This is a genomic window from Glutamicibacter uratoxydans (assembly GCF_050753455.1).
Taxonomy (GTDB): Bacteria; Actinomycetota; Actinomycetes; order Actinomycetales; family Micrococcaceae; genus Glutamicibacter; species Glutamicibacter uratoxydans_A.
Genome location: NZ_CP192736.1, coordinates 1,029,133 through 1,259,818 on the forward strand (window position 1 = coordinate 1,029,133; position 230,686 = coordinate 1,259,818).

Consider the following 230,686-nt stretch of genomic DNA (forward strand, 5'->3'; position numbering starts at 1 on the left):
GTGCCCATCCACGTACACCACCAACCCCAGATCTTCACTCCCACCGCTCGCGTCTTTCGTCGGTGCCGTGCTCCCGCCTGGCTCCGTACCGGAATCTTGGCGGGCCTGCCTCGTATCGGTGTCTTGGCTGGTGTTGAGGGTGTTGACCAGACCGGCCAGGTGGTGACGACCTAACGCTTCAAGCAACGCCCCGGCCAGGCCTTGGGAGGCCAGTTCCTGATGTTTCCGGCGGACCGTGCGCACTTGAGGGGCCCGGTCCATGCCCAGGATCCGGCCGAACCCGACCGGGTCCAACCGGGCAGCACCCTCAGCCCGATGCTCCCCAGCAAGGGTGCGTAACACGGTTTCCAGGATCATGGTGTCTAACCCGTAAAACCCGGGCTTCAGCGACCCATACACCTGGTGTATGCAACCGCGTAACCCGGTGGCTTCCAAGGCTGGTAAAGCTAAGAGCAGGCCAGCGTACGGGACACGAGCTGCCGGGGTGAACACCGGGGTAGCTTCCCCCAGCCCGCCAATACTTGCTTCCATCCGGTGCGTGGTGCGTGGTTCCGGGTCCGCGAGTAACGGTAAGGGTTCCTGCGCCGGTAACACCCCAACCCCCACACCAGCCTCAGCCTCCTTACCAGTGGCCGGCTGGGATGCGGTTGGTGCTGGCGAAACCGGTGCTTGCCCGGTCACCGGGTCCAGGCTCATAGCTCGGCGCACACTGAATTCAGATACCCCGGCCTGCTCGGCCGCGGCACGGTTCGATAACCCGGCAGCTTTCAACTCATGAATCCGAACAATCAGTGCAGGGCTGAGCTTTGAGTTGCCTTGCGGGCCTCGTTTCTCCACCAAGAGTCCGGCCACACCTTGAACAGCGACCAGGGCTTTCCACCGCCAGAGGGTGCCCACAGAGACACCGAAAGCCGAAGCAATGATCCCGGCTCGTGCCGCGTGTAAATTCAGCAGGTTCACGGCCGCGAAACGGCGGCTCTCTTGATCTGCGGCTTCCCACACGTGGGTGAGCTGACCATAGATGAAGACCTGCCCACCGTCAGTGTCTTCGATCAGCTGGGCGGCAGCACCGATCAAGGTCCCGGATCCGGTAGGTGCGATAGCAAGGGGTGGTTGCGTGCTCATCAAACCCATTCTTCCACCACACCAAAACAACCCGAATCGTCTTAATAATTATATTTCAGAGATTGGGTGATTAAAAGGGTTTTGTGGGTTCTTTTCAGCGGTTTTCCGGGGATCTTCGAAGGCTACGGGAGCACCGATGTACAGAGCCCTGAGCGTAGGCCAAAGCTAAGCGGGAAGGGGAGGCGCAAGGGAGCCGAAGCTAGTGCGCGTGCCGAAGAAGAACGTGAAAAGGCTGAAGCCGGAACCGTTAGCCAGCAAAATGCATTGCGTACGGCGGAGAATTATCTATCCTTCACTGCTTTCTCTCGCGAAGGGCTCATCGACCAACTAGAGTTCGAGCAGTTCTCAAACGCTGATGCCACGTGGGCTGTCGACCGGTCGAAGTCGACTGGAATGAACAGGCCGCCAAATCCGCCGAAAATTACCTAAACTTCACATCGTTTTCCAAAGCGGGTTTAATCGATCAGTTGATCTTCGAAGGATTCACTCGAAAACAAGCTGAATTCGGGGTCAGCCAGACAGGTCTTTAATTGACGTTGCGAGGGGCGGGATAGGGAGACTTTTTGCTCTAATATCCGTCCTATTCCCGTGGCCCTCGGCTGACAGAATTTTCAGGACAATACGCGGTGCTCATAGTGGTGCTTGAGCGCGACGAGACCTTCATCGATGCTGACTTCCGGCTTCCAGTCTAAGACTTCTTGGGTTTCGCGTTGATCGAACCAATGCGCGGTTGAAAGCTGTTCAGCCAAGAACCGCGTCATGGGTGGTTCATCGTGCACCAGGTTCCGAGAACCGGCGGCCAACCACAGCTTTTCGATGACACTGCCGGCCGCTCGGGCTAAGGAACCAGGTACGTTCAGCTTCGGCGCGGGAGCTCCGCCAGCCCGGCAGATCCCGGCAATAAGTTCACCGACCGGCCGCGGTTCCCCGTTGGTGACCACTAGAGCGCGTCCGTGTGCGTGATCCATACGTTCTAAGCCGCGAACGATGGAGGCAGCAGCATTGTCAATGTAAATCGTATCGATCAGCGCAGCCCCGTGATCGAGTAAGGGCAGACGTCCGGCTTTGGCTCGCTGAACCACCCGCTCCACTAGTTGCGTGTCGCCTGGGCCCCACACCACATGGGGACGAATGGCAGTGACCCGAAAATCGGCAGAGTCCATGGCCAAGGCATTGAGTTCTGCAGCAGCCTTGGAACGGGCATAATTTCCTCGGGCACGCGAAGGGTCAGCAACTCCGGCTCCGGCTCCGCTGAGAGAATCTCCAAAGTGAGCCACTGAAGGTGAAGAGACAAAGACGAAGTCTTTGGTTCCCGTGGATTGCGCGGCATCAAGCAGGATCGAGGTGCCCACGATATTGGTGGCAACGAAGTCGCTCCATTTACCGGTGAACGAGACCTTTGCTGCCAGATGGATGACCGCATCCATCGACTCCACAGCTCTGGCTACAGCTTGACGATCCAGCAGCGACCCGAGGATTTCATCTGTGGCACCCTGAAATGGTCGGCGCTGGAGGGTTCGCACATAGTGGCCCTTATCGCGCAGTAATTGAGCCACGGCGCCTCCCAGCAGGCCGCTTGCTCCGGTGACCAGAATCCGTCGTGACGGTGTCGACTGATTAGCGCTCACGGGTTACGGATCCTTCCACCATTCAACGTCTTGCTGGCCCACTGCGCCAAGGCGGCGCGATCAATTTTGGAATTATGCCGGATATCCGTTGGTAGATCCGGCACCAGCAGGACAGCGGCAACCTCCACACCCACCTCGGCTACCACCGAACGTACTCGTTGCGTGAGTTCAAGGGGAGCGGGGCTTGCCTTTTTCACCGCTGGAGTCGCTTCGGCCACGATCACTGCAGCCTGGGTGCCTTCAGGACCTACACCCACCAGCGCCGCCCGAGAAATTCCAGCCACGGTTTGAGCAGCATGCTCTGCGGCAACCGGAGTCACCGGACCGGAGGATGTATGCACCAGATGGGCTAGACGACCCTCCACCCATAACCGACCTTCGGAGTCGAAATGCCCCACGTCTCCGGTACGATGCCAACCCGGAATGGAGGTGCTGAGTTCTTCGGTTATCCAAAGCCGGTCATATCGGTCCTTGACGTGCGGGGCACGGACCAAGATTTCACCGGTGGTGTTGATCGTGTTTTGTGGCTCTGCTGCCGGTTGACCAGCATCGTCCAACGCAGCAATGGCAACCTTCGCGCCATAGACTGCCGTGCCCACGCACACGCCGTTACCTTGACCCGCGTCGCTGATCTGCGCCAAATTGATGTCGGTGACCGGTAGCGCTTCGGTCATCCCGTAGGGGGTATGGATCTGCGCATGGGGGACCAGCAGTTGAACTTCGTTTAACAGCCGCTCAGGAATCGGCGCTCCGGCGGAGAGCATGAGCGAAACCTTGTTCAATGCGGCTTGTTGTGCCCCGGAGAGTTCCCCCCGAGTGGCCAAAACATTGGTCAGCGCGGCTGGAGAGGCAAAAACTGCCGTGGCATCGACAGCTGCAGCAGCATCCGCCAGTGCGCTCGCCGTCAAGGTGCGCGGTGCAGTGACATCCATGTCGGGAGTTACTGACGTGGCACCCAAGGCCGGCCCGAGGAGCGCGAATGGGGCAAAGCCCGCGACAAGGGCCGAACCGGTTTTCAGATCGTAGGTTTGTTGTAAAGTATCGCGCATGGCGGCCAACTGACGGTGGGTGTACACCACACCCTTCGCCGGACCGGTGGAACCCGAGGTAAACAGCACAGCGGCATCGGCATCCGGATCCGCGGCAGTGAATGTCTCGGCCGTCGGGGCGAGCCTCTTCCCGGAGTCCAGGAGCTCGGAGACCGTATGGCGAACCCCGAGTGCCGTGCGTTGCGCCTTGGGCAGATCGTTGAGCGCGATTCGCGTTCCAGGCCATCCGAACATTTTGGCTCCGACCAAAGCACGGTCGATTCCAATCAGGAAATCCGGTCCGGCTCCACGAATAGCACGGCCCATTCCCTTGGTCCCTAGACCTGCATCGGCAACGACGATCACCGCACCTAAGCGAAGGCATGCGTAGATCAGGCAGGTCAGGTCCACACCAGGGGGCACCAGAAGATTGACTCGGGAATTCGAACGCACACCGACCTGCTGCAGACCGGCGGCCAGTGCATTGATCCGCTCACTCAGCTCGGCCCAGGACAAGGAACGTGGGGGATTGACATCGACCACCGCAAGGCTCTGATCCGTGGTGCGTGAATCAACCTCGGCGAGCATGGGCCGGTACTGTGCGCCGTTGGCGCGTGCTGCGCTTTGCGGGGTGGGCTCATCCGCCGAAGCCTGATCCAGCCAAGTGAAAATGGGTGTGGCTACATCGCGGTCTTCTGGGAGCAGATGGCTGGCACCTTCAAAGCGGTGCACTTGAGCTTGCGGTAGCCGTTCGATGAGGTCTCGCAGGTAACGGTCGGAGAATACTGGGTCTTTAGGGCCCCAGAGTAAGAGTGCCGGAACGTTCAGCGAACGGATGCCGCGCGAGATCTGATCCAGCGTTGGACGACTGGGGTGATCGCTGGCGAAGGGGATATCTGCGACGAAATTTCCTACGCCTGCGCGCTTGACCGCCGTGGTGTAGGGAGCCATGAAGGCTTGACGGACCTCCGGGTCAAGAGCCGGCTGCGCTAAGGAGTGTGTCACACGCAAGAACGCGGCGGTGGTCTTGGTACCCCAGCCATGAACTGCCGGGTTGCTGGCAAGTTTTAGGGCCGCCGGCAATTCGAAACCAGCAGGATGAACGGCGGTGTTGGTCAATACCACGTTGGCTAACTGGTCCTGGTGGGCTAGCGCCCAACCCAGTGAGATGATCCCACCCCAGTCGTGTCCCACAGTGGTGACCGGCCCGGTGAGATCCAAGGCCTTGGTCAGGTCAGAGAGGTCATTGACGCGATCGGCGAGTCGGCGGAATTGACCGGTGCGAGCCGAGAGTCCCATATCTAGTTGATCCACGGCAATTATTCGCCACGGCAAGTTCTGTTCGGCCACATGGTTGAATAGGCTGCGCCACAGATAGGACCAGGTGGGATTCCCGTGCACACAAAGGAGTGTGCCTTGCGGGGTAAATCCGCGTTCGGTGAGTTCTTGCTGATTATCCAGTAAGTGCCACAGATGAACGCTTCCGGGGGTATCTACCGTGGAGGTTGAGGGGGCTTGTACGTAGTGCGAGTAGCGCTCGTCTAGGCCGGGGAACATCTCACTCACCAGGCGATCTCCATCATGGTGGTGTTTAGTCCGGAACCAACCCCCATGCACAGGACTCGGTCTCCAGGTTTGAGGGTCTTTGATTCTTGCCAAAGCGTCATTGGTAGCGAAGCCGGACCCACATTGCCCCATTTAGAAAAGGTCACCGGCACCCGGTCGCGCACCAAGCCCACGGCTTTGACGATGGCGTTGGTGTAGGACTTGGACACCTGGTGGGTGACGTAGCGGTCCATGCCGTTCCAGTTCCACCCATCGCTGTGTGCTTCGTTCCAGGCATCGACTACCAGTTCCAGCCCGTTATCCAGCAGTCCCTTGGTGTCGGTGTACATGCCATCGGGGCCACCCACACAGAGCTCGTGGTGCTTGGTGCCAGCACGTGAGACGCCCCCGAGGATTCGGTGACTGCCCGGGTGGGCATCGGCCGGGCCGATGACGGCGGCCGCAGCCCCGGATCCGAGCGTGAGCGTGGCGAACTCACGCATATAGTCTTCACGCGTCGAGTTCGGGTCGTTGAGCCGGCGAAAAGTAGTTTCTTGGGTAGGCTGGGCATCTTCCCCGGCAACGATCAGCGCGTAGTTGATTTGCCCGGAGTCGATCATATTTGCGGCCAAAGTAATGCCGTTGACGAAGCCAAGGCAGGCGTTGGCCACATCAAAGTTCATGGCTGATGATGGCAAACCCAAGCCGTTGTGCACTTTGGAAGCTACCGAGGGCTCCAAGTTGCGGCGGGTCACGGAAGTGTTGATCAGTAATCCAATTTGCCCAGGCTCAACTCCGGCCTGCGCGAGGGCTTTCTTTCCAGCCAGAATGGCAGCGTCATCGAAACTCATGCCCTCGGACCACCAGCGGCGTTCCTTCACGCCGGAGACACGTTCAAGTAGCTTCTTGGACAACTTCAGTCGTTTCAAACTGGGCGCGAGCCGCTCGTCGAACTCCGCGGAGCTCATGATCTCTGGGGCAAGCACGCTGTCAACAGACAAAAGCCCCACGTTGTTATGCTTGAAGGTCGCGTTACCGTTCAAAATGATGCCTTTAGTTCGATGTCGCCGTCACGGGGTAGGGAAACGACGAAGAATGATCGTTCGAGCAGTAAATGCATTCCAACGACAGAATCTTCTATCCTCTACCGTATTGCCTGCGCCTGTGAGTTCGCTAACCGAACTTTCGTATTCCGCTAATAGCGCGAGATCTTCGAACGCTCCCGCGAACGCGTGCAGCGCGCCAGCGCTACTCAACACCACACCTCTAGGATTCTTGGTCGTGGCTGTTCAGCGGGAGGTAGGAGGGGCCCGAATCCTGCGGTAATTAACGTTCCAGACGCGGTTGCGGGGTGATGCTCGGCACAATTTCAGGCATTCCCATGCTTGCGGAGGAACCGACGCCGCAGAAAACTGCGGTGCACAGTATTAAACGGTAGGCTTGTCATTGGGTTTACGTATCTCGCGCGAACCCCATAGAAGAACAATTCCCTTGACCACGTGACCGTTGGTCCTGTACCGCCAGCATCGCGGTCCTCGGTAGTGGCTTTCGCAGGGTAACTCCGTCTGGAGTCCACGCGCGAGTCTCGATCGAAGACCAGATCTGGGTGGGACCACAACGGTTCGTCGTGATCGCTCAGGGATGGATCGAAAGGAGAACCCCCTTACATGGAGGGTCCAGAAATTCAATTTGCCGAAGCAGTGATCGACAACGGTCGCTTCGGCCAGCGCACCATCCGCTTTGAAACCGGCCGTCTAGCCAAGCAGGCCGCAGGTTCGGCCATGGTGTACATCGACGAAGAGACCGCACTGCTCTCGGCCACCACTGCCGGCAAGAACCCACGCGAAGGCTTTGACTTCTTCCCGCTGACCGTGGACGTCGAAGAGCGCATGTATGCTGCCGGCCGCATCCCCGGGAGCTTCTTCCGTCGCGAAGGTCGCCCATCGACCGAAGCCATCCTGGCTTGCCGTCTGATGGACCGCCCGCTGCGCCCAGCCTTCGTCAAGGGCCTGCGCAACGAGGTTCAGGTTGTTGTCACCGTCATGTCCATCCACCCGGATGAGCTTTACGACGTGGTGGCTATCAATGCCTCTTCGATGTCCACCCAGCTTTCCGGCCTGCCGTTCTCCGGCCCGATCGGTGGCGTACGTGTGGCATTGGTCGATGACGGAAACGGTGCCCAGTGGGTCGCTTTCCCACGTCACTCCGAGCTGAAGAACGCCGTGTTCAACATGGTGGTTGCCGGTCGTGTCGCTGGCGATGACGTTGCCATCATGATGGTGGAAGCTGAAGCCACCGACAACGCCTGGGAACTGATCAAGGAACGCGGCGTAACCGCGCCAACCGAAGAGGTTGTGGCCCAGGGTCTGGAAGCCGCTAAGCCTTTCATCAAGGTATTGTGCGATGCGCAGTCCGATTTAGCTTCGCGTGCCGCCAAGGAAACCGTGGACTTCCCGGTCTTCCGCGACTTCGAAGATGACGTTTACGCCGCTGTCGAGGGTGCCGCAACCGCACGCTTGACCGAGATCTACCAGATCGCCGACAAGCAGACTCGCGACAACACTGCCAGCGAGTACAAGGACGAGATCCTGGCACAGTTGGCCGGCGAGGACAAGGAATTTGCTGGTCGTGACTCCGAGGTCTCCAAGGCTTTCGGTGCAGTGACCAAGCACGTGGTTCGCCAGCGCATTTTGACCGATCAGGTCCGCATCGACGGACGTGGCTTGGCTGACATCCGTCAGTTGTCGGCCGAGGTCGAGGTACTGCCACGCGTTCACGGTTCGGCTATCTTCGAGCGTGGCGAAACCCAGATCATGGGTGTGACCACTCTGAACATGCTGAAGATGGAGCAGCAGATCGACTCGCTGAGCCCGGTCACCTCCAAGCGCTATATGCACAACTACAACTTCCCGCCATACTCGACCGGTGAAACTGGCCGTGTGGGCTCGCCGAAGCGCCGCGAAATCGGTCACGGTGCCCTTGCTGAACGTGCTTTGGTTCCAGTACTGCCTTCGCGTGAAGAGTTCCCATACGCGATCCGTCAGGTCTCCGAGGCTTTGGGCTCCAACGGTTCGACCTCCATGGGCTCGGTCTGCGCCTCGACCCTGTCGCTGCTGAACGCCGGTGTGCCGCTGAAGGCCGCCGTCGCCGGTATCGCCATGGGCTTGGTTTCGGACACCGTGGACGGCGAAACTCGTTACGCTGCGCTGACCGACATCCTGGGCGCCGAAGACGCAATGGGTGACATGGACTTCAAGGTGGCCGGTACTTCCGAGTTCATCACCGCGATCCAGTTGGACACCAAGCTTGACGGTCTGCCTGCTTCGGTGCTCGGCGCAGCCCTGACCCAGGCTCGTGAAGCTCGCCTGCACATCCTGAACGTGATCAACCAGGCCATCGATACCCCGGATGAGCTGAGCGTCAATGCTCCACGCATCATCTCGGTGAAGATCCCGGTTGACAAGATCGGTGAGGTCATCGGCCCTAAGGGCAAGATGATCAACCAGATTCAGGAAGACACCGGCGCAGACATCTCGATCGAAGATGACGGCACCGTACTGATCGGCGCCACTGACGGCACCGCCGCGGAAGCCGCCCGTTCGGCCATTAACGCAATCGCCAACCCACAGGTTCCTGAGGTCGGCGAGCGCTACCTGGGTACCGTCGTGAAGCTGACCACCTTCGGTGCGTTCGTTTCGCTGACCCCGGGCAAGGACGGTCTGCTGCACATCTCCGAGCTGCGTAAGATCAACGACGGCAAGCGCGTGGATGATGTGGAAGATGTTGTCTCGGTGGGTCAGAAGATTCAGGTTGAGATCACCAAGATTGATGACCGTGGCAAGCTGTCGCTGGCCCCGGTTGTTGAGGAAGAAGCAGTAGCCGCAGCCGAGTAATCGGTGTAGCTACGGCGACTAAAGCCATAAAGCCCCGTTCCACCATGTGGTGGGACGGGGCTTTTCTCGTCCCCAGAGTCTAAGAGCTCGGTGGCGTCGGCTCCCGGGCAGGTAACGACATCGAACTAAATTGCCCTCTGTGCCCAAGCGGTATTTTTGGCAAACGTACTTTCACGCCAGCCAGCGTGCTGCAGCGGCAGCACCATCTGCTAGGGCAGAGCCCAACAATCGGGGAATGCACCTCCCAGCAACACAGCGTTTTCATCCTTGCACAGGACTCTCATCGGGGCTGGGGTGTGCGTTAAACTCCAACACAATGCGCTAATGCGGGGATTGCTCAGTACAGTGGGGGCAAGATCCAAGGTATGAGGAATGGGGAAATGAACATGCAGCAAGAACTACCCGCGTCAACAGTCTCCAGCGTGGTCGCCAACATCGTCGCGGAGCATGTGGATGAAATCTTTGCGGTGATGGGTAACGGGAACGCGTATTTCCTTGATGCCCTCGCGGGACGTGAAGACGTGCGGATCACGACGCTGCGTCATGAGACGGCAACTGTTGCCTCCGCAGATTCCTACTACCGGATCAGCCGGAAGGTCGCCGCGGCCAGCACCACCTTTGGTCCCGGCTACACCAATGCCATCACCTCGATTGCCGAAGCGGTTTGTTCGCGCACCCCTATGGTGATGATCGTGGGCGGACCACCTACCAGCGGATTACGTCCGTGGGATGTTGAGCAAGGGGTTCTTGCCGAGGCGGTCGGTGCGATTAGCTTGACCATTGAGGCGGAACGGGTCACTGAAATCACCGAACTGGCCTTCGCCCGAGCCCGGGCTGAACGTTTGCCGGTGATTCTCTCGATCCCTTTCGACCTGGCTAAGACCAGCGTGCAAGTTTCAAAAACCAGGCAACCGCTACCGCCCGCGGCGGTCGTACCCGAGGCGAGTGCCGCCGAGCTAACAAAACTGGTCAGCATGATTTCGCAGGCGCGGCGTCCGCTACTTTTGGCAGGCCGCGGGGCAGCACTGGCTGCTGAGCCTTTGGGGCAGGTGGCCGATCAGATCGGTGCGCTCACCGCCAGTTCGGCACCCGCCCGTGGAACCTTCGCCGGCCGTGAATGGGATCTTGGTGTTTGTGGCGGTTTCGCGTCCGAAGCCAGCTCTGCACTGATCGCTCAGGCTGACCTGGTCCTCGCGGTCGGGGTGGCACTGAACCAGTTCACCACCGCCTTTGGCTCGCAGTTCGCAGAGACCGCGACGCTTGTGCAGGTCGATATCCACCAGAGAGCTACTACCCCTAGAGTTGATCAGTTCATCCAAGCTGACGCGGCACATTTTAGCACCCAGCTCTTAGAACGACTCGTGGAGGTTGCTCCACCGACCCAACGCTGGGAGGGCGCGGCAGAACATGCGCGCAGTTCGCAGCTGAACTTCGAACGTCCCATCGGCGAAGGCCTAGCCGCGGACGGCCGTCTCGATCCACGATCGGCGATGCATGCTTTGAACAGAATCTTGCCGGCCGAGCGTCAGGTGGTATCCGACGGCGGGCACTTTATCGGCTGGTCCAGTTACTACTTCGAGCTCCCGCAACCCGATGCGCTGACCATGGTCGGCACCCAATTCCAATCAATCGGGCTGGGACTACCCTCGGCTGCCGGGGCGGCCCGCGCGCGGCCGGAGGCGACCACTATTGTGGTTTCCGGCGACGGCGGGGGACTGATGGGAATCAGTGACCTTGATTCACTGGTGCGGGTGGCCAAGAGTGCGGCCGTGATCATCTTTAACGATGCCTGTTATGGGGCTGAGATCCACCAATACGGATCTCAGGGACTTGATGAACAGGTGATGGAAATCGAGCCAGTGAACTTTGCTCAGATGGCCCAAGGAATGCGCGCGACCGGGGTGGAGGTGCACAGCATGGAAGACCTTGCGCAGGTGCAACGATGGGTCGAGGATGGAGCCCACGGCACGATTCTGATCGATCTGCACATCTCACGCAGCATTATCGCCCCGTATATTGTGGAGATTATCGAGAAAACTCTCAAGAAGTAGCAATCCGTCGCGACCGTGCTCGGTGCTGAAAACTTCGCCGGTTTAGTTCAGTTGGGCATCCCAAAAGGCCCGCAATTGTGCGCTTTTGCGGGCCACCACGGCGAACCAGTCATCGATTGTGGTGTTGCTGTCGGCAAAGTCCGAGGGAACCTTGAAGATCTGTAACGGCACATCAAAGCGTTCACAGATACTCGTGTAGGCATAGCCTTCCATGTCCACGAGCGTTGCGCCCAGGGAAGCAATGCGAATCCGTTGCTGATCATCGCTGACAAAGACGTCACCGGTGGCCATGGTTAATTGCTGATTGGGCAACAGGATTTCGCCACGCGGACGCAGCACCTCGGTGGGCAGCGGGAAGTCATGCTGCAACACCTCGGTGATTTGGTAGACCGTATCCATATTGGGACGCTGTTCGCCGTCTGCCACCACGCCGGCAGTACCAAGCACCACCACGCGATCGTACTGACCGCTGGCCAACTCACTGGCCAGCGACACCGCGGCGTTAATTTTGCCGATACCGGTCACCACGTGGGGAACATCGGCGAAAGCGGTGGCCTCGCCCTGATGAGCGAATACGTGCAGGGGTTTTGAACCGGACATACATTTCCCTTGGACCTAAAATGGGTGCAACCGTCCTATCCTATCCGCGCGGTGCCGTCCTTCGGGAACTGCGTGCCCGATACCACGTCGCATTGCTGGCGGTGAGTCGCCACACCCCGGCCAGAGGTCCCAGTGGGCGCACCGAGGATCTTCCAAAGCACCTGATGAAAATCTGTCAACCACCGTTTTATGTGGGACTTTATGCCCACGGAATGGAATAACATGAAGGTGTGTGAGGTACCTTACCCACGGGTTGTACGAAGGGAACGCAGGTGCTGCTGACTATCGAATTAGCTGCCACGACGGGGCCGAATGCGGATACGCGGGCGCTGTCCCATTTGCTGCGAAAACATCCGGATAAGGTTCAAGATTTCGAGCTTCCGGTGGGAAACGCTCACGTGTTTTATCCCGAACTGAGCGAGGAACGCACCACTGCGGCGCTGCTCGTGGAAATCGACCCGGTCGCTTTAGTTCGCAGTAAACGTTTTCGGGGTGATCACGGACTACTGAACTATTACGTCAATGACCGACCCTACACCGCTAGTAGTTTGCTCTCCGTGGCGATCGGGCGAGTCTTCCGCAGTGCCATGAGCCCAGTGAGTGAAAGCCATCCCGAACTGGCTGGCATGAAACTTCCCCTGACACTGCGGATTCCGGTGGTTGCTACCCGAGGCGTCGCCGGAACGGAGCTGAGCCGAAGACTTTTTGAACCCTTGGGCTGGGAAGTGAGCGAGCAGCCCCTTGCGCTTGATCCCAACTACCCGCAGTGGGGTAACTCCCCGTATAGTCAGCTCACGCTTTGCGGGCAAGTGCGGCTGGATCAGGCACTGCGCCAGCTTTACATCCTGTTGCCCGTCTTAGATAACTCCAAACACTATTGGGTGAGTGAAGATGAGGTGGACAAACTAACCCGTCATGGTGCGGGATGGCTGGAAGCCCATCCGGAGCGAGATCTCATTACCCAGCGATACCTCATCCATCAGAAGTCCCTGGTGGAATTGAGCGAAAAGGCTTTGGATGCGTTATTGCCCGAAGTCGAAGAGAAGCCGATATCGAAGGGAGCCGAAGAACGTACCTCCGAGCCGCCGTTACGGGTCCAACGCGCAACTGAAGTGCTGCGCGCTCTTAGCGACTACGGTGTACAACGCGTCGCCGACGTGGGTTGTGGGCCCGGTGCACTCTTGCGCCGGCTCTTCGAAGATCGGTCTTTCACCCAGATTATCGGCACCGATGTATCGGTGCGAGCCTTGGAACAAGCAGCCAGGGCACTTAACCTCGATGAACTCTCCGACACCGAACGCCAACGAATCCAGTTACTGCATGGGTCGGTGATGTACCGCGACGAACGCTTGCAGGGGGTGGAGGGGATCGTCCTGATGGAGGTCATTGAGCATATTGACCAATCCAGACTCGGGGCGTTGGAAGATTCCATCTTTGGCGCAGTGGCACCGCGGGTGGTCGTAGTAACCACACCGAATTCCGAATTCAACGTGCACTACCCGACCCTTGCTGCCGGGAGCATGCGCCACACTGACCACCGCTTTGAATGGACCCGCGAGGAACTACGGGCCTGGGCGCAACCTGTGGCCGAGCGTTATGGATACCAGCTTGAATATCGCGGAGTTGGCGGCGAATCTGCCAAGCATGGATTCGCCACGCAGATGGTCATTTTTTCTAAGGAGCGCTCATGAGCCAGCTACAGCTTCCCGAAAGCGGATTAGTACTCCTGGTCGGGGTTTCCGGTTCCGGAAAATCCAGTTTCGCGGCCAAACACTTCCAGAAGTTTGAGGTGCTCTCCAGCGATTTCTTCCGGGGCCTGGTTAGTAACGATGAAACTAACCAGAGCGTGACCGCAGCTGCTTTTGAGGCACTACATTTTGTGGCGGCCAAACGCTTGGAGGCCGGGCTACTGACCGTGGTTGATGCGACCAACGTGCAACGTGCGGCCCGGCAATCACTGATCCAACTGGCCAAGGAACACGATGTGCTGGTTTCAGCCATTGTGTTGGATCTGCCGGTGGAAACCTGTTTGGCTCGAAACGCCGATCGAGGGGCCAAACGGGTCCCCGCCTCAGCGATTGTTCGGCAACATCAACAACTGCGCAAATCCATGCGCTCACTGCGCAAGGAAGGCTTCGCCCGAGTTCACATACTCCACGGCGAGGAAGAAATCAGCGCGGCGAATATCCACCGGCATAAGCTGCTCAACGACTATCGGGAGCACCACGGCCCCTTCGACGTCATTGGCGATGTCCATGGATGTTTGACCGAGCTCGTGCAACTGCTGCAGCTTCTGGACTACACCCTGACCCATGATGACTCCGGAAAACCTGTAGATGCCCATCATCCGGAAGGACGCAGGGTGATCTTCGTCGGAGACCTCATAGATCGTGGACCGGATTCTGCCGGGGTACTGCGCCTTGCCATGGGAATGGTCAACTCCGGGAACGCGCTCGCCGTGCCCGGTAACCACGAACACAAACTTGTGCGAGCCCTCCGCGGACAGAAAGTTACGCTGAAACACGGTTTAGAACAAACCCTGCAGGAACTTGAGGCGGCAGGGCCCGAATTCACCGCCCAAGTCAAGAAATTCTGCGATTCCTTGGTTTCGCATTTGGTGCTTGACGATGGGAAACTCGTTATCGCGCACGCCGGATTGATCGAAAAATATCATGGCCGGGCCTCGGGCAGAGTTCGAGCGTTTGCACTGTACGGTCAAGTTACCGGCGAGACCGATGAGTACGGTTTGCCAGTACGTTATCCGTGGGCCAAAGACTACCGGGGTGAGGCCGCGGTCTTGTACGGGCATACGCCAGTGACCGAAGTTGCGTGGATTAACAACACAGCGTGTCTGGATACCGGCTGTGTCTTCGGCGGACAGCTCAGTGCCATGCGTTATCCGGAACGTGAAGTCGTTGCCGTTGACGCCTTGCAAGAATGGAGTCCGTCGATCCGGCCTCTGGAATCACCGCACGGTCCGCAGCGTGAACCCGGAGTGCTGCAATTAACGGATGTGACCGGCCGACAGCATTTGAAGACCTCCTCCTTCGGGACGGTGCGAATCGATGAACAGCAGGCCGCTGGGGCGTTGGAAACAATGAGCCGTTATGCCACCGACCCGCGATGGCTACGCTATCTGCCTCCCACCATGTCTCCTGCCGAATCTTCGGCGCGTGCAGACTATTTGGAACATCCTGACGAAGCCTTCGCCTATTATCAGAAGCATGGCGTATCCGAGCTGATCTGCGAAGAGAAGCACATGGGTTCGCGTGCGGTGCTTCTTCTGAGCCGAAACCCCGAACGCTTTAGCGCTCCCGAGGGATGGCTGGGCAGTCTGCAGACCCGCACCGGGCGGGATTTCTTGGAGGCGGAGCAAGAACATCAGCTGCTTCAACGGGCCCATCAGATCTGTGATGCCATCGGACTCTGGGACACTCTCGAATCGGATTGGGTGATCTTTGACGGCGAGCTGCTGCCATGGTCGCTCAAAGCCGAAGCACTGATCAAGGACACCTATGCGACAGTGGCCACCTCAGGGAGCGCTGCCAGCCAGAGCACTATCAACATTCTGGAGCAGGCTCAAGAGCGTGGTTTGGAGGTTGCCCAGTTACTGCAGCGCGCACGAGACCGGTCGCGGAATGTGAAGAATTTCCAAGCAGCCTACCGGCGTTACATTGCACCAGCGGATCAGCTGCGTTTTGCGACCTTCCAAATTCTTGCAGCGGAAGGGCAGAGTTTTGAAGAACGGGATCACGGGTGGCACTTGGCGATCGCAGACAAACTGGCCGAAGCTGGTCCGGATTTGTTCACCGGCACTCGGTCGGTGCGGGTGAACCTGAACGAGGCGAACAGCGTGGCACAGGCGATTGCCTGGTGGGAGGAATTGACCGAATCCGGTGGTGAAGGAACGGTTGTTAAACCTTGGAATAACCTCACCCGCGGTCCCAAGGGGTGGATCCAGCCCGGCATCAAAGTCCGTGGCCGTGAATACTTGCGGCTGATCTATGGGCCTGACTATTTAGAGCCTGCCAACCTCCCACGTTTGCGTCAACGTTCCACCGACCGAAAACGTGCTCGAGCCATCCAGGAGTACATTCTGGGGATCGAAGCGCTGCGACTCACAGCTGTCGGCGAACCTTTGTGGAAGGTTCACCAGCTGGTGTTCGGAATCTTGGCGTTGGAATCTGAACCGATTGATCCGCGGCTGTAAAACTCACGCAGTTCACGGTGCTGAGCACCGTTGCCTAGGTTAGGGACACGTTCGGGCAAGGCAGAGCAAGAATATGGAGGAACGAATCAGGTGACCGTAGAAGGCCTGAGGGAGGTATGTCCATTGCGTTCGTTAACATGAACGCTGTCGAGGACTACGCATTTTTCAGCCGGGAGTTTGAAGAGCGAGTCACGGTTGGCTCCATACCGATGTCCTGCATGAGTGAGACAGTGGTCGCTACCGGCAATGCCCCACCGTGTGCGCGAACAGAAAGTCCGAAGAGGGGGAGGATAACCTGATGATGTTCAGGGCCAGTAGTTTCCGCGGCGCTGGCACGCACACTGGTTTGCATCGTCACGAGGCGACTGCCTTTACAATGCAGGGACGAAGTATTTTATATGCACTAGATGACGGCGGTCACAGATCTGGCGTTGCTAGGGTCTATGCGAGCCCTTCCTCCCTTATGAGCAAGTAATTCCAAAGGTCTACCCTGCCCTACGGTTCGGTGCGACGCAGAGTGCCGCATCCGGTGAAAATACAAGTTTCCGGTCTTGAGATTCGAGCTATCCCGCGCGAAGCAGCCGGCTTCCTAGTGTCAGTGAGAGCTTCCTCCTACACTCAGCTCTAACACAGTGCGCTATGCGAGAATAAGAGCAAGCTTTAATGCGGTGCGAGGGCACCATATAGGTCAATTTCTCCCAGCTCTAAAGGACGTTTTCTGTGGTCATGATTCCGTTGCCGTTGCATTCACTGTCGACCAGTGAGTTCTCTTCGGTTGATCCGGCGGATCCAAGTTTGGTGCACCGTGGCGAAGGTGGCTCAGAGGTACGGCGCAGTATTTTGCCAGGTGGCGTTCGGGTACTGACCGAAGCTATGCCCGGACAACGCTCAACCACCGTGGGGTTCTGGGTTCCGGTCGGCTCACGTGACGAAACCGAAGGACATCACGGTTCCACACACTTCCTTGAGCACCTGCTTTTCAAGGGAACCAAAAAGCGCAATGCGTTAGAAATTGCTCAGGCATTTGATGAAGTGGGCGGGGAAGCAAATGCCGCCACCGCCAAGGAGTCGACCTGTTACTACGCCCGGGTGTTGGACGTTGATTTGCCCTTGGCCATGGATGTTATTGCCGATATGGTCACCTCTGCCGTCATCGATCCACAGGAATTGGAGCAAGAACGCGGGGTGATCATCGAAGAGATCGCCATGGACGCCGATGATGCCACGGACGTGGTGCACGAGAAATTCGTTGAAGCGGTACTCGGTGATCACCCGCTGGGCCGCCCCATTGGTGGCACCCCGGCAGAGATCATGAGCACCACCCGCGAAGCCGTGATGGAACACTACCGCCAGCACTACCGGCCGGAAGAGTTGATCATTACTGCCGCCGGGTCACTTCAGCATGATGAGGTGTGCCGAATGGTACTGGAGGCACTGACCGAAGCCGGCTGGCAGCTAGACCCCTTGGCAACCCCCACCCCGCGTCGCAGTGGCGAACCAGCAGAAATCACCAGCAAACCTGGTCTGCAAGTCATCAACCGTCCGGTAGAGCAAGCCAATATCATTGTTGGTTGCGCCGGTATTACCGGGCATGACAAGCGTCGCCACACCCTGGCAGTACTGAATTCGGTCCTCGGTGGCGGAATGAGCTCCCGGCTTTTCCAAGAGATCCGCGAAAAACGCGGTTTGGTGTATTCCACCTACTCCTTCTCGGCCGCCTACTCGGATGCCGGCTATTTTGGCATGTACGCCGGATGCACCCCCGCCAAGAGCGGGGAAGTTATCAAGCTGCTGATCGCCGAACTGGAAAAATTGGCGGATGAAGGCATCAGCGAAGAGGAATTGCGCAAGGCCAAGGGACAGCTTTCGGGTGGAACCGTGCTCGCCCTGGAGGACCCAGGTAGCCGCATGTCACGTCTGGGGCGCGCCGAAATGATCACCGGAGAGTTCCAGGACCTTGATGAATCCTTGGCCCGGGTAGCCGCTGTGCAATGTGTCGATGTTCAGGACCTGGCTAAGGAATTGGTTGGCCGGCCACGTGTGATCACAGTGGTCGGACCCTTCGAATCCGAAGCTGAACTCGGACTCTAAGTTACAGTTCTCCGGCGCCGCCGTGTTAGTTACTATCCGGCGTCGGAGAATAAACGCCCGAGTACTGTTCGATCGTCGAGTGTAGATCTGCGGGGAAAAGCCGTTCTAGATCTTCGGAATACTGTGCGCCATCTTCGGGGACCTGAACGGTATCGCCTTCGGCACGGAATGGCGCACTGTGAGCCTGTTCGAACTGGTCGTTATCGATACTTGGCAGATTGCTGCACTCGGCCCAACCGTAGGTGATCTCACCTTCTTGCCGGAAAACCTCGACATTGCACACTGCGTCCTCGATCCAACTCGCTTGCGCAACGATCTGCGCGAGTCGGTCCCGTTCCTGATCGCTGATAGCCTGCGGTTCAGCGCCATCGCCACAGCCGGTTAAGCACGCCGCCAAGCCGAGCAAAAGCATACTTACCGTTAGCCCCGGATTCTTGCTTTTCACGGGATTTCCATTCGTAGATCCAATTCTTCCCACAGCTTTTCATCCAACGTGTGGAGTTGGCAAACAACCGGCCCGAATCGACGGAAGATGACGTTTTCCGCGCTGCACACGGAGCTTTGACCCTAGTATATTTCCGATCGAAAACCTGCGCTTCTCGGGCTCGTAGTCAACGACTGGTGCGTCATCACCGGGGCAGCTCACTTAACCCAAGTCCGGCAGGGGCGTACGAAAAGGATATTCTAGAAACCATGAGTGCACAGATAAAGGTCGCCGTGATTGGCGCGAAGGGCCGGATGGGGGCCGAAGCGGTTAAAGCCGTGGAAGCCGCCGAAGATATGGAACTGGTTGCCGCGTTAGGCCGCGGGGATGAACTGTCCAGCATTATCGAGGCCGGTGCCACGCACGTTGTAGACCTTTCTGTCCCCAGTTCTACCGAGAGCAACGTTCGATTCGCCGTGGAGAACGGGCTGCATGCCGTGGTGGGTACCACCGGCTGGGATGATACTAAGCGTGCCGCGCTCAGTGAACTATTGGGGACCCGACCGGATGTTGGTGTGCTGATCGCACCAAACTTTGCGCTGGGATCGGTGTTGGCCAGTGCCTTCGCCGCCACCGCAGCCAAATATTTTGAATCGGTGGAAATCATTGAACTGCATCACCCAAATAAGGTCGATGCACCTAGCGGCACCGCGGTACGCACCGCCGAACTGATTGCTGCGGCGCGCACCAAGGCTGGTCTCGGACCGAGCCCGGATGCCACCGAGACTCAGCTGGACGGGGCGCGCGGCGCGGTGGTTGATTCGGTCAACGTGCATTCGGTGCGCCTTCGTGGATTGGTCGCTCACCAAGAAGTCTTGCTGGGCTCCGCAGGCGAACAATTGACACTTCGTCACGATTCCTACGATCGGGCCTCTTTCATGCCGGGCGTCCTGTTGGGACTGCGTACCGTGGCTGACCGTGCGGGACTGACCTATGGCTTAGACGGTTATTTGGAGCTCGGCGCATGAAAACCAAACTCTGGGTTGCCGGCATTCTGGCCCTCTTTGTGCTTTACCTGATCATGACCTTCAATCAGGCCTACCGCTTTATTACCAGTGGTGAGCTGATCGCTCAGGTGATGGGTGTGGCCGTATTGGTCATCCCGACTCTGGGTGTGTGGATCCTCATCCGCGAGATTATCTTTGGACTGCGCACCCAGAAAATGGGCAAGCAGTTGGCTGAGGCCGGTGAGCTTCCCGAGGATCTGCCCAGGATGCCTTCGGGACGTTTTGTTCGGGAAGCTGCTGACGCGGACTTCCCTAATCATCAGGCCGACGTGGAAGCTCACCCCGAGTCGTGGAAGTCTTGGTACCGCTTGGCACTGGCCTACGATGCCTGTGGGGATCGGCGCCGCGCCCGAACTTCGATGCGCACCTCCATCAACTACTGGGTGCAAGAACAAAAAACTAAATAACTTACGCAGTCACCGATCCAGACTCGTACCTGCCATTTGGGGGTACGGGTCTGAGTCATTTCTGGGCTAGTTATTCTCCGTGCAAAAGCAGTGAACTCTCCACAGGTTGCGTATGCTCAGCAGCTTCCACATCGGGAACGCCACGCCCACGGTGAAAGCAGCCGATTAGGCTTCCTCATTTACTCCGCAGAGCTCAATGATCAGGGTTTTGGTCAGTCGCGACCCGGCATGACCAACCCCTGACCGATTTCCTCAATCACTATTGTGCAGGCTGGTGAGTTTGGCGGAGCGCGCTGAACTCACCGGCAGAGGTTTGTGGTTTCAGCGTTCATGCGCTGAGCATCGGCGACGCGCCCCCGAGCGTGATGGTGCGCAGCCAGCGTATGCCACGGAACGTTAGCTGACGGGGATCAGCGTGGTGTAGTTGCTGCTCCTGAAAGGTACTTCACTCCCGCTTCCAAAGGTGCCGACCGACCGGTGCGTTTCAAGACCACGGCGGTCAATGCCACCAGAACGCATAGCACCCACCAAATCGTCCATTCGGAGGCGAAGCTTTGCAGAATCGGAAGCAGGATCAGATGCCCGGTGTACAGGGTCAAGGGGGCACGTCCAGCTGCAGCCACTAGCCCGCCGAGATACCCTAACCGGTCGGTGACCAGTAGGCACAGACCCAAAAGCGCTACCGCGCAACCGGCCGTATGAAGGGTATTGATCAACGAGGTGGAATGCGGGGCCGGCAACCACAAATAGAAAGTGCTGGAGAGCAGTGAGTCGATGTTGCCGCCTGGGGCGCGGCCAGCCTGCATGGCCACACTGGCTGCTTCGGTGCTCCAGCCGGTAGCCCGAGCGATTTGCGTCAGCAACGGTCCGGTCAGCGCCCACCCGATCAGCTGTGTGGCTACCGCCAATAAGGCGCCACCAGCTAATAACCATCCGGCGGTGGTGGCCCGGTGCAGCGGCAAACGGCTCAGCGATAATCCCAACAGGCCATAACCACACCACACCAATAATGGGTAGTAGCCGCTAATACTCAGATCCATGAATAACAGGATTGGGTCCTGCAGGTCCAAGAAGGAGGGATTATGTCCCAATGTCTGATCCTGCCAACGGTCGGCCAGTGGACGCCAGCATACTGGGGTCGCGACTAACCAGAGCCCAGCTAACGGGGCAAGCGCCTTCGTTGGGAGTAATACTGCGACACTGAGCAGGGCAAATAACACCCCGTAATGCACCAGAATATTGGCGATACCCTCATTAAAAGGCCCAATGAGCATGCCAAGCACGGCAATGACTAATGCTCTGCGAAGAATCACCAGTATCCGCTGTGCGGTGCCCATGCCCCGGCGTTGCAAACCGCCAGCGAACAGCCCCAAGGACACCCCGGCTAACACCATAAACAGTACCGAAGCGCGGCCGGAGGCTACGAGCCCGGTGGTTGTCGCCTGTAGCTCACCGGAAGCATCGGTGAGATACAGCGGGAAGATGTGTGCCGCAAACATCCCCAGAATTGCCAACGTTCGTGCGGCATCGAGACCGGCTAGCCGGTTAGTTGTGCTCATTCGCATAGCCATAATGGCATCACAGAACCGCAAGAAGATGCTAACGGCGGTCCTTGACGTGTAGATTTGAATTATGGCTTCGAATGCATCAAAAAATACTGCGTACCCATTTGGCACCGTGCTGACCGCCATGGTCACGCCCTTCACCGTGGACGATGAAGTTGACTACGATGCAGCGGCAAAACTTGCCACGAAGTTGGTGGACGAGGGCTGCGATGGCCTCGTGGTCACCGGTACTACCGGTGAAACTTCCACACTGACCGATGAAGAGAACATTGGGATGTTCCGTACCGTGGTGCAAGCCGTAGGCGATCGTGCTGCGGTGATTGCAGGCTCCACTACGAACGATACCCGTCACTCCATCGCGCTGAGCCTGGCGGCCAAGGAAGCTGGGGTCGACGGTATCTTGGTGACCGCACCCTACTACAACAAGCCAAGTCAGGCCGGAGTAATCGCCCACACCAAGGCTATCGCCGAGGCGGTAGACCTGCCGATCATGATGTACGACATTCCGGGCCGCTCCGGAATCGAAATTACCGCCGAAACCTTGATCGCCTTGGCCCAGATCCCACAGGTGATTGCCCTGAAGGATGCCAAGGCCGACTACCAGTCCACCACCACCGTGCTGGCCAACACCGACTTGCACGTGTACTCGGGTGATGACGGGCTGACCTTGCCACTGATGGCCGCCGGTGCGGTCGGCGTGGTGTCGGTGTCCGCGCATGTGGCCACCGCCCAGTACCGCAAGCTGGTTGACGCCATGCTCGCCGGGGATCTGGAAACCGCGCGTGCCACACACTTTGAGCTGGATCCCATCCAGCGTGCCGTGATGAGCCACATTCAAGGTGCCGTCGCAGCGAAAAACATACTTCATTGGCAGGGTGTCCTGCCGAACAACATCGTCCGTTTGCCGCTCTTTGCGCCATCGGACGCCGAACTTGAGACCATCCGCGCTGATCTTCGTGAGGCGGGCTGGGATCTATAACCAGAAAGGGCGTTATCGTTCATGACCGAAGCATCCGTAGGCAAGGCTGATACTGCACGATTGCAGCTGCCCGCCAAACTCAAGCCGGGAACCTTGCGTGTTGTCCCGCTCGGTGGTCTGGGCGAGGTAGGCCGAAATATGGCGGTCTTCGAAATCGATTCGAAGCTGCTGATTGTGGACTGTGGTGTGCTCTTCCCCGAGGAGCACCAGCCTGGCGTGGATCTGATCCTGCCGGACTTCTCCTATATCAAGGATCGCCTTGATGATGTGGTGGGCTTGGTGCTCACCCACGGTCACGAAGACCATATCGGTGCGGTTCCGTACCTGCTGCGGTTGCGTGAGGATATCCCGATCTACGGTTCGAAGCTGACCTTGGCTTTTGTTGAGGCGAAGCTGGCTGAACACCGGTTGAAGGCCAACTCCACCATTGTGGTGGAAGGTGAAGTCAGCCAAATCGGCCCGTTCGAGTGCGAATACGTGGCAGTGAACCACTCGATTCCGGACGCACTAGCGGTCTTCATCCGTACCGCGGCCGGTACCGTGCTGCACACCGGCGACTTCAAAATGGACCAGCTGCCACTGGATGGGCGCATCACCGATCTGCGTCACTTCGCGCGACTGGGTGAGGAAGGTGTGGACTTGTTCCTGCCAGACTCCACCAACGCCGAGGTGCCAGGCTTCACCGTGGCTGAGAAGGATATTGGCCCGGTCCTTGAAGCACAGTTCGCCAAGGCTCGCCGCCGGATTATCGTCGCTTCCTTCTCCTCCCACGTACACCGTGTCCAGCAGGTCTTAGATGCCGCGGCCCTGCACGGGCGGAAGGTGGCGTTCATTGGCCGTTCGATGGTTCGTAATATGGGAATCGCCGAACGTCTGGGATACCTGCATGTTCCACAAGACGTGCTGGTGGATCTGAAACAGGTCGAACAGCTGCCCGAGAACAAGATTGTACTGATGTCTACCGGTTCGCAAGGCGAGCCGATGGCTGCGCTGTCCCGGATGGCTAACGGCAGCCACAAGGTTGAGGTGGGTGCCGGGGATACCGTCATCCTGGCTTCTAGCCTGATCCCGGGCAATGAGAACGCGGTCTTCCGGGTGATCAATGGGTTGATGCGCCTGGGCGCCGAGGTCATCCACAAGGGGATGGCCAAGGTTCACGTGTCGGGGCATGCTTCGGCCGGTGAATTGCTGTACTGCTACAACATTTTGCGTCCCAAGAACGTCTTGCCGGTGCACGGCGAAACCCGCCACCTGATTGCCAACGGCCGACTGGCCGCGCAGTCTGGTGTTCCGGAAGAAAACGTGATCCTCGCCGAGGACGGTTCGGTGATCGATTTGAAGGACGGCATCGCCCAGCTGGTAGGCCAAGTGGATTGCGGCTACGTGTATGTGGACGGTTCAAAGGTCGGCACCATCACCGATGACGATCTGAAAGATCGTGTGGTCCTTGGCGAAGAGGGCTTCATCTCGGTGATCACCGTGATCAACCGCCAAAATGGCACAGTCATTACCGGTCCGGAGATCAACGCCCGCGGTGTGGCTGAAGACGATTCGGTCTTTGACGAGATTAAACCCAAGATCGAAGCTGCGATCCTGGAAGCGGTGGCGAATAATCCAACGCATACCACTCACCAGTTGCAGCAGATTGTCCGCCGGGTGATCGGTTCATGGGTGTCGCGCAAACTGCGTCGTCGCCCCATGATCGTCCCGGTGGTTCTCGAAGCCTAGGAACGCTGGCTCATCACTTAGTACAGCATCAAGCCCCGTGCGAGCGCACGGGGCTTTGTGCTGCTCCGGCCGAAATTCCGTCGCATCAACCTTGAGCGTCACTTAGCCCGGATCCGGTAGCGGTATCAGCTCGCAACTTTTTGTCGAAGTCGCGAATTAATCACCTAGGATCTAGAGTATGAAGCCGCTGCAAGCTCAGGACTACGCGAATTCCCTCATCGGTCCATTGATCGTTGCCGGGCTGTGTAGCGGAACCGTGTTAGGAATGGCCAGCGCAATGCTGTTTTTCCTCCCCGAGCTGCTCTGGTTTCCCGAAGAGGATGTGCTTGGGTCTTTGGCCAGTTTCCTGGAGATGACCTTGTTGATCCTCGGGGTCAGTGGATTATTGGGGTTCCTTGCCTCGCTCGCGCCGGTGGCGGGGGCTTTGCTGGCTTTAAAGCTCGCGTTCAACCGTGCGTCCTTTCCATCGCGGGCTCGGCAATTACTTGCTACTGGCCTCGGCGGACTTGCTGGAGGATTAGTCTCTGCTTTCGGCTTGCAGATGTTCTTATTCGCCGGTGACGTACGCATGCCTAACCTGGTGTTCGCCGGTGCCGTGGTGTTGGTCAGCGGGATTGGTGGGTTAGTGATTCTTCATTGCATTCTGCGACGTCGGGAACGGAAAACCGGCTCGCAGCCGCCCGCGTATACCTGAACATGGTTCATTACCGACTCTTCCACTGAGGCTAGATCCGTTGACTTAATAGGCGTAGGATCAAAACCGCTAGATTAGGTGTACCCGGTAGCGGGGGAGCAGCGCCTGCTTAAGACACGCTCGGCGGTGATACGGTCATGTCCCACATCCCGCAACCGGATCCTGCCCAGCACCGGCCAACAGCACCAGATTCCGGGTTTACGTGCGAACTGACAGATATTAGTGTCAGTTTTGGTGAGCTGGATGTGCTTTCCGAGGTCAACCTTCGTCTCAATGCGTCGGAGAAGCTGGTAATCGTGGGTGACAATGGTTCGGGGAAATCGACGTTACTCAAGGTTCTGGCCGGCCTCAGTGCACCCAACCACGGTCAACGAACCCTCCACACGCCGGCCGGGATGGCCTATGCCGCGCAAAACCCGGTTTTCGCGGCGCAAGAAACCGTGCAACAGGTGATCGATTCCTACCACCACCGATTCCGCCGGCTTGAAGAGCTCCTCGAAACAATCGGGCAGCGCCTGCAGGACGCAACCGGTGAGAATGTCGAGCGCTTGCTCGCCCAGCTGCAACAGGTCACGGACCTATACGAAGCCGCCGAGGGGTACAGCTTAGAACAACGTGTGGCCAATGCCTTGGAACAGCTAGGGCTAGGTGGCCTAGACCGACAACGGGAGATCAACACGCTTTCGGGTGGGCAACGTGCCAGACTTTCACTAGCCTGCGTATTGTGCTCCGGAGCTGAGCTGCTGTTACTGGATGAGCCGACCAATGACTTGGATGAAAACGCGCTGCTTTGGCTGGAGCATACCTTGCAGACTTACCAGGGGGCACTGGTGGTCGTGAGTCACGACCGAGTATTTCTTGCTAGCTTTGCAACCACGATCGTTGAGATTTCAGGCGGGAAACTGCGCAGATATCCGGGGGACTACCGTTCCTATTTGAACGCGAAGGCCAAGGAGCGCGCCGATGCGGTGCGAGCTTATGAATTGTGGGAGCAAGAAATGCACCGGGTGGGCACCTTGGTGAAGAAAAACGCGGACCGGGTTGCGGCGATTCCACGCAAACTTGAGAAAGCTGGCTTTGGGCACGGCTCCTTTCGGGCGCGCAGCCGAACCCATGGCTCGACCTCGAAGATAAGGCAGGCCAAATCGCGCATCGCAGAGCTCACCGCCGACCCGGTTACGCGTCCCGCCGCCAAACTGGAGTTTGCGATCCCGCAGGAGAAGTCTGTCCCGCTTCCGGGCACGGCACTTCTGAACATCAGCGACATTCGCCGCGAACAGCCGCCACGTTTGAAACTCGACGAACTTCAGATCTCCCGCGCCGAACGCTGGTTAATTAGCGGTCCGAACGGTGCCGGTAAGAGTACCTTGCTCCGGCTCTTGGCGGGGGAGCTGGCTGTACCGGAAGGCAAAATATGGCGGCTGCCTGGGCTGCGGGTCGGTTGGCTGCGACAGGACGTGGCTCATCCACCCGCGGGTACTACGCTATTGGAAGCTTTTGCCCGCGCTACGCAGAGCCATCTTGAGCAGGCCCTTGAAGTATTGATTGAGCTGGGACTGTTTGTACCCCAAGACCTCACCCGGCATCCGGCAAGCCTTTCGGTAGGGCAACGGCGGCGCCTCGAATTGTCGATCGCGTTGAGCATGGAAGCCGACCTGTTACTACTGGATGAACCGACCAATCATTTGGCCCCGGCACTCATCGAACAGCTCGAAGACGCTCTGGGGAGCTATCCGGGGACGGTGATTACCGTGACACATGACCGGCGCTGGCGGGAACAATTATTGGCTCAAGGACAGGTACATCGGTTGCAGGTCGTTGAAGGAACCGTGAAAGCACAAGACTGAGCGAATTTCTGCATGCTGCGCAAGCTACCTGAATAGAAACCGAAAGGTTCACCCGCAGACTGTGCACCAGATCATGACTAGGGCAGAATGGGCACAAGATCCCCGCTAGGAGGCAGCAGATGTTCGAGGTTGTCAGAGAAAGAATTCACACGAGCCACGGTGTGCCTCAATGATCGAGTTTCACTCGGTATTCAAAAACTATCCCGACGGCACCCAAGCGGTGTCGGACTTTAGCCTGCAAATTCCGCCGCGGCAGACCACCGTCTTCGTCGGTTCCTCAGGCTGCGGCAAAACCACCCTTTTGCGCATGATCAACCGGATGGTAGAGCCCAGCGGCGGAATGCTAAGTATTGACGGAACCGACATTTCCACCCGAGACGCGGTTCAATTGCGTCGAAGTATCGGTTATGTCATGCAAAACGCCGGGTTATTGCCTCACTTCACCGTGGAACAGAATATTTCCACGGTTCCCCGATTGCAGGGGCAGACCCGGCGGTCCGCTCGGAAGCGTTCGCTGGAACTGATGGAAACGGTTGGTCTGGACACCTCGATGGCTGACCGGTACCCTCACCAACTGTCCGGGGGACAACAACAGCGCGTGGGCGTGGCTCGTGCGCTCGCCGCGGATCCGAACATTCTGTTGATGGACGAGCCCTTCGGGGCGGTAGACCCGATCGTCCGAGCCGAACTTCAAGAAGAGCTGCTCCGCTTGCAACGTGAACTGGATAAAACCGTGGTGTTTGTAACCCACGATATTGACGAAGCCTTCCTGCTGGGCGACCAAGTGGTGATTCTCGCGGCCGGGGCGCAGAAACTTCAAGTGGGCAGCCCCAGCAGCATCATCGAAAAACCAGCCAACGACTTTGTATCCAGCTTCATCGGAGCCGAACGCGGCGCCCGGGCCTTGTCGATCAAACACACCCCGGACGGTACGGTTCTGGTTGATCAGCAGGGCCGAACCCAGGGGCGTCTTATTCAGGACGAGCAGACACTATGAACTGGATTGGACAGAATCTTGAGCTGATTTTCTCGTTGGCTGGGATCCACCTACGTCAAAGCTTGATCGCGATTCTGGCTGGTTTCGTACTTTCCATTCCCTTAGGTTGGCTTGCCTGGCGTTACCGGGTGGTGCGAGTCCCGCTGGTGACCGGCACTGGGCTGCTTTACACCATCCCTTCACTGGCGCTACTGATGATTCTTCCGGTGCTCACCGGAATGAGCGCGATCAGTGAAGCGAACCTCATTTTAGCGCTCATCATTTACGCGATCGCCATTATGGTGCGTGGGGTGGTTGACGGACTGGACTCGGTGGACCCGGCGACTCGATCCGCGGCCACCGCCATGGGCTACGGGCCACGACGTCGCTTCTTTAGCGTGGAGTTACCACTGGCTGGGCCGGTGATACTAGCCGCGCTGAGAGTGACTGCCGTCAGCACGATCTCGCTGGCCACCGTCGGTATTTTGGTTGGGGTCACAAATCTTGGATATCTCTTCACCAACGGACTGCAACGGCGGATCATCGCCGAAGTCTTTGCGGGAATTCTTGCAGTCGCACTCATCGCGCTGCTGATCGACCTACTGTTGGTGTGGCTTAGTCGAGTACTGCTCCCATGGGCCACCACCTCACACCGTGCAACGAAAAGCCGGAAAGTCACCCAAAGCTCGGTGATGAACCGATGAATTTACTCGGCGAAGCGGTGAACTGGATCCTTGCCCCCGAACAGTGGCAGGGAGCAAATTCCCTACTGATCATGCTGCTACAACATTTGGGCTATACCGCGGTGGCGGTGGCACTGGCAGCGTTGATCGGTATTCCGATCGGCTGGTGGATCGGACACACCGGCAAAGGTAGGGAAATCGCAGTCAGCATCTCCGGACTGGCCCGTGCGGTGCCTTCCTTTGGATTGCTCATTCTGTTGGTGCTGCTCTTTGGTGTCTTGCACAAACCGGAGGCCGCGATCCTAACCTTCGTACTGTTGGCCGTCCCCTCGATCTTGGCCGGTGCTTATACCGGCTTCGAAGCGATCGATCGTAAAACCCTTGACGCGGCCCGGGCGGTGGGGATGACTGAAAGCGAAATTCTGCGCAAAGTGGAGATCCCACTGGGACTGCCGCTACTGGTTGGCGGTCTACGCTCGGCAATTCTTCAAGTAGTCGCCACGGTGACAATCGCCGCATACGTGAATCTCGGTGGGCTTGGATTGCCGATTATCACGGGCTTGAACTTGCGCCGCTACGACATGGTGCTCGGTGGGGCCCTGTTGGTCGCAGTGTTAGCACTCGTTCTTGACCTACTACTAGCCGGGGCTCAAAAACTCAGCGTCCCACACGGCACGCGACCCACCAAAGATAAGCCGCGAGCCGCGAACACCGATAACCCAAGGTCAATCAATCAAAGTGAACCAGAAAGTCTCCCCAACGAAAGGTCAGCAAGATGAAAACTTCATCCTCCAAAGCTCTGCTGGGACTAGCGGTCTTGGCAGCCGGCAGCCTCACGCTCGCAAGTTGCAGCAATTCCGATCCGTTAGCACAGGAATCCTCACAGCCAGGGGAAACTTCCGAAGCGATTGTCGTTGGCTCGCAAGCCTATTACTCCAATGAGATCATCGCCGAAATCTACGCCCAAGCCCTAGAACGCTCTGGGATGGAGGTGGAGCGTCAATTCAACATCGGTCAACGAGACGCCTACATCCCACAGCTGGAGAACGGAAGTATCGATCTGATGCCGGAATATACCGGAAACCTCCTGCAGTATTTTGATCCGGACACGACGGTGCGGGCCTCCGAGGAAGTCTATGCAGCGCTAGAGGATGCCCTACCCGAAGGCTTGAGTGTTTTGGACATGGCTCAGGCCACTGACCAAGATTCCTACACCGTGACCGCGGCCTTTGCGCAAGAGCAAAATCTCACCAGCATCGCTGATCTGACGCTCTCGAGTGTGCCGCTGGTACTGGGCGGGCCGCCAGAACTGGCCGAGCGTCCCTACGGACCAAAGGGGTTGGAAGAAACCTACGCGCTGGGAGTGGAGTTCTCCGCTACCGGAGACACGACCGTGGAAGATCTGGTGGCCGGAACCGTGAACGTGGCTAATGTGTTCACGGCCGATCCGCGAATCCAAACCGAAGATTTGGTGGTCCTTGAGGATCCAGAAGCACTCTTCCTCGCATCCAACGTGGTTCCGGTTGTTGACGAAGCAATGGCCGCGCAACTGGCTGAGGTCATCAACCCGGTGAGTGCCGAACTGTCCGCACAGGACTTGGTCGAGCTAAACGTCAAGAGTACGGTGGATCAGCAATCCGCTGAAACTATCGCTAGTGAATGGTTGGATTCCGTGGGAATCGTTGAGTAAGCGCATAGCCACGATACGCGGGTGACCGGTTGTCTTAGCGCTTTCCAGTAAACCTGTCACCTACTCATCAGGTTCTGGCAGCAACACCAAGTAGCGCTCAGGCAGCTGTGTGCCACCGGGCATCACATACGGCGCGACGCGTAGAAAACCGGACATATGCATACTCACCAAACTCACCGTCTCGGTCTGTCGAAGAATTATCCGGAGCTGGTCTGATGGCCACTTTTTATAGCATTGGGCATTCGAACCGGTCATGGGAGGAGTTCGTCGAGCTACTGCAAGAGAATCAGATTCAGCAGCTTGTAGACGTCCGCAAACTGACCGGGTCAACAAAGTACCCGCAGTTTAACGCTGACAATCTCGATCTCGCACTGCAAGAAATCGCTGTGAACTATGTGCATCTGCCCGAGCTGGCCGGCCGACGGCCGGCCAGCAAAAACGTCCCCATCGAGCGCAACGCGTGGTGGACCAACCGCAGTTTTCAGAACTATGCGGACTATGCGTTATCTAGCGAATTTGAGCATGGGCTAGGCCAGCTGATCGAGCGTGGAGAAAAACTAACCGTGGCGGTCATGTGCTCCGAAGCGGTGTGGTGGCGGTGCCACCGACGGATCATCACCGACTATTTGCTCATCCGGCAACACTCGGTTCACCATATTCTTGGTCCCCGGCAGGTTAAACCCGCCGAATTGAGTGCGGGGGCAATTCCCCAAAATACGAGGCAGGTCTACTACCCGAAGGGTCACTAACCGGTGTGCTTGGTTCGCCCTTGTACCACCAGCGGGGTATACACCCAAGCACCGGAGGAAGGGGGCGACGGGTATCGCGACTTTCGGCGAGCCGCCCAAGTCCACGACCTGAGATCCCGGGCCTATTGCCTTTCGGTTTGCACCCAAGGGGCTCTAAATCTGCGTGGTTAGATGCTGAACTGATGTGTTCTAGGCCCAGTGATGGCCCGGTCGGCGCGGTTGAAGATGTACACGGCGGTCGCACTTAAGCCGGTGCACACCATCCGAATGATTCTCCGAGCTAGGTTTGTGCTTCATGACTCAACCGGCATGCAGTGACCGTTCTTGGCCTCTGGAAACAGAGAAATGTCAGGTCAACTACTCTTACCTTGCTCGATTAGTACCTAGGGCGTGAAACAGGTCCGAAGCCCGCTGTTCCGTGTAAATTCAGCTTCCGTCCAAACCGGGGCGATACTCTAGATACATGGCTCCACGTACCCAATCCAAGGGCGCGAAAACTTCACCAGCGCGTAAGCCGCGCGGTTCAGGCAACGCGACCACCAAGAAAACACCGCAGAATCCCGAGCACGAGTTGGCATTGCCACTTCGCCTGATCTTGGGATTCTGGATGGGCATTGCCCGGGTGGTGGGCGGTGCTTTCCGTAAAATCGGTCGCAATGTGCGCCCGGACTACGAAGTTCGTCGAGACGGTACGGGCCTATTCCTCACCCTCGTTGCGCTGACCGTGGCGATCGTTGAGTGGTGGGGGCTGCGTGATGTTGGCTGGTTCGGACGCGGTGTGCACGCGTTCGCCGGTGGAACCTTTGGTTTTATGGCTGCGTTGCTGCCACCGATCCTACTCATCGGTGCCGCCCGACTTTTCCGGTATCCGGAGAATGATGCGGCAAATAATCGTATCGGGATTGGTCTAGCGATCCTTACCTCCGCGGGAGCCGCCACCGCGAATCTGGTCGCCGGTGCCCCCAGCGTCACCGCCGACTTCGAAACCTTGTGGGAATCCGGAGGCATGGTCGGGGCGATTCTTGGCACCCCGCTGGCGGCATTGATCTCGGTGCCCGGAGCCATGGCGGTGTTCATCCTGCTGCTCTTGATGTCAGTGCTGATCATCACCGCCACCCCGGTATTACAAATCCCGGCACGGATTCGCACCGGATACAACAAATTGCTGGGACAGGACCCGGACGCGGTGCGCAGCAAACCGGTGCGCGAAACTCAAGACCTCGACCCGCATGCCGAGGAACACGATCAGACTTATCTTTACGGACAAGATGAGCCAGTCGCGCCGGAGAAGCCGAAGAAGAAGCGGCAGAACTTCTTCAAACCCAAGTCTAAGAAGACCAGTGAAGTCTATGATGTGGACGGGGATGTCATCTCGGAGCATGCTGGTGACGTTGCCTATGACACCGCGGTGATAGCCGGTGAAGACGCCACGGTGGCTTTGGATGAAGAGGTCTTAGCCCAGGGTCGCAAGGGTGATCCGGAGCCTGCCACTGAAGCAATGGCAGTACCAGAACTAGCCCCGGACACCCCGCCGCCAGGGGTGAAACGTCCCACCAAGGCCGAAACTGAAATGGCTGCGATCATGGAGGAAATCGGGCTGGGCAAGAACGAGCCTGAAACAGCTACCGATGCCATGAACACCGTGGCGATGGATCACACCAAGCCCGCGCCGCCGTTAGCCCCAATCCCTGCACGCACCGAACAATTACAGCTCTCGGGGGACGTGACCTATACGCTTCCTTCCGATACTTACCTGCCGGCCGGACCGCCGGCCAAGGAACATTCCGAGGCCAACGACGCGGTTGTGGCGGCGCTGACCAACACCCTCACCCAGTTCAAGGTGGATGCTCAGGTTACTGGGTTCTCCCGTGGACCGACGGTGACCCGCTACGAGATTGAGCTCTCCCCGGGCACCAAGGTGGAGAAGGTGACCGCCCTATCCAAGAATATCTCCTACGCGGTGGCGTCCTCGGATGTGCGCATTCTGTCTCCGATCCCGGGCAAGAGCGCCATCGGTATCGAAATCCCGAACGCCGATAAGGAAATTGTCGCGCTCGGTGATGTGCTGCGCAGCCACAACGCCCGTAAGACTGAACACCCAATGGTGATGGGCGTGGGTAAGGACGTTGAAGGTGGGTTCGTAGTCGCGAACTTGGCCAAGATGCCGCACCTGTTGGTGGCCGGTGCCACCGGTGCCGGTAAGTCCTCCTTCGTGAACTCCATGATCACCTCGATCCTGATGCGTGCCACCCCCGATCAAGTGCGCATGGTGATGGTAGACCCCAAGCGTGTGGAACTCACCGCCTACGAAGGGGTGCCGCACCTGATCACCCCGATTATCACCAACCCTAAGAAGGCTGCCGAAGCCTTAGCCTGGGTGGTGCGGGAAATGGATGCGCGCTACGACGACCTGGCGAACTTCGGGTTCAAGCACATCGATGACTTCAATAAGGCTGTGCGCGCCGGCAAGGTTCAGGTCCCCGCCGGATCCGAACGCGTGCTCAAGCCTTACCCGTACTTGCTGGTCATCGTTGACGAGCTGGCGGATTTGATGATGGTGGCCCCACGCGATGTGGAAGACGCGATCGTGCGTATTACTCAGTTGGCCCGTGCCGCCGGTATTCACTTGGTCTTGGCCACCCAGCGTCCGTCGGTGGATGTGGTGACCGGTCTGATTAAGGCCAACGTGCCCTCTCGCATGGCCTTTGCTACCTCCTCGGTCACCGACTCCCGGGTGGTGCTCGACCAGCCCGGTGCGGAAAAGCTCTTGGGTCAGGGTGACGCGCTCTTCCTCCCGATGGGCCAGTCCAAGCCCATGCGTGTCCAGGGTGCTTGGGTGACCGAATCCGAGATTCAACGCGTGGTGAAACACGTGAAGGAACAGCTGCAACCCGAATACCGCGAAGACGTGGTCCCGGTGGCGGAAAAGAAAAAGATTGACGAAGACATCGGTGACGATCTTGATCTGCTGTTGCAGGCTACCGAATTGGTGGTCACCAGCCAGTTTGGTTCCACCTCAATGCTGCAGCGTAAATTACGCGTCGGCTTTGCCAAGGCCGGACGTTTGATGGACCTGATGGAATCGCGTGGCGTAGTAGGTCCCTCTGAGGGATCCAAGGCCCGCGACGTGCTGGTCAAACCCGATGATCTGCCGGCTGTGCTGGCCGCAATGCGCGGGGATGATGCAACCAGTCATCAGGCGACCGCCAGTGAACAGGCTTTGGTCACTGAGGCCAAGGTCAACCACGCCGCTCCGGTAGATCTGGTCGCCGAGGATTTGGAATCCCGTCCACAGGCGGTTGACTACTTTGATGGCAATGATGATGAAGACTCTGGCGAAGACGCCTGGAACCTGACAGGAAGATAATCAATGACTCACCCCGCCAGTGGCGAACAGCCGGTTCCAACCCTCAATATTGCCAATGTGCTCACCACACTGCGTATTTTGATGGTGCCATTTTTCGTGTGGGCACTGTTGGCCGATGCGTCGGAACAGGGACTCTGGCGGTGGGTAGCCGTGGCCATCTTCGCAGTGGCCATGTACACCGACAAACTTGACGGGGATTTGGCACGTAGCCGTGGACTGATTACTAACTTCGGCAAAATTGCCGATCCGATTGCCGACAAGTTGCTCACCGGTTCGGCGTTGGTGGTCTTTTCGATTCTCACCGAACTTCCCTGGTGGGTCACCATCGCCATTTTGGTTCGTGAATGGGGGATTACCCTCCTGCGTTTCGCAGTGATTCGTTATGGGGTGATCGCCGCGGATATGGGTGGAAAGATCAAGACGGTGCTCCAAGCGGTGGTCATCATCATCTACTTATTGCCATTCACCCACACCATTGAATGGTTGAATATCGCCGCGTGGTACTTGATGCTGTTGACGCTGGTCGTGACGGTAGTAACCGGATTGGATTATGTGCTCAAAGCGGTCAAGCTGGTGCTTGCCGCGAATCGAAACAATCAGGATTAGCCGATGCCGCAAGATATCGCCAATAAAGTTATTCAGCGTGCGGTGCAAGCCAATATGCAACTGGCCACTGCTGAGTCACTGACTGCTGGGCAAATCAGTGCGGCTCTCGCTACCGTCGCCGGTGCCTCGGCGGTGTTACGCGGGGGCGTGGTTAGTTACTCTTCCGAAGTTAAACATCAACTTTTAGGTGTGTCGGCAGAGCTCCTGCAGCGCAAAGGATCGGTTGATCCCGAGGTGGCGGCCGCCATGGCGCGTGGTGCCCGTGAGGTCTGCGGTGCGGACCTGGCTGTGTCAGCCACGGGCGTGGCCGGGCCTTCGGCCCATGACGGAAAATCGGTCGGTACGGTCTTTATCGGTTGGGCTACTGCAACCCAGGACGGAGCCATCGAGCACCATTTCGTCGGGGATCGAGAACAAATTCGGGCCCGAGCCACACAGATGGCACTTCAACAGCTGCTTGTCATCCTGAACCAAGAAAATTCACAGCAAATCTCGTAATACTGTAGCTAGCGAACACATAACGCAATAGTTCTGATTAATAGGCTGTGTATGTGGCATTCGTCGCATTGGATTGATTAGGCTAAAGATATCGGGAACAAAAACCCGGTTCGCACCGTTGAAACAGGTGTCGGGTCAAGAACACGACCCGGGTCTGAAGAAGACCGATGATGAACCTAGGAGCAGAGGCACACACATGGTTAAGCAACCCGTAACGGTCAATGGAGTTGTCCGTTGGCGCGACATGGGCGAACCAGCCGAAGTCCAGCGCGAGAAGGAGGAGCACAAAATGGTAGTACTCCGTCACGAAATCGGTGATGTCCTACGCGACGTTCGACAGCGTCAGGGCCGTACCCTACGCGAGGTCTCGCATAGCGCACGCGTCTCCCTCGGCTACCTCTCGGAGGTGGAGCGCGGTCAGAAGGAAGCATCCAGTGAGTTGCTGTCTTCGATCTGCGTGGCTTTAGAAGTTCCCCTATCGCTGATGCTGCGCGAAGTTTCCGACCGTATCGCACTGGCCGAAGGAATTGCCATCCCGGATACCGTACCTTCCGAATTCTCCAACGAGTTTGGTAGCGACTTGCCAGAGCGGTTTGATAACCCACTGGCTTCGGCATCCCACTAATACATAGAAGTAACTTCGAATCCGCGAGACTCCCGCCAAGGCGGGGGTCTCACGTGGTTAATGGGAGAATAGAGCCTGTGCGATTGAGTGACTTTTGGCGAAATATGGATCACGAATTCGGTCCGCGGTATTCGCGGGTACTGGCTGAGACCTTAGCCCTGTCCGAATTCAACAGCATGACCGCCAACGAGGCTTTGAACCGCGGGGTGCAGCCGCGAGAGGTCTGGCAGGCCATCTGTAAGGCCCAAGACGTTCCCAGTGAGCGTTGGCTCGGACCAGATATCGAAATCAAAGAATAAAAATCCGCCATATTCGAAGCAACGGACTTTGCATTCGAATACGTGTTCGGATAGCGTTGTTCTCGTGCACACGTAAGGCACAAAAATTTTCCACAGTTGGATCCAGTGAATCCAAAATGTCGGAGTGCCGTCGTACTATCGAGGGCAGTAAGAAAAATATCGATAGGCATACACCACGTAGCCACGACGACTAAAGGTGAACCATGGCAGCAAAGAATGATCGCGAGAAGGCGCTTGAATCCGTCCTAGGCCAAATTGATAAGCAATTCGGTAAGGGATCGGTTATGCGCCTCGGGGATGATACCCGCGCGCCGATTGAAGCCATCCCCACCGGTTCGGTCGCTCTGGACGTGGCGCTGGGCATTGGAGGTCTGCCACGCGGACGCGTGGTGGAGATCTATGGCCCAGAATCCTCGGGTAAAACCACCGTGGCACTGCATGCTGTGGCCAGCGCTCAGCGCGCCGGCGGAATCGCGGCCTTCATCGACGCTGAGCACGCATTGGATCCGGAATACGCTAAGAAGCTCGGTGTAGACACGGACGCCTTGTTGGTGTCTCAGCCAGACACCGGTGAACAGGCTCTGGAAATCATGGATATGCTGGTCGGCTCTGGAGCCCTCGATATCATCGTGATCGACTCGGTCGCAGCCTTGGTTCCTCGCGCCGAAATTGAAGGCGAAATGGGTGACAGCCATGTGGGTCTGCAAGCTCGCCTGATGTCTCAGGCGCTGCGTAAGATTACTGGTCGCCTCTCCGCTTCGAAGACCACCGCAATTTTCATTAACCAGTTGCGTGAAAAGATTGGTGTCTTCTTCGGTAGCCCAGAAACCACCACCGGTGGTAAGGCGCTGAAGTTCTATGCTTCGGTACGCCTGGACATTCGCCGTATTGAAACGCTGAAGGAAGGTGCCAACCCCGTTGGTAACCGTACTCGCGTGAAGGTCGTCAAGAACAAGATGGCCCCTCCGTTCAAGCAAGCCGAATTCGACATCCTCTACGGCGTGGGTATTTCACGCGAAGGTAGTTTGATCGACATGGGAGTCGAGCATGGTTTGGTGAAGAAGTCTGGTGCTTGGTTCACCTACGACGGAGATCAGCTGGGCCAAGGTAAGGAAAACGCGCGCCGCTTCCTGAAGGACAACCCTGATCTGGCCAATGAGCTGGAACTGCAGATTAAGCAGAAGCTCGGAATTGTTGAAAAGCCCGAAGACGCTGAAACCGGCACCGAGGGTCTGCGCGTGGTCGAAGGCGAGTAAACGTGACGCCACGTAGTCACCGTAGCGCCGTACCTGGGAAGAATCCCGGGTACGGCGCTACGCCCGTTTCCGATGAATTTTATGGCGACCCTGAGCAAATGCCCGACTGGGCCAAGCCGGCTCCGGAGGAGGTGCCTGAACCGCCCGAACCCACACGGGAGCCGAGCCCACCCACACCCAAGCGCTCTACGGTCAAAGACACCAGCGAGCCGGAAGCACCAGCCAAACCCGCCTCGGTGGATGAACTGCGTGAAGCCATGCAGGAAATCATGCTCAACCCGGTCTCGACAAAGAGTTCACCGAAGAAACGAAGCAAGCAGCGCGAACGCCGGGCCGATACGAAGAGTACCGAACCAGAAGAGCTTACCGATGATCAATGGCGTGAAAAGGCCCGCGCAATACTGCTCCGCCAGCTGACCGCCAGCGACAAATCCGCCAAGCAACTTAAAGATAAGTTGCTAGCCAAGGAATGCCCCGAGGTTATCGCCGACGAAGTGATCGAAAGATTCGTCGAGGTCGACCTGGTGGATGACGAAAAGTTCGCTCAGGCCTGGGTCCGCGCTAGAACCCGGACCCGCGGGCTCGCTCGCGGCGCCCTGAAACATGAACTCCGTTCCAAGGGGATTGCCGACGAAATCGCCCAACTCGCCTTGGAACAGGTGGATGACCAAGACGAAGAGGAACGCGCCCGCGAACTGGTTCGCGTGAAACTCCGTCCACAATCGATGGGTGTCGATCGAGACAAGGCGTTACGCCGATTAGTGGGCATGCTCGGACGTAAAGGCTATAACGGCTCGCTAGCCTTCCGCGTGGCACGCGAAGAATGGGATGCGCGATTCGGTGAGTCCTGAGCCGCCGGCAAGACCAGCGGCTAAGTAGCCGCTTAGTCGTTTGGCTGCATCGGGATGCGTACTCCGCGTTCTTCAGCCACTTCCAATGCCCGCTCATACCCGGCATCAACATGGCGGAATACACCCATGGCCGGATCATTGGTGAGCAGGGCCTCTAATTTTGCCGCCGCCAACTCCGATCCATCAGCCAAGGACACCTGACCGGCATGGATAGATCTCCCCATCCCCACACCACCGCCATGGTGGATGGACACCCAGCTGGCCCCTGAACTCGTTGCGGTCAGTGCATTGAGCAACGGCCAATCGGCTACGGCATCACTGCCATCGAGCATGGCCTCGGTTTCGCGGTAGGGGGAGGCCACCGAACCCGAATCAAGATGATCACGCCCAATTACGATTGGAGCCGAAACCTTGCCCTCGGCGACGAGCTGGTTGAAGAGTAGTCCGGCGCGATGCCGTTCGCCATAACCGAGCCAGCAAATGCGGGCGGGCAACCCCTCAAACTCCACACGTTCCGCCGCCGCATCCAGCCAGCGGTGCAGATGCTCATTCTCGGGAAACAGTTGCTTCAACGCCTCATCGGTCACTCGAATGTCCTCCGGGTCTCCGGAGAGCGCCACCCAGCGGAAAGGACCTAGCCCTTCACAAAACAACGGACGGATATAGGCCGGGACGAAACCTGGAAACTCGAAAGCCCGGTCATAGCCACCTTTGCGCGCTTCATCGCGAATGGAGTTGCCATAGTCAAAGACTTCAACACCCAGATCTTGAAACTCCACCATCGCCTGTACCTGCTTAGCCATAGATAGCTGTGCTTGGCGAGTGAAGTCCTCGGGGTTCTCGGCCGCTGCCTGCTGCCACTGATCTAAGGAATAACCGACAGGTAGATAGCTAAGCGGGTCATGTGCACTGGTCTGATCGGTGACGATATCGATCTGGATTTCCCCAGCACGTTGCCTCCGCAGGAGCTCGGGAAATACCTTGGCGGCATTACCCACATAGCCAACCGACAGCCCTTGTCCTGCGGCCTTAGCTTCCATAACGCGCGAGATCGCGGTATCCAAATCCAGCTGAACCTCATCGAGGTAGCGCTTTGAGACCCGTCGGCGGAGCCGCGACTCATCAACATCAACGATTAGCACCGCCCCATCGTTGAGGCTTACTGCCAGCGGTTGGGCTCCACCCATGCCACCACAACCCCCAGTAAGGGTCAAGGTGCCGGCTAACGAGCCATTAAAACGCTTCCGAGCAATGGCAGCAAAGGTTTCAAAAGTGCCCTGCAAGATTCCTTGGGTTCCAATGTAAATCCATGAACCAGCGGTCATCTGGCCATACATCATCAACCCTTCGGCTTCGAGTGCCCGAAAATGCTCCCAGGTCGCCCAATCACCAACCAAGTTTGAGTTGGCGATCAAGACGCGAGGCGCCCACTTATTGGTGGTCACAACCCCGACCGGCTTTCCCGACTGAATCAGCAGGGTTTCGTTCTCTTCCAAATCTTTCAACGTCGCCACGATCGCGTCAAAAGCTTGCCAATCGCGGACCGCTTTTCCGGTTCCACCGTAAACCACGAGGTCATCGGGCCGTTCGGCGACCTCCGGGTCCAAGTTATTCATCAGCATCCGCAGTGGCGCTTCAGTTGCCCAGGATTTGGCAGTGAGCTGTGTCCCGCGCGGGGCGCGCACCGGGCGAGGCAGATGTGACATGAATGCTCCTATTGGATCAGGTCGTTCTCGTGTTGTTTTCATCATTGGACAATCTGGGCAGGCAATCCATGTGGCAATCGATGCTCCTGTCCGGGATATCAGACGATTTGATCGGGTGCTGACGGGCCGAATAGCTAGCCGCGTGCCGCGCGAGGTCAAATGGTTCATCCCGTGGGCAGCATCTTGAGTAGTGCGCAAGGTTTCTTCCGTGACGTGCGGTGCGCGCCGCCCATCCTAGGGTTGCCTTCGTTTCGATGGCCCCGAATTTTCGGTAATCTAGAGTGGTGACTGAGCTAGCATCAAAGACCCCCAATGACACTGACGTCCCACAACGTACCTACGAGGTGCGGACCTTCGGATGCCAGATGAATGTGCACGATTCCGAGCGCCTCTCTGGCCTCTTGGAGGACGCTGGGTTGACTCGTAAAGCGGAGCAAGCCAGTAACCAGGTCGCTGACGTCGTGGTGTTCAATACCTGCGCGGTTCGCGAAAATGCTGATAATAAGCTTTACGGAAATCTGGGCATTCTCAAGGCCGTCAAGGACGAACGCCCAGGGATGCAAATCGCAGTGGGTGGGTGCTTGGCCCAAAAAGACCGGGACACCATTCTGAAGAAGGCTCCATGGGTCGACGTAGTTTTTGGTACCCATAACATTGGCTCGCTACCCACCTTGTTGGCACGCTCGGCACACAACCAGCAGGCAGAACTTGAAATCCTCGAGTCTTTGGATGTCTTTCCCTCGACCTTGCCCACCCGACGCGAGTCGGTCTATGCGGGCTGGGTATCGATTTCCGTAGGCTGCAACAACACCTGCACTTTCTGCATTGTGCCCTCCCTGCGTGGCAAGGAACGCGACCGCCGCCCTGGCGAGATTCTGGCCGAAATTCAGGCGCTCGTTGACGACGGAGCTATTGAAGTCACCCTGCTGGGACAGAACGTGAACTCCTACGGCGTTGAATTCGGAGACCGTCTTGCCTTCGGTAAACTACTGCGCGCCTGCGGTGAGATTGAAGGTTTGGAGCGGGTGCGTTTCACCAGCCCGCACCCAGCGGCTTTCACCGATGATGTCATTGATGCCATGGCCGAGACTCCGAACGTGATGCCACAGCTGCACATGCCATTGCAGTCGGGTTCGGACAAGGTGCTTAAGGATATGCGTCGCTCCTATCGTTCGAAGAAGTTCTTGGGCATTCTCGATCGGGTTCGTGAACGTATCCCACACGCTGCGATCACCACCGACATTATCGTCGGATTCCCTGGGGAAACCGAAGAGGATTTCCAAGCCACCCTCGACATCGTGGAGGCTTCACGCTTTTCCTCGGCCTACACCTTCCAGTACTCCAAGCGCCCGGGAACCCCTGCGGCCACCATGGAGGACCAGCTGCCCAAGGAAGTTGTTCAGGAGCGCTATGAACGCCTGACCGACTTACAAGACCGCATTGCCAAGGAAGAAAACGCCAAGCAGCTCGGTCGCACCGTGGAGGTCATGGTTACCGAACAATCCGGTCGTAAAGCCGCCGAAACCCATCGTTTGGCTGGCCGCGCGCAGGACCAGCGACTGGTGCACTTCTCGGTCCCCGAGGGGGCGGAAACCCCGCGCCCGGGTGACTTAGTCACGCTACCAATCACCGAGGTTGCAGCCTTCCACCTGGTTTCGGATCCAAACCTGGACCAGTATTCCTTGCGCCGCTCCCGTGCAGGGGACGCGTGGGATCGTGCCCAAGCCGAGAGCTGTGGCGTGCCCACCCCCGGTGGTGCCAGCAGCGTGGGCAAGACCAATCTGGGAATGCCGACCTTGAAGGTGCGCAGCTAAGTTCATGGAGTCCCGGAATCTGCCGGTGATCGCGGTCGTCGGTCCGACCGGAACGGGTAAATCGGATTTGGCGATTGCCTTGGCCCAACGCCTCGGTGGGGAAATCGTTAACGCTGATGCCCTGCAGTTCTACCGCGGGATGGATATTGGCACCGCCAAATTAGCCATGGAACAACGCGGCGGAATCCAGCACCATTTGATGGACATCATGGACCTGCGTGAAGAAGCCTCCGTGGCACAGTTCCAGTTCCAAGCCCGTGAATGTTTTGCACAGATTTTTTCACGCGGAAAGGTCCCGGTGCTGGTGGGTGGATCCGGGCTATATGTGCGGGCGGCCCTAGATGTGATTGACTTCCCACCCACTGACCCTGCGGTTCGCACCCGTTTAGAACACGAAGTGCAACGGGACGGTGAGCAAACGCTCCGGGACCATTTGGCACGGATAGACCCGGTGTCAGCTGCCCGCAAGCTGGATTTACGCCGAGCCATCCGCGCCGTTGAGGTGTTCGAGATTTCCGGGCGCCCCTTTAGTTCCTACATGCCCGAACGTAAGTACGTTCAACCGGCGATACAGTTGGGCCTCAACCTTGACCGAGCGTCGCTTCACGAACGGCTGGCGCAACGGGTTCATCTTATGGATGCTCAGGGTTTAGCAAACGAAGTCCGCCAACTGATCCCGCGAGGACTACGCGAGGGCAAAACCTCCTCCCGCGCCATCGGCTACCAGCAGTATCTAGATTTCATTGACGGGCACATCTCCCGTGCGGAAGCGATCGAACAGACTATTGTTGCCACCCGACAATTTGCTCGGCGCCAAATTACTTGGTTCAACGCAGATGACAGGGTCACTTGGTTCGACCCGAGTGAAGATGGAATGATTGAGCGCGCGTTGGAACATCTCCGGCAGGCAACCAGTAACAGCTAAGGACACCCAGCATGGCTCATGAACCGCTCGAACAGCTCAGTGCACTGGCCTACGCCAAGGGACATGCCACCGGCAACGATTTCGTCATGTTGGCCGATCCTGAAGGACAGTTGGATCTGAGCGCTGAGCAGGTGGCAGCGTTGTCCGATCGGCACTTCGGGCTAGGCGCCGATGGTGTGATCCGTGCGGTGCCCACCAGCAAGCTCCCGGAATATGCCTATCAGGTTCAATCAGATCAGGACGCGTACTGGTTTATGGACTACCGCAACGCCGATGGCTCGATCGCGGAAATGTGCGGTAATGGGGTGCGGCTTTTCGTACACTTCTTGGTCCAAGAGAAACTCGTGGATCTTCCGGTCGGCTCCTCGCTACGGATAGGCAGCCGGGCCGGAGTCAAAGAAGTGACCCGACTTCCCGAGGGTTATGCGGTAAATCTTGGCCCGTGGGGGCTGATCCATGCCGAACAAGCCGCATCCTCCGCACTGGATAGCACGGTCCAATTGGCTTTCTGGGATCAAGCTCGCCCAGCACTGTCCATCACCATGGGCAACCCACATACAGTCGTTGCCTTAGCCGAAAACGCGGAGCTCGAAGAGCTTAACCTAAACGAGCAACCAGAAGTGTTTCCATCCCCGGACAACGGCACCAATGTTGAATTCGTTGTGCCCGCTGACCCGCTGGTGCTCGACGGGATCGGTCAGGTGAGCATGCGGGTATATGAACGTGGGGTAGGGGAGACGCTCTCTTGCGGAACCGGAGCCTGCGCCGCGGCGGCCGCGGTACGTTTTTGGGCGCGCAGTACCCTCATCGTCGATGATTGGGTGGTCAACATCCCGGGCGGCCAAGTAAGCGTGTCATTCCGAAAGAATGAGGAAGGGACCGAAGATGTGATCTTGGCAGGTCCGGCCCAATTGATTTCGCGCGGAGTTATCACCCGACAGTAGCGTTACGCAGTCTTCGGGGCGCGGCTGCGGCCGGGGCCTGAGTTAGTCCAGTGGACGCGAAATCTTCAGGATTCGGAAGCCCTTGGAGCTGGTCACCCGGGTGATAGTCCAAGCCTGTGGCAACTGCTCACCCAGCCACTTCTGAAGTGAATCGCTACCGAGATTCTTCTGGACTACTAACCAAGCTTGGCCACCGGGCGCTAACCGAGGCAACCACAAAAGCAGTAGTTCGTGGAGAGCTTCCTTGCCGATGCGGATCGGTGGATTGGACCAGATGGTGTCGAATTCCAGCTGCGCATCGATAGCCTCGGGACGAGCAATCTGCACATTGGATAGTCCCAGAGACTCGACATTGAGTCGAGCCAGCTCGATGGACCGGTCATTGACCTCCACCCCGTAGACACGCCCTTCGGGATTCTGTAACGCGGCGGTGAGTGCGATCGGGCCCCAGCCACAGCCAATGTCTAAGACGGTCCCGCGCGGAGTGGGGACATGGTCGAGTAAAACTGCGGTTCCCTTGTCCAAACCCGATGGTGAGAAGATCCCGGCGGCGGTCTGTACCTTCACGGATTGACCATTCAGCTGCACCGTGATGGTGCGCCGTTCATCGGCGGAAGCAGGCGTGGAGCTGAAGTAGTGATCCGAGGTCATAAAGGAAGGTTATCCCGCGGAGCCTAGGGGCAACAAACGATGTGGGATACGCAATATAGTCACCGCTACCGATTACTGATAGAGTTTTCCCTATGACTTTGATTTACGCCTAATTCCGTATCTTTACGGTAACTCAGGGATCCCGCCGAACTTCTGCACGCGCTTTTCACGCGCCACCGGCCGGAATGATCCCGGGGCGAACTCAAGTCTTTTCCCTTGCAACCCTTTTCTGCGGTACTGCTCAAGGTTTTAACACTTTTTCGTCCCATGTTGTTGCCATCCGCACATATCGACATCGAGATCAACACCTCAGGGGCCAACATGCCAAAACACTCAGAACCCTCTCGTGGCACATCGCCAATCGGGGGTAGCGCACACTATTCTGGAAAGTACAGCACTTCAAAGGGGAACATGACCAACACCGAGTCAAACGAGAACGACCTGCCTATGGATGAGCAGCAGATTCAGTCTGCCATCGAACGCATTCTTGCTGCAGATAATCAGCAAGCACCGGCGACCCACCGATTCGAAGCCGAGGACGAGGACCATATCTTCTCCAACCGGGCTACCGCACTGGACAGCTTCGTCCAAGATCACACGGAGTTCGATGGGTTTCAAGAAGATCTAGCCGAGCGTCGGGCGCTGCGTCGTGTTGCCGGGCTTTCCACGGAACTCGAAGACGTTACCGAGGTTGAAAATCGTCAGTTGCGCCTCGAACGTGTGGTGCTAGCCGGTATTTGGTCTGACGGTTCATCGGTTGATGCCGAAAATTCCTTGCGAGAACTGGCTGCGTTGGCTGAAACCGCAGGCTCGGAGGTCCTTGACGGGCTGGTTCAACGTCGGATGAAGGCCGACCCAAGCACCTATCTTGGCTCCGGTAAAGCTGAGGAACTACGCGCTATCGTTGCCGAGACCGGCGCAGACACGGTGATCGTGGACGATGAAATTTCCCCGTCGCAGCGTCGTGCGCTGGAAGACATTGTCAAGGTCAAGGTCATTGACCGGACAGCTTTGATTCTGGATATTTTCGCCCAGCATGCTAAATCCCGTGAAGGTAAGGCCCAGGTTGAACTGGCCCAGCTGGAGTATTTGCTTCCCCGCCTGCGTGGTTGGGGTGAGTCGATGTCCCGTCAGGCCGGTGGCCGGGTGGGTGCCGCTGGTGGAGGTATCGGTTCCCGCGGCCCGGGTGAAACGAAGATCGAAATGGATCGTCGGCGCATTCGCGACCGGATGGCTAAACTGCGGCGCCAGATCAAGGCGATGAAACCGGCTCGCGAGGCCAAACGTGCCAACCGCAAGCGCAACCAGATCCCATCCGTAGCGATCGCCGGGTACACCAATGCTGGTAAGTCGTCGCTACTAAACCGGCTGACTAACGCCGGAGTTTTGGTAGAGAACGCACTGTTTGCCACTTTGGACCCCACGGTGCGCCAATCCGAGACCGACGACGGTTTGACCTACACCTTGGCCGACACGGTCGGGTTCGTGTCAAACTTGCCGACCCAGTTGGTCGAAGCCTTCCGTTCGACTCTGGAAGAGATCGCGGATTCGGATCTGATCTTGCATGTCGTGGACGCTTCACACCCAGATCCGGAAGGGCAGATCGCAGCGGTCCGTAAGGTGTTGACCGAAGTTGACGCGATGAACATTCCGGAAATTATCGTGTTGAATAAGGCCGACGTGGCCGACCCGTTCGTGATTGAACGGGTTCGCAATCGCGAATCAAATTCGGTGGTGGTCTCGGCCTATACCGGTCAAGGAATCGATGAACTACTGGAGAAGATCAGTACCTCGATTCCACGCCCCGACATTCAACTCGAGGTTCTGATCCCTTATCAGCGTGGCGATCTGGTGGCGAAACTGCATCAGGCCGAAGCCGAAATTCTCGAAAGTGAACACCTAGATCAGGGCACTCGCATGATCGTCAAGGTCCGCAAGTCATTGGCTGCGGAATTGGAGCAATACAACATTCATGGATAGGCAGCAGCAGGCGTTGGACCTCCTGGACGCAGCGGTCACCGCGATGGGTGGCCAAAGCCGAACTGGTCAGCAGGAAATGGTTCGTCAGGTGGTTCGTTCTTTGGAAGAAGAAGAACACCTGCTAGTCCAAGCCGGTACCGGGACGGGTAAGTCGATGGGTTACCTGATCCCGGCGCTGGCTCATGCCCAGACCTCGGCCAAACCGGTCATCGTTGCCACCGCAACCCTGGCCCTACAATCCCAGATTGTCAGCCGTGATGTCCCACGCCTGCTCAACGCCTTGAAGGGAAAACTTTCCCGACCCATGGACGTGGCTTTACTCAAAGGCCGCTCAAATTACCTGTGCCAGTACAAGCTGGGCGGCGGCTACCCGGACGATGAAGGGGCCTTATTTTCCATGGATGATGCCCCGGCACCGGGGCAAATCTTCTCTCCTTTAGCCACCGAAGTCATGAAGCTGCGCGAGTGGGCTGAAGAAACCGAGACCGGTGATCGCGACGAACTCATCCCTGGGGTCTCAGACAAAGCCTGGCGTCAGGTGTCGGTCTCGGCCATGGAATGTCTAGGTGCACAAAAGTGCCCCATGGCTGATGAATGTTTCTCCGAAATGGCTCGGGCGCACGCTGGCGAAGCCGACGTGGTGATCACCAACCACGCCCTGCTGGCGGTCTCTGCCTTCGAAGGACTGTCCGTCCTTCCGGACTTCGATGTAGCCATCATTGATGAGGCCCACGAATTGCAGGACCGAGTGACCTCTTCGGTCGCTAGCTCGCTCTCCCCGCGCACGGTGTTGACCGCTGCCGGATCGATGAAACGACACTACGCAATGAATGTGGATGAACTGGTTAATGCGGCCACCCGGTTAGAGAAGTCTCTATCCGGGCAACCCACCGGTCTCTTAGAACGCGGTCTGGACGAAGCAACCGGCATTGCGCTCAACGACATTACCGAGCAGGCTCGGCTAGCGTTATCGTTGTCCAAACCCGAAGCTGGGGACCCGGTTGACGGAGGACGCCAAACCGCGCGTTCCCAGATGCAGGCGGTGCTGGATGATTCACTGCGGATGCTCGAGCATGAGGAGCGTCGTGAAGTCCTTTGGACCTCGCGACCACGAGAGTTTGTCGATGGACGCGGTTATGTCGAAGCGGACGATTCCCAACCTGCGACCCTAAACGTTGCCCCACTATCCGTGGCGGGGAAACTCCGCGAAGGGCTCTTCGATGGTCGGACGGTGATTCTCACCAGCGCGACCTTAGCCATTGGGGCCCAGTTTGATGCGGTGGCGGGCTCGCTAGGGCTGATGGGACAAGGTGCACCATCCTGGCAGGGTGTAGATGTGGGGAGCCCCTTTGATTACCCGAAACAGGGGATTTTGTATGTGGCCAAGCACTTGCCCAAACCGGCCCGGCAGCTTTCGGCCGAAACCCTAGATGAAATCGAAGACCTGATCGAGGCTTCTGGGGGAGGGGCCTTGGTGCTGTTCACCTCACGGCGCTCGGCCGAGGAAGCCGCAGCCATTCTGCGGCCAAAACTTGATGTCCCAATCCTCTGCCAAGGCGAGGCGAGCATGAAGTCGTTGGTTGCCGACTTCAGTGCCGATCGCGACGCTTGCCTTTTTGGCACGATGACTTTGTGGCAGGGCGTTGACGTGCCCGGTGAGGCCTGCCGTTTAGTGATCATTGACAAGATTCCGTTCCCGCGACCGGATGATCCGATCGCCAAGGCACGCACCCAAGATATCGCCCGACACGGAGGTAACGGCTTCATGCAGGTTTCTGCGGCTCATGCCGCGGTCCGTTTAGCGCAGGGTGCAGGCCGGTTGATTCGTTCGGTCAGCGATAAGGGCGTGGTGGCCGTGCTTGACTCTCGGATGGCGACAGCGCGCTACGGTAGCTACCTGAAAGCTTCCTTGCCTCCAATGTGGCCGACACCGGACAAAAAGGTGATCATGGGTGTGTTGAAGCGGATGAACCCGAACAAATAGTGGTTCATCACCAATCCATGGTTCAAGCTGGTTTAGCAACTTCTTTCAAGCACGGGAGGAGCCACCAATGAGCTACTCATGGGGAGAACTAGCAACCGAATCCTTGGACCAGGTGCACCAACAGTTTGGCCATCGGGTGCTGGGAATCGGAGGAACGTGGCTGGGAACACCGAACGCACTTCCCACCGAAGGACGTTTGCGGAGGATTACTGCCTGTCTGCGCAGTGATCTGCCCCCGGCGTTGTGGAACTACTGGTGGCAAGCCCACTATTTAGACGCGATCTGTGATGCTGGCTTCCATTTTTGGCGTGCCGAGAACTTGCAAGCGGCTAGAGTTCAGTTAGTGCGGGGCAAGCAGCTTGTCCGTGGTGTTTGGCTACGAAATCTGCTGCGCTTTTCCAACTATTTCTTTGATGATATGGCCTGGTTGGTGCTCGCCGCCGCACGTTTGGACCAGTTGGCGCTGGCGCTGCACGAGGAACCTAGCAACCTAGCACGCACCGTCCAACGCACCCTAGGCGCAGAACTTTACTCGGCACATGATCAGGTACTTGCCGGTGGTTTGTATTGGTCACGGGCACGGAATTTCAAGAATACGCCAGTGAATTCACCTGCAGCGCTTCATTTTGCCCGCAGCGGCGACACCGCTATGGCCAGAGCACTGGTCGGATGGATGCGTGAGCGACTCTACGATCCTCAGCTTGGACTATATCTGGACGGGATCCATCTGACCCAACACGGACATCGGCTGGACCGCAGAGTCTTCACGTACAACCAAGGACCAATTATTGGGGCTTTATTGGAGCTTGGACAGCCCGAGGATTTGGGACATGTAGCTGAGCTAGTTAGTGCAGTGAATAAGAATCTCGTCACTCCGACATCCGGAATCAGGTTGGAATCCGGGGCAGACGGGGGGCTCTTTACCGGTATCTTATGTCGGTATTTGGCGTTTGCTGCCAGAGATACACGATTGCCCCTCGCAACTCGACAGCTCGCGGCAACTTTAGTGGAACAAACTGCGATGGCTCTGCCAGCGCAGCAACCGTCTCAGTTATCGGGTGCCGTGCAACGTACAACGCTGTTCTTTGCTGCGGCAACCGTACGCTCAAGCCTCACGGAGGGCTAAGCTGCGGACTATCACTTAGGATCGAGGATCATCGTGGGGTGCGAAAACCCCCTGGGTCTTCAGGTTTTTCAGCCAGTGTTTTGCCACCTCCGATAATCTCACTGAAACCCATGAGGTTAGGCGCACGAATGCCACCAAGTACGCCATCGTACACAGCGTGTAGTCGCCGCACGCAGGCTCGATAAGACGAACGTCTTCGCGTGCGTGTGCGGTGATTCTGGTCTAGTGAGTGGCCTTTGCGCCACCTATTGGTTCGCTGTGTGATCCTAGTGGCCGCACATGAACCAGGATGATGTCTGCGGGGCTGTTGATCCTGGCGAAGGCTGTACGGCATTTCTTGGCTGAGACGCAGCCGTTCGTTGGGCCGCTGCTTGACTCATTGAGACCCAGTTGGGGACTTTGAACACCCATGTAGTGAGCTCGGTGAGAATGACCGAGGCCTGTCGCAACTAGAGTGCGTTCCGCTCCCGCAGGTACTACCAAAACGTCCACGACGCGGTCTTCGGCGGCACGGAACCCTGCATTGGCATGGTGCCGATTAGTCTTACTGGACAGCCTATTGCACCGACAATATCTCTCAGTGCGAGCACCGAGAACGCGATTATCACCATCACACGTATGCCGGAAACTTCCGGCCGTAGGCTACGGGCAAGGAGCACCAAAGCTAGGTCACCAAGTCCGAAGCAAGCTAGAAGGAGCGGGCTGATCAGCTCGTCTCACTGAGCTGACTAGAAGACTGTGGATCAGCGGGTGAAGTCTTTGCCCGGTGCTCAGCCGCTGCTGTTTAGAGTGAGCGCATCACCGAAACAACCTTGCCCATGATGGTGGCATTATCGCCAAGGATTGGTTCGTAGCGAGAGTTCTGCGGCAGCAGCCACGTGTGGCCATCGCGTTGGCGGAAGGTTTTGACGGTTGCTTCTTCATCTAGCAAGGCGGCGACGATATCGCCATTCTCAGCCGTCTGCTGGCGGCGTACAACAACCCAGTCGCCGTCGCAGATTGCGGCGTCAACCATGGAATCCCCGGACACACGCAACATAAAAAGTTCACCGTGACCAACTAGTTGACGGGGCAAAGAAAAGACATCTTCGACGCTCTGCTCGGCCAAGATTGGCCCGCCGGCCGCGATCCGACCCACCAGAGGCACCATCGTGGTGTCTGCTGATGAGCTCAGTTCAATAACCTTGTTTTCTTCCACCGGTTCAACTGCCCGTGCCGGAACCTTTTCCGCAGCCTCAGCTTCGTCGTTGAGCTGAAGTGGCAAGAGGATTTCCATCGCACGGGGGCGACGGGGATCTTTGCGAATGTACCCCAGCTTCTCAAGTTGCCCGAGCTGATGGGTTACCGAAGAAAGGCTGGCCAAACCTACTGCGTCGCCAATCTCACGCATCGAGGGCGGGTAGCCGTTATTACCGATGGCACGCTGAATGGTTTCCAGAATCTTTTTCTGCCGAATGGTCAGCGACCGAGCATTTGCACGGGGTGTGCGTTGTGATGCTGACATGTGAGTTCTGCCTTCCCTAGCGTTCGCAAATTTTTTCGATCTCACAAACTGTCGGTAGCGACTGCTGTGATATTCGCATGCTCGATTTACTTCGAAATCTTAGTTGATTTCCTAGTGTCTTTCAAAGATTTGTTCGAATTATGTGGACAAGTGTCGTGATGCTCTGTTAGAAAAGATGTACTAGATCCGAACATATATTCGAATCTGATGTTCGAATGATCGAAACTCGCAATTTGTTCCTTTGGAGAGGATGTCCGCCGTGGCTACGACAGCTTTAGATAAAGATCAGAACAGCACCCCGATGAGAATCAAACTGAACCGTCGTGGCTGGGTTGTTTTGGTGGGGATTCCGGTATTCTTGCTGACCCTGGCAGCAACATTTTTTGTGACCATGTTCAGTAATTCGGTCATGGCTTCGGTTCAGCAGCCGACGGGAGTGGAAGCGGTTGAAGTGACCGTGCTGCCCGGCGATACTCTCTGGGGTTTGGCCAGTGAGTTCTCTGAAGGATATGACATGGAGTCGGCCGTTCGTCAGATCGCTGAACTGAACTCCTTGGAGGGTTCCACCCTGCAAGCCGGGCAAACCCTCTATATTCCGGTAGCGGAGTAGCCCTCGGCCTACGGCTTTATTACCGGCCACGGCGTCACTGATTCACTGCTCAGGGCGCCGCCAACGTAGAATTGTTCCGTGAAAGACCGCAGTGAACTTCTAAGTCAGCTGCCCTTGCGTGAGAATCTCCGCGGGCTCTCCCCCTATGGTGCGCCGCAAATTGACGTGCCAATTCAGCTGAATGTCAACGAAAATACGCACCCCTTGCCACCGGAGGTAGTTACCTCGATCGCTGAAGAAGTGGCAAAGGCGGCGACTACGTTGAACCGCTACCCGGATCGTGAATTCACCGAATTGCGCGAACTTCTTGCCGCCTATCTAGGTCATGGCCTCAGCGCCGACCATATCTGGGCGGCCAATGGGTCGAATGAAATTCTGCAACAGATTCTGCAGGCCTTCGGGGGACCGGGGCGAAGTGTCATGAGCTTTGTGCCGACCTATTCGATGTACCCACTGCTGGCCAGTGGCACCGATACCGCATTTATCGCTGGTACACGTGCTGCAGACTTCACCCTTTCGGCCGAGTCCGCGGCCGCGCAGGTACGTGAACACCGGCCCAACATTGTCATCCTGTGCTCCCCAAATAATCCGACCGGTACTGCTCTAGGCTTAGACGTCATCGAAGCGGTCTACGAAGCGGCCAGTGAGTACGGCGCGATGGTGATCGTAGACGAAGCCTATGCCGAATTCTCCTTGGCCGGAACCAAATCTGCCCTCGCCCTCTTGCCCGGACGCCAACGGCTTATCGTTACCCGGACCATGTCCAAGGCATTCGCGTTGGCCGGCGCCCGGTTGGGCTATCTGGCCGCGGCACCTGAAGTCAGTGATGCGATTCGATTGGTGCGTTTGCCATATCACCTCTCAGCTGTCACCCAAGCAACTGCAATCGCGGCACTCAAGAATGTTGATGCCCTGCTTGCGGAAGTCGAAGAGATCAAGATTCAACGTGACCGGATCGTGAGCCGGCTGAACGAGTTGGGACTGAACCCATCGGTCAGCGATTCGAACTTCGTCTTTTTCGGTGGACTTGAAGATCCCGAAACGATTTGGCAGGGACTGCTCGAAGCAGGGATCATTGTACGTAACAACGGGATCCCTGGCACCCTGCGCGTAACCGCCGGAACCGAAGCCGAAACTACTGCATTTCTCGATCGGCTCAGCGAGCTACTCGAATCCGGAAAATAGCCAACTGCCAGCAGCAAGCGAAGGAAAAAGATGTCTGCCGAATCATTGGGTGGCCGCCGCGCCCGTATGGAACGTGTGACGAGCGAATCGTCGGTGTTCGTCGAACTCGACCTGGACGGCACCGGCCAGTCCGAGATCAGCACTCAGGTGCCATTCTTTGACCACATGCTCACCGCCCTGTCCAAGCACTCGCTGATCGACCTGACGGTACGTGCCACCGGAGATGTGCATATCGATGTTCACCACACCGTGGAAGACACCGCGATCACGCTTGGCGAAGTACTCCGGACCGCTTTGGGGACTAAAGTCGGCATTCGCCGCTTTGGCACCGCCTACGCGCCACTAGATGAAGCGCTGGCCCGTGCGGTCGTCGATATCTCTGGGCGCCCGTACCTAGTGCACGGCGGGGAACCAGCTGGCCAGGAGTACCACCTGATCGGTGGTCACTTCACCGGATCAATGACCCGACATGTCTTCGAATCGCTGACCTTCCACGCACAGATTTGCGCGCATATCGAAGTACTCTCCGGTCGCGATCCTCACCACATTGTGGAAGCACAGTTCAAGGCTTTGGCCCGAGCGCTGCGCGAAGCCGTTGAGGTCGACTCACGCATGGGAGATCAGATTCCGTCCACGAAGGGTGCGCTGTAGGTGGAAGCTAAGAACGTAGTCGTTCTTGACTACGGTTCGGGCAATGTCCGCTCCGCAGTACGAGCACTTGAAGCCGCCGGTGCAAAGGTTGAATTGACCGCTGATTCCCGAGCTATTTTGGAAGCCGACGGATTGCTGGTGCCCGGTGTTGGGGCCTACGCGTCGGTGATGGAGCAGCTCAAGGCCATCGACGCCCCACGTTGGATTGGCCGCCGGGTCGCCGGTGGACGCCCGGTATTGGGTATTTGCGTGGGCCACCAGGTGTTCTTTGAAGAAGGCGTGGAACACGGGGTACGTACCGAAGGGTTGGCCGAATGGCCCGGGGTCGTGGAACGACTAGAGGCCGAGGTCATCCCACATATGGGCTGGAACACGATTGCTGCGCCTGAAGGTAGCAAACTTTTCGCCGGAATCGAGAACGAACGTTTCTATTTTGTGCACTCCTACGCGGTGCAGCAGTGGGCCTTTGACATTACACAGCCAGCGATGACCGCACCGAAGGTAACCTGGTCTACCCACGGTAAGCCGTTTGTTGCCGCGGTAGAAAATGGGCCGCTCAGCGCGGTGCAGTTCCACCCGGAGAAGTCCGGTGCCGCGGGCAACCGGTTGCTGCGTAACTGGTTGGAGACGCTCTAATGATCTGGACCGTTGTATTAATGGGGATCGGCGCGTTCCTGGCTGGCGGTGCAATTTCCTTACGCCGCCAGAACGCCCATATTTCTTGGATCATCACCTGTTGGGCGCTGGCAGTCGGGTGCATTGTGGCCGGTTGGGTACTTACTCTCTAGCTAGACGAAGCTATTTCACTACACCTCAAAGGAAAAAATGAGCGAGCAAGCAAATCTTGAACTGCTACCAGCGGTTGATATTGCCGATGGTCAAGCGGTGCGACTGGTTCAGGGCGAAGCCGGTTCCGAAACCGGGTACGGGGATCCGCTGGAAGCTGCCCTGTCCTGGCAGACTCAGGGTGCCGAATGGCTGCACCTGGTGGATCTAGACGCGGCATTTGACCGCGGCCATAACACCGGCATCGTGCAGCGTATCGCCGAAGAGCTAAAGATCAAGGTCGAACTCTCCGGAGGCATCCGAGACGACGCCTCGCTAGAGCGGGCATTGGAATTTGGGGCGACCCGGGTCAACCTCGGAACTGCGGCACTGGAAAATCCGGAATGGACCGCACGTGCTATCGAGCGTTTTGGTGATCAGATCGCGGTAGGTCTCGACGTGCGCGGTACCACCCTTTCTGGACGTGGCTGGACCAAGGAAGGCGGCGATATCTGGGAGGTACTGGCTCGCTTAGAGGATGCCGGTTGCGCCCGATACGTCGTCACCGACGTGACCAAGGACGGTACTTTGCGCGGACCAAATGTGCAGCTGCTGCGGGAAATGTGCGCCAAGACGGACAAGCCGATCGTTGCTTCGGGCGGCATCTCCTCCCTGGATGACCTGCGGGCCTTGCGTGAGTTGGTGCCACTGGGTGTGGAAGGTGCGATTATGGGTAAAGCACTGTATGCCGGACGCTTCACGCTTGCTGAAGCTCTGGCCGTAGCCGCCGGCGAAGCTTAAAGTCAAAGCCGCCAGAAGGCCATTGAATGGGCCGAACCCAGAGATTTTCTCCGGGTTCGGCCCACATCACATTTAAAGCCTGAAGAATCGGCTCGAAGTCCTTGCGGGAGCTTATAGCATGGGAGGATGAACACCCAGCCTTCCGCACCTGAACCCAAACGTCACTTGCCCGGCCATATTGTTGCCGCCTTGGCGCAAGCGGGATCTGCCGCCGACTCCGCAGGTCAGTCGTGGGAAGGTCGTGACCTGAGCGGGGAAGGTAACCCGCTACACAACTTTGACAAGGATGACGGCAAAGCCGACGCCGCAGTGACCGAGGCATTGCTGGGGTTGCGCGCGGGAACTGGCGACGAGAGCGTGGTGCATCAGGCCCTAGCGAATGCGCGAGTATTTGTTGCTGTGGTGGCACAATTGGGCGAAGAAGCGATGACCGAACACGGGTTCGCCTCCGATAAGGAAGCGGATATGGCTTTGATCAAAATTAAAGCCCCGGACGGACGGATGGCGCTGCCGGTCTTTACTACCGTTGAACGACTGCAGGCATGGCATCCGGACGCGCGACCGGTAGCGGTCTATGCTCCACGTGCTGCCCTGTCAGCAGTCAGCGAAGAAGCCGAATTACTGGTCTTGGACCCGGGAAGCGACTTCACTTTTGTGCTACGGCGGCCCGGGGTATGGACCCTCGCCAAACAAATCCCCTGGACACCTAGCTATCAGGACGAAACCCTCGCCGCACTGGTTGCCCAAGCCACCGAGGGGCATCGCGAACTGCTTCAAGTTCGGCTAGGCCCAGGTAGGGGAGTAGGGTCCCGAGACGCGCAGAACAATCCGGTCGCCGGTGGCGGGGCAGGCCCCGAGCTTCAACTACAGTTCACCTTCGCGGCTGGAACCAGTGAAGCGAAGGCCCGTGAAATTACCGGGCAAGTACACCAAAAACTATCCACCACCCCAGAATTCGCTGAAGCCGTAGACTCTCTGGAAGTCAGTTTGCTCAGCACCCCAAGCTAAAAACATCAGAAGGGCTATATCACGGCATGAAACGGTACGGGCAGATCCTTAGACAGCCGGCAATTAGCGGGCTACTCATCCTGGGAATGGTTGCCCGACTGCCGCACTCGGCGCTGAGTATGCTGCTGCTACTGCATCTGGTGCTGAACTTGGAACAAACCTGGACCTCGGCAGGCCTAGTGGTCGCGTTGATGACTGTTGGTATTGCCATTGGTGCCCCCTGGCGTGGCAATCGCGTCGACGCGTGGGGTCTGCGTCGGGCATTGATTCCCTCGATCGTGATCGAAGTCGCGGTATGGGCTACCGTACCGCACGTGCCATTGGTCTGGATCTATCCGCTGGCGTTTATCGGCGGACTTTTCGCATTGCCTGTTTTTTCGGTGGTCCGCACCGCGTTGGGGGTGCTGACCACCGGCGAACAACGTAGATCCGCCTTCGCCTTGGATGCGATGGCCACCGAGCTGGTCTTTATTGTTGGACCTGCCTCCGCCGGAATTATCGCCACGCAATTAGACACCACCTTAGGCCTGACCGCCGTGGGAATTTTGGGTTCGCTGGGTGGGCTCGGACTCTACATCCTGAATCCACCGACCCGAACCGATGACCCGAAAGCGGTGGCTAAGCGAGTCAACGCGCACGAAGAACGCTTGGGCGCCGAAGCCAGTTTGGTGGCCGCGGCTCCGGCCGGTGTGCATGAGGTTGAAGGCGAATTGATTCTGGCCGGACGAAAATCCGCTCGCGCCCGGTTGGCCGAACGCGGACGGAAGGTCAAGAGCAACTTCAGCTGGATGAGCGCCTCGGTGTTGGCAGTCTTCATCGTTGCCGGCGGCGCCGGAGCGCTGCTCACTGGCACCGAAGTCAGCATTGTGGCCGAGCTTGAAATGCAGGGTAACCCTGGAGATCTGGGGCTCGTGTTCCTGTTCTGGTGCGGTTTCTCACTGATTGGTGGACTCGCCTATGGGATGCTCGATAAGCGGATCTCCCCGCTGCTATTGCTGCTGGGTATGGCCATCCTGACCGTGCCGATGTACTTTGCTACCGATACCTGGAGTTTGGCGTTACTCTCGGCGCTCCCTGGATTATTGGTGGCTCCAACCCTCTCCGCCGCTTCGGAATGGCTCACCGACCTGGTAGCTGAGCATCGGCGCGGTGAAGCCATGGGCTGGTATGGTTCGGCAATGACCGCAGGGACCTCACTTGGTTCACCGGTGACCGGTGCGCTGGTGGATCTCGCCGGTCCGGCGGTGGCGTTCGCTGGGATCGGGATGATCGCCATCTTGGTGGTGCTTATTGCCTTAGTAGCCCAGCAGATTCGCCGCCGCGTCCACCGCTCACGTAAACGTCGGTTGGAATCGGTCGTCTAGGCAAATGGCCGCAAGCGCGAATGCTCGCCAAACCCCGATTGCTCTCACGTAGTCCACCAGCCGACCTCTATCCGGCCTCCTCGTGAGCAATGGCCTAGGACTGGCTGGAACGCGAGCATGCCTGACGGTGCTGGCGATTAGTGAATGCGGTGCTTACGGGTTTACTGCCGGAAGCCGCAGTCGCGCTGGGCCACTGATCGGCTGATCGAGCATTTATGGGATTTCAATCTGCTGTCCGGCCCCGATGAAGGGTCTTCAGACAACAATGGACTCGTTTCCCGAGGGAAACGAGTCCATGAGGTTAATCTCTTAATTTTCCGGCGATTAGTAGTTAGCTGACCGGACCGGTGAACTTTTCGCCTGGACCCTTGCCCGGGGCATCGGGGATGATCGAGGCTTCACGGAATGCCAGCTGCAGACTACGCAAACCATCACGCAATGGGGCGGCATGCTGCGAACCGATTTCCGGTGCACCAGCGGTAACCAGCCCAGCCAGAGCCGTAATCAGCTTGCGTGCCTCATCCAAATCCTTGAGGTCATTGGCGTCTTCGCCCTCGGCCAGTCCGCATTTCACGGCGGCGGCACTCATCAGGTGGACGGCCGCAGTGGTGATGATTTCGACCGCCGGAACCTCGGCGATATCGCGGACCTGATCGGCGACGGCCTGCTGCTGTGAATTGGAATCTTCGGTACTCATACTGCTAAGCTTGTCATAGACCGACTCGATACGGTTACTTGGTTATGGTCCAAATATGGATTTGTGACCAACATGATTAGTGTTGAGACATGCAAGTGGAGGCCATCTCCCACCCGCCGTCGCCGCCTAGGCGTCCGGGTTTCTCGGCCGGGTAAGCGTAAGCCTACCCGTGGTAACTCTTCTTTAGAGCTACCCTGTCGACCCGTGGCCTTCGCCTGCATCAGCAGCCGGAGGCCTTTTCGTTTGCTGGGACTACCAAGTTTTTCTACTAACAGGAGTTACACATCAGCGATCCACGCATTAACGAGCGCATTCGCGTACCAGAGGTACGTCTCGTTGGCCCGAACGGTGAACAGGTAGGAATCGTCCGCATTGAGGACGCACTTCGCCTGGCTCACGAGTCCGATCTGGACTTGGTCGAGGTGGCCCCGAACGCCAAGCCTCCAGTGTGCAAGCTGATGGACTTCGGCAAGTACAAGTACGAGGCGGCCGTCAAGGCGCGTGAAGCCCGGAAGAACCAGACCAATACGGTTCTGAAGGAAGTTCGCTTCCGTTTGAAGATCGACACCCACGACTATGAAACCAAGGTCGGCCACGCACTGCGCTTCTTGGGCGCAGGCGACAAGGTCAAGGCCATGATCCAGTTCCGTGGTCGTGAGCAGCAGCGCCCAGAGATGGGCATTCGTCTGCTGGAAAAGTTTGCAGAGGACGTTGCGGAAGTCGGGATCGTAGAGTCCAGCCCGCGCATCGATGGCCGAAATATGGTCATGGTTGTTGGTCCACTGAAGAACAAGGCTGAGGCCCGCCGCGAACAGCAGCAGAAGTCCAGTGGCCGTGGCTCGAAGCGCCGCGTACCGACCGATGCTCCTGCGGAGACTTCGGAACAGAACGTTGCCTCCTCCATGGACGACGAGGCTCGCGCAAAGCTTGAGCAGGCACGGGCTCAAGCCGAAGGTGACGCGTAAGCGAAGCCGAGTGGATTCACCCGAATCCACGCCGCTCTTTTCGAGCGGAAGATCCTTCCCCCGGAAGGATCGGACCTGTAAACATAGCGGTCACCTCAGTTGCGAGGGGCCCGCTCGGATGATTCCCTGGCAGATCCTCACGGATCGGACCGGGAGCACGTAAGGAGAACGGCAGCTATGCCGAAGTTCAAGACTCATAGTGGCGCCAAGAAGCGCTTCAAGGTGACCGGCAGCGGAAAGCTGCAGCGCCAGCAGGCTAACCGCCGCCACTACCTGGAGCACAAGTCTTCCCGCATCACCCGTCGTCTGAAAAGCGATCAGCTTGTTGCCAAGGCCGATGTGAAGACCATCAAGCGGATGCTGGGCCTCTAAGCCTCCCCTTCGCAAGAACACCGGGGAAGCTTTACCCCAACCAACCACTAGATTTCACCGTCACCAAAGATTCGTCATGACGGGGACAGACTTGAAGGAGTACACACGTGGCACGTGTGAAGCGGGCAGTAAACGCCCATAAGAAGCGTCGCGTCGTAATGGAACGCGCCAAGGGTTACCGCGGTCAGCGTTCGCGCCTATACCGTAAGGCCAAGGAGCAGCTGCTCCATTCGTTCGTATACAGCTACAACGACCGTCGCAAGCGCAAGGGTGACTTCCGTCGCCTGTGGATCCAGCGCATCAACGCTGCATCCCGCGCCAACGGCATGACCTACAACCGCCTGATCCAGGGCCTGAAGGCCGCTCAGGTAGAGGTTGACCGCCGTATGTTGGCCGAACTGGCTGTTTCGGATGCCAACGCATTCTCCGCACTGGTTCAGGTAGCAAAGGGTGCCCTGCCGGCTGACGTCAACGCCCCAAAAGTAACTGAGGCAGTAGCTTCGGCTCCAAAGGCCGCCGCCAAGAAGGCTGCAGCCCCAAAGGCTGAGAAGGCTCCTGCCGCCGCCTCCAACGCTACCCCGGCCGCCAAGGCTGAAGCTGCTGGCGCTGTTAAGGCCGTTGACGGCCAAGACGCACCAGAGGGCTTCGTCATCAAGGGCAACGCCGGTTCGAACAAGTACCACGTCCCAGGCTCGACCTGGTACGAGCAGACCGTTGCTGAGTACTGGTTCAACTCCATCGAGTCCGCCAAGGCTGCAGGTTTCGAACCTGCCGGTGGCGAAAATCGTCAGAAGATGAAGTAAATACTGTTGGTTCCTAAGCGACGCTGGCCAGTGGCCAGCTAGCTACCCAACATCCCCTTAGCGGGTGGTTTTTCGAAAATGCGAAAACCACCCGCTAAGTCGTTTAAATACCACCGCAGCACCGGCCCGCTGTGAAGATCTTCACTTGAAGATGGGCCGAAGCTGAAACTCACGCGGTCAGTGCCTCACGCCGTTGTAAAGCGCGGTGAAAAGACCGGTATTCTCGAGCCATGACCAGTTACAACCACACGGTGATGTCCAACCCCCGCGCCGACAAGGTGAAAGCGGTGGCCCGTCTGGCTACCCGAGCCGGGCGCAAAGCCACCGGACATTATCTGGTCGAAGGGCCACAAGCGGTCCGTGAAGCCCTAAAAGCCGAAGCCACCACCGGCTCGGTCATTGTCTCGGTCTACGCTACCGAGACATTTCTCGACAATTCCAATGAATTTCGTGACCTGCTGCACGCGGCACAGCTGGATGCCCGTGAAGTCACCGAAGATGTTCTGTCCGCCATGGCAGACACCATCACCCCGCAAGGAATTATTGCGGTGGCCCGGATACAAGAGCACAGCCTAGCCGACCTGCTAGCAAGCAAACCTAGACTGATTGCGGTGCTGTGCCGGGTACAGGATCCGGGCAACGCCGGAACCATCCTGCGCGCCGCGGATGCCGCCGGTGCCGACGCGGTCATCTTCACTCAGGGCAGCGTAGATATCTATAACCCGAAAACGGTTCGTTCAACCGTGGGCTCACTGTTCCACCTGCCGGTGCTAGGCCAGATCAACTTCACTGACCTCGTCGATGCCGCCAGCACCCAGGGGATTCAGCTACTGGCCGCTGACGGGTACGCCGAACAGGACCTAGATCTGTTGCAGGACGCTGCGGTACATCGTCGAAGTGGGGTCGCGGTAGAACCAACGGGCCCGGAACCCGACCTGAGTGCCCCCAGCGCCTGGTTTTTCGGTAATGAAGGACAGGGGCTGAGCTCGGAAGAAAAAGCCGCAGCGGACTTCAGCATCGCGGCCCCGCTCTACGGAGTGGCCGAATCGCTGAACGTGAGCACCGCGGCCACCCTTTGCCTTTATGCCTCGGCTCGCGCCCAACGCACACTTTCGTCCTAGTCCCGGAAAGGTCAACTCCATGCGCCTGAAACAGATTGTGGCTGTCGCCCTAGTCGACTCGCTGAAGCAGCCCACCCAGCTCTTGGCCGCACGCCGCGACCGTCCTGCCGCGCTCACTGGGCAATGGGAATTCCCCGGCGGCAAAGTAGAACCCGGTGAGCAACCGCTGCAGGCCTTACACCGCGAAATTCGCGAAGAGCTGGGTATCGAGATTGAGCTGGGCGAGGAAATCTACGGCCCACTGGATCAAGGCTGGGGGTTGAACGAGACAACTGCCATGCGAGTCTGGTTCGCCGAAATCCGTTCTGGCAACCCCCGGCCACTGGATGGCCACGACGAACTGCGCTGGCTACCACTACAGGCCGATCTGGCCACGCAGGTAGCTTGGATTCCGGCCGATGCGCCCATCGTGGCCGCTTGCCTCGCCGATGCCAAGGAGCCGGTTAATCTCGACGTGAAGTGATTCACAATACGCTCGATGGGCGTGGCAGTTTTTATCCGCGTAAGCTGGATTAGGGACATGCCTTAAGCGGTGTGCCCGAAGGACGAGACGAAACCGTAGCTGAGGAGAAACCGCGTGAAGAAACTTGTAGGTGTACTGGCGATGATGTTCGCCGCCATGTTGGCATTGGCCGGCTGTGTGGACATGAGCGCACACGTCACCATCGAGGGCGAGGATAAAGCGCGCGGGGCCGTTGACGTCACCATGGACGCTGCACTATTGCAGGGCGCGAGCTTGGAAGAAGCGCTGGGTTCGCAGATTGACACCCAAGAACTGGAACAGATTACCGGTGAGAACTGGACCTACAGCCAGATCGATGACGGGCAGCGAGCCGGGCTCCGGTTTGAAACCGTGGATTCGATGAACTTCATCCAGTTGCAAGACGCATTCGCCAGCTTTGAACTGCCCATTACGCTGAGCAATACCGCAGATGGTTTCGCCTTCTCGATGCCGGGTAACGCACCAGGCTCCACCGAGCCGGGCGCAGGAACCGCCTCGATGGCCGTGACCTTCCCCGGTTCGGTCTCCAGTGCCTCGGAAACCGGAGTTATCGACGGGACCACCGTGACCTTCGATATGATCCAGGGCACTGAGGTCTACGAAGCTACCGGCACGGCCAATAATGCGTTGTTCTATTCCATCGTCTTCGGCGGCGCGATCTTGGTGCTGACCTTGGTCATCGCGATCAGCATGGCTCCAAAGGCTTCGAAGGACGAGGCTGCGCACTAGCCTGACCCCGTTTTTAGCTTGTCGGCCCGTCACCGAATCATTCGTTGACGGGCCTTGCTAATAGAATGGGTTTTAAGAGAAATTACAGCGAAGAGAAGGATCACCAGATCCCCATGTCTGATCAGACAATTCAAGAAGCGCAGCCGGACTCGGCTGCACCTCCACATCCCACGGATGAAGCGGCAATTAACGCGGCCATCGACGCTGCGCTGGCTGCTTTTGAGTCCGCGAAGGACCTCAACGAGCTGAAAGACGCGCGGCTGGCCCACACGGGAGATAAGTCCCCGCTGTCCTTGGCCAACCGCCAGATTGGCAAGTTGGACAAGTCCGAAAAGGCGGTGGCCGGTAAGCTCGTGGGCGCTGCCCGCGGACGGGTGAACAAGGCCCTAGCCGCTCGCACCCTCATCCTTGAAGAAGAGGAAGCCGCGCGCATCCTGGTGGAGGAGACCGTTGATGTGACCGCGGCGCCGGTCCGCCGTCCACTGGGTGCCCGGCACCCGCTATCGGTGCTGCAGGACCGTGTCTCGGACATCTTCGTGGGCATGGGCTGGGAAATCGCCGAGGGGCCAGAGGTGGAATCCGAATGGTTCAACTTCGATGCGTTGAACTTCAAGCCGGATCACCCGGCGCGCGAAATGCAAGATACCTTCTTCATTGAGCCTGCCGATGCACACCTGGTATTGCGCACCCACACCTCCCCGGTACAGATGCGTTCCATGCTGGAGCGCGAGGTTCCGGTGTACGTGCTCTGCCCGGGACGTACCTTCCGCACCGATGAGCTAGATGCTACCCACACCCCGGTGTTCCACCAGTTTGAGGGTCTAGCCGTGGATAAGGGCCTGACCATGGCCGACTTGCGCGGCACCCTAGAGCACTTTGCCCGGCAGATGTTTGGTGCCGAAGCCCAGATCCGGCTGCGTCCGGCCTACTTCCCGTTCACCGAACCATCGGCCGAACTCGATATCTGGCACCCCGGGGCCAAGGGCGGCCCACAGTGGATCGAATGGGGCGGCTGCGGCATGGTTCACCCGAACCTCCTGCGTGCCGCCGGGCTGGATCCGGAAGTTTACTCCGGCTTCGCCTTCGGCATGGGTATTGAGCGCACGCTCATGTTCCGCAACGATGTGCCTGACATGCACGACATGATCGAAGGCGACATCCGTTTCAGCCAGCACTTCGGGATGGAGATCTAAGCAGATGCGAGTACCACTGTCATGGTTGCGCGAATACGCGCAGGTACCAGCCGAGGCCACGGCTGAAGACATCATGGCCGACCTCGTTAAGGTCGGCCTCGAAGAAGAAGATGTGCACCGTCCGAGCGACGAACTGTCCGGACCCATTGTGGTCGGCCAGGTGCTCTCCATTGAAAAGGAAGAGCAAAAGAACGGCAAAACCATTAATTGGTGCCAGGTGCGCGTGGTCCCCGAAGGGACCGAGCAGACGCTCAGCGCCGAGGGTATCGACCCCTCCGGCGTACAGGGCATCATTTGCGGTGCGCATAACTTCGTGGAGGGTGACAAGGTTGTTGTCACGCTGCCCGGAGCGGTGCTACCCGGAGATTTCCGCATCACCCCGCGTAAGACCTACGGTCATATTTCCGCTGGCATGATCGCCTCGGCCCGTGAACTGGGCATCGGTGAAGATCACGACGGAATTATTGTGCTTTCCCGCCTCGGCTTGGACCCGGAACTGGGCACCGACGTGATGGAACTCTTCGGCCTCTATGATCAGGCTGCCGAGATCAACGTAACCCCGGACCGTGGATACTGCTTCTCCATCCGCGGTGTGGCACGCGAGTACGCGCTAGCCACCGGCACCTCTTTCACCGACCCGGCTAGCCTCATTACTCTGGATCAGGACACCGCGGCAGGTCACCCGGTCCGGGTGGAAGACGCTGCACCAATCTACGGTGTCACTGGCTGCTCCCGCTTCGTTACCCGTGAGGTAACCGGAATCGACCCAACCCTGCCCACCCCACGCTGGATGGCCTCCCGCCTAGCGTTGGCCGGGATGCGCTCGATCTCGCTAGTGGTGGACATTTCCAACTATGTGATGTTGGAACTGGGCCAGCCACTGCACTTCTACGATGCGGACAAGCTCAGCGGTCCGATCGTGGTTCGTCGTGCGACCAGCGGCGAAAAGCTCACCACACTAGATGACAAGACCCGCGAACTGCACGTTGAAGATCTGCTGATCACCGATGATTCCGGGGCCATCGGTATCGCCGGTGTGATGGGTGGCGCCGCCACCGAAGTCTCGATGGACACCACCCGGGTGCTGATCGAATCGGCAAACTTCGAACCGGTCTCCATTGCCCGCTCCCGCCGTCGCCACAAGCTGCCTTCGGAAGCGTCGAAGCGGTACGAACGTGGAGTGGACCCCATGGTGGCCGACATTGCTGCGCAGCGTGCCGTGAACCTGCTGGTCGAACTGGCAGGCGGGAGCGCCACCACAAACATCACCGATGCCGGAACCCCAGCAACTCCAGCGACCATCAACTTGCCCGCCGGCTACGCCAACGCACTGGTGGGTGTGGACTACAGTGACGAGCAGATCATCACCGCACTGGAAGGTATCGGCGGCACCGTCACCCGCACCACCGAAGGTTTTGAGGTCAGCGCCCCGAGCTGGCGTCCAGATCTGGGTGCTAAAGAAGACTTGGTGGAAGAAGTGGCCCGCATTGTGGGCTATGACAAGATCCCTTCCACCTTGCCGGTGGCCCCACCGGGGCGTGGCCTGACCCGGATCCAGGCACAGCGTCGTCGGATCCTGCAGGGTCTGGCTGATGCCGGGCTAACCGAGGTGCTGGCTTACCCATTCGTCTCCGCGGCACAGAACCAGAGCTTCGGGAGCGCGCAGGCTGAGACCGAAGTGGCGTCGGTGAAACTGGCCAACCCGATCTCTTCCGAATACGGACTGCTACGCACCAGCCTGCTGCCGGGTCTATTGGACATTGTCCGCCGCAACCTCGGCCGTGGTTTCCGCGACCTCGCCCTGTACGAGGGTGGTCTGGTGTTCCTGCCGAAGGAACAGCTCGGCTCCTCCTACCTTCCACCGTTGGGTATTAAGCCAAGCGATGAGGTGTTGGCAGACCTGAACGCCGGTATCCCCGAGCAGCCTTGGCATATTGCCGCGGTCCTCACCGGTCACGAGGCGCGAGCCGGAGTGGAGTACGCGCCACGAGCCTGGGACTGGGCCGATGCGCTGAGCACCGCGCAGAGCGTCGCAGGGATTCTAGGGGTTGAACTTGAGGTTGCCCAGGGCAGCCATCAGGCCTTCCACCCGGGACGTACCGCTGTCCTGAAGCTGAACGATGAGGTCGTCGGTTACGCCGGTGAACTGCACCCAGCCTTGCTCAAGGACCTGGACCTGCCAGCTCGCACCGTGGCCATGGAACTGAACGCCGAAGCGCTGATGCTCGCGGCCCCAGAGGTCGTCGTGGCCCAGCAGCTGACCACCCAGCCGCTGGCCACCCAGGACGTGGCGCTGGTGGTGGATCAAGCTGTGGTCGCCGGTGAGGTATTGGCCGCGCTGCGTGAAGGCGCCGGAGATCTTCTCGAAGACATCGCGCTGTTTGATGTGTACTCGGGCAAGGGCATCGAGGACGGTAAGAAGTCGCTGGCCTTCGGTCTGCGCTTCCGTGCCACCGATCGTACGCTGACCGCGGATGAAGCCTCCGAAGCACGTGCTGCCGCCGTTGCCGTGGCCGCCGAACGTTTTGGGGCTGTCCAGCGCTAAGTACCTGAGTCAAAGAACCCCGCAGCACCACCTGTTTCGCTGGTGTTGCGGGGTTCTTTGTATCTTTTCTCGGGATTTGCGCCAAAGAATACCGGCAAGCTCCGCGCGCTTAGGCGGTCGATGTCGACTCGATGTTTTCGGGAACCTTCCGCCATGAACGTATTTGGCTGCAAAGAATCGGTAAGGCCGAAAGTGCGGCACAGAGCACCCACCCCCACAGTGCGCTCACCGGACCGAATACGGTGGCCACTAGCCCACCGAGCAGACTGGCGAGCGGCATGAAACCTAGCACGAAGAACCGGTTGGTGGCGGTGACCCGGGCCAACATGCTCGGATCGGTGAGCTTAGGGATGACATCGGCACCCGCGACGGTGTGCACCACCACCAGTGCGGCCCAGCCAAAGTTCGTCCACAGTAGCCACAGCACCGCGGGCCCCGGCAAATGAAGCGCCAACGGAAAGAGTGCCAGAAAACCAATCGCGCTCACCGAAGAAAGAATCTTGACCCGACCCAGTCCGAAACGTTGCAGGGCAGGAGCAGCCACCACCGAACCGAGCAATCCGCCACAAGCCGACGCGGTGCCAGCTAAGGCAAAACCGGACGGGGTGATCCCCAGATGGTTCAGGGCATAGACCGCCGAGGCCGCATTGCCGAACATGGCACCGCAGTTCACCAGCAACGCGCTGAGCATCATCGCTCGCAGATATTTGTTACGCAAACAATAACTAAATCCCTGCCGGGCCTCGCGTAGCGGATGGCGCCGAGCCACAGGGGTGTGGCTCGGCTCCTCACGGATCTTTGCGATTGACCACGCCGAGAAGAGATAGGACAGGACACTGGGGAGAAAAGCGAAGGGCACGGCGAATAATTTCAGCAATACGCCAGCCACTGTGGGGGTTGCCAATCCCACCACGCTGCGCACCGAATGCAAACGGGCCGTGGCCAAGGAAACCAGGTCCTTGCCGAGCACAGTTGGTAATAAAGTGGCATGGGCTGTCGTGAACAGCACATCGGCAATGCCAAGCAAGCCCACGACCACCAGCAAAAAGCTCAGACTCAGCAGGTCCATCAGATAGGCCAGCGGGAGACTGATGACCAACAGGGCTCTGAACAGCGTGGAAAAGATCAGCACCTGCTTCTTCCGCCGACGCTCCACCCATACGCCTACTGGGATCGAACACACCAAGAAGGCGGCTAAACCCAAGGCATTGAGCAGACTCACGCTCATGGCTCCGGCCCCCAGTACACTCACCGCCAGCAGCGGGACCAGCGTGCGCAGCAGTGAATCCCCGAGAGTTTCGGCGGCATCCGAACCCAGCAACCAGCGAAATGCCGGGGTATGACGAAGCATCCGCGGGGAGGCAGAGGCGGGTTCATTCAAACTTTCATGTAAGGCCATGCCTGACAGATTGTCAGGTTAATCCTGACGAGTCAAGTAGGATGGGATCTCAAATGGGAGGTACCTAACCATAGAGTGAAGGGGATGAGCGGTATGCAGCTCACGAGCTTGGATCCGGCTCCGGAATTTTGTAGTTTTTGTGGCACCGCAAAGAGTGCGCAGTTGCGCTTTGTGGGCGGACCGGGCGTGGCAATTTGCGCGCGTTGCGTGCAGCGCATCGGCACCATGCTAGCGGCCGCTACCGATGAACCGGTGAGCGGATCAGCTATGCCCTGGGTGACGATGAGTGATAACGAAGTGCTTGAACACCTACCTGAGGTTGCGGCGGTTCAGCAGCGGGTAGAAAAATCCTTGGCCGGATGGGTAGCGATCGCTCGGGAGCGCAAAATCAGCTGGGAGAAAATCGGCGCCGCCCTGGGGATGACTAGGCAATCCGCCTGGGAGCGCTTCCGGCACGCCAGCTAAATGGGGCAGAAATGCGCCGGCATTCCAAGCTGCCCCGCACAGAAACCTCCGTCTTGCGGATGACCGGCTCGCGCTACTTATCTGGTTACCATAGAGAAAGACCATCAGACGGATGAACTCGTCAGCTCTCGGGAGGAACCCCTCATGCGCAAGATCCAGATCGTTACCCGGGGTGCGGCCGCCGCGGCACTCGTTATGGCCGGTTCGCTGAGCCTTGCCCCGGCTGGGCAGGCCACCGGCGCAGCTGTCACCGTGCCCACCGGCCAGAATCTTGAATCGGTGAGCGTGGATGACGGGGCGGGAGTCATCAACGAGCAACGCTTGCGTGATGCCCTTGAAGAGATTGACTTCAACGAGCCGACGAAGGTCGCGATCTACACTCGTGAGGGTAAGTATTCGGATAACATCAACACCGAAACCCTGAAGTATGCCCGAGATGTACACCCGGAGTGGATCTCGCAGAAGGAAGAAGACTACGGGGATTACTGGGCGGACGGGATTTTCATTATCACGCTGTCCATTGAGGGGGAGCGCACCGGGCAGGTAGGAACCTACTACGGTGAGGACCGCAAGGTTAGTACCTCACAAATGGAGACCATCCACGAAGCCGGGTTCGCTGACTTCAAAGTGGCTCGCTGGACCGACGGGGTCATCGAGATCGCCGATCAAGGCGCACGTATTATGAATCGTCCGTGGTACCTCTCGCCCGGACTTTGGTGGACGACCGCAATCGGTGGCGGTGGTGGCCTTTTGATCTGGTGGGCGGCTCTAGCAATGCGTGCTTCACGCCGGAAGAACTTTGCGTCGGCTTTCGAGAAGGGACGCAATCACCTCACCAATGTGACCCTGGACCTGCAAAGCACCGAGTTGGCTGCTCGGACGTTGCCCACCGGTTCACGTCACGCCGCTGATCTTGAGCGTCGATTCGCAGACTTCATGGCCAAGTACCGGGTCTCCTTTGAGGCCCAGCAAGAGCTGGAAGCCGCCGACAAGAAGCTACGCTCCTCATCTAAGGGAGTAAATCGTGCCGAAGTCTTTAGTAGCACGGCCGCGAATCTAGATGCCACCGATGACGCGATTATTGCCGCCGCCGCGCTCTATACCCGCTCGGCCAGCTGGGAGGATGCTTGGCGGGCACAAACCGCCCCACTACTCGAAGACCTCGCGGAACTTCCCGAACTCACCAGCGATTCCGCCCAAGGCACCGAACCAGCGCGGGCGGCGCTGGACTCCTTTGGGCACAGCGCTAAGCAGCGAGTCGAACAGATCGGTACCGATTTGAAGTCCGAAACCATTGACGTGGATACGGCTCTTGACCAGCTTGCTGAACTACGTCAGGAACTGACCGAGAAGCTCGAGGTGCTGTCCGCAGCGCAAATTGAGGCCTTTGCCAAAACCAAGGACGAAAAGGAAGATATGCGCCGTCAGATGGCCAAGGCCCGGGACAAACGCGACAGCGTGCACGCCGGCGGCTCAATCTTGGATGTCACCGGATCCGCAGGCTTCTTCTGGCGCGTGAACGCCTACAACATTGGTTACAACTCCGGTGTCGACGCCGTGAAATCCTCCCGCCAAGCGGCTAGCTCCTCCTCGAGCGGGATCTCCAGCGGCTACTCCGGGGGCGGCGGCAGCTTCTCTGGAGCCGGTGGCTCCTCACGCTTCTAGAACTCCTCACCCAGATCGATGACATCGGCAGCCCGACCCACGATGCGTGGGTCGGGGGTACCAACCAGTTCGTGATCCTTGCCGGTGTATTCAAACTTGTTCAGCACATGACGCATCGCCTGGAGACGGGCACGCTTCTTGTCGTTGGATTTCACCACGGTCCACGGTGCAAAGTCGGTGTCCGTGGCCAAGAACATTTCTTCCTTGGCCCGGGTGTACTCATCCCATTTGTCCAGCGACGCCAAATCGGTGGGGGAGAGCTTCCACTGCCGCACCGGATCGATACGCCGAATGGTGAAGCGGGTGAGTTGTTCTCCGGAAGATACCGAGAACCAGAACTTCACCAGATCGATCCCCTCATCAACCAAGAGCTTTTCAAACTGTGGGGTTTGAGACAAACAATGTTGGTGCTGTTCCGCGGTGCAAAAACCCATCACCGGCTCCACCCCAGCCCGGTTATACCAAGACCGGTCAAAGAGCACGATTTCGCCGGCCGCCGGAAAATGCTGAATATACCGCTGGTAATACCATTGGCTGGACTCGCGTTCGCTGGGCTTTTCCAAAGCCACCACCCGCGCACCACGCGGATTCAGGTGCTCGGTAAAACGCTTGATAGTGCCACCCTTGCCCGCGGCATCGCGCCCCTCAAAAACCAGCATTAGCCGCCGATTATTGGCTTTAATCCACTTTTGGAGTTTGAGTAGCTCGATCTGCAGCGCCCGTTTCTCCCGCTCATAGGTCGACCGATCAAGACGCTCGGCGTACGGGTAATCTTCACGCCAGGTATCGACGATAGTTCCGTCGGCGCGCACCAACACCGGATCATCGTCGTCATTGTCCAATACGGTGTAACCGCGGAAGGCCTCATCAAGCAGCGGCAGTTCGATAGTCATGAGGCCAAGGTAGGTTTCTCGGGTTAACACAAGGTGAACCCCGAGCAAACCTGATGGTGCGATCCCGGTTTAGGACGCCGATGTGTGGGAAGCTTCACTGGGCCAGGCCAGCGTTCCCTAGTTTGCGGTACCGACGGGCCGGGGAGATACCGCCGGTAGCTCCTTGGCGAAGATATCTGTCGCTGTAAGGGCCCATGATCCAACTGCAAGTAGGTGAACCAGCGCATCCGGGCCAAAATAAACAAGGGGACCGAAGCGCGGATAGTCATAGAGACCCGCAACGCGGATACTGGGGCACACGGTGCCGCAAAGCCGAGACCCGATAAGCGGCACTCAGTGAGCCGCCACCGGACGTTCTTCGGGACCCAGCGGGCTGGCAGGCAGATCTGAGCCTCGGCAATGCCGGGCCGGAAGGTGGGTGACCGCCACGCCCTTAGGTTTACCGGTGGATCCGGAGCTAAAAGCGGCCCCTGCGTTATCGCTCAGTTAGCGAGTCCGAACGGCAGGGGAGCGGGACGCGAGCCGAGCACGGTGATCTTTGCGGTGTCGGAAACCACCCCGGTGGCCTGAGCTTCTTCAAAGAACACCCGGGCCCGTTCATCGAGGTCAGCGGCCTTAACCGGCACATAGGTGGCGCCAACCCAAAGGATGGCAAGGATCTTCAGCTATGAGTCGGCGGTTCCCGAGGGGACACGCACACCGATCTCATCTCCGGCACCTAGCCGAGCCCAAGGCAGCTGCCGGGTAGCGGCCTTGACCTCAATAGGTAACTCGGCATAACTCAGGCTGCGCGTGCCATCGTTAAGAACCGGGGCGTCCGGGTAACGGTCCGTCGTGGCCTAGATGACCTCGATCGGAGTGCGTGGAGCCGGGCTCAGCTAGCTGCCGCAAATTGTGCCTGGTAGGGGCCGGGCACAGGCAGTGTTGCGGCGCTGGATTGAACCATGACCTAGGGTGATCCGTTCCTTCACAGGCCTGTCAGGCAGACGCCCGAGACACCGTCAGGGGGATGACGGTGTCAAAGGAGTGGATCCTGGAGGGTAGAAACCATAAAGATTTCCGTTTCAAGTACATCATTGTTTTGTGCGCGCCGGTACTGGTGAGCCAGTGAATTTCGGCACCACCGCCTTGCAGAACGGTTTAAGGAATCAATAGGACTTTGCCGGTGGTCTCACGAGCTTCTAAGGCGCGGTGGGCTTCGCCGGCTTCGGCCAAGGGGTATTCGGCTGCAATACGAACATCAATTTTGCCTTCGGCGACCCAACCGAATACGTCACCTAGCCGCCAGCCGCGCTCCTGTGGGGTGGTCATAAAGTCAGCTAGATTGGGGCGCGTCACCGTCAGTGAGCCTCCGGCGTTCAAACGTTGCAAATCAAAAGGTGGCACCTGACCGCTGGCCCCGCCAAAGAGCACTAGCGTGCCGCGGCGCTTCAGTGCGTTGAGCGACATCTCGAAGGTGTCCTTTCCGATCCCGTCATAGACCGCATTGACTCCCGCACCACCGGTGACATCCTTGACGGTCTGCGGAACCTGATCGTAATCCACCACATAGTCGGCACCGGCAGCCTTGGCCAGATCCTTCTTCTCTTGGGTGGATGCGGTGGTGATCACGGTGGCGCCCATCAATTTCAGCATTTGGGTCAATAGCAGTCCCACCCCGCCGGCACCGGCATAGGTCAAAATGACATCCTTGGAACGCACCATGTAGCTCGAATGCGTCAGGTAATGGGCAGTGCATCCTTGCAGCGGTAGGGCACCGGCCAAACGCAGATCGATCGAATCCGGGACCTTGCCCAGTAGCTCGGCATCCACCACCGCATATTGCGAATAGCTGCGGGTAGCTTCGGCGGTAGCCACCCGGTCGCCGACTTTCAGATGCTTGACCCCGGGGCCTAGCTCGGTGACGGTTCCGGAGAATTCGGTGCCCGGAGTGAAGGGATAATCCACCTCATACACGCCCGAACGCTGATAGGTTTCAATGAAATTCAATCCGGCGGCCGCCACCTGCACCAGCACTTGACCTTCGCCCGGGGTAGGAATATCGGCTTCGACGTATTCAAGAACCTCAGGTCCGCCGGCCTGTGCAACCTGAATCTGGAATTGCTTCATTTTCTGCTAAGTCCCTTCGTTCAACGTCTTGGAGGATCTGCCCTGTCTTGGTGCGGTTCATTTCTCCTTCATCAGTTTATGACCCTCGCCCTAACGGGTGCTGAGAGTGCGACATGATGCGACTTAAGCCCACGGAAAGAGTGAATATTTATTAGGTTTCATGCATATTCAGCGGTAGAGTTAGCCCATGACGATTTCAGTAGCTGTCTCTGGTGCCAGCGGCTATGCCGGTGGCGAAGTTCTGCGCATTCTAGCCAACCACCCGCAGGTGCAAGTTGGGGCGGTCACCGCACATTCCCAAGCCGGTTCTCGTTTGGGTGCGATCGCTCCGCACCTGCATAAATACGCCGATAAAGTCTTGGTTGAGACCACGGTGGAGAATCTCTCCGGCCACGATGTCGTATTTCTGGCCTTGCCGCACGGAGCTAGCGCGCAGATTGCCGCGCAACTTCCGGCCGACACCCTAGTCATTGACGCCGGAGCCGATCACCGCCTGACCTCCGCGGACGCCTGGGCCAAGTTTTATGGCGAAGGGTACGCTGGGCATTGGCCGTACGGGCTTCCCGAATTACCAGGACATCGCGAGGCACTGCGCGTCAGTAAGCGTATCGCGGTACCCGGATGCTACCCCACCGGAGCTCAGCTGGGTCTGGCCCCAGGATATTCGGCCGGACTGCTGGAACCGCAGGATGTGGTGATTGTGGCAGCCTCTGGCACCTCCGGGGCCGGAAAGAGCCTGAAACCGCACCTGCTGGGCAGTGAAACCATGGGCTCCATGAGCCCTTATGGGGTGGGTGGCTCGCACCGCCACACCCCAGAAATTGAGCAGGGACTGTCGCTGGTGGCCGGCGAACCGGTGCAGATTTCCTTCACCCCCACCTTGGCGCCGATGCCACGGGGCATCCTGACTACCGCCACCGCACGCGTGAAGCCTGGCGTCACTGAGGATCAGCTGCGCTCGGCTTGGCAGCGCGCCTACGCGAACGAACCGTTTGTCACCCTGCTGCCCGAGGGGCAGTGGCCGGGGACCGGCAACGTCTTGGGCACCAACCAGGTGCACTTGCAGTTGGCATTGGACCCGCACGCCTCGCGCGTGATCGTGAGTGCCGCCATTGATAACCTCACCAAGGGCACCGCCGGCGGAGCTGTGCAGTCCATGAATATTGCCCTTGGGCTGGAAGAAACTACCGGACTAACCATGCAAGGAGTCGCACCGTGAGTTCAGCTACCGCCACCACCGGCATCACCGCCCCCGCCGGCTTTAGCGCCGCAGGAGTACCTGCCGGACTGAAAAGCACCGGCGCCAATGACGTCGTGCTGATCCGTAATCACGGACCAGAATTCGCCGCCGCCGCGGTGTTCACCTCTAACCGTGTGGCCGCCGCCCCGGTGCACTGGTCACGACAGGTCATCAGCGATGGCCGGGCGGACGCGATCATCCTGAACTCCGGCGGCGCCAACGCCTGCACCGGTGCCGAGGGATTCGGTAATACGCACCGCACCGCCGAATACACCGCGCAGCTCTTAGGGGTTTCAGCCTCGGACGTGCTGGTGGCATCCACCGGGTTGATCGGTGTGCAGCTGCCCATGGAGAAACTGTTGCCGGGGGTTGAAGCCGCTAGCCAACAACTGGGTAGCGGTGAGGAAGCAGGCCTGTCGGCCGCCACGGGCATCATGACCACCGACACCGTGCCTAAGCAGGCGGTACGGCAGGGCAATGGCTACCGCATCGGCGGTATTGCCAAGGGTGCGGGCATGCTCGCCCCCGGCCTGGCCACCATGCTGGTGGTGTTGACCACCGACGCCAAACTCAGCCCGAGTGAGCTGGATACCGCGTTGCGTCAGGCCACGGCGGTGAGCTTTGACCGGGCCGATTCCGATGGTTGTATGTCTACCAACGACACCGTGGCCCTCTTGGCCTCCGGTGCCAGTTCGGTGACCCCACAGCTTGCCGAATTCACCGAGCTGCTCACCGAACTGTGTCAAGAACTGGCCCGCGCACTGATCGATGACGCCGAAGGTGCGGATCACACCATCGCGGTGCGCACCTTCAACGCCGCCAGTGAGGCCGACGCCCTCGAAGTCTCCCGTGCGGTGTCCCGCTCCAACCTGGTCAAAACCGCCATTTTTGGCCGCGACCCAAACTGGGGCCGGGTACTGAGCGAAGTGGGCACCACCCAGGCTGCCTTCGAACCCGACGAACTGAATGTCTCGATCAACGGTGTCATGGTCTGCCGCGCCGGTGGGGTCGGTGAGGACCGTGAGCTGGTGAACCTGGACGCACGCGAGGTATCGATCGATATCGATCTGAACGCCGGCAGTGCTGAAGCCACCATTCTCACCAACGATCTAACCCACGATTACGTCCACGAAAACTCCGCCTATTCCAGCTAGGCCAACGCCCACCGCGGCGAGGAGCTGAAAGAGAAATCATGACTGAAACCAAACCCACCCCGATGGACGAGGCTCACCGCAAAGCCGAGGCCCTGATTGAGGCTCTGCCGTGGATCCAGCGCTTTGCCGGATCCACCATGGTGATCAAATACGGCGGCAACGCGATGGTCAACGATGAGCTGCGTCGGGCCTTCGCTGAAGACATCGTTTTTCTGCGCCATGTGGGGATCAATCCGGTGGTGGTACACGGGGGCGGACCACAAATTAATAAGATGCTGGAGAAATTGGGCATCGAGTCGGAATTCCGTGGCGGGCTGCGGGTCACCACCCCGGAAGCGATGGACGTGGTCCGGATGGTGCTTACCGGTCAGGTGCAACGCGACCTGATCGGACTGATCAACTCCCACGGACCCTACGCAGTGGGACTCTCCGGTGAAGATGGGGCCACCTTACAAGCGGTTCGCACCGGCACCGTCGTGGACGGTGTCCAAGTTGATCTGGGATTGGTCGGCGAAGTGACCGGGGTACGCACCACACAGGTGGATAACCTACTCAGCGCCCGCATGATTCCGGTGATTTCCACTGTGGCTCCGGAATTTGATGCTGCGGGGGAGCCCACCGGGGCGGTGCTGAACGTCAACGCTGATACCGCCGCGGCCTCCCTAGCCGCCGCCTTGGGGGCCTCCAAGCTGGTCATCCTCACGGACGTTGAGGGCCTCTACGCGGCCTGGCCGGACAAATCCTCGCTGATCACCTCGCTGACCGCAGCTGAACTACGGCAGATGCTACCTTCCTTGCAATCCGGGATGATCCCGAAGATGGCAGCCTGCCTGGCGGCGGTGGATGCCGGGGTAGCCCGGGCGCACATTGTCGACGGACGCCAACCGCACTCGATGCTGCTCGAAGTATTTACTACCGCCGGGGTCGGCACCCAGGTGGTACCTGGAAAGGACGACTAATGCCACTACCCAATGATGAGGCACAATCCTCGGCCGATGCGCTCTCCGCGTTGAGCGTACTGCCCGGGTCAGCGCTCACCTCCACCGCACTGACCGAACGCTACAAGAGCGCCCTGCTGGGGGTTTTCGGCACCCCGCAACGCGTATTGGTGCGCGGTTCGGGATCGCACGTCTGGGATGCCGACGGACGCCAATACCTCGATCTGCTCGGCGGCATCGCGGTGAACACGCTGGGCCATGCCCACCCGCTGCTCTCCTCGGTGATCACCTCGCAGCTTGCTACCCTCGGTCACGTTTCGAACTTCTTCACCTCCCCGGCCCAGATCACCTTGGCCGAACAACTGCTCAAGATTTCCGGTGCTCCCGGTGGGTCCAAGGTGTTCTTCACCAACTCGGGTACTGAAGCCAACGAAGCAGCGCTGAAACTGTCGCGGCGCAATCGGGGCACTGCAGATAAACCGCGCACTAAGGTGATCGCCCTAGAAAACGCATTTCATGGGCGGAGTCTCGGCGCCCTGTCGCTGACTTGGAAGCAGGCCTACCGCGAACCCTTCGAACCCTTGCCGGGCAATGTGCAATGGATCCCCGCCGGGGATATTGACGCATTGCGTGCGGCGGTCGACGAAACCGTGCAAGCGGTCTTCATTGAGCCGATTCAAGGTGAAGCCGGGGTGCGGGAACTGGACGTGGACTACCTTCGGGCAGCCCGCGCCATCACCCATGAAGCCGGAGCCTTGCTGATTTTTGATGAGGTACAGACCGGGATGGGACGCACCGGACAGTACTTCGCCTCGGCCCCGATCGTGCCGGATGTGATGACCTTGGCCAAGGGCTTGGGCGGTGGGTTCCCGATCGGTGCGATGATCACCTTTGGTCACCAGACCAGTGACCTGTTGAACCCGGGAGATCACGGAACCACCTTCGGCGGCAACCCGGTGGCAACCGCTGCCGCCTTGGCCACCATCCACGTGATCGACAAGGACAACCTGCTCACTCATGTGGCCGACACCGGACAATGGCTGACCGAGCAATTGCGGGCGATCAGCGGTATTACCGCCGTGCGCGGCCGCGGTCTGCTGGTGGCTTTTGATCTGGAGAAACCAATTGCCGCGCAGCTGGTGAGCGCGGCCCTTGATGCTGGATTCATCGTGAACACCACCGGCCCGCATACCGTCAGGCTGGCCCCGCCGCTGATCATTACCCGTGAACAGCTGGCCACCTTCATCGCTAAGCTACCTGCGCTGATCGGCCAGGGGCTTATGACCTACAAGGAGAACTAGCCCATGGCTACCACCCGTCACTTTTTGACCGATCTTGACCTTTCACCTCAAGAATTGGACGAGGTTCTCGACCTGGCTCTAGAGATGAAGGCCGACAAGTACGGTTTCACCCCCTATGCCGGTCCGCAGACCGTTGCCGTGTTCTTCGACAAGACGTCCACCCGCACCCGGGTGTCCTTCCACGCCGGCATCGCCGAACTGGGCGGTTCACCGCTGATCATCAACTCCGGCGAATCGCAGCTGGGCCACAAGGAATCGATCTCCGACTCGGCCCAGGTCCTCGAACGCATGGTTTCCACCATTGTGTGGCGGACGTACGCTCAGTCGGGGTTGGAAGAAATGGCCGCCAACAGCTCGGTACCGGTGATTAACGCGTTATCCGATGACTACCATCCCTGCCAGTTGTTGGCTGACCTGCTGACCGTGCGCGAACACAAGGGTCAGCTCGCCGGATTAACCATGAGCTATCTGGGGGACGCAGCTAACAATATGGCTAACTCCTACCTACTGGCCGGGGTCAACGCTGGGATGCACGTGCGGATCGCCGGACCCGCAGGCTACCTACCGGAACCACGGATCATTGCGGCCGCCGAGGAACGTGCGGCACACACCGGGGGGTCGGTGCTGATCACCAGCGACCCGGCCGAAGCCTTGGATGGAGCCGATGTGATCGCCACCGACACTTGGGTTTCGATGGGCCAAGAAGATGAGAAGGAAGCCCGCTTGAAGCTCTTCACCGATTATGCGGTGACGAGCAAGGCGCTGAAGCTGGCAAAGGACGATGCGATCGTGCTGCACTGCTTGCCAGCGTACCGCGGCTATGAAATCGAGGCGGAGGTCATCGACGGGCCACAGTCGGTGGTCTTTGATGAGGCCGAAAACCGGGTACACGCGCAGAAGGCGATTATGGCTTGGCTGATGAGTGCTTCGGGGCTGGCACGCAGCCCTCGGGAAGCCAAGTAAATGGCTACCCAACCCAGCACCAAGACAGCGCGGCAGGCACGTATCCGAACCTTCTTGGGTAATCATTCGGTCAAGTCGCAAGCCGAGTTGTTAGCGCTGCTCAAAGACGATGGGCTGGAAGTTACCCAGGCGACGCTCTCCCGCGACCTAGTGGAGATCGGTGCGGTGCGAATTCGGGATGCCTCCGGGCAGCTGATCTACGCGGTGCGTCAAGAAGGCGGGGATCGCTCCCCACAGTCGGCGCTCACCCAAGAAGTTCTGGACGCCCGGCTAGCGAAAATCTGTCAGGAACAGCTCGTGACAGCCGAAGCTTCGGGAAATATTGTGGTGCTACGTACCCCTCCCGGCGCCGCGAATTTACTGGCCTTGGCCATCGATCACTCGCAAATGCCTTCGATCCTGGGGTGTATCGCTGGGGATGACACGATCATGGTCATCACTCGCAGTGCTGAAGGTGGCGCAGAAGTAGCCAGTCGCTTCCTGCAGCTGGCCGACACTAACTGAATTACCTCACCCGTTAAAACGCTGGGCCCGGACAGTTCAACTGTCCGGGCCCAGCGTTTTAGGCTGCTATTTCGTCGATACTTTCCATACCGAACGAGGTCTCGAATGCCCGTTGCACCTCGTCGGTATGCGAAACCATAATAATTTTGTGGATCGAGGTGATGTGTTTATTAGTGCTCACCCATTCACTAATCGCCTTGACCGCGATTTCTGCGACCTGTTCTGCCGGCCATCCGAAGGCCCCAGCACCAATCGCCGGGAAGGCAATGGAATGCGCGTCGTGTCGGGAAGCGACGTAGAGGGAATTGGTGAAGCAATCGGCCAGAATCTTCGGGTTGGCCTTTCCCAACTTGAGGTTCGGGGCTGCCGTATGAATCACCCAGCGGGCATCTAGCTGACCGGCCTTGGTCGCGACCGCGATCCCCGACGGAATGCCATTGGGGTATTGGTTGTTGCGAATTGTGCGGCAGGCCGCTAACAATTCGGGCCCAGCTGCCTCATGGATAGCACCGTCCACACCGCCGCCTCCAAGCAACGAGGGGTTTGCAGCATTGACGATGGCTTCGGCACCCACCCGAATAATGTCGCCTCGAATGAGCTGGATTTCCATGGTCGTACCTCCAAAGAAGTATCCGTATTCCTCTGTGTAAGCTCACCTTACGCGCAGCTGTGCGCCAGTGGAAGAGGCTCCCGACGAAGTGAGGGGAAAACTATGCCCCCACCGGGCCTAAGCGGTGAGGGCATTAGTTGGTCGGAAACCGCGACTCGGCAAGCACCTGATTACAGGTACTGCTCGATCAACTCACGGAACTTGGGAAGATCGAACATCTCGGTGACGGCAAGCGCGTTCTGTGGTCCGAGCCGGGGATCCGCGCCGGCTTCTAAGAGCAGCTTCGTGCTTTCTTCATCCTGTTTGAATACCGCGCAGGTCAACGCGTTTTGACCACGGGCATTGAGCTGATTCAGATCGGCACCACGCTCAATCAGCGCCTTGACCACCTCTGGCTGAGAATTGTAAGCCGCCAAAATGAGCAGCGAGTCTCCCTTGCCGTCGGTGAGGTTCACCGGGATACCTTGGTCGATGACGGAGCTGAGCATTTGTACCTTGCCCTGACGGGCCATATCCAAAATCTGGTTGAGGAACTCAATTTGCTCATCGGACAGCTCGGGCTGTGCAGGGTTTTCAGTCATAAAAACAGTGTAACGACCCGGGTGCGCTAGCCCGAAGTAGCGCGCGGCAAAGAATCCAGATAACCCGAAGTCTGCCCGTTCTCCAGCCTGGACGACGGTCGAAGCCGAGGTAGCAAGGAAATCCACACAAACAAGATTGAATATTTATAAGTATCCATGCATAAGATTTGCTAGAGTGTACTGCAGAGAAAGAATCGTATCCGTCGACTCTGCGGAGTGTGCTGAAAGGAACAGGTCATGACCTCTTCAACCAATGAAGGTTCGCTATGGGGTGGACGCTTTTCCGGCGGCCCGGCAGACGCCATGGCGGCGCTGAGTAAGTCCACGCATTTCGACTGGCGGCTAGCCAGCTACGACATTGCCGGATCACGGGCCCACGCCAAAGTTCTACACCGCTCGAACCTGCTCAACGATGACGAGCTTCAGGGCATGCTGGCCGCATTGGACCAACTTGAAGCGGATGTCCGAGACGAAGTGTACGTAGCCGCCGAATCCGATGAGGACGTTCATGGCTCGTTGGAGCGAGGCTTGCTCGAACGCGCCGGGGTGCAGCTTGGCGGCAAACTTCGTGCCGGACGTTCGCGCAATGACCAGATCGCCACCCTGGGCCGAATGTTCCTGCGCGATCATGCACGCATCATCTCCCACGGACTGGTCGAGACCATAGATGCTCTGGTCGCTCAGGCCAAGGCGCACCCTTATGCGCCGATGCCCGGACGCACCCACCTGCAGCACGCTCAGCCGATCCTGCTCTCTCATCTGCTCTTGGCTTACGCCTGGCCGATGCTCCGTGACGTGCAGCGTTTTGTTGATTGGGATAAGCGTGCCGCCGTGTCGCCCTACGGTTCTGGGGCGCTCGCCGGTCAGACCTTGGGCCTTGACCCGAACTTTGTCGCCGCCGAACTAGGTTTTGATTCCGCGGTACACAACTCCATCGACGGCACCGCGGCACGTGATGTCTTTGCCGAGTTCTCGTGGATCACCGCCATGATCGGTGTTGACCTGTCGCGCATCAGCGAGGAAATCATCCTCTGGGCCACCAAGGAATTCTCCTTCGTGACTTTGCACGACGCGTTCTCCACTGGCTCGTCGATCATGCCGCAAAAGAAGAATCCGGATATTGCCGAACTTGCTCGCGGCAAAGCCGGGCGGCTAATTGGCGACCTTACCGGTTTGTTGGCAACCCTCAAGGCGCTTCCGTTGGCCTATAACCGTGACCTGCAAGAGGACAAGGAACCGGTCTTTGACGCTGCCGACACCTTGGAAATCTTGCTTCCGGCAGTCTCTGGCATGATCGCCACACTGAGCTTCAACACCGAGCGGATGGCGGAGTTGGCCCCGCAAGGCTTTGCGCTGGCCACCGATATCGCTGAATGGCTGGTCCGTCAGGGTGTTCCATTCCGTGACGCCCATGAAATTTCCGGCGCCGCGGTGAAGCTTGCCGAATCGCGCGGTGTTGAACTGTGGGATCTGACTGATACGGACTATGCGCAAATCTCTGAGCATCTGACCCCCGCAGTGCGCGAGGTTCTGTCCACCGAGGGCTCGCTGAACGCGCGCAACGGTCAAGGCGGTACCGCTCCGAGCGCGGTCGCCGCTCAGTTGGTGGAGTTCGAGCGCCAGCTAGAGGAGGTTCGAAGCTGGCTGAACTCCAAGTAGGAGACTAGTCATATAGATGACTTGGTTCGCGATGTAGAGCGAATCGACCCCGTGGCCCGCGCTGCACGTGCTGGATAGTTGATCCGGCACCGGTGGTGCGGGCTGCGTTCGCTTAACAGGCTAAATCCGCCCCTCGGCGACACTGGAAGCGGGCAGATGGAGGCGGGATTACTTTTCCTGTGAGAGGACTAGTGCCTTGCCAGCGTCATCTCGGCTAGAGTGTGAATCATGACACAGGAACTGCCGCACGATATCTTGATCGAAGAGGTCACCAAGGCTTTAGGCGAGCTGGAAGATCAGTTGCGCGAGCTGCCGGAGGAAGAGTTTACTAAGCCTAGCTCACTGCCAGACTGGTCGATTTCCCAACTAGTTGCACATTTGCATTCCTTTGCGCGGGCAGTGCTTCGACAATTCGCGCAGGCGGGGACTGACAGCCCACCGGAAATGTACGACGGTGGGATGGCCGGACGCATCGAATCGATCAATATGACCGCGCTAATGCGTCCGGAGTCCTTGCGCGATATGGTGTTGGAATCCTTGGCGGAACTGCGCGAGGTGCTTCCCACGACGGCCCAGAAGCTGGACCTTGCGGTGGGTTATCGGCCCGGCGGCACCGTGGTGGATATGCTGTACGCAACTTGGCGGGAACTGCTGATTCACGCGACCGACCTCGATGAATACCGCCGCCCGGCCGCCAGTTGGCCCCGGGCATTTAGCGAACATCTCATCCGGGCCCTCGGACCCAGAGTGGCAGAGAGTGACCGCATCGTCCTGCAACCACATGGCATGCAACCCATCGTCTTAGGGCACGGACCGCATTCCTACGTACTCACCGGAACCGAATTTGACTTGGCTGCTTGGCTGGCAGGGCGTCCGGCGCAAGGGGTGCTTCAAGCATCTTCGGACGCCGAACTATCTGATTTTCCAACGCTCAAACCTTGGCCACAAGGGCAGTTGCTTCCGCGTTAATTTCTCCTCGGAAAGCCGCAGGCCGGTGAGGTAAAGCCCACACCGGTCCGCGGCTTGTTCCGGCAGGGACTAAAATTGTGTGGTGACTACAAAGGAAAATATCTGCGACCTATTGGATCGCATGTGCGAAATCGTGCCCGATTATCCGCAAGCTGGGGTTTCGTTTAAGGACCTGACCCCGGTATTCGCTGACCCGGTCGGTCTGCGCCGGATCGTTGACGAGCTTGTTGAACGTTTTGCCGGTCAGTTCGATATCGTCGCTGGGTTGGAAGCCCGCGGTTTTGTGTTAGCGGCGGCCGCAGCCTACGCCGCGGGTACCGGAATGCTCACCATCCGTAAGGCCGGGAAGCTGCCACGCGAGGTCTACCGTGATGATTACACCCTGGAATACGGTTCGGCATCCCTGGAAATTCACAAGGATGAGATTGTTCCTGGCACCCGCGTCCTGATTCTCGATGACGTGCTGGCTACCGGCGGTACCGTCGGTTCCGCCGCCCGGTTGATCGAGCGTGCCGGCGGTGTGGTTGCCGGGGTAGGGGTCGTACTGGAATTGGGGGATCTCGGGGGACGTGCAAACCTGGGTGGCCGACACATTGAAAGCCTGCAGCTCGTCTAATCGCTCAACGCCGGATTCGTCACATCTTTGGTATGAGCGCCGGTAAACCTGAGTAGAATGGTCTGTCTCGTATTTGGCAGGGTGAGGGGAACTAGGTGTCGGGCACGATCGAGCAGGATCTGTTGGATGAGTCGGCATATGTCGGCATGCTGTACCAACGGTTGGATGAACTACGAGCCGAAAAAATTGAGCAGCTTAGCCGCACTCGAGCTACCGGCGCGGTGGGTTCTTTCCAGAATCAGTCCGAACGTGACTCCTTTGCCACCCTCTATGAGGACCGCATCGCGCAGCTTGAAGCGGTGGAAGAGCGCCTAGTTTTCGGTCGGCTGGACCTCAACGGTACGAAGCACGATCAGGAATCCGGAGTCCAGGGGCCACGCTACATTGGCCGCATCGGCATCAGCGATGAGGACCTGAACCGGCTCATGGTGGACTGGCGGGCTTCCGAAGCCGCCCCCTTTTATCAAGCGACCGCCTTGCAACCAATGGGTGTGCGCCGCCGTCGTCACTTGATTCTCAAGGGTCGAACCGTGGCCGGGGTGGAAGATGATGTGCTGGACCCAACCTGGCTGGATGAGGGGCACACTCACCACGGTGAGGGGGCGCTCATGGCGGCCTTGCGGGAAAAACGTACCGGGCGCATGGGCGACATTGTTGGCACCATTCAGTCTGAACAGGACGCGATTATCCGCTCCGAACTTGCTGGCACCATTGTTGTCCAGGGTGGTCCCGGTACTGGTAAGACCGCGGTTGCGCTACACCGTGCGGCCTACCTCTTGTACGAATACCGCGAACGTCTGAAGAACGCAGGCGTACTGATCGTCGGCCCTTCTACCTCTTTCATGCGCTACATTGAGCGCGTACTACCTTCGCTGGGTGAAACCGGCGTGGTGATGAGTTCCCTCGGTGAGCTCTATCCAGGGTTGCATGCGATATCCGAAACTCGGCGCGACACCGCCGCGGTCAAGGGTCGACTTTCAATGGCGAAGGTGATCGCACAGGCGGTGCGTAATCGTCAGCGTCTGCTCAGTGCGGACCGCACCGTGGTTGTTGAAGGAACCCGGTTGACCTTGACCCGGCAAATGGTGCGTCATGCCCGCGACCGGGCCCGCCATACGAAGAAACCTTATAACCAGGCGCGCGAAACCTTCGTGAAGACGCTGGTGGGCGAATTAGCCGAGCAGATGAAACGCCAGCTCGAAGAATCATCCGGTCAGATTTCTGCGGCCGACCGGAGCTATCTGCCGCAGGAAGTACGCGAATCCGAGGATGTGCGGATCGCACTGAATTTGTGCTGGATGCCTTTGACACCGCAACGACTGCTCGAAGAGCTTTATGCCAAGCCGTATCTTATGGAGGCCGCGGCACCGCAGCTATCCGCTGTGGAACGTGCCAGCCTGTACCGTCCGGCAGGATCTGCCTTCACCGAGGCTGATATACCGCTGCTTGACGAAGCAGCCGAACTGCTCGGGGAGTTCATCGATCCGCGCGATGCGCTGAACACCGCGCAGTATGACCGTGACGTGGAAAATGCCACGGCAGCCTTGGCAAATATGGACACCATGCTGAAAAATGCTGGAATTGACGGGGTAGTCACTGCGGAACAGATTGCCGCGGTGAATCAGGAAACCGCTGTGCGGCGTACCGCGGCCGAGCGTGCTGCCGCGGATCGGACCTGGGCCTATGGCCATATTGTGGTGGATGAAGCGCAGGAGCTTTCCCCAATGCAATGGCGCTTACTGATGCGGCGGTGCCCGATGAAGTCCTTCACCATTGTCGGTGACATCGCCCAGACATCGGCGGCCTCCGGTGCGCTGAGTTGGGGCGAAGCATTGGAACCATTCATGGGGGACCGTTTCCGTCTTGATGAATTAACCGTGAACTATCGCACCCCGGCCCAGATTGCTGAGGCCGCTACCGCGGTGGCGCAGGCTGCCGGGTTGCGGATCACCACCCCGCAAGCTGTCCGCGAAGGGGACTGGCCACCGCTTTTCACGTCCACTGAAGAGCAGTACCTACTGGATGAACTTCAACGGGTGCTTCCCACCGAACTGGAGTATGCCGCCGGTGGACTGCAGGCCGTCATCGTGCCGCAGGACAAGCTCGAAGCATACCGCGATGCCTTGCAGAAGGAATATGGCGAACGGGTCGGTACCGGTTCCGGTGGCATCGTGCAGAACATCGTCGTCATCTCCGCACGTGAGTCCAAGGGTCTGGAATTTGACGGGGTCATCATAGTGGAGCCGGCCGAGCTGGTGAGCGAAATCGATGGCGGCGTGGGTGATCTCTATGTGGCCATGACACGCACCACGCAGCGGCTACACGTGGTGCACGCCAAAGCGCTACCCGCAGGCTTCGCCGTAAAGCAACGCACGAACTAAGCACCGCGTGCGGATTTTGCTAATCTTGACTCGTGTCTGAAATTAAGCAGAATCCCGCACTAGCGGAACAAAGTAACGATCCAAGCTTCGAGAATATTTGGCAGGAACTGAAGTGGCGTGGCTTGATCCATGTATCCACCGATGAAGCCGCGCTAGAAAAGGCTCTGGCCACGGAGACGATCACTTACTATTGCGGGTTCGACCCCACCGCTTCGTCACTGCACTTGGGGCACCTGGTGCAGCTGCTCAATATGCGACGGATGCAGCTGGCCGGCCACAAGCCGTTGGCTCTGGTGGGTGGTTCCACCGGTTTGATCGGGGATCCGCGCCAGACCGCCGAACGCACATTGAACACCCGCGAAACCGTTGCCGAGTGGGTCTCCAGCCTGCAGGAACAAGTCTCGAACTACCTGTCCTTTGAGGGTGAGAACGCCGTCCGTCTGGTTAACAACCTCGACTGGACTCGTGATGTCAGCGCGCTGGATTTCCTGCGTGACATTGGAAAGTACTTCCGTGTGGGCACCATGATCAAAAAAGAGATCGTGGCAGCACGCCTGAACTCGGATGAAGGCATCAGCTACACCGAATTCTCCTACCAGGTTTTGCAAGGCTTCGACTTCTTGGAACTCAACCGTCAGTACGGTTGCACCTTGCAGACCGGTGGTTCCGATCAGTGGGGCAACCTCACCAGCGGTACCGAGCTGATCCGCAAGGTTGAAGGTAAGCACGTCCACGCCTTTGGTACCCCATTGATTACCAACTCGGATGGCACAAAGTTTGGAAAGTCCGAGGGCAACGCTATCTGGTTGGATCCGGAGCTTTGTAGCCCGTACACCTTCTACCAGTTCTGGTTGAATACCGCCGATGCCGATGTGCTGGAGCGGCTGAAGGTCTTCACCTTTATGACGCGTGCGGAAATCGAAGCCATGGCGACCGAAGTTGCCGAGCGTCCACATCAGCGCAAGGCACAACGCGAGCTTGCATGGCGCGTGACCAGTTTGGTTCACGGCGTCGAAGCCACCGAGAAGGTTATTGCCGCCTCGGCAGCAGTCTTTGGTAACGGCGAACTAAACGAAATTGATCTGCCAACCTTGCAGGCGGTTATCGCAGAGTTGCCTACCGCAACGATTTCGGTAGATAGTCTGGGCATCCTCAACGTCCTGCAGACCAGTGGGTTGAGTAAGTCGCAGTCCGAAGCACGTCGTACCGTTTCCGAAGGTGGTGCCTACGTCAATAACGCAAAAGTTAGTGGCCCTGACACCGAGTTGAGTGAGGCTGACTTCCTGCACGGACGTTATGCCATCATTCGTCGAGGCAAGAAGAACATGGCAGTGCTCGAACTGGCCTAAGCCCCGGTACAAACATTCCTCGGAATGAACAAAGCGATAAAACCGCCGAAATCCTGTGAACCACAGCACATTCTCGGCGGTTTTTCGCTATCTAGTTCCCGTAAACCCGGTTTTGCCCCGGAATCTCGCGGATTCTGCTGAGGCAAGGCTCGATTTGCGTGGTGGTGGAAACCTGCGTATAGTTTTTCTTTGTTGCCAGCGAGGAACACGCCGCGAAAGCGGGAAGTTCACCTGGTCTTCACAAAGACTTTCCTTGCTAGTCACTGAGGGTTCCGGTTTGGTTTGAACCGGGTTCACGGTGTGGTAAGGTTGGGAAGTTGCTCCGAAGCGAAGCGCTCACCTTTGGTGGTGGGTTGTGGTGTCGGAAGTGTTTGTTGTTTGAGAACTCAATAGTGTGCCAAGTTTGTTGATACCGAATGTTTTTTGTTTGGTGAATACGAAACATTTTTTGCTTGAGGATGCCGCACCCCCGTGTGGTGTTTCTTGAGTGGTTTTTATTCGCCAGGACTACATCAACGTTGTGGTTCCCTGATTTTCCTTGGGGGGCTTGTTGGTGGCTTTTTATTTTTTTATGGAGAGTTTGATCCTGGCTCAGGATGAACGCTGGCGGCGTGCTTAACACATGCAAGTCGAACGATGAAGCCTAGCTTGCTGGGTGGATTAGTGGCGAACGGGTGAGTAACACGTGAGTAACCTGCCCCTGACTTCGGGATAAGCCTGGGAAACTGGGTCTAATACCGGATATCACTTCCTTCCGCATGGTGGGTGGTTGAAAGATTTATCGGTTGGGGATGGACTCGCGGCCTATCAGCTTGTTGGTGAGGTAATGGCTCACCAAGGCGACGACGGGTAGCCGGCCTGAGAGGGTGACCGGCCACACTGGGACTGAGACACGGCCCAGACTCCTACGGGAGGCAGCAGTGGGGAATATTGCACAATGGGCGAAAGCCTGATGCAGCGACGCCGCGTGAGGGATGACGGCCTTCGGGTTGTAAACCTCTTTCAGTAGGGAAGAAGCGTAAGTGACGGTACCTGCAGAAGAAGCGCCGGCTAACTACGTGCCAGCAGCCGCGGTAATACGTAGGGCGCGAGCGTTATCCGGATTTATTGGGCGTAAAGAGCTCGTAGGCGGTTTGTCGCGTCTGCCGTGAAAGACCAGGGCTCAACCCTGGTTCTGCGGTGGGTACGGGCAGACTAGAGTGATGTAGGGGAGACTGGAATTCCTGGTGTAGCGGTGAAATGCGCAGATATCAGGAGGAACACCGATGGCGAAGGCAGGTCTCTGGGCATTTACTGACGCTGAGGAGCGAAAGCATGGGGAGCGAACAGGATTAGATACCCTGGTAGTCCATGCCGTAAACGTTGGGCACTAGGTGTGGGGGACATTCCACGTTTTCCGCGCCGTAGCTAACGCATTAAGTGCCCCGCCTGGGGAGTACGGCCGCAAGGCTAAAACTCAAAGGAATTGACGGGGGCCCGCACAAGCGGCGGAGCATGCGGATTAATTCGATGCAACGCGAAGAACCTTACCAAGGCTTGACATGTTCCAGACCGGGCTAGAGATAGTCCTTCCCTTCGGGGCTGGTTCACAGGTGGTGCATGGTTGTCGTCAGCTCGTGTCGTGAGATGTTGGGTTAAGTCCCGCAACGAGCGCAACCCTCGTTCCATGTTGCCAGCGGGTTATGCCGGGGACTCATGGGAGACTGCCGGGGTCAACTCGGAGGAAGGTGGGGATGACGTCAAATCATCATGCCCCTTATGTCTTGGGCTTCACGCATGCTACAATGGCAGGTACAATGGGTTGCGATACTGTGAGGTGGAGCTAATCCCTAAAAGCCGGTCTCAGTTCGGATTGGGGTCTGCAACTCGACCCCATGAAGTCGGAGTCGCTAGTAATCGCAGATCAGCAACGCTGCGGTGAATACGTTCCCGGGCCTTGTACACACCGCCCGTCAAGTCACGAAAGTTGGTAACACCCGAAGCCGATGGCCTAACCACCTTGTGTGGGGGGAGTCGTCGAAGGTGGGACTGGCGATTGGGACTAAGTCGTAACAAGGTAGCCGTACCGGAAGGTGCGGCTGGATCACCTCCTTTCTAAGGAGCTAACCATTTTTTGGTTGCTCATGCCAGACACGAGTGTTGTTTGGGTGGGTTGCTCATGGGTGGAATATCAATGAACTCAACACTGGGAAACATGCGCCGTTGGTGGTGTGTGGGTGTTGGCTGTGGCTGTGTCGCGTTTTTTGCTTGTGAGTACGCATGATCGTCCCTCTTGGGGTGGTGGTGTGGGAAAGCGGGTGAGGGGTGTGGTGTGGTTTGTGTGGTTTGGCATGCTGTTGGGTTTTGAGGCAACAAGCTTTCATGGCCCCCCTTTTTTGGTGTCTGGTTTTGGCTGGGTGCTGGGGGGGTTGTGCTGGTTTTGGTGTGGCCTTGTCCTGTGTCTTTGAGATTATTGCCCCGGTTTGTGGGTGGTGGTTTTGGGGGTGTGGGGTTGTTGTTTGGGAACTGTATAGTGAACGCGAGCATCTTATAGAACGAGATGAGTTGCATGGGCCTGTTGTCGCGGGTTTGTGTGATGTTTGAGTCTTGTTTTGTGATTTTGTTGATTGTTTTGTTGCTCAATTATTTTTGAGGCTTTTTGCAAAGTGTTTTGTTGAAAGTTTTTAAGGGCGCACGGTGGATGCCTTGGCATTAGGAGCCGATGAAGGACGTGGGAATCTGCGATAAGCCTGGTGGAGTCGATAACCGGACGTTGAGGCCAGGATTTCCGAATGGGGAAACCCCGCACCATGTTATGTGGTGTGACCCGTGACTGAATGTATAGGTTGCGTGGAGGGAACGCGGGGAAGTGAAACATCTCAGTACCCGCAGGAAGAGAAAACAATAGTGATTCCGTTAGTAGTGGCGAGCGAACGCGGATGGGGCTAAACCGGTTGGTGTGTGATAGCGGATAGGCGTTGCATCATCGGGGTTGTGGGGCTTATATGTGCTGACTCTATCTAGTTGGCGGAGCGAGGTGCGGGCGTATAGGTGAATCGGTTGGAATGCCGGACCAGAGAGGGTGATAGTCCCGTAGGTGTAATGCGTGTCTGCCGTTCTTGTATAGGTGCCCGAGTAGCACGGGGCTCGAGGAATCCCGTGTGAATCTGCCAGGACCACCTGGTAAGCCTGAATACTACCTGATGACCGATAGTGAATCAGTACCGTGAGGGAATGGTGAAAAGTACCCCGGGAGGGGAGTGAAATAGTACCTGAAACCGTGTGCTTACAAACCGTTAGAGCATGGGCTTGTCCTGTGTGATGGCGTGCCTTTTGAAGAATGAGCCTGCGAGTTAGTGCTGTGTCGCGAGGTTAACCCGTGTGGGGTAGTCGTAGCGAAAGCGAGTCTGAATAGGGCGTTTGAGTGGCACGGTCTAGACCCGAAGCGAAGTGATCTACCCATGGCCAGGTTGAAGCGCGTGTAAGAGCGTGTGGAGGACCGAACCCACTTCAGTTGAAAATGGAGGGGATGAGCTGTGGGTAGGGGTGAAAGGCCAATCAAACTTCGTGATAGCTGGTTCTCCCCGAAATGCATTTAGGTGCAGCGTTGCGTGTTTCTTACTGGAGGTAGAGCTACTGGATAGGCGATGGGCCCTACAAGGTTACTGACCTTAGCCAAACTCCGAATGCCGGTAAGTTAGAGCGTAGCAGTGAGACTGTGGGGGATAAGCTTCATAGTCGAGAGGGAAACAGCCCAGAACGCCAACTAAGGCCCCTAAGCGTGTGCTAAGTGGAAAAGGATGTGGAGTTGCTGTGACAACCAGGAGGTTGGCTTAGAAGCAGCCACCCTTGAAAGAGTGCGTAATAGCTCACTGGTCAAGTGATTCCGCGCCGATAATGTAGCGGGGCTCAAGCACACCGCCGAAGTTGCGTCATTCAAACATGTCATAGGCCTTTGTGGTCCAGTGGTTTGGATGGGTAGGGGAGCGTCGTGTGGCCGGTGAAGCCGCGGTGGAAACCAGTGGTGGAGGCTACACGAGTGAGAATGCAGGCATGAGTAGCGAATGACGGGTGAGAAACCCGTCCGCCGAATGATCAAGGGTTCCAGGGTCAAGTTAATCTGCCCTGGGTTAGTCGGGACCTAAGGCGAGGCCGACAGGCGTAGTCGATGGACAACGGGTTGATATTCCCGTACCGGCGAAGGACCGCCCATACTGAGCAGTTGATGCTAACCACCTCCAATCATTGCGTACGGCGCCCTTGTGGTGTTGTTGTGGTGTGCGGGGCTGGGAACCGAGGCTGTGAGGTCAGCGTATTAACAGGTGTGACGCAGGAAGGTAGCCGAGCCAGGCAATGGAATTGACCTGGTCCAAGGGTGTAGGAAGAACGGTAGGTAAATCCGCTGTTCATGTTTCTGAGACCTGATAGGCGCCCACTTTGGTGGGTGATTTGGTGATCCTATGCTGCCTAGAAAAGCATCGGCGTGAGGTCCCAGTCCGCCCGTACCCGAAACCGACACAGGTGATCAGGTAGAGAATACCAAGGCGATCGAGAGAATCATGGTTAAGGAACTCGGCAAAATGCCCCCGTAACTTCGGAAGAAGGGGGGCCTGCCCCGTGAAGAGGACTTGCTCCTTGGAGGCGGGTGTGGGCCGCAGAGACCAGTGGGAAGCGACTGTTTACTAAAAACACAGGTCCGTGCGAAGTCGCAAGACGATGTATACGGACTGACTCCTGCCCGGTGCTGGAAGGTTAAGAGGACTGGTTAGCAGTAATGCGAAGCTAAGAATTTAAGCCCCAGTAAACGGCGGTGGTAACTATAACCATCCTAAGGTAGCGAAATTCCTTGTCGGGTAAGTTCCGACCTGCACGAATGGAGTAACGACTTCCCAGCTGTCTCAACCATGAACTCGGCGAAATTGCAGTACGAGTAAAGATGCTCGTTACGCGCAGCAGGACGGAAAGACCCCGAGACCTTTACTATAGTTTGGTATTGGTGTTCGGTGCAGCTTGTGTAGGATAGGTGGGAGACTGTGAAGCTTGGACGCTAGTTCAGGTGGAGTCATCGTTGAAATACCACTCTGGCTGTACCGGTCACCTAACTTCGGACCATGATCTGGTTCAGGGACAGTGCCTGATGGGTAGTTTAACTGGGGCGGTTGCCTCCTAAAGAGTAACGGAGGCGCCCAAAGGTTCCCTCAGCCTGGTTGGCAATCAGGTGTTGAGTGTAAGTGCACAAGGGAGCTTGACTGTGAGAGTGACAGCTCGAGCAGGGACGAAAGTCGGGACTAGTGATCCGGCGGCACCGTGTGGAAGGGCCGTCGCTCAACGGATAAAAGGTACCTCGGGGATAACAGGCTGATCTTGCCCAAGAGTCCATATCGACGGCATGGTTTGGCACCTCGATGTCGGCTCGTCGCATCCTGGGGCTGGAGTAGGTCCCAAGGGTTGGGCTGTTCGCCCATTAAAGCGGTACGCGAGCTGGGTTTAGAACGTCGTGAGACAGTTCGGTCCCTATCCGCTGCGCGCGTTGGAAATTTGAGAAGGGCTGTCCTTAGTACGAGAGGACCGGGACGGACGAACCTCTGGTGTGTCAGTTGTACTGCCAAGTGCATCGCTGATTAGCTACGTTTGGAAGGGATAACCGCTGAAAGCATCTAAGCGGGAAGCCTGCTTCGAGATGAGATTTCCATGCACCCTTGTGGTGTGAGAGGCCCCCAGCTAGACCACTGGGTTGATAGGCAGGATGTGGAAGCAAGGACTGAAGACTTGTGTAGCTGACCTGTACTAATAGGCCGATGACTTATCAACACCAACAAAACACCCGACCACCCTCTTTTGTGGTGGGTTGGGTAGACAGAATTCTTTTGTGTGTTCGCGTTCACTATATGGTTACGAGATAACAACCTCACCAACCACACACGCTTGTGTGTGTGGTTGCAGGGTTGGTCGTGTTTGTTTGTTGTTTCGAGGCTGTTACGGCGGTCATAGCGTGGGGGAAACGCCCGGTCCCATACCGAACCCGGAAGCTAAGGCCCATTGCGCCGATGGTACTGCACTCGTGAGGGTGTGGGAGAGTAGGACACCGCCGGACTATTATTGTGGTTTGAGGCCCTGATACTTGTGTGTCAGGGCCTCACCCATTTAACCGGGTGGTATTCATTCCCGGGACGCTTTGATTCGAATTGTGGGCTGTTGAGTATCTCGACACACTTTCTCGATTTCTGGATTCATCTAGGGAATACTCACCTAGACTTGTAGGGAGCTTCCGCGCGTTTGCGCGGATTATATAGTTAATAGTGAAGTGTCCCGACATTCGGGCACGAAGGTTGCGGTGAATACTTAGGGCCGCTGAAAGGATTACTTTTCATGTCAAATGAATTTCGCCGTAACTCTGATGGAGAGCGCAACGACTCACGCGGCTCAGGCCCACGCAGTTCTGATGGAAACCGTGGTGGATACCGCGGGGACCGCGACAGCTTCCGCCGTAACGATGACAACCGTGGTGGCTTCCGCCGCGATGGCGAGAAACGCGATAACTTCCGCCGCAACGATGACAACCGCGGTGGATACCGTGGGGACCGCGACAGCTTCCGCCGTAACGATGACAACCGTGGTGGCTTCCGTCGTGATGGTGAGAAGCGGGACAGCTTCCGCCGCAACGACGATAACCGCGGTGGATACCGTGGCGATCGTGACAACAACCGCGACAGCTTCCGCCGAAATGATGACAACCGTGGTGGCTTCCGCCGCGATGGTGAGAAGCGGGACAGCTTCCGTCGCAATGACGATAATCGCGGTGGATACCGTGGCGATCGCGATAGCAACCGTCGCAACGACGATAACCGCGGTGGCTTCCGTCGTGATGGTGAGAAGCGCGATAACTTCCGCCGCAACGATGACAATCGCGGCGGATACCGCGGGAACCGTGAGAACAACAATCGTGATGGGTTCCGCCGCAACGACGATAACCGCGGTGGATACCGTGGAGATCGCGACAGCAACCGTCGCAACGATGACAACCGTGGTGGCTTCCGCCGCGATGGCGAGAAGCGCGATAACTTCCGCCGCAACGACGACAACCGCGGCGGATACCGCGGCGACCGCGACAACAACCGCGATAGCTTCCGCCGTAACGACGATAATCGTGGTGGTTTCCGCCGTGATGGCGAGAAGCGGGATAACTTCCGCCGCAATGACGATAACGGTGGTGGTTACCGTGGGGACCGCGAGAACAACAATCGTGATGGGTTCCGCCGTAACGACGATAATCGTGGTGGCTTCCGCCGCGATGGCGAGAAGCGCGATAACTTCCGCCGCAATGACGATAACCGCGGTGGATACCGTGGCGATCGCGAGAACAACCGTGGTCGTGATGATAACCGTGGTGGCTTCCGTCGCGATGGTGAAAAGCGCGATAACTTCCGCCGCAACGATGACAACCGTGGCGGATACCGTGGGGACCGTGAGAACAACCGTGGTCGTGATGATCGCCGTGATGATTCTGCTAAGACTGCACCAGCTCACAACCCTGGCGACCTGCGTATCTCCAACCGTCCGGACCGAAATGCCTCACCAGATATTGACGAGGACGTGACTGGCAAGGAACTAGACAAGGTTGCACGAGCACAGCTGCGTTACTTGGAAGAACGTAGCCAGAGCTGGGTCGCTAAGCACCTAGTCATGGCTGGACGCCTGCTTGAAGACGATCCCGAGTTGGCCTATGAGCACACTCTGGCAGCTTCCCGACGTGGTGGCCGAGTTGCTGTTGTGCGCGAAGCCGTAGGTATCGCTGCCTACCATGCGGGCAAGTTCGCTGATTCCTTGCGTGAACTGCGCACCCACCGGCGCATCAGCGGTTCGGACTACAACCTGCCATTGATTGCTGACTCATTGCGTGGTCTGGGACGTGCCGAGAAGGCCATTGAACTTGCGCATAGTGAGGAATGTGCGGAACTGGACACCGCGATCAAGGTCGAAATGACCATCGTGGCCGCCGGCGCTTACGCTGACCTCGGCCAGCTGGATAAGGCCCTGGCCGAGCTGGAAGCTCTTCCGCAGCTGGACTTCAACCGTGCTTTTAAGTTCACCCCACGTTTGTTCAGCGCCTACGCGGATCTGCTGCTTGAAGCTGGCCGGAACGAGGAAGCTCAGCAGTGGCGCAAGCAGATCACTGTGGCTGAACGTGCCCTAGGAGTCGAAGCAGATAATGACGATTCCTTCATCTACGATCTGGCCCCAGAACTCGACGAAGAAACTGAACGTCCACGGGCCAAAGACCTGCTGGACCCGGCAACCGAGACCGCCGAGACTCCTGCACAGGCAGCAGCCGAGGACGAGCTGACCGTGGTTTCCGAGGACGATCAGATGCTCGAGGAAGAATCTTCTTCTTTCACTGCACAGGAGAGCGATGAAGATGAAGACGATGAGCCGGAAGACGAACTGGAATCCGAACTAGGCCGTGAAAACGACGAACTTGATATTGAAGAGTTCGATGCTGAGGACCAAAAGTAGGGGATAGATAGTTCCATGCTAATTTCCGGTTTCGATTCGGTACTTTCAGATCTTGACGGCGTCGTATACGCCGGACCGAACGCCATCGCTGGCGCCGTTTCGGCGCTGAACATGCTGGCAGATGTCCAAGTAACGCTCGCCTTCATAACCAACAATGCGGGACGTTCACCTATGGCAGTCGCAGCTCACCTGCGGCAGCTAGGTGTGAACACCAATGCCGAACATGTTTTCGGTTCCGCAGACGCGGGGGCTGAGTTACTCGCCAAGGAATTAAATCTTGGGAGCAAAGTCCTCGTCGTGGGTTCCCCGTACCTTCGCGAATGCGTGAGCGTCCGGGGGATGGAAGTGGTCGAATCGCACCGGGAACAGCCGGTGGCGGTGATCCAAGGGTTCTATCCAGAAGTTTCATGGAATGACCTCGCCGAGGCCAGCTATGCAATCGCAGCTGGCGCTCGGTGGGTGGCCACCAACACCGATCTAACGATTCCTCGAGCCGAGGGCATCGCACCAGGTAACGGCTCGCTGGTCAATACCGTGCGTGCCGCAACCGGGATGGAACCACAGATCGCCGGCAAGCCGCAGTCCTACCTCTTTACTCGCGCTGCGGAACGTCTAGACTCTCGCAGGCCACTGGTAGTGGGCGATCGGCTGGATACCGATATCTTGGGCGCCAACAGGGCTGGATTTAGCAGCGCGCTGGTACTGACCGGTGTTGATACCGCGCAGACCGCTCTTGGCGCACCTGCGGATGAACGTCCCACCTATGTGATTCAACGACTCGATGACCTTTATCGCCCGTACCCCACCACGGAAGTGTTGGGGTACGGAGTGAAAGTAGGAGACGCAGTAGCCAGCGTCAGCGAGGATCTCATACGAATTACCGGCAGCGAGTCTGACTTGAACAGCTGGCGGGCAGCCTGCCACGCTTGGTGGTTAGCAAATCCGCGCCAAATCGATCACCAGAACCCGCGCCTAGAATTTGCATCTCATGGAGTCGACGAACTGCAGCGTACGCTGAGGAGCTAAGCGTGAATATTCCGATGCCCAAACCTAATGACGATCCGATGCACCGCAATCAAGGACGGGTCACGGATCAGGAGGTAGATGACCAGTTGCAGACGCTCGCATCCCGAGATATTTCGGAGCATGCCCAGATCTATGAAACGTTGTTGACCGAACTGCAGCAAGATCTCAATCAGACAGGTCGCGGCGCGCAATGAAAAGAATCGATCAAGAATTGGTCTCCCGCTCATTGGCCCGTTCACGGACCGAAGCTGTACGGTTCTTGGAATCCTCTCGGGTCCTTCTCGACGGACAAGTCGTGACAAAGTCCGCGAAGAAGGTTGGCCCGCAACAGGCCCTCGAAGTCTTGCCCAGCGAAGAGACTGAATATGTGAGCCGTGCTGGACATAAATTGGCCGGCGCATTGGATGTCTTCAGCGATATCCAGCCGCATAATCTGCGTTGCCTCGATGCAGGTGCCTCGACCGGAGGATTCACCGATGTCCTATTGCGACGTGGGGCCGCAACGGTGGTGGCCGTGGACGTGGGGCACGACCAGCTGGTTGAGGTTATTCGGCAACACCCGCAAGTAGTGGTCCATGAAGGGATGAATGTCCGGTACATGACACCGGAAGATATTGGGGGAGAAGTCGATTTGGTCGTCGCTGACCTATCCTTCATTTCTTTACGTCTCGTAATGCCGGCACTGGCTAACGCGACGCGTCCTGGCGGCGCACTGTTGCTGATGGCCAAACCTCAGTTCGAAGTGGGACGCGAACACTTGGCGCGCACCGGCGTGGTGACCTCCGCGAAGCTACGCCGTTCAGCGGTCGAGAATGTCATCGCCAGTGCCCGAAGCGTCGGCTTAAACCTTGCAGGGTTGGCTCGAAGCCCATTACCGGGGCAGGATGGAAATGTAGAGTTTTTTCTGCGCCTAGCCAAGCCGCTGGAAAACAATCCACAAGTAGCAATCGATGCCCTGATGTTGGATCGCGTTGACTATTCTTAGAAGATAGAGCTGTCCTGGCTGTTGATCCAGCTAGTAGCTACATTCCCAAGCCTGAGGGGGCTTCTTGACCTTGCGCCGGATCCTAGTGTTCACCCATACCGGACGGAAGGACGCGATTGCCGCGGCCATCGAAACCTGTCGGCAATTCCGGCGTGCCGGAATCATGCCGGTGATGCGCCAACAGGATCAAGAAGCCGTGGTGGGTGCTAGTGCTGATGAAACACTGCAAGTAGAAATCCTCGGCCACGACTGTTCGATGCAGGACGTAGACCTGGGGGTGGTCCTCGGTGGTGATGGATCGGTACTACATGCGGCCGAACAAGTCCGGGAAGCCGATATTCCACTGGTAGGGGTTAACTTGGGCCACGTCGGCTTCCTCGCCGAAAGTGAACGAACCGAACTGGTGAACTCGGTCCAGCAGCTCGTTGCCCGGAACTACACGGTCGAAGAACGAATGGCGATCGAAGTCAAAGTTTGGCTGGACAATGTTTGTTTGGCGGAAACTTGGGCGCTGAATGAAGCCGCGGTGGAAAAAGCCAACCGGGAGCGCATGGTCGAAGTCGTCATCGAGGTTGATGGGCGCCCGATTTCAACCTTCGGCTGTGATGGGGTAGTCATGGCAACCTCTACCGGGTCCACCGCCTACGCTTTTTCGGCTGGCGGACCGGTGGTCTGGCCCGAAGTGGCCGCGTTGATTATGGTGCCGATTAGTGCCCATGCGCTGTTCGCTAAGCCGTTAGTGATTTCCCCGAACTCCACGATGGCCGTAGAAACACTCACCCGTACCGACGCCGAAGCAGTGCTTTGGTGTGATGGTCGGCGTACGATAGACCTGCCGCCGGGTGCGCGTGTCGAGGTCACCCGCAGTAACAAACCGGTGAAGCTGGCTCGGCTGAACACCACGCCGTTCTCCGAACGACTTGTCAACAAGTTCGAACTTCCCATTCAAGGGTGGCGCGGGCCGGCACGTGAAGCCGACCGACGGACCGCAACAACAGCATTGCCGGTGATCAACCCCGAAGTGAAAGTCATCGAACCGCACCATAAAGATGAGCCGGGAATTCCCATGGTGGCTCGTGACGACTCCACCAGCTAAAAACCTAATATTCGAATACGTGTACTATTACTTGAGTAAGATGGGCAAAGATCGGGAACGAACTACCTAAACGACTGGGAGTGCGCGATGCTTCAAGAAATATCGATCTCCAACCTCGGGGTGATTACCCAAGCTACGCTGCCGCTAGGGCCAGGGCTAACGGTTGTTACCGGTGAGACCGGAGCGGGTAAGACCATGGTGATCACCGCACTCTCGCTGCTGTTGGGTCGTCGTGCGGATGCCGGCGCGGTGCGCAACGGGGCCAAGCACGCATTGGCCGAAGCCGTAGTCCACCTCGATCCCGATCATCACGTATTGGAAGCCGCCAGCCAATCCGGAGCATTTATTGAACCGGCCGGCGCCCATAGTGAGCTGTTGCTAACCCGATCGTTATCAGCTCAGGGCCGCTCCAAGGCCACCATCGGTGGGCGCAGTGCTCCGGTAGGACTTCTTGGAGAACTTGGCGCAGATTTGGTCGCAGTCCACGGCCAGTCGGATCAAATTCGACTGAAAGAACCGGCGGCACAGCGCGATGCGCTCGACCGTTTCGCCGGGGAAGGGTTTTCGCGAACCCTGTCGCGTTATCAGCGTGCGTACCGGCAGTGGCGTGAAGTGACCCGTCAACTTTCATCTCTCAAACAAGACTCCCGTGATCGTATGCGTGAGGCTGAAAATCTTCGGTTAGCCTTAGCGGAAATTGATGCGCTGGATCCACAGCCGGGAGAAGATGAGCAATTACGGGAAGCCGCGACGAAGCTTGGCAACGTAGAATCCTTGCGCACTGCTGCAGCGCAAGCCCGAGGAATCCTGGACAGTGAAGACTTTGAAACGCCGGGTGTGACCACCATGGTGGAAACTGCGCGCGGAGTCTTGGCGCAGGCGGGAGCCGATGATCAGGCGTTGCAAACATTCGCGGACCGCATGGCGGAACTGGGGATCTTAGCCTCCGAGCTGTCCAGCGACGTCGCCGCTTATCTGGCAGATCTCGACGAGGAAGGGCCCGAACGACTGGCCCAGATCGAAGTGCGCCGAGCTGAACTGAATAAGCTGATCCGCAAATACGCGCCCACCATCGATGAGGTTTTAGCTTGGGCAGAATCCTCACGAATCCGGTTGGAGGAACTCGGCGGGGACGATACGCGGATTGTCGAGTTAGCGGAACAAAGCGCCAAGCTGCATGATCAGGTGGTCTCTCTCGCCGCCGACTTGACCAAGTCTCGCAACAAAGCTGCCAAGATGCTCTCCAAACGCGTCAGTGAAGAGCTCACTGCGCTAGCGATGCCCGATGCCCGGTTGATCGTGGAAGTGCAAGAACTTGATGAACCCGGTGCCTATGGGCAGGACGGGATCTCCATGCTGCTCGCTCCTCACGCAGGTGCGGCACCGCGACCACTAGGTAAGGGCGCATCCGGTGGTGAACTTTCACGTGTCATGCTGGCCATCGAAGTTGTCTTAGCGGCGGTTGACCCAGTGCCCACTTTTGTCTTCGATGAAGTCGATCAGGGGGTCGGTGGTAAAGCGGCGGTGGCGATCGGTGAGCGCCTAGCGATGCTGGCCCGGCACGTTCAGGTTATTGTAGTCACCCACCTGCCGCAGGTCGCCGCATATGCCGATCGCCACATCCGTGTGATCAAGAACTCCGATGCCGCGGCACAAGCTGGCAAAGGCTTTACCGCAAGTGACGTTGTGGCCCTAGATGACGGGGATCGAGTACGTGAATTGGCTCGCATGTTGGCCGGACAAGAAGAGTCAGATACGGCTCAAGCGCACGCCGAAGAACTATTGGCAGATGCCCAACGACTGGTAGATTCACTGACAAAGGCTGCCGAGGGCAAGTAGCGGCCGCATCTTCTTGGTTAGCAATGCAGCAACCGCTACCTAACGTTTTTGAATTGTTAGCTTCTGGAATGGTGATAGGATGAAATCCCGTGGTGCAGCGTAATTTATCTCGTGATTCTCGGTCGTCTGAAACGACAAAGCATATCTTCGTCACCGGCGGTGTCGCTTCTTCCTTAGGTAAGGGGCTAACGGCATCCAGCCTTGGACATCTACTTCGGGCTCGTGGTCTGTCTGTGACCATGCAGAAGCTCGATCCCTACCTGAACGTCGATCCAGGTACGATGAACCCCTTCCAGCACGGTGAAGTTTTCGTCACCGACGATGGGGCAGAAACCGATCTGGACATTGGGCACTACGAGCGTTTTCTGGACGAAAACCTCCCCGGTAGCGCCAACGTTACGACCGGACAGGTGTACTCCACCGTTCTTGAACGCGAACGTCGCGGTGAATACCTCGGGGACACCGTACAGGTCATCCCGCACATCACCGACGAAATCAAGCGTCGCATGCGTTTGCCGGCCATCGAGCCAGGCGAGGGCAAGAGCGCGCCAGATGTGATCATCACCGAAATCGGTGGCACCGTGGGCGATATCGAATCTCAGCCCTTCCTCGAATCGGCTCGCCAGGTTCGCCAGGACATCGGTCGAAAGAACGCCTTCTTCGTCCACGTGTCCTTGGTTCCGTACATCGGCCCAAGCCAGGAACTGAAGACCAAGCCCACCCAGCATTCGGTGGCGGCTTTGCGCTCGATCGGTATCCAGCCCGATTCATTAGTTATCCGCTCCGACCGCCCCATCCCTGATGAGATGCGCGCCAAGCTTGGCCGCACCTGCGATGTGGACACCGAAGCCGTTATCAACTGCGCAGATGCAGCAAGCATTTACGAAGTTCCTAAGATCATCCACGCCCAGGGCTTGGACGCATACATTGTGCAGACCCTGGACCTGAAGTTCCGTGATGTTGATTGGGAAGACTGGGATCGTTTACTGCAGGTCGTCAACAACCCCGCACACCAGCTGACCGTGGCACTGGTAGGCAAGTATGTGGATCTGCCAGATGCTTACCTGTCGGTCACTGAAGCGCTGAAGGCCGGCGGCTTCGCCAACAACGCCAAGGTTAACCTGCGTTGGGTACCTGCCGATGATTGCGCAACCGAGGCAGGGGCTTCCAAAGCATTGGCCGATGTCGATGCCATCTGTGTTCCTGGCGGATTCGGTATCCGTGGGTTGGAAGGCAAACTGGGCGCTTTGAAGTTCGCCCGGGAAAAGCAGATTCCAACCCTCGGCTTGTGCCTAGGTTTGCAGTCGATGGTTATCGAGTACGCGCGCAATGTCGCCGGATTGGCCGATGCCTCCTCGACCGAGTTCGATCCAGAGACCACCACCCCGGTGATCGCGACCATGGAAGAACAGCTGGCAATTGTGGACGGTCAGGGAGATCTGGGCGGAACCATGCGCTTGGGCCTTTACCCGGCCACCCTACTGGACGGTTCGGTCGTTGCTGAGACTTACGGTGCCACCGAGGTATCCGAACGTCACCGTCACCGCTACGAGGTCAACAACGCCTACCGGAAGCAGCTGGAAGAAGCCGGTTTGGTTTTTTCCGGAACCTCTCCGGACGGCACTCTGGTTGAGTTCGTGGAGCTGTCAAAGGACGTCCACCCGTACTACGTCTCGACTCAGGCTCACCCGGAGCTCTCCAGCCGACCAACACGTCCGCATGCCTTGTTTAGTGGCCTGATAGCCGCTGCTCTGGCCAAACGCGGTAACTAACGCTCAAGCACACCAGCCATGGGGCCGGTACCACGGCACTTGTCGCGGCACCGGTCCCATGCTGGTTTAACCTTTTGCTCCCTACCTTCGGAAGGATAACCGCCGTGGACCAGAATCTATATCCCACCGACGAATTCTCTGCGCGAAATGTGGTGTCTTCCGAAACCGTTTATGATGGCCGGATTTGGAATGTGGTCCATGAGGAAGTCGAGCTGGCCAGCGATGGTCCACGGATTGCCCGAGACTTCGTTGCTCATCCCGGCGCAGTCGCCGTGGTCGTCTTAGACGAAACCGACCGAATTTTGTTAGTAAACCAATACCGCCATCCGGTCGGCATGACACTCTGGGAGCTCCCGGCTGGGCTACTAGATGTCGCCGGGGAAGCACCGTTGGATGCTGCCAAACGTGAACTCTGGGAAGAAGCAGACCGCCGAGCTGAAGACTGGGCGGTACTCACCGACTTCTTCCTCTCACCGGGATCTTCCTCCGAAGCCATGCGAATCTTCTTGGCTCGCAACAGCGCACTTGTTCCACCCACCGAACGGCACGAACGGACCGAAGAGGAAGCTGAAATGAAATTCGGCTGGGTGCCTTTGGACCAAGCCGTCAATGCGGTGCTTACCGGGCGAATCCACAATCCCTCGGCGGTGGTCGGGATTCTGGCGACTCAGGCCGCCAAAGCCCAAGGCTTCGCGCAGCTGCGTGAGGCCGACGCGCCCTTCGAAGCTCATCCGGGCCTGCGCTCGGGGTAGTGGAAAAATCTCGTGCCACAACGCAGCGAACACGACATCCCAGTTGACCTGAAACGAGCCATCGACCGGTATTTGCAGCACCTGTCCTTGGAACGTGGCCTGTCGGCGAACACCTTGGCCGCCTACCGCCGTGATCTTTCGCGCTACGGCACCGCCTTGGGGCAAGCCGGAGTGAACACCCCACAGGGCATTAGCGCCGAACATGTGGGGACCTACCTCGAAACGCTGGCCCGCGGGACCGCCGAAACACCCGGTTTAGCGGCTCGCTCAGTGGCTCGACATACTGTGGCAGTTCGTCAGCTACATAAGTTCTGGGAATTGGAATCTTTGTGTATCCCGAACCCGGCGCGGGACATCCAGCCACCCAGCTTCGGTAACTCGCTTCCTAAAGCCATTAGTATCGCCGAAGTCACCGCGTTGCTTGAATCTATCCCTACGCATCATCCAGCGGGGCTCCGGGACCGGGCCATGCTGGAATTTCTGTACTCCACCGGCGCACGCATCTCCGAAGTGATTGACTTGGATGTGGATGACGTCCATTTTGCTGCACTCGATGATGGTGAATCCGTGGTGCGATTGTTCGGGAAAGGCTCGAAGGAACGAGTCGTTCCCTTGGGATCCTATGCACGCAAGGCCCTCAACGAGTATCTGGTGCGAGCCCGACCCGGGATGGCGGCTAAGGGTAAAGGTAACCCAGCGCTCTTTCTTAATCAGCGCGGCGGCCGGATTTCTCGTCAAGCAGTATGGATGATTCTGAACAAAGCCGCGGAACAAGCCGAACTGGGCGTTGAGATCTCTCCGCACACCTTGCGGCATTCCTTCGCTACGCACCTGCTGGAAGGCGGCGCCGATGTGCGTGTCGTCCAAGAACTACTGGGCCATGCCTCGGTCACCACGACACAGATTTATACCAAGGTGACAGTGGACGCCTTACGCGAAGCCTACCTGGGAGCGCACCCCCGGGTGCACTAGTTTCCGGAGCATACTGAACACTATTTCACGCGTGAACACCCGGGTTCATCACTGGAGGAGCAAATGACAGATATGTGGCAAAGCACGCCGACACCGGTGGTGTTAATGCTGGTTCTGCGCGAAGGTCCGAGCGGTTCCGAATTACTCCTCGGACGGAAACTCACCGGGTTCGGGGCGGGAAATATCGTGGCTCCGGGTGGCAAGATCGAACCCGGGGAAAGCGCGCTTCAGGCCGCGGTACGCGAATTGGCCGAAGAAACCTCGGTGCGGGTTGACCCCGCGGCAGCAGAGTTGCGGGCCACCTTGCTCTTTCGATTCCCCGCAAGCCCCAAATCCGATATGGACTGCCAGGTTTTCCTGAGTCAACGCAGTACAGGCGAAGCCCGTGATAGCCGAGAACTGCAGATCGCTTGGTACCCCAGCACGGGACTGCCCGTGGCACAGATGTGGCAGGATGCGCAAAGCTGGTTGAGAAAAATATTGGATGGCCAACGCTTCACGGCCACCATCACCATGGCTACGGATAATGTGTCGGTGGACTCACTGAACTACGAATTTTGGGCTTGAAACCTGCATCCGAGTTATCTTGCACCGTTTTCATGATCACCTGGTGACACGTCACAGGCTAGAGGCAGCTTAACGACCGCTGGCGAGATCCGGCCGGAATCGACCGAATCTCGCCAGCGGCGAGAAGAGACATTAGAGTGCTCGTTGCTCCGGACCGTTATATGCAGACAGCGGACGAATCAAGGAATTCGAGGCACGCTGCTCCATAATGTGGCTGGTCCAGCCAGTGATCCGTGAAGCGATGAACAACGGGGTGAACATCTCCGTGTCGAAGCCCATCAGATGGTAGGTCGGTCCTGCCGGATAGTCGAGGTTTGGCTTGATGGCTTTGGCCTCATCCATCGCAGCTTCCAACCCGTCATAGAGTCCGAGCATTTCCGAACGACCGTAGTGCTCAATCATTCGGTCCAGCGCGGCTTTCATGGTTGGCACACGGCTATCACCGTTCTTGTAGACACGGTGTCCGAAGCCCATGACCTTCTTCTTCGCGGCCAAGGCTTCCTCCATCCAGGCTTTGGCTCGTGCGGCGGCTTGGTCCCGGGATTCGTTCTTATCGATCCCGATCTCATCGAAGGTGTGCATGACCGCTTCGTTGGCGCCACCGTGTAGTGGCCCCTTCAACGCGCCGATGGCTCCGGTCACTGCCGAATGTAAATCGGACAAGGTCGAGGTGATCACGCGGGCGGTGAACGTTGAGGCGTTGAAGGAGTGTTCAGCGTAGAGCACCATGGACACCCGAAAAGCATCGACAACTTCCGGCGCGGCCTCTTCACCGAAGGTCATCCACAAAAAGTTCTGCGAATAATCGAGGTCATCGCGGGCTTCCACCACGTCTAGCCCGCGTCGGCGTCGCTGATCGTAAGCCACTACTGCGGGGAAGGCCGCAAACAGTTCCTTAGCCTTGCGCAGCTCGGCTTCCGGTGAAGAGTCCTCGGCGAGCGGGTTATTAGCCCCAAGCACCGAAACCGCGGTGCGTCCCACATCCATCGGGTGGCAGTCGGTTGGCATGAGGTCAATCGCGGCCTTGATACGCTCATCAAGGTTGCGGTTAGCCCGCTCGTAGGCGGTAAATTCAGTGAGTTCACTTTCACTGGGTAACTCACCAGTCCACAGCAGCAGGGCCACTTCTTCAAAGGATTTCTGTGCCGCTAAGTCCTGAACCGGGTAGCCGCGGTAGAGCAGCGAATTCGTCTCAGGGTTCACCTTCGAAATCGCGGTGTAATCCACCACGACTCCGGCTAGGCCCTTTTTGATCTCGTCGGTAGTCGTCATTGTCTAACTCCTGTCAGGGCTACAGATTGGCGTTGTTTGTTCCGATGTCCAAGGTCGGCACCTGAAAATTGAAAATTCCGGTGTCGAAGCGGTTGTACGCTTCATAGTCAACCAGCTCATAGAGGCGTGACCTAGTTAACATGTTATCCACTTCACGCTGCTGTGTACCGTCTTCGCTAATTGCGTCGAGGACCCGTTCGGCGGCTCCCATCGCACTACGCAACAAGGTGACCGGATAAATGATCACTGCCACCCCGGCATCGGCCAGCTGCTGACGGCTAAACAACTCGGACTTGCCGAACTCCGTCATATTGGCCAGCACCGGAACATTGACCGCGTTGCAGACTGCCTCAAACTCCGAGACATCCTTCATCGCCTCGGGGAAAATCGCATCGGCGCCAGCATCAACCATGGCCTTGGCCCGGTCGATTGCCGAATCCAGACCTTCCACGGCACGAATGTCCGTACGTGCCATGATCAAGAAATTCTCGTCGATGCGGGCATCGGCCGCGGCTGCAATGCGTTTGAGCATGGTGTCGGTATCCACCACATTCTTTCCATCCAAGTGGCCGCACCGCTTCGGATTGAACTGGTCCTCGATATGGCATCCGGCCAGCCCAGCATATTCCAGCTCTTGGATCGTGCGAGCCACGTTCATCGGCTCACCAAATCCGGTATCCGCGTCCACGATGGCCGGCAGGTCGGTCATTCGAGCGATCTGCCCGGCCCGGGTGGCTACCTCTGTTAAGGAAGTCAAACCGATATCGGGAAGCCCTAATTCGTTGGCCAACACGGCACCAGAAATGTAGATGCCGTCGAAACCTTTTTCACTGATGAGTTTCGCCGATAGCGGGTTGAAAGCTCCCGGGAACTGGCGTGCTGCACCTGGAACAAGCATTTCGCGCAGGTCAATGCGCTTCTGCGCGGGGGTACGGGTCGAATACAGCATTAGAACAGACCCTTCGGTGCCTGTGCTGCGTCAATGACCCCAGGGGCAGCCAGAATATTGAGCTGATCCAGCTCCCCGGCACCAAGATTCTCCACGTTTTCGGCGGCTGCGATGAAACGCTCGATTTCCTCTTCCGCAACGAGGCCGGCGGCCAGAGTGCGGAATTTGTTGATGTACTGCTCGCGAGCGAAGGGACGGGCGCCCAAGGGGTGAGCGTCAGCAACAGCGATTTCATCGGTGATGACGGTTCCATCGTTCAGGGTGATCTCCACTGAGCCACCGAACGCCTTTTCGCTGATATCCAGCGAGTGGTAGCGGCGAGTCCACTCCTGATCTTCCTCGGTAGTGACCTTCTGCCACAGCTCGACGGTGTCCGCACGGCCGGCACGCTCTGGGGCGTAGGAATCCACGTGGTGCCACGCGCCGTCCTGCAAGGCGACGGTGAAGATGTACGGGATCGAGTGGTCTAGTGTCTCGCGGCTGGCGGTCGGATCGTATTTCTGTGGATCGTTCGCACCGGAGCCAATGACATAGTGGGTGTGGTGGCTGGTCTTGATCAGCACCGACTTCACATTCTTCGGATCCGTGGCTTCTGGGTGCTCGCCGTGTAGCTTGCGAGCCAGGTCGATCCAGGCCTGAGCCTGGTATTCGGCCGAATGCTCCTTGGTGTAGGTGTCCAAGATGGCGCGCTTGGCTTCACCAGCTTCCGGTAGCGGGACCTCATAGGCGGCATCCTTGCCGTCGAGCATCCAAGCGATGACACCGTCTTCGCCTTCGTAGATTGGCACGGGGGAGGTCTGTCCGCGCATCGCGCGGTCGGCGGCCTCGACGGCCATCTTGCCAGCGAAAGCCGGGGCATGGGCCTTCCATGTGGAGATTTCGCCCTTACGCGACTGGCGGGTGGCGGTGGTGGTATGCAATCCCTGCCCAACGGCCTGGAAGATGGTTTCGACATCGAGACCCAGGAGGGTGCCGATGCCGGCAGCGGCCGAAGGACCCAAGTGAGCTACGTGGTCGATCTTGTGCTTGTGGAGGCAGATAGCCTTGACCAGATTTACTTGGATTTCATACCCGGTGGCAATGCCGCGCAACAGGTCCTTACCCGAGGCACCGGTGTGCTGGGCGACGGCAAGAATGGGCGGAATATTATCGCCGGGGTGTGAGTAATCGGCAGCGAGGAAGGTGTCGTGATAGTCCAGTTCACGCACCGCCACACCGTTGGCCCAGGCCGCCCACTCGGGGGAGACCTTCTCCTGAATACCGAATACCGAGGCACCGCTGCCGCCGGTGGATGGGGCGTGGGTAAGTGCCTGCGCCCGAGCTGCGACGATCGGGCCACGGTTCAGGGAAGCGACCGCCACCGAGGCGTTATCGATGATCCGGTTGATGATCATGTCTTTGACTTCTTCGGTGAGCTCCACCGGGTCGGTGGCAACCTTGGCAATCTTGTGTGCCAGCTGGTCTTCGCGAGCTAGATTCTCTTCGGAACGGTAGACGCGTACTGGGTGATTAATCATTGGTGCCTTTCAATTCGGTGGCGTACTTGGTGATGTGTTGAAAAGACTGATGTAGATGCAAGGTCACGGCAGCTTGCGCTAGTGTCGCATCCCCGCGGGCAATGGCTTGTGCAATCTGCGCGTGTTCGTTCGCGGAGGACGCTAGCCGGGCCGGGTGATCCTTGGCGAGCCGCCGGACCCGCTGCAGGTGTACCCGTAGACTGCGCAGCGCACTGGCTAGGTAGCTGTTATTCGCCGCCAGATCGGTGAGCTCATCAAGACGGGCCACGAGGTGGTAATACTCTTCGGCACGCTGTTCCAGATCCGTAGTGCTGGCTGCCGCGGCAAAAAGTTCAGCAAGTTCGGTAAACTCCGCTGCCCGCTGACTGTGACAAGCCAAGCGCGCCGCTTCGCACTCCAAAGCCCGACGCAGGTCGAATAAATCGGTGAGGTGATCGAGGGACACTTCGGAAACAACGACCCCGCGCCCGCGTTGCTGGATAGCTAAACCGTCGGCAACTAACCGCGCCAGCGCTTCACGCACCGGAGTGCGTGAAACTCCCAAGCGTGCGGACTGTTCCACTTCGGCCAGTACGGTGCCGGGAACTAGCCGCCAAGACACAATGTCTTGGCGCAGGCTCTCGTAAGCTTTGTCACTGGCTCTCATACCCTCAGTGTATACATAGAATGAAAAATTTGGGGCAAAATCAAAAAAATGCCGCAAATCATTTAATTCATGTATACAAAAGCCTTGAAAAGGTGGTGACTTACCTCATAGGCTTTTCTTGTCGGGTACGGTAGCGCATTGCGTCCGTGACGCAATGCAGGGCTAATAACCGAGGAGTAGGCATGACACAGGGGTATCGGCAGAACTACGCGGCGGCGATCAACGATCCCGCGGCATTCTGGCTCACGAATTCCGCGGATGTCCAGTGGCAGAATCCTCCGCAGACCGCGCTGGACGAGTCACGGGCCCCCTTATATTCGTGGTTTCCCGATGGCACGCTGAACTTGACGGTCTCGGCACTAGATCGACACGTGGCGGCCGGCCGCGGGGAACAGACCGCGTTAATCTATGATTCGGCAATGCTGGGTACGGTCCAAAAATACTCCTACGCCGAACTGTTGGCGCAGGTTGAAAAGTTCGCCGGGGTTCTTCGGGATCGCGGAGTCAGTACGGGGGACCGGGTACTGATTTATCTGCCAATGATCCCGCAGGCGGTCGTTGCGATGCTGGCCTGTGCGCGGCTCGGCGCGGTGCATTCGGTGGTTTTTGGCGGATTCGCGCCCAAAGAACTCGCCTCCCGGATTGACGATGCCACCCCGGTGGCAGTGATCACCGCCAGCGGCGGAATCGAACCAAGCCGTCGCATCGAATATCTTCCGGCGGTGGCTGAAGCTTTGGACCGTTCGCAAGGCAGTGTGCGCGACGTGATCGTGGCACACCGCGAAGGCTTCGAACATGCGCTCGCCGAGTATTCGCAGCGGCCGGAAACTTGGTCGGATTGGGATGAGCTGGCTTCTCGGGCGACGGCTGCCGCCGCGGTGCCGGTGCCCAGCACGCACCCGCTTTACGTGCTTTACACCTCCGGTACTACCGGCGCTCCCAAAGGCGTGGTGCGTGATACCGGTGGCTACGCGACCGCGCTGACCTATTCGATGAAGGCCATCTTCGATGTGCGGCCCGGTGACACCATGTTTACCGCCAGTGATGTCGGCTGGGTGGTGGGCCACTCGTATATCGTCTACGCGCCGCTGTTGGCCGGGGCCACCACCGTGCTCTATGAGGGCAAACCCGTGGGAACCCCGGACGCCGGTGTCTTTGGGAGGATCATCGAGCAGCACCGGGTCACCACGATGTTTACTGCACCCACGGCGCTGCGCGCGATTCGCAGGGCGGATCCACAGGGCGAGTTATGGGCGTCCCATGACCTGTCGAGCCTGCGTGCGCTCTTCGTTGCCGGGGAACGGCTCGACCCTGATACCTACCATTACGCGGCGAACTTGCTCAATATCCCGGTGGTGGATAACTGGTGGCAAACCGAATCGGGATGGCCCATCGCGGCCAATCCATTGGGGCTGGATGATCTGGACCGTAAACCTGGTTCTCCGTCCACCCCGGTGCCAGGGTTCAATGTACAGATCCGCGATGCGGTGGGGGAGCCGGTGGAGCAGGGTATTGAAGGCAATATTGTGATTCAATTGCCGCTACCGCCGGGCGCCTTGACCACCTTGTGGGGTAACGATCAACGTTTCATCGATACCTATCTCAGCCAATTGGAAGGTTTCTACCTCACCGGAGATTCGGGGTTTTTCGATCAGGACGGCTACCTCTTTGTGATGGGTCGAACCGACGATGTGATCAACGTGTCGGGGCATCGGCTGTCCACGGGGGCTATGGAGCAGGTACTTTCGGCGCATCCGGCGGTCGCTGAATGCGCCGTGATCGGTGTCAACGATCGGCTCAAGGGACAACGGCCGGTGGGCTACGTGGTGCTGAAGTCCGGGGCGGAAATTGACGAGGTGACACTGCGCAGCGAACTGGTGGCGATGATGCGGGAGCACATCGGTGCGGTGGCCGATTTCCGGGAAGTTTCGGTGGTTGCTGCACTTCCAAAGACCCGCTCGGGCAAGATCTTGCGTAAAACTATGCGGCAGATCGCCGATGGGAAAGAGTTTCAGATCCCGTCGACCATTGAAGATGCCTCAGTGATCGATGAATTGATCCCACTGCTGCGGACGACTAACTAGTCCGGAAGATCTGGCGTGGATCCGCTCATAACGGCGCCACCCCGGGCTCTCGTGAATTCACGAGAGCCCGGGGTGGTTTGAGTCTTGGTTTGTGTAGTCTCGAAATTAGAGGTGTAGACCGAATGCCCACGGCAACAGGGTGTGGATTACTACGACGATCAGAATCAGCGAGGCGACGTTCAGCCAGATGCCGGCGCGTACCATCTGTTTGATGCTGACTTCTCCGGATCCAAAAGCGACCGCGTTGGATGGGGTAGCGACCGGGAGCATGTATGCCGAACTCACGGCAAGGGTCAACACGATGATCATCAGCGTTGGGTCCAGTCCCACGCCCACGGCAACCGCTCCCATGATCGGGAAGAAGGCCGCCGCGGTGGCTGTATTACTGGTCAACTCGGTCAACGCTAACCCGACGATCGCTGCCACTAAGAGAATTGCCAGCGGCGGTAGTCCGGTGAGCGCGCCCACTTGATCACCGATCCACTGCGAGAGTCCGGTGACGGTGAACATCGCCGAGAGCGACAAGCCACCACCGAAGAGCAGGAGCAGGCCCCAAGGAATTTCCTTGGCGGCTTCCCATTTCAGCAAGGGACCGGCGGACTTACCCGAAGGTACCAGGAAGCATGCGATGGCCGCCCCTATAGCTACCTGAGTGTCCGAAATGTTCGCAAGGAACGGAAGAGTCTGTTCGACGATCGAAATCTTGGCGAGGAAGGGCAAAGCGACCCAGCAAAAAATGGCGACTAGGAAGATTGATCCGATGCGGCGTTCAGCCGAGGACATTGACCCCAAGGAAGCCAGCTCGTTGCGGATCATCTCGCGTCCGCCGGGGATGCTCTTGAGCTTCGTGCGGAAGACCAGCTTGGTCAGCACCAGCCAGCCGACAACCAATAGCACCGCGGCCATCGGGATACCGACCAGCATCCAGCGACCGAAAGGCATCGTGTAACCGAGCTCTGATTGCAAGTAGGCGACCATTAAGGCCATCGGCGGCTGCCCAATAATGGTTGCCATCGAGCCCATCGTCACCGCGTAGGCGATGCCCAGCATCATGGCCGCGGCGAATTTCTTATCCACGGCGTCTGGATCGATATTGCGCACCAGCTGCAGGATCGAGACACCGATTGGCACCATAATTACAGCGGTGGCGGTGTTCGAGACCCACATGGAAATGAGGGCCGAGGCCAGCATCAAACCGAAAACGATCTGATCCGGCTTGGTGCCGATCGCCCGAATAGTCATCAGTGCGATGCGCAGATGCAACTGGCTCTTCTCCGTAGCCAAACCCAGAATGACACCACCCATCACGAGGAAGACCACCGGGTTGGCATACGGGGCGGCGACATTGGTCATGCTGTCCATCCCGAACAGCGGGAATAACACTAGTGGCAACAACGAAGTGACGGGGATCGGCGCGGCCTCGGTGACCCACCAGATGGCCATCCATGTTGCGCAACCGGCAACCGCCTGCCCGGCAAAACCGAGGGTGTCCGGTAGCAGCAGGAAGATGATCAGGCCGGCCAGTGGTCCTGCCAGCAGGGAGATAAATTTACTCTTCGAGCGAGCCTGACCGGCTAGCGGCTGGCCGCTACCCGCTGTGGCGGGAGCGGCTTGGCCCGTTGGCCGATGCTGTACATCTTGCGACACGATGTATTCCTCAAAAGTTGGGCGGATGTTACCTAGCCAACATAGTCGCGAGACTTAGATAACAGAAATACTTATTTGCCCACCATTGAGAGGTTTTAGATATTACTAGTAGGTGAGGCATGGTCGACGGGTAGCTATCCCTGACGGGCAGCTGCGAACGCGAGCTTGGGTGAGGTGCAATTACCTCTGCGCGGCACGATACTCGTATTCCGGGCGGCCACGGGTGCCGCTACGCGGTTGTTTCTCCGCCATGTTCGCATCGACCAGATGTTCTAAATAGCGTCTGGCGGTGACCCGGGACATCCCCAGTTCCTCGGCCAGCTCGGTGGCAGAAAATGCGCATTGCGCTTCAGCTGCAAGATGCGCGCGAATCTGTTCTAGGCGCTCGATAATCAGCCCCTTGGGAAGCTCGGCGGCAACCCCGGTGCTGCGCAACTTGGCGAAGGCACTGTCCAGTGCGGCTTGGGAGGTAGCCCCGCCGGCCGAACGCATACTGTCGATAAACAGCCGGTGGTTCTCCAATTTCTCGCTAAAGGCCGCGAAGCTAAATGGTTTGATGAGGTATTGGGTGATGCCGGTGGCCACCGCTGAGCGCACCACAGCAAGATCTCGCACCGCGGTAATCGCGATAATATCCAGCGTCAGCCCGCGTCCACGGATCCGCCGGGCCACATCGATCCCATGCAGGTCCGGCAAAGTCATATCCAACAGCACCAGATCAAAGGGGTCACCCTCGGCCTCGGCTGCTGACAGTAACTGCAAGGCGCTTTGCCCATCCCAGACGATCGCACCGGCACTGAACCCGGGAACACGATTGACGTAGGTGGCATGGGCACGCGCGGTTTCCGGTTCATCATCGACGACTAGGACCTTGAAGGTTGCGCCGTGCTGTGCGGTGCTCATCAAACCTCCCCGGATGAGTTCTCGACACCGGCGGGACCGGCCACTGGCAATGTCACCGTAAAGATGGCCCCGGCATCATTATCTACCGACATTGTTCCATGTAACCTGGTGACCGCCTGCTGAACCAAAGCCAGTCCCAGCCCGCGCGGCTGCGTACCGTTTTTCGTACTGACCCCGAAACGCATCAGATTCTCGATGAATTCCGGTTCGATCCCCGGACCCGAGTCGGCCACCGAGATCATCACCGCATCGTCTAAGGCCGTCACCTCCACCCAGACCGTGGCCTCTTCGGTACCTACCGACACATCCATGGCGTTATCCAGCAGGTTTCCCACGATGGTGACAATGTCGGTGGCTTGAAAGGTATCGGGCCGTACCACGCCTTCGGCGGCGATGTGTAGCTGAATCCCACGTTCGTGTGCCTGAGCGGCTTTGGCCACCAACAGGCTGGCCAAGTACACATCGTCGATATTACGGACGAGCGCATCGGTTAAGGCTTGGGAATTCTGGCGGTCATCCACGGCGAAGGCCAAAGCCTTTTCGGTTTGCCCGTTCTCGATCAAGGTCGCGATGGTATGCAAGCGATTGGCATGTTCGTGGGTTTGCGCGCGTAGGGCGGTGGAAAAGGTTTTCAAGGACTGCACCTCACCGGTCAATTCCTGCACCTCGGTCAGGTCACGCAGCGTCAACACCTGCCCGGTCGGAGGTTGCACGCCCAGCCAACGTAGCGGCAACGCTTTACGCCCAGGCAATTGGGTGCCCGAGAGTCGAGCCTGGGACTGCGAGACCGCCAATACCGTAGTCTCACCCAGATGGATCTCATCGCGTGCCGCCCGCGAACTCAGCATGAGCTCGCGCAGGGTCTGTGGCAGATCCACTGCATCTAAATCCAGCCCGGCCTCCGGAACTTTCGCCGGCAGCCCTAAAAGCCGGGCTGCTTCGGCGTTATAGAGCACGATCCGCTGCTGCCGATCCAACAACACCAGCCCTTCACGCACCGAATGCAAGGCGGAAAAGTAAAAGGCGTAGAGCCGGCGTAGCCCATGCGGACCAAACCCGAGCGTGGCGCGTTGGACATAACGCGAAAAAGACCACGAGGTAAACGCGGCAAAGGCCAGCACCACCGTGGAGACAATCAGGATCTGCGGCAACTGTTCACGGAAAAGCAACTGCAGGTTCTGCATCGTGATGCCGACCGCCACCATGCCCAAGACGGTGCCATCATCATCTAACACCGGGGCGATGGTGCGCACCGATAAGCCCAGGGTTCCCACGGCCTGCTCGTTATGAATCTTCCCGGCCAGCGCTTCGGCGGTCGAACCCGAATAGATCTGCCCGATCTCTTCAGGATCCGGGTGCGTCACCCGCACGGTGTCTGGGGTCATGATCGTGATGAAGTCAATGCTTTCGGCATGCTGCAAAATGTCCTGAGCGTACGGCTGCAGGTCCACGCTCGGATCCGCCTCACGCAGGGAGCTTCGAACAAAGGGATCATTGGCCAAAGTGGTGGCCACCGTGCTGACGGTGGATTGGCGTACATCGAGCACAATCTGTGATTGCTGCAGGTAGGTGGAATAAGCCATCCCAGCCACCACCAGAAGCACCACCAGCATTTGGGCGGCAAAAATTCGTGCCGCGAAGGAAAAAGCCTCACGGGTTAGTGGGGTCGGGGTCTCGTTGGCCACCGAGCTGACTCCGGGTGCCGACATGGGCCTTTACTCCTTACAGAAAATGGCGTGTGAACAATATGAACGCAATGGAGATGTCGCTCACTTTACCGCGCACCATAGATACCAGACGAACCCCAGCGTTGTGGGAAGCACAGGCACTGTATCGGGGAGCGTTGGACTAAACGATCCTCGGATGCCGAATTTTTGGAAGGACACCATGGCTGTCATCGAACAAACCGCCGCGAGCGGTTCCGGCGGGCAGGAACAAGCCCCCGCCCCGAAAAAAGACCGAACTCACTGGCTTTACATTATGGTTATCGCCTCGGTAATCCTCGGTGCGGCAGTCGGGTTGATCTTCCCCGAGTTGGGCAAGGCCCTGAAGCCGTTAGGTACCGGATTCGTGGCCCTGATCAAGATGATCATCGCCCCAGTGATCTTCTGCACCATTGTCCTTGGCATTGGTTCGATTGCCAAAGCGGCCACCGTGGGCAAGGTCGGCGGGCTGGCCATGATCTACTTCCTGGCGATGTCCACCTTCGCACTGGCTATTGGTCTAGTGGTCGGTAACCTGATTCACCCGGGCGAAGGTCTAGAACTCAAGCCATATGATCCTGCAGCCGCCGCCGAAGAAAACGCCACCGTTGCCTTCCTGCTGGGCATGATCCCCAAGGACATTCCGGTCCTGCCAACCCTGGTGCTTGCCATCATTGTCGGGTTCGCCTTGCAGGGGATGGGTAAAGCCGGTGAACCGGTCCTCAACGGGATCAAAGCCATTCAGCTGGTGGTCTTCCGCATCATGATGATGATTATGTGGATCGCCCCGATCGGCGCCTTCGGCGCCATTGCCGCGGTGGTTGGTGCCACCGGTTGGGCCGCCATTGGTTCGATGGCAATCTTGATGGGAGCCTTCTACCTGACCTGCGTTCTCTTCATCGTCGTCGTGTTGGGGACGATGCTGCGTCTGGTGACCGGCCTGAACATTTTCCAGATGCTGAAGTACCTGGCCCGCGAATACCTGCTGATCTTCTCCACCTCGTCCTCCGAGTCGGCTCTGCCACGCCTGATTGCGAAAATGGAGCACGCCGGAGTTTCGAAGCCGGTGGTAGGTATTACCGTGCCAACCGGGTACTCCTTCAACTTGGACGGCACCGCCATCTACCTGACCATGTCGGCCCTGTTTATTTCCACCGCCATGGATATGCCAATGAGCATTGGACAGCAGATTGGTCTGCTGGTCTTTATGATCATCGCTTCCAAGGGCGCCGCCGGTGTCACTGGCGCAGGCTTGGCCACCTTGGCCGCAGGCCTGCAGGCGCATAAGCCGGAATTGCTGGGCGGGATGGGGGTTATCGTGGGTATCGATAAGTTCATGTCCGAGGCCCGCGCGCTAACCAACTTCACCGGTAACGCAGTAGCGACCTTCCTGATCGGTAAGTGGACCGGGGAACTGGACAGCGAGCAGGCACGTGCCGTGCTCTCCGGCAGCCGTCCCTTCGACGAAACCAGCCTGAACCCTGACGGACACTAGAACGTCTGAACCGGCGGCTTGCCCCCGGTGATTAATTGCGAAAATCCGTGATCCGAGAACTCCTCGGGTCACGGATTTTTCTATGGTCACACTCAGTGCCAAGACCAGAAGCCCGGCTCGGCGTTCCTTACTGGATGCACAGGTGCTACCGGGGCTTGGGAAAGCTGGCCGCTGATCCCGTCAACCCCGTGAACTCTTAACGCGCCATACTGAGCTCAACGACAGCGCGCTGCACGGTGAGTTCGGGCATCCAGCTCGCATACAACATTTGAGTTAAGGTTCAAGGTAAAGGCTCGCCGAGAATCGGGGCGAATTGCCCGGTTTGGTCGGGTGTGGCCGATAACCTGTTACTAAGGAAATGACCGATCCGAATGGGAAGTGTGGTTCACCAATCGTGACCGAGGAACAGGGCAGCAAAATTCGCGGAGCCGGTATGCTCAAGGACCCCAAACCGCTGGGTCCCACCGGCAAGCCACTGACCGAATTTCCCGAACCACAACCGTTGCCTTCGCACGGCCCGGCCCGGGTGATCGCGATGGTCAATCAAAAGGGTGGGGTTGGTAAAACCACCTCCACCATCAACCTTGCCGCAGCACTGGCCGAATACGGCCGGAAGGTGCTCTTGGTAGATTTCGACCCACAGGGCGCACTCTCCGCAGGTTTCGGAATGAACCCGCACGAACTGGATGTCACCGTCTACAACGTGCTGATGGAACGCAACACCGGGATCCGCGACGCGATTCGCTCCACCGACGTAGCCAACATCGACCTGCTACCAGCCAACATCGACCTCTCGGCCGCCGAAGTGCAGCTGGTCAACGAGGTTGCTCGGGAACAAGCCCTGGAACGTGCCTTGCGCGAAGTGATCGACGACTACGACGTGGTGCTCATCGACTGCCAGCCCTCGCTGGGACTGCTGACCATCAACGCGCTCACCGCCGCCCACGGGGTGATCATCCCGTTGACCGCCGAATTCTTTGCGCTACGCGCGGTGGCCCTCCTGATGGAAACCATCGACAAGGTCAAGGACCGGCTGAATCAGATGCTGGAGGTCGACGGCGTTCTAGCCACCATGTACGATGCACGCACCCTGCACAGCCGTGAGGTCATCGGCCGGCTGGATGAAGCCTTCGGGGACAAGCTCTTTGAAACGGTCATCAAGCGCACCATCAAATTCGCTGACGCGAACGTGGCCGCCGAACCGATCACCAGTTACGCCAGCAACCACCCCGGAGCCGAGGCCTATCGCAGCCTAGCTAAGGAACTGATCTACCGTGGCGGCGCCCCGTAATGACCAGCACCGTCACCAGCCCGGCTGCCAGTGACGAATTGCCGCCGGCGGATGCGTCCACGCACAAGTTTCATCTGGAGTTGGACAATTTCAACGGCCCCTTTGATGTGCTGTTGCACCTGATCACCGCCCGCGAGCTGGATATTACCGAGGTGGCGCTCGCCGAGGTCACCGACGAATTCATTGCCTATTTGCGCGCACTGCAGGAACGCGGTGGTGACGGACTGAAAGTTTTGGATGAAACCACCGAATTTCTGGTGGTCGCCTCCACCCTGCTGGATCTGAAGGCCGCCCGGCTCTTACCGCGCGGCGAGCTGGCCGATGATGAAGATTTCGAACTACTGGAATCCCGGGACTTACTTTTCGCCCGCCTGTTGCAGTACAAAGCTTTCAAAGAAGCCGCCAATATTTTGGGCAGCAACTATGACGCCGAGTCCGCCCGCGTCCCGCGCGAAGTGTCCCTCGAACCACAATTCGCCGCACTGCTACCCGAACTGGTTTTTAGCATCAGCCCAGAACAGTTCGCGACCATCGCCCGCAAAGCCTTGGAACCGAAACCCGAACCGGTCACCGAGGTGGGTCTGGGGCATCTCCACGGGGCCAATGTCACCATCGCCGAGGAGGCGCTGACCCTACATCAGATGCTCAGCAAACACGGCAGCTTAGACTTTGCGGCCCTGGTCAAAGACGCCGAATCGCAACTGGTGGTGGTGGTGCGTTTCTTAGCGCTACTGGAAATGTTCCGGCAAAAGGTCATCACCTTCGAACAACCCGAACCCTTGGGCCCGCTACAGGTGAGTATGAGCCAAAGCGCCCAGCTGGATACCGATGCGCTGGATGATGACTATGATGCCTCGGCCACCCAGCACCCGCCCCAAGCTCTGGAGGGCGCCGAGCTGGAGCCGGCGAACCGAGGGGGTGATTCGAATCATTGATGAGATCCCACGCATTGAGCAGCTACCCGGGGGACTGGATTCGGGACTTGAAGCGGTCTTGCTGGTTGCGGATCAGCCCGTGTCAGCGGCCCGTTTAGCGCAGATCTTCGAGGTTGAGGAGATCCGTATCACTCAGGCACTTCAGCGGCTGGCAAGCGAGTATGATAGTAAGGATCGTCCGCGTGGATTCGAACTTCGACGCGTCGCCTCGGGGTGGCGTTTGTACACGCGGGCCGATTATGCCGATTTCGTCTCCCAATATGTACTCGACGGGCAAACAGCACGCCTTTCGCAGGCTGCCCTGGAAACCCTGGCTGTCATCGCCTACCGACAGCCTGTCTCGCGTGGACGGATATCGGCGATTCGAGGAGTCAACGTCGATTCAGTGGTGCGTACACTACTGAACCGTGGATTGATCAGTGCGTACCCGGATTTGGGTGACGGCGGGGCGACGCTGTACCAGACCACCGAGTACTTTCTGGAACGCATGGGGCTGTCCTCTGTGGAGGAATTGCCCCCGTTGTCTCCACATCTGCCCGGTGTTGCAGACCTCGAATCGCTGGATTCGGCAATTCTCGACGACTAGGTGGACGCCGGTGTGCGGTTACCAACAGGTCGCGGTGCACCACCAACACAGTGGCAGGCACACACGTGAAACGTAACAGCAAAGGGAAGCAATAACATGAGCAAGGGTTCATCGACCCCCCGCAATTCGCGCGGTCACCAGCCCCGATCCGGTGCAGCAGCCTCCGGGCGTAAGTCGGCCGCCGGCCGCAACAAGTCCGACTCGGCAGCACCCCGGAAAAACTCCGAGCGCGCCTACGGCAAGGATCCGTACAACCGCAACATCAAGGGCGACTACGCCCGCCCCACCCAGCGTGCCCGTGCCGCGGCCCGTGTGGAATCGCAAAATAAACGTGCCGCTACCGGAGAGTCCACCGAGGGCATCCGGCTGCAAAAGGTGATGGCCAACGCCGGGGTCGCCTCGCGGCGTGCCTGCGAGGACATGATCACCGAAGGACGCGTTGAGGTCAACGGGGAACTGGTGGTCGAGCTGGGCGCTCGGGTGAACCCGGACAAAGACATCATTCACGTAGATGGCATGCGTGTGCAGGTGAACAACGCCAACAAGTACTACGTATTCAACAAGCCCAAGCACGTGGTCTCCACCATGGATGACCCCGAGGGCCGCCGCACCATCAGCGACTACTTCAAGAACGAGCACAGCCAGCAGCGCCTCTTCCACGTGGGCCGGCTGGACTACAAGACCGAGGGTCTGCTGATCCTGACCAATGACGGGGAGCTGGCCAACCGCCTGCAACACCCGAAGTACGAGGTCCCCAAAACCTACTTGGTACAAGTCGACGGACCACTGGCCAAGGGCGTGAGCAATAAGCTGCGCGAAGGTGTGAAGCTGGAAGACGGCTGGGCTTCGGTGGATGAATTCCGCATTATCGACATGACCCCCACCAAGGTGATGGTTGAGGTCACGCTGCACTCCGGACGTAACCGGATTGTGCGCCGCATGTTCGACGCCGTGGGCCACCCGGTGCAGCGCCTAGTGCGCGTCTCCATCGGCCCAATCCAGCTGGGCGACCAGAAGCAGGGCACCATCCGCGCTCTGGGTAAGCAGGAAGTCGGCCACCTGATGGCCATGGTGGGGCTCTAGGCCATGAACACCTCGCATCTTGCCGGGCCGGTGCTGATTATTGGCACCGGCTTGCTGGGCACCTCGGTTGGTTTAGGACTGCGTGCCAAGGGTGTGAACGTCTATTTGGACGATATTTCACCCACCGCGCTAGGCGTGGCCCAAGACATCGGCGCCGGAAGTGCACTGGATGAGCACACCCCGATTGCCCCGGAACTGGTGGTGATCGGTGCTCCGCCAGACGTGACCGCCAACTTGGTAGCCCAAGCGTTGCTGAGCTACCCGAACGCGGTAGTGGTGGACATCGCCAGCGTTAAGGGTTCAATCCTGCAGGCCTTGGCCGCCGATGCCCGGCTGGATGCCAGCGCCCTGGCCCGCTATGTGGGAACCCACCCGATGGCAGGACGGGAAAAGTCCGGTCCGGCCGCCGCCCGCGGTGCCCTATTCACCTCGATGCCCTGGGTGATCTGCGCGCATTCGGAAAGTTCGGCTCGCGCGGTAAAAACCGCCGAAGCCCTGGCGATCGATCTGGGTGCGGTGATGCACCGGATGGGTGTCACCGAACATGACGAAGCGGTGGCGTTGATTAGCCATTTCCCGCAGGCCGCCAGTTCGATGATCGCCTCCCGGCTACTGAGCGCCGACGCCCACCAACTGGGTTTGGCCGGCAACGGGTTGCGTGACACCACCCGCATCGCAGCCAGCGATGAGAAACTCTGGATTCAGATTTTCTCGCATAACTCCAAGGCGCTCATCCCGATCCTGACCGGGATGAAGGAAGACCTTGACCGGTTGATCGCCACTTTGGAAAATCCCGCCGAACCCGGCGCCCTGCTGGACTTGTCCCAGCTCATGACCGAAGGCAACGCCGGACAGGCGCGGATTCCGGGCAAGCACGGTGCGCCACCCCAAGCCTTCGCCCAAATCACCGTCGTGGTGGACGACAAACCCGGACAAATCGCCGGGCTGCTGGCCGACATTGGTGAAGCCGGGATCAACCTAGAGGATCTGCGCATGGAACACTCCGCCGGACACCAGGTGGGTTTGGTGGATGTATCCGTGGTCCCCGGACGCCGCGAAGAACTGATTGACGTTTTGACCCACAAGGGATGGAAGGTAGTGCAATGAGCCGCATCGAGAAGCTAGTGGTCGCCATCGATGGTCCCTCGGGATCGGGGAAGTCCTCGGTCTCCAAGGCCGTGGCCCGCACTTTGCAGGCCGCCTACCTCGATACCGGGGCCATGTACCGTGCAGTGACCTACGCGGTCTTGGCCGCCGGCACCGACCTGAACGATGCCGCCGCGATCGGCCAGGCCGTGAAGGACGCTCAACTGCAGCTGTCCACCGACCCGGACGTGGAACGCGTGCTCATTGGCGGGGTCGATGTCACTACCGCTATTCGTGAGCCGCGGATCAGCGAGAACGTCTCAGCTGTGGCGACCAACCTTGAGGCACGCGCCGAATTGGTGCGCCGGCAACGTCAGATCATCGAGGAACATCCACGGATCGTGGCCGAGGGCCGGGATATCACCACCGTGGTGGCCCCCGACGCCGAAGCCCGGATCCTGCTCACCGCCTCCGAAGCGGTCCGGCTGGCCCGCCGTGGACTAGAACTCGGTGGCACCCAGACCAACGAACAGCTGGCCACCCAGGTGCTAGATCGTGACGCGAAGGACTCCACCGTTGTGAACTTCACCCAGGCCGCCGACGGGGTGATCACCGTGGATTCCTCTGAGCTGAACTTCGAGCAAACCATCACCGCGGTGCTTGACGCTATCGGCGTAGGCACCGAAGACTAGCCCCAAGGCCGGAAACCCGGCCACAGAGAATTATTCATCCGTTCCTTCCGGCCGCTGTCGTGAGACATCCGGCTGCCAGTATCGCCTTGAAAGGGAAGACCATGAGCGAGAAACACACTTCCGAGGAAGACTACATCCCGGTAAATGACGACGACATCCTCGAACGCCTCGACGCTTTGAGCGATGAGGAAGCCGAGCAGCGCGCTCAGGCGCTGCGCGCCGGTCTGGCCGACTATGAGCTGGACGACGAAGACGCGGCCTTGCTGGCCGGATTAGATCATGATTTCGAGGATGACTCCGAAATCGGGATCCCCCCGGTACTGGCCGTCATCGGACGACCCAACGTCGGCAAATCCACCTTAGTTAACCGAATTTTGGGCCGCCGCGAAGCAGTGGTGGAGGACGTGCCCGGGGTGACCCGTGACCGCGTGTCCTACAACGCGGAATGGGACGGCCGGAACTTCTCGCTGGTGGACACCGGCGGCTGGGAACACGATGCCAAGGGCATCCACGCCTCGGTGGCCGAGCAGGCCGAAATCGCTGCGGACGTGGCCGATGTGATCCTCTTCGTGGTTGACAGCCACGTGGGTGCCACCGCCACCGACGAAGCCGTGGTGAAGATGCTGCGCCGCAAGGGTAAGCCGGTATTTTTGGTGGCCAATAAGGTCGATGATTTCAACCAGGAAGCCGAAGCTGCGGCCCTGTGGGGTCTGGGCTTCGGGCAACCTTGGCCGGTATCCGCGCTGCACGGTCGCGGGACCGCCGACTTACTGGATGCCGTCATGGAAAAGATGCCGGAATTCTCCGCGTTCGGTGGGGTCATTCCGCGTGGCGGCCCACGTCGTATTGCGCTGATCGGTCGCCCGAACGTGGGTAAGAGCTCGCTGCTGAACAAGCTGGCCGGCTCCGAACGCGTGGTGGTGGACAACTTTGCGGGCACCACCCGTGACCCGGTGGACGAGCTCATTGAGCTCGGTGGCGAAGTCTGGCGCTTCGTGGATACCGCCGGTATCCGACGCCGCCAGCACATGGCCGTCGGCTCGGACTACTACGCCTCGCTGCGCACTCAGGCCGCCTTGGAAAAGGCCGAGGTCGCCGTGATCCTCTTGGCCGCCGATGAAATCGTCTCTGAACAGGATGTGCGGATCATCCAGCTGGCCATCGATGCCGGCCGCGCGGTGGTGGTGGTCTTCAACAAGTGGGACAACATCGACGCCGATCGCCGACTCTACCTTGAGAAGGAAATCGAACGGGATCTGGCCCATATCGAATGGGCGCCACGGGTGAACATTTCGGCGCTCACCGGTTGGCATAAGGACAAGCTGGTTCCGGCCTTGCACACCGCTTTGGAATCCTGGGATAAGCGCATCCCCACTGGCAAGCTCAATGCCTTCCTGGGCGAGCTCGTGGCTGCCCACCCACACCCGGTCCGTGGCGGTAAACAGCCACGCATCCTTTTCGGCACCCAGGCGTCCTCCCGCCCACCGCGGTTCGTCCTGTTCACCACCGGATTCCTCGACCCGGGTTACCGTCGCTTCATCACCCGCCGGTTGCGCGAAACCTTTGGGTTCGACGGCACCCCAATTGAGGTTTCGATGCGTATCCGTGAACGTCGCGGACGTAACAAGTAACCTTTGTTCGATTCGGAACTAGGCCCGTTGTAGTGTAGGGTTATCTAGGAGCTTTTCGCAGGTGGCACCGCTGGTTTTAGGCCAGGGGAGAACGGCTGCGAAAGCAATTCGGGCTATGGCGCAGCTTGGTAGCGCGCCTCACTGGGGGTGAGGAGGCCGTGGGTTCAAATCCCGCTAGCCCGACCAGATAATCACCCGAGAAAACCATCAGGTTTTCTCGGGTGATTTCTTCGTTAAAGCTCCGCACCTTCGTGCCCGTGAGCCCCTGCAACCGCGGCCAGCTAGACGAACTACGGAAAACTACGCTGCGGTTCCTCACCTGTGACCGGGTCAGTTTCCTGCGCCACTTTTGCGGTGTCACGGTTCGCCGTACTACCTGCCCGTGAGCGCTCGTGCGCATCCTTCGAGCACAGTGGCGCAGATTGCTTTGGGGCATCCGATGAGCCGATGAAGTTGAACCGTCATACGGGGCGAATACCGGTAAGTAATTTACTGAACAACAATGTCACCACGATAATTTCTGATCTAGGCTAGGGCCAACGGCGGCGAGTAGGACGCCGAATGCTCAGAAGGAGTGATGCGTGATGACTACCTTGTTTCTCACCGGCGGAGGGTTACCCGGCTGGATTTGGGATCAGGTTCGGGCTCAACTCAAGGAGGGCTCTGAGGTAATCCAGTTTCCCGACGGGAACGGCACCTTAGCAGAGCACGCCCAGCTGGTGATCGATGCGATGCCTCCGGGGGATGAAAAGGTAAACCTCGTCGCCCATTCGGTTTCCGCAGCTGTTGCCGCTGAAGTCGCAGCGCGTGTCCCGGAGCGTCTCGACGGAGTCTTACTCATCGCTTCCCTCCTACCGCAAAGTGGCAAGTCGCTGGTGGATGTTTTGCCACTGGTTGGCCCAAAGCTGGTTGCCCCGCAGTTAGTCAAAAATGGGCTAAAGCTCAGTGAGAAGCGCTTGCGCGCCATGGGGCCGGGAGTGGCCAGCGTGGTGTTGGACAAGCTGGTGCGCGAAACGGGTTCTTTTTCCGGCAAGGTCTTGGCCGAACCCATCGGTGCACCCCTGTGGCCGGCTCGCCGCGGGTATGTGATGACTACCCAAGACACCGCGATCCCGGTGGGTTTTCAAACACGGATTGCCAAACGCCTAGACGCTACCGTGTACACCCTGGCGACCGGACATTTACCGATGCTGACTCGGGCGCGTGAGCTGGCGCGGATCATTGAGCAGTTCACTTCCTAGCGATGAAAAAGTATCGAACGGCAGGGCTAGCGATCCGTGGCATCACCGCGGACGCTGGCTCTGCACCTTCGCAACGCCCGAGCTGTAACGCCCTCTGAACCTCGGCTGCACTTGGGGCGTGGATCGATGCTGCGCAGATCGTTCGATGACTGCCAGCGGCGCGCAAAGGAATCGAGAACGGCAAAAATATTTCGCTGAACTATGCTCTAGGACTTGTGTCTACGCTCACAGGACGCTTATAGTTATTGTGCGATATGCGAATTACGTGTTCGATAATAGAACACCTATAAAGGTTGTTGGTTTTCAGGTTTCACAGAGCAGTGAGGAAAAGCTGTGCAGTTTCACCACAATGGGTATGTATCAACCGATCCACGAGTAGAGGAAGCGGCAGGCTACGGCATTGACCGTGCCACCGAGCTGCCTGATGAGATGGACGTGTTGATCGTTGGTTCGGGTCCGGCCGGGATGATCACCGCCGCCCAGCTGGCCCAGTTCCCTAATGTGAACACCCGCATTATTGACCGCCGCCCGGGTCGCCTAGAAATCGGTCAGGCCGACGGTATCCAAGCTCGCAGTGTGGAAACCTTCCAAGCCTTTGGTTTCGCCGAAGAAATCGTTGCTGAGGCCTACTGGATCACCGAAATGAACTTCTGGGGACCAGATCCGAAGGACCCCAAGAACATCGTGCGCCATTCGCGCACCATGGATGACCCGCAGGGCATCAGCGAATTCAAGCACCTAATTGTGAACCAGGCTCGCGTGCTGGATTACTTTGCGCGGTTCGCCAAGCTGTCTCCGGCACGCATCACCCCCGACTACGGTTACGATTTCAAATCGCTGACCGTCGAGGAGGGTGAAGAGTATCCGGTTCACGCCGTACTGGAATACACCGACGGGCCCAATGCCGGTACCGAACGCGTGGTTCGTGCCAAGTATGTGGTGGGGTCAGATGGAGCCCGTTCTAACGTCCGCCGCTCCATTGGTGCCACCCTCGCCGGTGACCAAGCCTTCCACGCTTGGGGCGTCATGGATACCTTGGCGCTGACTGACTTCCCGGATGTTCGCATCAAGTGTGCCATCCACTCTGAAGCTGGCAGTATTCTGTTGATTCCACGCGAAGGTGGAAACCTCTTCCGCCTCTACGTCGACTTGGGTGAAGTCGCCGCGGACGACAACGGTAAGGTTCGCCAGACCAGCCTGGATGAGATCATCAAGCATGCCCAATCCATCATGCACCCTTACACGCTAGAGGTGAAGGATGTTGCTTGGCATAGCGTCTACGAGGTCGGACACCGACTCACCGACCGCTTCGACGACGTGTTGCTCGAAGACATTGGTAAACGCGATCCTCGCGTCTTCATCACCGGGGATGCCTGCCACACCCACTCGGCCAAGGCTGGCCAGGGCATGAACGTGTCCATGCAGGACGGCTTCAACCTAGCCTGGAAGCTCGGCCACGTGCTAACCGGTCTAGCGCCGGAATCGCTACTGAGCACCTATTCGGCAGAACGTCAGGTGATCGCGAAGAACCTGATCGATTTCGACAAGGAATGGTCGACACTGATGGCGAAGAAGCCAGAGGAGTTCGAAGACCCATCGTTCGTCGCCGATTTCTACGTCCGTACCGCCGAATTCCCTTCCGGTTTCATGACCGAGTACCAGCCATCGGTGCTTACCGGTGAGCGGACACATCAGGAACTGGCTGCCGGTTTCCCCATCGGTAAGCGTTTCAAATCCGCAGAGGTCATGCGTTGCTCCGATACCAACCCGCTACACCTCGGACACCAGCACAAGGCCGATGGGCGCTGGCGGATCTACGTATTCGCTGACCAGGCCGCACCGGGTGCCGCCTCGCCGACTACCGACTTGGCCGAATGGTTGGCTGAATCCCCGGATTCGCCAATCGTGAAGCACACTCCGGCTGGCGCGGACTTCGACTCGGTCTTCGACCTGAAGGTTGTCTACCAGACCGGTTACCGCGATTTTGACATCACCGATGCTCCGGCAGCTTTCCGTCCGAGCTACGGCAAGTTCGGCCTGATGCACTACGAAAAGATTTTCGCTGCCATTGAAGGCAACAGCATCTTCGACGAGCGTCAGGTCAGCAAGGATGGAGCGATTATCGTGGTCCGTCCGGACATGTACGTAGCCAATATTCTTCCGCTTGACGCCAAGGAAGAACTGGCGGCATTCTTCGCACCGCTGTTCAAATAAACTCAACTAGTCGCCCATAGTGCGCGCAACGCAGGCCGAGGTTCCCAGCAGTAACTGCTGGTGGACCTCGGCCTGCGTGGTTCTTAACAGGGCGACCGGAATAGCGGATCGCGCTGTGGGGTTATACCTTGCAGGAAGATTGGCTAAAACAAAGGGTAGAGATGGCTAACGCAAACGAGTTTAAATTCGATCTCCAACAGGTCACGCTCAGTGATCAGGCCTGCGTTGACGGGTCATGTTTTGTCGCGTTGCCGGACCCAGAGGTCGTCAGCCCAGCTGCTCCAGCAGATAGTCTCGAAGCACCACAGCATGATTGATCTGCTCATTCTTGGCGGCGAAGAGCAGCGTTACTCTCTGCTGTGTCTCTAGGAACTCCAAGAATTCATCAACCTGCTCATTGGCATCCAATTCACGGCGATAGTGTTTCGTGAACTCTTCGAATCGCTCGGGGTCATGATTCCAGCTCTTGCGTAAGTCGCTACTCGGGGCCAGGGACTTCATCCACCGATCGAGCTGTGCCTCGACCTTCGTCTGACCGCGCGGCCACAACCGGTCCACCAGGACACGATATCCGTCGGTATCCGAAACTGGGGCATAGATTCGCTTAATCTGAACTGAGACGCTCATTATTCTGGCCTTTCGCTCGGTCCCTTTAGCTTAGAAGATGAAGGCTTGCTTGCCGGATCCAATCCGGATCCAATCTAAGATCCGGGCCTGCTGAACACGCTGCGTCCTTCCACCTCGAAGGGCGCCGACAAAAAACAGCACTCCTGTGCTGGTCGGAGGGTTCAGCTAAAGCGCGGTGCAGAATTGAGGTTTCCGCAAGGAAACTAGGCAATATTTCTTCGCAAACAGCTACCTGCCTGACAGTTCGCCAAACGAGTACCTGAAATTCGCCCCATCTGTTATCTATTGCATGTTGAGTAGGCTAATCTGTAAATAGTTGCGGTGTGATTCGCAACCGACGTTGAACCACCTTGCTTGGCTATATTTGGGCCAAACACACAGTATTCGGGAGGACATCTTATGTCTGACAAAGGGCCGGAGCACGCACAGGCCGAGTCTGTCAACGAAACGACGAGCATTGCGCTGCCCGCACAGAGCCGTCCTTCCGAACCATCGGTAAGCTACAACTTGAATGATGACGAGCGTCGCGCGGTCGCCGCGCTTCCGCAGGGCTCTGCCCTGTTGATCGCACACACCGGACCCAATCAAGGTGCACGTTTCTTACTTGATAAAGAAGAAAACATTGCCGGGCGCCACGTGAACGCGGATATCTTCCTCGATGATGTCACCGTGTCCCGGAAGCATGCGTCCTTTGAACGTGTCGAGAACGGATTCCGTTTGAAAGACATCGGTTCATTGAACGGGACCTACATCAACGGCGATCGAGTCGACAGTGTTCTGCTCGCCAACGGTGTGCAAGTGCAGATCGGAAAGTTCCGGTTGAATTTCTACCAAGGAATTCCGGCGTAAAATTATCGTCGAAGCAAAATTATGAAAGTTGTTGGCAGGTAGAGCCAACGATCGGAAATGTAACTGAGGTGTGGACCCTTGCCGATGTTTGATGCAGCACGAAGCCCCCGGCTCGAGGTAGCGCGTCACGAGTCTAGCCGTGCTGCGGCATTAAATATTGGTGAGGTTCTTTCCGAGCTTAAGCATGAGTTCCCACGCGTCACCGCCTCAAAGATTCGCTTTCTGGAAGATAAGGGACTCATCATCCCGCAACGCACCAGTGCCGGGTACCGTAAATACACTCCGGCGGATGTTAATCGGTTGCGGTTCATTCTTGCGGTGCAACGCGATCAGTATCTACCGCTGAAAGTAATTAAGGATCATCTGGACGCGGTGGATCGCGGGGATGCGCCCGAAACTTTGCCCGGAGGTTCGCCCAACGCGCCAAAGCTGGTCAGCGAGCAAATGGGGGAGCAGGCCGAAAAGCACGGGCGCCCGGTATCCCAGGCCGAGCTCCAAGGACTGACCGGTGCCAGCTTAGAGCTGATCAAAGAGCTGGAAAGCTTCGGGCTCATCGAGCCAGAGGCCGGGCTATATGAAGAGAGCTGTGTGCAGGTCACCAAATCTGCGCTGGCGCTCGCAAGTCATGGCGTGGAACCCCGGCACCTACGTCAATTCCGTTTAGCCGCAGAACGCGAATTTGCGCTCATTGAATCCATTGTGGGCGTCGACGCCAAACGTCCCGACGTCGCGGCGCGGGCCCGAGCCGCCGAGGAAGCCCGAGAAATCGGCGAACAGTGTCTGGCCTTGCACGATGCCTTGGTCCAGCGTGCTATTTCACACCTTGATCGCTAGGCTAGCCACAAGCGTTCACACGCGATTACAAAGGGGTAGGCCATGCTAGAACTAGAGTTCGCGGGGATTAGAATCCAACTGCCCTCTAACCAGCCGCTGCTATTACTCAAACGCCCGGGGGAGAACCTCTATCTCCCGTTGTGGATTGGAGCCCCCGAAGCTTCAGCCATCGCGATGTCGGAACAGGGACTGACCCCACCGCGGCCCATGACCCACGACCTGATGATTAATGTTTTTGAAGCATTAAACGTGCAACTCACCCGCGTGGAAATCGTTTCGGTGGACAACGCGATTTTCGCTGCCGAACTTGTGCTGTCCAGTGGCCAACGGATTGATTCCAGATCCTCCGATGCCGTGGCCCTAGCCGTGCGTGTGCAATGCCCAATCTTGTGCACCGAAGAAGTCCTGCAATCGGCCGGTGTCGCCATCGAAAACACGGAAGATGAAGAGCCTCCGGAAGAGCAAATGCGTGAATTCCGTGAGTTCTTAGACAATATTGACCCCGAAGATTTCTCGACCTAACTCTGAATCCTCTGAGCGGCACTCGACACGCCCTCAAGTAATACTTGAAGGTCTTTGACCTAACCCGGATATGGCCGTAACGTCAATTCATAGGGATTTGCACATTCGAATCTGGTAACGGGCAACACATCACTCGCACGTTTGAACCAGCGATACCATCCCTACCGATTCTGAATGGGCTAGAAACAAGGAGTAATTGGATGGACTCTCGCGACACCGGGGATCAACAGCCGGTTGCTGGGCACATGCAACGATCCAACTCTCAGGGCTTACTATTCACCGATGACCTGCCACAACTAGACGAACATGCCGGTTATCGCGGGCCGATCGTCTGTAAGGCGGCTGGAATCACTTACCGCCAGTTGGACTACTGGGCGCGCACCGGATTGGTAGAACCCGGGGTCCGCGGCGCCAAGGGTTCAGGTTCACAACGCCTGTACTCCTTCCGCGACATCCTGGTACTTAAGGTGGTCAAACGTCTGCTGGATACCGGGGTATCCCTGCAGCAAATCCGAACCGCCGTCCTCCACCTGCGGGAACGTGGTGTTGAGGATTTGGCGCAGATTACCCTGATGAGCGACGGTGCGTCGGTCTATGAGTGCACCAGCGCCGATGAAGTCATTGATTTGGTGCAGGCCGGGCAGGGAGTGTTCGGGATCGCCGTGGGTCGAGTCTGGCGTGAAGTTGAAGGTTCGCTAGCCGCGCTACCGAGCGAAAACTCCAGCGAGCCACATCCGCAAGATGAATTGGCAGCCCGACGGGCCGCGAAGGCTAAACTCAACGCCGGATAACAGAACTTTAGATCGAAAACTCAGGCTGTGCCCACCTTGGCAGGTGGGCACAGCCTGAGCGTTTAAGCGAACGGGAGAATAAGCTTCAAGCACCTAGGATGAGGTGCGAGAGGTCTTATCGGTAGCCATAATTTCCTTTAGCAGCGCATCGAACTGCGCTACGATCGGGCCGGTGGATTTGCTAGGCCAGTAGTGCACAGCATAGGCGGCACCCTGGATCTGCTGCCATTCGGGATGCTCAGGAATTTCCGGGGTGAGCATATTGGTCCCGAACATTTGACGCATCTCGTTGATGCGGAAGGTGTGCTCAGCCGAATCCTTACGGACACGGTTTGCCACGACCTTGACCGGACCAAGCGTCGGGGCGAATTCTTGACGGAAAAGCTCCAGAGCGCGCTGGGTGCGTTCGGTACCGGCCACCGAGAAAAGGCTTGGTTCGGCAACGAGCAATAGTTGATCCGAGGCGCTCCACGCCATCCGAGTCAGACCATTGAGTGATGGTGGGCAGTCGATGAGTACCAGCTGGTAGCCCGAGGTGCGGCTCAGGAGCTGACTCAGCCGGCGAAGATCACGGGTGCGTAGATCCGGGCGATCATAAATCCCGGTGTACGCATCGCCCACGGCCACATCCAGCACCGGGATGCGGGTCCGGGACTTCTTCTCGGCTGCCTTGCTTTGCCAGGCGCTGGCCGCAACATTGTCCTGTAAGCGGGCTCGGCGCGCATTCTTCAGCATTTGGCCGATGGTTTGTTTATTGTCCGCGCGAACCCCTAGGCCGGTACTGGCATCGGCATGCGGGTCCAGATCGATCACGAGGGTAGGAATTCCGGCTGCCAATGCTGCCGAGGCTAAACCGAGAGTCACCGAGGTCTTTCCCACGCCACCCTTGAGGCTGCTGATGCTCACTACGTGCACGGAACAGACCACGCCTTTCACTGCTCGTTGATTGTTGCTATCGCCGGGACTAAATCTCTATTTATCATAGTCGGCTTCTAGCTAAAACCCCGAGTTCGCAACGTGGGATTTACCTCCTAAGTCCACTACTTCGCAAAGTTACGAGAATTGACGCGCGTTAAGCTGTGGTCAGACCACATGCCGTCTTTTTTAGGCATCGTGCCTTGCGCCACTGTATGGTGTTTTTCTAAGAGCTCGAAAACGAGCACCTTCCCGAGCTAGAGGCCAGCGGAAACTTCTGGAATATCCCGAAGAACTCGCGGGTTTTTGAGCCTCCGGGTGCCTCAAACCGATGTAGGAATGCAATGTTTGAAAAGATTCTTGTAGCCAATCGCGGTGAAATCGCGATCCGCGCTTTCCGCGCGTCCAACGAACTTGAAGCCAAGACCGTTGCCGTCTACCCCTACGAAGACCGTAACTCCATTCACCGCCAGAAAGCCGATGAAGCTTACCGGATTGGTGAAGAAGGTCACCCCGTACGCGCTTACCTGGACGTAGAGGAGGTCATCCGCGTTGCCAAGGAAGCCGGCGCGGATGCCATCTACCCGGGTTACGGATTCCTCAGTGAGAATCCAGAACTTTCCCGTGCCGCCGCCGAAAACGGCATCAAGTTCATCGGTCCCTCGGCCGACGTGCTTGAACTGGCCGGCAATAAGGTTGCAGCGCTAAAGGCCGCACGCGACGCCGGGATTCCGGTACTGGCCTCCTCAGAACCCAGCGATGATGTCTCCTGGCTCATCTCCGAAGCCGAAAAGATTGGCTTCCCGATCTTCGTCAAGGCCGTGGCCGGCGGTGGCGGACGCGGTATGCGTCGGGTGGACAAGCGCGAGGATCTGGAAGAAGCGCTGAACGCGGCGATGCGCGAAGCCGGCACCGCTTTCGGTGATCCCACCGTCTTCTTGGAGCAAGCCGTCCTGCGCCCACGTCACATCGAGGTGCAGATTCTGGCCGACGAGCACGGCAACGTCGTTCACCTGCACGAGCGTGACTGCTCGCTACAGCGCCGCCACCAGAAGGTCGTGGAAATCGCCCCAGCACCAAACCTGGATGAATCAATCCGTCAGGCGCTGTTCCGTGATGCGATTAAGTTCGCCAAGGCCCTGGGCTACCAGAACGCCGGAACCGTCGAATTCCTCGTGGACACCATCGGTGAGCGTGCCGGCCAGCATGTCTTCATCGAGATGAACCCGCGTATCCAGGTGGAGCACACGGTGACCGAAGAAGTCACCGATATCGACCTCGTACAGGCCCAGATGCGCATCGCGTCCGGCGCCACCTTGGACGAACTGGGTATCCGTCAGGAAGAAATTCAGGTTCGCGGTTGGGCTTTGCAGTCCCGCATTACTACCGAAGACCCAGCCAACGGCTTCCGCCCAGATGTAGGCACCATTACCGTGTACCGTTCCGCTGGCGGCTCTGGCGTCCGACTGGATGGCGGTACCGTGTACACCGGTGCTGAAATCTCTCCACACTTTGACTCCATGCTGGTCAAGCTCACCTGCCGCGGCCGTGACTTCGCCACCGCGGTGGCTCGTGCCCGCCGTGCGCTGGCCGAATTCCGTATTCGCGGTGTGGCCACCAACATCTCCTTCATTCAGAACGTCCTTGGTGACCCGGAGTTCCTAGCCGGCAACGTCGCCACCGACTTCATCGACAAGCGTCCGGAGCTGCTCACCGCCAACCAGTCACAGGACCGTGGCACCAAGGCGCTGAACTACCTGGCCGCCGTGACCGTAAACCAGCCGCATGGTCCACGCATCGAAGGCATTGACCCACGCAAGAAGCTGCCGAGCTTCCCGGGGGATAAGGCCTCGGAGCCGGAGCGTTCACCATTTGACGGCCCATCGCAGACCGAGCAGCCACCGGCTGGCTGGCGTCAGGTGCTCTTGGAGCAGGGACCCGAAGGTTTTGCCAAGACCCTGCGCAATTCCACCGCACTAGCCGTCACCGACACCACCTTCCGCGACGCTCACCAGTCGCTGTTGGCTACCCGCGTGCGTACCCGCGACCTGCTCCACGCCGCACCAGCCTACGCTCACGTGTTACCACAGCTGTTCTCGATGGAAGCTTGGGGCGGGGCGACGTACGATGTGGCGCTGCGTTTCTTGGGTGAAGACCCATGGAAGCGTCTGGAACTGTTGCGTGCTGAACTGCCGAACATCCCGCTGCAGATGCTGCTGCGCGGCCGGAACACCGTGGGTTACACCCCGTACCCCACCGAAGTGACCGATGTCTTTGTGGCCGAAGCTGCCAAGGCTGGGATCGACATTTTCCGAATCTTCGATGCGCTGAACGACATCGACCAGATGACTCCGGCGATCAAGGCCGTACGCGCCACCGGCACCGCGGTGGCCGAAGTTGCCCTGTGCTACACCGGTAACCTGCTCGATGCCAATGAGAAGCTTTACACGCTGGACTACTACCTGGAGCTCGCGCAGAAGATTGTTGACGCCGGGGCCCACATCCTGGCGATCAAGGACATGGCCGGACTGCTGCGTCCGCAAGCTGCCAAGATCTTGGTCAGCGCCCTGCGTGAACGTTTCGATCTGCCGGTGCACCTGCACACCCACGACACCTCCGGTGGCCAGCTGGCCACCTTGATGGCAGCGGTGGATGCCGGAGTGGACGCGGTCGACGTGGCCAGCGCTTCGATGGCCGGAACCACTTCCCAGCCTTCGGCCTCCGCTCTGGTCGCCGCACTGGAGAACACCGAACGCGATACCGGCATCTCCCTGGATGCCGTGGCCTCCCTGGAACCATATTGGGAAGCCGTTCGCACCATGTACAAACCATTTGAGTCCGGACTGCCAGCCCCGACCGGACGCGTCTACCAACACGAAATTCCTGGTGGTCAGCTCTCGAACCTGCGTCAGCAGGCAATTGCGCTGGGTCTGGGGGAGCGCTTCGAAGCCATTGAGTCGATGTACGCCTCGGTGAACTCGATGCTGGGCAACCTGGTGAAGGTGACCCCATCGTCCAAGGTGGTGGGTGACCTGGCACTGCAGTTGGTGGGTTCCGGTGTGGCCGCGGCCGACTTTGAAGCCAACCCGCAGAACTACGACATCCCCGATTCGGTCATCCAGTTCCTATCCGGTGAATTGGGCGACCCTCCAGGTGGCTGGCCAGAGCCGTTCCGCACGAAGGCGCTCCAGGGCCGCACCGTTCGCCCGCATCTGGAAGAGCTTTCTGCCGAGGACTCGGCCGCGCTGCATGCGGATTCGGATACCGTCCGCGCAACCCTGAACCGGTTGCTTTTCGCCGGTCCGACCCGCGACTTCGAAGCCAGTGTGGAGAACTACGGCGACCTGTCGATCTTGCACACCCGCGACTACCTCTACGGGCTGGTGCCAGGCTACGAGCACGTTGTATCGCTGGGCAAGGGCGTGCGTCTGCTGGTCAAACTGGTTTCGGTCTCCGAGCCAGATGAGAAGGGCATGCGCACCGTGGTGGTCACCCTCAACGGTCAGCAGCGTCAGCTGCTGGCTCGTGATGAGTCCGTGGAATCCACCGTGAAGACTGCTCCGAAGGCCGACGTGAACAACAAGGGCCATGTGGCTGCACCATTTGCTGGTGCGGTGACGGTCAACGTTCAGGTCGGTGACTGGGTCGAAGCCGGTCAGTCGGTCGCGACCATTGAAGCGATGAAGATGGAAGCGGGAATCACCGCCAACGTCTCCGGCGTGGTCACCGAGATCACCTTGGATGGCACCAGCCAAGTTCAAGGTGGCGACCTGCTGCTGGTGATCAAGCCAGAGTAAGCAGACACAATTCCGCAGCAGGCTAAGGGCCCGAAGTACGAGGTATTTCGGGCCCTTAGCCTGTGTTGCACCCTTCGCAGGGGGAATAACTCCGAGCCGTGGCCCGCGTTCCTCGCTCCTAGCACGCGGGGCGGGCAGATAATTTGTTAGCCTAAGGCAGATGTGTGGAACCGTGCTGGGCGCCGGACCGTTTCGCAGCCTCGGCCAGCTTGCCGCGGCGCGTTCTGCGGCTGATCCTGAGGTGCTTCCCGCGCCGGCAGGTCGGCGCCGCACGAACGTTGGACTAGGGAAATGGAGCAGGGGATTATGGGTTGGCTTTCCGCGGCACGCGGTGAGGGATCTGCAGCAAAGTCACAGATCACCGAACTTGGCGCGCAAGTGGCGCAGCAGTATCCAATGTTGCCGATCCTGCTCTTCGCCTTGGATTCAGAGATAGACCCACATCTTTTGCAGGTGCCGCTGGCTGCCCGGCTGGCCGAGCTTGGGATCAAAACCAAAGTTTCGGTGGCTGGACCAGGCCGGGTGCAAGCGGTCATGGATGGTTCGCTCACCCCGGAGGGGCAAGTGTTGCTGGTGCTGGCCAGCAGTACCGCGGATACCGAAGACCGGCTGATGGATCTGGTGGAATGGCTGATCGCCAATGGTCGTGAAGAGCTTGCCCAGCAGATGATTTTTATCCCGGTGGGGCAGCCCCGAAAATCGGTGGGTTCCTATCCGTTCCGCCATGTCCCGCTGGTGAAGTTGGACTCAGCGTTAAACAGCAGAGGTGGTACGTCAAAATCTCGACGTACCACCGCAAACTCCACCGAACCGCTGCTTACCGCGGTGTTAGCTCAGGCTTTGGGCTTGGAGTAAATCTCCTCCACCACGGATTGGAAATCACTAAGAACCTTGGCCCGCTTGATCTTCATCGACGGGGTTAGGTGCCCGGATTCCTCGGTGAAGTCTTGGGCGACGATGCGGAATTCACGAATCTGCTCAGCCCGGGACACCGACTGGTTAGCCTTGTCGATCAGCTTCTGCAGATGTTCGCGCACCTGATCAAGGCGCACCACTTCGTCCATCGGCATTGTCTTATTCTGCTGATGACGTTCCAGCCAGCCTGGGACGGCTTCCGGATCTAGGGTAATGAGTGCGGAAATGAATGGCCGGCTATCGCCAACCACCACGCACTGCGAAACCAGTGCATCGGCACGGATTTGGTCTTCCAACAGCGCCGGAACCACGTTCTTGCCACTGGCGGTGACAATGATTTCCTTCTTGCGCCCGGTAATGGTCAAGAAGCCCTCATCATCAAGTTCACCAATATCCCCGGTGTGGAACCACCCGTCGGTGAAGGACTCCTCCTGCAATTCGGGACGGTTGTAGTAACCGCGCATCACGCAGATGCCCTTAGTCAAAATTTCACCATCGCTGGAAATCTTGACCGCATTACCCGGCAACGGCTTACCCACGGTGCCGATCTTGATTTTCTTCAGCGTATTGACGCTAATCGGTGCCGTGGTTTCGGTCAGCCCGTAACCTTCCAGCACGGTGAGTCCGATGCCGTTGAAGAAGTGGCCCAGACGTTGCCCCAGCGGACCACCCCCGGAGACCGCATGGCGGGTATTGCCACCCATCGCGGCCCGCAGCTTGGCGTAAACCAGCTTGTCAAAGAGCTTATGCTTCAACTTCAGCGGCAACGGCACCTTGCCATCCTGCGCTGCGCGGGAATAGGCCACCGCGGTGTCGGCCGCGGCATGAAAAATCTTGCCCTTGCCGCCATCCTCGGCCTTCAACATGGCCGAGTTGTACACCTTCTCGAACACGCGTGGCACGGCCAAGATGAAGTTTGGCTTGAAGGACTGCAAATCGGCGAGCAGGTTCTTCACATCCGGGGTATGCCCGGTGCGGCAGCCGGCAGCTACGTTGACTACCGAGATGAAGCGTGCGAAGACGTGAGCCAGCGGGAGGAACATAATGGTCGAGGCCCCGGGATAGACCGCTTCGGGGAGCTCCGCCACCGCGTTCTCGGCCAATTCCACAAAGTTTCCATGGGTCAGCTCGCACCCCTTGGGGCGACCGGTCGTGCCGGAGGTGTAGATAATGGTGGCCAGATCGCGCAGCCCGGCGGAGCTGCGCTGCGCTTCGAGTTGCTCATCACTGATCTGCTTGCCGGCCTCGCGTAGTTCATCGAGTCCGCCTTCGAACTGCCACACATGATCCAGTTCGGTCAGTTGCTCCTGATGCCCCGCGTGACGGACCACCGATTCATGTTCCGGGGATTCCACCAGGATCGCCCGAGCGCCGGAGTCGCCCAAGATCCAAGCGACCTGCGAGGGGGAGGAGGTTTCATAAACCGGAACGGTGACTCCGCCGGCGAACCAAATAGCAAAATCAACCAGCGTCCATTCGTAACGGGTCCGGGCCATCAGCCCGATGCGATCCCCGGTCTTCAGACCGTTGGCGATGAACCCCTTGGCAATCGCCGAGGCATCGGCCGCGAATTGTGAAGCGGTGATGTTCTGCCAGCCGCCCCCAGCGATCGGCTTGGAGAACAGGGCAGGGTTAGCGGCCGAATTGGCATGGCGCAACAACAGGTCGGTGATGTTGGAATCTTCGGGGCTATTGATGCGAATGGGGGTGCTGTACTCGAGCATCGGTGCTTCACTCCTGACGTATGTGACCGAGGTAATCGCAGCGAGTGTGCTACGTCACAATATATTACTAGATGGTAACCCAGCTGCAACCTGACGGCCAAGTCGGCTACACCCTAGCTCCATCATCCCCCGGATCCCGATCCTTGGGTAGCCTTCGCAGGAGCATGATCACTCCGATCAGACAGCTCACCGCCAGCACCGAGTAAAGGACTGCCGGTGCATCACGCACAAAGATCACGCACAGTAGCAGGCCCAGTGCACCGCCGGCCGCGGCCACCCAAGACAAGATGAGGCTCGGATCCCCGGCACCCAAGGCCGGCGGTTCCTGCGGGGTGAAATCCTGCTCCTCGGGATCATCTGTCACCTCATAGTCGCGTGGTCCACGGGCTAAGGGGCCGGTGTTGAATAACTTGTGCAGGGCCGCTTCGCGTTCCGCGGCGCTGGGCTCATGCGGGATGGCGGGCGGCTCTTTCTGTTCTCCGGGTAAGAGCTGCGCAGCTGACTCTTGTGATGCGGGGGAGTCCGTGCCCGCACTCGTTTGCGCCTCGGGTGGCGTTTCAGCTTCTTCTCGCTGCTTGGCAGGGGGCTCGGCAGGCTGCGTCGGCGACTCATTTCCGCGCAACCGGGCCACGAGCTCATCCCACTGCGGATCCGGGGTATTGGACGGGGTCTGGTCCTTCTGATTCACAAAACTCTCACTACTTTTGGTCGGCTGGCTGGTCGCGGAGGAATTCGATGGATCGCTGGAAAATCAGCTCGGCATCGTAATCCAAGGTGGCCACGTGTTGACTGCGTTCCAAGGCCACCCGCTGCACCGGAAGCTCGGGGTCCAAACCCGCAAGCAGTGCCTGCACCGAGGCCTCGGAGACCACATTGTCCTTGGTAGAACGGAATAACAATATTGGTGCATCGACCAGCGCAAGGCGCGCCCGGGTCTGTGCAAAAAGCTGGTGCAGCTGGGCCACGGCGGCCACCGGGGTACGCGGGTAGGCCGCTTCGTCGGCCCCGGCTAAGGCAATATCGTTACTGATCGGGGCCACGGAACGAACCATGCGATGAATAAAACGGGCGTAGGGGGCCACCGGCGAATCAATGACGAGCCCCGGATTGACTAAGAGCAGCCCCGCGACGTGGCGCCGGGTCGCCAAATGCAATGCCAGCGCCCCTCCCATCGACAGCCCTGCCACGAAGACGTGATCGTAGGTGGCGGCCAGCTCGTCAAAAGCCTGCTCGGTAGCCTGGATCCACTGCCGGTAAGGAACACGCAGCAGATCCTGCCAACGAGTCTCATGCCCAGGTAGCGCAGGGGCGGCGGTGGGGTACCCGGCCGAATTCAGCGCTTCAGCCCACGGCGCCAAGGAAACACGCGAGCCGGTAAAGCCATGAATTAATAGCACGGCGGTGTCCGCGCTCTGCGCTGCGCGGGCGGGGGAAGTGGTGGAATCGTTGCGCATCGCAGCTCCTTTCTGTCACCCTTCCCCTCGAGACTAGTGCACAATGAGAAGGTATGAGCCACGCGCATGGCGAACGCCGGCTGGCTGATGCACGACCGAATCATCGCTCTCATTGAAGGAATCGAAGAACGTGCTGTATGACTTCCTCAAGCGGTTCGCCGTCCGTCCGCTGCTGAAGATCTTCTTCAAGATTGACCTGCAGGGGTTGGACAACATCCCCGAACAGGGAGCGGCCATCCTCGCCTCGAACCACCTATCCGTATCCGATTCGGTGTTCTTGCCCGCCGTTCTTGAGCGGCCGGTCATCTTCCTGGCCAAGGATGAATACTTCAACGGCAAGGGTCTCAAGGGCCGTTTCACCGCGTGGTTCTTCCGCAATATTAACCAGCTTCCGATGGATCGCTCCGGTGGCGCGAAATCCGCGCAGTCCCTGGCCAGCGCCAATCGCGCCTTGAGCGAAGGCAAAATCTTGGGCATCTACCCCGAAGGCACCCGCTCGCCCGATGGTCGGCTCTACCGTGCCAAACTCGGCGTGGCGAAGCTGGCTTTGGAGACCGGCGCCTCGGTGATCCCCGTGGCGATGATCGATACCCATAAAGTCCAGCCCATCGGACGACGTATCCCACGTCCGGGCCGTATCGGAATCCGCATCGGCGAACCTTTGGACTTCAGCGCCTACGCGGGCGCGCAGAAGGATTCGCAGGTTCTGCGGAAGGTGGCCGATGAGATCCGGGAGTCGATCCAGAAACTTTCGGGCCAACAATACGTGGATGTTTATGCCCCGCGTAAGCGCTAAAACCGCTGCGTTGACCGCTCAGCTCAGGAGGTTCGAAGGCTGAGTGTTACGCCCCTGTGTTACATTCGCTGGGGTTCTTTGTCCGGCAGGGTCGTAGACTTGTGAAGGTGACTGAAGCATTCCGAACCCCACTGCCAGGCTCCTCCGTAGCCGGCCCCGCAATTGACCCAGATCTGGACCTGTGGCGCGAGATGCCTATCGCCCAGCAGCCAACCTGGAGTGAGCATGCGGACTATAACTCCTCAATCGCCGAGCTGGGTTCGCGACCACCGCTAGTCTTCGCCGGTGAAGTGGACATTCTGCGCGAACGGCTCGCGGCCGCCGCGCAAGGCAAAGCTTTCCTGCTGCAGGGCGGCGATTGTGCCGAAACTTTCGACGGGGCGACCGCCGATAAGATCTCCGCACGCGTGCGCACCATCCTGCAGATGGCCGTTGTGCTCACCTATGGTGCCTCCATGCCGGTGATCAAGATGGGCCGGATGGCCGGGCAGTTCGCCAAACCACGTTCTTCGAACGATGAGACCCGCGACGGGATCACCCTGCCGGCCTTCCGTGGCGAGATCGTCAACGGTTTTGAGTTCACTGCCGAATCCCGCGCCCATGACCCCAAGCGGATGGTGCAGGCCTACAACACCTCGGCCGCAACCCTGAACCTGATCCGTGCCTTCACTCAGGGTGGCTTCGCCGACCTGCGCAGCGTGCACTCCTGGAACCAGGGCTTCATGGCCAACCCAGCGCACTCGGCCTACGAGCAGCTGGCCGGCGAAATCGATTCGGCCATGCGATTCATGGACGCTTGCGGGGCGGATTTCGAGGCTCTGAAGCGCACCGAGTTCTTCGCCAGCCACGAGGCGCTCCTGCTGGACTATGAGCGTGCGTTGACCCGCACCGACTCACGCACCGGCCAGCCTTACGATACCTCCGGCCACTTCCTCTGGATTGGCGAGCGTACCCGTCAGCTGGACCACGCCCACGTGGACTTCCTGTCCCGGGTGCGTAACCCCATCGGCGTGAAGCTGGGACCAACGACCTCCGCCGAAGACGCACTGGCACTGATCGACAAGCTCGATCCGCAGCGCGAGCCAGGACGTTTGACCTTCATCACCCGCATGGGTGCGAAGAACATTCGCGAGAAGCTGCCGTCGCTGGTGGAAAAGGTCACCGCTAGCGGTGCTCAGGTCCTCTGGGTTACCGACCCCATGCACGGGAACACGGTGACCAGCCAAAACGGTTACAAGACCCGTAACTTCGATGACGTGATGGACGAAGTCCGCGGATTCTTTGAGGTCCACGACCAGCTGGGTACCGTCCCAGGTGGCGTGCACGTCGAGATGACCGGTGACGATGTGGCCGAGTGCCTCGGTGGCGCCGATCCAATCCGCGAAGAAGATTTCGATTCGCTCTACGAGTCGGTTTGTGATCCGCGGTTGAACCACCGCCAGTCCCTGGAAATGGCGTTCTTGATCTCCACCGCGCTGAAGGCACGCCGCCGCTAGGTAGCGCCCGGAACCCCAAAAAACTTATCCCCGCGTTCGACCTGCACTGTGCAGTGATCGATCGCGGGGATAAGTTTTTAACCACCCGGCAAGAGTAGGTGTGCTAGAACAGGTAGATGGTGATCGTAGACCCGCGTTCTGCCCGCTGATTCAGCGGCGTCTGCAGGCGGACGGTCTGTGAACGCTCACCGAGCATCTTGCGGGTATCGACCGCGAAACCGGCATCTTCCAAGGTCGCCACCGCCTCATCCACGGGCTGACCCATCACCGATGGGATCTGAATGTACTCGGGACCCTTGGAAACTTGGACGCGCACAGTGGAACCGGCGGCAACCGTGCCCTGCTCTGGGGTCTGCACCGCCACGTGGCCGGCAGGAATCTCGGAGGAGTAGACCTCTTCGTCCACGGCGAGCTGTAGTCCTAGCTCGTTCAGAGCCGCTTCGGCTTCGGCCTGCCGCATCGAAAGTAGATTTGGTACGTCGATCGGTGCCGGGCCGGCGGAGACTACTAACGCGGTGGCGCTCTTCCGAGTCAGCTGTTCCCCGGCCTGCGGGCTACTGGAAATCACCGTGCCCTCCGGCACACTTTCCGAGTATTCTTCGCTGATCTTGGGGGCGCGGAGTTGTAGGGATTCCAGTTTGCTGCGGGCCGCGGCGGGGTCTAGCCCGGCCACCTGTGGCATCTGGAAAATTTCCGGGCCACGCGACACGCTGAGCTCCACACCTTGGAAGCGCATAATGTTCTGTCCCTGGGTGGGTGAGGAGGCAATCACCCGTCCCACGGCGACGTCGTCGTGGTGGACATTGCTGACCCGCACGGGAACCCCGGCCTGATCCAACTTTTCGACCGCTTGGTCCTGCAACATGCCGCTCAATTGCGGAATGCTGATGATACTTCCCGGACCCCGGCCAAAGAACCAGGCAGCCACCGCCACGACGGCCACGGCCAACAGAATCAGCAGAGTCAGCAGCACCCGACGCCCGGCACTCATCGGCTGGGCCAACTTATGCGTGGGGATTTGTGCCTGCCGGCGCCATTGTTTTTGAGCGCGCTGTTGTTCGCGTTTGCTTAGCGGTGCTTCCTCGGGTTCCGACTGCTGCGCCGAGTCAAGCGAAAACGCCATAGTCGGCTGCGGGGTGAAAGGCTGAGCCGCCGGAGGGGTGGGGGCCTGGTGAGGATCCGGATACGCCTGGGTCGGGCTCTGATCCATGGGCTGCGTTCGGCCCGCATAGGCCTGGGTGGCTGCTTCGGTGGCGTTGAAAGCCTCGGTGGGGTGCTCGTTGAGGTTTAGCACCGTGGTGGCTTCGGTCTCCTGCTGCTCGGTCCACCACGGGTCGGGCTCTTGCTTGCGTTCGGATGCCTCCCATTGGCCTAAGCGTTGCTGCACCGACGTGGCATGTGGGGCATCGTGAACTACCAAATCCGCTAACCCGCCATATAGCTCAGCGCCCAAATCTAACTGCTCATCACTGAGCGTGTGCTGTATCTGCATCACTTCGGCGAGCAGAAAGGCCGCGTTTTGGGGACGGTTCTCTGGTTCTTTTTCGGTACAGAATCGCACCAACTCATCCAAATCCTCCGCGATACGCGCAATCCGGGTCGAAGGTAGCGGCATTTCGGTGTGCAGATGATGGTGGATCAGCGTGGGAATCGATGCTTCAGGGAACGGCAGTTGACCGGTGAGCATCTGGTAAATCATCACTCCGACCGCGTAGATGTCACTACGCGCATCGGCGGGCCGACCGGAGACCAGCTCCGGTGAAGCGTACTGCAAGGTGGCAAGGAGCGTGGATGACTGGGTGTGGGCGCTCGCCGCGCGTGCCAATCCGAAATCCGCGATCTGCACCGTGCCCGCATCGGAAATCAGCACGTTGGCGGGTTTGATATCCCGATGCACAATTTCCTCGGCATGCGCCGCGGCCAGACCCCGGCAGATCGATTCCAGCAAACTCAAGGTTTGCCGCGGAGTTAACCTGCCCCGGGTGGTGATCAGCTTGTGGAGGTTTTGTCCGCGCACAAACTCCATCACCAGGTAGACCAGTTGGCCGGACACATTGTGATCCAGCACCCTGAGCACGTTGGGGTGATTGAGATTCGCCGCGATGACCGCCTCGGCGGCGAAACGTTTACGTACCTCGGGTTCTGCGGCATAGTCCTCTTTGAGGATTTTCACCGCGACGCTACGATGCAGCCGCAAATCTAAGGCTTTGTAGATTTTGGACATGCCCCCGTAACCGACCAGCTCTTCGAGAACATAGCGTTCTTCCAAGCAGCGGCCGATCAACGGATCCGATGGTGCTGAGCTCATAATAGGCCCGCGCAGTCCTGCGCAACCGGTGCGCCGGGGGCACTGCGACGCGGGCGGCTCCTTTCGTGGCGTGAAACTACTTTCAATCTACCCAGTCCAGCTGAGAATTTGACCAGTTAAAGTCAAGATCCGTCAGAACAACGAGATAAGTTCTGACGGATCTGGGCAGATTCCTGAGATTCGCCGGGCAGGCGATCGCTGGGAACCCTTAGACGTAATTAAGACGCACGACGGGCACGAGCGGCGCGACGTTTCAGCGCACGACGCTCATCTTCACTCATACCGCCCCAAACTCCGGCGTCCTGGCCGGACTCAATGGCCCACTGCAAGCAGGTTTCGGTGACATCGCAACGACGGCACACACTTTTGGCTTCTTCGATTTGCAATAGCGCCGGACCGGTATTTCCAACGGGGAAGAATAGCTCGGGATCCTTGTCCAGACACGCTGCGCGGCTACGCCAATCCATGCTTCTTGATGCTCCTTGAAATTGGGGGAAGGTTCATCCTGCGCGAAGTCCAACGGAGCAACATGGTGATGTTATTCCACGGCATGGAGCTACTCTGGTGGTAGCAGGGTGAACCAAAATCTTGGTGGTGTCCGGCAGAACTCGTCGCCGGAACTAACTTCATAAGGTTTTCATGTTACAGATAAGTAAACAAGGGTGGTCATGACGAAACCTCGGCAAAAAGCTGAGCTGTTTGTCACAAACTGGATTTCCTGACTCTGGCTAGCCTATTGTCAGAAATTTGACAATGGGTTGCTGAATCACATTTCTGTTTGATCAGTAGCGCAAGCTGCACGTAGATTGTTTGATGTGAGCAATCGAGAACTGGCTGGTGCCAGAGTACTAACCGTCAAGGTCGTCGCCCTATTGGTGTTCGTGGAAGCCTTGGCCGTTTTGGCCTACGGCATTAACTACCTCATCCACATTTCCGATCCTGGGGCGCTAAACATGCCCGGTCGGATCTTCATGGTGGGGTTGTGTTTTGCCGGGGCGCTGTGGCAAGGCTGGGTTGCCTTTAGTTTCTTTCAAGGCCGCGCCTGGACCCGGGCCCCGATCGTGGCTTGGCAGCTATTTCAGGTCATTCTCGCCACCACTTACTTCCAGACCGATCTGATCGGGCTCGCCGTGCTGGCTTTCTTCATTGCCGCCGGAACCTTGTTACTACTGTTCGCCCCGCAAACCACTGCCTTCCTAGGCGATCGCAAGCGTACGGAATAACGCCGGATTCACTCTTGCGGGATCAGCACCTCGGCCGGCTGTCCGCCGATGAGCTTCACCGCTCGCCACACCCCAGCTATTTCGGACTCGGGCTGCTCGGCCAAGGCGGGCCATAGCAGCGGTTGCATGTCATAGGGATGGGTTGCTTCAACAACGAGCACATCGCGCTCATCTAAACTCAGCGAAGGTAGTGCGAACTCATAGGCCAGCCGGGCCGAGGGGGCACAAAAAACGACCGGTCTAGCCCCTTGGGCAGCCAGGGAATTCAACAGCTGCGCGAGCGGCGGTGTCGGTGCAACATCGCAAATCAGCGCCGGTGACTCACTGGAGGCGAGTTCCTGCTGGTCACGGCAAAGCTGCAAATCCCAGCGTGCACAGAGAGTCCTGGCTAGGTGCTGGCGCAATACCGCGTCCGGAACAATAATGAACCCGATGCCACTGGGGCAGAATTTCGCGGGTTTGGCAGCTAGCCCGTGCACCCCTAACCACCACCGGGTGTCGGTGGGCACCGATAAAGCAGGCGCTCTCCAGCACTGCGGGGACAGGACGGGTTCGTGGCTGAGCTTGGTGAGCTGAATGCTATGCAGCTGGCCGTCCTCACTGACTTGCACCCCACGCCCCACCAGGGTGCTGACCGGCGGGAGCTTGGGCCAGCTCATGCTTAATCCCATGGGTGCTCCGAGCGGGAAATACCAACGCCGGGTGCATAAACTGCTTGCCTTGAGTAGTGAGAGATCGCGATCCCCAAGGATGATCACCTGTGCCCCGGTGCGCGAACCGGAACGGATCAGGTTGGCTAGCAGCTCATCAAAGCGGGCCCAAAGATTCGGTGGGAGCGCCGCCACTAATCCGGCCACCTGACGCACGATGATCAGCAGGCCGGCTAGCTGCTCGGGGTCGGCAAGATAGTCCAGTGCCTGACGGAACAGGTACGTATCTCGTCCGGTGATCAGTAGCTGCTGCGCTGGCGCTGTCCACCCCGGATCCGGGGCCGCATCGAAACACAGTGCCTTGACCCCGCTGCGAAGTAATTGCTGCACCAGGTGGGTAGGTCCGGCCTCCGGCAGACCGGCCACCAGCAAGGCCGGTGAATGTTTACCGGCTAGCGGCAACGGCGCCAAACAGCCGGCCTCCAGCTGATCCAGCACCCCGCAGATGACTTGGCCGTGCTCGGGTTGACCCGGCGGTTCCTCCAGCACGTTCTGCGGTAGCGGGGGAGCGAAGGGGCTGGGAAGCGGTGGCAGTGCGCCCCACTGCGTATGCACGCGGAGCAGCTTTTCGCGCAGGCCGTCCATCGCCGAGCCGCTCATCGATTCCGGGCCCAGTGGTTTGCGGTGGTACTCGCCCAGCCCGCTGGATGCCCGCTCGGCCAGGTATCCGGTGGGCTTCCCGGGAGCGGCCCGATAAAAACGAAGTAGCAGCGGACCGCGGAGCGCAGTGCGCAATATCGCTTCCCCGGGGTGGGCCAGCTGTGCGGCTTGTGGGCAGTCCACGAGGTCGCTGGATTCGCTGGCATCACGAACGCGCAGGGCGATCACGGTGTTGATGTTGGCCCGGGTCTGTGAGCTGAGCGTACCGGTAGGTTTCTGCGTAGAAAGTAGTAAGTGAATTCCTAAGGCTCGCCCCACCGTCGCAATCCGGTCAATCCGGGCGCTGGCCTCGGCGAGTTGGTCGATGAATACCCGAAACTCATCCACGACAACCAGCAGTCGTGGCAGAGCCGGGGCATCCTCGGGCTGTGGTGGGTAGTCGGCGATGTCGCTGCACCCGGCGCTCTGGAGCAGCCTCTCGCGACGTCGAATTTCGAGGTCAAGCTGATCCAGCATCCGTTGCGCGGCGGCGCCATCGAGGTCAGAAACAAATAGCTGGGTGTGCGGCACCGCGGCGAAGACCGAAAGGCTCGCCCCACCCTTGAAATCCACCAGCGCCAAGGCCAACTCTCGGGGGCTTTGCTGGCTTACCAGTTCGCTAACAATCCTGCGCAAAGCCTCGGATTTGCCTGAACCGGTCGTCCCGGCAACGAGGAAGTGTGGGCCGTCGGCATCCAGATCAAGTTCCACCGCCTGACCCTGTTCGTCATCGCCGATGACACACCGGATTCTCCCGGGCACATGACTCAGTGCCCGGGGCAGGGCCGCTGGCCGGGGCCGAGTCAGCCACGACTCAACCAGCCTGGTGAAATGGGGCAGACTAAGCCAATCCAGCTGCTCCAAGAGCGCCTGCGGGTCATCAAGTTGGCTGCCCGGGGCCGCACTATGCCCACTGAGCTCAACCCACCCATCCACTGTGGGCGCGCGATGTAGTCCGAGTCCGAGCACCAGCGCACCCGCGATCGGGTAAGCGGTACCGGCGATGACGTAAATCACTTCGCAAGCCGTCTTCTGCGCACGGTCGGGGACGGGACCTGCCGCAGGCGGGGGTAACCCTAAACTTACCCCGGGCAACAGTAAGAGATTCGCCGGTAACAGGGGGATCGCCGGGTCCAACACTAGGGCCGGCCCACCGCCGAGCACTGCGGGTAAGAACCGAGCGAGGATGGCGCACAGCACCTCAACCGCTGCTGGCCCAGGTTCTGCGACCAGCTGCCATGTCCCGGTAGCTTTCAGGGCAAAGATCGCACTGGGTTCTCCGGGACCAACGCGTTGACCGGTACGCTCCTGAAGCTGTGCGTACCAGCGACCTCGGCCGAGCACTAAGCGGGCTTCGCCGACCGGGAAGGCTTCGCGCAGTGGATCCGCTGCCGCAGCCAAAACCGTGCCCAAAGGCGGGGCCACCCGGGTACGAGCCGCCAAACAGTTTTCGGTATGTTCGCGCAGCGCCCGACGGTACCCCCGGCGGGAGCGCCACATGCCCACCGCCGGGAAGATGGCCAGCAGGGCACTGAGCGTGGAAAGCAGCAGAAAAATTACGGACCCGCTCAACACCGCCAACAAAATGCCGATCGCTACCGGCAGCAACGCGGCGGCCAGCATCGTCAGTAAGCGTTGCAACTGAGGTTTCTCCGGCAAGCCCGGTAAATCCAGTGGCCAGCTGATACCGGTCTGATCCAGCTCAGCCAGCGGGTCTTGCACGCGTAGCGTACTGTCTCCCAACTGAATCGTTGATCCGCGCTGCAAACGCACTGCCCCCGTGACCTCGGCACCCGGCCCGGGAAGTAAGCGTACCTGGCGCCCCGGTTCTGGGTAGAGCATAATGTGCCGGTCATCGACCACGACGGTGGCGTGTACCCTAGCCACAGCTGGATCCTCCAACCATAATGGCGCGGTCCGACCGATCCGGTAATGGCCAGGGCGTAAGCTCAGCTGGGCCCCGGCGTTAGGCCCATCCAACACATAGAGTTTGAGCGAGGCGTCTTCACGCGGTGTGGGACAGACCGGCATATCGGTGATGATCACGATGTCCTGCTCCGTGAATTCGGGGTGTTCTACTAAGGCTCGACCCGCGTAAAACCACGGTCCCGCACCGAAATGTTCGCTCAGCAGCGTGTTGAGAAGTGCCCCAGTGAACCGACGATCACTGTGCACCACGAACTGGCGTGGCCGGGCGAAATGGTGAGTACACAACAAAAATTCCAGTGCCACGATCCGAGTCCTTCCGTAACCTTGCTCCACGCAGTATCCCGCTGCTCAACCCATCAACCCACGGGTTGAGATGCGACGTTCCGCAACAAGGGAGAAATGTGGACTGTTGGCCAGACCACTGAGTTATCCACACACTTAGATAAACCCTCTTGCAACGCCTAGCCGGTGGTACTAGCATCCGTGGACAAAGCAGTACACGATGCGGTAGCAGGTGGGGGTGCATCGTGTGGTTGGAGCCGGTGGAACTTGGGGCCGGCCGGTACCCCGCGCAGACGGGTGGCAGACGCAGCAGTTGCCGAAGGGACCGGATCGTGAATGCGTTGTCAGTGGTTGAGGATGAGGTACGCGAACTGGTCCGCCGGCATGGTTTGGACCCGGCCACTGAACCGGCTCGGGTCCGTCGGCTGATCGATGAGGTGATCCGGGATTACGATGAACGGGCCCTGCTGGGGGCGGTACCGCAACTTGGCGAATTAGAGACGGCTAAACGCCGGGTTTATGACAACGTCGTCGGGTTCGGCCCCCTGCAACCGTTGCTGGATGACCCCACGGTGGAAGAATTATGGATCAACGCGCCACACCAGGTTTTCTGTGCCCGCGGCGGACGTAGCGAACTGACCGGGATTCAGCTCGATGCGCAGCAGATCGCGGCGCTGGTTGAACGGATGCTCAAAGCCTCGGGACGCCGCCTAGATCTTTCCCAGCCTTTCGTGGATTGCCAACTACCTGATGGTTCCCGCCTGCACGTGGTCATCCCGGATATCACCCGCGAACATTGGGCGGTGAACATTCGCAAATTCATCGCCAAAGCCAACCGGTTGGAGGATCTGGTAGAACTGGGGTCGCTGAGCGAGACCGCGGCGTTCTATTTGGGCGGTGCCGTCGCCGCGGGCATGAACGTGATCGTCACCGGCCCCACCCAAGCCGGGAAAACCACCATGCTCAACTGTTTATCGTCAGCCATTGGCCCCCGCGAACGGGTCATCACCATCGAGGAAATTTTTGAACTGAACTTCGCCCTACGTGATCAGGTAGCGATGCAGACTCGCCTGCCCAATTTGGAGGGCACCGGGGAAATCACCATGCGTCGACTGGTCAAAGAGGCGCTGCGGATGCGCCCCGAGCGGTTAATCGTCGGAGAGGTACGCGAGGCGGAGGCGCTGGATCTATTGATCGCGCTAAATTCGGGGATTGCCGGGCTCTGCACTTTGCACGCCAATTCGGCGCGCGACGCCATCATCAAAATGTGTACTTTGCCATTGCTGGCCGGCCCGAACATCACCAGCGACTTCGTAATTCGTACCGTGGCCACCTGCGTGGACGTGGTGGTGCACTGTACCCGCGATGCCCAAGGTCAACGGCACGTGCAGGAAATCCTTGCGGTGCCCGGCCGGGTGGAGGAAGACCAGATCGAAACCTCCACGCTGTTCTATCGCACCCAAGGACGGCTTGCCGTGGCCGCCGGCGCGGACTGGGCGCACCAGAAATTCGAAATCGCCGGAGTAAAAATGGCCGAGCTGATAGGGGAGCGGCAATGATGTTGATTTGGGCGCTCAGCGGCGGGTTAGGGTTGGCATTAATCGTCGATGCCTTCCTCTACGAACCGTGGCCACGCCGAAAAACCGGGCAGGGGCGGATCCGCACCGCTCTGCTGCAAGCCGGGATCGTCTCGGTCACACCCGGCCGATTCCTCATCGTGTGTACCTGCACAGCACTCACCGCCGCGCTGCTCACCCTGGCGGTCACCGGCTCCTTCCTTTTCGCCGCCCTCTTCGGCGGTTTCGGGGCCTTCGCCCCATGGGTTTACTTGCGCTACCAAGCCAATAAACGTCGCAACCTGCTCCGCGAACAATGGCCGGAAGTTGTTGACCATCTGCGCAGCGCGGTGCGTGCCGGGCTCTCCCTGCCCGAGTCGCTCAGCCAATTGGCACACGCCGGGCCCGAAACCTTGCGCCCGGCTTTCCGCGACTTCGCCCTGGATTACCGGGCCACCGCGAACTTTGCGTTGGCGTTAGACCATCTCTCGCTGCGCCTTTCCGACCCGGTGGCGGATAAGATCCTGACCACCCTCAGGATCACCCGAGAGGTCGGCGGCACCGAACTAGGTCACACCCTTGGCACACTGGCTGCTTTCTTGCGCGACGATGTTAAAACCCGTGGCGAACTGGCCGCCCGACAATCCTGGATCATCTCCGCCGCCCGGCTCGCGGTCGCTGCACCCTGGATCGTACTGCTGGTCCTTGGCACGCAACCCGCGGCGATCGGCGCCTACTCCACACCCGCCGGGGTGATCTTACTGGGGGCGGGGCTGCTGGTTAGCTTCATCTGTTACCGGATTATGCTGCGGCTGGGCACCTTACCGGTGGAAGAGCGGGTGCTGATATGAGTAACCCGATTCCGTGGGCGATCGCCTTGGGCACCATGCTGGGGCTTGGAGTGTGGACGCTAATTTTCTGGATGCCTTTCTTCCGCCAGCCCACGCTGGAACAACGCATCGCCCCACATTTACGTGTGGGAATGCGCTCGTCCAGAATGTTGGAAGATTCCTGGCGGCAAGATTCCACAACCAGCACGCTCAGCCAACTCGCCCGACCGGTGTTCAACCAATTGCGCCGGATCGCCAAATTGCACAGTCCAGGCTCCGACACGGTACGGCGTCGGCTCAACAGTGCGGGGCTCAAGACCAGCGTATTGGACTACCGGGCCCAAGAAATTGCTTGTGCCCTGCTCGGGCTATTGATCGGCAGCATTCTGGTCTCGGTGCTGGCCACCTCACGCGGCATCGCGATCCCGCTGGCCACCATACTGATTCTCGGCTGTGGTTTTGCCGGATTTCTGCTCCGCGGATGGTGGTTATCGGAACAAATCCAGCAACGTTCTCGCCGCATCCTCACCCAATTTCCCACGGTGGCGGACATCCTCGCACTGACCGTCGGCGCCGGAGAGTCCACCACCGGTGCACTGGAACGTATTTCACGGATCTGTCGTGGCGCCATTGGGGAAGAATTCACTATTACGACCAATGAGATCCGGGCCGGGACACCAACCGCCCAAGCGATGGAACGGATGGCCGACCGGATCCAGATCGGTGCGATGACTCGGTTCGTCGACGCCATCAGTGTGGCCACCGAACGCGGAACCCCACTGGCTCAGGTGCTACGCGATCAAGCCCAGGACGTGCGCGATGCCTCGAAACGGGAGCTGATGGAATTAGCTGGCAAACGTGAGGTAGCAATGCTGGCACCCATCGTTTTCGGGATCCTGCCGCTAACCGTGGTCTTTGCCGTATTCCCAGGTCTATCGCTATTGGAGATGAGTTATTGACCCCACCAGATCTAGACAGTGGCGCAGACGCTGCTCGCACTTAAACCCCAGCTAACCACCCACCCGCTTTGGAAGGTACCACCATGAAAGCCCTCGAACAACAGATCACAATGTTGCTGCTCACACTCGCCCAGATACTCCGACGCGGCTGGGAGCGGCTCTGGCCAAAACTCAAGGAGGACCGCGGAGATGTGCCTGGTTGGGTAATGATAACCCTCATGTCAGCCCTGTTGGTGGCCGCGCTCCTAGCGGTGGCAGGCCCACGACTTCAAGAACTCTTCAACCAGGCCATCGACCGGGTTTCGAATATGAACTAAGTCAAGGTCTACGATGCGATACCGTTCAGCAGTAATCCACGCGGACCGCCGAGCCGGGGCCGATACCGGTTCGGCGGTAGCAGAATTTGTGATGGTCAGTACCCTGCTCATTGTGCTTGGACTCTCCATCATCCAACTGGCCTTGATTCTGCACGTGCGCAACACGCTTACCGATGCGGCCAGCCACGGGGCACGCTACGGGGCGCTGGCCAACCGCAGCATTCAGGACGGCGCGGAACGGACCCGAAGCATGATCACCCAAAGTCTCCACGCCGGTTTTGCCGGACAGGTGCAAGCCAGCACCAGTATTTTGGAGGACCAGCAACTGGTGATCGTCACCGTCCGCACCCAGGTCCCATTACTGGGGCTCATCCCCAACGGTTGGGAACTGCAAGTTCGTGGGCAGGCGGTACGTTATGGCTAACATTCGGTTTTGGCATGCCGTTCGCCCCAAAACCAAACCCCGCGCCGCGACCCACCACTCAGCAATAGCCGATGAAACCGGCAGTGCCATCGTCGAGTTCATCTTCACCAGCACACTGATCATGATCCCGATGATTTACTTGGTGCTAGCGGCCGGACAATTGCAAGGGGCAAGCTACGCGGCCGTCGGTGCGGCAGACCAGGCCGCGAAGGTTTTCGCCGCGTCTGAACAACCCGCCCAAGCCGATACCCACGCCCGAGACGCAGTCAGTCGCACCTTGAGTGACTTCGGGATCGCCACTTCACGCAGCACCACCGAAATCGCTTGTACGCCGGCGTGCTTGGAACCGGGCAGCACTGTCACCGTCGCGGTGCGGATTCAGGTACCTCTTCCGTTCTTACCCGAAAGCTTCGGCACCTCGGTATTCAGTGTGGATTCAACGGCTACCCAGCGAGTTGATCGTTTTGGCTAAGCACCTGAGATCAGCCACCGGCCGACCCAGCCGGCGCGCTCGCCGGTCCGCCAGAGCGAATAGTTCGCGCTGGGGTGGGTGGCGGCGAGTGTTAACGCGTCTTTCAGGAGAATCCGGCCAAAGTTTGGTGTTGGCGATTGGTTTAGTCGCCATCACGTTGCTGGTCATTAGCGCAGTATTGGCCGCCAGTGCCGTCAATCTCAAAGCACGGCAACTATTAGCCGCCGCCGACGGTGCAGTGATTGCCGCCGTCGACGAGTTTGAGTTACTCCAAGGCGGCCCTACCCCGCGGATCGAATTGGATCCGCAGCGGCTCTCCCATGCAGTCCAGCGTTATTTATCGGATACCGGCGCCGCGGCACGCTTCGATAACCTGAGCGTAGGCGGTATCCAAGTGCTGAGCGACGGACAGGGTGCCAGCATTACGCTGCACGCCACGGTCTCTCCACCCATTATCGGCTGGGTGATCCCGCAGGGCATTCCCATCCACGTTGACTCCACCGCCCGAACCGTTCTGAGCCGTTGAATCCGTACAACAAATGTGTTTGCCGCACCCGTGATGACGTAGGCTTAGAAGATCATGGCTAAAACAGATTTCTCTGCTGAATTACGTTCGCTGCGTTCCACTTACGACTCCATTGAGGCTGTCAGCGACGTGGCACAGATCAAGGCTGATATCGCCGCATTGTCGGAGGAAGCCGGTGCCCCGGACCTGTGGGATGACCCTGCCGCCGCGCAAAAAGTCACCTCCCGACTCTCCCACCGGCAGTCCGAATTGGAGCGTCTTCAGCGGCTGACCACCCGGATGGATGATCTGGAAGTCCTTGTCGAACTGGCCGAAATGGAAGACGACGAGGACACCTTAGCGGAGGCTGATCGCGAACTGCTCTCGATCCGCAAGGCACTAGCCGAGTTAGAAATCGTGACGCTGCTCAGCGGAGAATTCGATGCCCGCGGAGCCGTTGTCACCATTCGTTCGGGTGCTGGCGGTGTCGACGCGGCAGATTTCGCCGAGATGCTTTTGCGCATGTACACCCGCTGGGCCGAAAAACGCGGCTACTCGGCGAGGATCATGGACACGCATTATGCCGAAGAAGCCGGACTGAAGTCCGCGACTTTCGAAATCGATGAGCCTTACGCGTTCGGTACCCTCTCTGTCGAGGCCGGAACTCACCGCTTGGTGCGCATCTCGCCGTTCGATAACCAGGGCCGGCGACAGACCTCCTTCGCGGCGGTGGAAGTCGTGCCGTTGATCGAATCCACCGACAGCATTGAGATCCCCGACGCGGAAATTAAAGTCGATGTCTTCCGCTCCTCGGGTCCCGGCGGACAGAGCGTGAACACCACCGACTCCGCTGTGCGCATGACTCACCTTCCCACCGGCATCGTGGTATCCATGCAGAACGAAAAGTCGCAGATCCAGAACCGTGCCGCCGCCTTGCGCGTACTGCAGTCCCGCCTGCTGTTGCTGAAAAAGGAGCAGGAAGACGCACAGAAAAAGGAACTTGCGGGCGATGTGAAAGCGTCCTGGGGCGATCAGATGCGCTCCTATGTGCTCAACCCGTACCAGATGGTGAAAGATCTGCGCACCGAGCACGAGGTGGGCAACACTCAGGCGGTGCTCGACGGGGAAATTGATGACTTCATCGATGCCGGTATTCGCTGGCGCGCCGGGCAGCGTCGCCCGTCCTAAGCCCAAACAGCTATACCCCGAAGGTTCCATCTGGCGACCTTCGGGGTATATTTATGCACTTTGCCCGGTTACCACGACCGGCAAGTCCGTTTTGGGATAACGCGCTCAGCTCCCGCAGTCCTCCGGATGTGCCATTCTCCGCAGAGCTGGCCGGTAGCCACCGGCAACTTCGGCCGTATAAATACCCCAGAGGCCAACCAGCACAAATTTCCGCGGTACCTAGGGATATTTGATTGGGTCATGGTTCATTCGGGGGCGCAACAGCAGAAATAATAACGCTCCCCGCGGCGGTATCGGTCCCGGGATCAACTCTGAAAGAGAAGTTGCAGGGTCACGAAAACCATGCGTTTTTCGAGTCGCGAGGGATGTCTGACCAGCACTTTCACTCGGTTCGACGAGAATATATTCGCATTCATGCTAATGTTTATTCTGAGTTGATGTACATATCAACTTGGTCGAGATCAATCCTTCGCAGTGCGGTGAAGCCGCCCGAGGGTGAAGCGAAATGTACTCCGTGCCGCAGTGGTACGTTGAGTCGCTGATTGATCCGCTGGTTCTCGAACCGTCGGAACCTGGTCTGCTGTCTGCGACCGAATGGCTGTTCGAGAATGACCCGAAGGCGGACTGTGCCCGGTAAACGCCGGCTGCACCGTAGTCACGCTGACGAAGGTTGGGTAGTGCTGTTGTAGAACCCAATCTGCCTTGCCGCAGTATTGCATTGCGCAGCGAGGTTTTCCCAAGACTAGGGATGAACGAAACGAATGAGAAACGAACGAAACTTGAGTGTAGGGAAGTGGTTAATGAACCCAGGGCTTGTGCGCGTCAGCTGATACATTCCCCTGTGGAGTACCCCCACGGGAACAGACGTGCAGACACAGCATCGGCAACATCTCTTATGTGTGCCGAGCGTATCTCATCACCGTCTATTTGAGGGAGGTGGCGCGTGAATAACCCTGAAACAGTGCAGTTCAGCGCCTTAGTTGTTGTTTTACTCTTACTGTTCTTCTACGGAGGAACCTTCTTTATTTCCACCCGAATCGGAAAGAAGAAGGAAAACGCCGACGGCTACATGACCGCCGGGAACAAAATTGGATTCGGAATTTCTGCGGCGAGTATGACCGCCACCTGGATTTGGGCCTCATCGATGTATGCCTCGGCCACATCCGGTTACACCTACGGAATCTCGGGCCCCATCCACTACGGATTATGGGGCGCCTTGATGATCCTGTTCATTTACCCTTTTGGCAAGCGTATCCGCAAAGTGGCTCCGCGAGCCCACACCTTGGCTGAAGTCATGCACGCCCGGCACGGCCGTTCCAGCCAGTTGATGCTCGCCGGCTCCAACGTGGTCGGCTCCGTGATTAGTTTGATGTCGAACTTCATCGCCGGTGGTGTACTGATTTCGATGCTCTCGCCGTTCAACTTCATTCAGGGCGTGCTATTTGTTGCAGCCGGTGTGCTGCTGTATACCCTCTGGTCTGGTTTCCGCGCCTCGGTATTGACCGACTTCGTCCAAGTGATGGCGATGCTCGGCGCGGTGGCCATCATCGTCCCGGTGATTTTCTTTGCCGCAGGATTCCCTGCAGCCTTTGAAACCGGCGCCCAAAACCTCACTCCGCAGCAGTCCAACTTCTTCTCCTCCGAGGCTTTCCTCGGCCAGGGTGCACCATACATTGCGGCCGTCCTGGCATACGCCATCGGTAACCAGACCATTGCGCAGCGCTTGTTCGCGGTGCGTGAGGACCTGATCAAACCAACCTTCATCACCGCCACTATCGGCTATGGGGCGATGGTCATCGGCGTAGGAATGCTCGGTGTCCTTGCGCTCTACGTCGGCTTCGAACCGACCGGTGGGGATATGAACAACCTCATCCCAGAGATGGCCGCTAGCTACCTGCCCGGAGTGCTGGTAGCGCTGTTCTTCATTATGATCATCGGCGCGTTGTCCTCGACCGCGGACTCCGATCTGTCCGCGTTGTCCTCGATTATGATGGCCGATGTCTACGGGCAGAACATCGCCGGCAAGAGCAAGGCTGATCCGAAAAAGATGCTCCTGGTGGGTCGCGCCACCATGGTGGTGGCCACCGCCCTGGCCGTGGCTTTCGCCAGCATGCAACTAAATATTCTGGATCTGCTTGTCTTCGTTGGCGCACTTTGGGGCGCCCTCGTCTTCCCGGTGCTGGCCAGCTTCTACTGGAAGAAGGTCACGAACAAGGCCTTCACCGTCGCGGTGCTGACCGCGTTGGCCATCTTCATTCCGGTGCGATTCGAACTGATCCCAATTAATAACGTCACCGGGATCGTCATTGAACTGCTGTCGGTTATTGGTATCGGCGTGGTGCTGGCGCTCATGTGCTTCGGTTTCTTCGGACTGCGTGTGGCCAAGATCGTCGGTGTTGTCGCGATGCTGATCAGTGCGCCGTTCGTCTTCGGATTCCTCCGTGACTACACCACCCTCAGCGCCTCTCTTATCGCTTATGCGGTGAGTACGATGGTCTGCTATTTCATGTCGGTGCGTTCGAAGATGGACTTCGACTTCTCGGTGATCGCCGAACGGACTGGCAACTTCGATGTGGAAGCAGAAGTTGCCGAGGTCGCTCAGGGCGGTTCAGCCACCGCCAACAAGAACTTAGGAGGTAAGTAAATGTCCGTGCTTGGATTGACAATCTATGTACTGGTTTGGCCGGTGATCGTGGCCTTGGTGATGTTTTTCATCGGCCGGGCATTCTTGAAGGAATGGGCCGAAGCCCGTCGCAACGGCGAAGATCTGATTTGAGCCCCTGCTTCTCCGATATAACTCAATAGTGTTGCCGAGCCCCCGAACTTCCGTCAAAGGTCGCTTTCGGGGGCTCGGTTCCATTGCGGCGTGGCACCGGTGATCCCAGGAAGCGGCAACGAATTCGGGCCGGGTATTGCTCGATTGGTCCCGCTAGCGCATGCTGCCCTAGCCTAGACACGTCTGCCGAACTAGTCCGCGGGCAGATGGATGTTGGCTGTGTAACGTCCAAGAATCGAGCAACACGCGCCCTAATTCGGACAGTTGGGCGTGGTGCGCCGATAGGGTTTCTGTTAACTGGTGCACGTAGACCCGTGGTAAGTTCCTTCCGCGGGATCGTCGCATCCCACCGTTAGCTAGCGATTGAAGACATGATTAAATTCGAAAATGTCTCGATGGTCTATGAAACAAAGCAGGGTAATGCCGCTTTGCGTGATGTGAGCATCGAGATTGACCGAGGCGAATTCGCGTTCCTCGTCGGCGAATCAGGATCCGGCAAGTCGACCTTCTTGAGTCTGATCCTGCGCGAAAAACGCTCCACTAGCGGGGCGGTCTACGTGGCGGGACAGAACCTGAACCGCATTCCCAGCTGGCGTGTGCCCAAATTGCGTCGCGATATTGGTTTCGTCTTTCAGGACTTCCGACTGCTGCGCGAACGCACGGTCTTCGATAACGTGGCCTTCGCCATGGAAGTAATCGGAGCCTCGCGTAACCAGATTCGTGAACGTGTCCCGGAGGCCCTGAAACTGGTGGGACTGGTGGATAAGGCCCGCCGAAAGCCCACCGAACTATCCGGTGGTGAGCAGCAGCGTGTGGGTATCGCCCGCGCCATCGTTAATAAACCATCGATCCTCTTGGCCGATGAGCCCACCGGTAACTTGGACCGGAAGAACAGTCTGGACGTGATGAACGTTCTTGACCGGATTAATCAGAACGGCACCACCGTGCTGATGGCTACCCACGCCCACGAACTGGTCAGCGACTATAAACGCCGGGTGATCGAGCTGAGCAAGGGTGAAGTGATTCGCGATGAGTCCGGCGGCTCTTACATGCCGATGACCACCGTCATCAAGCAAGATGGTTCGCGCGAAGTACTGTTTGGTGAGACCAAACAACCCGCCGCCGACGAAGCAACGGAGACTCCGCAGCTGCCTGCAACCGAGACGAAGGACGATGAGAAATGAGGCCAGGATTCATCCTCCGCGAGGCAGGAAAGAGTCTGAAGCAGAACATCGTCATGGTGGTTTCGGTGGTTCTGGTGACCTTCGTATCGCTGACCTTCGTTGGTGCCTCGGTATTGCTCCAGTTGCAGATTAACCAGATGAAGGGCTACTGGTATGACCGGATGGAAGTGGCGGTATTCCTCTGCGACACCACCTCCCAGGAACTGAACTGCGCTGGCGAAGCCGTCACCGATGAGCAGCGGCAGAACATTGAGGCGATGCTCTCCAGCCCCGAACTCGAACCGTATATTAAAGAATTTGCGTATGAGTCGAAGGCCGAGGCGTTCGAGCACTTCCAGGAACAGTTCGAAAACTCACCGCTGCTTAATCAGTTGCAGGAGGGACAACTTCCCGAGTCCTTCCGGATTGCACTGAACGATCCGGAAAAGTATCCGGTCATTAACGAAACTTTCTCCACCGTGCCCGGGGTAGAGTCGGTCATCGACCAGCGAGAACTGTTGGAAAAGGTCTTCCAACTGGTGCGCGTTGCTTCTGCTTCAGCCGCGGTTGTCGCCGGAGTGATGATCGTTTGTGCGGTGCTGCTGACCGGTACGACCATCCAGCTTTCGGCTATGCATCGACGACTGGAAACCACGATTATGCGTTTGGTCGGCGCGTCAAAGACCTCGATCCAGTTACCGTTCATCATCGAAGGGGTAATTGCCGCGGTGATTGGTAGCCTGCTTGCTTCGGGGACGCTCTGGCTGTTGATGAAGTTCTTGGTCGAGGACAAATTAGCTAGCGAAAACCTTGGCGTAGCGTTCATTTCAACAAGCGAAGTACTTCTGATCGCACCCGGACTGTTGCTTATAGGTATCGTTTTGGCAACAATTTCATCAGTGGTAACGTTGAAGCGGTACCTGAAGGTCTAGCCTGACCCTCAGCCACCCCAAGAGCTCGATCATTCAAACTCGGTAAGGAGCACTATGCTGTCTCACGCGGTGCGAAGTAAATTTCTCCGCGCGGCCATCGGCGGCGCTCTAGCCCTGACGATGTTGGTCCCAGCAACCATCGTCGCGGCCGATGAGCTTGATGAACGTAAGAAACAGATCGAGCAGAACCTCGATTCGCTTGAAGAGGATATGGAAATCCTCGATGCGAATATTCTTGAAACCGACCGAGAGCTTCGTGAGCAGCAGTCCCGGTTGCCAGGTTTGGAACAAGCCTTGGCCGATGCGCAAAGCCGGGTGGCTAATGCCCAGGCAACCGTCGCCGATCTCAATGATCGACTGATTTCCGCCCAAGCCACGCGTGATCAGTTGGTGGCCGAAATTGAAGAAAATGCGCTGAAGCTGGAAGAAACCCAGTCGACGATCTCGCAGATCGCGGCCGAAGCCTACAAGCGTGGCGGGATGTCCGATGGTTTGGACATGATCCTCAATATCGAATCGGCAACCGAAATCGCTGATGGGATCACATTGGCCACGAAGGCGCTGCAGTCGCAAAATAGCGTGTATAACGATTTGGCACAGCAGAAAGCCACCGACGAGAACAACCAGCTGCGCCTTGAAGCGGTCGAGAAACAGATCGCGTCGCTGAAGTCCGAAGCTGAAGCCGCTTTGGCGCAGGAAGAAATTGCCCGCGATGAAGCCTCCCAACATAAAGCAGAACTGGATCAGTTGATATCCAGCACGCAAGCGCTCAGCAGCCAGTTGGAGGCGGAAAAGCCGCGTATTCAGCAGCGCATCGCCACCCAGCAGCAAGAACAGTCCGCGGTGAACGCTCAAATCAAGGAACGGCAAGAGCGTCTGATTCGGGAAGCGGCTGAGCGAAAGAAACGCGAGGAAGAAGCCGAGCGTAAGCGTCAGGCCGAAGCCAAAAAGAAGTGGGAAGCTGAACAGCAGCGCAAGGAAGAAGAAGCCAAACGTAAAGCCGAACGCGAGGGTACCAAGAACAACTACCAACGCCCGAAATACCAAGCTCCGGAACCGAAGACGGTTACCGAGCCTAGCAGTTGGGGACTGATCAAGCCGGTCAATAGTGGTCGTATAACTTCCGGATTCGGTTGGCGGCCAACTCCGGCGGGAACTATCGACTACGGTGGACGCGGAGGCTATGTCCATGCCGGTATCGACTGGGGCTTCGGTGGGCGCTGTGGTGAACCAATTCGTGCCGCGGCCGATGGCCAAGTCTGGATGGCCGGCTGGGGTGGTTCCTCGGGAAATAAGGTCACCGTCTCTCATGGTGTCGTCAAGGGCAAGGCTCTTGCGACCAATTACCACCACATGTCACGGGTCGCCGCCCGCGTCGGTCAGTCGGTGAAACAGGGCGAGGTCATCGGCTATGTGGGTACCACCGGTAACTCCACCGGCTGCCACCTACACTTCGAAACTGTGATTAACGGCCGAGCCGTGAACCCATTGGGACTTCTCTAGGGCTAGACTTGATCGATGTGTGCGAACAAATCGTATGCACACTTCAAGGAGTGCCATGGCTAAGAAGAATGAAGTAAACAAGGTCATCGCCAGTAACCGCAAGGCGCGGCATGATTTTGAGATTCTCGATACCTATGAGGCCGGAATGGTGTTGACTGGTACCGAGGTTAAGTCTCTGCGTGAAGGTAAAGCCTCGTTGGTGGACGGTTTCGGCCAGTTTTACCGCGACGAGCTGTACATCGAGAATATTTACATTCCGGAGTATCTGAACGGTTCGTGGACCAATCACGCGGCCCGTCGACGACGCAAGTTGTTGCTGCACCGTCAGGAACTGCAGAAGATTGAACGTAAAATTTCCGAAGCTGGACTGACCGTTGTGCCGCTCAGCCTGTATTTCAAGGACGGCCGAGCCAAGCTGGAAATCGGTGTGGCCCGCGGTAAGCGCGAGTTCGACAAGCGACAGACATTGCGTGAAAAACAGGATAATCGTGAGGCGCTACGTGCGATGCGTGAACGAAACCGCGGATCGGTGTGATCTGTCACCTAGTGAGTGGGATTCTCAACCTCGGTGAGCTAAGATGGAATATCGCATCATTTGATGCAGTTGTCTTTGAGCGATCAAAGGTTGACAACAAAATACGGGGATGATCGGTTTCGACGGTGTGAGTCGCGACAGATGAAGCGGGCCGAGGACGCAAAGTTATCTCGTAAACGCTCTTTGCAAAACAATAAGTGCCGAATCTAAGCGCACTGACTTCGCTCTCGCTGCCTAAGCAGCCAGACAGTCCGTTAGCCAGGGGATGCTATCGCCCCTGTTCCTAACGTCATTTAGATAGCCACTGCGTCGAGTGAGGGTTACCGGCACCTGACGCACAATTTAGGTAACTGTGCCTGGATCAGCCACTTGTTTGCGTGATGGCTGGGGCAGAGAAAATCCGCAGCAAACTGCGCCCGGAGAAGACCTGGCAACACCACAGCGGACGGGAGTTCAATTCTCCCCATCTCCACAGAGTATGGCCTCGGAATTACGATAATTCCGGGGCCATTTTCGTGTTTACTCAGAATGCGTCGGGTCAGAGCTACAGCCGTGTTGAGGACAAGCTCAGCTGCGTTCCTTCCCCACTTGTCCACCCATAGTTCACCGGATTGCCGAGCAGGCTCTCCCCTTGCGTTGCGAGCGCGCAATGCCCCAAAGCGAGGCGAGGCAAATTACTTCCGGGTGGGGTTCTAAGATGTAGGTGAACTTTGTTTTTTGGGGAGGCCAGGATGAAGAAGCTGAGCGGTTCGGTGCTCTTGATGCTGTTTTTTGTTGTGGTGGCGGTTGCTGGTGCGGCCGCGCTAGCCATCGGCGGTATTAATGTGGTGCAACGCGCGGTGGGTGCGCACACTCAGGAAGCGCGTGTCGCGGCAGAGGAACGCAGCCCGGAACCCAAAACCGCAGCTCAGGGAACCGAGTCGCTGCCCACTGAGCGCGCGAGCGGAGCGCAGGGCTCAGAGTGGGCGAACGATCAGGTGAATGCTTGGCTGCAGGCCCACGGCGCCGCGGACGTCGCAGAGCTGGCCGAACCTTACCGCCAGGTGCAGGCCTGGTATAGCTCGGCGCCCGGTGAGCTGGCTCTGCTAGCCGACTCCGCTACGCTCAGCGACGTCGAAGAGCTGGAACAGATCGCCGAGGATGTTTTGCAACGCTTGGCCGCAAAACCTCAACTGCAATCGGTCAGTGTCTCCACCAGCGATGGCAAGCTGACGGCGGAGGCACACCGCTAATGATCAAATGTGGCGTAGTAACCAGCGCTCCACGGTGTGGAGTGCTCGCGGAGCCCGGGTAGAAGCCATAGACTAGGAAGCGCGCGTAAATAGCGGAACTGTGCCGAAACGGAGTGGGAATAGAGCGATGGGAATGAAGAAGTCCTCGCAGGTGTCTTCCGGTTTACTGGCTACCTATGCGGCGGTGTCCTTCACCCTCGAAGTTGGACTCTTGGTTGCCGCCGGTTTTGCCGCCCTGACCTTCTTGAATTTCGCGCCCATAGTCTCCGCATTGATCATCGTGATCCCACTGCTGCTGCTCTGGTCTCTGCTGCTTTCCCCGAAGGCCGTGGTGAAACTGCGGTTGCGCACCCGGCTGGTGCTGATTCATCTGGTGTACGTGATCGGTGCCTATGTGCTGTGGCTGAGTATCGCCCACACCGGATACACCCAGTATCTATTCTGGCCAGCGGTGATGCTGGGGCTAACCGTCCTGAGCGTCGTACTCATTTTCCTGTCTAGGGGACGGGTGGTGCCGCATCCGCGAGCCGAACGCAAGGCGGAGGCTGAGATTCGGAAGGCTCGCAACCTCACGGCCGCTAAGCCCAGCGGACGACGCGCGGCCCGCTAACTCGCGAACAGTGGGCACCGGGTTTTGGTTGCACCGCAGGTTTGTGGTGGCCGCAGTCGGAGCTATCCCCACACCGTGCCGAGTGCGTAGCCGAGCCACGCACTGAGTAGTCCGAAACTCAACGTCGCGGCCAGGTAACACCAGCCACGACTACGCTGCTGCGCTAACAGGGTGCTGACGCCGAGGAAAAGCGTGCTCACCGTGCTCAAGGCGGCGCACAGGCCGGTGGCCACGATCCAGAGTCCAGCTTGGGCACTGAAGGCCTGAGCGCTTGCCGCCCACTGCTGGGGCAGCACCGAGATCCCGTGCTGTCGGGCATAGCCAAGCACTAGCCCGAGCACGAAGGTGCCGGCCAGATTGGCCAGCAAAATACCTACCGGCCAGCCCCGCCACGGACTTTGCCCGGCAGGGGAGCGTGGCGTAAAACGCTGTTCCAGCAGCAACCGGAGAACCGCACCCAGAGCGCCAGCGACCAACAACAATATCCAGCTCAGCATCAGGCACCCCGGACAAAGAACGTCGTCGTGAGTTTTTGGGTCAGCCATACCGCCAGCAGGCAGCACCACACCGTGATCGCCAGATAGACCACATACGTCCAGATCGGGAGTTGGGCAAAGAGCAGCATTATGCTGGAGAAGGTCGTGAACGCTCCGGCGAATCCGGTGCCGATTCCGGCCCGGAGCCAATCCGGCAGCTGGCGGTACTTCGCGTAGGTGCTGAGCCAGGCCAACAGTACACAGCCTAGAACGTTGATTCCCAAGGTGGAGATGGACCACGGATCGTCGCGAAACACCCACCAGAGGCCGGCGCGTGCCCCGGTACCCAGCGCACCGCCCAAGGCCACCGCGGCGACCACTACCGGGGTCAACGGTTGTGCGGGTGTGCCGGGGGTGGCATCAGGCATGGGCGTATCTTCCCGTCACGCGAGCGAACAGCCGATGCGCACTGACTTGCCCGGGATAGTCTGCCACAGCGCGGGATTATTTAGTTGGCGCGCAGGTACGGCAGGATCGCCTCGTGCAGCTGGCCATTGCTTGCCAGCGCGTTACCCCCGGCCAACCCGTCGACCCCTTCAATGGAGCTGAAACGTCCGCCGGCTTCACGCACAATCGGGACCAGGGCAGCCATATCGTAGAGTTCCAATTCTGGTTCGAAGGCCGCATCCAGAGCGCCTTCGGCCAACAGCATGTAGCTGAAGAAATCTCCATAGGCGCGCGTGCGCCAGACGCGATCAAAAAGTTCCAAGAGGCGCTCCCGGCGACCCAATTCCTTCCACCCACCCAAGGAGGCGTAGGACAGCGATGCATCGGCCAGTTCCGCGACCTTGGAGACATGTAGCCGGCGGGGTTCGGCCAGCCCCGGTTCGGTAGCCCAAGCACCCAGCCCGCGGCCGGCGAACCAGCGCCGACCCAGGGCTGGTGCGGAAACCACACCAAGCACCGGTTCCTCATCGACGGTCAACGCAATCAGCGTGGCCCACACTGGAACCTTGCGCACGAAGTTCTTGGTGCCGTCGATCGGGTCGATCACCCAGCGTCGGGCGCTGGAGCCGTGCACGCCGAATTCCTCGCCAAGCACCGAATCCCCGGGGCGCAGCGCGGCCAGTTCGGCCAGGATGAGCTCTTCGGCGCCACGGTCGGCATCGGAAACCGGGGTCATATCCGGTTTGGTCTCAACCTGCAGATTATTCGAATGGTAGCGTGCCAGCGTCAACGCATCGACCTTGTCGGCCAACGCGAGTGCCATGTCCAGATCTTGATCGAGGGTGTAAGTCATTGTGCGGTGTGGTGCTAGAGGGCACCGAGCTCCTTTTCGTGGGTGGTTTCATCGGTGCTGACTAGTCGTCGGTAGGAGGCTAGTCGGGCGCTGGCCGAATCCGGGGAGTCGGGGGACTGCGCCCAGCTTTCCACCGCGCAGCCAGGTGTCTGCGCCAGATGGGTGCAACCGCGCGGACAGGCGGTGGCTACCTCGGCGAGCTCCTCGAAAGCGGCCAGAATGTGCTCATGGTCCACCAGCCCGAGCCCGAAGGAACGGATGCCGGGGGTGTCGATGAGCCAACTGCCGGGCGCCTCGGGGATTCTCAAGGCTAAAGCGTTCGATGAGGTGTGCCGGCCGCGGCCGGTGACGGCGTTGACCCCACCGGTGGCGCGTTGCGCCCCGGTGAGCGCGTTGACGAGCGTGGATTTGCCCACCCCGGAATGCCCCAGGACCACCGAAACCTTGCCGGTGAGCAGGGCCCGCAGTGCTTCCAGGGCTGCCACATCGAGTCGGGCGCTGGAACCGTCGGCACCGCGCGCATCGACCCCGGCATCATCGGCGGTGGTCCGCGAGATCACCACCGGGAAGTCCAACCCCGTGTAGTGGGCCAGAAAATCTGCCGGGTCAGCCACATCGGCCTTGGTCACACACAAGATCGGGGCGATCCCCGCATCGTAGGCAGCGACCAGGGCACGGTCCACGAACCCGGTGCGGGGCTCCGGATTGGCCGCGGCCACCACAATCACTAGTTGATCCACATTGGCCACCACCACCCGTTCGGTGGCATCGGTGTCATCGGCGCTGCGTCGCAATAAGGTGTGACGATTTTCGATGCGCACCAGTCGGGCGAGCGTGTCCGGGTTGCCGGAAGTATCACCGACCAACGCCACCAAATCCCCGGGGACGATGGCTTGGCGACGCAGTTCGCGGGCCCGGGCAGCGATCACGATGCGTTCGCTGGGGGTATCTTCGTCCAGGATTGCGGTGTAACGCCCACGATCAACGGTAATAATCCGCCCGGTTTGTGCCTTGTCATAGCTGGGGCGTTCCTTGGTGCGCGGGCGGCTGCCCTTTTTATTCGGGCGGATGCGCACATCGGATTCATCCCACTCCCGGTAACGACTCATTGCCCAGGCTCCGCCACCGACGGATCCGCGTCCGGGCCCGGGTCCGTCGTTGAGATGCCGGTGGCGCCCGCGGTATCCACCATGGCCTGCCACATCTGCGGGAAATCGGGCATGGTTTTGGCGGTGGTGGCGATGTTTTCCACGCGGATCCCGGGGATGACGAGCCCCAAGATAGCGCCGGCGGTGGCCATGCGGTGATCTTCGTAGCTCAGCAGGTCTGCCGGCCGCGGTGCCCCGGGGGTGATGCTCAGGCTGTCGGCATCCGCGTGAACCGTGGCGCCGATGCGTCCCAGTTCGCGTTGTAGCGCATCGAGCCGGTCGGTTTCATGTCCACGCAGGTGCCCGATCCCGGTGAGTTTGCTCGGCCCCTCGGCCAGTGCGCAAAGCGCGGCCAGAGTCGGGGTGAGTTCGGCAGCGTCCGCGTAGTCGATGGGCTTGATCACCCCGTTGCCGTGCACGGTCAGCGTCGAATCCTCGGCTAACTGCACCGTGGCACCCATGCTGCGCAGGATCTGTACCCAGCGTCCGCCGATCTGCGTGGTGCTTTGCGGCCAGTGCGGGATTCGCACGGTGCCGCCGGTCACCAGCGCCGCGGCCAAAAACGGTCCGGCGTTGGAGAGATCTGGTTCCACGCTCACGGTAAACGCCGGAACCTTCGCTTCGGGAATGCTCCAACCCCGCCCGTCGGCATCGGTTTGGACATTGACCCCCAAATCACGCAGGGTCTGCACGGTCATTTCAATATGTTCGGGGCTGGCCACCGGTCCTTGCGCAGCGCGTAAATTCAATCCCCCCGGCATCCCCGGGGCGGCGAGCAGCATCGCCGAAATAAATTGCGAGGACCCTGAAGCGTCGATGAGTAGCTCATCGCGTGCGGTGAACGTCGCCGGGTCGATGCTGAAGGGTAGGTAGCCCGGTTCGTTGCCGTAGCTCACGCTGACCCCCAAACCGGCCAGCGCATCGAGCACCGGTTTCATCGGGCGCACCCTGGCCCCGGCATCGCCATCAAAACTCACCTGGGCTCCCAACGCGGCTGCCAGCGCCGGAACGAAACGCATCACGGTTCCGGCCAGTCCGCAGTCGACATGTAATTGCCCCCCGGGGGCAGCGGTCGGCGGGGTGAGGTACACGGTGGTGCTGCCATCGGGCTGATTCTCCCGGGTGATCCGGGCCCCCAGCGCGGTCAGAGCGCTGAGCATTAGTTCACTGTCGCGGGAGATGAGCGTGTTGTGAATGGTGCACGGGCCGTCGGCCAATGCGGCAAGTACCAAATATCGGTTGGTCAGCGACTTCGACGCGGGCACCAGCACGGTGGCGTCGATGGGTTCGGTGGGGGAGGGTGCTTCCCACAGCGGATGATCGCTTACAGGGGCCGATGCGGTGTTGATGGGACTTCCTCCATTTGACGCTTCTACGGACGGTGCGGACGGTGACAGAAACCATCCTCCACGCAAAATTCTACCGCGGGGTGCGGGAATTTTCCGCTGTGCGACCGCGTTGTAACGGTTGTCAGCACTTGGGAAGGAAATATGGGACAAACTGCATGCGCCAAGCCGCAACTGGCGGCCACACCCCAAAATGCGCCGCAACGCGTAGACTGGGCGGTGATGACCGAGCATACTGCGGGTTCCGGCTTGCCCGACCCCACCCAGGAGACCGAAGCTGAGCGTCGTGAACGTTTTGAGCGCGACGCGATGGCCTATGTGGACCAGTTGTACTCCGCAGCACTGCGGATGGCACGTAACCCGGCCGATGCCGAGGATCTTGTCCAAGAGGCTTACACCAAGGCTTACTCCGCCTTCCACCAGTACAAGCCAGGTACCAATCTGAAAGCCTGGTTGTACCGGATCCTGACCAACACCTACATCAATCTGTACCGGAAACGGCAACGCGAACCGCTGCGTACCTCCACGGACACGGTTGAGGACTGGCAGATGGCCAAAGCCGCGGAACACACTCCCTCCGGTTTACGTTCGGCCGAGACCGTCGCGCTGGATCGGTTGCCGGATTCCGATGTGAAAGCCGCGCTGCAATCCATCGGCGAAGATTTCCGTTTGGCCGTCTACTTTGTGGATGTGGAGGGTTTCAGCTATAAGGAAGCCGCCGAAATTCTCGGGGTGCCGATCGGTACTGTGATGTCCCGGCTGCATCGTGGCCGCAAGAATTTGCGTGAACTGTTAGCCGATTACGCTAAAGATCGCGGATTGTCCGCGGCTGCGACATCGGCGACCGGCAAGGCCAGCTCCGCTGAGCAGGCCGCATCTAAGGGAGGAGCGAAATAACGTGGACTGTTATTCACTGGGCGACTGCGCCGATTCCCGCTTGCTGCGGATCTACGACTACTTGGACGGGGCTTTGACCCTGCAGGACATCAAAGAGGTCAAGCTGCACCTTGAACATTGTCCGGAATGTACCGAGCAGTACGATCTAGAGTGCATTATTCGTTCGGTGGTGCGCCGCAGCTGTCAGGAGCATGCCCCGAACCAGCTCAAGGATAAGATCATGTTGCGGATTTCGCAGATTCGGATCGAATCCGGCCACTAGTTCGTCTCCTCGGCCCGTCTTCCGGTGGCCGCTGGAGCGATCGCTTCGGGTCGTCGTGCGTGGCCACCGGGGGATCAGGCCCTACGCTGGAATGGTCCGTGCCGCTGCGGCCCGGGAATCCTTGTGCGCTGAAAACCCGCTCAAACCAGCTCACACTGGGTCGACCCGGGCTTAGAAATGGATGATGTCCTTCGTTCGGGTGCGCGCTACCAACCTTGCCCGCACCGCATGGTGCAACCGCCTCGGCACACCCGCACCGAAGACATTCGAAAAAAAGATTAAAACACTAGTCCCCGAAAAACGTAGCCACCGACTGTTGGGTCGCTAAGTCTTTCGGGGACTGGCATGCACTAGCTATTTAGCAGTTTGGGCGCTTACCGTGGTTGGCACCGCGCTTGCGACGGTCCTTACGCTTACGTGAACGCTTCGACATGGTGTCTCCTCGGTTCGAATTGAGATTCGGGTTGAACCCTGAATGAGTGGTTCGTCACAAAGTCTTTCACATTCATCCGGGGTTTGTCCTACCGCGGCACGCCGTTTACGCCGTGGGCTAAGCCTCGGAAGGTTCGGGTAATTCCATCCAGTGATACCAACCGCGGTGCAACACCAGCCAGGCCATCAACCCGTAGCCAGCCTGACCGGGAACCCCGCCATTGGCGTTGAGATCCGCACGCCACTGGGTGTGTGAACGCAGTGGCGTGAAGGTATCGATGTAGTGATGGTTACGCCGTAGAGCCACATCGGCAAAAATCCGGTTTAACTCCGCGACTTTTTCGTTGCGTGCATCGTCCAGCCCGGGGGCGGGGCCCACCAGCAGTGCCTTGATGGACATCTGGCTGGCGGAGTCGAGAATATTGGCCAGATTCAGCCGGCTGCGCGCGGTAGAGACTTCGAGATCTACATCGCGATCTGACAGGGCGATCACCAAACGGTTCTCCACCATATCCCCAAAGCGTCGGCTGGCTTCGCCCAACCAGCGTTCGGCGAGGGCCTCGGAGCCTTCGGCCGGGGCGGCAAGGACGTAGGACTGCAAGCGGAGCGCGGGATCCTGCGTGCGGGCCAAGACCCGGCCAAACCAACCCAGGGCCCGGGGGTCACCATGTCCGGCCAGCAGTTCGTCGCCGATTGCGGTGATTCGGATGGTGCGTAACTCCAACAGGGGACCTTTCGTATGCCGGATGCTTAGATCCTTACCTTAGCAGTCGGAACGGGCAGTTCCCCGGCATTTGAGTTTGCTAAACCCGATGGGCTGAAGCCAAATGCCGCGCCTTGGTGCAGTTTAAATGCCACACGCCGGCCCCGACCCGTGTTTCGGGCACAGTGTGCAGCAAAACAATCGGGTACGGAACCGGCGTGCGACAACTATCGCAAGGTTAGTTGCGAGTTTAGCGGGCGAAGGCCTGCTGCAGCAGCACAGCCTGCTCGGCTTCGTGGCGCTTGGAGGTACCGGCACTGGTGGCGGCCGATGCCGGGCGAGAGACCAAGTTGACCTTCTGCTCCAGCTCGGTAGCCACATTCAGCGCGAAGAACGGCCATGGACCCTGGTTGGCAGGCTCGTCCTGCACCCAGCTGACCTTGGCGTTCGGGTACTTCGCCAGCTCGGCAGCGATCTGTTCGGTCGGTGCCGGGTAGAGCTGCTCGACGCGGATGATCGCGGTCTTCTCGTCCTTGGCCTTGGCGCGGGTGGAGAGCAGGTCGTAGTACAGCCGGCCGGACACCAATAGCACCTTGTCAACCGCAGCTGGGTTGCTGATCGACGCATCGCCGATGACCTCGCGGAAACCACCGGTGGTGAAGTCCTCAACCGAGGTGGCCGCGGCCTTCAGGCGCAGCAGCTGCTTCGGGGTGAAGACGACCAAGGGCTTGCGTGGGCGGGCATAAGCCTGACGACGCAACAGGTGGAAGTGGTTGGCACCGGTGGATGGCTGGGCCACCACCATGTTGTTCTCCGCACACATCTGCAGGAACCGCTCGATGCGGGCGCTGGAGTGATCCGGGCCCTGACCCTCGTAGCCGTGTGGCAGCAGCATCACTAGTGAGGAGGACTGCGACCACTTCTGCTCGGCCGAGGAGATGAACTCGTCGATCACGGTCTGCGCGCCGTTGACGAAGTCACCGAACTGCGCTTCCCAGAGCACCAAGGCATCCGGACGTTCCACGGAGTAACCGTATTCGAAGCCCAACGCGGCGTATTCACTGAGCAGTGAGTCGTAGATCCAGATCGGAGCCTGGTCTTCGCTCAGGTGGTTCAGCGGGTACCACTCATCGTCGTTGACTCGGTCGTGGAACATCGAGTGACGCTGCACGAAGGTGCCGCGACGCGAATCCTGACCGGCCAGACGCACCGGCACGCCTTCCATGGACAGCGAACCGAAGGCCGCCAATTCGGCGAAGCCCCAGTCGATACCGCCTTCGCGGCTCATCTTTTCCCGGCGCTCCAGCAGCGACTTGAGCTTATTGTGGACGTTGAAGCCCTCCGGCACGGCCAGGTGCGCCGCACCGATCTGAGCCAGCGTCTGCGCGGAGATCGCCGAGGGGCGAGCCGCGTCGCGGGTGAGTTCATCCTCGGCCTGAGCGAAAGGCTTCTCCAGGTCGTTGATGGTCGAACCCGGGGTGACGATCGGGATTGGTGAAGTCTGCGCGGCATGGGTCTCGGAGAAGATGCGCTCCAGCGACCCGCGGTACTCAGCCAACGCGTTGTCCGCTTCTTCCTGCGTGATGTCCCCACGGCCCACCAGCGATTCGGTGTACAGCTTGCGGGTCGAACGCTTGGCTTCGATCAGGTTGTACATCATCGGCTGGGTCATCGATGGGTCATCGCCCTCGTTGTGACCACGGCGGCGGTAGCACACCAGGTCGATCACAACGTCCTTGCCGAACTTCTGGCGGTATTCGAATGCCAGCTGACCGGTGCGCACGACGTCTTCCGGATCATCGCCGTTGACGTGGAAGACCGGTGCCTGAACTGCGCGGGCCACGTCGGTGGAGTACTCGGAGGAGCGTGAGGAGCTAGGCGCGGTGGTGAAACCGATCTGGTTGTTCACGATCACGTGGACCGTGCCACCGGTGCGGTATCCCGGCAGTTGGCTCATCGCCAGCACCTCGGAGACTACACCCTGACCGGCGAACGCGGCATCGCCGTGCACCAGAATCGGCAGCACGGAGTTGCTGGTGCCCAAACGGTCCAGCTTGGCGCGGGTGATGCCCTCGAGCACCGGATCCACGGCTTCCAAGTGCGATGGGTTGGCCGCGAGGTACACCTTGGTTTCGTTGCCGGCATCCGAGGTGTAGGAACCTTCGGTGCCCAGGTGGTACTTCACATCGCCCGAGCCCTGCACCGAGCCAGGGGTGGCGGTGCCCTCAAATTCGCGGAAGACCTGCGCGTAGGTCTTGCCGGCGATGTTGGTCAGCACGTTGAGCCGGCCGCGGTGGGCCATGCCGATGGCTACCTCGTCCAAATGCTCATCGGCGGCGTCGGAGATAATCGCGTCCAGCAATGGAATCAGCGACTCGCCACCTTCCAAGCTGAAGCGCTTCTGCCCGACGAACTTGGTCTGCAGGAAGGTTTCAAAAGCTTCGGCCGCGTTGAGCTTGGACAGGATCCGCTTCTGCTCTTCGGTGCTTGGCTTGCGGTACGGGGTTTCTAGCTTGGTCTGGAACCATTCACGCTCGGCAGGTTCCTGCAGGTGCATGTATTCGATGCCGGTGGTGCGACAATAGGCGTCGCGCAGCACACCGAGGATGTCGCGCAGCAACATCCGGTCCTTGCCGCCCAGCCCACCGGTGATCCATTCACGATCCAGGTCCCACAGGGTCAGCCCGTAGGTCTTGATGTCGAGGTCCGGGTGCTTGCGCTGCACATATTCCAGCGGGTTGATGTCCGCCATCAGGTGACCGCGCACGCGGTAGGAGTGGATCAGCTGCTGGATGCGAGCGACCTTGTTGACGTGCAACTCGGCATCGACCTGGTTATCCACGGCCCAACGAATCGGCTCATAGGGGATACGCAGCTGTTCGAAAATCTCATCGTAGAAGCTCTGTTCGCCCAAAAGCAGCGACTCAACGAGCTTCAGGAACTCACCGGAACCGGCCCCCTGGATCACGCGGTGATCGTAGGTGCTGGTCAGCGTGATGTGCTTGCCGATGCCCAGCCCGGCCACGGTCTTCTCCGAGGCGCCGCGGTATTCGGCAGGGTATTCCAGAGCGCCCACGCCGATGATCGCGGCCTGGCCCTTGGACAGTCGTGGCACCGAGTGCACGGTACCGATGCCGCCGGGGTTGGTCAGCGAGACCGTGGTGCCGGCGTAGTCATCGGCGGTGAGCTTATTGTTGCGCGCACGCTTGATTAGGTCTTCGTAGGTGGCCCAGAACTCGTTGAAGCTCAGGGTCTCGGCGGCCTTGATATTCGGCACGGCCAACATGCGGGTTCCGTCGGGCTTTGGCATGTCGATGGCGATGCCAAAGTTCACGTGCGCTGGCTGAATGGCGGTGGGCTTCTTGTCCACCACGTCGTAGGTCACGTTCATCGACGGGAACTGCTGCAGTGCCCGCACCACGGCGAAACCGATCAGGTGGGTGAAGGAGATCTTGCCGCCACGGGTGCGCTTGAGATGGTTGTTGATGACGATGCGGTTATCGATCATCACCTTGGCGGGAACCGCGCGCACGGTGGTGGCGGTAGGTACGGTGAGGCTGGCATCCATGTTGGTGGCGATGGCCTTCATTGGCCCGCGCAACACGCTACGCTTCTCTTCACCGTAGGCCTGGTTGGAAGTTTGTGGCTTTGGGGCCTGAGCCGGAATAGGGGCGGTCTTAGGTGCCGCCTCGGAGCTCTTTGCTGGCTCTGGCTTGGTGGCTTCCGGCTTTGCGGCCACCGGTTCGCTGGTGCGTGCGGCAGTGGCTGCGCGAGGCGCTCCCTGCGCCTCGGTAGCCGGGGACTGCGCAGGCTGGGCAGCGGGCTTGGCCGGCTCGGGGGCCGCCTTTGTCGCTGTGGATCCTGCCGAATCCGTTGTCAGGGACTCGAAAATGTCCCACCATTTTTTGTCGACCGAGTTCTTATCGACGAGATACTGCTGGTATAGCTCGTCTACTAGCCACTCGTTTCCACCGAATTCTTCCGTCAGCCGGTGGTGTGCTTGATCTGGCACGTGCAACGCCTCTCCCTGATTTTCTTCGCTGTGCTAGCTTGGGCGGGCGGCGGCCGAGGACGCAAATAATTAGCCACCGTGCACACAAGATTTCTAGACCTCCCCAATAGTCTAGTAACAATTTGGTCAACATTGCGAAGACGCGTCGTGGATCACATCGGTGGTTTCTCACACTCTGGCCGCTGACCGCGTGTTTAGCGCCGTTCAAATATTTAAAGTGTCGTTGGTGCAAAGTTCTTCTTCCTTGGCTAAACTGATCTGCACTATGGACAGTCATTCTCGATGCCGGCCCGTCGCCAATGCGCGCAGTGCCGGCTGCCCCAGACATCATCAACTTGGCTCCACCTCTCGATCGGAGCCTTCTAGTTGCCCCTGGCAAAGAACTAGAACCTACTCACTGACGCCAGCCCGAGGGTGGAGATAACCCTCGATGGAATGGTTATATATCGCTTTTGGTCTGCTGCTGATCCTTGGAACCGGATTCTTCGTCGCCGTTGAATTCGCTCTGGTTGCCTTGGACAAATCTACTGTGGCGCAGGCCGTGGAAGCTGGCGAACGCGGCGCGAAGCCGCTCTATCAATGTCTCACTTCGCTTTCTACGCAACTTTCTGCCTGCCAGCTGGGCATCACTCTGACCACCCTGCTCACCGGTTATGTGATGGAACCGGCGATGAGCGCGTTGTTGCGCCCCTTGCTTGAAAACATTGGGGTCACCGGGGGCAGTGCTGCAGCGGTTTCGGTTATTGCCTCGATGACCGTGGCCACATTGCTCTCGATGCTGATCGGAGAGCTGATCCCCAAGAACCTGGCGATCGCCCGGGCCATGGCCGTGGGTAAGGTCTTAGCCCGCCCGCAGCTGCTGTTTACCGCGATTTTCAAACCCGCCATTGTGGGGTTGAACGGTTTTTCCAACCAGGTACTCAAGCGTTTTTTCAATCTGGAAGCCAAGGAAGAAATTTCTGCTGCGCGTAGCGCCCGCGAATTGGCTTCGCTGGTGCGCCGCTCGGCAGAACTTGGCACGCTGGATAACCTGACCGCCAAGTTCGTCGAATCCACTATCGAATTCTCCGAACGTACCGCCGCCGATGTGATGACTCCGCGCACCACGATGGCCACCATCGACTCCGAAGCGCCACTGTCTGAGCTGATTGCGCTGAGCGCTGAAACCGGGTTCTCCCGCTTCCCGGTCATCGAGGGTTCCAGTGACGTGATTCAGGGCGTTTGCCATATCAAACGCGTGGTGTCGGTGCCTCGTGAGCGCCGTGCCGCGTTACAGGTGGGCGAATTCGCCATGGAAACGCTCTACGTCCCGGAGACCATTCACCTTGATGTGCTGCTTGAGCAGTTGCGCGAGGCCGAATATCAGGTGGCCGTGGTGATGGATGAGTACGGTGGAACCGCCGGTTTCGTCACCCTGGAGGACCTCATCGAGGAAATCGTCGGGGAAGTGTCCGACGAGCACGATGAGGATGAAGAAGAAGTTATTTCACAGTCCGATGGCTCCTGGCTCCTGCCCGGGATGCTCCGCCCCGATCAGGTCAACGAGCAGCTCGGCGCTAATGTAATTCCTGAAGAAGCGGTCTACGACACCATCGGTGGGTTTATGCTCGCAGAGCTGGGTCGACTAGCCGAGTTGGGCGATGAGGTGCGTACCGAGCACGGTAACTTCGCGGTGACCGAACTGGATGGGCGACGTATCGCGCAGATCAGTTTCACCCCGGCCATGAAGACCGAGGGGGCCACCGATGAGTGATTTCATGGGTCTGATTTGGCTGGTGGTACTGCTCCTAGCCAACGCGTTCTTCGTCGGCGGCGAATTCGCGGTGATGAGTGCACGTCGTTCGCAGATTGAACCGTTGGTTGAAGCGGGCAATAAGCGCGCCAAGGTGGCGTTGTGGGCGATGGAACACGTTTCGGTGATGCTGGCGGTCTGTCAGCTGGGTATTACCGTGTGTTCGCTGCTGATTTTGAATATTTCCGAACCGGCGATTCACCACCTGTTAGTTGTGCCGCTGGAAGCCGTGGGCGTGCCGGAAGCGATCGCCGATACCTCGGCCTTCCTGATCGCCCTGGTGCTGGTGACATTCTTGCACGTGACCTTTGGTGAGATGGTTCCGAAAAATATTTCGGTCTCCATCGCCGATAAGGCGGTTTTGGCCCTAGCGGCCCCGCTGGTCTGGGTTTCTAAGCTGCTGCACCCGATTATTTGGTTGCTCAATGGCATCGCCAACTCTTTCCTACGCTTATTTGGGATTCAACCGCAGAACGAGGTTTCCAGCGCTTATACCGCCGCGGAGGTGCGCTCAATTATTCAGTCCTCCTCCGAGGAGGGAACCTTGGAAGACGACGACGCGGTGCGTTTGAGCAAGGCCTTGGAATTCACCTCGGTGACCGCCGGGACGTGCATGGTCTCGCTGGACCAGCTTTTCACCCTGGAATGGGGGCAGACCACCGCGCGTGAATTCGAATCCAAGGTGGCGAAAACCGGGTACTCGCGCATGCTGATTACCCGTGACTCGGTGCCGGTGGGGTACTGGCATGTGAAGGATGTGATGCTCATCGACGACGAGCATTCCACCCAACCACTGCGCCACCTGCCCTTGCACCGGCTGGGTCAGGTTCCCGCCGATGCGGAAATCGAGGTGGCGCTGGAATCGATGCGGCAGCAGGGTAACCACCTGTCGACCGTGATCGATGAGCGCGGCAAAGCCATCGGCGTGCTGTTCCTCGAAGACATTATCGAGGTGCTGGTCGGGGAGATTAGCGATACCACGCGAAAGCGCCACGCCCCACCGGGGATGGCCCGCGAGCAGTGATGAGCTTCTCACGGTTTAGCAACCCCGTGATAATGAGAACGAGTCTCAACTAGGTTAGACTGACTGTGGTGCCACCGGGAGACCGGGGGCACCACAGTCTTTATTTTCTCCGTGCACCACACGGTATCGAACGAGAATTCATGAAAGGTGGGAAGATGCCAGGGGACGCCATCGTTTCCTTCGAAGGCGCGCGACTTGCCTACGGGCCTCGTGTGCTCTGGCAAGATCTGGACCTGCAGGTCCGTCCGGGGGAGTTCCTGGCGGTGCTGGGGCCGAACGGTTCGGGGAAAACCAGCTTCATGAATACCATGTTGGGCACCACCGCGCTGCAAGCCGGGCGGGTGCTGATCGATAACAAACCTGTGCGTCGCGGTTCGGATCTGGTGGGATTGATCCCCCAACAGCGCCCGATCGGCGACCACGTCCCCTTACGCGCCCGCGACTTGGTGGCTTTGGGGGTGGATGGCAACCGTTGGGGGGTGCGGCTCAAACACCGTGAAGTGACCCAGCGGGTGGATGAACTGCTTGAGCGGGTCGGCGCCAGCGATTATGCCGATCGTGCGGTCTCTGATCTGTCCGGCGGTGAACAGCAACGTTTACGCGCCGCCCAAGCCTTAGCCAGTAACCCGCGGGTCTTGCTTTGCGATGAGCCGTTGCTGAGCTTGGACTTGCACCATCAGCAGGCCATCAGCGAGGTCATTCACCGGCAGGCCGTGGATGCCGGGGCCGCGGTCATCTTCGTCACCCACGAAATTAACCCGATCCTGCCCTATGTGGACCGGGTGCTTTACCTTGCCGGGGGACGTTTCCACATCGGCACCGTCGACGAGGTGATGCGCAGCGAGGTGTTGAGTGAACTGTACGGTTCGCGCGTGGAAGTTTTGCGCGTCAACGGGCGCATCGTGGTGGTGACCGGTGACGGCGAACGCCAGCTGCCGGGAACCGCAGGGAAGTAGGAACCGGGGATGGAAAACTTTCTTGAGCGCGTGGTGAACTTTCAGGATTACGATCAGCTTTTGCCGCTGGTGAGTAACTCGCTGATCGCCGGGGCGCTGCTGGGTGTGGTCGGCGGGCTCATCGGCATTTTCATTATGATGCGCGATATGGCCTTCGCCGTGCACGGAATCGCCGAATTGTCCTTCGCCGGTGCCTCTTTTGCGCTGCTGATTGGTGCCGATGTGGTGACCGGATCGGTGCTGGGTTCGCTGGTGGCGGCGCTGGTGCTGGGGGTTTTGGGAACCCGAGCGAAGGACCGTAATTCGATCACCGGGGTCTTGATGCCCTTCGGGTTGGGACTGGGGATCCTCTTTCTCTCACTCTATGAAGGGCGCAGTGCGAATAAGTTTGGCCTGCTGACCGGGCAGATTGTTGCCGTGGACGATGTGCAACTCTCCGGGATGCTGCTGCTGAGCGCCGGAGTGATCCTGGCCTTGCTGGTGATGTGGCGGCCACTGACCTTCGCCAGCGTGGATCCCGTGCTGGCCCGGGCGCGCGGAGTGCGAACCTCCGGCTTATCCATCGCGTTCATGGTGGTGCTGGCGGTGGCGGTGGCCATGGCCATTCAGGTGGTCGGGGCGTTGCTGGTGCTGGCGCTGCTGATCACCCCCAGCGCCGCGGCGTTGCGGGTGAGTAGTAATCCGCTGCTGACGGTGATTCTCTCGGTGAGTTTCGCGCTGCTCAGTGTGCTGGGCGGGATTCTGCTGGCCTTGGGCGGGTCGTTGCCGATCAGTCCCTATGTGACCACGATTTCCTTTGTGATCTACCTGATCTGCCGGTTTGTTGAAAAGGCGCGTTCCCCGCGGCGGCATCAGGTCTGACATCCCGAATTTTCACCCCGGCACCGGATGCGCTTCCGTCACTGAGATGAGCTCGACGCTACCCGGGACTTGCGCCGGGTCTTGCTCCGCGGCGGTTTGTTGCGGCGGGTTTGCGCCAGGCAATTGACGACGCCCCGGCTTCGCGGTGCGAACCGCGGAGTCGGGGCGTAGTTGCTGCGGGGTTTATTTCACGTCGATGCGTGGTTGGTCTGCGCTACCTTGTTTGCGGCAGGCGGAGCACAGCCCGTAGATTTCCACGGTGTGTTCCGGATCCGCGAAGCCGTGTTCCTCGGCCACCCGGGCCGCCCAACGCTCCACCGAGGGCGCGGAGACCTCCACGGTCTTGGCGCAGACCCGGCACACCAGATGGTGGTGGTGTCCCTCGGTGACACATTGCCGGTAACGCGCTTCACCGTCGCCCGAATGCAATACATCGACCAAACCGTCTTCGGCCATCGATTGTAAGAGCCGGTAGACCGTGGCCAGCGAAACTTTGTAATCGGCCTCTTGCAGCCAACGATGTAACTGTTGCGCCGTGGCAAAGTCGTTGACCTGAACTAACGCCTCGTTCACAGCCACGCGCTGCTTGGTGACCCGGGTTTCCCCGGAACGCGCGGTCGACGGTTGCGTCATAAACGGACACCGCTCCTAACTGGTGATGACGTGGCCAAAGGCAACGCAGGAAGTATTTCCCTAATTTTAGCCAACTTCCTGCGGTAATGCCCGCCGATGACTGGATTCGGGCGTGCTGTGCGACCTAGGCTATGGGGTATGCGCATAGTTACTCGTGGTCATTCATGTGTTGAGGTTTCCACCGTCGACGGGTCGATCCTGATTGATCCGGGGGGCTTCTCGGATCTGCAGGGAGCCTTCGACGGGAAACAAGCGGTGCTGATCACCCACGAGCACGCCGATCACATCACCCCGCAGGCGGTGGCGGACGCGGTCATCGCCAACTCGACCCTGCAGGTCTATGCCCCGCAGAGCGTCGTGCATACGCTGCATGAGCTACTTCCCGAGGTGGCGCGTTCGCGGGTGGACCCGATTCTGCCCGGCACCCAAGTGACGGCCGCTGGAATCCAGATCCAGACCTTCGGCGGGACGCACGCCACCATCCACCACACCCTGCCGATCGTGGCGAATATCGGGTACCTGCTCGGTGGACGGGTTTTCCATCCGGGGGACAGTCTGCAAGTCCCGGTGGACATTAAGCCCGAGGTGCTGCTGGTGCCGGCGATGGCTCCGTGGTCCAAGGTTGCCGAGGTGCTGGATTTTGCGACCGCTGTGGATGCGCCGGTGTGGGTCCCGATTCATGACGGGCTGCTCAACGACCGCGGGTTGGCCCTTTTTGACGGGCAGCTGAACCGGGTCGCTGGGCTTCAGGGGCGCAGCTACCAACGGTTGGAGCCACTGCGCAGCTATGACATCGCCGAACTATTAGCCAAGGAGTAACGCCGATGACGGCTTTGATCCAAGCTCAGGACCTCGCTGCGAAACTTCAAGACCCGGATCTAGTGCTCCTTGACGTGCGCTGGTCCTTAGGGGCAACGGATCACCAGCAGCGTTATCTGGAAGGGCATATTCCTGCCGCGCGTTTCGTCGACCTGGAAACCGAGCTGAGTGGGGCGGTCGGGGAGCATACCGGACGCCACCCATTGCCGCTGCCGGAGGATTTTGAGGCGGCTGCCCGAAGTTGGGGAATTAACCCCAACAGTTCGGTGGTGGTGTACGACGACTCCGGTTCGTTGGCCGCGGCCCGTGCCTGGTGGCTGTTGCGGCATGCCGGCTTTGAGCGAGTGCAAGTCCTCGATGGTGGGTTGCAAGCCTGGCAGGAAGCCAAATTTGTGCTCTCCACACAAGCTCCAAGTCCCACCCCGGGCACCGTTTCACTATCTTGGGGCGCGATGCCGGTGCTTGAGATTGATCAGCTGCAGGAATTTAGCGGCCTACTCATCGACTCCCGAGCCACCGCACGCTACCTCGGGTTGGAAGAACCCGTTGACCCAGTGGCCGGACACATCCCCGGGGCGTTGAACCGTCCCACCACCGAAAACCTCGATAGTGGGGCACATTTCAAATCCACCGAGCAGTTGCGCCAGGGTTTCGCCGCGTTGGGTGTGACGCCACAGCAGCCCGCGGTGGCCGCTTATTGTGGTTCGGGGATCACCGCCGCGCACCAAGTCTTGGCATTGCATGAGGCCGGGATTAGCGCGGCGCTGTATCCGGGGTCCTGGTCCCAATACTGCTCCTACCGCGACCTACCGGTGGCCACCAGCGATGAAACCCACCGCACCTAACTCGTCGCCCGCGCACGAGCAAGCCCGAATTAACCGTGAAAGGTCCACATGAGCACGTTATTTACCAAAATTATTGACGGCGAGATTCCGGGTCGCTTTGTCTGGAAGGATGAGCTCTGCGTCGCCTTCTTGACCATCGGACCACTGGCGCAAGGGCACACACTGGTGGTGCCGCGCGTCGAAATTGACGAGTTTACCGATGCCAGCGACGAATTGATGACGCATCTGATGCAGGTGGTGGGAAAGATTGGGCGAGCCCAGAAACGTGCTTTCGGCTCGGCCCGGGCCGGAGTGATGATCGCCGGTTTTGAAGTTCCACATCTGCATGTGCATGTGTGGCCGAGTAATTCGCTGTCCGATTTTGATCTTTCCCGGGTCGATGAGAACCCGGACCCGGCCACCATGGATGCCAGCGCCCAGACGCTGCGTGCCGCTCTGCGGGAAGATGGCCACCCAGAAGTTCCTGCCGAATAGCTTCACACACCCGCCGCGGGGTGCCGGTCACTCAGTGCACCCTCGGTTCGGCGCAATGCCTCCGCTCAGGGCGGGGTGTGTTGTGCCTGACTAGGAGGGGAGCCCGGTGACCGGCAAGCGCGATACCCGAGAAGACTTGGGTGCTAGCCGGTGTCGGGCACAGCTGGTGGTGCTCCGGACTGAGGGAGCGGTGGGGCTGTGCTTTCACCGGGTACTGCTTCGTGGTGTCCGAACCAGTACTTATTCCGCCGTGGGGTTTGGCTAGGATCCAGGTACGCCGCCTCCAGCACGTGCGGTAGCCCGCTGACTTCCACAATCTCAAATTTGCCGGCGTGGTAGTCGTCGTGATCAATAGGGCACAACAGCACCCCGTCCCGAACATTGGTGGGACAGCCGCCGGCCCAGCCGCCCTGCGCCCAATGATGCGCCTCGGCTAACTCCGGCGGGTAGGTGCACTCGGGGCGGATGCACCCGCGATCTCTGGCGAGTAAGGATTGGCGTTGGACCTTGGTGAAGGTGCGACGGGCACGGCCCTGATCGAGGATCTGGCCCTGACCGCCAAGCACATGCGGGATGATGTTCGCCTCGCACAATAATTGGCGCAGCCGTGCCGGGGCGAGGTGCACTCCGTGGGTGGTGATGCCGTGAGCGGTGGCTAAATCCATGAGCTGTGCCAGTGGCAGGTAGACGTTGATGGTGGGCACGATCTGCGTGGTGCTGCCCTGAGCCGTGAAGCGTTGCCGGAGCATGGCCATAAAAGCGTTGAATCGACGTTTGGCTACCGGAACACCCTCGGGCTGGGCAGCCTCGGCGTTGGATCGCTGAGCGGTGCTTTCATCCGCGGCCAGCGCCGTGAGCTGTCGCGGGCCTGCGCCGGCAGGGCTGCTCGGGGGCGGGGCGGGTGGAGCATCGCCCAAGGCGTTGGTGCTTTCTGTCGGCGGTTCGCCGGTGGGTTGCTCGGCTGGATCGATGGCCCAGTCGGGGGCGGGGTCAGCGCTCTGCAACCATGCCGGTGTGGGCGGAATATCGTGGGGTGACCCAAGGACCGGAACAGTGGGATCCGCGGCGCTGTCCGGGCGTGATGCTGCCGGTGTGGCGGGAGCGCTGGCGAGGGGATCCGCGCCGCAGGCCTGTCGTGCGGCTTTGCCTAGCAAGGTATTGGGGTTATCCAAGTGTCCGAGGGTGGAACGCAGGAACTCGGCGTTCTCATTGGCCGCGGCCAGTTCATAAATATCACTCCCACCCACGGTGCGCACCAGTCGGATGTATTCCTCGGGGGTGCTCGTTTCGGTGTGCGCTTGCTTGTAGGCAGTGCACAGTTCGGAGATCCGTTTGGACGCGGTAACTCGGTCATGGTGCTGCAACAGTCGTACCGCGTGCTCTTCCAGAACGATGCCGTCCGGTCCGGCCGCGCGTGGTGGGAGCGGGGTGCCGGTCGCGATTTGGTCTTCGGGCTCAAATTTTTCCAGTCGGCGTGCCGCATCTCGGGCCGGGCGGGGACCCCGGGCTGGGTCAAGGAAGAGGGCGGAGAGCTTTTCATAGCGGGGGCTGGCCGGGGTGCCGGCCATGGTGCGGCGAGCCACCACCCGGTGCGCATCGTGCACCCGATTACGCGTTTCAAAAAAGTTCAGCCCCAGCCATGCGGCCAGTACCGCGGCGGTGTCCTTATGCGCGGTGCGTCCCGGGCTGTGTTCGGCCGGTTGATCCCAGCGGGTGGTGCGCTGCTTAAGCCGGTTGTACTCCTCGGTGCTCAGCGTGTGCGCCCCGGTGGCCTCGGCCGCGGCGGCCAGACGCAGCTGGGCGCGCAGGATAGTCCGGTAGTGTGCTTCGATCAGCTCGGCCCCTTGCAACACCAGCCGGGGGTCTTCGCTGTGCGTCAGGTCATCGACGAGGGACTCTAACAGGCCCAGGGTCAGCTCTCCGAGCTCGCGACGCAGCGCCGGGTGTAACGCCGTGCCGTGGGCGCGCACCGTTTCGCGGAGGGTGCCGAGGGCCGAAGCCAAGTCCGTCGAAGTCATGCCACCGATGATCCGCGCTTGCGCGAGGTGCTGGCGCAACAAGCTGCCTGGATGTGGATAACCGGCCCAGGGCCAGAAATCCCAGCGCAGAGGGTCTAGCCGGCGGCCAGCGCGTCCTTCATCGCCTTGCGGATCCGCTTTTCACTGACCGAATAGGCGGTGCCGAGTTCTTGGGCGAAGAGCGAAACGCGCATTTCCTCCAGCATCCATTTCACCTCGCGGAGGGCATGGGGCACCGGCGTCCCGCTGGGAACCTTTTCCAGCGCCCGATCGTATTCGTCCTCCAGACCTTGGATGAGCATGGTGTTTTGCGCATCGCGTTGGACGGCTCCGGCGTTCAGCTTCTCCAAACGTTTTTCCACACCCTGCAAGTAGCGGGGCAGCTGCAGCAGATGGGTGGCGCCGGTGGCGGCGATGAACCCGGGGTAAATCAGTTGCTCCAGCTGCGAACGGATGTCAGCGACTGCGGTGAACATCGCCAGCGATTTGCTGGCCTTCAAAGCCTTGCTGATCTGCGTGTAACTGGTGAAGACCTTGGCGATGATGGCGGTGAGGCTAAAGACGGTGTCGATCTGTTCGGCGCGCACTTTCTGGAAAAGCGTTTCGAAACCGGTCGCGTCCATTGGCAGGGTGGCGGGCACCAATTTGTCCACGGCCGCCATCGTGCAATCTTCAATGAGTTGCTCGATGGAGCCGTGTGGGCTTTGGGTGAACACCAGTTTTTCGGCGTTGTTCAGGTGCGAGATGACGAATTTGCTGGCCGCGGGCAGGCGTAAGAGCAACAGCCGGATGATCCCGGCACGGTGCGCTGCCTCGCGTTCGGTGCGGGTGCGGAAGACGGTCAGTCGCACGCTATCGCGGGTGTCGGTTAACCCCGGGTAGGCGGTAATTTCCTGCCCCATCACGGTGGTGCTGACCTTATCCGGCAGCTGGTTCCCGCCTCCGGCGAGTGTGGGCCAGCTGGTGAGGTGCTCTTGCTCCCACTCGCCCGCCGGAGCAGACCCGCTCCCGCCTCCGGCACCGCGTGCGGCACCCCGGGTGTTGGAGGCTTGCTTCTTCGAGGCGTGCTTGCCTTTCAGCGCCGCGGGGCTTGGGCCGGAAGCCGCAGCACCCGGAGCGTTCACCCCGGCGGCTAACGCTCGACGGTTTTCCGCGGCCAGTCGGTGCTGCAGTGCGGCCAGATCATCGCCGCGGCCCAGCACTTTACCCGAGGCATCGTGCACTTCGAAACCGAAACGCAAGTGTGCCGGCAGGCTGTGGAAGTTAAACAACGCCGGATCCACCACCACCCCGCGCAGCCGGCGCAGCACCAGTGCGAGCGAGCTGGCCAGATCGTCGGCGGCCGGATCAAAATCCGCTTCCAGCGCGCTGAGAGCTTGGCCAGCCACATCGGGGGCGGGCACAAAATTCTTGCGCACCGCCTTGGGCAGCGAGCGGATCAGCGCGGTGAGCAGCTCGTGGCGCAGCCCCGGAATCAGCCAGCTGAACCGCGCCGGATCCAGCTGGTTGAGGAAGATCACCGGAACCTTCAGGCTCACCCCATCACCTTCCCCGGCGGTGGCCGCCGGGTTGTACTGGTAGCTCAGCGGCAACTCGATATTGCCGTGGTGCCAGGTGGTGGGGAAGGCCTGCTGATCCAGCTCCTGGGCGTCGGGTTCTAAGAGTGCTTCGGGGTCGAAATCCAGCAACCCGGGCTCACTGGCGCGAGTTTTCTTCCACCAGCGGTCAAAGTGGCGTTCGGAGACAATGTTCTGCGGGAGCCGCGCATCGTAAAAATCGAACAGATCCTCATCGGACACCCGCAAATCGCGGCGGCGCAGCCGGGTTTCCAGCTCGTCAATCTCCGCCAACACCTTGCGGTTGCGGGCAAAGAACCGGTGATGGGTGCGCCAATCCCCATCCACCAGCGCATGCCGGATGAACAGGTCACGGGCCAGCACCGGGTCCACCTTCCAGTACTGGATGCGTCGGGCCGGGATGACGGGCAGACCGAATAGCGTGAGCTTCTCCGAGCCGAGCACCGAACCGGCATTTTTGGACCAGTGCGGTTCGGAATAGCTGCGTTTAATCAGGTGAGCGCCTACTTCTTCAACCCATTCGGGGTCGATGACCGCCACGGTGCGCGCCCAGAGTCGCGACGTTTCCACCAGTTCAGCGGCCATCACCCAGCTCGGGGATTTTTTGAACAGCCCGGAGCCGGGGAAAATTGCGAACCGGGTGCCGCGGGCGCCCAAATAGTCACGTTTCCGCTCATCATAGAGCCCGATGTGGCTCAGCAACCCCGCCAGCAGCGAAATATGCACCGCCTGCTGGTTCGCGGCCGGGTTGATCGGTTCGGCGGCCACGGTGATGCCTAAAGGTTTGGCCAACTGGCGAAGTTGCGCGAACAGGTCCTGCCATTCGCGCACCCGCAGGTAGTTGATATGTTCGGCCTTGCACAGTCGCCGGAAGGCGGAGGAGGAGAGCTGCTTTTGTTGCTCCTGCAGATACGCCCAAAGGTTCAGCAGCGCCAAAAAGTCCGAGGTTTCATCGTTAAAGCGGGCGTGTAATTCTTGGGCGCGGGCACGCTGCCCGGTCTCCTCGCTGGGCCGCTCCCGCGGATCTTGGATGCTCAGCGCCGCGGTGAGCACCATCAGCTCCTTGGTCACCGAACGCGCGGCACCTTCCAGAATCATCCGGCCCAGGCGCACATCCAGCGGCAGTTGGGCCAATTTACGCCCGATGTCGGTCACCGCGGCCGCCTTGTCACTGCCCAGTGCCCCAAGTTCGCGCAGCAAATTCACCCCGTCGCTGATCGCCCGGGATTCGGGAGGCTGCACAAAGGGGAACGAAGCGACCTGCGCGGCCGAGGACACCACCCCGAGCGAAATCATCTGCAGGATCACACTGGCCAGATTGGTGCGGCGAATCTCCGGGTCGGTAAATTCCGGACGAGAGTCGAAATCCTCGGCGGAATACAGCCGGATGGCGATACCCTCGGAGACTCGGCCACAACGCCCCGAACGCTGATTCGCGCTGGCCTGCGACACCCGCTCAATGGGCAGACGCTGCACCTTGGTGCGGTGCGAGTACCGGGAAATCCTGGCGGTCCCGGTATCGATCACGTACTTAATCCCGGGCACGGTCAGCGAGGTTTCGGCCACATTGGTGGCCAAGACGATGCGCGGGGCAGACCCGGGGTGGAACACCCGGTGCTGTTCGGCCAGGGAGAGGCGGGCGAACAGCGGCAGAATCTCATAGTTGCGCAGCTTGCGTTCGCTACTGACCATGGCTCGCAGCGCATCTGCGGCATCGCGGATTTCGCGCTCGCCGGAGAAGAAGATCAAAATGTCTCCGGGGTCTTCCGCCGACAGTTCGCGGACCGCATCACAGACCGCATCCAGCGGGTCGCGTTCCTCGCTCAGCTCGCTCGCATCGGAGTCCTCATCGCCGCCGGAGAGTTCTTCCTGCAGGGGGCGGTAGCGAATCTCAACCGGGAAGGTGCGCCCGGATACCTCCAGAATCGGGGCGGGGACCAGCTGCCCGTGGGCATCCAACGTCCCAAAATGCGCGGCGAAGCGTTCGGGGTCGATGGTGGCTGAGGTAATGATGATTTTCAGCTCCGGGCGCCGCGGCATGATCTGTTTGAGGTAGCCGAGCAAGAAGTCGATGTTCAGGCTGCGCTCATGTGCCTCGTCGATGATGATCGCCGAGTAGCGGCGCAGCAGCCGGTCGCGCTGGATTTCGGCCAGCAGGATCCCGTCGGTCATCACCTTGAGCTGGGTCCGGGCGGACACTTCGCCGGTGAAACGCACCTGGAAACCCACCTCTTCGCCGATGCTGCAGCCCAGCTCTTCGGCGATGCGTTCGGCTACGGTGCGGGCGGCTAGCCGACGCGGCTGGGTGTGTCCGATCATCCCGCGCTCGGCCAACCCCAGCTCGATGAGCATCTTCGGTAGCTGGGTGGTTTTACCCGAGCCGGTCTCCCCGGCGATGATCACGACCTGATTGGCGGCAATCGCTTCGAGAATGTCTTCGCGACGGGCGGAAACGGGCAGAGCTTCGGGATAGGAAATCTTGAGCGCCATGATGAAGCTAATTCTAGGCCGGGATCCGCCCAAAGAGTTAAGCCGCCACTAGTGCCGCAATGACAAGGGGAAACTTTGTGCGGGATAGAATGATTCTTGTTGAGCCAAATCACAGTGGGCAAAAGTCAAGAAATCAGTTTGTCCACGAAGCGTGAATCAGTCTTCGGTTTGTTTATACGAAACCTTTGGTTGCAGCGCAGACTGCGAGCGATTTTCACCGAATAAGAGGTGAACGGTGAAAAAATGTCTACGTTGAGACGTTGAGCGTAGTCAAGGTGAGTTGGTTCACATGTAAGATCATACGTAATCACCATCACGTTTTGCGGATGCGCTGAGGCCACGGTCTATGACCCGTTGGGCTTGCAGTGTGCAGGACGTGGCGGGTTGGTTCACTCGCATAGGGGACTTTGAAAGGAAGACGATGAAAAGCTTCACCACCATGAAATTCGCCGCCCTGGCCGCAGCCGGCGCGCTGGCACTGACCGCGTGCGGTGGCTCCGAAACCACTGGAGACAATGGTTCGGCAGCTCCGGCGGAGCAGGAGACCGTGAAGATCGGCATCTCCCAGATCGTGTCGCACCCATCGCTGGACGCAGTAGTGACCGGGTTCAAAGCTGGGATGGCCGCCGCCGGTTACGAGGGTGACGCGGTGGAGTACGACGATAACAACGCCCAGGGCGATCAGGCGACCAACACCTCGATCGTGGGTAAGTTCGCCTCCGATTCGAACATGGACCTGGTGCTAGCCATCGCCACCCCAACCGCGCAGGCTGCCGCCCAGTCGATCACCAACATTCCGGTGCTCTTCTCCGCGGTCACCGATCCGGTTGATGCCAAGCTGGTGGCTTCCAACGAGGCTCCGGGCGGCAATGTCACCGGTACTTCGGACCGTAACCCGGTGGATGAGCAGCTGGCGTTGCTCAAGGAGCTGGCACCGGATGCCAAGAGCGTGGGCATCGTCTACTCCTCGGGTGAAGCAAATTCCGTGGTTCAGGTGGCCTGGGCCAAGGAAGCCGCCGAGAAGTTGGGTCTGACCATCGAAGAAGCCGCCATCTCCGCTTCCAGTGAAGTGCAGCAGGCAGCTAACTCGCTCGACGTCGACGCCTTCTACGTGCCAACCGACAACGCCGTGGTTTCCGCATTGGAAGGCTTGCTGCAGACCGCAGAAACCAAGCAGATTCCAGTGATCGCCGCCGATGGTGACTCCGTGGAGCGTGGCGCGACCGCCACCTACGGCATCAACTACGAGAAGTTGGGCGAGCAGACCGCAGCCATGGCCGTGAAGCTACTCAAGGGCGAAGCCGAGCCAGCAACCATGCCGGTGGAAACCCTCACCGAAGTGGATCTGTACCTGAACCAGGACGCTGCCGAGAAGATCGGTATCGAGTTCTCCGAGCAGATGCTGGAAGAAGCCACCGAGGTTTTCTAAACCACCGGTGATGTGAACCATTCGCGGTGAAACTCACCGATGTAGCACCAGCGATGAGGGCGGGGCGAGGGCAGTTGTTGCCTCGCCTTCGTCGTGACCAAGAACTTTTATAGCAACTCAAGGATCCCAACATGATCACAGCGGTTGAACTCGGCCTGATTTATGCCGTGATGGCCCTCGGGGTGTACCTCACCTTCCGAATTCTCAATTTCCCCGATCTGACGGTGGACGGCTCGTTCACCACCGGCGCTGCCGTCGCCTCGATTAGCATCGTCAACGGGATGAACCCCTTCTTGGCCACCGCGTTGGCCTTCCTGATCGGCGCGGTCGCCGGCGTGATTACCGGTCTGCTGCACACTAAGGGCAAGATCGATGGCCTGCTGGCCGGTATTTTGACCATGATCGCGCTGTACTCGATCAACTTGCGCATTATGGGTAAAGCCAATGTGCCCTTGCTGGGCGAGGACACGCTGATCAGCCCGCTGCGCACCGCCGGGATCTTGGGGACCTGGACCTCGGTGGCTTTGATGTTCCTCGGCTGCCTGGTGGCCGTGGCCATCGTCGTCTGGTTCCTGCACACCCAACTGGGTATGGCCATGCGGGCCACCGGTGACAATGAGGAAATGATCCGTTCCTTCGGGGTGAGCACCGATAACCAAAAGATTCTGGGGCTGGCCATCTCCAACGGCTTCGTCGGACTCTCCGGCGCGTTGATCGCCCAGTTCCAGGGTTTCGCCGACATCGGCATGGGTATCGGTTTGATTCTGATCGGTTTGGCTTCGGTGATCGTGGGTCAGGCGATCTTCTCGCAGCGCTGGATCTGGTTGGCCGCGCTGGCCGTGGTTCTCGGTGCGGTGATCTACCGTCTGGTGATCCAGTTCGCGCTGATGGCCGGCCTGGAGGTCAACGACATGAAGCTGATCTCCGCGGTGCTGGTGGTGGTGGCCTTGCTGCTGCCGAAGTGGAAGGGCTTCCAGAAGCTGGTCAGAATGTTTAAGCGACCAGAGAAGACCGAAATCGTGGATACCACCAAGGATGCGCAGGTAGGTAGCAATGCTTGAAATTACTAATCTTTCACGCACTTTCTTCCCCGGAACGGTCAATGAGCGCAAGGCACTGCGCAATATCAACCTGAACTTGGCCGCCGGGGAGTTCGTCACCGTCATCGGTTCCAATGGTGCCGGTAAATCTACGGTGCTGAATATGGTGGCCGGGAAGCTGCAACCCGATGTGGGAACCGTGAAGATCGCTGGGAAGGATGTCACCCGGCTGGCCGACTACACCCGGGCACGGTTCGTCGGACGCGTATTCCAGGACCCGATGGCAGGGACCGCACCGACCATGAGCATTGAAGAGAACATGGCCTTGGCGTGGGCCCGCGGCAAGTTCCGCGGGCTGAACCTGGGGGTGACCCCGAAGAAGCGTGAGCTTTTTGTGGAGGAACTGGCCAGCTTGGAACTCGGGCTGGAAAACCGCTTGAAGACCAAGGTTGGGCTGCTCTCCGGTGGTCAGCGTCAGGCCTTGAGCCTGTTGATGGCGACCTTCTCGCAACCCAAGATTCTCCTGCTCGATGAGCACACCGCGGCGCTGGATCCGCAACGCGCGGCCTTGGTCTCCCGGCTGACCAATGAAATTGTCGAACGCCACCAGCTGACCACGCTGATGGTGACCCACAATATGGAACAGGCCTTGCAGCTGGGGACCCGGCTGATCATGATGCACGACGGACGGATCATTCTGGATTTGAATCAGGAAGAGAAGTCCCGGATGACCGTGCAGGGTCTGCTCGATGAATTCGCGAAGATCAAGGGCGCACAGCTGGACGATAAGACCATGCTGCAGTAACCACCGCAGCGCATTGCACCGCAGGCTCCACACCAGAGATGGTGTGGAGCCTGCGGTGTTTTTGTTCGCGGACGGTGGTTCGTGGCCACCGCCGTGTCTCGGCCTGGCCACCGCCCTGTCTAAACCTAGCCGAGCGGCCACGGGGTGCGCGCGCAAGTCACGCTGGTCGTGCACCCGTTCGCTGCTCGGGCACACTGATGACTTATGGACACTTCTCAAGCTTTGCTGAATGCCGCACGGGACAAGATCCGCACCCGGTTGCCGGAGGCATAGTACGCGGTGGCTGCCGCGGTGTTACTCGATGACGGGTCAATACTGAGCAGCATCGGTTTGGACAATATTAACGCCGCGGCCAATCTCTGCGCTGAAACCGGTGCGCTGTGCGAAGCGTTCAACCGGGATCGGCGGGTGCTCGCCAGCCTTTGCGTCGTTCGGCAGCTGGGCGTCTCGGGTGATCGGGTGTTGGCACCGTGCGGGATCTGTCAGGAACGCTTGGCGCTCTGGGGCCCGGACGTCTTGGTCGGGGTGGCCGATCCCGGCGCAGCGGACGGCTGGAGCATGAAAACCCTGTCCGAGGTCAACCCGTTCTATTGGGCTGCCGAATTTGCGCGCGAGGGGGCTTGGCCGAGCGCCGCGCAGCACAGTGATTAACAAAAAATTGCAGGTCCTGAGCTGACTCAGGACCTGCAATTGGGCTGGTGCCCTCGAAAGGAATCGAACCTTCGGCCTTCTGCTCCGGAGGCAGACGCTCTATCCACTGAGCTACGAGGGCGGACGCATTAGCGACAGAGAAGAGCTTATCAGGTTGGGGCACCGGTTACGCAAATCGAGGGCGCGGTGATTAACCGAACAGCAAATTCGGCGATGACTAGCGCCGTGGCCATGTCACGAGCGGGCAGGAACGGGCGGTGAACCGTTATTCTGTTAAGCGTGACTCCTGAAGAACTCTCCGCAGCCATATCCGCATGCCTCACCCAGGCCGTAGCAGACGGTGAAATCTCGGTCGAGATTCCCGATTCCGTGCGGGTTGAGCGACCTAAGAGCCGTGAGCACGGTGACTGGGCCACCAACATCGCCCTCCAACTGGGCAAGAAGGCCGGCATGGCGCCGCGCGACCTTGCCAACCTGCTGGCCGCTCGGCTCAGCCACGTTCCCGGGGTGGGTTCGGTGGACATCGCAGGTCCGGGCTTTTTGAACATTACTCTCGATGCGGCCGCCGCCGGTGAACTGGCCCGCAGCATCGTCGAGGCCGGGGCACAGTTCGGGCACAATGCCGCGCTGAGTGGGCATGTGGTGAACATGGAATTTGTGTCCGCCAACCCCACCGGCCCACTACATATTGGCCACACCCGCTGGGCCGCCTTGGGGGACGCGATCGCTCGTGTGCTGCGCGCCTCGGGCGCACAGGTGACAAGCGAGTACTACATCAACGACGCCGGCAACCAAATGAACGTCTTCGCCCGCTCGGTGTACAACCGCATCCACGGGCTGCCGGTCCCGGAGGGTGGCTACCCGGGGGAGTACATCAAGGAACTTGGCGAGGTCATCCTGGCCGAGAACCCGGAACTTGCCCAGCTGGAGGAGGCCGAAGCCATCCCCGCGATGCGCGAAGCGGCGTACCGGGCGCAGATGGCAGACATCAAGCAGACCTTGGCCGACTTCGGGGTCAGTTTCGACGTGTTCTTCTCCGAGACCGACCTGCATGAGGGCGGGGCGGTGGCCGACGCCGTGGCCCGGCTGCGCGAGCAGGGTCACATTTTCGATGACGGGGGCGCGGTCTGGCTGCGCACCACCGACTTCGGCGATGACAAGGATCGCGTGCTGATCCGCGCCAATGGCGAGCCAACCTACTTCGCCGCGGATGCCGCCTACTACCTGTCCAAGAAGGACCGCGGCTTCATCGAAAAGATCTACCTGCTGGGCGCGGACCATCACGGTTACGTCAACCGGCTCAAAGCCATCGCCGCCTGCGCCGGGGATGACAAGGATGCAAACATTGAGGTGCTGATCGGGCAGCTGATCTCGGTCAACGGCGCCAAGCTCTCCAAGCGTGCCGGCAACATTATTGAGCTGCGTGATCTGATTAATTGGTTGGGTTCGGACGCGTTGCGCTATTCGCTGGCGCGCTACCCGGCCGATTCGCCGATCTCGCTGGATCCGGAGCTGCTGAAGAAGAACACCAACGACAACCCGGTGTTCTACGTGCAGTACGCCCACGCCCGTTCGGCCGCCGCGGCGCGCACCGCCGCCGAACGTCAGGTGGTGCGCGATGCACAGACCTTTGACGCCGCGCTGCTGACCCACGCCACCGAAAACGAGTTGTTGGCCATGCTTGGGCAGTTCCCCTCGATCGTTGCCTCGGCCGCAGAACTACGCGAACCACACCGCATCGCCCGCTACCTGGAACAGGTGGCCGGTGCGTACCACTCCTGGTACGCCGCCTGCCGGGTGACCCCGATCGGGGAAAATCCGGTGGAGCCGATCCACGCCACCCGGCTGATGTTGAACGATGCCACCACCACCGTGCTGGCCAACGGGTTGAACCTGTTGGGCGTCACTGCTCCGGAAAGGATGTAACGCGATGACCGCTTCACCTCTTGCCCCTAACTGGTTGAGCTACCCACAGGACGTCAATCAATTGCGCGCCATTCAGTGGCCGGCGGGGGTGGGCCGCGACAGCGAAGGTGAACTCACCGTGCAAGGACTGCGGGTGAGTGACCTGGCCAAGGAATTTGGTACCCCGGTCTTTATTCTCGACGAGAATGACTTCCGCGCCCGCGCCGCCGAATTCAAGCGCGCCTTTGATACCGCCTTCGCTGAGCTGTGCGGTGGGGTGGATGTCTACTACGCCGGGAAGGCGTTTTTGTGCACCGAGGTGGCCCGCTGGGTCACCGCCGAAGGTTTGCGGCTAGATACCTCTTCCGGTGGGGAGCTGGCCGTGGCCCAGGCTGCCGGGGTGCCGGCCGAAAACCTGTCACTGCACGGGAACAATAAGTCGGTGGCGGAGATCGCGCGCGCCATCGAACTGGGCGTGGGTCGCATCGTGGTGGACTCACTGGATGAACTTGAACGGGTGTCGGTGCTGGCCCGCAAGACCGAAACCAAGGCGAATGTGATGCTGCGGTTGACCCCCGGGGTGCACGCCTCCACCCACGAATTCATCGCCACCGCCCATGAGGATCAGAAGTTCGGACTGTCGATTCAGCCCGGAACCTCGGGCATCTCCCCGGCGCTGAGCGCCATCGGCTTCGCCGCGAAGCACGAGTGGATTAACCTGCTGGGGTTGCACGCGCATATCGGGTCGCAGATTTTTGAGGCCGACGGTTTCGCACTGGCCGCCCAGAAGATGCTGGCGGTGATCGCCGACGCCAAGGAACGTTTCGACGTGCAGCTGCCGGAGCTGGACTTGGGGGGCGGCTACGGGATTGCTTATACCGAGGTCGATGAGCCTTCCACCGCCGAACGGATCGCCGAGCAATTAGCTCAGGTAGTGGGGGACACCTGTGCGGAACTGGGTCTTCAGGTGCCGCGGATTTCCATCGAACCGGGCCGCGCCATTGCCGGTCCGTCCACCTTCACCCTCTACGAGGTGGGGGTGCGCAAGGACGTGCATGTGGAAGACGCCGAAGGCAACACCAATCCGCGCCGCTATGTTTCGGTCAATGGGGGGATGAGTGATAACGCCCGTCCGGTGCTGTACGACGCGGATTACACCGCGGTGCTGGCCAACCGTGTGACGCAAAGCGAAGCAATTATTTCCCGCGTAGTTGGGAAACACTGCGAGTCAGGTGACATAGTCGTACGAGACGTTTACCTGCCCGAGGATGTGTCCTACGGGGATTTGCTAGCTGTTCCGGCAACCGGCGCGTACTGCTGGGCGCTGTCGAGCAACTACAACTACCTCACCCGTCCGCCGGTGGTTGCCATCAAGGATGGGCAAGCTCGCCTGATCGTGCGCAGGGAAACCGAATCCGATTTGTTGGCCCGCGACATGGGAGTTTAAGTGAGCGGTGTGAAAAGCCTGAAAATCGCGCTATTGGGGTGCGGTACGGTCGGTGCCCAGGTGGCACGAATCTTGCTGGAGGACCAGACCGAAATTACCGCTCGCAGCGGTGCCCAACTGGAATTGATCGGTATCGCGGTACGCAATCTGTCCGCGCAGCGTGATGTGCAATTGCCAGACGGGCTTTTCACCACCGACGCCGAGGCGCTGATCGATGCGGCCGACGTGGTCATCGAACTACTTGGCGGGTTGGATCCGGCCGGCGCGTACATCGCCCGGGCCCTAGAGCGTGGGGCGAGCGTGATCACCGGTAATAAGGCGCTGATCGCCGCCGAGGGGGCAACCCTGAACGCGTTGGCTGCCGCGAACGGTGCGCAGCTGCGCTACGAAGCCGCGGTGGCCGGAGCCATCCCGATTCTGCGCCCGATCGCCGACTCGCTGGCCGGGGACCACATCACCAAGGTGATGGGCATCGTCAACGGCACCACCAACTTCATCCTCGACGCCATGGATTCCACCGGGGCAGCCTTTGACGATGTGCTCGCCGAAGCGCAGGCACTGGGATACGCCGAAGCCGACCCGACCGCCGACGTGGGCGGCCACGACGCCGCCGCAAAAGCCGCGATCCTCGCCTCACTGGCCTTCCACACCACGGTGAACATGGATCAGGTGCACTGCCAAGGAATCACCGAGATCACCGCCGCGGATGTGAGCGAAGCGCGCAAGACCGGGTACGTGATCAAGCTATTGGCTATTGCCGAGCAGACCGAGGCCGGGATTTCGGCACGCGTCTACCCGGCGCTGCTGAAGCGCGACCATCCCTTAGCTAGTGTGCGCGGGGCCTTTAACGCGGTTTTCGTCGAAGCCGAAAACGCCGGCGATTTGATGTTCTACGGGGCCGGGGCCGGGGGAGCGCCCACCGCCAGCGCGGTGATGGGCGACGTGGTTTCCGTGGCCCGGGTACTGGCCAGCGGTGCCAGCCTGCCTGCCGCCTCACAGCTGCGCGAACCGGTGCTCAGTGAGTTCACTGAAGTCACCACCCGCTACTGGGTGGGTCTGGCGGTCAACGACCAGCCCGGGATGCTGGCCCGGATCGCTTCGGTATTCGCCGAGCACGGGGTCTCCATCGAAGCCATGAACCAGTCGGCCGCCGAATCCGGGACCGCCCAGTTGCGTATCCTCACCCATGAGGGTTCGGAGGCTGCGCTGAGCTCCACCGTCAGCGCACTGGAAGCCCTAGACACCGTCGCATCCGTAACATCCGTACTTCGAGTTGAAGGAAACTAACGTGGCCCATCAGTGGCGCGGAGTCATCCGCGAATATGCCGACCGCCTGCCCGTGACCGAAAACACCCGGGTGATCACCCTGGGTGAGGGTGGTACCCCGCTGGTTTACGCTCCGGCGTTGAGCGAAAAGACCGGCAATGAGGTGTACCTGAAGGTTGAGGGGATGAACCCCACCGGATCCTTCAAGGACCGCGGAATGACCATGGCGATCACCGCAGCGGTGGAAGCCGGAGCCAAGGCCGTGGTGTGTGCCTCCACCGGTAACACCTCGGCCTCTGCCGCGGCCTACGCCACCCAGGCCGGGCTGAAGTGCGCCGTCTTGGTGCCCGAAGGCAAGATCTCGATGGGCAAAATGTCCCAGGCGATCGCCCACGGCGCGGACATCATCCAGATCAATGGCAACTTCGATAACTGCCTTGAGGTGGCTCGGAAGCTGAGCGAAAACTACCCGGTGTTCCTGGTGAACTCGGTGAACCCGGCCCGCATCGAAGGCCAGAAAACCGGTGCCTTTGAGGTCGTGGATTTCTTGGGCGACGCCCCGGACTACCACCTACTGCCCGTGGGTAACGCCGGAAATATCACCGCCTACTGGAAGGGCTACCAGGAGTACGCCTCCGCATACACCAACACCGCCGGGGTGGAGTTGGCTGCAGTTGCCAGCAAGACCCCGATCATGTGGGGTTTCCAGGCCGAAGGGGCTTCCCCCATCGTCAAGGGCCACCCCGTGACCGAACCAGACACCATCGCCACCGCGATTCGCATCGGTAACCCGGCTTCTTGGCAGCAGGCTGAAGCGGCTCGCGATGAGTCCGGTGGGCTGATCGACTCGGTCACCGACACGGAAATTCTGGCCGCACACCGCTGGCTCTCCTCCCGTGAAGGCGTGTTCGTGGAGCCTGCCTCGGCAGCTGGGGTCGCCGGGCTGCTCAAGCACCACGCTGCGGGCAACGTGCCGACCGGTAAGAAGATCGTGATCACCGTGACCGGTCACGGTCTGAAGGACCCGGATTGGGCGTTGCAGAAGCTGGACGGCTCCGCAGTCACCCCCACCAAGGTCGACTTCGACGTGTTGGCCGTCGCCAAGGCGCTGGACCTGGCCTAAAAAGCAGAAAATACCCTTGTCCGATGCCCGTCTAAGGCCAGCACACCAGCGGTGTGCGAGGTCTTTGGCGGGCATCGGCCGCATTGAGAACTAGGACTAATGACAGCTTCGATCGCTCTGGGCCAATCCCTGCGTGTTGCCCCGCCTGCCACCTCAGCGAACCTCGGACCGGGTTTTGACTCCTTCGGGTTGGCCCTCGAATTCCGTGATGAACTGCGCATCCGCACCGTGCAGCACACTCAGGTGGTGCTCACTGGCGAAGGTGCCGAGAACCTGCCACGCGATGAATCGCACTTGATCATCGCCAAAATGCGGGAATACTGGGCGGCGCGCGGCTTTGCCCCGGTCGGAATCGAACTCCAAGCGGTTAACCGGATCCCGCATGCCCGCGGGATGGGCTCTTCCGCCGCGGCGATCGTGGCTGCCTATGCTGCGGCCGACGCCCTGCTGCCGGAAGCGGCGCGCGGGGGAACCGAAGCGATCTTCCAGGCCGCCGCAGCCTGGGAGGGCCACCCGGACAATGTGGCTCCGGCCGTGTACGGCGGGTTGTCGATTTCCTTCACTCGCGCCGATGGGAGCTTCGCCGCAACCCAGGTGCCGGTTCATGAGTCGGTGCGCGCGCTGGTGGCGATCCCGGCCAGTGGGTTGTCCACAGAGGTGGCCCGCGGAGTGTTACCCGAGGCGGTTCCGCACGCTCAGGCCGCCGCGAACTCGGCACGGGCCGCGCTGCTCATCCACGCGCTGAGCCATGAGCCGAACCAGCTGTTGAGCGGAACCGAGGACTTCTTGCATCAGTCCTATCGGGCCGCGGCCATGCCCGAAAGCACCGCGCTGATGCAAAAATTGCGCGCGGCCGGGATTGCCGCGGTGATTTCCGGGGCCGGACCGACCGTGCTGGCGCTGGTGTCGAACAGTGCGCAATTGGCCGCCGCCGGTGAGCTGGTGGGAAGCTTTGACCGGGATTCGTCGGTGTCTTGGCGCTACGAAATTCCCGCCATAGCGACATCGGGTGTTAGAGTAGAAGTGCTGTAACGCTCAGAGCGGGTCGGGAGTTTGAACGCCGTCTGGTTGAAAAACTCCTGTTGACAGTATTTCTCAAATCTTTTCGGTGTAATCATGAACGGATTTGTCATTTTTCCCGCATCTTTTTCGCTGTTTACAGCAAGCTAGTTTGATATCCCACATTCATACACAGCCTCGTGTCGTCGAGATATCTCGCTTTTCAATCCACCGTTCGGACGCTTGCGGACATGTATTACCTCACAAGCCCCGACGCAGATGGTGCGACAGAGCACCCTATTCTGGGGCGTCGCACCCCTTATACGGCACAGTGGGTCGGTTAGACCGACCCGCCCCAACCAGTCAGAAGGAACATTCGTGACCGAAACCACGAGCCTCTCAGAAGGCGTGGAGAACAAGACTTCCACCAAGAGCGCCGGACTGGCATCCCTGAAGATGGTGCAGCTGCAGCAGCTGGCCTCTCAGCTTGGCATCACCGGCGGCTCGCGACTTCGCAAGGCCGAACTGGTTGCCGCGATTGCAGACCACCAGCGTGGCGGCGCAGTAGCTAAACGCGAAACCAAGCCAGCCGATGCCGCTGCCGAACCAGCAAAGAAGCCAGCGAGCACCCGCAGCACCAAGGCTGCCGCTGCAGAAGCTACCGAGCAAGGCGAGCAGGAGCCTGCCACCCGCACCCGGCGGACCACCAAGGCCGCCCCAGCCGAGGCCAGCACCGAAGAAGCTGCGGCACCGGCTGCCGAGGAGAAACCAGCCACCCGCACCCGTCGCACCTCCCGCCGGGTCACCGATTCGGGCAAGGTCGGCGAGAGTGCCACCGCGGAGCAGGCCAGCTCAGCTCAGGCCCCCGCAACCCCAGTAGCAGCCGGTGAACCCAGCGCTACCAGCGAGAACCCCAGCGAAGCCGAGAAGCAGCCAGCGACTCGCACCTCACGCACGCGTCGAACCAGCACCCGCAGCAGCGCCAGTGAGGCCACCACCGAATCGGCCGCAGCGACCGAAGCGAAGACCGAGGACGAGACGGAAAAGGATGCGAGCCGTGAGGAGCGCAGCCGGAACCGCAACGACCGGAACCGTTCGCGTAACTCGCGTCGCACCGAGACCGCAGAGTCGGCGCCGGCTGCCGAGGAATCGGAGCAGAACGAGGAAGCTAGCGCACCGACCGAACGCAGCGAGCGCAGCGATCGGGGACGTGGACGCAATGGCCGTCGCACCGAGCAGCAGGACAGCACTTCTGAGGATTCCACCGAGTCCGATGCGCAGTCTTCCTCCGATCGTCATGACCGGAACGATCGCAATCGCAACCGTCGGGACCGTAACCGCGACCGCAACGAGCAACAGGATAGCAACTCCGAGGATTCGACCGAGTCCGATGAGCAGTCCTCCTCCGATCGCCATGACCGGAACGACCGCAACCGCAACCGTCGGGACCGCAACCGTGAGCGCAATGAGCGCAACCAGGATCGTAACGACCGCAATAACCGCAACCGGCGTAACCGCCGCGGGGATAACGACGAACCGCAGCTGAGCGAAGACGATGTGCTGCTGCCGATCGCCGGCATCCTGGATGTGCTGGAAAACTACGCGTTTGTGCGCACCAGCGGTTACCTGCCGGGCAATAACGACGTGTACGTCACCCTGGGCCAGGTCAAGAAGTACAACCTGCGCAAGGGCGATGCGATCGTCGGCGCGATCCGCCAGCCACGCGAGGGTGAAGCACCGAACCCACGCCAGAAGTTCAATGCACTGGTTCAGCTGACCTCGGTTAACGGCAAGAAGCCCGAGGACAACAAGGAACGCGTCGAATTCAACAAGCTGGTTCCGCTGTACCCGACCGAGCGTCTGCGCCTAGAAACCGAAGCCAAGAAGATCGGTCCACGTGTGATCGATCTGGTCGCACCGATCGGCAAGGGTCAGCGTGGTCTGATCGTTTCGCCACCCAAGGCCGGTAAGACCCTGATCTTGCAGTCGATCGCCAATGCGATCACCATCAACAACCCGGAAGTGCACCTGATGATGGTGCTCGTGGACGAACGTCCCGAGGAAGTCACCGACATGCAGCGCACCGTCAAGGGTGAGGTTATCGCCTCCACCTTTGACCGTCCGGCCGATGACCACACCACCGTGGCCGAACTGGCCATCGAACGCGCCAAGCGTCTGGTGGAAATGGGCATGGACGTTGTGGTGTTGCTGGACTCGATGACCCGCCTGGGTCGCGCCTACAACCTGGCCGCCCCCGCCTCGGGCCGCATCCTCTCCGGTGGTGTGGACTCCGCCGCGCTGTACCCGCCGAAGCGTTTCTTCGGTGCCGCGCGCAACATCGAAAACGGTGGCTCGCTGACCATCCTGGCCACCGCCTTGGTGGAGACCGGGTCGAAGATGGATGAAGTGATCTTCGAAGAGTTCAAGGGCACCGGCAATATGGAACTGCGCCTGAGCCGTCAGCTGGCCGAAAAGCGCATCTTCCCGGCCGTGGACGTCAACGCTTCCTCCACCCGTCGTGAGGAATCGCTGCTCTCGGGCGACGAGGTTCGCATCATGTGGCGGTTGCGTCGCATGCTGGCCGGGCTGGATACCCAGCAGGCGCTGGAACTGCTGACCAAGAAGATCCGGGACACCGAATCCAATGCGGAGTTCTTGATGCTGGTCAACAAGACCACCCCGCAGCAGAACTAGCAATACGCACCCCAGTGACGTCCAGCTACACGGTTCAACCGTGCGGCTGGACGTCACTGGCACTTGAAAGCACCTACAATCTTTGTGAAGGCTTTTCGCTCACCGAGACGCCACCGATCCACGTATCGAAAGAAGTACCGCCACCATGTTCGAATCCGTCAAGTCGCTACTTGAGGAACACGCCGATATCCAGGCGCAGCTTTCCGACCCCGCCGTTTACGCAGATCAGGGGCGTGCCCGAAAGCTCGGCCGCCGTTCGGCGCAGCTCAACGGCATCGTCGAAGCCTACAAGCGCTGGAATCAGGCGACCGAGGACCTGGAGGCAGCCAGTGAAATGGCCGACGAGGACCCAGATTTCGCCGCCGAGGTGGAAGAACTGCAGGAACAGTTGCCAGAGCTGGAAGAGAAGCTGCGCCGCCTGCTGATCCCACGTGATGAAAACGATTCACGCAACGTGATTCTGGAAGTCAAGGGTGGCGAAGGTGGCGATGAGGCGGCACTGTTCGCCGCCGATTTGCTGCGCATGTACACCCGGTACGCGGAACACAAGGGCTGGAAGGTGGAGATGATCTCCTTCAACGAGTCCGATCTGGGTGGCTACAAGGATGCCCAGGTCGCCATCAAGGGCAACTCCAATGACCCGGCCGAAGGCGTCTACGCGCACCTGAAGTTTGAAGGTGGCGTGCACCGTGTGCAGCGTGTCCCGGTCACCGAATCCCAGGGCCGGATTCACACCTCGGCCGCCGGCGTGCTGGTGCTGCCGGAAGTTGATGAGCCCGAAGAAGTAGAAATTCACGCCAATGACTTGAAGGTGGACGTGTATCGTTCCTCCGGTCCTGGCGGCCAGTCGGTGAACACCACCGACTCCGCGGTGCGCCTGACCCACCTTCCCACCGGCATTGTGGTGGCGATGCAGAACGAAAAGTCGCAGATTCAGAACCGTGAAGCGGCCATGCGCGTGCTGCGTTCACGTCTCTTGGCACACCAGCAGGAGCAGATCGACGCCGAGAACTCCGCCCAGCGTGCCAGCCAGATCCGCACCATGGACCGTTCGGAGCGCATCCGCACCTACAACTACCCGGAGAACCGCATCGCGGATCACCGCACCGGCTACAAGGCTTATAACTTGGATGCGGTCATGGACGGGGAACTGGGTCCGGTGATTGACTCGTGCATCGCGATGGATGAGGAAGAGCGGCTCGCCGCGCTGGGTGAGAACTAAACCATGAAATTCGCCGAGGCGCGCGCGAACGCCGAGCAGGTGTTGGCCGCCGCGGCGGTTCCCACCCCGCGGGTGGATGCCGAACTCTTACTGGCCTATGTCATCGACGCTGACCGCTCGGCGGTGCAGCTCGGTGAATTGCTCGGTCGCGAGCTGGCTGCGCAGCAGCACCAGCACTTTAGCGAACTGGTCACCCGGCGCGCGGCGCGCATTCCCTTACAGCACCTCACCGGGCAGGCGCACTTTCGCCAACTCACCTTGGCGGTAGGCCCCGGGGTGTTCATCCCGCGCCCGGAAACCGAGTCGGTGGTGCAGATCGGTCTGGACTTCATCGGCGCGCAACAAGGTGCTCGGGTTGTGGATTTGTGTTCCGGGTCCGGAGCCATCGCCGCGGCGCTGGCCACCGAACTGCAGGCACCGCAAGTGTGGGCCGTGGAATTATCCGAGGACGCCATCGGCTACACCCGCATAAACTGCGAACCCCACGGGGTCACCGTGCTCCAGGGTGATGCCGGGGCAGTGGACCCGGCACTGATTGAACCGGGCAGTATCGATCTGGTCGTCAGTAACCCACCATATATTCCACCCAACGCCGTGCCGCGCGAGATCGAAGTGAAGGATCACGATCCGCCGCTGGCGCTCTATGGTTTAGGCACCGATGGGTTGCAGGTTCCGCGTGCGGTGGCCGCCCAAGCCCTGCGCCTACTCAAGCCTGGAGGCTTGTTTGTGATGGAGCACGCCGAGGTGCAAGAGCACCCCGCCGCACAGCTGCTGGATATGGTGGGCTTTGAAAAGGTCACCGGGCATTTAGACCTGACCGGACGGCCACGCGCCACCAGCGGCCTAGCCCCGAAAAAATAATCGATCATGAAAGAATAGGCATCGTGAGCTCACGATTTGATGTCAGCAACGAAAGTGAACGCACCGCGGGAATCACCGCGGCACGTTTCGCGCTACAAAATCAACGCTGTGTTGTGCTACCTACCGACACCGTCTACGGCATTGGCGCCGATGCCTTTAGCGCCCAAGGGGTGTCGATGCTTTTGGCCGCCAAGGGCCGCTCACGCACTATGCCGCCACCGGTTTTGATCGCTCAGCTGGCCACCATGGACGGGCTGGCCACCGACATTCCCGAGGCGGCACGCGCCTTAGCCGAGGCTTTTTGGCCCGGGGCGTTGACCCTGATTCTGCACGCCCAACCGTCGTTGACCTGGGATCTGGGAGAGACCAAGGGGACGGTGGCACTGCGTGTGCCCAATGATGCGATGGCATTAGAGCTGCTCGGGCAGACCGGCCCGCTAGCGGTCTCCTCGGCCAACCGCACCGGCAACCCGGCGGCGCTGTCGGCTGAAGCGGCCGAAGCTCAGCTGGGGGAGTCGGTGGATGTTTACCTCAGTGATGGCGAACGCGGCACCGGGGAGCAAACCCTGGCCTCGACCATCGTGGATGCAACCCTGAGCCCACCGCGGGTGGTGCGCCAAGGGGCGATCAGCTTAGCGGAACTGCGCGCCGTGGTCCCGGAAATTCTGGGCTTCGGAGAGAGCACACCGAGCCAGGACGCATGAGAAGCTACGTTCTGCTGATCGCTTTCAGCTTTGCCGTCTCTTACCTGCTCACCCCGCTGGTGCGCAGCACCGGGGCGCGATTTATTGCCAACCAGCAGCTGCGCGATCGGGATATGCACAGTGTCCCGGTCGTGAAATTTGGTGGCCTGGCGATGATCGCCGCAATCCTTGCCGGAATTGGGTTAGCGAGTCAGCTCAGTTTTTTCTCTGGGGTTTTTTCCAACAGCGAATATATTCTGGCCATCGTCTGTGCCTTGCTCGTGGTGGTCATTCTGGGGTTGGCCGATGATCTGCGTGACATCAAGTGGTACTGGAAATTCGCCGGGCAGCTGTTGATCGGGCTGATCATCGCGCAAAGCGGGATCGTGATCAAGGCCCTGCCGGTAGGTACCTGGGCGATCGACTCCGAGCTCATGCAACACCTGGTCACCATGGGGTTGATCGTGCTGACCATGAACGCGATCAATTTCTCTGACGGTCTGGACGGGTTGGCCGCCGGGCTGACCGCGATCGGTGCGGTGACCTTCTTCCTCTACTCTTACGTACTGACCACCCATGTCAGCGCCCAAGACTATGCGAATCTCGCGGCCTTGCTCTGTGCGGTGCTCTTCGGGGCGTGTCTGGGGTTCTTGCCGCATAACTTCAACCCGGCGAATATTTTCATGGGGGAGACCGGGGTGCTGGCCCTGGGGCTGATCCTCTCGGTATCCACCATCTTGGTCACCGGTGACGTGCAAGGTCTGGAAGCCCACCGCTTCCGCAACGTGCCAGCCTATATGCCCATGGCGCTACCGCTGGTGATCGTGTTCTTCCCGGCGCTGGATTTGTTGCTCTCGGTGATCCGCCGGCTCTCCAAACGCAGCTCGCCCTTCAAACCGGACTCGCTGCACATCCACCACCGGATGTTGGCCCAAGGGCACTCGGTACGTAAGAGTGTGCTTTTGCTTTACCTTTGGGCATTTCTGGTGGCCGCCGGTGTGGTGCTCATCGCATTTATTCCGCTGCAGTTGTTAATTCCATTGTTCATTTTGTTGCTCATCGGGGCCGGCATGCTGACATGGTGGCCGATTGTTTCGGGACGTTACGCCTCATTAACTCAACGCTTTAAACGCCGGTGAATTACCCCGCTTCTATCTCGTGTAGAATTTAGTGTGGATCTTCTGCCGCGAGCTTTCGAGTGGGCGGCAAAAGACAGTTTTCACACAGCACGAGGTCCAGGTAGACACTGCCCGATGGACGTAACGCAAAGGACTGACATGCCACAGACTTCCGGCTCCGGCCACGTCTCGGCATCGAAGGCCCCCGATTCCATCTGGATGCCCGTACTGGGTAAGTCATTGCTGTATGCATTGTTGGCAAGCACCGCATTTTTCCCGATTTCGTGGTTGATTGCCGATATTGCCTACGCAAGCTCCGGGCTTCTGGCTGCAGCGTTGGTGATCGGTTTCTTCGCAATGGGCTTGCTCGTTGCCGAGGGAGCCGGACGGATCCGTCGAAGCTGGGCCATGCCCGCGTTTCTGGCAGCTTTCATTCTGAAGGTATTCGGTCTGGCGTTCGTGTTGTTGTCCTGGGGGTTGCCCGGCTGGGCAAACACTCAGGGATTCATCCTAGGGTCGGCCATCTCTTTGGTGGCGTGGCAGGTCGGCGAAATTCGTGCCTTCTCCAAGGCGCGACTAGCGATTTATCACGAGAATTAAAGCGATCGGCCTACGGTACTGAATGTCAGTACCAGCCCCCGAGTTTGATAGGCTGTCTTCGGGTCATTTTTGAGGTGGCTGCAGATGATGCAGCGGCCAAGGAAAATATGCCTCCACGCATCATCGGAGGTAGCAGCGTGTCAGCGCGGATACGACAGTAAATCCTGCGCTGAAGTGCGAGCCCGATAGATCTTTTTCTACACGGTGAGAGGCAGTTACGCCAGTCACCGCCTTTTGCCCGTGACCGCTACTGCAGAGAGGACAGCGCGTTGATCGCGTTTGCGCTCCCAATGGCCTCAAGTGAGGGCGGATTTGTCCCGCCAACCGTATCCGATGCCCACCTGCCAGATATTTTCCCCTGGTTTGCTGAGTACGGCACCGGTGTCGGCAAGCAGATGATCATGATCGTACTGTCGATCATTCTCATCACCTGGTTCTTCACCGCGGCTATCAAGAATCCGAAGCTGGTTCCCGGAAAGATGCAGTACCTCGCGGAGAGCGGCTACGCTTTCGTGCGCAACGGCATCGGCCGCGACATCATCGGCGAAAAGAACTTCCGCCCCTGGGTCCCGTTGCTCTTCGCAACGTTCTTCTTCGTCCTATTGAATAACCTCTTCGGTGCTATCCCGTTCTTGCAGCTTCCGTCGTTCTCACACGCCGGCTCTGCATACGCGATGGCAATCATCATCTACGGCACCTGGATTGGTGTGGGTCTGAAGAATCACGGCCTGCGCTACTTCAAGCTGGCAGTGACCCCTTCCGGTGTACCGGGCTGGATCATGCCACTGATGATCCCGTTGGAGATCATCTCGAACTTCATCGTTCGCCCACTGACGCACTCGCTGCGTCTGATGGCAACGATGTTGGCCGGTCACATCATCGTGATGCTGGCAGCTTCCGGTGCCCGCTACCTGATCACCGTCCAAGAAGGGCTTGCCTACAGCGGCCTGGGCGTCGGTGTGATTATCGGTTCGGTAGCGATGTACTTCCTGGAACTGTTGATCATGTGCCTGCAGGCGTTCGTTTTCGCCCTGCTGACCGCGATCTACATCCAGGGTGCACTCGACGCCGACGCGCACTAGGTCATTTAGTCTCAACCAACCATAGATTTTCCCTACTCCACCAGGGAATACCTCACAACCTACCGAAAAAGAACTCGGTATCTTGAAAGGAATAAACAAATGCACGGCTCCTTGAATATGATCGGCTACGGCCTGGCTGCAATCGGTTCGGCAATCGGCGTGGGTCTGATCTTCGCTGCCTACATCAACGGTGTGGCACGTCAGCCAGAAGCACAGCGCATCCTGCAGCCAATCGCCATGCTTGGCTTCGCACTGGCTGAAGCACTGGCCATCTTGGGCCTGGTTTTCGCTTTCGTCGTCGGCGCCTAGTCTCTTCGCCAATGTAGTGGCCCTGCCACTATGCGTAGGGCCCATACATCAAGCGAAACTAGTAGATAAGGAAAAGTGAGAATGAACAGCACAGATTTCATCCTCGCTGCGGGCGAAGGTGCAAACCCGCTGTTGCCAAACCCGTGGGAAATTCTCGTCACGGGCGTAGGCTTCGCGGTTCTGCTCTTCATCGTCATCAAGGTCATTGCTCCAAAGTTTGAGCAGGCTTATGAAGACCGCGTAACCGCGATCGAAGGCGGACTAGAAAAGGCCGAGGCCGCGCAGAAGGAAGCAGAGGAGACCTTGGCACAGTACAAGGCTCAGCTTCTGGAAGCACGCACCGAAGCCAACCGCATTCGTGAGGAAGCACGTAGTGAAGGTGCTCAGATCCTTGCCGATCTGAAGGCTAAGGCCAGCGACGAGGCCGCTCGGATTACCGAGCAGGCACAGCGTCAGATTGAAGCCGAGCGCTCCAGCGCCCTGGCATCGCTGCGCAGCGACGTTGGCTCCTTGGCAACCGAGCTGGCTAGCAAGATTGTTGACGAGGCACTGCAGGAAGATGCTCGTTCGCAGCGCGTAGTTGACCAGTTCTTGGCCGACTTGGAAAATCAGCAGGCAGGTGCATCGAACTAATGGCAAGTGTATCGAGCGAGTCATTGGCAAAGGCCTTGGAGTCCTTGGAACCCAAGCTTGCGCTAGCAACCCTTGACCTTTCCAAGGAACTGTTTGCGGTTCTGGAAGTTCTGGATAACAATTCCGGTCTTCGCCGCGCACTGACTGATCCGGCCCGCGAAGCCGCCGAAAAGGAAGCCCTGCTGGCTTCACTGCTGCACGGGAAGGTCTCGGCTGATACCGAGGACACCCTCAAGCAGTTGGCTTCCGCTCGCTGGAGCTCGGAACGCGACATTAGCGATACGCTGGAAACCTTGGCCGTTATTTCGGTAGCAGCCGTGGCTGAACAGCAGGCCAATAAAGCGGGATTGGACAAGCTGCAGAAGGACCTGTTCGACTTCACCGAGGTCGTATCCGCAAGTCATGAGCTACAGGCTGCACTGACCGATGCCCAGGCACCGGCCGAATCCAAGGCCACCTTGGCCAGCAAGCTGGTTCCGGGCGCTTCGGCCCCGGCACAGTTGCTGATTCGTCAGGCGGTCACCGCACCGCGAGGTCTGAAGCCGGTTCGTCTGGTTGAGCGATTCATGGAACTGGTGGCCAAGCGTCAGCAGCGCTGGATTGCACAGATCGTTAGCTCGCGGGAGCTGACTACGTCGCAGGTGGAGCGTTTGGAAGCCAGCCTGAATAAGCTTTACGGCCGCGATTTGAAGATCAACGTCTCGATCGATCCTGCATTGGTCGGTGGCTTGATCGTCAAGGTTGGTGACGACATTGTCGACGCCTCCGTGGCAACTCGTGTGGCCGATTTGCGCCGCTCCCTGGCAGGCTAGGACTCCACCTACCGGTGGGGTCCAGCCTTCCAGGACCACTACAGACTTCAAACACATCAGATCCGTTGCTTAGCCTACGGATCATAATTTAGGAGAGCAGGGACTGCAGATGGCCGATTTGACCATCAACGCTGATGACGTCCGTAATGCCCTAAACGAGTTCGCAGCGTCCTACGAACCGGGCAAGGCATCGCGTACCGAAGTTGGACGCGTCATTACAGCGAGCGACGGCATTGCAAAGGTGGAAGGTCTTCCTTCCGTCATGGCAAACGAGCTGCTTCGTTTCGAAGACGGCACCCTGGGCCTGGCCCAGAACCTCGACACCCGCGAAATCGGTGTTGTGATCCTCGGTGACTTCACCGGCATTGAAGAAGGCCAGAAGGTCGAGCGCACCGGCGAGATCCTCTCGGTTCCAGTGGGCGACGGCTACTTGGGCCGCGTGGTTGACCCACTGGGTGAGCCAATGGACAACCTGGGCCCGATCGAGTCCGAGGGCCGCCGTGCTCTGGAACTCCAGGCACCTGGTGTGACCCAGCGTAAGAGTGTGCACGAGCCACTGCAGACCGGTTTGAAGGCCATCGACGCGATGATCCCTATCGGTCGCGGCCAGCGCCAGCTGATCATTGGTGACCGCCAGACCGGTAAGACCGCCATCGCGGTTGACACCATTCTGAACCAGAAGGCTAACTGGGAATCCGGCGACGTCAACAAGCAGGTTCGCTGCATCTACGTCGCAGTGGGCCAGAAGGCTTCGACCATCGCCGCCGTGCGTCAGACCCTGGAAGAGCAGGGTGCGCTGCAGTACACCACCATCGTGGCGTCCCCAGCATCTGACCCAGCAGGCTTCAAGTACCTGGCACCATACGCCGGCTCGGCCATCGGCCAGCACTGGATGTACGGTGGCAAGCACGTTCTGATCATCTTTGATGACCTGTCCAAGCAGGCCGAAGCTTACCGTGCCGTGTCCTTGCTGCTGCGTCGTCCGCCGGGACGTGAAGCCTACCCAGGTGACGTCTTCTACCTACACTCCCGTCTGCTTGAGCGTTGTGCCAAGCTCTCCGACGAGCTGGGCGCAGGTTCGATGACCGGTCTGCCGATCATTGAGACCAAGGCTAACGACGTGGGCGCGTTCATCCCGACCAACGTTATTTCGATCACCGACGGTCAGATCTTCTTGCAGTCCGACCTCTTCAACGCCAACCAGCGTCCAGCTGTCGACGTGGGTATCTCGGTTTCCCGCGTGGGTGGCTCGGCTCAGGTCAAGGCCATGAAGAAGGTTTCCGGTACCTTGAAGCTGGAACTGGCTCAGTACCGCGATATGCAGGCCTTCGCCATGTTCGCTTCGGATCTGGATGCCGCTTCCAAGCAGCAGCTGACCCGTGGTGCACGTCTGATGGAACTGCTCAAGCAGGGTCAGTACACCCCGTACCCGGTTGAAGAGCAGGTCGTTTCGGTTTGGGCCGGCACCAACGGCTACCTGGACGATGTCCCAGTGGAAGATGTGCGCCGCTTTGAGTCGGAGTTCATCGACTACCTGCGTCACCGCACCGAGGTGCTGACCGTGATCGGTCAGACCGGCAAGCTGGAGGACGAGACCGTCGAGGCCATGAAGGGCGCAGTCAGCGACTTCAAGGCTGGTTTCTTCGGCGAGGGTGACAGCCAGCTGGTTGCCGCCGGTCATGAGGAGCACGATGCTCTTGACGCCGAGTCCGTCGACCAGGAACAGATCGTCAAGCAGAAGCGCTGACATTTTCCTTCGCGCAAGGAGTGTGGCAGCTGAACAAGTTGCCACACCCCTTGCCTAGGGAATAAGGAAAGGACACACATGGGAGCCCAGATTCGGGTCTACCGCCAGAAGATCAACTCGACCTCGTCGATGCGTAAGATCTTCAAGGCGATGGAACTGATCGCTGCATCCCGCATCGGCAAGGCACGTACCCGTGTCGCGGCGTCACTGCCTTATGCCAATGCGATTACCCGTGCAGTTACCGCCGTCGCGTCCCAGGCCGATGTCGATCACCCACTGACCACCGAGCCGGCGCAAATTCGCCGTGCCGCGGTCTTGGTAATGACTTCGGACCGAGGCCTCGCCGGGTCCTACTCCGCCAGCATTCTGAAGCAGGCAGAGCATCTCGTGGAACTCCTGCGTGAAGAAGGCAAGGAAGTGAAGACCTACCTGGTAGGCCGCAAGGCTCAGGCATACTTCGACTTCCGTTCACGCGAGTACGCCCGAGTGTGGACCGGGGAAACTGATTCTCCGCGTTTCGAAACCGCACGCGAGCTGCGCGAAGTTCTTCTCGAAGACTTCGCAACCGATTACGAGCAGGGTGGCGTGGATGAAATCCACGTCGTATACACCCAGTTCAAGTCGATGGTCACGCAGGAACCGACGGTCATCCGTCTGTTGCCGTTGGAGGTTGTCGAGGGTGAAACCGAGACTCCAGCCAACGAGCTGTTGCCACTGTACGAATTCGAGCCATCGGCAGAAGAAGTGCTAGACGCACTGCTTCCGCGGTACATCGATTCACGCCTGTTCAACGCTCAGCTACAGTCCGCGGCTTCCGAGCTCGCTGCCCGTCAGCGTGCGATGAAGGCTGCCGGCGATAACGCGGGCGAATTGATCAAGAAGTACACGCGATTGCTCAATAATGCCCGTCAGGCTGAAATCACCCAGGAGCTTTCGGAAATTATTGCCGGCGCCGACGCGCTGAGCAGCTAGACATCCGAAACCTCCGATCAGACAAGAAGTGAGAAAGATGACTGCCCAACTCAACGAGCAGGTTACCGCAGGGGCCACCGGTCGTATTGCCCGCGTGATTGGCCCGGTCGTGGACGTCGAGTTCCCTGCCAATAGCCTGCCTGCTATCTACAACGCACTGACCGCTGAGCTGACCCTCAACGGTGAAACCAAGACCATTACCTTCGAAACTAGCCAGCACCTTGGTGACAACCTGGTTCGTGCTATCTCGCTGCAGGCCACTGACGGCCTGGTGCGTGGCACCCAGGTGAAGGACACCGGCGCTTCGATCTCCGTGCCAGTTGGCGACGGGGTCAAGGGCCACATCTTCAACGTGTTGGGCGACGCCCTGGACGTTGATAACTCGGAGATCCAGGTCACCGAGCGCTGGCCAATCCACCGCCAGGCCCCGAAGTTCTCCGAACTTGAGGGTTCCACCGAAATGCTGGAAACCGGCATTAAGTCGATCGACTTGCTCACCCCATACATCAAGGGTGGAAAGATTGGTCTCTTCGGTGGTGCAGGCGTGGGTAAGACCGTGCTGATCCAGGAAATGATCACCCGTGTGGCACGTAACTTCGGTGGTACCTCGGTATTCGCCGGTGTGGGCGAGCGCACCCGTGAAGGTAACGACCTCTGGGTCGAAATGGACGAAGCCAACGTGCTGAAGGACACCGCCTTGGTGTTCGGTCAGATGGATGAGCCACCGGGCACCCGTCTGCGCGTGGCCCTGTCGGCACTGACCATGGCGGAGTACTTCCGCGATGTGCAGAACCAGGACGTGCTGTTGTTCATCGACAACATCTTCCGTTTCACCCAGGCCGGTTCCGAGGTGTCGACCCTGCTGGGCCGCATGCCTTCGGCCGTGGGTTACCAGCCGAACCTGGCTGACGAAATGGGTCTGTTGCAGGAACGCATCACCTCCACCAAGGGTCGCTCGATTACCTCGATGCAGGCCGTTTACGTGCCAGCAGATGACTACACCGACCCGGCACCAGCCGCGACCTTCGCACACCTGGACGCCACCACCGAACTGTCGCGTGAAATTGCTTCGCGCGGTCTGTACCCGGCGATCGATCCACTGACCTCGACCTCGCGCATCTTGGATCCGCAGTACATCGGTCAGGATCACTACGACACCGCCATTCGCGTGAAGGCGATCCTGCAGAAGAACAAGGAACTGCAGGACATCATCGCGATTCTGGGTATCGACGAACTGGGCGAAGAGGACAAGATCGTTGTATCGCGTGCTCGCCGCATCCAGCAGTTCCTGTCGCAGAACACCTACACCGCGAAGCAGTTCACCGGTGTTGAGGGTTCGACCGTTTCCATCAAGGACACCATCGAAGGCTTCAAGGCCATCTGCGATGGCGACCTAGACCACATTGCAGAGCAGGCGTTCTTCAACGTCGGTGGTTTGGATGACGTCGAGCGCCAGTGGGCTGAGATCCAGAAGGCCAGCAAGTAGCATGGCCGAGCTTCAGGTCGAAATCGTCGCAGCGGATCACTTCGTGTGGTCCGGTGCCGCGAAAATGGTCAAGGGCCGTTCAGTGGATGGTGAGATCGGAGTTCTGCCCGGTCACATTCCAACCCTGACCGTCCTTGCCGCGGGGGATCTGGAAATCGATCCGGTCTCCGAGGCTCGTTTCACGGTTCAGGTCGACGGGGGATTCTTCTCCGTAGACTCGGATCGCGTGGTCATCGTCGCCGATAACGCAGTGGTCAACGCAGCGTAGGCAGCATTGATCGAGATAACCGCACCAGTTCTGATTGCGTTGCTGGTCTTGGCCGGCATTGCAGCGTTCTACGGTGCCATGGGGGTGCGTCGCTTTCAACTGCGACGCACTCTGGGCACCTTCGATGTCTCCATTCGCACGCCCAAGGGGCGGTGGATGTTGTGCATGGGCCGCTACGGCGGAGCGCATTTGGATCTGTTGCGGTTTTTCTCTGTCTCCCCGATCCCCGCGGTCGTCATTGAACGCAAAGGATTGGATCTGGGAGGCTGGCGTGAGCCGGAAGATGATGAGCGCGGGCGGATCCCGCCGGGGTTCATTATCGTCACCCTGCTGCGCGGGGAAGAGAAGATCGAACTGGCCATGGCGTATCCGGATTACACCGGGTTTTCCGCCTGGTTAGAAGCCGGTCCGATCGCCGGTTCCTGGCAAATCTGAAAACCACAAAAAATAAACCTTCACCCACGGTGAAGGTTTATTTTTGTTAACCCAACGGTTTAGTCCACGGGTTGACCATTGCGCCACACCTGACGCAACTCTAGCTCGGGATCCAGCACCAGCAGATCGGCCACGAACCCTTGGTGCAGCCGCCCGGCCTCATCGGCCAAACCGATCAGCTCCGCCGGAACCTTGGTCGCCGAAACCACCGCCCGCACCAGCGGGACCCCGCTGGCCACGGTCTGTCGCAGCACCTGCAAGAGCGTGGCGGTACTACCGGCTAAGGTCGTGCCATTGTTCAGCATCGCCTGCCCGTTGCTGACCTGGACCGCCGCCGGACCTAAAATGTACTGGCCATCGGCCAAACCCGTGGCGGCCATCGAGTCACTGACCAGCGCGATATTCTTCGCACCCACCAGCGCAAAAACCATCCGCACGGTGTCATCGGCCAAATGCACCCCATCGGCGATGAGCTCGAGGATGGCGTTGTCATTGGCGGCTAATTCCAATGCGGCGGCCACCGGGCCGGGGTCGCGGTGATGTAGCGGTGGCATCGCGTTGAACAGGTGGGTGACGATCGGGCGTTCGGTAAAACCATCCACCCCCGCGCTTTCTAACTCTTCGCGGGCCTGTTCTAACGCTTGACGGGTTTGCGCGCTCGTGGCCGCCGTATGGCCCACGGCCGGGACGATGCCGTGGGATACCAGCGCTTCGATGAGCTCATCGGTTTCTTCCAGTTCCGGGGCGAAGGTCATGGTGCGCAGCTGACCACGCGCCGCCATCACCAGCTCGTCAACGAATTGTGGGTCCGGATCGGTGAGATACCCCGGATACTGGGCGCCACAGCGCTCGGGGGAGAGGAATGGACCCTCAGCGTGGATGCCGGCCAGCAACCCGGCTTCGGCGAATTCTGCCAAGATTTCACAGGCCTGCAGCATTTGGGTGGGATCGGAGGAGACCAGTGAGGCGATCACCGTGGTGGTACCCGAACGGTGGAGGAATTCGACCGCACGGGTCACCCCATCATGATCGGGACTGGAAAAGTCGCCACCGGCCGCCCCGTGGCAGTGGATGTCAATCAGCCCGGGAATCAGTAGGGAATCTTCCGGCACCGGATACTCGGTGTAGTTCGAAGCCTCGTCCCAAGCGTTAAAGTCATCCCGGTTGCCGGCAAAGGTGATGCGGTCGCCCTCGATGGCCAGAGCGCCATCGGAAACCTGCAGACCGTCGGAGACCAGCCGGGCAAAGAGTACGCTGCGCTGTGAGTTGCTCATAGGAACAGCTTAGGCATAGATCGGCTGCTTGTCTGTGCTTTCGCGCAGTCACGGTTTCCTCCTCGGCTCGGGGATCGCTGCCAACCGGTGGGTGCCCAGCAGCCTTGATGCTCCCGCGGCGCGGGCTGAGAACTGCCGACTTTGACCAGCGAACACACCAGAAGTAGCGGGATTTTCTGGGGACACATTGGGGTACTCAATTGATTGATTCGGTCCTAAAATGAGTCATCAGCGTGCGGTACAGCGAGAAACTTGGGGGTTTTCGTGAGTGCATCAACCGATCCAAAGCTGCTGGAAATCCGGATTCATGGGATCAGGAATTCGCCACCGCACGAGATGCTGGAGACCACCATCGATGACACCGCCGTGGATCGCGGGGATGACTTAGCCGGGTTTAGTTATCGCAAATCCGCCACCGAGGGGCACCGGGTCGAAGCGTATTCCTGGGGGAGGCTGGCACGCTATACCGGACTGCCCGGGGCGGGGCGGATGGCTGACACCGTGGTGCGGGTGCTGTGGTTATTCCTCGCACCCTTCGGGATGACCAACGCCGCCTATTGGGCGCGGCACCGCTTTGGGTCGGGGCGTGCCGGGGAACCAGTGAACGCCGCCGGTCCGACCAGCATTGAAGATCTGGTAGGCCGACGTGGGGCTTCCGGAATGCTGCGGTTACTCGGGTTCTTACTGACCCTGTTGTTCCTGTGCGTCACCTCGGTGCTGGTCTTTGAGATTATCCCCGAATCTCGCCGCGAGATTTTAGGGTTTAGCGTCAACGCGATCCCGGTCGGGGTTCTGGCCATCGTTCCGTTGCTTAACGTGGCAATCATCGGTCTGTTGCCGAACATGGGGCGTACCAGATACCTTCCCGGGTTAGGTACTTCACCCGCACCATCGGCACCCGGGCACGGCCAGCCTTCCACCGGACCTGTCCCGTTGTTGGCACATGTAAGATTTTGGCGGGTGGGAGCCGGGATAGGCCACCTGAGCCTCTTGCACTTTTCCGGTGCATTGGCCGGCGTGGGGCTGATTCTTTGCGCAGATTTGTTCCACGAAACTACTCAGCACTTAGGTCTATCCAGCGCCGCGGACCCAGTGCTCTTCAGCGACTTCCTACTCTGGCTGGCTGTCATTCTGAGCATCGGTTTAGCTTGTCTGCTGCTGATGACCGCGTGGCATGTCTACCGGAGTAACGTCCGGGAAGCTGGAGAGAAAATACGTACATTACATAGGGTGATCTTTTGGCTTAGCCTGGCGCTGTGTGTGGGTAGCGTGATCTGGGCAGGGAAACGCGACGCTGATGTTGCTCAGACGAGCTCGCACGCCGTGGTTCTGGTGAGCATCGCGATTTTTCTGGTGTTGCTCGGCGTATTCGTGCAATGCGTGGTGCTTCCTGGGGTGAACCGGAGCCTGGTGGGCTGGTGGGGATTCGGGCCGTTGGTCTTTGGCCTCTTAGCGGTGGGATTTTCGATCATGCTGTCCCTTGCGGTGGTGAAAGTCGCTGCACTGGCCTTAGACATCGATGCTGCGGGACTGGATCCGAGTCGTTATGGATTGGGATTTTTCGTGATTTTCAGCGGGTTACTCCTGCTGCTGCTCGTCGGTTACTGGCAACATGTTCTTCGCGGGAGAAGGCGGGCACCATATGCCGAGTTGATTGCGGAGCAGTTCGCTGAGGATGGAGTTATCTGGGGCAGTGCCAGCGACCGGATGGCCGCAGCACGGAAAATCGAAAAAAGCCGCCATCTGGGGTCGATGTGGCGCAAAGCCGAATTCTTTGCCGGGGTCTTGGCAGGTCTGGTCGCCTTGGCGCTGTGCTGGGCGGTGGTTTCCGGTACCGTGTGGTTAGTCACCGGAAAGCTCATCTTTGATTTTCCGTTCTTAGGTGCGATAGCCAACTACGGGGTGTGGATGGCCGTGGTTGCCGTGCTGGCGCTGGTGGTGCTCTCCTCGGCTCAAGAACCGCGCCCGGTGGCTTTGCTCTGGGATCTGATGTGTTTCTTACCTACTCAGGCACACCCCTTCGGACCACCGTGCTATACCGAACGTTCTGCGCGGGAACTGGCCGATCGGGTGTGGCTCTGGTTGAATCCCGAGGATGGGGCATCCCATGCCGGAACACAGCAGGCCACCGAACCGCAGCAGAACGAGCGTCGGGTCATTCTGGCGACGCACTCCATGGGATTGATCGTGGCTTTGGCGACCATTTTTCAGTTGCAGGCACGCGGCCTACCCGAGCAAGATCTGCGCAGGATCGGACTGGTCAGTTACGGCGTGCAGGTTCGAAGATATTTCGCGCGTTTCTTTCCGCAGGTTTTCGGGCCGGAAGTGTTGGGAATAGTTCCCGCTCCGGGACCGAGAGTTCGGGGAATGAATCCTTGGCCCTTGGACGTTTCGGGGGAAATTGCTGCCGAGACGCGTCAAGAAGCTATAGACCCACCGGCCCAGGAGTCTGCTTTGGGCGCCATCCTTGGTCATCGGTGGATCAATCTCTACCGACCGAATGATCCGCTGGGCTTCCCGATCCGCTACCGGTTCCCTGCCACGCAGAAACCTTCCGCAGCTGAGCCCATGGATTTTCCGGCCGAGGAGTATCATCCCGAGTCGTATTTGTTCACTGCAGCCGCGCACCGCTTCTATTTACCCACCAACGCTTATGACGTAGCCATTGCCGCGATGTCGAAGCGGTTAGAAGAGCCGTCCGGCTGAGTCATCCACGCCGCGCATCGCGTCGTAGTCCAAGACCAGGCACCGGATGCCGCGGTCTTCGGCCAAGGTTCGGGCCTGCGGTTTGATCTGTTGGGCCGCGAAAATACCTTGCACCGGTTTGAGCAGTGGGTCGCGGTTGAGCAGTTCGAGGTACCGGGTGAGCTGTTCCACCCCGTCAATGTCACCGCGCCGTTTGAGTTCTACCGCGACGGTGGCCCCGGAGTGATCGCGGGCCAGAATGTCTACCGGCCCAATGGCGGTCATGTATTCGCGGCGGATCAGCGTATGTCCGGTGCCGAGCAACTCGATCTGTTCGGCGAGCAAACGCTGTAGATCCGCTTCCACCCCGTCCTTGATCAGGCCGGGGTCGGTGCCCAACTCGTGAGCCGAATCATGTTCGATCTCGTGGAAGTTGATGGTCAACGCATCATCGCTCTTTGCGGCAGCCAAGCGCCAGATCTGCGTGACGCCCTCGGAAACCAGATCTTCCTCGGGCTCCAGGACATGCATAGTCAACGGGGGATTCATCCAGTTCAGCGGCTTATAACTGCCACCATCGGAGTGAATCAGCACCGAGCCGTCGGCCTTGACCATAATCAGGCGTTTGGCCAGGGGCAGATGGGCTCGCAGACGGCCTACATAATCGACAGAACATTTCGCAACAACTAAACGCACCTATCCAACACTACCCGCTCATTTGGAATCGGTGTGTACGGATACGGCATCATAGAACCATGCCTCGTTCTAATCGTCCCCGCCGCAATGGGCGTTCGCGTTCCAACGCACCGCGCCAAACCTCCGGCGAACCACGCTACGAGGAAGATTGGGTCGAACGGGCTCGCTACGGGGTCGTGCGACTGCAAGATGCCCCCGATGGGCAATGGCATGTGCGCAAAATTGGCGCCATGGGGGCCGGAAAGACTTATACCTGCCCCGGATGCCACGGGGTCATCGCGGTCGGGCTGGCACATATTGTGGCCTGGCGTGCCGATCACTGGTCAGGCGATGACGCCAGTGCCGCGGCACGTCGCCACTGGCATGAACGTTGCTGGTCCACACGCTCCTACCGCTACTAAATTCTGCGTATCTGGCCCGCAGACAGGCCCGAAGCGAATTCGTGGCCAGCCTAGTGATGGTTCCGGTGGTTCTTCCGGGCCATATGGCGTAATTGGATGATCCGCACGGCTCCGGCGATAGCGGCCAAGATGCCGCCCGCGACGGCCGCGATAAACAGCGCCAAGCCGAGGCTCACCTGTGCGCTCAAGCCGAAGTACTTGAGCGTCACCTGGTCTTGGTTCTGCACGATGAAGATGATCAGCAACACCAACATGATCAGCCCGGCCACGGTGGCGGTCCAAACCATTCCGGCGCGGGTGACCTTTTTCGCTTCATCCACAGCTGACTGTTCGGAGGCGTAATTTGACTGCGCCACTGGTGCGGACGCGGTCACCGGGGACTGATCGGTGCTCTGGGTCGGGTCTGTCACCACTACCTCCGGCTCGCTGCTCTCGCCCATTCGGTCAAGGTCAGCCTCGGGTTGCGACTCGAATGCGGGATTGTCTTCGGGACGCGGTGGGGTGGAGGTCATCGTATCCTCGTTTCAGGGGGACGGTGCGGGCGCTAAACGCCCTGTTGTTGTCACTATGTCGGTTGCGAATCTACACGTCAAGCGCATACAGCGAACGTTGCGCGAGGCGGGCACGGGGGACTACAGCCGGTCTTGCCGCGCAATGAAGACCTCGCGCAGCAGGATCATGGCGGCCGCGGCCGTCGGGATCGCCACCAGTGCGCCGGTGATTCCCGCCAAGGACCCACCGGCGATCACCGAGATCACCGCCACCGCACCCGGTACGGCTACGGCCTTGTGCATAATGCGTGGCGAGATGACGTAGGCCTCCACCTGCAGATACCCGAAGTAGCAGATGCCGTAAATCAGGGCGGTCTGCCACCCCATGGTGAGGCACAGCGCCGTGACCAAGACCCCGGCAATCACCGCCCCAACCAGTGGGATAAAGGCCAACATGACCACCAATAAGGTGAGCAGCGCGGCAAAGGGGACCTGCAGAATGGTCATCAACAGCAAAGCCACCAGCGCGTTGAGGATGGCTACCGAGGCCTGCCCAATGACGTAGTTACCCACCGAACGGGTAATACGCCCTAAAAGTTCGCCCACGCGTTGTCGTTTCGAACGGGGCGCTAAACGTAGCGAAAACGCGGTGATCGATGGCAGGGAAGCCAAGAAATATACCGCGAGGACCAGAACGATCAAAATGCCAAACATGGACTGCGCTACGGTTTGCGAGACCCCGAGCACCCCACCAAACACCTCGGCCACCGCACCGGAGTCACCGAAGAACTGATCAACCTCGCTGGTGATTCGCTCGGTGACCGCGTATTGCTGGTCCAGCTGCGTCAAGAACTCGCTGGAGAGCAATTCATCGACGAGGCGTGGGGCGTGATTGATAAATTCGGTGATCTGCGTGACCAGCGTAGGGATGATCATGGCCATAAACCCGCCGAAGATCGCAAAGATCGCCACCATGCTGGCCAGCACGGCCACCGGCCGACTCCAACCCCGGCGGGTCAGAAAACGCACGATCGGGTCCAAACCAAGGGCGATGAACATGGCGATCACAATCCAGGTGACCAAAGAACCCACGTTGGTCAGCAGGTAATAGCCGCCCAGCGCCAAGCCGACGCCCAATGTGGCCAAAAACCCAAGTGCTACCGGATGCAGGCCAAGAAGTGGTTCCACTTCGCTTTCCGAACCGAGTGCTGGAACCTCACCTAAAGCGGATTTGCGAGCTGGCCCGCGGAAAAAACGTGCAAGTCGGTCGCCAAGTTTCGGCGAGGCCTGAGTGCTTCCCCGCTGGGGTTCGCTCGCTTGCGACCGCGACTGAGCATCGGGCTGCGGCCGGTCGTTCTCGGCCTCTGGATCGGGCGAAGAGTTCATAATTCTGAGCTTACCCCCAGCTGAGCCATGGATGATGGACGATGGTGCAGTGCAGTAATCAGGGATTGACCATGCTCACAGTGCCATGTCGGAACCAAGATCTAGCCCCACTCGTTAGACTTGTTCTGAAGACCTTGTGACCATGATGCGAATAGGTGAAGTCGTGCGAAAAGTAATTCCGGTGATCGCGATGCTGATCGGGGCCATCGCCCTGTTTATCGGCATCGGACAAAAGACCTTTTGGGCACCTCCCGAAACGGTAACCGCGTCCATGCCTGCCTTTGAGGGCACGGCCCCGTTAACCGTGGTTGAGCCGTCCATTAACGACCCGGAAATTGCCCCGGTAGAGCTGAAAATCCAGTCTGAGGGCGCATTCACCGCATCGCTGGGCCGCAGCTACGACGTGGAAGCCTGGGTTGCAGATGCCCAGCACATTTCCCTCACTGGCATTGACCGTGAAGTTCATCAGCTGCAGGCCGAACTCGTTGAGGGTGAAGCCGAGGTGCCGAACCCGGCCGGTGCTGACATTTTCTTTGACTCACAGGATGCCGAGGGTGAGATGACTTACCGTTGGACCGCACCGGATAACGGTTCCTGGTCGTTGCTGCTGGCCGCCGACGGGAAGGCAGCAGCCCCGGCCACTATTTCGGTCACCTATCTCAACGATGCCACCATGCCGTGGGCTTTGCCGCTGATTATTGTCGGCATTCTACTGATCGTTGGTGGGGTGGCACTGTTGGTGATCCGTCCGAGCAAGTCCACTAACCGTACCCAGCATTCTTTGGCCCTAGTGGCGATCTTGGGTCTGGGTCTCAGCGGGGTGATGATCCCCGCCGCTCCGTCGGAGGACGCGTCCGAAAGCCCGAGCGAATCAGCTGAGCAGAGTGAACAGAGCACCGAAGAAGGGGCCGAGTCCAGCGCACCAGCCTCCGAGGAAGCCGAAGACTCCGCACAGCCTACCGAAGAAGCGCAGCCAAGTGCTTCGGAAGTTCCCGCCGAGCAAACCACCACGACCTTCCCGGTGATCACCGAAGAGCAGCTAGAACGCATCTTGGCTGATACCAAGTCCGTGGTGGCCAAGGCCGATGAGTCGCACGAAGCCAAAGATCTAGAAGCCCGTGCCGCTGGTGGGTTCCGTTGGATGCGCGATAAGCGCTACAGCATCCTGAAGGAAGACATTGAGATCGCTCAGCCCGATGCGTTGAACACCGAAGTGGTTCGTTCCGCTGCGGTACCCAACACTTCCGAGGCGAAATTCCCGCGGGTGATCAATGTGGTCACCGCCAAGGACAGCGATCCCAATACCTTGCCCACGGCGATGACCCTGATCCAGAACGGTCCACGGGATAACTACAAGGTGGTCTTCGCCTCGCAGATGCTGCCCGCCTCCTCGTTCCCGGGTATTGCGGTAGGTGACCCTGCGGTGAAGCAAATGGCTGCCGATGTCGACAGCCTGAGCATCAAGCCACAGGATGCGGTGAAGCAGCTGGCCGAGGTGCTGACCGATGAGAAGTCCGAGCATGCCGAACGATTTGCCGAGTCCGAGTTCATCAAGGCGATCCATGCTGGCCAGAAGGCGGAGAAGGAAGCGGCTAACGAGGCGAACGTGAAGTACACCCGTAAGGCCTCGGATAAGGAGACCTACGTGCTCTCCACTCCGGATGGCGGGGCGATCGTTACCGGGATGATTAACTCGACGACCACCTTCGAACGCACCGAAGACAGTGATCCGCTGGAAGGTACCGACGAACTGACCAAGGCACTGTTGGGAAGTAGCAGTAGCCGCGGTGACGTGGCGATCAACTATGCTGAACCGGTGATGTTCTATATTCCGGCCGGCGGTAGTGAGGACAAAGTTCAGCTGATCGCCGGTGAAGTTGCTCTGCTTGAAGTGAAGCAGGTTGAGGAGGACTAATGACCGAACCGCATATTCCCTCGGCTCGTGGCGCCGTTGACTTAGGTGCGTTGGCATCGACCCCGCAGGAGACCACCGCGGCTCCGCAGGGTGCGACCCCCACCTGGACCACCCGGGTCAACACCGCGGCATTCGAGCAGTTCGTGGGACTCTCGCAGCAGGTGCCGGTACTGGTAAGCCTGGGTGTCACCCGCGTGGCCGCCTCGGTGGAACTGGATAACACGCTGAGTTCCCTGGTGGATCGCCGGGGCGGTCGACTGGTCTTGGGTTTGATCGATGCCGAAGCCGAGCCGCAGATCGCCCAGGCTTTCCAAGCCCAGCAGGTCCCGATGGTGTTGGCCTTGGTCAAGGGCCAGCCGGTGCCGCTGTTCCAAGGTGCTGCTCCGGCCGAGCAGATTGATCAGCTGCTCGATCAGTTACTTGAGCTTGGGGCGCAGCAGGGGCTCAGTGGAGTGGCTCCGGCCTTTGGCGGGGCTAGCGAAGAGCCGGCCCTACCACCGCTGCATCAGAAAGCCGTGGATGCCATCGACGCGGGGGACTACGCCGCCGCCGAGGCAGCCTATATGGAAGCGCTGAATGAGAAGCCGAATGATCACGAGGCGCAGGTCGGGATCTATCAGGTGCGTTTGCTCTCCCGCACGCAGGATAAGGACCTGAATCAGGTGCGCGAAACCGCTGCGCAGAACCCTGATGATCTCAACGCCCAGTTGGATGTGGCGGATCTGGATCTGGTCGGCGGACACGTGGAAGACGCTTTTGCCCGTTTGGTGCGGCTGGTTTCCCGTTTGGCGGACGAGGATCGTGAACGGGTGCGCCGCCGCTTGGTTGAACTCTATGCGGTGGTAGGTAACTCCGATCCGCGGGTGGCTGCTTCGCGACAGAAGCTGGCACGCGTCTTGTTCTAAGAAACCTCACGTCACAATGCCTTAATGGGGCGGTGAACCAGAGCCGAAAATCGGCTGGTTCACCGCCCTAGCTTTTTGAATTAGTTCTTAGGGATGACCCGCAGGCTAGGCTGCGCTTGATACCGTCGTGACTATGAATATCTCCGCGCTGAGTATTAGATCACTAGCCAAACAGTTCGGGCCGAAGGTGGCAGTCAACGAAGTCAGTCTTGAGGTGCCGGCCGGATCCTTCTTCGGATTGGTCGGGCCCAACGGTGCTGGCAAAACCACCATGCTTTCCATGGCCACCGGATTATTGCGTCCGGATGCCGGCAGCGCGTTCGTTCATGGCATTGATGTGTGGGCCAAACCGCAGGAAGCTAAGGCGAACATGGGGGTGCTGGCCGACGGGGTGCGTCAGTTTGACCGCCTCACCGGGCGCCAACTGGTGACCTACTCGGGTCTGCTGCGCGGGATGGACAAGGATGAGGTGGCCACCCGCACCGAAGACCTCTTGCGGGTCATGGACCTGGTCGATGACGGAGACAAACTGGTGGTGGATTACTCCGCGGGAATGACCAAGAAAGTCTCGTTGGCTACCGCAATGATTCACTCCCCGAAACTCTTGGTACTCGATGAACCCTTTGAAGCCGTAGACCCGGTCTCGGCCGCGAACATTCGCGACATTCTTAACGAATACGTCAAGTTCGGCGGAACCGTGATCGTCTCCTCGCACGTGATGGATCTGGTGCAGCGGATGTGTTCGCATGTGGCGGTCATTTCCGATGGCGTGCTGCGCGCCTCGGGCACCGTGGACGAAGTCCGTGACGGAATGAGCCTAGAAGAGCGTTTCGTGGATCTGGTCGGCGGACGTGGCGAAAGCGGGGGACTGTCGTGGTTGCGCACATCCTCAAACTAAAGCTCACCTTGCTGCGCAACGGTTTCAAGCGCAGTGTCTGGCAACTTGTCGGTGTCATCATCGGTTCGCTGTATGCGCTGGGCATAGTCGCCGCGCTGATTCTTGCGGCCTGGTTCTCCGCCGACCTGCAGTGGCTGGGCTACATTTCGGTACTGATTAGCTCGCTGGTGATTCTGGGCTGGGCGATCATTCCACCCTTGCTCACCGGCGTGGATCTCACCTTGGAACCACAACGATTCGTGCACTTCGGGATTGATCAGAAGGTCTTGGGCCGGGCGTTAATCCTCGCCGGATTCATCTCGATCCCGGCGGTGCTGACGCTGTTGGGGATGCTCGGATTCTCGGTACTCTGGCGGCTGAATAGCAGTGCCCTGATCTTAGGTATCATCGCCAATCTTGGCACGGCCTTAGTGGCCATTCTCGCCTGCCAGTACCTGACCATTCAGGCCACCGCCTTGCGCGCCAAGCGGCGGTTCCGCGAGGTGAGCTTTGCGGTTCTTTTCCTGCTGCTTGTCAGTCTCGGACCAATTTTCTCGGTGCTCACCTCGGCGGCCACCACCATTGACGAGTGGATCGAACCGATTGCCCGGGTGCTGTCCTATACCCCCTTCGGGACGTTCGGCGCGGTGGCACCGGCGGTCACCGACGGCAATTGGTTGATGGCAATAGTTCATCTGGTCTACGGCCTCACCGTTCTCGGTGTGCTCTACTGGCTGCTGGTCCGAGCTACCGCTAAGGCGGTAGTGACAGCCCCAGCACCACAACGCGCCAGCAAGACCAAGGGGCTAGGGCCCTTTAAATGGCTGCCAGCAACTCCCACCGGATCGGTTGCCGCCCGGGCGATGGTCTACTGGTTCAAGGATCCGCGCTATGCGATGGGCGTGATCATGGTTCCGGTGCTTCCAGTGATCTTCTACTTCGCCGGAACCCAGTCCGAGAACTTCTTTATGATGTTCTTCCTGGGGCCGCTCTTCGGTTTCTTGTTGGGCTTTTCGATCTCGGCGGATGTCTCTTACGACAACACCGCGTTCTCCTTGCATGTACTGACCGGAGTGTCGGGACGCGATGACCGTCGCGGCCGTGTCCTGGCCTGCTTCCTCATCGGTATTGTTCCGGTCATCTTAGGTGGGGTCCTGCCGGGGCTGCTGACCGATCAGGCGTGGCGGGTCCCGGGGGATCTTGGCCTGTCGTTGGCTGCCTTCCTCGTTGCGTTAGCGATCTCCGCGGTGGTTTCCGCGCGGTACACCTATTCGGTGCCGCTACCGGGGGAGAACCCCATGAAAACCCCGCCGGGCAATGGCATGCGAGTGATGGTCACCCAGTTGGCAACCTTCGCGCTCATGGGTCTGTTGCTCATTCCGGTGGCTGTGCCATTCGGTATCGGGTTGGCCACCGGGGCAACCGGACTGGGCTGGATCACGCTCGGAGCCGGACTGGTTTACGGGGCAGTGCTGCTCTTCTTTGGTATTCGGCTAGGTGGGCGCTGGATGGATAGCCGCCTGCCAGAACTGATGCAAGCAGTCATGCTCAACCGTTAAGCAACGTAATCCGCCGCGTGCCCCGATTCTGTAGAGAACTTCACAGAATCGGGGCACGCGCTGTTTAATCCCCATGTAGGTGAGTTCGAACTTCACACACTCTTCCAAGGGACGCGAAGAGTCAGAGTAATTAGACAGGTCACCGCCCGTATTTCCGGACCATGCAGAAGCTATGCGGGGTGCCGGGTCGCGCTACACGGGCTTGGGTGGCCGCGGAAAAGTACTAGACTTATGAGCATGGTTGATGAGTCTGAAGAAACCCGTGGCGGAACCGCAACAATCACGCGTACCGAGACCCAGCAGAGTGTCGAAGCTGGCGATCACGAACGCTTTGCGCACTATGTCCGCAAGGAAAAGATCATGGAATCGGCGCTTACTGGCGAACCGGTCATTGCCCTGTGCGGCAAAGTTTGGACCCCGGGACGCGACCCGAAGAAGTTCCCCGTGTGCCCGGAGTGCAAGGAAGTTTACGAATCGATGATGGGCGACTAATCGCTCCCGTGTTTTCAGCACAACGTTCGTAGTTCCGCGCCGGGAGAGGTAGATGACCGACACACTTTTCGACATTGGTGACAAGCTTCCACTAGAAGACAAGCTACCGGTGGCATATCCGGAACGAGCGGCCTGGGGAACCGGGCCGAAGCTTCGCGCCTGGCAGGCCGAAGCACTCGCTCTGTACTTCGATTCCGAACCGAAGGACTTTCTGGCCGTGGCGACCCCCGGCGCAGGTAAGACCACCTTCGCGCTGCGCCTAGCCAAGGTGCTCGTCGATTCGAAAAAGATCAACCGCATGATCGTGGTAGCCCCGACCGATCACCTGAAGAAACAGTGGGCGGACGCTGCCGGCCGGGTGGGGTTGGCACTTGACCCGAACTACAAGAACGCCGATGGTCGCCATGGGGATCACTACCTCGGGGTGGTGGTCACCTACGCTCAGGTTGCCCAAAAACCAGCGGTGCACCGCGCGAAGACCGAAGACGCGCGCACCTTGGTGATCATGGACGAAGTACACCACGCCGGAGACGCGCTGTCTTGGGGGGATGGCATTCGCGAAGCCTTCGAACCAGCCACCCGGCGACTAGCCTTGACCGGTACCCCCTTCCGCTCGGACACCGCGCCGATTCCTTTCGTGCAATACGAAGAGGACGGAAACAATATCCGCCGCTCCAAGGCCGACTACACCTACGGTTACGGTAATGCGCTCACCGACCATGTGGTGCGTCCGGTGCTGTTCATGGCGTACTCGGGCAATATGCGCTGGCGTACCGCGGCCGGTGAAGAAATGGAAGCCCAGCTTGGTGCCGGGGCGACCAAGGATATTACCGCTCACGCGTGGCGCACCGCGCTGGATCCGGCCGGAGACTGGATCCCCTCGGTCCTGCGTGCCGCCGACCGCCGCTTGTCCGAAGTGCGGCGGACCGTGAAGGATGCCGGTGGCTTGGTCATTGCCTCCGATATCGAGGACGCTAAGGCTTACGCCCAACAGTTGCAGGCCATCTGCGGGGAAAAGGTCACCACCATTCTTTCCGATGACCCCAGCGCCTCGCAGAAGATCGATGAGTTCTCCGAAGGAGACTCGCGCTGGATGGTTGCGGTGCGTATGGTGTCCGAAGGTGTTGACGTCCCGCGGCTCTGTGTCGGCGTGTATGCCACCAGTACTTCGACACCGCTCTTCTTTGCTCAGGCGGTGGGCCGCTTTGTGCGTAGCCGGAAACGCGGCGAAGTAGCTAGCGTCTTCTTGCCCTCCGTGCCCATCTTGATGGCTTTAGCCAACGAAATGGAAGTGGAACGCGATCACGCACTGGATCGTGAAGGCTCCAAGATCGAGGACGGCCTGGACGATGCCGCGCTGGAAGAAGCTAACCGTGAGGAGAAAGTCAGCGATGAGCTGGTGCGCAACAAGTTTGAGGCACTGAACTCCCAAGCCTCCTTCGACCGCGTGCTCTTTGACGGTGGCGAATTCGGTACCGGGGCAGATATCGGAAGTGACGAGGAACTGGGGTTCCTGGGCATTCCCGGATTGTTGGAACCCGATCAGGTGTCCGCGTTGCTGCGCGAGCAACAAAACAAACAAATTAGTCGCGGGGCAAGCAAACCCGCCCCGGTGTCGGATCATCGACAGCTGATGGATCTGCGGAGTCAGCTCTCCAAGAATGTCTCGGCATGGGCGGCACGTACCGGAACCCCGCACGGGCAGATTCACACGAAGCTGCGGAGCATTTGTGGGGGACCGGCAGTTCCGCAAGCCAATGCGGATCAACTGCGGGCGCGCATCGAAAAATTGCAGGATTGGTTCGTCGGGCGCAAATAGGCGCACCGTAATCCGCGCGAGGACAGGATCCGGTTACACAGCCCGCCGCAGGGTCAGGCTATGGCGTGGACACGGGTGGCTCGGAGCTCGAGCAGTGAGAGTGCCGCAGCTGCCCTCGGTGGCATGACACGAGGCATCAATCACCGGTGACCCACACGGGTGGTTGACGCCCCGATACCGATTCCTGTTTTGTCGATCGATGGAACCGACGACGCTGAGAGCCGAGGACTCACTCCATCTCACGGGCGAGCCGCGCTGGGGCGACCTACCCGTTCAGCACATCTGACATGGCCATCACCCGGATGGCACAACGCTAGCGAGATGCCAACCAAGGGGTAAACGCTGATCATGGCATGCGGGATCCCGCCATGGGGATCGAGCAAAGTTGAGCGCCGAATGATGGCGGTCAGAAGCGGTGGCTACACGCAGGAAACTGAGGCTTAGACCAGGGTAAGGACGGTGACTCCGGCGTCGCGTAATTCCTGATAGACCGCCGGCAAATTCTCGGGCGCGACCGCCGCGGTGAGTGGGGTGAGCACGGTGGTGCTGTAGCCCGCGGCCGCCGCGTCGAGGGCGGTGGCGCGCACGCAATGATCGGTGGCGATTCCCACCACATCTACCGTGGTGATGGCTCGTGCGGTCAACCACTCATCCAAGAGCAGACCGGATTCATCTTCGAGGCTGGCCGCGGGATCAAGTTCGCGCGCTTCGAAGCCCGAGTAGGCCGCGGTAAACCGGCCTTTGGCGAAGTGCGCATCCACTCGTAGCGGAGCAATTTGCGGGTGCAAGGCGGCCCCTGGGGTGCCGGCAACGCAGTGCACCGGCCAAGAATCTACGAAGTCCGGGTTTTGCGAGAAATGGTTTCCCGGATCGATATGCCAGTCCTGGGTGGTGATCACCGCGGAGTACGACTCCCGCCGCGCATTGAGATCGGCGGCAATGGCAGTGGCCACGGCGTTGCCACCGGCCACCCCGAGCGGACCACCTTCACAAAAATCCGGTTGGACATCCACGATCAGCAATGCGCGGGTCATAGCACTTCCTATTCGTTGACAATCTCGGTGGGAATGACCGGTTCGCCGCGCTGGAGGCGACGGGCAATGCCGGGCATTTCCTGAATTGACTCGTAGTGGCGCTGCCGGGCCAATTGCACCCCGGAGGCACCAGTGTACTGCTGATCGATTTCCCCGGCAGTCACCAGGGGCAAGGTTAGGGCACGTTCACGTTCGGCTGGCTGACGCTCACCGAGTACCACGAGCTCATTAATCGCCCGGTTTCGTTCATTGAGCTGACGGAAACCTTGCTTCCGGCCACCGGTGCTGGCTTTATTCGCCGCGACCTTGGCCACCGGTACCCACGTGCCCGAAGCTTCTTGACGGGCCACCAGTTTGTACACCATTGAGGCGGTCGGGTGCCCCGAGCCGGTGACCAGTGCGGTACCTACCCCGTAGGAATCCACCGGGGCGCTGGCCAGCGCGGCAATGGCATATTCATCCAGATCGGAGGTGACGGTGATCTTGGTGTTCCAGTTGCCCAAATCATCGAGCAATTCACGGACCCAGGTAGCCTGCTGGACCAAGTCGCCGGAGTCCAAACGAACCGCACCCAGCTCGGGTCCGGCCACCTCCACCGCGGTACGTACCCCGTTCTCCACGTCATAGGTGTCGACCAACAACGTCGTGTCCACGCCCAGTGCTTCGACCTGAGCCTGGAATGCCGCACGTTCGGTTTCGTGGAGCAAAGTGAAGGAGTGCGCGCTGGTGCCCACGGTAGGGATGCCGTAGCGGGCACCGGCCTCCAAATTGGAGGTGGAGTCGAACCCGGCGATCGTCGCGGCGCGGGCCGAAGCCACCGCGGCCTCTTCATGGGTGCGACGCGAACCCATCTCAATGCAGGGCCGATCCCCGGCCGCAGCGATCATCCGCGAGGCAGCCGAGGCGATGGCAGAGTCATGGTTCAACACCGAGAGCACAAAGGTCTCGATGACACAGGCCTCGGCAAAGGTAGATTCGACGGTGAGG

Annotated in this window: 198 protein-coding genes, 2 tRNA genes, 3 rRNA genes and 1 other RNA gene (2 of these 204 running past the window's edge); 153 read left to right on the forward strand and 51 right to left on the reverse strand. The window is 59.2% G+C overall.

Features of this window, described 5'->3' with window-relative positions:
- Positions 1–1,125, reverse strand: the 5' portion of a protein-coding gene (locus tag ACQQZ8_RS04770; RefSeq protein WP_431711543.1) for a putative transposase. 1,263 nt of this gene lie to the left of the window's left edge; only the first 1,125 of its 2,388 coding nucleotides appear in the window; it begins with the start codon at positions 1,123–1,125; its stop codon lies beyond the left edge, outside the window.
- A 66-nt stretch (positions 1,126–1,191) separates the two neighbouring features.
- On the opposite strand from ACQQZ8_RS04770, the gene ACQQZ8_RS04775 reads away from it, so the two are divergent.
- Entirely contained in the window at positions 1,192–1,554 is a 363-nt protein-coding gene (locus ACQQZ8_RS04775) for an Ltp family lipoprotein (protein WP_431711545.1), read from the forward strand.
- Positions 1,488–1,655, forward strand: a complete 168-nt coding sequence (locus ACQQZ8_RS04780; RefSeq protein ID WP_431711546.1) for an Ltp family lipoprotein — start codon at positions 1,488–1,490, stop codon at positions 1,653–1,655. Before ACQQZ8_RS04775 ends, ACQQZ8_RS04780 begins: the two co-directional genes overlap by 67 nt.
- A gap of 81 nt (positions 1,656–1,736) precedes the next feature.
- On the opposite strand, the gene ACQQZ8_RS04785 is transcribed toward ACQQZ8_RS04780, so the two are convergent.
- Genes ACQQZ8_RS04785 through ACQQZ8_RS04795 form a run of 3 tightly spaced genes read right to left on the reverse strand, consistent with a single transcriptional unit; the run spans position 1,737 to position 6,369 of the window.
- Positions 1,737–2,753 (reverse strand): NAD-dependent epimerase/dehydratase family protein, encoded by a 1,017-nt coding sequence (locus ACQQZ8_RS04785; RefSeq protein WP_431711547.1) that lies wholly within the window; start codon positions 2,751–2,753, stop codon positions 1,737–1,739.
- Entirely contained in the window at positions 2,750–5,338 is a 2,589-nt protein-coding gene (locus tag ACQQZ8_RS04790) for an alpha/beta fold hydrolase (protein WP_431712139.1), read from the reverse strand. Before ACQQZ8_RS04790 ends, ACQQZ8_RS04785 begins: the two co-directional genes overlap by 4 nt.
- A gap of 5 nt (positions 5,339–5,343) precedes the next feature.
- A complete protein-coding gene (locus ACQQZ8_RS04795) occupies positions 5,344–6,369 on the reverse strand; it encodes a 3-oxoacyl-ACP synthase III (protein WP_431711548.1) in 1,026 nt (341 codons plus the stop codon).
- Between the two features lie 624 nt (positions 6,370–6,993).
- Between ACQQZ8_RS04795 and ACQQZ8_RS04800 the strand changes: the two genes are divergently transcribed.
- Positions 6,994–9,219: a polyribonucleotide nucleotidyltransferase gene (locus ACQQZ8_RS04800; protein ID WP_431711549.1), complete on the forward strand. Its 2,226-nt coding sequence runs from the start codon at positions 6,994–6,996 to the stop codon at positions 9,217–9,219.
- A gap of 380 nt (positions 9,220–9,599) precedes the next feature.
- A complete protein-coding gene (locus ACQQZ8_RS04805; RefSeq protein ID WP_431711550.1) occupies positions 9,600–11,270 on the forward strand; it encodes a thiamine pyrophosphate-binding protein in 1,671 nt (556 codons plus the stop codon).
- Positions 11,271–11,312: 42 nt separating this feature from the next.
- Here ACQQZ8_RS04805 and ACQQZ8_RS04810 read toward each other — a convergent pair whose 3' ends face one another.
- Complete coding sequence (locus ACQQZ8_RS04810; protein WP_431711551.1) at positions 11,313–11,870, reverse strand: purine-nucleoside phosphorylase; 558 nt, start codon at positions 11,868–11,870, stop codon at positions 11,313–11,315.
- 20 nt (positions 11,871–11,890) lie between these two features.
- Between ACQQZ8_RS04810 and ACQQZ8_RS04815 the strand changes: the two genes are divergently transcribed.
- Genes ACQQZ8_RS04815 through ACQQZ8_RS04825 form a run of 3 tightly spaced genes read left to right on the forward strand, consistent with a single transcriptional unit; the run spans position 11,891 to position 16,080 of the window.
- Positions 11,891–12,091, forward strand: a complete 201-nt coding sequence (locus tag ACQQZ8_RS04815) for a hypothetical protein (protein WP_431711552.1) — start codon at positions 11,891–11,893, stop codon at positions 12,089–12,091.
- A 51-nt stretch (positions 12,092–12,142) separates the two neighbouring features.
- A complete protein-coding gene (locus tag ACQQZ8_RS04820; RefSeq protein WP_431711553.1) occupies positions 12,143–13,561 on the forward strand; it encodes a 3' terminal RNA ribose 2'-O-methyltransferase Hen1 in 1,419 nt (472 codons plus the stop codon).
- Positions 13,558–16,080: a polynucleotide kinase-phosphatase gene (locus tag ACQQZ8_RS04825; RefSeq protein WP_431711554.1), complete on the forward strand. Its 2,523-nt coding sequence runs from the start codon at positions 13,558–13,560 to the stop codon at positions 16,078–16,080. Before ACQQZ8_RS04820 ends, ACQQZ8_RS04825 begins: the two co-directional genes overlap by 4 nt.
- A gap of 154 nt (positions 16,081–16,234) precedes the next feature.
- Here the strand turns inward: ACQQZ8_RS04825 and ACQQZ8_RS04830 are convergent, their stop codons facing one another.
- Complete coding sequence (locus tag ACQQZ8_RS04830) at positions 16,235–16,432, reverse strand: hypothetical protein (RefSeq protein ID WP_431712140.1); 198 nt, start codon at positions 16,430–16,432, stop codon at positions 16,235–16,237.
- 368 nt (positions 16,433–16,800) lie between these two features.
- On the opposite strand from ACQQZ8_RS04830, the gene ACQQZ8_RS04835 reads away from it, so the two are divergent.
- Positions 16,801–18,171 (forward strand): M16 family metallopeptidase, encoded by a 1,371-nt coding sequence (locus ACQQZ8_RS04835; RefSeq protein ID WP_431711555.1) that lies wholly within the window; start codon positions 16,801–16,803, stop codon positions 18,169–18,171.
- A gap of 25 nt (positions 18,172–18,196) precedes the next feature.
- Here the strand turns inward: ACQQZ8_RS04835 and ACQQZ8_RS04840 are convergent, their stop codons facing one another.
- Positions 18,197–18,616 (reverse strand): hypothetical protein, encoded by a 420-nt coding sequence (locus ACQQZ8_RS04840; RefSeq protein WP_431711556.1) that lies wholly within the window; start codon positions 18,614–18,616, stop codon positions 18,197–18,199.
- A gap of 248 nt (positions 18,617–18,864) precedes the next feature.
- Between ACQQZ8_RS04840 and dapB the strand changes: the two genes are divergently transcribed.
- Complete coding sequence (gene dapB / locus ACQQZ8_RS04845) at positions 18,865–19,623, forward strand: 4-hydroxy-tetrahydrodipicolinate reductase (protein ID WP_431711557.1); 759 nt, start codon at positions 18,865–18,867, stop codon at positions 19,621–19,623.
- Entirely contained in the window at positions 19,620–20,069 is a 450-nt protein-coding gene (locus ACQQZ8_RS04850; RefSeq protein WP_431711558.1) for a hypothetical protein, read from the forward strand. Before dapB ends, ACQQZ8_RS04850 begins: the two co-directional genes overlap by 4 nt.
- Before the next feature lie 410 nt (positions 20,070–20,479).
- Here ACQQZ8_RS04850 and ACQQZ8_RS04855 read toward each other — a convergent pair whose 3' ends face one another.
- Complete coding sequence (locus ACQQZ8_RS04855) at positions 20,480–21,628, reverse strand: heparan-alpha-glucosaminide N-acetyltransferase domain-containing protein (protein ID WP_431711559.1); 1,149 nt, start codon at positions 21,626–21,628, stop codon at positions 20,480–20,482.
- Positions 21,629–21,701: 73 nt separating this feature from the next.
- Here ACQQZ8_RS04855 and dapA point away from each other — a divergent pair, with 73 nt between their 5' ends.
- The 16 genes from dapA to ACQQZ8_RS04935 all read left to right on the forward strand — a co-directional run bounded on the left by dapA (position 21,702) and on the right by ACQQZ8_RS04935 (position 38,482).
- A complete protein-coding gene (gene dapA / locus ACQQZ8_RS04860; protein ID WP_431711560.1) occupies positions 21,702–22,613 on the forward strand; it encodes a 4-hydroxy-tetrahydrodipicolinate synthase in 912 nt (303 codons plus the stop codon).
- A gap of 21 nt (positions 22,614–22,634) precedes the next feature.
- The gene (locus tag ACQQZ8_RS04865) at positions 22,635–24,341 is read left to right on the forward strand and encodes a ribonuclease J (RefSeq protein ID WP_431711561.1); all 1,707 of its coding nucleotides are present in this window, start codon (positions 22,635–22,637) and stop codon (positions 24,339–24,341) included.
- A gap of 178 nt (positions 24,342–24,519) precedes the next feature.
- The gene (locus ACQQZ8_RS04870) at positions 24,520–25,035 is read left to right on the forward strand and encodes a hypothetical protein (protein WP_431711562.1); all 516 of its coding nucleotides are present in this window, start codon (positions 24,520–24,522) and stop codon (positions 25,033–25,035) included.
- 137 nt (positions 25,036–25,172) lie between these two features.
- Complete coding sequence (gene abc-f, locus ACQQZ8_RS04875) at positions 25,173–26,882, forward strand: ribosomal protection-like ABC-F family protein (RefSeq protein WP_431711563.1); 1,710 nt, start codon at positions 25,173–25,175, stop codon at positions 26,880–26,882.
- A gap of 169 nt (positions 26,883–27,051) precedes the next feature.
- Positions 27,052–27,879: an ABC transporter ATP-binding protein gene (locus tag ACQQZ8_RS04880; protein ID WP_431711564.1), complete on the forward strand. Its 828-nt coding sequence runs from the start codon at positions 27,052–27,054 to the stop codon at positions 27,877–27,879.
- Positions 27,876–28,562: an ABC transporter permease gene (locus ACQQZ8_RS04885; protein ID WP_431711565.1), complete on the forward strand. Its 687-nt coding sequence runs from the start codon at positions 27,876–27,878 to the stop codon at positions 28,560–28,562. Before ACQQZ8_RS04880 ends, ACQQZ8_RS04885 begins: the two co-directional genes overlap by 4 nt.
- A complete protein-coding gene (locus tag ACQQZ8_RS04890; protein WP_431711566.1) occupies positions 28,559–29,320 on the forward strand; it encodes an ABC transporter permease in 762 nt (253 codons plus the stop codon). Before ACQQZ8_RS04885 ends, ACQQZ8_RS04890 begins: the two co-directional genes overlap by 4 nt.
- A complete protein-coding gene (locus ACQQZ8_RS04895; protein WP_431711567.1) occupies positions 29,317–30,231 on the forward strand; it encodes an ABC transporter substrate-binding protein in 915 nt (304 codons plus the stop codon). Before ACQQZ8_RS04890 ends, ACQQZ8_RS04895 begins: the two co-directional genes overlap by 4 nt.
- 215 nt (positions 30,232–30,446) lie before the next feature.
- Complete coding sequence (locus ACQQZ8_RS04900; protein WP_431711568.1) at positions 30,447–30,980, forward strand: DUF488 family protein; 534 nt, start codon at positions 30,447–30,449, stop codon at positions 30,978–30,980.
- A 463-nt stretch (positions 30,981–31,443) separates the two neighbouring features.
- Complete coding sequence (locus tag ACQQZ8_RS04905; protein WP_431711569.1) at positions 31,444–34,347, forward strand: DNA translocase FtsK 4TM domain-containing protein; 2,904 nt, start codon at positions 31,444–31,446, stop codon at positions 34,345–34,347.
- A gap of 3 nt (positions 34,348–34,350) precedes the next feature.
- A complete protein-coding gene (pgsA, locus tag ACQQZ8_RS04910; protein ID WP_431711570.1) occupies positions 34,351–34,953 on the forward strand; it encodes a CDP-diacylglycerol--glycerol-3-phosphate 3-phosphatidyltransferase in 603 nt (200 codons plus the stop codon).
- A gap of 3 nt (positions 34,954–34,956) precedes the next feature.
- Complete coding sequence (locus tag ACQQZ8_RS04915; protein ID WP_431711571.1) at positions 34,957–35,451, forward strand: CinA family protein; 495 nt, start codon at positions 34,957–34,959, stop codon at positions 35,449–35,451.
- A gap of 196 nt (positions 35,452–35,647) precedes the next feature.
- Positions 35,648–36,076, forward strand: coding sequence for a helix-turn-helix domain-containing protein (locus tag ACQQZ8_RS04920; protein WP_431711572.1), 429 nt, complete (start codon positions 35,648–35,650; stop codon positions 36,074–36,076).
- A 77-nt stretch (positions 36,077–36,153) separates the two neighbouring features.
- Complete coding sequence (locus tag ACQQZ8_RS04925; RefSeq protein ID WP_431711573.1) at positions 36,154–36,375, forward strand: DUF3046 domain-containing protein; 222 nt, start codon at positions 36,154–36,156, stop codon at positions 36,373–36,375.
- Positions 36,376–36,578: 203 nt separating this feature from the next.
- Positions 36,579–37,631 (forward strand): recombinase RecA, encoded by a 1,053-nt coding sequence (gene recA / locus ACQQZ8_RS04930; RefSeq protein WP_431711574.1) that lies wholly within the window; start codon positions 36,579–36,581, stop codon positions 37,629–37,631.
- 2 nt (positions 37,632–37,633) lie between these two features.
- The gene (locus ACQQZ8_RS04935) at positions 37,634–38,482 is read left to right on the forward strand and encodes a regulatory protein RecX (RefSeq protein ID WP_431711575.1); all 849 of its coding nucleotides are present in this window, start codon (positions 37,634–37,636) and stop codon (positions 38,480–38,482) included.
- Between the two features lie 32 nt (positions 38,483–38,514).
- Here ACQQZ8_RS04935 and hutU read toward each other — a convergent pair whose 3' ends face one another.
- Positions 38,515–40,188 (reverse strand): urocanate hydratase, encoded by a 1,674-nt coding sequence (hutU, locus tag ACQQZ8_RS04940; RefSeq protein ID WP_431711576.1) that lies wholly within the window; start codon positions 40,186–40,188, stop codon positions 38,515–38,517.
- Between the two features lie 365 nt (positions 40,189–40,553).
- Here hutU and miaB point away from each other — a divergent pair, with 365 nt between their 5' ends.
- From miaB to dapF, 3 genes are read left to right on the forward strand one after another with little or no spacing between them, the layout of a single operon-like run.
- A complete protein-coding gene (gene miaB / locus ACQQZ8_RS04945; RefSeq protein ID WP_431712141.1) occupies positions 40,554–42,002 on the forward strand; it encodes a tRNA (N6-isopentenyl adenosine(37)-C2)-methylthiotransferase MiaB in 1,449 nt (482 codons plus the stop codon).
- Between the two features lie 4 nt (positions 42,003–42,006).
- Complete coding sequence (gene miaA / locus ACQQZ8_RS04950; protein ID WP_431711577.1) at positions 42,007–42,927, forward strand: tRNA (adenosine(37)-N6)-dimethylallyltransferase MiaA; 921 nt, start codon at positions 42,007–42,009, stop codon at positions 42,925–42,927.
- A gap of 11 nt (positions 42,928–42,938) precedes the next feature.
- Positions 42,939–43,871 carry a diaminopimelate epimerase gene (dapF, locus tag ACQQZ8_RS04955; RefSeq protein ID WP_431711578.1) on the forward strand — a complete coding sequence of 311 codons (933 nt, stop codon included), beginning with the start codon at positions 42,939–42,941 and terminating at the stop codon, positions 43,869–43,871.
- A gap of 42 nt (positions 43,872–43,913) precedes the next feature.
- Here dapF and ACQQZ8_RS04960 read toward each other — a convergent pair whose 3' ends face one another.
- Positions 43,914–44,522 carry a class I SAM-dependent methyltransferase gene (locus tag ACQQZ8_RS04960; protein WP_431711579.1) on the reverse strand — a complete coding sequence of 203 codons (609 nt, stop codon included), beginning with the start codon at positions 44,520–44,522 and terminating at the stop codon, positions 43,914–43,916.
- Positions 44,523–44,933: 411 nt separating this feature from the next.
- Between ACQQZ8_RS04960 and hflX the strand changes: the two genes are divergently transcribed.
- From hflX to ACQQZ8_RS04975, 3 genes are all read left to right on the forward strand, one after another.
- Positions 44,934–46,502: a GTPase HflX gene (gene hflX / locus ACQQZ8_RS04965; RefSeq protein WP_431711580.1), complete on the forward strand. Its 1,569-nt coding sequence runs from the start codon at positions 44,934–44,936 to the stop codon at positions 46,500–46,502.
- Positions 46,495–48,486, forward strand: a complete 1,992-nt coding sequence (locus ACQQZ8_RS04970) for an ATP-dependent DNA helicase (RefSeq protein ID WP_431711581.1) — start codon at positions 46,495–46,497, stop codon at positions 48,484–48,486. The genes hflX and ACQQZ8_RS04970 overlap by 8 nt, the downstream gene beginning before the upstream one ends.
- Before the next feature lie 67 nt (positions 48,487–48,553).
- The gene (locus ACQQZ8_RS04975) at positions 48,554–49,612 is read left to right on the forward strand and encodes a glycoside hydrolase family 76 protein (RefSeq protein ID WP_431711582.1); all 1,059 of its coding nucleotides are present in this window, start codon (positions 48,554–48,556) and stop codon (positions 49,610–49,612) included.
- Positions 49,613–50,396: 784 nt separating this feature from the next.
- Here the strand turns inward: ACQQZ8_RS04975 and lexA are convergent.
- Positions 50,397–51,116 (reverse strand): transcriptional repressor LexA, encoded by a 720-nt coding sequence (gene lexA / locus ACQQZ8_RS04980; RefSeq protein WP_431711583.1) that lies wholly within the window; start codon positions 51,114–51,116, stop codon positions 50,397–50,399.
- Between the two features lie 259 nt (positions 51,117–51,375).
- Here lexA and ACQQZ8_RS04985 point away from each other — a divergent pair, with 259 nt between their 5' ends.
- From ACQQZ8_RS04985 to ACQQZ8_RS05020, 8 genes are all read left to right on the forward strand, one after another.
- A complete protein-coding gene (locus ACQQZ8_RS04985; RefSeq protein ID WP_431711584.1) occupies positions 51,376–51,726 on the forward strand; it encodes a LysM peptidoglycan-binding domain-containing protein in 351 nt (116 codons plus the stop codon).
- A gap of 78 nt (positions 51,727–51,804) precedes the next feature.
- Entirely contained in the window at positions 51,805–52,911 is a 1,107-nt protein-coding gene (locus ACQQZ8_RS04990; RefSeq protein WP_431711585.1) for a histidinol-phosphate transaminase, read from the forward strand.
- Between the two features lie 30 nt (positions 52,912–52,941).
- Positions 52,942–53,562, forward strand: coding sequence for an imidazoleglycerol-phosphate dehydratase HisB (hisB, locus tag ACQQZ8_RS04995; RefSeq protein ID WP_431711586.1), 621 nt, complete (start codon positions 52,942–52,944; stop codon positions 53,560–53,562).
- Complete coding sequence (gene hisH / locus ACQQZ8_RS05000) at positions 53,563–54,198, forward strand: imidazole glycerol phosphate synthase subunit HisH (RefSeq protein ID WP_431711587.1); 636 nt, start codon at positions 53,563–53,565, stop codon at positions 54,196–54,198.
- On the forward strand, positions 54,198–54,350 hold the full coding sequence (locus ACQQZ8_RS05005; RefSeq protein ID WP_431711588.1) for a hypothetical protein: 153 nt from the start codon (positions 54,198–54,200) through the stop codon (positions 54,348–54,350). Before hisH ends, ACQQZ8_RS05005 begins: the two co-directional genes overlap by 1 nt.
- A 37-nt stretch (positions 54,351–54,387) precedes the next feature.
- On the forward strand, positions 54,388–55,128 hold the full coding sequence (priA, locus tag ACQQZ8_RS05010) for a bifunctional 1-(5-phosphoribosyl)-5-((5-phosphoribosylamino)methylideneamino)imidazole-4-carboxamide isomerase/phosphoribosylanthranilate isomerase PriA (RefSeq protein WP_431711589.1): 741 nt from the start codon (positions 54,388–54,390) through the stop codon (positions 55,126–55,128).
- Positions 55,129–55,254: 126 nt separating this feature from the next.
- Positions 55,255–56,136: an SseB family protein gene (locus ACQQZ8_RS05015; RefSeq protein ID WP_431711590.1), complete on the forward strand. Its 882-nt coding sequence runs from the start codon at positions 55,255–55,257 to the stop codon at positions 56,134–56,136.
- 26 nt (positions 56,137–56,162) lie between these two features.
- Positions 56,163–57,500, forward strand: coding sequence for an MFS transporter (locus tag ACQQZ8_RS05020; protein WP_431711591.1), 1,338 nt, complete (start codon positions 56,163–56,165; stop codon positions 57,498–57,500).
- 331 nt (positions 57,501–57,831) lie between these two features.
- Here the strand turns inward: ACQQZ8_RS05020 and ACQQZ8_RS05025 are convergent, their stop codons facing one another.
- A complete protein-coding gene (locus ACQQZ8_RS05025) occupies positions 57,832–58,197 on the reverse strand; it encodes a DUF1844 domain-containing protein (protein WP_431711592.1) in 366 nt (121 codons plus the stop codon).
- Positions 58,198–58,508: 311 nt separating this feature from the next.
- On the opposite strand from ACQQZ8_RS05025, the gene infC reads away from it, so the two are divergent.
- From infC to pheT, 8 genes are all read left to right on the forward strand, one after another.
- Entirely contained in the window at positions 58,509–59,162 is a 654-nt protein-coding gene (gene infC / locus ACQQZ8_RS05030) for a translation initiation factor IF-3 (RefSeq protein WP_431712142.1), read from the forward strand.
- 177 nt (positions 59,163–59,339) lie between these two features.
- The gene (rpmI, locus tag ACQQZ8_RS05035; RefSeq protein ID WP_431711593.1) at positions 59,340–59,534 is read left to right on the forward strand and encodes a 50S ribosomal protein L35; all 195 of its coding nucleotides are present in this window, start codon (positions 59,340–59,342) and stop codon (positions 59,532–59,534) included.
- Positions 59,535–59,641: 107 nt separating this feature from the next.
- Positions 59,642–60,337 (forward strand): 50S ribosomal protein L20, encoded by a 696-nt coding sequence (gene rplT, locus ACQQZ8_RS05040; RefSeq protein WP_431711594.1) that lies wholly within the window; start codon positions 59,642–59,644, stop codon positions 60,335–60,337.
- 230 nt (positions 60,338–60,567) lie between these two features.
- Complete coding sequence (locus ACQQZ8_RS05045) at positions 60,568–61,458, forward strand: TrmH family RNA methyltransferase (protein ID WP_431711595.1); 891 nt, start codon at positions 60,568–60,570, stop codon at positions 61,456–61,458.
- Positions 61,459–61,477: 19 nt separating this feature from the next.
- The gene (locus tag ACQQZ8_RS05050; RefSeq protein ID WP_431711596.1) at positions 61,478–61,921 is read left to right on the forward strand and encodes a (deoxy)nucleoside triphosphate pyrophosphohydrolase; all 444 of its coding nucleotides are present in this window, start codon (positions 61,478–61,480) and stop codon (positions 61,919–61,921) included.
- Between the two features lie 114 nt (positions 61,922–62,035).
- Positions 62,036–62,689 (forward strand): LppM family (lipo)protein, encoded by a 654-nt coding sequence (locus ACQQZ8_RS05055; protein WP_431711597.1) that lies wholly within the window; start codon positions 62,036–62,038, stop codon positions 62,687–62,689.
- Positions 62,690–62,802: 113 nt separating this feature from the next.
- Positions 62,803–63,882 (forward strand): phenylalanine--tRNA ligase subunit alpha, encoded by a 1,080-nt coding sequence (gene pheS, locus ACQQZ8_RS05060; RefSeq protein ID WP_431711598.1) that lies wholly within the window; start codon positions 62,803–62,805, stop codon positions 63,880–63,882.
- Between the two features lie 4 nt (positions 63,883–63,886).
- Positions 63,887–66,427 carry a phenylalanine--tRNA ligase subunit beta gene (gene pheT / locus ACQQZ8_RS05065; protein ID WP_431711599.1) on the forward strand — a complete coding sequence of 847 codons (2,541 nt, stop codon included), beginning with the start codon at positions 63,887–63,889 and terminating at the stop codon, positions 66,425–66,427.
- Positions 66,428–66,536: 109 nt separating this feature from the next.
- Here pheT and ACQQZ8_RS05070 read toward each other — a convergent pair whose 3' ends face one another.
- On the reverse strand, positions 66,537–67,826 hold the full coding sequence (locus tag ACQQZ8_RS05070) for an MFS transporter (protein ID WP_431711600.1): 1,290 nt from the start codon (positions 67,824–67,826) through the stop codon (positions 66,537–66,539).
- Positions 67,827–67,910: 84 nt separating this feature from the next.
- Between ACQQZ8_RS05070 and ACQQZ8_RS05075 the strand changes: the two genes are divergently transcribed.
- Both ACQQZ8_RS05075 and ACQQZ8_RS05080 read left to right on the forward strand, forming a co-directional pair.
- A complete protein-coding gene (locus ACQQZ8_RS05075) occupies positions 67,911–68,291 on the forward strand; it encodes a ClpX C4-type zinc finger protein (protein ID WP_431711601.1) in 381 nt (126 codons plus the stop codon).
- Between the two features lie 144 nt (positions 68,292–68,435).
- Positions 68,436–69,956 (forward strand): DUF5129 domain-containing protein, encoded by a 1,521-nt coding sequence (locus ACQQZ8_RS05080; protein ID WP_431711602.1) that lies wholly within the window; start codon positions 68,436–68,438, stop codon positions 69,954–69,956.
- Here ACQQZ8_RS05080 and ppk2 read toward each other — a convergent pair.
- The 3 genes from ppk2 to ACQQZ8_RS05095 form a co-directional block, all read right to left on the reverse strand.
- Positions 69,953–70,849, reverse strand: a complete 897-nt coding sequence (ppk2, locus tag ACQQZ8_RS05085) for a polyphosphate kinase 2 (protein WP_431711603.1) — start codon at positions 70,847–70,849, stop codon at positions 69,953–69,955. The genes ACQQZ8_RS05080 and ppk2 overlap by 4 nt on opposite strands.
- Positions 70,850–71,331: 482 nt before the next feature.
- The gene (locus ACQQZ8_RS05090) at positions 71,332–71,475 is read right to left on the reverse strand and encodes a hypothetical protein (protein WP_431711604.1); all 144 of its coding nucleotides are present in this window, start codon (positions 71,473–71,475) and stop codon (positions 71,332–71,334) included.
- 514 nt (positions 71,476–71,989) lie between these two features.
- On the reverse strand, positions 71,990–72,958 hold the full coding sequence (locus ACQQZ8_RS05095; RefSeq protein ID WP_431711606.1) for a quinone oxidoreductase family protein: 969 nt from the start codon (positions 72,956–72,958) through the stop codon (positions 71,990–71,992).
- A gap of 187 nt (positions 72,959–73,145) precedes the next feature.
- Here ACQQZ8_RS05095 and argC point away from each other — a divergent pair, with 187 nt between their 5' ends.
- The 6 genes from argC to ACQQZ8_RS05125 are packed head-to-tail and all read left to right on the forward strand — an operon-like array spanning position 73,146 to position 79,058.
- A complete protein-coding gene (gene argC / locus ACQQZ8_RS05100) occupies positions 73,146–74,177 on the forward strand; it encodes an N-acetyl-gamma-glutamyl-phosphate reductase (RefSeq protein ID WP_431711607.1) in 1,032 nt (343 codons plus the stop codon).
- Complete coding sequence (gene argJ / locus ACQQZ8_RS05105) at positions 74,174–75,352, forward strand: bifunctional glutamate N-acetyltransferase/amino-acid acetyltransferase ArgJ (protein ID WP_431711608.1); 1,179 nt, start codon at positions 74,174–74,176, stop codon at positions 75,350–75,352. Before argC ends, argJ begins: the two co-directional genes overlap by 4 nt.
- 38 nt (positions 75,353–75,390) lie before the next feature.
- Positions 75,391–76,311, forward strand: a complete 921-nt coding sequence (gene argB / locus ACQQZ8_RS05110; protein WP_431711609.1) for an acetylglutamate kinase — start codon at positions 75,391–75,393, stop codon at positions 76,309–76,311.
- Positions 76,311–77,591, forward strand: coding sequence for an acetylornithine transaminase (locus ACQQZ8_RS05115; RefSeq protein ID WP_431711610.1), 1,281 nt, complete (start codon positions 76,311–76,313; stop codon positions 77,589–77,591). The genes argB and ACQQZ8_RS05115 overlap by 1 nt, the downstream gene beginning before the upstream one ends.
- A 3-nt stretch (positions 77,592–77,594) precedes the next feature.
- Positions 77,595–78,554, forward strand: a complete 960-nt coding sequence (gene argF, locus ACQQZ8_RS05120; protein ID WP_431711611.1) for an ornithine carbamoyltransferase — start codon at positions 77,595–77,597, stop codon at positions 78,552–78,554.
- A complete protein-coding gene (locus ACQQZ8_RS05125; protein WP_431711612.1) occupies positions 78,555–79,058 on the forward strand; it encodes an arginine repressor in 504 nt (167 codons plus the stop codon).
- Positions 79,059–79,116: 58 nt separating this feature from the next.
- Here the strand turns inward: ACQQZ8_RS05125 and ACQQZ8_RS05130 are convergent, their stop codons facing one another.
- Together ACQQZ8_RS05130 and ACQQZ8_RS05135 are read right to left on the reverse strand one after the other, a co-directional pair.
- On the reverse strand, positions 79,117–79,668 hold the full coding sequence (locus ACQQZ8_RS05130) for an O-acetyl-ADP-ribose deacetylase (RefSeq protein WP_431711613.1): 552 nt from the start codon (positions 79,666–79,668) through the stop codon (positions 79,117–79,119).
- Between the two features lie 170 nt (positions 79,669–79,838).
- Positions 79,839–80,249 (reverse strand): ankyrin repeat domain-containing protein, encoded by a 411-nt coding sequence (locus ACQQZ8_RS05135; protein ID WP_431711614.1) that lies wholly within the window; start codon positions 80,247–80,249, stop codon positions 79,839–79,841.
- Positions 80,250–80,486: 237 nt separating this feature from the next.
- Here ACQQZ8_RS05135 and argH point away from each other — a divergent pair, with 237 nt between their 5' ends.
- The 18 genes from argH (at position 80,487) to ACQQZ8_RS05225 (ending at position 104,725) form a co-directional block, all read left to right on the forward strand.
- A complete protein-coding gene (gene argH, locus ACQQZ8_RS05140) occupies positions 80,487–81,908 on the forward strand; it encodes an argininosuccinate lyase (protein ID WP_431711615.1) in 1,422 nt (473 codons plus the stop codon).
- Positions 81,909–82,136: 228 nt separating this feature from the next.
- The gene (locus tag ACQQZ8_RS05145) at positions 82,137–82,877 is read left to right on the forward strand and encodes a maleylpyruvate isomerase family mycothiol-dependent enzyme (RefSeq protein WP_431711616.1); all 741 of its coding nucleotides are present in this window, start codon (positions 82,137–82,139) and stop codon (positions 82,875–82,877) included.
- Between the two features lie 79 nt (positions 82,878–82,956).
- The gene (locus tag ACQQZ8_RS05150) at positions 82,957–83,493 is read left to right on the forward strand and encodes an adenine phosphoribosyltransferase (protein WP_431711617.1); all 537 of its coding nucleotides are present in this window, start codon (positions 82,957–82,959) and stop codon (positions 83,491–83,493) included.
- A 146-nt stretch (positions 83,494–83,639) separates the two neighbouring features.
- Positions 83,640–85,874 (forward strand): HelD family protein, encoded by a 2,235-nt coding sequence (locus ACQQZ8_RS05155; RefSeq protein ID WP_431712143.1) that lies wholly within the window; start codon positions 83,640–83,642, stop codon positions 85,872–85,874.
- 41 nt (positions 85,875–85,915) lie between these two features.
- A complete protein-coding gene (gene tyrS, locus ACQQZ8_RS05160; RefSeq protein ID WP_431712144.1) occupies positions 85,916–87,223 on the forward strand; it encodes a tyrosine--tRNA ligase in 1,308 nt (435 codons plus the stop codon).
- A gap of 568 nt (positions 87,224–87,791) precedes the next feature.
- Positions 87,792–89,317: ribosomal RNA gene (locus ACQQZ8_RS05165) — 16S ribosomal RNA — on the forward strand.
- Between the two features lie 559 nt (positions 89,318–89,876).
- Positions 89,877–93,014 (forward strand): 23S ribosomal RNA (locus tag ACQQZ8_RS05170).
- Positions 93,015–93,179: 165 nt separating this feature from the next.
- Positions 93,180–93,296 (forward strand): 5S ribosomal RNA (gene rrf, locus ACQQZ8_RS05175).
- Together the 16S, 23S and 5S rRNA genes form the textbook arrangement of a ribosomal RNA operon.
- 275 nt (positions 93,297–93,571) lie before the next feature.
- A complete protein-coding gene (locus ACQQZ8_RS05180) occupies positions 93,572–95,716 on the forward strand; it encodes a hypothetical protein (protein ID WP_431711618.1) in 2,145 nt (714 codons plus the stop codon).
- A gap of 15 nt (positions 95,717–95,731) precedes the next feature.
- Positions 95,732–96,742 carry an HAD-IIA family hydrolase gene (locus ACQQZ8_RS05185; protein WP_431711619.1) on the forward strand — a complete coding sequence of 337 codons (1,011 nt, stop codon included), beginning with the start codon at positions 95,732–95,734 and terminating at the stop codon, positions 96,740–96,742.
- Positions 96,743–96,744: 2 nt separating this feature from the next.
- A complete protein-coding gene (locus ACQQZ8_RS05190; protein ID WP_431711620.1) occupies positions 96,745–96,936 on the forward strand; it encodes a hypothetical protein in 192 nt (63 codons plus the stop codon).
- A complete protein-coding gene (locus tag ACQQZ8_RS05195) occupies positions 96,933–97,727 on the forward strand; it encodes a TlyA family RNA methyltransferase (protein ID WP_431711621.1) in 795 nt (264 codons plus the stop codon). Before ACQQZ8_RS05190 ends, ACQQZ8_RS05195 begins: the two co-directional genes overlap by 4 nt.
- Positions 97,728–97,797: 70 nt before the next feature.
- Positions 97,798–98,823 (forward strand): NAD kinase, encoded by a 1,026-nt coding sequence (locus ACQQZ8_RS05200; RefSeq protein WP_431711622.1) that lies wholly within the window; start codon positions 97,798–97,800, stop codon positions 98,821–98,823.
- A gap of 87 nt (positions 98,824–98,910) precedes the next feature.
- Positions 98,911–100,662 (forward strand): DNA repair protein RecN, encoded by a 1,752-nt coding sequence (gene recN / locus ACQQZ8_RS05205; RefSeq protein WP_431711623.1) that lies wholly within the window; start codon positions 98,911–98,913, stop codon positions 100,660–100,662.
- Positions 100,663–100,751: 89 nt separating this feature from the next.
- Positions 100,752–102,434, forward strand: coding sequence for a CTP synthase (locus ACQQZ8_RS05210; RefSeq protein WP_431711624.1), 1,683 nt, complete (start codon positions 100,752–100,754; stop codon positions 102,432–102,434).
- A gap of 104 nt (positions 102,435–102,538) precedes the next feature.
- Complete coding sequence (locus tag ACQQZ8_RS05215) at positions 102,539–103,186, forward strand: NUDIX domain-containing protein (protein WP_431711625.1); 648 nt, start codon at positions 102,539–102,541, stop codon at positions 103,184–103,186.
- A 12-nt stretch (positions 103,187–103,198) separates the two neighbouring features.
- The gene (xerD, locus tag ACQQZ8_RS05220; protein ID WP_431711626.1) at positions 103,199–104,158 is read left to right on the forward strand and encodes a site-specific tyrosine recombinase XerD; all 960 of its coding nucleotides are present in this window, start codon (positions 103,199–103,201) and stop codon (positions 104,156–104,158) included.
- 63 nt (positions 104,159–104,221) lie between these two features.
- Entirely contained in the window at positions 104,222–104,725 is a 504-nt protein-coding gene (locus tag ACQQZ8_RS05225) for an 8-oxo-dGTP diphosphatase (RefSeq protein WP_431711627.1), read from the forward strand.
- 132 nt (positions 104,726–104,857) lie between these two features.
- On the opposite strand, the gene ACQQZ8_RS05230 is transcribed toward ACQQZ8_RS05225, so the two are convergent.
- The 4 genes from ACQQZ8_RS05230 to ACQQZ8_RS05245 are packed head-to-tail and all read right to left on the reverse strand — an operon-like array spanning position 104,858 to position 109,109.
- Positions 104,858–105,997: a bifunctional 2-methylcitrate synthase/citrate synthase gene (locus ACQQZ8_RS05230; protein WP_431711628.1), complete on the reverse strand. Its 1,140-nt coding sequence runs from the start codon at positions 105,995–105,997 to the stop codon at positions 104,858–104,860.
- Positions 105,998–106,016: 19 nt separating this feature from the next.
- Positions 106,017–106,946 carry a methylisocitrate lyase gene (gene prpB / locus ACQQZ8_RS05235; protein WP_431711629.1) on the reverse strand — a complete coding sequence of 310 codons (930 nt, stop codon included), beginning with the start codon at positions 106,944–106,946 and terminating at the stop codon, positions 106,017–106,019.
- Complete coding sequence (locus ACQQZ8_RS05240) at positions 106,946–108,463, reverse strand: MmgE/PrpD family protein (RefSeq protein WP_431711630.1); 1,518 nt, start codon at positions 108,461–108,463, stop codon at positions 106,946–106,948. The genes prpB and ACQQZ8_RS05240 overlap by 1 nt, the downstream gene beginning before the upstream one ends.
- Complete coding sequence (locus tag ACQQZ8_RS05245) at positions 108,456–109,109, reverse strand: GntR family transcriptional regulator (RefSeq protein ID WP_431711631.1); 654 nt, start codon at positions 109,107–109,109, stop codon at positions 108,456–108,458. Before ACQQZ8_RS05245 ends, ACQQZ8_RS05240 begins: the two co-directional genes overlap by 8 nt.
- A 182-nt stretch (positions 109,110–109,291) precedes the next feature.
- On the opposite strand from ACQQZ8_RS05245, the gene ACQQZ8_RS05250 reads away from it, so the two are divergent.
- A complete protein-coding gene (locus tag ACQQZ8_RS05250) occupies positions 109,292–111,193 on the forward strand; it encodes an AMP-binding protein (RefSeq protein WP_431711632.1) in 1,902 nt (633 codons plus the stop codon).
- 105 nt (positions 111,194–111,298) lie between these two features.
- Here the strand turns inward: ACQQZ8_RS05250 and ACQQZ8_RS05255 are convergent, their stop codons facing one another.
- The 3 genes from ACQQZ8_RS05255 to ACQQZ8_RS05265 form a co-directional block, all read right to left on the reverse strand.
- Positions 111,299–112,840, reverse strand: a complete 1,542-nt coding sequence (locus tag ACQQZ8_RS05255) for an SLC13 family permease (protein ID WP_431711633.1) — start codon at positions 112,838–112,840, stop codon at positions 111,299–111,301.
- Positions 112,841–113,020: 180 nt separating this feature from the next.
- Positions 113,021–113,743 (reverse strand): response regulator, encoded by a 723-nt coding sequence (locus ACQQZ8_RS05260; RefSeq protein WP_431711634.1) that lies wholly within the window; start codon positions 113,741–113,743, stop codon positions 113,021–113,023.
- Entirely contained in the window at positions 113,743–115,452 is a 1,710-nt protein-coding gene (locus ACQQZ8_RS05265; protein WP_431711635.1) for a sensor histidine kinase, read from the reverse strand. Before ACQQZ8_RS05265 ends, ACQQZ8_RS05260 begins: the two co-directional genes overlap by 1 nt.
- Positions 115,453–115,630: 178 nt before the next feature.
- Between ACQQZ8_RS05265 and ACQQZ8_RS05270 the strand changes: the two genes are divergently transcribed.
- From ACQQZ8_RS05270 to ACQQZ8_RS05320, 11 genes are all read left to right on the forward strand, one after another.
- Positions 115,631–116,941 (forward strand): cation:dicarboxylate symporter family transporter, encoded by a 1,311-nt coding sequence (locus ACQQZ8_RS05270; protein ID WP_431712145.1) that lies wholly within the window; start codon positions 115,631–115,633, stop codon positions 116,939–116,941.
- 394 nt (positions 116,942–117,335) lie between these two features.
- Complete coding sequence (locus ACQQZ8_RS05275; RefSeq protein ID WP_431712146.1) at positions 117,336–118,232, forward strand: ParA family protein; 897 nt, start codon at positions 117,336–117,338, stop codon at positions 118,230–118,232.
- Entirely contained in the window at positions 118,232–119,167 is a 936-nt protein-coding gene (locus ACQQZ8_RS05280; protein ID WP_431711636.1) for a segregation and condensation protein A, read from the forward strand. The genes ACQQZ8_RS05275 and ACQQZ8_RS05280 overlap by 1 nt, the downstream gene beginning before the upstream one ends.
- Positions 119,151–119,753 carry an SMC-Scp complex subunit ScpB gene (gene scpB / locus ACQQZ8_RS05285; RefSeq protein WP_431711637.1) on the forward strand — a complete coding sequence of 201 codons (603 nt, stop codon included), beginning with the start codon at positions 119,151–119,153 and terminating at the stop codon, positions 119,751–119,753. Before ACQQZ8_RS05280 ends, scpB begins: the two co-directional genes overlap by 17 nt.
- Before the next feature lie 96 nt (positions 119,754–119,849).
- Entirely contained in the window at positions 119,850–120,836 is a 987-nt protein-coding gene (locus ACQQZ8_RS05290; RefSeq protein ID WP_431711638.1) for a pseudouridine synthase, read from the forward strand.
- A 3-nt stretch (positions 120,837–120,839) separates the two neighbouring features.
- Positions 120,840–121,943, forward strand: a complete 1,104-nt coding sequence (locus tag ACQQZ8_RS05295; protein WP_431711639.1) for a prephenate dehydrogenase — start codon at positions 120,840–120,842, stop codon at positions 121,941–121,943.
- On the forward strand, positions 121,940–122,614 hold the full coding sequence (gene cmk, locus ACQQZ8_RS05300; RefSeq protein WP_431711640.1) for a (d)CMP kinase: 675 nt from the start codon (positions 121,940–121,942) through the stop codon (positions 122,612–122,614). Before ACQQZ8_RS05295 ends, cmk begins: the two co-directional genes overlap by 4 nt.
- Positions 122,615–122,715: 101 nt before the next feature.
- Positions 122,716–124,245 (forward strand): ribosome biogenesis GTPase Der, encoded by a 1,530-nt coding sequence (gene der, locus ACQQZ8_RS05305; RefSeq protein ID WP_431711641.1) that lies wholly within the window; start codon positions 122,716–122,718, stop codon positions 124,243–124,245.
- A 109-nt stretch (positions 124,246–124,354) separates the two neighbouring features.
- Positions 124,355–124,431: transfer RNA gene (locus tag ACQQZ8_RS05310), tRNA-Pro, on the forward strand.
- A 398-nt stretch (positions 124,432–124,829) separates the two neighbouring features.
- Positions 124,830–125,486, forward strand: a complete 657-nt coding sequence (locus ACQQZ8_RS05315) for an alpha/beta fold hydrolase (protein ID WP_431711642.1) — start codon at positions 124,830–124,832, stop codon at positions 125,484–125,486.
- 333 nt (positions 125,487–125,819) lie between these two features.
- Positions 125,820–127,700, forward strand: coding sequence for an FAD-binding monooxygenase (locus tag ACQQZ8_RS05320; protein ID WP_431711643.1), 1,881 nt, complete (start codon positions 125,820–125,822; stop codon positions 127,698–127,700).
- A gap of 267 nt (positions 127,701–127,967) precedes the next feature.
- Here the strand turns inward: ACQQZ8_RS05320 and ACQQZ8_RS05325 are convergent, their stop codons facing one another.
- Positions 127,968–128,327, reverse strand: a complete 360-nt coding sequence (locus ACQQZ8_RS05325; RefSeq protein WP_431711644.1) for a DUF488 domain-containing protein — start codon at positions 128,325–128,327, stop codon at positions 127,968–127,970.
- A 399-nt stretch (positions 128,328–128,726) separates the two neighbouring features.
- Here ACQQZ8_RS05325 and ACQQZ8_RS05330 point away from each other — a divergent pair, with 399 nt between their 5' ends.
- From ACQQZ8_RS05330 to ACQQZ8_RS05345, 4 genes are all read left to right on the forward strand, one after another.
- Positions 128,727–129,176: an FHA domain-containing protein gene (locus ACQQZ8_RS05330; protein WP_431711645.1), complete on the forward strand. Its 450-nt coding sequence runs from the start codon at positions 128,727–128,729 to the stop codon at positions 129,174–129,176.
- 84 nt (positions 129,177–129,260) lie between these two features.
- Positions 129,261–130,010 carry a transcriptional regulator FtsR gene (gene ftsR / locus ACQQZ8_RS05335; protein WP_431711646.1) on the forward strand — a complete coding sequence of 250 codons (750 nt, stop codon included), beginning with the start codon at positions 129,261–129,263 and terminating at the stop codon, positions 130,008–130,010.
- Positions 130,011–130,052: 42 nt separating this feature from the next.
- A complete protein-coding gene (locus ACQQZ8_RS05340) occupies positions 130,053–130,532 on the forward strand; it encodes a bifunctional nuclease family protein (protein ID WP_431711647.1) in 480 nt (159 codons plus the stop codon).
- 200 nt (positions 130,533–130,732) lie between these two features.
- Positions 130,733–131,323 carry a MerR family transcriptional regulator gene (locus ACQQZ8_RS05345; protein WP_431711648.1) on the forward strand — a complete coding sequence of 197 codons (591 nt, stop codon included), beginning with the start codon at positions 130,733–130,735 and terminating at the stop codon, positions 131,321–131,323.
- A gap of 93 nt (positions 131,324–131,416) precedes the next feature.
- Here the strand turns inward: ACQQZ8_RS05345 and ACQQZ8_RS05350 are convergent, their stop codons facing one another.
- Positions 131,417–132,238 carry a ParA family protein gene (locus ACQQZ8_RS05350; RefSeq protein ID WP_431711649.1) on the reverse strand — a complete coding sequence of 274 codons (822 nt, stop codon included), beginning with the start codon at positions 132,236–132,238 and terminating at the stop codon, positions 131,417–131,419.
- A 344-nt stretch (positions 132,239–132,582) separates the two neighbouring features.
- Between ACQQZ8_RS05350 and ACQQZ8_RS05355 the strand changes: the two genes are divergently transcribed.
- Together ACQQZ8_RS05355 and ACQQZ8_RS05360 are read left to right on the forward strand one after the other, a co-directional pair.
- A complete protein-coding gene (locus ACQQZ8_RS05355; protein ID WP_431711650.1) occupies positions 132,583–136,035 on the forward strand; it encodes a pyruvate carboxylase in 3,453 nt (1,150 codons plus the stop codon).
- A 291-nt stretch (positions 136,036–136,326) separates the two neighbouring features.
- Complete coding sequence (locus tag ACQQZ8_RS05360; protein ID WP_431711651.1) at positions 136,327–136,890, forward strand: hypothetical protein; 564 nt, start codon at positions 136,327–136,329, stop codon at positions 136,888–136,890.
- Here ACQQZ8_RS05360 and ACQQZ8_RS05365 read toward each other — a convergent pair.
- The 3 genes from ACQQZ8_RS05365 to ACQQZ8_RS05375 form a co-directional block, all read right to left on the reverse strand.
- Positions 136,869–138,674, reverse strand: coding sequence for an AMP-dependent synthetase/ligase (locus ACQQZ8_RS05365; protein ID WP_431711652.1), 1,806 nt, complete (start codon positions 138,672–138,674; stop codon positions 136,869–136,871). The genes ACQQZ8_RS05360 and ACQQZ8_RS05365 overlap by 22 nt on opposite strands.
- Positions 138,675–138,780: 106 nt before the next feature.
- Complete coding sequence (locus ACQQZ8_RS05370) at positions 138,781–139,362, reverse strand: hypothetical protein (protein ID WP_431711653.1); 582 nt, start codon at positions 139,360–139,362, stop codon at positions 138,781–138,783.
- A gap of 10 nt (positions 139,363–139,372) precedes the next feature.
- Positions 139,373–140,128, reverse strand: coding sequence for an alpha/beta hydrolase (locus tag ACQQZ8_RS05375; RefSeq protein ID WP_431711654.1), 756 nt, complete (start codon positions 140,126–140,128; stop codon positions 139,373–139,375).
- Positions 140,129–140,258: 130 nt separating this feature from the next.
- On the opposite strand from ACQQZ8_RS05375, the gene ACQQZ8_RS05380 reads away from it, so the two are divergent.
- Positions 140,259–140,924 carry a lysophospholipid acyltransferase family protein gene (locus tag ACQQZ8_RS05380; protein WP_431711655.1) on the forward strand — a complete coding sequence of 222 codons (666 nt, stop codon included), beginning with the start codon at positions 140,259–140,261 and terminating at the stop codon, positions 140,922–140,924.
- A 191-nt stretch (positions 140,925–141,115) separates the two neighbouring features.
- Positions 141,116–142,420: a class II 3-deoxy-7-phosphoheptulonate synthase gene (locus ACQQZ8_RS05385; protein WP_431712147.1), complete on the forward strand. Its 1,305-nt coding sequence runs from the start codon at positions 141,116–141,118 to the stop codon at positions 142,418–142,420.
- A gap of 103 nt (positions 142,421–142,523) precedes the next feature.
- On the opposite strand, the gene pknB is transcribed toward ACQQZ8_RS05385, so the two are convergent.
- Together pknB and ACQQZ8_RS05395 are read right to left on the reverse strand one after the other, a co-directional pair.
- Positions 142,524–144,728 (reverse strand): Stk1 family PASTA domain-containing Ser/Thr kinase, encoded by a 2,205-nt coding sequence (gene pknB, locus ACQQZ8_RS05390; RefSeq protein ID WP_431711656.1) that lies wholly within the window; start codon positions 144,726–144,728, stop codon positions 142,524–142,526.
- A gap of 218 nt (positions 144,729–144,946) precedes the next feature.
- Positions 144,947–145,195, reverse strand: coding sequence for a WhiB family transcriptional regulator (locus tag ACQQZ8_RS05395; protein WP_265161012.1), 249 nt, complete (start codon positions 145,193–145,195; stop codon positions 144,947–144,949).
- A gap of 348 nt (positions 145,196–145,543) precedes the next feature.
- On the opposite strand from ACQQZ8_RS05395, the gene ACQQZ8_RS05400 reads away from it, so the two are divergent.
- Positions 145,544–145,951: a hypothetical protein gene (locus ACQQZ8_RS05400; RefSeq protein ID WP_431711657.1), complete on the forward strand. Its 408-nt coding sequence runs from the start codon at positions 145,544–145,546 to the stop codon at positions 145,949–145,951.
- A gap of 8 nt (positions 145,952–145,959) precedes the next feature.
- On the opposite strand, the gene ACQQZ8_RS05405 is transcribed toward ACQQZ8_RS05400, so the two are convergent.
- Positions 145,960–149,532 carry an FtsK/SpoIIIE domain-containing protein gene (locus ACQQZ8_RS05405; RefSeq protein WP_431711658.1) on the reverse strand — a complete coding sequence of 1,191 codons (3,573 nt, stop codon included), beginning with the start codon at positions 149,530–149,532 and terminating at the stop codon, positions 145,960–145,962.
- 311 nt (positions 149,533–149,843) lie between these two features.
- On the opposite strand from ACQQZ8_RS05405, the gene ACQQZ8_RS05410 reads away from it, so the two are divergent.
- The 17 genes from ACQQZ8_RS05410 (at position 149,844) to ACQQZ8_RS05490 (ending at position 164,513) form a co-directional block, all read left to right on the forward strand.
- Positions 149,844–151,070 (forward strand): CpaF family protein, encoded by a 1,227-nt coding sequence (locus ACQQZ8_RS05410; protein ID WP_431711659.1) that lies wholly within the window; start codon positions 149,844–149,846, stop codon positions 151,068–151,070.
- The gene (locus tag ACQQZ8_RS05415) at positions 151,067–151,918 is read left to right on the forward strand and encodes a type II secretion system F family protein (protein WP_431711660.1); all 852 of its coding nucleotides are present in this window, start codon (positions 151,067–151,069) and stop codon (positions 151,916–151,918) included. Before ACQQZ8_RS05410 ends, ACQQZ8_RS05415 begins: the two co-directional genes overlap by 4 nt.
- On the forward strand, positions 151,915–152,856 hold the full coding sequence (locus ACQQZ8_RS05420) for a type II secretion system F family protein (protein ID WP_431711661.1): 942 nt from the start codon (positions 151,915–151,917) through the stop codon (positions 152,854–152,856). Before ACQQZ8_RS05415 ends, ACQQZ8_RS05420 begins: the two co-directional genes overlap by 4 nt.
- A 110-nt stretch (positions 152,857–152,966) precedes the next feature.
- Positions 152,967–153,173, forward strand: a complete 207-nt coding sequence (locus ACQQZ8_RS05425; RefSeq protein ID WP_431712148.1) for a hypothetical protein — start codon at positions 152,967–152,969, stop codon at positions 153,171–153,173.
- A gap of 13 nt (positions 153,174–153,186) precedes the next feature.
- Positions 153,187–153,597: a TadE/TadG family type IV pilus assembly protein gene (locus ACQQZ8_RS05430; protein ID WP_431711662.1), complete on the forward strand. Its 411-nt coding sequence runs from the start codon at positions 153,187–153,189 to the stop codon at positions 153,595–153,597.
- Entirely contained in the window at positions 153,590–154,069 is a 480-nt protein-coding gene (locus tag ACQQZ8_RS05435; protein ID WP_431711663.1) for a hypothetical protein, read from the forward strand. Before ACQQZ8_RS05430 ends, ACQQZ8_RS05435 begins: the two co-directional genes overlap by 8 nt.
- A 130-nt stretch (positions 154,070–154,199) precedes the next feature.
- Complete coding sequence (locus tag ACQQZ8_RS05440; protein WP_431711664.1) at positions 154,200–154,595, forward strand: hypothetical protein; 396 nt, start codon at positions 154,200–154,202, stop codon at positions 154,593–154,595.
- Positions 154,596–154,649: 54 nt separating this feature from the next.
- Complete coding sequence (prfB, locus tag ACQQZ8_RS05445; RefSeq protein ID WP_431711665.1) at positions 154,650–155,762, forward strand: peptide chain release factor 2; 1,113 nt, start codon at positions 154,650–154,652, stop codon at positions 155,760–155,762.
- A gap of 943 nt (positions 155,763–156,705) precedes the next feature.
- Positions 156,706–158,406: a sodium:solute symporter family protein gene (locus ACQQZ8_RS05450; protein WP_431711666.1), complete on the forward strand. Its 1,701-nt coding sequence runs from the start codon at positions 156,706–156,708 to the stop codon at positions 158,404–158,406.
- Complete coding sequence (locus ACQQZ8_RS05455; protein WP_431711667.1) at positions 158,407–158,538, forward strand: putative transporter small subunit; 132 nt, start codon at positions 158,407–158,409, stop codon at positions 158,536–158,538.
- 371 nt (positions 158,539–158,909) lie between these two features.
- Positions 158,910–159,722: a cell division ATP-binding protein FtsE gene (gene ftsE, locus ACQQZ8_RS05460; RefSeq protein ID WP_431711668.1), complete on the forward strand. Its 813-nt coding sequence runs from the start codon at positions 158,910–158,912 to the stop codon at positions 159,720–159,722.
- Entirely contained in the window at positions 159,719–160,633 is a 915-nt protein-coding gene (ftsX, locus tag ACQQZ8_RS05465; RefSeq protein WP_431711669.1) for a permease-like cell division protein FtsX, read from the forward strand. The genes ftsE and ftsX overlap by 4 nt, the downstream gene beginning before the upstream one ends.
- Positions 160,634–160,687: 54 nt before the next feature.
- Entirely contained in the window at positions 160,688–162,136 is a 1,449-nt protein-coding gene (locus ACQQZ8_RS05470) for a peptidoglycan DD-metalloendopeptidase family protein (RefSeq protein ID WP_431711670.1), read from the forward strand.
- A 55-nt stretch (positions 162,137–162,191) separates the two neighbouring features.
- A complete protein-coding gene (smpB, locus tag ACQQZ8_RS05475; protein WP_431711671.1) occupies positions 162,192–162,671 on the forward strand; it encodes an SsrA-binding protein SmpB in 480 nt (159 codons plus the stop codon).
- Positions 162,672–162,776: 105 nt separating this feature from the next.
- Positions 162,777–163,146: a transfer-messenger RNA gene (ssrA, locus tag ACQQZ8_RS05480) on the forward strand.
- A 256-nt stretch (positions 163,147–163,402) separates the two neighbouring features.
- Positions 163,403–163,903 carry a hypothetical protein gene (locus tag ACQQZ8_RS05485; RefSeq protein ID WP_431711672.1) on the forward strand — a complete coding sequence of 167 codons (501 nt, stop codon included), beginning with the start codon at positions 163,403–163,405 and terminating at the stop codon, positions 163,901–163,903.
- A gap of 127 nt (positions 163,904–164,030) precedes the next feature.
- Positions 164,031–164,513, forward strand: coding sequence for a DUF2568 domain-containing protein (locus tag ACQQZ8_RS05490; protein WP_431711673.1), 483 nt, complete (start codon positions 164,031–164,033; stop codon positions 164,511–164,513).
- A gap of 62 nt (positions 164,514–164,575) precedes the next feature.
- Here ACQQZ8_RS05490 and ACQQZ8_RS05495 read toward each other — a convergent pair whose 3' ends face one another.
- The 5 genes from ACQQZ8_RS05495 to aroA all read right to left on the reverse strand — a co-directional run bounded on the left by ACQQZ8_RS05495 (position 164,576) and on the right by aroA (position 168,702).
- Positions 164,576–165,010, reverse strand: coding sequence for a fluoride efflux transporter FluC (locus ACQQZ8_RS05495; protein WP_431711674.1), 435 nt, complete (start codon positions 165,008–165,010; stop codon positions 164,576–164,578).
- Positions 165,010–165,417: a FluC/FEX family fluoride channel gene (locus ACQQZ8_RS05500; protein WP_431711675.1), complete on the reverse strand. Its 408-nt coding sequence runs from the start codon at positions 165,415–165,417 to the stop codon at positions 165,010–165,012. The genes ACQQZ8_RS05495 and ACQQZ8_RS05500 overlap by 1 nt, the downstream gene beginning before the upstream one ends.
- 80 nt (positions 165,418–165,497) lie before the next feature.
- Positions 165,498–166,289 carry an inositol monophosphatase family protein gene (locus tag ACQQZ8_RS05505; RefSeq protein WP_431711676.1) on the reverse strand — a complete coding sequence of 264 codons (792 nt, stop codon included), beginning with the start codon at positions 166,287–166,289 and terminating at the stop codon, positions 165,498–165,500.
- A gap of 14 nt (positions 166,290–166,303) precedes the next feature.
- Positions 166,304–167,398 (reverse strand): ribosome small subunit-dependent GTPase A, encoded by a 1,095-nt coding sequence (rsgA, locus tag ACQQZ8_RS05510; RefSeq protein WP_431711677.1) that lies wholly within the window; start codon positions 167,396–167,398, stop codon positions 166,304–166,306.
- Positions 167,395–168,702: a 3-phosphoshikimate 1-carboxyvinyltransferase gene (aroA, locus tag ACQQZ8_RS05515; protein WP_431711678.1), complete on the reverse strand. Its 1,308-nt coding sequence runs from the start codon at positions 168,700–168,702 to the stop codon at positions 167,395–167,397. The genes rsgA and aroA overlap by 4 nt, the downstream gene beginning before the upstream one ends.
- A gap of 225 nt (positions 168,703–168,927) precedes the next feature.
- On the opposite strand from aroA, the gene ACQQZ8_RS05520 reads away from it, so the two are divergent.
- Together ACQQZ8_RS05520 and rsrA are read left to right on the forward strand one after the other, a co-directional pair.
- Complete coding sequence (locus ACQQZ8_RS05520) at positions 168,928–169,680, forward strand: sigma-70 family RNA polymerase sigma factor (RefSeq protein WP_431711679.1); 753 nt, start codon at positions 168,928–168,930, stop codon at positions 169,678–169,680.
- Between the two features lies 1 nt (position 169,681).
- On the forward strand, positions 169,682–169,942 hold the full coding sequence (gene rsrA / locus ACQQZ8_RS05525) for a mycothiol system anti-sigma-R factor (protein ID WP_431711680.1): 261 nt from the start codon (positions 169,682–169,684) through the stop codon (positions 169,940–169,942).
- Positions 169,943–170,300: 358 nt separating this feature from the next.
- On the opposite strand, the gene ACQQZ8_RS05530 is transcribed toward rsrA, so the two are convergent.
- From ACQQZ8_RS05530 to ACQQZ8_RS05540, 3 genes are all read right to left on the reverse strand, one after another.
- On the reverse strand, positions 170,301–170,375 hold the full coding sequence (locus tag ACQQZ8_RS05530; RefSeq protein ID WP_431712149.1) for a 50S ribosomal protein bL37: 75 nt from the start codon (positions 170,373–170,375) through the stop codon (positions 170,301–170,303).
- 117 nt (positions 170,376–170,492) lie between these two features.
- On the reverse strand, positions 170,493–171,098 hold the full coding sequence (locus ACQQZ8_RS05535; RefSeq protein WP_431711681.1) for a GDSL-type esterase/lipase family protein: 606 nt from the start codon (positions 171,096–171,098) through the stop codon (positions 170,493–170,495).
- A 229-nt stretch (positions 171,099–171,327) separates the two neighbouring features.
- Positions 171,328–175,089: a multifunctional oxoglutarate decarboxylase/oxoglutarate dehydrogenase thiamine pyrophosphate-binding subunit/dihydrolipoyllysine-residue succinyltransferase subunit gene (locus ACQQZ8_RS05540; protein ID WP_431711682.1), complete on the reverse strand. Its 3,762-nt coding sequence runs from the start codon at positions 175,087–175,089 to the stop codon at positions 171,328–171,330.
- A gap of 430 nt (positions 175,090–175,519) precedes the next feature.
- Here ACQQZ8_RS05540 and ACQQZ8_RS05545 point away from each other — a divergent pair, with 430 nt between their 5' ends.
- The 4 genes from ACQQZ8_RS05545 (at position 175,520) to ACQQZ8_RS05560 (ending at position 179,722) form a co-directional block, all read left to right on the forward strand.
- On the forward strand, positions 175,520–176,842 hold the full coding sequence (locus ACQQZ8_RS05545; protein ID WP_431711683.1) for a hemolysin family protein: 1,323 nt from the start codon (positions 175,520–175,522) through the stop codon (positions 176,840–176,842).
- Positions 176,835–177,905 carry a hemolysin family protein gene (locus ACQQZ8_RS05550; protein WP_431711684.1) on the forward strand — a complete coding sequence of 357 codons (1,071 nt, stop codon included), beginning with the start codon at positions 176,835–176,837 and terminating at the stop codon, positions 177,903–177,905. Before ACQQZ8_RS05545 ends, ACQQZ8_RS05550 begins: the two co-directional genes overlap by 8 nt.
- A gap of 155 nt (positions 177,906–178,060) precedes the next feature.
- The gene (locus ACQQZ8_RS05555; protein ID WP_431711685.1) at positions 178,061–178,861 is read left to right on the forward strand and encodes a metal ABC transporter ATP-binding protein; all 801 of its coding nucleotides are present in this window, start codon (positions 178,061–178,063) and stop codon (positions 178,859–178,861) included.
- 9 nt (positions 178,862–178,870) lie between these two features.
- Positions 178,871–179,722, forward strand: a complete 852-nt coding sequence (locus tag ACQQZ8_RS05560) for a metal ABC transporter permease (protein WP_431711686.1) — start codon at positions 178,871–178,873, stop codon at positions 179,720–179,722.
- 183 nt (positions 179,723–179,905) lie between these two features.
- Here the strand turns inward: ACQQZ8_RS05560 and ACQQZ8_RS05565 are convergent, their stop codons facing one another.
- Positions 179,906–180,355 carry a Fur family transcriptional regulator gene (locus ACQQZ8_RS05565; RefSeq protein WP_431711687.1) on the reverse strand — a complete coding sequence of 150 codons (450 nt, stop codon included), beginning with the start codon at positions 180,353–180,355 and terminating at the stop codon, positions 179,906–179,908.
- A gap of 138 nt (positions 180,356–180,493) precedes the next feature.
- Between ACQQZ8_RS05565 and ACQQZ8_RS05570 the strand changes: the two genes are divergently transcribed.
- From ACQQZ8_RS05570 to ACQQZ8_RS05580, 3 genes are read left to right on the forward strand one after another with little or no spacing between them, the layout of a single operon-like run.
- On the forward strand, positions 180,494–181,174 hold the full coding sequence (locus tag ACQQZ8_RS05570) for an MBL fold metallo-hydrolase (protein ID WP_431711688.1): 681 nt from the start codon (positions 180,494–180,496) through the stop codon (positions 181,172–181,174).
- 5 nt (positions 181,175–181,179) lie between these two features.
- On the forward strand, positions 181,180–182,019 hold the full coding sequence (locus ACQQZ8_RS05575; RefSeq protein ID WP_431711689.1) for a sulfurtransferase: 840 nt from the start codon (positions 181,180–181,182) through the stop codon (positions 182,017–182,019).
- 48 nt (positions 182,020–182,067) lie between these two features.
- Entirely contained in the window at positions 182,068–182,493 is a 426-nt protein-coding gene (locus ACQQZ8_RS05580; protein ID WP_431711690.1) for an HIT family protein, read from the forward strand.
- Between the two features lie 143 nt (positions 182,494–182,636).
- On the opposite strand, the gene ACQQZ8_RS05585 is transcribed toward ACQQZ8_RS05580, so the two are convergent.
- The gene (locus tag ACQQZ8_RS05585; protein WP_431711691.1) at positions 182,637–184,511 is read right to left on the reverse strand and encodes a hypothetical protein; all 1,875 of its coding nucleotides are present in this window, start codon (positions 184,509–184,511) and stop codon (positions 182,637–182,639) included.
- 95 nt (positions 184,512–184,606) lie between these two features.
- A complete protein-coding gene (gene hrpA, locus ACQQZ8_RS05590) occupies positions 184,607–188,578 on the reverse strand; it encodes an ATP-dependent RNA helicase HrpA (RefSeq protein WP_431711692.1) in 3,972 nt (1,323 codons plus the stop codon).
- Between the two features lie 421 nt (positions 188,579–188,999).
- Here hrpA and ACQQZ8_RS05595 point away from each other — a divergent pair, with 421 nt between their 5' ends.
- The 4 genes from ACQQZ8_RS05595 (at position 189,000) to ACQQZ8_RS05610 (ending at position 192,503) form a co-directional block, all read left to right on the forward strand.
- On the forward strand, positions 189,000–190,007 hold the full coding sequence (locus ACQQZ8_RS05595; protein WP_431711693.1) for an ABC transporter substrate-binding protein: 1,008 nt from the start codon (positions 189,000–189,002) through the stop codon (positions 190,005–190,007).
- 131 nt (positions 190,008–190,138) lie between these two features.
- Entirely contained in the window at positions 190,139–191,068 is a 930-nt protein-coding gene (locus ACQQZ8_RS05600; protein WP_431711694.1) for an ABC transporter permease, read from the forward strand.
- Positions 191,061–191,852, forward strand: coding sequence for an ABC transporter ATP-binding protein (locus tag ACQQZ8_RS05605; RefSeq protein ID WP_431711695.1), 792 nt, complete (start codon positions 191,061–191,063; stop codon positions 191,850–191,852). Before ACQQZ8_RS05600 ends, ACQQZ8_RS05605 begins: the two co-directional genes overlap by 8 nt.
- Before the next feature lie 279 nt (positions 191,853–192,131).
- Positions 192,132–192,503 carry a cytidine deaminase gene (locus ACQQZ8_RS05610; RefSeq protein WP_431711696.1) on the forward strand — a complete coding sequence of 124 codons (372 nt, stop codon included), beginning with the start codon at positions 192,132–192,134 and terminating at the stop codon, positions 192,501–192,503.
- 45 nt (positions 192,504–192,548) lie between these two features.
- Here the strand turns inward: ACQQZ8_RS05610 and ACQQZ8_RS05615 are convergent.
- Positions 192,549–192,624, reverse strand: a tRNA-Arg gene (locus tag ACQQZ8_RS05615).
- Positions 192,625–192,782: 158 nt separating this feature from the next.
- Between ACQQZ8_RS05615 and argS the strand changes: the two genes are divergently transcribed.
- From argS to ACQQZ8_RS05715, 20 genes are all read left to right on the forward strand, one after another.
- Positions 192,783–194,429: an arginine--tRNA ligase gene (argS, locus tag ACQQZ8_RS05620; RefSeq protein WP_431711698.1), complete on the forward strand. Its 1,647-nt coding sequence runs from the start codon at positions 192,783–192,785 to the stop codon at positions 194,427–194,429.
- A 4-nt stretch (positions 194,430–194,433) separates the two neighbouring features.
- Entirely contained in the window at positions 194,434–195,855 is a 1,422-nt protein-coding gene (lysA, locus tag ACQQZ8_RS05625) for a diaminopimelate decarboxylase (protein WP_431711699.1), read from the forward strand.
- Positions 195,856–197,142: a homoserine dehydrogenase gene (locus ACQQZ8_RS05630; protein ID WP_431711700.1), complete on the forward strand. Its 1,287-nt coding sequence runs from the start codon at positions 195,856–195,858 to the stop codon at positions 197,140–197,142.
- 1 nt (position 197,143) lies between these two features.
- Positions 197,144–198,244: a threonine synthase gene (gene thrC / locus ACQQZ8_RS05635; protein WP_431711701.1), complete on the forward strand. Its 1,101-nt coding sequence runs from the start codon at positions 197,144–197,146 to the stop codon at positions 198,242–198,244.
- A gap of 99 nt (positions 198,245–198,343) precedes the next feature.
- A complete protein-coding gene (gene thrB, locus ACQQZ8_RS05640) occupies positions 198,344–199,276 on the forward strand; it encodes a homoserine kinase (protein ID WP_431711702.1) in 933 nt (310 codons plus the stop codon).
- 345 nt (positions 199,277–199,621) lie between these two features.
- Positions 199,622–201,937 (forward strand): transcription termination factor Rho, encoded by a 2,316-nt coding sequence (rho, locus tag ACQQZ8_RS05645; protein WP_431711703.1) that lies wholly within the window; start codon positions 199,622–199,624, stop codon positions 201,935–201,937.
- 145 nt (positions 201,938–202,082) lie between these two features.
- Positions 202,083–203,159, forward strand: a complete 1,077-nt coding sequence (gene prfA / locus ACQQZ8_RS05650; RefSeq protein ID WP_431711704.1) for a peptide chain release factor 1 — start codon at positions 202,083–202,085, stop codon at positions 203,157–203,159.
- A gap of 3 nt (positions 203,160–203,162) precedes the next feature.
- On the forward strand, positions 203,163–204,020 hold the full coding sequence (prmC, locus tag ACQQZ8_RS05655; RefSeq protein ID WP_431711705.1) for a peptide chain release factor N(5)-glutamine methyltransferase: 858 nt from the start codon (positions 203,163–203,165) through the stop codon (positions 204,018–204,020).
- A gap of 23 nt (positions 204,021–204,043) precedes the next feature.
- Positions 204,044–204,724, forward strand: a complete 681-nt coding sequence (locus tag ACQQZ8_RS05660) for an L-threonylcarbamoyladenylate synthase (protein ID WP_431711706.1) — start codon at positions 204,044–204,046, stop codon at positions 204,722–204,724.
- On the forward strand, positions 204,721–205,842 hold the full coding sequence (locus tag ACQQZ8_RS05665) for an MraY family glycosyltransferase (RefSeq protein WP_431711707.1): 1,122 nt from the start codon (positions 204,721–204,723) through the stop codon (positions 205,840–205,842). Before ACQQZ8_RS05660 ends, ACQQZ8_RS05665 begins: the two co-directional genes overlap by 4 nt.
- A 138-nt stretch (positions 205,843–205,980) precedes the next feature.
- On the forward strand, positions 205,981–206,421 hold the full coding sequence (locus ACQQZ8_RS05670) for a hypothetical protein (protein WP_431711708.1): 441 nt from the start codon (positions 205,981–205,983) through the stop codon (positions 206,419–206,421).
- Positions 206,422–206,690: 269 nt separating this feature from the next.
- Positions 206,691–207,503, forward strand: coding sequence for a F0F1 ATP synthase subunit A (gene atpB, locus ACQQZ8_RS05675; RefSeq protein WP_431711709.1), 813 nt, complete (start codon positions 206,691–206,693; stop codon positions 207,501–207,503).
- Between the two features lie 99 nt (positions 207,504–207,602).
- Positions 207,603–207,812: a F0F1 ATP synthase subunit C gene (locus ACQQZ8_RS05680; RefSeq protein WP_265160083.1), complete on the forward strand. Its 210-nt coding sequence runs from the start codon at positions 207,603–207,605 to the stop codon at positions 207,810–207,812.
- An 81-nt stretch (positions 207,813–207,893) separates the two neighbouring features.
- Entirely contained in the window at positions 207,894–208,445 is a 552-nt protein-coding gene (locus tag ACQQZ8_RS05685) for a F0F1 ATP synthase subunit B (RefSeq protein ID WP_431711710.1), read from the forward strand.
- A complete protein-coding gene (locus ACQQZ8_RS05690) occupies positions 208,445–209,257 on the forward strand; it encodes a F0F1 ATP synthase subunit delta (protein ID WP_431711711.1) in 813 nt (270 codons plus the stop codon). Before ACQQZ8_RS05685 ends, ACQQZ8_RS05690 begins: the two co-directional genes overlap by 1 nt.
- Positions 209,258–209,366: 109 nt before the next feature.
- Positions 209,367–211,004, forward strand: coding sequence for a F0F1 ATP synthase subunit alpha (gene atpA, locus ACQQZ8_RS05695; protein ID WP_431711712.1), 1,638 nt, complete (start codon positions 209,367–209,369; stop codon positions 211,002–211,004).
- 78 nt (positions 211,005–211,082) lie between these two features.
- Positions 211,083–211,976, forward strand: coding sequence for a F0F1 ATP synthase subunit gamma (locus ACQQZ8_RS05700; protein ID WP_431711713.1), 894 nt, complete (start codon positions 211,083–211,085; stop codon positions 211,974–211,976).
- 37 nt (positions 211,977–212,013) lie between these two features.
- Entirely contained in the window at positions 212,014–213,462 is a 1,449-nt protein-coding gene (gene atpD, locus ACQQZ8_RS05705) for a F0F1 ATP synthase subunit beta (protein WP_431711714.1), read from the forward strand.
- A gap of 1 nt (position 213,463) precedes the next feature.
- Positions 213,464–213,730, forward strand: coding sequence for a F0F1 ATP synthase subunit epsilon (locus ACQQZ8_RS05710; RefSeq protein WP_431711715.1), 267 nt, complete (start codon positions 213,464–213,466; stop codon positions 213,728–213,730).
- 6 nt (positions 213,731–213,736) lie between these two features.
- The gene (locus ACQQZ8_RS05715) at positions 213,737–214,165 is read left to right on the forward strand and encodes a DUF2550 domain-containing protein (RefSeq protein WP_431711716.1); all 429 of its coding nucleotides are present in this window, start codon (positions 213,737–213,739) and stop codon (positions 214,163–214,165) included.
- A 59-nt stretch (positions 214,166–214,224) separates the two neighbouring features.
- On the opposite strand, the gene ACQQZ8_RS05720 is transcribed toward ACQQZ8_RS05715, so the two are convergent.
- Entirely contained in the window at positions 214,225–215,439 is a 1,215-nt protein-coding gene (locus tag ACQQZ8_RS05720) for an N-acetylglucosamine-6-phosphate deacetylase (protein ID WP_431711717.1), read from the reverse strand.
- Between the two features lie 264 nt (positions 215,440–215,703).
- On the opposite strand from ACQQZ8_RS05720, the gene ACQQZ8_RS05725 reads away from it, so the two are divergent.
- Positions 215,704–218,145, forward strand: coding sequence for a hypothetical protein (locus tag ACQQZ8_RS05725; protein ID WP_431711718.1), 2,442 nt, complete (start codon positions 215,704–215,706; stop codon positions 218,143–218,145).
- Here ACQQZ8_RS05725 and nucS read toward each other — a convergent pair.
- Positions 218,125–218,820: an endonuclease NucS gene (nucS, locus tag ACQQZ8_RS05730; protein WP_431711719.1), complete on the reverse strand. Its 696-nt coding sequence runs from the start codon at positions 218,818–218,820 to the stop codon at positions 218,125–218,127. The two genes, ACQQZ8_RS05725 and nucS, sit on opposite strands and share 21 nt — an antisense overlap.
- Before the next feature lie 59 nt (positions 218,821–218,879).
- Between nucS and ACQQZ8_RS05735 the strand changes: the two genes are divergently transcribed.
- Entirely contained in the window at positions 218,880–219,221 is a 342-nt protein-coding gene (locus ACQQZ8_RS05735) for a hypothetical protein (RefSeq protein ID WP_431711720.1), read from the forward strand.
- 50 nt (positions 219,222–219,271) lie between these two features.
- Here ACQQZ8_RS05735 and ACQQZ8_RS05740 read toward each other — a convergent pair whose 3' ends face one another.
- Positions 219,272–219,733 (reverse strand): LapA family protein, encoded by a 462-nt coding sequence (locus tag ACQQZ8_RS05740; protein WP_431711721.1) that lies wholly within the window; start codon positions 219,731–219,733, stop codon positions 219,272–219,274.
- Positions 219,734–219,853: 120 nt separating this feature from the next.
- Complete coding sequence (locus ACQQZ8_RS05745) at positions 219,854–221,098, reverse strand: AI-2E family transporter (protein ID WP_431711722.1); 1,245 nt, start codon at positions 221,096–221,098, stop codon at positions 219,854–219,856.
- A 163-nt stretch (positions 221,099–221,261) separates the two neighbouring features.
- Between ACQQZ8_RS05745 and ACQQZ8_RS05750 the strand changes: the two genes are divergently transcribed.
- From ACQQZ8_RS05750 to ACQQZ8_RS05775, 6 genes are all read left to right on the forward strand, one after another.
- Positions 221,262–223,013, forward strand: a complete 1,752-nt coding sequence (locus ACQQZ8_RS05750; RefSeq protein ID WP_431711723.1) for a hypothetical protein — start codon at positions 221,262–221,264, stop codon at positions 223,011–223,013.
- Positions 223,013–223,918: a co-chaperone YbbN gene (locus ACQQZ8_RS05755; RefSeq protein ID WP_431711724.1), complete on the forward strand. Its 906-nt coding sequence runs from the start codon at positions 223,013–223,015 to the stop codon at positions 223,916–223,918. The genes ACQQZ8_RS05750 and ACQQZ8_RS05755 overlap by 1 nt, the downstream gene beginning before the upstream one ends.
- Positions 223,919–224,051: 133 nt before the next feature.
- Positions 224,052–224,816, forward strand: a complete 765-nt coding sequence (locus ACQQZ8_RS05760; protein ID WP_431711725.1) for an ABC transporter ATP-binding protein — start codon at positions 224,052–224,054, stop codon at positions 224,814–224,816.
- On the forward strand, positions 224,792–226,354 hold the full coding sequence (locus ACQQZ8_RS05765) for a transporter (protein WP_431711726.1): 1,563 nt from the start codon (positions 224,792–224,794) through the stop codon (positions 226,352–226,354). Before ACQQZ8_RS05760 ends, ACQQZ8_RS05765 begins: the two co-directional genes overlap by 25 nt.
- A 231-nt stretch (positions 226,355–226,585) precedes the next feature.
- Positions 226,586–226,846: a DUF3039 domain-containing protein gene (locus ACQQZ8_RS05770; RefSeq protein WP_431711727.1), complete on the forward strand. Its 261-nt coding sequence runs from the start codon at positions 226,586–226,588 to the stop codon at positions 226,844–226,846.
- A gap of 52 nt (positions 226,847–226,898) precedes the next feature.
- Complete coding sequence (locus ACQQZ8_RS05775; protein WP_431711728.1) at positions 226,899–228,665, forward strand: DEAD/DEAH box helicase; 1,767 nt, start codon at positions 226,899–226,901, stop codon at positions 228,663–228,665.
- Positions 228,666–229,105: 440 nt separating this feature from the next.
- On the opposite strand, the gene ACQQZ8_RS05780 is transcribed toward ACQQZ8_RS05775, so the two are convergent.
- Complete coding sequence (locus ACQQZ8_RS05780; RefSeq protein WP_431711729.1) at positions 229,106–229,699, reverse strand: isochorismatase family protein; 594 nt, start codon at positions 229,697–229,699, stop codon at positions 229,106–229,108.
- An 8-nt stretch (positions 229,700–229,707) separates the two neighbouring features.
- Positions 229,708–230,686, reverse strand: the 3' portion of a protein-coding gene (locus tag ACQQZ8_RS05785; protein ID WP_431711730.1) for a nicotinate phosphoribosyltransferase. 320 nt of this gene lie beyond the right edge of the window; 979 of the gene's 1,299 nt are visible here — the last part of the coding sequence; its start codon lies off the right edge, out of view — the gene reads right to left on this strand; it ends in the stop codon at positions 229,708–229,710.

Bases quoted from the DNA above. Each gene is read 5' to 3' on its own strand.
- ACQQZ8_RS05180 (WP_431711618.1), top strand. From the start codon at position 93,572: ATGTCAAATGAATTTCGCCGTAACTCTGATGGAGAGCGCAACGACTCA.
- prfB (WP_431711665.1), top strand. From the start codon at position 154,650: ATGGCTAAAACAGATTTCTCTGCTGAATTACGTTCGCTGCGTTCCACT.
- ACQQZ8_RS05245 (WP_431711631.1), bottom strand. From the start codon at position 109,109: ATGAGAGCCAGTGACAAAGCTTACGAGAGCCTGCGCCAAGACATTGTG.
- ACQQZ8_RS05550 (WP_431711684.1), top strand. From the start codon at position 176,835: ATGAGTGATTTCATGGGTCTGATTTGGCTGGTGGTACTGCTCCTAGCC.
- ACQQZ8_RS05195 (WP_431711621.1), top strand. From the start codon at position 96,933: ATGAAAAGAATCGATCAAGAATTGGTCTCCCGCTCATTGGCCCGTTCA.
- ACQQZ8_RS05340 (WP_431711647.1), top strand. From the start codon at position 130,053: ATGCTAGAACTAGAGTTCGCGGGGATTAGAATCCAACTGCCCTCTAAC.
- ACQQZ8_RS05270 (WP_431712145.1), top strand. From the start codon at position 115,631: ATGGCTGTCATCGAACAAACCGCCGCGAGCGGTTCCGGCGGGCAGGAA.
- cmk (WP_431711640.1), top strand. From the start codon at position 121,940: ATGAGCCGCATCGAGAAGCTAGTGGTCGCCATCGATGGTCCCTCGGGA.
- der (WP_431711641.1), top strand. From the start codon at position 122,716: ATGAGCGAGAAACACACTTCCGAGGAAGACTACATCCCGGTAAATGAC.
- argF (WP_431711611.1), top strand. From the start codon at position 77,595: ATGGCTACCACCCGTCACTTTTTGACCGATCTTGACCTTTCACCTCAA.
- ACQQZ8_RS04825 (WP_431711554.1), top strand. From the start codon at position 13,558: ATGAGCCAGCTACAGCTTCCCGAAAGCGGATTAGTACTCCTGGTCGGG.
- ACQQZ8_RS04830 (WP_431712140.1), bottom strand. From the start codon at position 16,432: ATGCAAACCAGTGTGCGTGCCAGCGCCGCGGAAACTACTGGCCCTGAA.
- ACQQZ8_RS04790 (WP_431712139.1), bottom strand. From the start codon at position 5,338: ATGTTCCCCGGCCTAGACGAGCGCTACTCGCACTACGTACAAGCCCCC.
- ACQQZ8_RS05385 (WP_431712147.1), top strand. From the start codon at position 141,116: ATGCCTATCGCCCAGCAGCCAACCTGGAGTGAGCATGCGGACTATAAC.
- ACQQZ8_RS05365 (WP_431711652.1), bottom strand. From the start codon at position 138,674: ATGCTCGAGTACAGCACCCCCATTCGCATCAATAGCCCCGAAGATTCC.
- atpA (WP_431711712.1), top strand. From the start codon at position 209,367: ATGGCCGATTTGACCATCAACGCTGATGACGTCCGTAATGCCCTAAAC.
- ACQQZ8_RS05670 (WP_431711708.1), top strand. From the start codon at position 205,981: ATGCCACAGACTTCCGGCTCCGGCCACGTCTCGGCATCGAAGGCCCCC.
- argB (WP_431711609.1), top strand. From the start codon at position 75,391: ATGACTGAAACCAAACCCACCCCGATGGACGAGGCTCACCGCAAAGCC.
- pknB (WP_431711656.1), bottom strand. From the start codon at position 144,728: ATGAGCTCAGCACCATCGGATCCGTTGATCGGCCGCTGCTTGGAAGAA.
- ACQQZ8_RS05280 (WP_431711636.1), top strand. From the start codon at position 118,232: ATGACCAGCACCGTCACCAGCCCGGCTGCCAGTGACGAATTGCCGCCG.
- ACQQZ8_RS04915 (WP_431711571.1), top strand. From the start codon at position 34,957: ATGCCGCAAGATATCGCCAATAAAGTTATTCAGCGTGCGGTGCAAGCC.
- ACQQZ8_RS05080 (WP_431711602.1), top strand. From the start codon at position 68,436: ATGCGCAAGATCCAGATCGTTACCCGGGGTGCGGCCGCCGCGGCACTC.
- ACQQZ8_RS05075 (WP_431711601.1), top strand. From the start codon at position 67,911: ATGAGCGGTATGCAGCTCACGAGCTTGGATCCGGCTCCGGAATTTTGT.
- ACQQZ8_RS05665 (WP_431711707.1), top strand. From the start codon at position 204,721: ATGAGAAGCTACGTTCTGCTGATCGCTTTCAGCTTTGCCGTCTCTTAC.
- ACQQZ8_RS05345 (WP_431711648.1), top strand. From the start codon at position 130,733: ATGGACTCTCGCGACACCGGGGATCAACAGCCGGTTGCTGGGCACATG.
- ACQQZ8_RS05420 (WP_431711661.1), top strand. From the start codon at position 151,915: ATGAGTAACCCGATTCCGTGGGCGATCGCCTTGGGCACCATGCTGGGG.
- miaB (WP_431712141.1), top strand. From the start codon at position 40,554: ATGAATGTGCACGATTCCGAGCGCCTCTCTGGCCTCTTGGAGGACGCT.
- ACQQZ8_RS04960 (WP_431711579.1), bottom strand. From the start codon at position 44,522: ATGACCTCGGATCACTACTTCAGCTCCACGCCTGCTTCCGCCGATGAA.
- ACQQZ8_RS05770 (WP_431711727.1), top strand. From the start codon at position 226,586: ATGAGCATGGTTGATGAGTCTGAAGAAACCCGTGGCGGAACCGCAACA.
- ACQQZ8_RS05415 (WP_431711660.1), top strand. From the start codon at position 151,067: ATGATGTTGATTTGGGCGCTCAGCGGCGGGTTAGGGTTGGCATTAATC.
- recN (WP_431711623.1), top strand. From the start codon at position 98,911: ATGCTTCAAGAAATATCGATCTCCAACCTCGGGGTGATTACCCAAGCT.
- ACQQZ8_RS05290 (WP_431711638.1), top strand. From the start codon at position 119,850: ATGAGCAAGGGTTCATCGACCCCCCGCAATTCGCGCGGTCACCAGCCC.
- ACQQZ8_RS05570 (WP_431711688.1), top strand. From the start codon at position 180,494: ATGCGCATAGTTACTCGTGGTCATTCATGTGTTGAGGTTTCCACCGTC.
- ACQQZ8_RS05225 (WP_431711627.1), top strand. From the start codon at position 104,222: ATGACAGATATGTGGCAAAGCACGCCGACACCGGTGGTGTTAATGCTG.
- ACQQZ8_RS04850 (WP_431711558.1), top strand. From the start codon at position 19,620: ATGAAAACCAAACTCTGGGTTGCCGGCATTCTGGCCCTCTTTGTGCTT.
- ACQQZ8_RS05425 (WP_431712148.1), top strand. From the start codon at position 152,967: ATGTTGCTGCTCACACTCGCCCAGATACTCCGACGCGGCTGGGAGCGG.
- ACQQZ8_RS05230 (WP_431711628.1), bottom strand. From the start codon at position 105,997: ATGACGACTACCGACGAGATCAAAAAGGGCCTAGCCGGAGTCGTGGTG.
- ACQQZ8_RS05360 (WP_431711651.1), top strand. From the start codon at position 136,327: ATGGAGCAGGGGATTATGGGTTGGCTTTCCGCGGCACGCGGTGAGGGA.
- atpD (WP_431711714.1), top strand. From the start codon at position 212,014: ATGACTGCCCAACTCAACGAGCAGGTTACCGCAGGGGCCACCGGTCGT.
- ACQQZ8_RS05070 (WP_431711600.1), bottom strand. From the start codon at position 67,826: ATGGCCTTACATGAAAGTTTGAATGAACCCGCCTCTGCCTCCCCGCGG.
- ACQQZ8_RS05700 (WP_431711713.1), top strand. From the start codon at position 211,083: ATGGGAGCCCAGATTCGGGTCTACCGCCAGAAGATCAACTCGACCTCG.
- ACQQZ8_RS05135 (WP_431711614.1), bottom strand. From the start codon at position 80,249: ATGACTGAAAACCCTGCACAGCCCGAGCTGTCCGATGAGCAAATTGAG.
- ACQQZ8_RS05470 (WP_431711670.1), top strand. From the start codon at position 160,688: ATGCTGTCTCACGCGGTGCGAAGTAAATTTCTCCGCGCGGCCATCGGC.
- ftsE (WP_431711668.1), top strand. From the start codon at position 158,910: ATGATTAAATTCGAAAATGTCTCGATGGTCTATGAAACAAAGCAGGGT.
- ACQQZ8_RS05315 (WP_431711642.1), top strand. From the start codon at position 124,830: ATGACTACCTTGTTTCTCACCGGCGGAGGGTTACCCGGCTGGATTTGG.
- ACQQZ8_RS04870 (WP_431711562.1), top strand. From the start codon at position 24,520: ATGAAGCCGCTGCAAGCTCAGGACTACGCGAATTCCCTCATCGGTCCA.
- ACQQZ8_RS04800 (WP_431711549.1), top strand. From the start codon at position 6,994: ATGGAGGGTCCAGAAATTCAATTTGCCGAAGCAGTGATCGACAACGGT.
- rpmI (WP_431711593.1), top strand. From the start codon at position 59,340: ATGCCGAAGTTCAAGACTCATAGTGGCGCCAAGAAGCGCTTCAAGGTG.
- ACQQZ8_RS04855 (WP_431711559.1), bottom strand. From the start codon at position 21,628: ATGAGCACAACTAACCGGCTAGCCGGTCTCGATGCCGCACGAACGTTG.
- thrB (WP_431711702.1), top strand. From the start codon at position 198,344: ATGACAGCTTCGATCGCTCTGGGCCAATCCCTGCGTGTTGCCCCGCCT.
- ACQQZ8_RS05500 (WP_431711675.1), bottom strand. From the start codon at position 165,417: ATGCCTGATGCCACCCCCGGCACACCCGCACAACCGTTGACCCCGGTA.
- hutU (WP_431711576.1), bottom strand. From the start codon at position 40,188: ATGTCACATCTGCCTCGCCCGGTGCGCGCCCCGCGCGGGACACAGCTC.
- ACQQZ8_RS05720 (WP_431711717.1), bottom strand. From the start codon at position 215,439: ATGAGCAACTCACAGCGCAGCGTACTCTTTGCCCGGCTGGTCTCCGAC.
- ACQQZ8_RS05020 (WP_431711591.1), top strand. From the start codon at position 56,163: ATGAAACGGTACGGGCAGATCCTTAGACAGCCGGCAATTAGCGGGCTA.
- ACQQZ8_RS04815 (WP_431711552.1), top strand. From the start codon at position 11,891: ATGGGTGCAACCGTCCTATCCTATCCGCGCGGTGCCGTCCTTCGGGAA.
- hflX (WP_431711580.1), top strand. From the start codon at position 44,934: ATGACCAACACCGAGTCAAACGAGAACGACCTGCCTATGGATGAGCAG.
- dapF (WP_431711578.1), top strand. From the start codon at position 42,939: ATGGCTCATGAACCGCTCGAACAGCTCAGTGCACTGGCCTACGCCAAG.
- ACQQZ8_RS05680 (WP_265160083.1), top strand. From the start codon at position 207,603: ATGCACGGCTCCTTGAATATGATCGGCTACGGCCTGGCTGCAATCGGT.
- ACQQZ8_RS05155 (WP_431712143.1), top strand. From the start codon at position 83,640: ATGCTGTACCAACGGTTGGATGAACTACGAGCCGAAAAAATTGAGCAG.
- ACQQZ8_RS05005 (WP_431711588.1), top strand. From the start codon at position 54,198: ATGATCTGGACCGTTGTATTAATGGGGATCGGCGCGTTCCTGGCTGGC.
- ACQQZ8_RS05260 (WP_431711634.1), bottom strand. From the start codon at position 113,743: ATGAGCACCGCACAGCACGGCGCAACCTTCAAGGTCCTAGTCGTCGAT.
- miaA (WP_431711577.1), top strand. From the start codon at position 42,007: ATGGAGTCCCGGAATCTGCCGGTGATCGCGGTCGTCGGTCCGACCGGA.
- ACQQZ8_RS05185 (WP_431711619.1), top strand. From the start codon at position 95,732: ATGCTAATTTCCGGTTTCGATTCGGTACTTTCAGATCTTGACGGCGTC.
- ACQQZ8_RS05690 (WP_431711711.1), top strand. From the start codon at position 208,445: ATGGCAAGTGTATCGAGCGAGTCATTGGCAAAGGCCTTGGAGTCCTTG.
- ACQQZ8_RS04905 (WP_431711569.1), top strand. From the start codon at position 31,444: ATGGCTCCACGTACCCAATCCAAGGGCGCGAAAACTTCACCAGCGCGT.
- argC (WP_431711607.1), top strand. From the start codon at position 73,146: ATGACGATTTCAGTAGCTGTCTCTGGTGCCAGCGGCTATGCCGGTGGC.
- ACQQZ8_RS05045 (WP_431711595.1), top strand. From the start codon at position 60,568: ATGACCAGTTACAACCACACGGTGATGTCCAACCCCCGCGCCGACAAG.
- lexA (WP_431711583.1), bottom strand. From the start codon at position 51,116: ATGTCAGCATCACAACGCACACCCCGTGCAAATGCTCGGTCGCTGACC.
- ACQQZ8_RS04880 (WP_431711564.1), top strand. From the start codon at position 27,052: ATGATCGAGTTTCACTCGGTATTCAAAAACTATCCCGACGGCACCCAA.
- dapB (WP_431711557.1), top strand. From the start codon at position 18,865: ATGAGTGCACAGATAAAGGTCGCCGTGATTGGCGCGAAGGGCCGGATG.
- rsgA (WP_431711677.1), bottom strand. From the start codon at position 167,398: ATGAGTCGTTACCGGGAGTGGGATGAATCCGATGTGCGCATCCGCCCG.
- ACQQZ8_RS05325 (WP_431711644.1), bottom strand. From the start codon at position 128,327: ATGAGCGTCTCAGTTCAGATTAAGCGAATCTATGCCCCAGTTTCGGAT.
- ACQQZ8_RS05145 (WP_431711616.1), top strand. From the start codon at position 82,137: ATGACACAGGAACTGCCGCACGATATCTTGATCGAAGAGGTCACCAAG.
- hisB (WP_431711586.1), top strand. From the start codon at position 52,942: ATGTCTGCCGAATCATTGGGTGGCCGCCGCGCCCGTATGGAACGTGTG.
- lysA (WP_431711699.1), top strand. From the start codon at position 194,434: ATGACCGCTTCACCTCTTGCCCCTAACTGGTTGAGCTACCCACAGGAC.
- ACQQZ8_RS05490 (WP_431711673.1), top strand. From the start codon at position 164,031: ATGGGAATGAAGAAGTCCTCGCAGGTGTCTTCCGGTTTACTGGCTACC.
- ACQQZ8_RS05050 (WP_431711596.1), top strand. From the start codon at position 61,478: ATGCGCCTGAAACAGATTGTGGCTGTCGCCCTAGTCGACTCGCTGAAG.
- ACQQZ8_RS04865 (WP_431711561.1), top strand. From the start codon at position 22,635: ATGACCGAAGCATCCGTAGGCAAGGCTGATACTGCACGATTGCAGCTG.
- priA (WP_431711589.1), top strand. From the start codon at position 54,388: ATGAGCGAGCAAGCAAATCTTGAACTGCTACCAGCGGTTGATATTGCC.
- abc-f (WP_431711563.1), top strand. From the start codon at position 25,173: ATGTCCCACATCCCGCAACCGGATCCTGCCCAGCACCGGCCAACAGCA.
- ACQQZ8_RS04900 (WP_431711568.1), top strand. From the start codon at position 30,447: ATGGCCACTTTTTATAGCATTGGGCATTCGAACCGGTCATGGGAGGAG.
- prpB (WP_431711629.1), bottom strand. From the start codon at position 106,946: ATGCTGTATTCGACCCGTACCCCCGCGCAGAAGCGCATTGACCTGCGC.
- ftsR (WP_431711646.1), top strand. From the start codon at position 129,261: ATGTTTGATGCAGCACGAAGCCCCCGGCTCGAGGTAGCGCGTCACGAG.
- ACQQZ8_RS05685 (WP_431711710.1), top strand. From the start codon at position 207,894: ATGAACAGCACAGATTTCATCCTCGCTGCGGGCGAAGGTGCAAACCCG.
- ACQQZ8_RS05015 (WP_431711590.1), top strand. From the start codon at position 55,255: ATGAACACCCAGCCTTCCGCACCTGAACCCAAACGTCACTTGCCCGGC.
- dapA (WP_431711560.1), top strand. From the start codon at position 21,702: ATGGCTTCGAATGCATCAAAAAATACTGCGTACCCATTTGGCACCGTG.
- pheT (WP_431711599.1), top strand. From the start codon at position 63,887: ATGCGAGTACCACTGTCATGGTTGCGCGAATACGCGCAGGTACCAGCC.
- ACQQZ8_RS04895 (WP_431711567.1), top strand. From the start codon at position 29,317: ATGAAAACTTCATCCTCCAAAGCTCTGCTGGGACTAGCGGTCTTGGCA.
- ACQQZ8_RS05115 (WP_431711610.1), top strand. From the start codon at position 76,311: ATGCCACTACCCAATGATGAGGCACAATCCTCGGCCGATGCGCTCTCC.
- ACQQZ8_RS04970 (WP_431711581.1), top strand. From the start codon at position 46,495: ATGGATAGGCAGCAGCAGGCGTTGGACCTCCTGGACGCAGCGGTCACC.
- ACQQZ8_RS05585 (WP_431711691.1), bottom strand. From the start codon at position 184,511: ATGACTTCGACGGACTTGGCTTCGGCCCTCGGCACCCTCCGCGAAACG.
- ACQQZ8_RS04810 (WP_431711551.1), bottom strand. From the start codon at position 11,870: ATGTCCGGTTCAAAACCCCTGCACGTATTCGCTCATCAGGGCGAGGCC.
- pgsA (WP_431711570.1), top strand. From the start codon at position 34,351: ATGACTCACCCCGCCAGTGGCGAACAGCCGGTTCCAACCCTCAATATT.
- ACQQZ8_RS05095 (WP_431711606.1), bottom strand. From the start codon at position 72,958: ATGAAGCAATTCCAGATTCAGGTTGCACAGGCCGGCGGACCTGAGGTT.
- recA (WP_431711574.1), top strand. From the start codon at position 36,579: ATGGCAGCAAAGAATGATCGCGAGAAGGCGCTTGAATCCGTCCTAGGC.
- ACQQZ8_RS05780 (WP_431711729.1), bottom strand. From the start codon at position 229,699: ATGACCCGCGCATTGCTGATCGTGGATGTCCAACCGGATTTTTGTGAA.
- ACQQZ8_RS05600 (WP_431711694.1), top strand. From the start codon at position 190,139: ATGATCACAGCGGTTGAACTCGGCCTGATTTATGCCGTGATGGCCCTC.
- ACQQZ8_RS05455 (WP_431711667.1), top strand. From the start codon at position 158,407: ATGTCCGTGCTTGGATTGACAATCTATGTACTGGTTTGGCCGGTGATC.
- ACQQZ8_RS05025 (WP_431711592.1), bottom strand. From the start codon at position 58,197: ATGAGTACCGAAGATTCCAATTCACAGCAGCAGGCCGTCGCCGATCAG.
- ACQQZ8_RS05740 (WP_431711721.1), bottom strand. From the start codon at position 219,733: ATGACCTCCACCCCACCGCGTCCCGAAGACAATCCCGCATTCGAGTCG.
- smpB (WP_431711671.1), top strand. From the start codon at position 162,192: ATGGCTAAGAAGAATGAAGTAAACAAGGTCATCGCCAGTAACCGCAAG.
- ACQQZ8_RS05735 (WP_431711720.1), top strand. From the start codon at position 218,880: ATGCCTCGTTCTAATCGTCCCCGCCGCAATGGGCGTTCGCGTTCCAAC.
- ACQQZ8_RS05485 (WP_431711672.1), top strand. From the start codon at position 163,403: ATGAAGAAGCTGAGCGGTTCGGTGCTCTTGATGCTGTTTTTTGTTGTG.
- ACQQZ8_RS04975 (WP_431711582.1), top strand. From the start codon at position 48,554: ATGAGCTACTCATGGGGAGAACTAGCAACCGAATCCTTGGACCAGGTG.
- ACQQZ8_RS05555 (WP_431711685.1), top strand. From the start codon at position 178,061: ATGCCAGGGGACGCCATCGTTTCCTTCGAAGGCGCGCGACTTGCCTAC.
- pheS (WP_431711598.1), top strand. From the start codon at position 62,803: ATGTCTGATCAGACAATTCAAGAAGCGCAGCCGGACTCGGCTGCACCT.
- ACQQZ8_RS05295 (WP_431711639.1), top strand. From the start codon at position 120,840: ATGAACACCTCGCATCTTGCCGGGCCGGTGCTGATTATTGGCACCGGC.
- ACQQZ8_RS05250 (WP_431711632.1), top strand. From the start codon at position 109,292: ATGACACAGGGGTATCGGCAGAACTACGCGGCGGCGATCAACGATCCC.
- ACQQZ8_RS05240 (WP_431711630.1), bottom strand. From the start codon at position 108,463: ATGATTAATCACCCAGTACGCGTCTACCGTTCCGAAGAGAATCTAGCT.
- ACQQZ8_RS05330 (WP_431711645.1), top strand. From the start codon at position 128,727: ATGTCTGACAAAGGGCCGGAGCACGCACAGGCCGAGTCTGTCAACGAA.
- ACQQZ8_RS05430 (WP_431711662.1), top strand. From the start codon at position 153,187: ATGCGATACCGTTCAGCAGTAATCCACGCGGACCGCCGAGCCGGGGCC.
- hrpA (WP_431711692.1), bottom strand. From the start codon at position 188,578: ATGGCGCTCAAGATTTCCTATCCCGAAGCTCTGCCCGTTTCCGCCCGT.
- ACQQZ8_RS05710 (WP_431711715.1), top strand. From the start codon at position 213,464: ATGGCCGAGCTTCAGGTCGAAATCGTCGCAGCGGATCACTTCGTGTGG.
- ACQQZ8_RS05435 (WP_431711663.1), top strand. From the start codon at position 153,590: ATGGCTAACATTCGGTTTTGGCATGCCGTTCGCCCCAAAACCAAACCC.
- ACQQZ8_RS05605 (WP_431711695.1), top strand. From the start codon at position 191,061: ATGCTTGAAATTACTAATCTTTCACGCACTTTCTTCCCCGGAACGGTC.
- ACQQZ8_RS05265 (WP_431711635.1), bottom strand. From the start codon at position 115,452: ATGTCGGCACCCGGAGTCAGCTCGGTGGCCAACGAGACCCCGACCCCA.
- ppk2 (WP_431711603.1), bottom strand. From the start codon at position 70,849: ATGACTATCGAACTGCCGCTGCTTGATGAGGCCTTCCGCGGTTACACC.
- ACQQZ8_RS05565 (WP_431711687.1), bottom strand. From the start codon at position 180,355: ATGACGCAACCGTCGACCGCGCGTTCCGGGGAAACCCGGGTCACCAAG.
- ACQQZ8_RS05745 (WP_431711722.1), bottom strand. From the start codon at position 221,098: ATGAACTCTTCGCCCGATCCAGAGGCCGAGAACGACCGGCCGCAGCCC.
- ACQQZ8_RS05395 (WP_265161012.1), bottom strand. From the start codon at position 145,195: ATGGATTGGCGTAGCCGCGCAGCGTGTCTGGACAAGGATCCCGAGCTA.
- ACQQZ8_RS05760 (WP_431711725.1), top strand. From the start codon at position 224,052: ATGAATATCTCCGCGCTGAGTATTAGATCACTAGCCAAACAGTTCGGG.
- ACQQZ8_RS05520 (WP_431711679.1), top strand. From the start codon at position 168,928: ATGGGACAAACTGCATGCGCCAAGCCGCAACTGGCGGCCACACCCCAA.
- prfA (WP_431711704.1), top strand. From the start codon at position 202,083: ATGTTCGAATCCGTCAAGTCGCTACTTGAGGAACACGCCGATATCCAG.
- ACQQZ8_RS04920 (WP_431711572.1), top strand. From the start codon at position 35,648: ATGGTTAAGCAACCCGTAACGGTCAATGGAGTTGTCCGTTGGCGCGAC.
- ACQQZ8_RS04885 (WP_431711565.1), top strand. From the start codon at position 27,876: ATGAACTGGATTGGACAGAATCTTGAGCTGATTTTCTCGTTGGCTGGG.
- ACQQZ8_RS05560 (WP_431711686.1), top strand. From the start codon at position 178,871: ATGGAAAACTTTCTTGAGCGCGTGGTGAACTTTCAGGATTACGATCAG.
- ACQQZ8_RS05755 (WP_431711724.1), top strand. From the start codon at position 223,013: ATGACCGAACCGCATATTCCCTCGGCTCGTGGCGCCGTTGACTTAGGT.
- ACQQZ8_RS05595 (WP_431711693.1), top strand. From the start codon at position 189,000: ATGAAAAGCTTCACCACCATGAAATTCGCCGCCCTGGCCGCAGCCGGC.
- ACQQZ8_RS05505 (WP_431711676.1), bottom strand. From the start codon at position 166,289: ATGACTTACACCCTCGATCAAGATCTGGACATGGCACTCGCGTTGGCC.
- ACQQZ8_RS05495 (WP_431711674.1), bottom strand. From the start codon at position 165,010: ATGCTGAGCTGGATATTGTTGTTGGTCGCTGGCGCTCTGGGTGCGGTT.
- ACQQZ8_RS05355 (WP_431711650.1), top strand. From the start codon at position 132,583: ATGTTTGAAAAGATTCTTGTAGCCAATCGCGGTGAAATCGCGATCCGC.
- ACQQZ8_RS05375 (WP_431711654.1), bottom strand. From the start codon at position 140,128: ATGCGCAACGATTCCACCACTTCCCCCGCCCGCGCAGCGCAGAGCGCG.
- ACQQZ8_RS05775 (WP_431711728.1), top strand. From the start codon at position 226,899: ATGACCGACACACTTTTCGACATTGGTGACAAGCTTCCACTAGAAGAC.
- ACQQZ8_RS05575 (WP_431711689.1), top strand. From the start codon at position 181,180: ATGACGGCTTTGATCCAAGCTCAGGACCTCGCTGCGAAACTTCAAGAC.
- ACQQZ8_RS04890 (WP_431711566.1), top strand. From the start codon at position 28,559: ATGAATTTACTCGGCGAAGCGGTGAACTGGATCCTTGCCCCCGAACAG.
- ACQQZ8_RS04805 (WP_431711550.1), top strand. From the start codon at position 9,600: ATGAACATGCAGCAAGAACTACCCGCGTCAACAGTCTCCAGCGTGGTC.
- ACQQZ8_RS05545 (WP_431711683.1), top strand. From the start codon at position 175,520: ATGGAATGGTTATATATCGCTTTTGGTCTGCTGCTGATCCTTGGAACC.
- argH (WP_431711615.1), top strand. From the start codon at position 80,487: ATGACCTCTTCAACCAATGAAGGTTCGCTATGGGGTGGACGCTTTTCC.
- ACQQZ8_RS05580 (WP_431711690.1), top strand. From the start codon at position 182,068: ATGAGCACGTTATTTACCAAAATTATTGACGGCGAGATTCCGGGTCGC.
- ACQQZ8_RS05130 (WP_431711613.1), bottom strand. From the start codon at position 79,668: ATGGAAATCCAGCTCATTCGAGGCGACATTATTCGGGTGGGTGCCGAA.
- ACQQZ8_RS05125 (WP_431711612.1), top strand. From the start codon at position 78,555: ATGGCTACCCAACCCAGCACCAAGACAGCGCGGCAGGCACGTATCCGA.
- prmC (WP_431711705.1), top strand. From the start codon at position 203,163: ATGAAATTCGCCGAGGCGCGCGCGAACGCCGAGCAGGTGTTGGCCGCC.
- ftsX (WP_431711669.1), top strand. From the start codon at position 159,719: ATGAGGCCAGGATTCATCCTCCGCGAGGCAGGAAAGAGTCTGAAGCAG.